Consider the following 230,686-nt stretch of genomic DNA (forward strand, 5'->3'; position numbering starts at 1 on the left):
TTGATAAGTTGTACTTCATTGTATCCTAAGTTTCTTCTACTTGTCTAATCATCCCTGCTCAAACTCCAAAAAAACTTACTTACAATAGAAAAACGCGCCTGGCAGTCTTTTTTAGCTATGTTAGCTGATCTAATTTATTTCACCTTTTTCTTTAACTTTTCTTCAATGCACAAAGAAAATCCCCGCCCCCTAACTTCCGGGCTGGGATTTTCCTATTACAATGGAAGGAAATTCTTGCGCTTTTTCAATCATAAAGGCTGCGTCAAATACTTCTGACAGATGTTTTACCGGTACTACAGTAATACCTTTTATGACTTTCAGCATTTCTTCATTATTCTCATATGGGATGAGGACTAATTCAGCACCAGCATCCCGTGCAGCTGTTACTTTGGCAAAAACGCCCCCGACAGGTTTAACAAACCCATGAATGCTAATTTCGCCAGTCATTGCAACTTTATGATTAACAGGACTTCCCTTAACAGCAGAGTATATACCTGTCGCAATAGCAACCCCTGCTGAGGGACCATCTACAGGAACACCTCCAGGAAAGTTAATATGTAGATGATAAGCCCCCACTGGTATCCCCATCGACTTTAATACGGTCATAACGTTTTCAACAGAAGATTTCGCAAGGCTCTTTCTTCGAATCGACTTTGACTGATTCCCGATGCTTTCTTCCTCAACAATACCTGTAATAGTAACAGAGCCTTCTTTTTCTAGTTTCCCTTTAACGGCTGTCACTTCAATTTCAAGTAAAGCTCCCATGTTTGGTCCATAAACTGCGAGCCCATTAACAACACCTGTTGCTGGGGAAAGAGGGATTTTTCTTTCTGGTCTCGGCGTAAGTCGACTGGCATGGATGACCCATTCCATATCTGCCGCAGTAATGCTTCCTCTATTTTCTGTAATCGCCAGTCCTGCCGCAATTTGCATTAAGTTAACCGCTTCACGACCATTTCTAGCATAGCGACTAACCCGCTCAATACCATCGTTATCGAGCGTAAGGTTTAATTTCTTCGCTGCTCTAGTCGCTATATGAGCGATTTCTTCCTGGCTCAGCTCACGGAAATAAACTTCCATACATCTAGAACGAATGGCCGGCGGAATATCTTCTGGAGTTCTCGTAGTCGCTCCAATCATTCTAAAATCTGCTGGTAATCCATTTTGGAAAATGTCGTGTATATGGTTAGGAATATTTGTATTTTCTTCATTATAATAAGCACTCTCAAGATACACTTTTCGATCCTCTAGAACTTTTAGCAGCTTGTTCATTTGAATGGGATGAAGCTCTCCAATTTCATCAATAAAGAGAATCCCTCCATGCGCATTCGTAACAGCTCCTTGCTTTGGCTGAGGAATGCCTGCCTGCCCCATAGCTCCCGCACCTTGATAAATAGGGTCGTGAACAGAACCAATTAAAGGATCAGCAATTCCTCTTTCATCAAAGCGGGCCGTAGTAGCATCTAGTTCTACAAAAACGGCTGAATTTTTGAAAGGCGTTCCACGGTTTCGCTTAGCTTCCTCTAGAACGAGGCGGGCGGCCGCTGTCTTGCCTACCCCAGGCGGTCCATATATAATCACGTGCTGCGGATTAGGTCCACAGATGGCGGCTCTTAACGTACGAATCCCTTCTTCTTGACCAACAATTTCAGAAAACCCAGTTGGCCGAATACGTTCTGATAGCGGTTCGCTTAGCGAAATACTTCTTAATCGACGTAAATGCTCCATTTCTTTTCGCGATTCTTTATCTATTGAAACTTTCTGGGTTCGCTGATTTCGAAGCAAATTCCAGAAATACAATCCGATCACTATTCCAAAAAATAATTGTATCGCAAGTGCTATCCCTGTCCAATTCATACTCCTACCTCCTGAAGATTGATCAATAGAACTAGTATCTCCTGAGGTTTCGTTCCATAAACCGGCAATCCACAAATTGGATAGGGCATCTCACAAAAAAGCCAATCACCCGCAGGCGATTGGCTTTGAAATTATGCACTTTCTTTAGGTGATTTCTTATCTTCGTCGATAACAGAACCATCTTCGAGAATCAATTTAGGCGTAGTCTTCTCACTTACTGTAGAAGCTGACAAAACGCACTTCTTAATCTCTTCACGAGCAGGAAGGTCATACATAACATCAAGCATAATTCCTTCAATAATCGATCGAAGTCCACGTGCACCAGTTTTTCTTTCAATTGCTTGTTTCGCAATTTCTACTAGTGCATCATCTTCAAACTCCAGTTCAACATCGTCAAGTTCAAGAAGTTTTTGATATTGCTTCACTAATGCATTTTTAGGTTTTGTAAGAATTTCTACTAGTGCTTCTTCGTCTAGAGGCTCAAGGCTTCCAATAACCGGAAGACGGCCAATAAATTCAGGAATCAGTCCAAAACGAAGGAGGTCTTCAGGAAGAACCTTACCTAGGTATTCACCTGGTTTAAGATCTTCTTGTTTTGCTTCGCCACTAAATCCAATAATTTTCTTACCAAGACGACGCTTGATAATTTGTTCAATTCCATCAAACGCTCCCCCGCAAATGAAGAGAATATTTGTTGTATCAATTTGAATAAATTCTTGATGAGGATGCTTACGTCCACCTTGCGGAGGCACACTAGCAGTTGTACCTTCAAGAATTTTGAGTAGCGCTTGCTGAACACCTTCACCAGAAACATCACGTGTAATAGAAGGATTCTCAGATTTACGAGCTACCTTATCAATTTCATCAATGTAGATGATCCCTTTTTCAGCTTTTTCTACATCGTAATCTGCAGCTTGAATGAGTTTAAGAAGAATATTCTCAACATCTTCCCCAACATACCCAGCTTCAGTTAATGAAGTAGCATCCGCAATAGCAAAAGGCACATTCAGAATTCTAGCTAGCGTTTGTGCGAGAAGCGTTTTACCGCTCCCTGTTGGTCCAATTAGTGCAATATTACTTTTCGCAAGCTCAACATCATCAGGTTTAGATGATGCATTAATACGCTTATAGTGATTATAAACGGCTACTGAAAGTGATTTTTTCGCCTTTTCCTGCCCAATGACATAGTCATCAAGAATTTGGCAAATTTCATGAGGTTTCGGTACTTCTTTGAAGTCCACCTCTTCTTCAGTTCCAAGTTCTTCTTCAACGATCTCAGTGCATAATTCAATACACTCATCACAGATATAAACACCTGGTCCTGCTACTAACTTACGGACTTGATCCTGCGTTTTACCACAGAAAGAACATTTAAGTTGTCCTTTTTCATCGTTAAATTTAAACATGAATTCACCCCTAACCTTTGATCTCGATGAAATCCGAGTAGGTCTATCTGCAAAGGAACTCCGTCAGTCCAATTGAACTTTAATTACTCATGAAGTAATCTTAACGGGCATCCACCACTGGTTTCTCATCCTATTTATGTAATGAAATTGTATCATATAACGCAAAAGGATACGAAATAAAACGACTCTTTAAAGCTTATTATGTATCAAGTTCTTTGTCTTACTACTATGTTTAGCAAATTTGTTACATTTCATTACTACTTCTTTTTGTAAAAACAAGGCGCGATTAAGCGCCTTGTTTTAAATAAGCCAATCTAATAGCTTGTATTAAGCTTTTTTACTGTTGTCTACAAGAACATCGATTGCTTTACGGATGCGTAGGTCACCTTTAAGTGCATCAGTGCCGCCCTGCATAGTAAGCATTGAACGAATTTGTTCTTCTTCCATGTTGTACATTGCAGCCATTTTAGAAAGTTCTTCATTCACTTCTTCTTCAGAAACTTCCACATTTTCAGCTTCAGCAATTGCTTCAAGAGTTAGGTTAGTACGCACGCGCTTTTCACCGTCTTCTTGCATTTGCTCACGAAGTGCTTTTTCATCCTGACCAGAGAACTGGTAGTACATTTCAAGGTTCATACCTTGTTGTTGAAGACGCTGTTCAAATTCTTGAAGCATGCGGTCAACTTCTGCATCTACCATAGCGGATGGAAGGTCAATCTCGCTGTTTTCAGTAGCTTTTTCAATCAACGTGTCTTTCTTTTGAACATCAGCATCTTCTGCTTTTTGTTTCTCAAGATTTTCTTTCGTTGTTTTCTTAAGCTCATCAAGTGATTCTACTTCTTCGTTTACATCTTTAGCGAACTCATCATCAAGCTCAGGAAGTTCTTTACGCTTAATGTCGTGAATTTTAACTTTGAATGTCGCTTCTTGACCAGCAAGATTCTCAGCATGATACTCTTCAGGGAAAGTAACTGTTACTTCCTTCTCAGCACCAGCTTTCTCACCAATTAGTTGCTCTTCAAAGCCAGGAATGAAAGTGTTTGAACCAATTTCTAATGAATAGTTGTCGCCTTGTCCACCTTCAAATGGTTCTTCACCAAGGAAACCTTCGAAGTCGATTACTGCTGTATCGCCTTCTTGAAGTTCTCCATCTTCAACAACAACAAGCTCAGCTTGCTTTTCTTGAAGTGACTTAAGCTCTGCTTCCACTTCTTCATCTGTAACGCTTGTCTCTTGTTCTTCAACTTCAAGACCTTTGTATTCGCCAAGTTTTACTTCAGGCTTAACAGTTACTGTTGCTTTGAAGATCAAGTTTTGACCTTTTTCCATTTGCTCCACGTCTACTTCCGGACGATCAACTGGCTCGATACCAGATTCATCGATAGCTTCTGAATAAGCTTTAGGAAGAATAATATCAAGAGCATCTTGATAAAGAGATTCTACACCAAAACGCTTTTCGAAAAGAGAGCGTGGCATTTTACCTTTACGGAATCCAGGTACATTAACCTGTTTCACGACTTTTTTGAACGCTTCGTCCAGCGCACTATTAACCTCAGTAGCGTCTACTTCTACTGTAAGAACGCCCTGATTACCTTCAAGCTTTTCCCAATTTGCAGTCATTTACACATTACCTCCAACAATAAATATATTTCCACTAATCGAGCGTTTAAAAAAGATGACGCCTTTTGGAGTATAAAAGCGTCTGCTGTCTTTTAAACGGTCTCTTTTACTAGTAAATATGGGTTTGCAACCATTTTATTATAACATAGAACAGTTACTTTTCAACACATACGGTATGATTGTAAACCGCGTAACCATAGTACAGCTTACCTATGTTCCCGAATGATCGCAAGGCAAAACATTCTATTTCCATGTATTTCTACTCAAACGGGCGATAAAATGGCTGATTTTCAATGTTCATGATCCGATTTGCAGCCACCTCAAATTCTGAAGACTTAACTTCATAATAATCGCTAAGCTCCTCATTTAACAAGTCTTCACCATTCATTTCAGAAGCCACTTTATGAACAGCTGCCGCCCAAACAGCACTGTTCGATGGTTCGGCTTCAAATGGCGAAATGGCGAACAAATAATGCCACCAAATTTGCATACACATCTCAAAAAGAGCTGGGTTTTTCTGTTCCACCACATGAGAAAGTTTCGATTTAACGCTTAAAGAAAAGTCCTGCAGAAAAATATCCTTCAATTCGGAAGGATTTACAGTAATCTCTCTTCCAAACTTATGTACGATAACTTCTTGATTCAACTCTTTTTCTCTTAAAACCTGTAACACCAGGCTTTTAAGGAGGGGATCCTTATCTGTTGCATTTAAATATGTAAGATAAACTGGAATAGACTTTTTCTCATTAACAGCGCTCAGTTTCTGTATAGCCAACCACTGTTTTTCCGTCTTATTGCTTTCTAAATAAGCAATTAGCTTGTCTGCATCTTCCTCTTGGACAGTTTCAAACTCATCGTCAGAATCGATATCATAACTCGTCATTTGCCTGCTGAAATGCAATAGCTGATAGAGCGATTCCGCTATATTTGACGGAAGTTGATTTTCTTGCAATACCGCTTCGATCATCGTAACTACATTCTGATACTTTCCAAGCTGAACTAAAATTGATATGTATACTTGAAAAATGTCGTAATAGTCCCCGATACCCTGCTGCATCATTGTTTCACAGCGTTCAGATGCTTCTTTTAAATCGCCCATTTCAACCAGGCTTAGGACCATTCCAAAATTCCCTTGAGGATGATCTGGTTCGATTTCAAGTAGCTGACTAAAATGTTTATGTGCCTCTTTAATTTCTTTAGCTTTAAGTGCTGCCATTCCTTTTTCGACAAGCTTGCCTGCCACGTTTGGAAAATAAACTATTTTCCTCTCATGCTTTTCTTTATCCATGACGTAATCGCTCCACTCTCTTATATTCTCTATTAAAAGAGTTTACAGCAGGAAAGGCGCAGCTACGATTAGGTATCAGTTTATCAGTATCCACCTGTAAACTCAAGTTGAAGCACGTTACAGGTTCTATTCCCGCTTGTTTATTGTTTAACACGCTCTATTAGTAAAGCGCTACGATAAGTGATTGTTCCCCTGAAAGCAAGTCACAGTACAGCACCGTTTCTGAACGTACTCATTAATGTGTAAGCTATGTTAGGTTATATTGATGAAATGTCGTTTTGGGCTCATTCAAGTGAAACCTTATTTTCACATCGTGAAAATAAGCCAAAAATCAACAACGTTCATTCACACAGCTCAAAGTATAAAAAAAAAAGCCATCTTATCACAATGATAAATGCCTTTACGTTATAGATATGGTGTCCCAGGAGAGATTCGAACTCCCGACCCACAGCTTAGAAGGCTGTTGCTCTATCCTACTGAGCTACTGGGACATTGTTTAGTTTGTAGCGACATTTATTAATATAACGAATATCAAAAATAATGTCAATAGAAAAACTAGAAAAACACAGCCTTCGCTGTGTTTTTTCTTAAGTGAGAGAAAATATTTTTGAAAGATCTTCTACTATTTCCCCAGTTTCATCACGATACGTCACGCTAACATCATTTTCAGACCATTCTACAATCGCATAAGTTTGAATCGGCGGTTTTCTCGGAAGTTTGACACTACCAGGATTAAGAAACAGTGTTCCTTCCTCATATACAGATAGGACCTCATGAGAATGACCAAAACAAACAAGATCCGCTTGTACTTCTTCAGCTTTATACTGCAATTTCATTAACGTCATTTTCACATTATATAAATGTCCATGGGTCGTAAAAACAGTTTTGTCCCCTACTTTATCGACCGATTCATCTGGATAACGATGGTCGTAATCACAGTTTCCACTCACTCTCACCTGAAAAGGTAGCATTTCAGATGCATCATAATCAAATTCTGAATCTCCACAGTGGATCATACATTCGACTTCATTTTGATGTCTCTCTACAAGATTCTGCAATTCTTCCTTAGAACTATGATTATCACTTACAACTAGAACTTTCATCTCACGTCACCTCTTCAATTTAGAGTCGAGTCATGAATGCTATTAATGTTAACTCAGGCAAAGAAGCCGTATATTCAACGAGTTCAAATCATTAGTTATCCATATGTTTTAAAATAAATCCTTAAATCCCTTTTCTAAACGATCAAGAGCTTGTCCTCTATGTGAGATAGCATTTTTTTCTTCAGGAGAAAGTTCAGCCATCGTTTTACCGTATGAAGGCAGGTAGAAAATCGGATCATATCCGAACCCGTAGTTTCCAGAACGTTCAAAAGCAATTGTCCCATTGCATGAACCCGAAAAAACTTCCGTGTTTTGACCAGGGATGGCGACCGCTAGAATACATTGAAAAGAAGCTCCACGATCTTCTTCAGGTACATTCTTCATTTCTTCGAGAACTTTGTCCATGTTTGCTTCATCATTTTTATCGAGTCCTGCATATCTAGCCGAATAAACCCCGGGATCACCATCAAGTGCATCTATGACAAGCCCAGAATCATCCGCAATAACCGGTTGGTTTGTTAATTTCATAATGGCTTCGGCTTTTAGTACGGCATTCTCCGCAAAAGTATGACCAGTTTCTGCCACGTCAGGCGCGTCTTCGAGATCCAATAAAGAAACTACAGTAAGCTCTTCTGACTCGAACCTTCTCTTAAATTCCCTTACTTTACCTTCATTCTTTGATGCAATAAGAAGTTTACGCATCGTCCGTAGATTCCTCCTTTATTTTTGAAGCAAACTCACCGATCACTTCTGTTTGCTTCTGAATCAATTTCTCAACACCATCTTTACCTAGCGCAAGCATTTCATTTAATTGATTCATATTAAACGTTGCTTCTTCACCTGTTCCCTGTAGTTCCACGAATTCCCCACTACCAGTCATAACAATATTCATATCCACATGAGCTGAGGAATCTTCCTTATAGCAAAGGTCCAATAAAGCCGTTCCACCTTGATCAATTCCTACCGAAGTGGCTGCAAGAAAATCAGTTAATGGCATTTTCTTAATTTGCTTTCGATTCATACCTTTTTCTACAGCCAGTGCAAGTGCTACAAATGCGCCAGTAATAGAAGCAGTTCGAGTGCCGCCATCTGCCTGAATCACATCACAATCAATCCAAATCGTGCGTTCTCCAAGCGCTTCAAGGTCAACTACCGTACGAAGTGCTCTTCCAATTAGACGCTGAATCTCCATTGTGCGACCAGCAACTTTTCCTTTACTTGATTCACGAATGTTTCTTTGTTCAGTAGCTCTTGGCAACATAGCATACTCGGCTGCAATCCACCCTTTCCCCTGTCCTCGCATAAAAGGTGGTACGCGATCCTCTATTGATGCAGAGCAAATCACTTTTGTATCTCCTACAGTAATTAATACAGAACCTTCCGGATGCTTTATATAATCTCTTTCAATATGTATCGCTCTAAGCTCATCTTCCTTACGTCCATCAATTCTCATACTCTTCCTCCTGTTCCCCATCTCTTTCATTACTAAATCATAACCATTTAATGAAACTACCTTTTATCTTTTCTAGACTATGTTAATAAACGTTACTGAATTTTAGATGACCCATGAATTTAAACGTAATAAGCCTAACTAACCTTCATTTAAATAGAAAAAGAGGCAGTACACCTGCCTCTTAATCGTATCATATTCTATTTTAAAAACCCACTTTGTTAACGTCTACTGGCCTTGAAACTGGTTCTGACAAAGCATTACCAGCTTCATCAATGACTTCTGGGTGACCATCAACAGTAATAGCTACTTCACTAATGCTTTCCTTCTCGGTTAACGAAAGAACCAGACTATTTATAATATCTTTCTGAATAACCATCTCTTCTGATCCAGTTAAGATCGCTTCATTAAAATCTAGCGTTAATAAACCATCTTCCTCTTTAGCCTTCAATAATTTTACGTCTTTAGATAGTTGACTAAATAAGCCGGAATGAACTGCCGGTCCTTCCATTAGTCCTTTCAATACGCCTCGCACATCATCCGAGACGCCTTCCATCCGTTTTGTAACTGGGACGTAGTATGCATAGTCTTCACTTTGAGCCATGAAATAGACGGTTACATCTTCGCTATTGGAAACATCAACCACATTACCCATCTCATGGTTAATCCCATTTGCCCTGCTAACACTCTCACCGATTGGCGTCCCATTCACAGGCATTTCCTGTTGATCATAGCCATTGATTTGAATTTTCACCTTCTCAATTCCGTCAAATTGAGTTAATGTCCAAGTGACAGCCTCAAGAATTTGTTTCTCATTTTCTGCAGCATAATCTTTAAACTCATTTGAGAAATCCACAACCACCGTTTCATCAACTTGATCAACGCCCTGGATAACAGTTCCAGCAGGCAACACAGCTTTAAAACCGTTAGGAAGCATTTCTGTCACTGGACCATCAACAACAAGGTATTCTAACGCTTGCTTTGCAGCACCTTCTACGGCAGGAAGTTGAACGCTCTGTGGCACAACCATTCCATTGGCATCAAGTAAATAGAGTTGACGAGTCGTCATTCCATTGGCTTCATCAGCCGCCTCTTCACCCGTCGCTTCTTCTACTTCACCTTCTTTTGTAGCACCTGTCTCATTATCCTCCATCTGTTCTCCATCTTTTACATAATCGACTTTAGGAGGATCGATTTCCTTTAATGATTTTTCAAAACCGAAACCGCAACCAGATATTGTTAATATACATGAAAGCAACAATAGCGCGAACCCAATTCCGCGTAAACGCATAGCTATCCCTCCCCGGATGGTTTGTACTACCATTTATACGAGTTATATTTCAATTTATACCTGAGTAATTTGAATAACTTGTTTTATCATTTATTAGGAGAGATACGAGCTTCAAAAATTGGCTACGATATTGAACCTTGGTGATTTCTAGAAATTTTTTGAGAAAGATTAATTTTTTGATAACTAAAAAAACTCTAATCTTTGATAGATTAGAGTTCGATACGTTCAACATTAGCTACAGGATAATCGAGCCAATGGCTCGCAATCCTAGCGAAGTTGTCAATTGATCCAGTTGTAAGAAATGTATGCGATGGACGTTCATCACCTGTATATAAAAGTGAACTGTACTCTAGAATACCACTCACTTCATATGCTGTTTCATCGCCTGAACAAATAATGGCTGTATCGTCTCCCATGACTGATTGAATCACTGATTCTAATAATGGATAATGTGTACATCCTAATATCAGGGTATCGATTCCTTTATTCATCAATGGGGCAAGCGTGCTTCTGACAGTCTGATACGTTTCTTCACTGTTCAGATTTCCGGTTTCGACCAGCGGCACAAAGGGAGGGCACGCAAGACTTTCCACTTTAATATCATTATCAATAGCTTTAAGGGAGTACTCGTAAGCTCGACTTTTTACAGTACCAGTCGTTCCAATTACTCCAATATACTTATTTGTCGTTTCTTTCAAAGCACTTCTTGCTCCAGGGTGAATAACACCTCTTACGGGGATAGATAGTTCATCTTGAATCTCTTTAAGAACGACAGCGGTCGCAGTATTACAAGCAATAATGAGCATTTTAATATGGTATTGCTCTAATAGGTAATTCGTCATTTCCCAGGTGAACTGCCTCACCTCAGAAACCGTTCTTGGCCCATAAGGACATCTTGCTGTATCACCTAAATAAACAATTTCTTCTTTTGGTAGCTGTCGCATAATCTCTCTTGCTACCGTTAGTCCGCCAACACCTGAATCAATAACCCCGATTGGTTTCTTCAAAATATTTCGCCTCTCTACTTACCGGTCCAGTTAGTTCTTTTTCATTTCGTCATAAAGTAAATGCAAACTTTCTTCAAGTGCTTTTACTTGATCCCCCGAGAATTTCTGGGTAATGTTTTCCAAATAGACCTGTCTTTTATGAATCACTTTTTTAATTATTTCATTTCCCTTATCTAATATATGAATTCGTACGACTCGTCGATCGTGTGGGTCTTTCACTCGTTTTACTAGCTCCGTTTTTTCCATACGATCCACGAGATCCGTCGTCGTACTACAGGCAAGATACATTTTATTAGACAGTTCTCCAATAGTTAAATCACCGTATTCAGAAAGCCATTGGAGCGCAAGAAATTGAGGAGGTGTAATGGAAAATTCACTCAAAAGTTCCCGTCCATGTTGTTTAATAATACCAGCAACCATACGAAGTGATTTCTCTATATCAACAATTGACGCTGGTTCTCTTGTTAATTCTTCAGACATCTAGTCTCCCCCTTATAATATCTTACATTCTATTTTGATTGTAACCGATATGAATTGCAAGAGATGACTCCTTCTAACTTCTTATTCATATGCCCATGTATAAGAAGTAGCGTAAAAAACTTACCGAATTCATCATTGCCCAAAAACGAATCATGAACATATGTAAATAAAAAAAGAAGAGCTATAGTTTCCTATAGCTCTTCCGTTGCGAAATGTTCTTGTACATAGGCAACCACTTCTTCATTTGTTGCAAGTGAAAGAATGTGATCGATATGAGAAGAAATCTCTTCTTTAGATAGCTTCGTCATTTGACTTCTAGCAGGCAAAATCGAAGTAGCACTCATGCTGAATTCATCGAGTCCAAGACCAAGAAGGATTGGGATCGCAATCTGATCTCCCGCCATTTCACCACACATACCAGCCCACTTGCCTTCTTTATGAGCTGCATCAATGACCATTTTAACAAGTCTAAGAATTGCAGGATTATATGGTTGGTAAAGGTAAGATACCTTTTGATTCATACGATCAGCAGCCATCGTATATTGAATAAGATCGTTAGTTCCAACACTAAAGAAATCAACTTCTTTAGCAAAAACGTCAGCCATTGCCGCCGTTGCTGGAATTTCAACCATCATACCAATTTCAATATCTTCTGATACCTGAATACCTTCCCCGATTAGCTCCTCTTTAACAGAAAGAAGCATCTCTTTAGCCTGACGGAATTCACCGACAGTTGCAATCATAGGAAACATTACTTTTAAGTTACCGAATACGCTAGCGCGAAGAAGTGCACGCAGTTGAGTACGGAAAATTTCCGTCTCTTCAAGGCAAAGGCGAATCGCACGGAACCCAAGGAACGGATTCATTTCTTTCGGAAGATTTAAGTAAGGTAGCTCTTTATCTCCACCGATATCAAGTGTACGGATTACGACAGGCTTACCATCAATTTTTTCAAGAACTTCTTTGTAAGCCTTGAACTGCTCTTCTTCTGAAGGCAATTCGTTACGGCCCATATATAGAAATTCAGTACGGTATAGGCCGACGCCTTCTCCACCGTTTTCAAGGACACCTTTTACGTCTTCAGGAGTACCGATGTTTGCTGCAAGCTCAACATGTTTCTCATCTTTCGTTGTTGTTGGCTCATTTACAAGCTTCGCCCACTCTTGTTTTTTAGCTTCAAAGTGTTCCTTTTTCTTTGTATATTCCGCAATTTCTTCTTCAGAAGGATCAACAATCACATTACCATCGATACCATCAATGATAACTAATTTACCTTCCACATCTTCAGAAGTAATAGTTTTCGTTCCAACGACAGCTGGAATTTCCATTGAACGAGCCATGATAGCAGAGTGAGATGTTCTACCACCAATATCCGTCGCAAACCCTTTAACAAACTGCTTATTTAATTGAGCAGTGTCAGAAGGAGTGAGATCTTCAGCTAGAACAATAACTTCATCGGTGATTGCACCTGGAGATGTAAACGTAACGCCAAGTAAATGAGCCAGTACACGTTTAGATACGTCTCGAATATCAGCAGCACGTTCTTTCATGTACTCATTATCCATGTTCTCAAACATGCTAATAAACATATTCGAAACTTCACTCATTGCACTTTCAGCATTTACTTTTTCATTATTAACTTTATCTTTCACTGCATTCAACAACTCTGGATCAGATAAAACGAGAAGATGAGCAGCAAAAATCGCTGCTTTATCTTCTCCGAGCTGTTCATTGGCGTGATTCTTAATGACTTCTAGTTCTTCTTTAGCACGATGAACGGCCGCTTCAAAACGTTCAATTTCAGCACCAGCATCAGTAATTGATTTTTGTTCAATTTCAAGTGCCGGATTTTCAAGTACGAACGCTTTAGCAATAGCAATTCCCGCAGAAGCGCCAATTCCAGTCAGTTGGTTAGACATTACTTGCCTAGACCTTCATTTTCCATAACTTCAGTTAGTCCTGCAATCGCATCGTCAGCATCTGATCCTTCTGCTTTGATAGTGATTTCAGAATTTTGTTGGATACCAAGGCTCATAACACCCATGATGGATTTCAAGTTTACAGACTTCCCGTTGTAATCAAGCGTTACGTCAGAGCTGTATTGACCTGCTTTGTTTACTAGTGCTGTCGCTGGGCGTGCGTGGATTCCTGATTCGCTTGTTACTGTGAAATTTTTCTCTGCCATTTTCAATTCCCTCTTTCAAATGTTATATTTTTTATTTTGATATTGTAATAATATCTTTGTCTTCCCGAGAAACAGTTCCTTCTTTCGAAAGATCAATTGTTTCTCCCTCTTCAAGGTTAGTAAATACAATAGGTGTAATAGTTGATGTTGCATTCTCTTTAATAAATGAGAGATCAACCTTCATAAGCTTCTGTCCTTGCTTAATCTCATCGCCTTCGCTAATGAATACTTCAAAACCTTCACCTTTGAGGTTAACCGTATCAATTCCAACGTGAATTAGAATCTCACGTCCATTAACAGACTCAATACCAATTGCATGCTTCGTTGGGAACACATTCATTATTTTGCCATCAACCGGTGCGACAATCAAGCCATCAGTTGGTTCAATCGCAAAACCGTCTCCCATCATCTTACCAGAAAAGACCTGATCAGGCACTTCCGTGATTGGCATAATCTTACCCTCTAGAGGAGAAATAAGATGATCAGAACCCTTCACTCCAGAAGCTTGCTCACTCTTTTCTTCTTTTTTCTCATCTTGAAGTGGCTTTGGTGTCTTTCCACTCATGATATCTCTGATCTGTCCTTTCAAACCATCGGACTGAGTTCCAAAAATAGCCTGAATGTTATTTCCTACTTCCATAACACCTGATGCACCAAGACGTTTCAAACGCTTCTTATCCACTTCGCCTTTATCTGAAACAGAAACACGAAGTCGTGTAATACAAGCATCAAGACTTGTAATATTGCTTTCACCGCCAAGAGCTTGAAGCACATTGTAAGCAAGCGCTGTATTGTCTTGACCATCGTCAGCAATTTCATCCTCTTCATCTTCTTCTCGTCCAGGAGTCATTAAGTTAAACTTACGAATCGCAAAACGGAAGCCGAAGTAATAGATTAATGCGAATACTAACCCTACTGGAATAACAAGCCACCAGGCAGTTCTACCTTGAAGTACTCCGAATAGAAGGAAATCAATGACACCACCAGAGAAAGTCATACCAATTTTAACATCAAGTAAAGCCATTGTCATAAAAGAAAGACCTGCAAAAATCGCATGAATTCCAAAAAGGACTGGAGCTACGAATAAGAAAGAAAATTCAAGCGGCTCAGTTATCCCTGTTAAGAAAGAAGTAAGTGCAGCAGAGCCCATGATTCCTGCTACAACCGCTTTCTTTTCTGGTCTAGCTTCATGATACATAGCAAGCGCTGCTGCAGGAAGACCAAACATCATAAACGGGAATTTACCAGTCATGAATGTACCAGCAGTTAACTCAGCACCATCTTTCAACTGTTCGAAGAAAATCTTTTGATCTCCTCGAATGATTTCACCTGCAGCATTTGTATATTGTCCAAACTCAAACCAGAATGGTGAGTAGAAAATATGGTGCAGTCCGAATGGAATTAACGAACGTTCAATAACACCGAATACAAATGCAGCAAGTGCTGGATTAGCATCAAGCATGTTGTGTGAAAAAGCATTTAGGCCAGATTGTACAGGTGGCCAAACGAAAATCATAATTACACCAAGAATCAAAGCTGAAACCGCCGTAGCGATTGGAACAAATCGTTTCCCAGCAAAGAAACCAAGATATTGAGGAAGTTGAATATTATAATACCGTTTATACATATAGGAGGCAAGAATACCGACTATAATTCCTCCGAAAACCCCTGTTTGTAATGTAGGTATACCCAGCACATTAGCATATGATGCGCTTTCAGCAACTTGATCAGCTGATACGCCTTCAAGTACACCCATTGTAATATTCATAACAAGGAAACCTACAATTGCAGCAATACCCGCAACGCCGTCTCCATCAGATAAACCAATTGCTACCCCAACCGCAAATAGTAGTGCAAGGTTAGCAAATACTATCCCACCAGACTCCTCCATGACAGTAGCAAGAAGCTGGAACCATTCAGCTGACAAGAACGGTAGTTTTTCAAGTAAAGTTGGATTTTGAAATGCATTACCAAAACCTAGCAATAGTCCAGCAGCAGGTAAAATTGCAACTGGAAGCATTAGCGCTTTACCAACGCGCTGTAAAACCCCGAAAGCCTGTTTAAACATGTGTTTTCCTCCTTTTATTTTTCCCCCCAAAAATTTGAATATAAAAAAGGCATGAGTGGACGGTATGACAACTCAATCAGGATATACTATACCCCAATCAGTTTTTGTCATTCCGGCTTCACTCATGCCTGATCGTATCAGTAACACGTTACCGTTAAGTATGAAATTATTTAGGAGAAAGCCTTTGCAAGTGCATCGTTAAGTAGACCGCTTCTGCATCAGGAAAATTCGTACGAAGTTCCTTCTGCATAATTTTAATCAACTTCCATGACAGATTATAGCACACTGGATATTCTTCTTTCAACACTTTTTCTAATCGTTCATGCGCTTCCACGGGTTGATTTAACTCACTACGTTCAATCGCATGTCTCAGATGACGTACAAGACGCAAATAATCAATTCCTGTCCGACTAATTTCAATTCGAAGAGATTCTTCAATGACTTTAACGAGTTGACTAATTAAAGCCGAATATTTGTTAAGCTTACCTACGCTTCTATTTGTAATAGCACTGTGAATGTGTAACGCAACAAACCCAATCTCTCCATCAGGAAGAGCCACATCAAGCTTATGATTAATTAACTGTATCACTTCTTCAGCAATTGTATACTCTTTTGGATACATTGTTTGCGTTTCGACTAGAAAAGGATTCTTTACATCCAATCCTTGACGAAGGCGTTTAATCGCAAAGGAAAGGTGATCCGTTAAGGAAACGTGGATATGCTCGTCTAACTCCGCATCCAGCTTATCTCCGATCAGCGAAATCGTATCATTCATCATGCCGATAAAAGATTCTGGTACATGTGGAACTAATAACTTATATTGTTCCTGCTCATGCTTATCTATAAGAACAAAATACTTGTCTACTTTGGATTCATCGAGTCTTTCGCCTTGTTTCTGATTGAAGCCAATCCCTTTTCCAGTTAAAACGACTTCATTATTATTCTCCGAAACGGCAATTACGACATTATTATTTAGAATTTTCTTTATTTCAAATTCACCATTCATGTTCAATTTCCCCTCATTAAACCGGTTTCATTTGTGATTATGAACGTACTAATGATAGTAAATAACAGATCGAACGTCAATGAGAAAACGTTCCATTAGGTTGCCCCTTACTCATGTAATATAGTTGATATCATAATCTATTGCTTCATTTATAACAACCCGAAGATATTTTTCTATCTTCCATTCATTTCATATGCCGCTATTTTATTATGTTATTATCAAACAAAAAGAAAATCTACTAAAAAGCTACGCTTGTTTGTATAAGAGTCTCTTCTTCGCTTGAAACCATCTCGGTACATACCTTTTTGTTATTTTAACATACTATTCATTCTTTTTTATTTTATCCTACTCACTTCATTGACCGATCTCTAGGATTTTCTTTTCCTTACTCTTTATCATGAAGTTAAAGTTCCTATCTATCTCATTCTTTCTTTTTCACAGAGTGACATTTAACTCGAATTAAGAAATAATCTAGAATTAACAGTATTAGCTAACTTGACGTTTCACATAAGAAAAAACCGGCTTTTTGAGCCGGCACAGTTATATTTCTAATTCTCCCAGTCGAAGCAATTCAACAACAGCCTGAGAACGCCCCTTTACCCCCAGCTTTTGCATCGTGTTCGAAATATGGTTCCGAACTGTTTTTTCGCTAATAAACAATTCTTCTGCTATTTCTCTTGTCGTTTTGTCTTGAACAAGCAATTCGAAAACTTCTCTTTCTCTTTTGGTTAATAGTGGCTTTGGTCGGTAGTGGTTCCCTTTCAACATTCCACCCTCCTCGATAGGGCAACAAAGCAACTTCGATTGAAATTATATAGTCCTTACAATATATGAATTTCTATCTTACGTGTTACATTAATTCACACATTGCATAAAAACAGTTTAGAGAATTTATTATGACAACCTTCGTTCTTCTTCATCATTTCCTGAGAAATATCGTAATAAGATTTTATTCTTTTCTTAAGACTTGGCTCTTTTAAAGAAGCTGTAGATCTTAGAATCAATTAAGTTCTGTCATGATCAATCGCTTCGCAGAAAAAATCGAGAACCCACGGTATAAGCTAACATAGCTTAAGAATTATCTGAAACTAAAAAAAGACCCCCTTGTAGGGGATCTTTTCCTAGTGATCACTTCCAAAAAAGTTTTTGAACGTTTGAAGTGACGTTGCTCTATTCATTGCAGCAATAGAAGTTGTTAGTGGAATTCCTTTCGGACAAGATTGCACACAGTTCTGTGAGTTACCACAGTTCCCAAGTCCACCCTCTCCCATTAAGCCTTCCAGACGCTCCTCTTTGTTCATCTCACCTGTTGGATGTGAGTTGAATAATCGAACCTGTGAAATAGCAGCTGGTCCAATAAACTCCGAGCGACTATTTACATTCGGACACGCTTCAAGACAAACACCACATGTCATACATTTTGATAGTTCATATGCCCACTGTCGCTTATTCTCAGGCATTCTCGGACCAGGTCCAAGATCATAGGTACCATCGATCGGAATCCATGCTTTCACTTTCTTAAGTGCATCAAACATTCTGCTTCGATCTACAGCAAGATCTCGCACAACCGGGAATGTGGTCATTGGCTCTAAGCGAATTGGTTGCTCAAGTTGATCTAGTAAAGCAGTACAAGATTGACGTGGTTTTCCATTAATGACCATCGAACAAGCTCCGCATACTTCTTCTAGACAACCCATTTCCCAAATAACAGGTGTAGTTTTCTCACCGTTTGCATTAACTGGATTACGACGAATTTCCATTAAAGCAGAAATAACGTTCATATTTTGACGATATGGAATCGTAAACGTTTCTTCATATGAATTAGATTCAGGTCCATCCTGCCTTTTTATCTTAAGTGTGACAGTTTTATTCTCACTCATCATTTATCCCCCGCTTTCTTCTTAGAATAATCGCGTTTACGAGGTGGAATTAATGATGTATCTACTTCTTCATAGTAGAATTCTGGTTTGTTGTTGACTGCATCGTATTTAGCCATTGTTGTTTTAAGAAATTCTTCATCATTACGCTCAGGGAATTCAGGCTTGTAGTGAGCACCGCGACTTTCGTTACGGTTTAAGGCCCCGATTGTAATTACCCGTGCCAACTGAAGCATGTTAGATAATTGTCGAGTAAATGAAGCCCCCTGATTACTCCACTTGGATGTATCATTAATATTGATGTTCTCGTAACGCTCCATCAACTCTTGAATTTTCTCATCTGTTTCCTTTAACTTGTCGTTGTTTCTTACAACCGTTACGTTAGCTGTCATCCATTCGCCAAGCTCTTTATGAATTTGATAAGCATTCTCTGTTCCATTCATCTTCATGATTTCGTCCTGCTTTGCCTGCTCTTCTTGTTGATGCTTTTCAAATAATGAAGAAGAGAGATCCTCAACCGTTGCTTCTAATCCATTAATATAGTCAACCGCATTTGGACCAGCAACCATGCCACCATAAATAGAAGATAATAGCGAGTTTGCTCCAAGACGATTGCCACCGTGTTGAGAATAATCACATTCACCAGCAGCAAATAGCCCAGGAATATTAGTCTGCTGGTTAAAATCAACCCATAAACCACCCATTGAATAGTGTACAGCAGGGAAAATTTTCATAGGGACTTTACGAGGATCGTCACCCATGAATTTCTCATAAATTTCAATAATACCGCCAAGCTTAACATCAAGCTCTTTTGAATCTTTATGTGAGAGGTCAAGGTAAACCATGTTCTCTCCATTAATACCAAGCTTTTGACTAACACACACATCAAAAATTTCTCTCGTAGCAATATCACGCGGTACAAGGTTTCCATATGCTGGGTATTTTTCCTCAAGGAAATACCATGGTTTACCGTCTTTATACGTCCAAACGCGGCCACCTTCGCCACGTGCAGATTCACTCATAAGACGAAGCTTGTCATCACCAGGGATTGCTGTTGGATGAATTTGAATAAATTCCCCATTAGAATAAATAGCCCCTTGCTGATAAAGCGCACCAGCAGCAGAACCTGTATTAATAACAGAGTTTGTACTCTTACCGAAGATAATACCAGGTCCACCAGTCGCCATAATAACCGCATCTGCTTCAAAACTTCTTATTTCAGAAGTTGTTAAGTTTTCACCAACAACTCCTCGGCATACACCTTCATCATCTAAAATAGCGGAGAGAAATTCCCATCCTTCATATTTTGTAACGAGGCCTGCTACTTCATGGCGACGAACTTGCTCATCAAGCGCATATAGAAGCTGTTGCCCGGTTGTTGCACCGGCAAAAGCAGTGCGATGATGTTGTGTTCCACCAAAGCGTCTAAAATCTAGTAGACCTTCTGGTGTTCTGTTAAACATTACGCCCATACGATCCATTAAGTGAATGATACCAGGCGCTGCATCACACATTGCTTTTACTGGAGGTTGATTTGCAAGGAAATCTCCTCCATAAACTGTATCATCAAAGTGCTCCCAAGGAGAATCTCCTTCTCCTTTTGTATTAACAGCCCCGTTAATTCCCCCCTGCGCACATACAGAGTGAGAACGTTTTACCGGAACGATGGAAAGAAGATCTACTTGCATTCCAGCTTCCGCAGCTTTGATGGTAGCCATCAAACCTGCAAGGCCGCCTCCAACTATCACTAATTTACCTTTACTCATAAGAACAGTTCCCCCTTAAATGCTGGCTCTGTCTGAAAGTTATGTATCAGACGTGGTGAAGACAGTTCACTTTCTTAAACGAATGCAAATAATGCGCGCATGCCAATAACTGAAAGTGCAACGAAAATGACCATTGTTACGTATGTCATCGTACGCTGTGATTTTGGTGTTACTGTGAAGCCCCAGCTTACAAAGAAAGACCATAAGCCATTTGCGAAGTGGAAGACAGTACCAAGTACACCAACGATGTAAAAGATCATCATTCCTGGATTAGACAAGATATCAGCCATCATTTGGAAGTTTACTTCTGCTCCCATCGCAGCTTGTATTCTCGTTTGCCAGACGTGCCAAGTTACAAATATTAATACGATAACGCCAGAAATCCGCTGCAAATAAAACATCCAGTTACGTAAATAGCCATATCGACTTACGTTGTTTTTGGATTGAAATGCGATATAAACACCGTAAATCGCATGGAATAAGAGCGGTAAGAAAATGACGAAAATTTCAAGCAAATACCTGTAAGGAAGGCTCTCCATAAAATGAGCTGCGTCATTAAACGCCTCGGGCCCTCTTGTTGCAAAATAGTTAACAGTGAGATGCTGAGTAACATAAAGTCCGAGCGGAATTACTCCTAGAAGCGAATGCAATTTTCGGCTTACAAAGTCTCGACTTGCGGCCATGTTTTGTGTGTCCCCCTTTTAAGTTGTTAAGCTACCATCTGCCAGTGCATTTTTTTCTAATAAAGAAGTCTTTGCATGCACAGAAATCATCGCTTTCTGTCGATTATATTGTGACATACCCATTGTACTCCCATCATTTAGGACCGTCAAGAAAACGTGTACATTTAGATTTTTCAAAATTCCCTTGCAACACCTGCGTATATCTCAATTGAATACGCTTTCTATATATATAAATTCTATCTATGGTGCTATGGAGGATTTGTCGATAAAACGTTATAATTATTTTGTAGAAAAGCTGGGAGGAATTTATGTTTAAGAAGCGCACAAACTCGATTGATTATAGTCATGAAATAGAAACAACTGCTTTTGGATATGAATTTTATAGAGAAGTTCTTATTCCTGAACTTCTTGGTAGTGAACAGCCGGCTGTTTTATATTGGACTGGAAAAGAAATGGCTAGGCAATTCCCGCTCTCCACTCGAGAAGAGATCGAGGATTTTTTTCAGCGTGCTGGATGGGGTAAATTATCAATTGCACAAGAAAAAAAGAATGAAGTAACGTTTGATCTTCAGTCAGCTCTTATCACTGAGCGAAGAAATACTAGTCGAAATGCTTGTTATCAACTAGAAGCAGGTTTTCTTGCTGAACAATATCAAAATATGCTTCGTTGCATCGCTGAAGCCTATGAAACTGATAAAAAGAATGAAATTCAATTCACAGTAAAATGGGACCCAAAAGATCAGATTGAATAGAAAGGAGACCACATGTGGTCTCCTTTTTGATTACATTTGTTTAACAGGGGTTCTTTCATCTAGTTGAAATTTATCGTGTAGCGACTCAATAGCATAAATCATTTTATCTTCTGGAACGATCGTTGACACTTTGATTTCTGATGTACTCACCATCTTCATTTCTACCCCGTGTTCAGCAAGTACTTCAAACATTTGTGCCGCAACACCAGGGTTAGAAATCATACCTGATCCTACTATGGATACCTTAGCAAGTTCTGATTCGTGATAAATATGTTCGTAGGGAAGTTTCACTTTAATGCGACGGAGCACATCAAGAGTTAATTCAAGAGAGGCTGTTTCAATTGAGAATGAGATACTCGTTGTATTTTTCTCTCCTGTACTTTGAATGATCACATCTACATTAATACCATTTGCCGCAAGAGATGAGAACAAGGAAGGAAGTGTTGTAATCTCATTCGGCAAACCTGAAATTGTTATTTTTGTTACATTACTTTCAAAAGCCAGACCTCTAACCACCAAATTTTGTTCCATTGATACGACCTCCTCAATTAGCGTTCCAGGTTCATTCGTAAAGCTCGAGCGGACCTCAAGCAAGATGTTATAGTTTTTTGCAAACTCAACCGCTCTAGGATGTAAGACACCAGCCCCAAGGTTAGCAAGTTCAAGCATTTCATCATAAGAAATCGTAGAAAGCTTTCTTGCACCTTTCACATATCGAGGATCTGTCGTATACACGCCATCCACATCTGTATATATCTCACAACGATCCGCTTTAAGAGCTGCTGCAATCGCCACAGCTGTTGTATCGGAACCACCACGCCCTAGCGTCGCGATGTCAGACGTATCAGTTAGCCCCTGGAATCCTGCTACTATCACAATTTTCCCTTCAGCAAGGTGTTGATTCATACGTGATGCATCAATATCGAGGATTCTGGCATTGCCGTGAAGCGACTCTGTTTTAATTCCTGCTTGCCAGCCAGTTAATGAAATAGCATCGTACCCTTCTTCATTTAATGCCATCGAAAGAAGCGCTGTTGTTACTTGTTCTCCAGTCGTTAGAAGCATATCAAGCTCTCTTGCAGACGGTGTAGCTGTTATCCCTTTTGATAATCCTAAAAGCTCATCCGTTGTTTTGCCCATCGCTGAAACAACCGCAACAACCTCATCTCCATTATTTACAGCTTCCATAAGCCTTTTGGAAACATTTTTGATTTTCTCTACATCTCCAACAGACGTACCTCCGAATTTCAATACGCGTAGTCCCACTCTCTCCATCCTTTCTTTCATGCAGCTCGTTATCCCTCATAGTGCGTAATCATCGCACGTTACAAACACTCACTAACTAAGAGTCGAAATGGATATTAAAAAACTCGGCCACTCACCAGATTGAAATAGCGATAGCCTTCATTTTTTATACTTTAAACTTGTAAAGCGTTTATTAAAGTATAAAAAAACAACAATGAGAAAAACCTCACTGTTGTTTTCATAACAAATCCAAGAAAACGTCCCTTTGTGAGATAGTTCTCCATCCAATTCCCGGGTAGGTATTGGATGACAGCTCTGCACTTATTCAATACAGATCCAGCTTCAGACGGATAAGCGTCTTTCCACTTCGGCAAATCCCCCTTTCAGCTCCTATCACTGAGTCTTAACACTCTTCAGTAAGCTTACTATTGGTTTTTGCGCCTCTACCATCACTTCAACTTTCGAAGTGTGGAACTATTAAATTTCACTCATTATAACGAACTTACGTGAATGCCGCAACATGTTCTTACAAATTAATTTGATTGACTTTCAAATCGAGCGACTACTTCCTCTGCAACATTCATTGGTAGTCCTGCGTTGTGTAAGTCTTCAACGCTTGCTTCTTTCATCTTTTTGATCGATCCAAAATGATTTAGCAGCTTCTTTTTTCTCTTCTCTCCGATACCGGGAATATCATCAAGACTTGACTTAAGCATCGATTTTCCTCGAAGCTGTCGATGAAACGTAATCGCAAATCGGTGTACTTCATCTTGAATCCTTTGCAACAGGTAGAATTCCTGACTATTTCTTGGTAGATAAACAGCTTCAGGAGGATCACCAATAAGAAGATGAGAGGTTTTATGTTTCTCATCTTTCGTCAGCGAGCAAACCGGTATGTCCAGACCAAGCTCATTCTCGAGCACATCCTGTGACGCCTGTATTTGAGCTATTCCGCCGTCAATAATAATTAAGTCAGGAAGCGGACCATTTTCCTTAAGCATTCTTGAATATCTTCTTCTCACAACCTCTTTCATAGAACCTACATCGTTTGGTCCTTCCACTGTTTTGATTTTGTACTTGCGATACTCATTTTTCTTTGGCTTTCCATCAAGAAAAACAACCATAGCGGATACAGGGTTCGTGCCCTGAATGTTCGAGTTATCAAAAGCTTCAATTCTGAGCGGAGCTTCTATATTAAGCTTTTCTCCCAAGTTTTCAACAGCATCAATCGTTCTTTTCTCGTCGCGTTCAATTAATGAAAATTTCTCATTAATGGCAATGGTCGCATTTTTCATTGTAAGCTCGACAAGCTCTTTTTTCTTGCCTCTTTTTGGCTGGTGAACTGGAATTTGTAGAAGTTCTTCTACCATTTGAGCATTAACCTGCTGAGGAAGCAATACTTCTTTTGGCTTAGGATGATTTTGTTGAAGATAGAACTGACCGATATAAGTTAAGAAATCTTCTTCAGCATCATTATAGAAAGGGAAAAGTGAAACATCTCTCTCAATTAACTTCCCTTGTCGTACAAAGAAAACTTGAACACACATCCATCCTTTGTCGAAACTATATCCAAAAATATCCCGATCAATACCATCGTTAGATTGGATCTTTTGCACTTCCATAACTTTATCAATATGAAACATTAAATCACGAAACTCTTTTGCTCGCTCGAAATCCATATTCTCAGATGCTGTGGTCATCTTTCTTTCTATGTCTTCTTTAACTTCCTGGTGACCTCCGTTTAGAAAACGCGTAATCCCGTCAATCATCTCTTTATTTTGCTCTTTAGAGACGTCGTTGACACATGGAGCCAAACACTGGCCTATATGATAATAAAGACAGACGCGATCAGGCATTTTACGACATTTACGTAAAGGATATAGTCGGTCCAAAAGCTTCTTTGTTGCACTAGCTGCATAAGCATTCGGATATGGACCAAAATACTTACCTTTATCTTTTTTTATTTTACGTGTCGTAATTAAGCGGGGCTGTTCTTCTGCCGTTATTTTTATATAAGGATAGCTTTTATCATCTTTAAGCATCACATTATATTTCGGATCATGTTTTTTGATTAAATTAAGTTCAAGAATAAGAGCTTCAAGATTTGTGGAGGTTACGATATACTCAAAATCACGTATTTCACTTACAAGCCGCTGCGTTTTTCCATCGTGTGATCCACTAAAATAAGATCTGACTCTATTTTTTAGCACCTTTGCCTTCCCAACATAAATAATCGTTCCCTGGCGATCTTTCATTAAATAACACCCGGGCTGGTCAGGAAGGATTGCTAGCTTATTTTTAAGATGTTGTTCCATGCTGCCTCACCTCACTACTCCTTTTCAAGGCGTATCTATATTCCCCTCTCATTGTAACACATTACCTCAATTTTCTATTATCTTAAGAACTCATATAAAACAATGTCATGATAGACAGGATCATACAATGTGGAGGATTGGAATTCTTTGACCTTTTTGATCTGACCATCCATCGATATATTCTGTTTCTTAAATCCATCGAGAACCTGTCCTGTTAAAAATACGCGATGCTCATCATAATATTGAAGATCAGATAGAAAGGTTGAATACGTATAAATTTGTTCGTGTTCAAATGACACCTTGTTATAGGACATTACCCTAGTTTCTTCCCAAGTATACACAATGACCGGCTCGTTAATTTGCTCTACATAATCCATCAATTGATAAACAGCTGCTGGATCGTTTGCTTCTTTCATTGTTGAATAGGAAACAAGTGATTGTATGCTAATCATTACGGCTAAACCAAGCATTATTTTCGTTGAGTTATTACCCTGTCTTCCTAACCCTATCCAGAGAAATCCTAACATTATTATCCCAGGTAGAGGCAGGATATGTCTTGGCTTATCAATGTTTTGTGCCAAAAGGGCCCATAGAAAATAGCTAAATGCCATAGCGACAAATGCCCATCCAAACCATGAAATTTCTCGCAATGTTCTCCCACTATTTTTCACCCCTTGGAAGATCATGAACGTAAAAAAGGTTAGATATAGTAGTAAAATCATTAGCGATTGACCGCTAAGACCTGTCCAAACTATATTATTCAATATCAGATGTGATATTCGTTCCAAAAGTGGGGCTGAGGCTGAAACCGCAGTTCCACCCCACTCTTCAAAGTGACCTTCAGAGAACCCAAAGGCTAGCTGTAAAAATGCAGCTACGCCACCTTCAGAAGCAGCAAGACCCCCTACCCAAATTAATTGAAAGATGACGGCTATACCGACCTGGGTGAGTAAAAATAAACTGTAGGATTTAATGGACTTATGCTGCTTTTTTCTCTGTATTAATAGTAGTAGAAGGCCGACACCAAAAGGTAAATAAGATAAACGAACTCCTAAAAGTAAACTAAACAACAAAGAAGCGACAACGATGCTCGTGAATGAATGTTCGCGATGAAATGCTTTTTGCAAACTCCATAAGTACCACCATAGAATAGCCACCGCTGCCGCCTCGCTCATCGGTTGAATGGTTAACACGTTGACAAATACCATTGATTGAATAAGAGCTACTGATGCCATACTAAGTGTTTTTGAAAGAAAAGAGCGACTAACTGCATATGCTGGATACATAGAAAGCGACATTAATAGTCCATTCCATAACGTTAAAGCCTCAACGGGATTTCCTATCCATTTATTTAACAACATCCCACCTAGAATAAAATAGGGATATCCGGGAAAGTGAGGTTGCATGGCAAATAAATCAAATCGATTTAAAGCTAGTGAGAAATCGACTTGATCCCAAGAACGTGGTAACTCAGTTGCATAGGCGGTTCTCCACCAAATAATCAACAAGATACTGCTCATTGAAATCAGCCAGATGAGTATTTTAATGTTTCTAGCTCGTATAAGGTATCTACCTGATCGATCCAATCCTAATCATCCTTTATAATTCTTGGTATGGGTCATACGTTAATCTATCCTTTTTAAATACCTCCGATGAAAAAAAGTACAAGACGAAGAATTTCGCCTTGCACTTTGGAAATTTATTTAACTGTCGATTGCTTCATTTCGTTTGTCGCTTTAAAAATCGCTTTACTCGGTTCTTTCACTTCTGATTTTACAGGTTCATTCTTTGAGTTCACAAGAAGATAAATCACTGCAAAATAACCAACGTACGCGATGATTTCTTCAATGGAAGGCATTGAAGAGTAACCGAACAACGCTTTAAAGAAAATTCCAATGTCTCCTGAGAGAAGAGGTGCCACACCATGATCACGAACATAATGCGCGTAGTCAATCGGATGTTCTGGCAAGAACCATGTAAGATCGTATACATGAGGCATTACGCTACCAATTAGTTTAATATCCTGCATCATCGAAATTCCCTGTACAAATAAGCCACCGGCAATAAGTACAATAAAGATTCCAGTAATCTTAAAGAACGATTTAAGCGGAATGCGCATCGTGCCCTTAAAGAAAAAGTACGATACAGCGGAAGCAATCAAGATTCCAGTAATCGCTCCCCATCCTTCAAATCCTTTACCAATATCGCCACCAGTAATTGCAGCAAAGAAAAATACGGTTTCTACACCTTCACGAAGGACAACGAGAAAAGAATGAATGACCATGCCTACCACGTTACCCGTTGTAATGTATTCCGTCATTTTCCCTTCTGTCTTTCCTTTAAGATTGCGACTATGTGAAGCCATCCAAAATACCATTTGAGTTAATAATACGGCGGAGATTAGCATAATGGAAATTTTCAGGTAAATCTCGCTTCCCATCGCTGCGAACCCGGTGAAAACAACCTGGAACAACATGGCTACGCCTACACTTGCAACTACAGCAAGCCCAGCACCTAACCAGACATATTTATTATACTGGCATTGTCCCATTCGTTTCATATAGGTAGTTATGATTCCAATTATGAGAAGCGCTTCAAGTACTTCTCTGAACATGATCAGTAATGCCTGAATTTCCATTAAACTTTCCCCTTTCCGTAAACAAAGATTTTAGGAGCGTCGCCGTTTTCTTGTTGTGTAAATTACTACTCCTGCAATCACAACGATGAGAATAATGATTGGCACCCAATTCGATAGCTGACCGAGATCAGTCCAATCCGTTTTTTCACTACCAGCGCTTTCATCCTCTGTTGCACTTTCTCCAAAGTGACCAATTTCAACTGATTTCATATCAAAATGATTTTTTAGTCCATCAAGTATAACTTTCTTACTTTCAGCGTATTCCTCTTCATCTGAATCTTTCTCCCCCACTCCAAAAAGGCCAGGGTTACCAAGCGAATCAAGCAATACCTCAAATTCATTCTTTATCTTTTCATCAAGTTCGGGATTCGTTTGTTTTACCACGGGAGAGAGCGTTTTATATGTGGCATCTGCTTTGCCAACTAGCTTTCTTGTTGTATCATATTCTTCAAAATCTGTTTCAGCGTTTTCAAGTCGACGTGAAATATTTAAGACCAGGACTTGCTGCATATTCGTTATAACAGCTTCCTTGTCTTCGTTGTCTAGCTCCTTTTGAACAGCTTGAACCGCATCTTCACCCATATGTAATTGAATTTCGTCTTTAACGGAAGCAAAAATTTTATTCGCTTCTGCAAAATTCGGAGGAGATTCATTAAGTTTTGCAGACATCTCACTGTATGCTTCAGCTACTTTCTCTTCGGTTGGGTCACCATAAGAGTATGCACTGGCAAGATCAGGAACTGCTAGTATACAAATTAGTGTCATTATTAATGCTGATGACAGAATACGTTTTATCATTTGAAATATCCTCCTCATTGATAATGATAATGATTATCATCATTGAAGTCAATAACAGATCTGCAATTAGTGTGACTTTTCTGCCACCATACTTGTCATGTGTCCAGGCAAGATTTTATGCGCACTATAGTCAATCGATACCTTTTGAACTGGTCGCATCATTTCTTTCAAAATAGCCGGTAAAACAGATGTTAAATACGCTTTAAACTTAATATATGATTCACCAGTAGATCGAACCTGGTACGTAATTGGAACTTCTTTAACTCTAAATCCTTTTCGAACAAGGTTCAATGTAATGACTTGTGCATAGTTGTAGTCATGAATGATTTCTCCATGCTCCATAGCTTGTCTAGAGAAAACTCTCATCCCAGACTGACCATCATAAATCCACCTTTGTAAAAGAAGGGACTGAATAAATGTAAAACAATAATTGCCTAAACGACGATGAAGTCGCATCCCATCAATCGTACCTTTAAAACGAGAACCCATCACATAGTCTGCCTCCCCTTTGAATAGAGGTTCGAGAAGGTCAGCTAATTGCCAGGCAGGGTATTCATTATCCGCGTCAAGCATCACACCTATGTCAGCACCTAATTCTACTGAATAGGAAAGCCCCTTTCGAACTGCGGCACCAAGACCCTGATTGTTATCAAAAGAATAAATATAGTTAGCTCCAGCCTTTTTAGCTACTTCTACTGTCCGATCTGTTGAGCCATCATCGATCACGAGAACGCTCACCTGAACAGAAGGATGAATACTTCTGGGAATTTGCTTAATCACTTCTCCAATGGCATGCTCTTCATTATGCGCGGGTAAAAAAACAATCACATGCTGTTTCATTTGATAATGTCTTCCTTCCTATCCTGAAGCGCTTCTTCTAATATCGCTCCTCTACTATGTGAAGGGATAGGGGCACCTAATAAATGAGCAACGGTTGGCGCTACTGAAGTAAGACTATGCCTTTCTTCTACAATTTTCCCCTTTTCGATAAATGGCCCATTCATAAAGAATGGAACAAATCGTTCTCCTTCATCTAGATGACCATGTCCCCCAATGCCATCTGCTTGTCCATGATCGGCACAAACAATGAGTGTTGTATTTTCCATAAACCCATTCACTTCAAGAAAACCAACGTAATCTTCCACTAATTTATCAGCTTCTTCAATTTTTTGAATGTAATCATCATACAAGACTCCTCTCGCATGACCAGTTTGGTCGGTCCCAATAAGCTGTACAGTGAAAAAGTCAGGGTTTTTATCTAACATAATCTGACGAGCGCCCTCCATAATTTTCGTATCAGCCACATCGTTATTCATAACTGCCGTTACAGTATCTACGTCATCTCCCATAGCGTCAACAAGGTGGGCAATACCGAGTAACCTTCCTGTTTTCCCAACTTTTCTTAACGAATCAAAGATCGTCTCTACTTTCACGCCAAGATTCCAAACCATATTGGACTTAATACCATGCTCAAGAGGATATGTACCTGTCATCATCGAGGAGAAGCAAACAACTGTACGCGCAGGGTATACCGTCTCCATTTGACTGTATTCTGTCCCATTTTTCTTTAATGAATCAAGAAAAGGCGTATTGGCTTCCTGGAATCGTTCTTTTCGCATTCCATCGATTACAATCATAATGACACGCTCATTAGTCGACGTAGGTGGCACAGCTTTCGTATAATCTGATTTAATTGCGGGCTTCCAGTCAAATAAGTAATGGTGAAGAATAAAACTAAATAACCAAATTCCTGCATAAAAGAAAACAAGAGTCGTCCATTCAAAAGTCATTTCATTCTTTACTGAAGAGTCAATAACCATCACCCATAATGGTAGAATTAATAAAAACTTCGGAAGTTGTTCTTGCGCGTTACCACTAGTAGAATCACTATTCTTAAGCACTAACTTCCAAAAACGAGTGAAGTTAAGCCAGCTCGTTCCAATTCGAAGATGGTAATAGAATGTTCCCCAGAAAAAGACAGTAAAGAAAAAATAGAGACCTATACCTAGCATGGCTACTTGAAGTGAAAATGAATCAAAAATCAGCAGGTACCCAATTAGAGGCATCCATAAATAATTTCGTAAAAATAATGGGTAATCATAAACGTAGTAGAGTACTAAAAGAGGCAATACGACGCCTAGTCCAACAAAGAAAGCCCCCCAGAACTCTATAGAAGTCCATTGTGAAATGTAAAATAACAAAATTGTCCCTGTAACAAAGATTGGTGTAAATGGCTTACCTTCATTTAACAGATTCCAGCATCTTGCTGCTATCTTTTCAAAGCCTGACGCTTGTTTCATGATGTTTCTCCTTTCTTATTCATAAACGACTTCAACTCCTGTAATCGAAGAGGATAAAGATAAAACGCCACTAATCCAGCGCCAAAAGAATAAATATACTTAAATGCATGCGTGACAATCGCAATTGAAAGGGCTTCTTCCCATCCGAAACCTACCCGATTAAGTGAAAAGCTCATCACACTTTCGTAAGTCGCAAAGCCACCTGGAGCTAATTGAAAGACACCAGATCCGACTGATAATGATGTAACCCACATGGCATCTGAATATGTAAACAGATGTCCAATAAGACTCGCTACGCTAAATACGACGATTCCTTCAGCTACCCAGCTTATACAAGATAGCGTTAGAACAAGCACCATATGTGGTGAACTTACAAGAGTCTGCATGGTAGTTATCTGCTTATTAAAAAAAGAAGCAGCGTGATGTTTTTTCAGATAGATAATCAACCCACTCACGGTAACACCAAAAATAACAAGCGCTGTTATGAAAAAAGTCAGGTTGATATCAATCCCAATAAGGTCCGCCCCAATAACTGAAAAAACCCCCAACCAGAAGAGATCAATTAACCTGAGAACGAGCACGGATTGAATAGCCATTCCCCATCGCCCTTTTTGTTTCTGCGCAAGCACTCCCATACGCACAGCCTCTCCGCCCTTGAAAGGAAGTAGATGGTTAAAAAAGAGACTATAAAAAACCCCTGCTAAATAAACCCTAATTGATATATTCTTATCAACAAGTAATCGCCAGCACCAACTACGCAGTAAAAAAGAACATGTGTATCCAGTTATCATAGCGATTAACCACCATGGTTCACTTAGCAATTCAGAGGTAAGAGCTAAAAGACTCGACAGATTAAACTCTTGAAAAAGAAGAAATCCAAATGAAATGAATAGGCCAATTCCAAATGACCACTTTAATAAGCGTGATATTTTTTTGCCCATTCGATTGTCCTTCTTAATCCTTCCTCAAACTTCACCTTCGGAGTATATCCCAATTCTTCCCTAGCCTTACTAATACCGCTCCAAGTATGCCTTACATCCCCTGGACGAAATGTTCCATCAAGTATTTTCGCATCAGGAAAATAGACACCAAGCGAAGTAATAAGTTCATTAAGCTGAATCGGCGTACCCGAACCGAGATTATAAATCTCTGATATTCCTTTTTGTTCGAATGCTAATGTTATACCTGTAACAATGTCATCAATATACGTAAAGTCCCTAGACTGGTCACGATCATAAACAATGATTTCCTCCCCCTTTATTAACTTATTAATAAATAGAGGAATCGCCATATCGGGACGGCCCCATGGCCCATACACTGTAAAAAATCGTAAAACCGTTAACTTAAAGCCGTAAAGCGATTGATACGCATGGCAAAAAGATTCTGCTCCAGCTTTAGCAGCTGCATACGGAGACTTCACTTTGCCATTTGCCTCATCTTCTAACACCGGGCCATTCTCACGATTACCGTATACTGATGAAGAAGAACCAAATAAAACATGGGGGACTCCCGCATCACCCGCAGCTTTTAATACATTTACCACTACTTTGATATCTTGATCAATATAGTCATGTGGATGTGTTAATGAATATTGAACTCCTGGAAGTGCAGCAAGATGAACCACCTTATCGTAAGAATGCTCTTTGAAGTGAGCATCCGTTTTTTCATGATCTAATAAATCAAAAACGTGAACTTTAATTGAACCAGCTTTTTTCACTTCTTCTAGATGTTCTTCTTTTCGATTAATATCATAATAGGAAGAGAAATGGTCAATGATTGAGACATCGTGACCAGCTGTTAAAAGCGACTTTGCAAGGCTACTTCCTATAAAACCTGCCCCGCCAGTAATGAGTATTTTCATCTCAGGCACTCCTATATTTTTCAGTGTTTCAAATTAATCCGTCCTACAAGAGAAATGGCCGCATTTAGCGGCCATTTCAATCTAAAGCTATTCTACTACACTTTCTAGTTCGGTCAAAATGCGATCACTTAGCTTTTGCACTTCATCTGCATTCTCACTAGCAACTGCATCAAACCAGTTTTGTGCGTCTTCATAGACTGCATCCGTTTCCTCTTCACCGATTGCCTCCATTAATGGCATTTCAATCGCTTTTAAGAATACATTGGCTTCCATTGCAGCTTCTTTACCTTCAGAAAGCTTGTCTTCTTTAGCTAGCTCAGCTACTTTCTCGTGATATCCTTTGATTTTTCCTGTAAACGCTTTTGCGAACAAATCGTTTACTTCATCAGCTTTGATTGCCTCTGGATCGTTACTTATATCGAATAATTCACTTAACTTCTCAGCCGCTTCTTCATCGCCGCCTGAGAGTGATCCTTTTATTGCTTGATAAAAACCGAGAGCTTCTGTTTGCATCACTTGTAACTCATCTGTTTCACCAGTCTTTACCGCTTCTTCAATCTTTTCTGCATAGGAATTAGAAGCTAAGTAGTAGCTCTTATAAATGGACTTATCCGTTACTTGCTTCGTCACAGCAAAATCTTCCATATTCCCTTCAGAAAGCGCCTGTTCCTGCGCTGATAGGCCATTGTTAATATTCTCAACAATACTTGAATCTCCATCAAGTTCATAGTAGGAGTCGCGTTTTTCGGCTGTAGGAACAAATACTTTTTCTGCTAGTAACTGTATTTCTTCAAAATGAAGCATAGCCTCATCTTCTTTGTTAGCATCCTTCGCATCAATCACTGCCTGTTGAAGGGATTTTTGCTTTTGATAAAAGTATGACTGTGTCCCTTTATCAATGATCTGACGAGCTACATTCTTATCAAGCTCTCCAGATTTTCCAGCTTGAATTCCAGTAGAGATAAATGTATCAAACTCATTATCAATTTCATTCACAGCGCTCTTTAAGTCACTAGTGTAGGTAGTTTCAACTAACTCCCAATCTACTTCTTGATCTTCCTTCATTTTGTTTAGTTCATTAGTAATCGTCTGATAAGCTTCTACTTGTTTCGTAGTAGCAGCGCTTTCAATTGACATCTCACTAGACTTATCATCAGAATTCGTTTGTTCTTGCTTAGAACTGTTATTTTCTGTGTTTGTAGCATTTTCAGAATCATTACCACAAGCAGCAAGAACCGTAGCTGCAAGCGTAATAGAAGTGAATAGCATAGCCGATTTCTTCATTATGTAAAACTCCTTTTCGTCAGGTCTTATATCCATGATGATTATATCGAGAACGATTATCAGTGTCAATACCGTTTCATTTGAAGATAACAAAAAAAACACCCTGATCCTAAAACAGATCAGGGTGTTTGAAACTTAACTAATTATTGATGCTTAGAAAGCGTCTGTGCAAGTGCTTCTTTTGGTTGGAAGCCGACAACCTGGTCAACTACCTCACCATTTTTGAATACAAGTAGTGTTGGGATACTCATTACCCCAAATTTACTTGCTGTTTCCTGATTTTCGTCAACGTCAAGCTTTACAACTTTTACGTCGCTCATCTCAGAGTCAAGCTCTTCTAGTACTGGAGCAATCATTTTACAAGGACCACACCATGGTGCCCAGAAGTCTGCAAGAACGAGACCTTCACTTGTTTCTTGTGCGAAACTTTGATCTGTTGCGTGTACGATAGCCATACTGTATCTTCCTCCTTAAACATTATCACTTGAGTTTACCAGGTTAAGGCCGGTTGCCTCAGTGTGCTCTGCCAATTTGATTTCATATCAATAGGCACAAAATGAGTATATCATTAATACTCTTTCTGATTCCATTCTTTTGACTTAATTTCATTGTTCCCTATCTCTTCATTAATAAAACGAGCCTGAAATAATGAAATAAGATCGTAATGATCTCTATACAAAAAGCGAGCTAGATAAGCTCGCTTTTTTTCTTAGCTTGTTTGCAATACTTTCTTAAACTCCTGTGTAAGTAATGGTACAACCTCAAAGAGATCACCAACAATACCATAATCTGCAACATTAAAAATGCTTGCTTCAGGGTCTTTATTAATTGCTACTATCACTTTCGAGTTAGACATTCCTGCTAAGTGTTGAATAGCACCAGAAATACCGCAAGCAATATAGAGGTCAGGTGTAACTACTTTCCCTGTTTGCCCAATCTGAAGGGAGTAATCACAATAGTCAGCGTCACAAGCACCGCGGGACGCGCCTACAGCAGCACCGAGAAGATCCGCAAGTTCTTGAAGTGGTTCAAATCCTTCTTCACTTTTAACGCCTCGGCCGCCGGCTACAATCACTTTTGCTTCTGAAAGGTCAACACCTGATGTAGATTTACGGACCACTTCTTTCACGATCGTACGAAGGTCCTTTATTTCTACGGTTTCTTCAAAGACTTCACCAGAGCGTGATTCATCGATTTCAAGAGCAGAAATATTATTTGGACGAATCGTTGCAAGAACAACGCCTTCTTTTACTTTTTTCTTCTCAAAAGCTTTACCAGAGTAAATTGGACGTGTAAATACGACATCTTCACCATCAAGTTCAATACCCGTAGCATCGGAGACAAGTCCAGCGTCAAGCTTACTTGCAAGACGTGGTGCTAAATCTTTGCCCATTGACGTATGGGGCATTAAAATAGCATCCGGATCGACGCTCTGAACGATTTGCAAAAATGCCTGACCATATCCATCACTTGTATAGTTTTTAAGCTTTTCATCTTCTACTTTAATCACACGGTCTGCTCCGTAGTGAAATAGTTGGTCTGTTAAAGAACTAATACTTTCACCAGCAATTGCTGCAATCACTTCACCACCGGCTGCGATTTCTTTCCCAGCACCAATTGCTTCAAATGATACATTTCGTAATTCATTGTCACGAGCTTCTGCGAATACAAGTACTTTTTTGGCCATGTTGATTCCCTCCTATATAACTTTCGCTTCCTGGCGAAGTAATTTCACTAATTCTTCCACTTGATCTCCAATTTCACCTTCAAGTACTTTGCCAGCTTCTTTCTTTGGTGGCAAATAAACTTCAATTGTTTCCGTTTTAGCTTCGATCTCGTCTTCATCTATATCAAGATCGTCGTAGTCTATTTCTTCAAGTGGCTTTTTCTTAGCCTTCATAATCCCTGGAAGTGATGGATAACGAGGTTCGTTAAGTCCCTGCTGTGCTGTTACAAGTAACGGAAGCTGTGCTTCAACAACTTCCATATCACCTTCAACATCACGTTCCATTGTCGCTGTTGTTCCATCAATATCAAGCTTCGTAATCGTTGTTACGTAAGCGATTCCAAGTTTTTCAGCAAGACGCGGTCCAATCTGACCAGTGCTGTTATCATTAGAAACATTCCCGCCAAGGATAATGTCATATTCCTTATCTTCAAAATAAGCAGCAAGAAGGGCAGTCGTCGTATACTGATCACTCTCATCAATGTCTTCATTGTTAATGAGAACTGCCTTGTCTGCGCCCATCGCTAGAGCTGTTCTTAACTCTTTTTCAACTTCTTCGTCACCAATGCTTACAACCGTTACTTCTCCGCCATGATCGTCGCGAAGTTGGATCGCTTCTTCAATGGCATACTCATCGTATGGATTAATAATAAATTCAACGCCTTCTTCACTAATTCTCCCATTTTCAATTACGATTTTTTCTTCAGTATCAAACGTTCTTTTCATAATGACATAAATGTTCATATCTTTATCCCTCCCTGAAATAGTTCACCTTATTTATCTTGAAAGTTTGGCTGACGCTTCTCGATGAAGGCTCGAATGCCTTCTTGACCATCTTCTGAAGCAAATGCCTTTCCAAAATACTCTTTTTCTTTTTGAACGCCTTCATCAAACTTTTCTGATTTAGAATAAGTAAGAAGTTTAAGTGCATAACCAACTGCCACAGAGCTCTTCATAGCAATCTTCTCAGCAAGCTCTTTCGCTTTCGGAAGAAGCTCTTCTTCGCTATACATCTGATTCGCTAAACCAGTTGCAACAGCTTCACGTCCTGAGATTGGCTCGCTCGTTAGCAGCATCTCTGTTGCTTTTGCTTTTCCCACTAATGCTGGCAACCTTTGAGTACCTGCAAATCCCGGTACTAAACCCAGCTGTAGTTCGGGAAGACCTAGCTTTGCATCTTCAGTTACAAGACGAATATGACATGCCATTGCAAGTTCTAGTCCACCACCAAGCGCAGCACCATGAATAGCAGCGATGATCGGTTTTGGGAACGCTTCCATTTTGTCGAATAATTGTTGACCGAAGCTCCCCAAATCAGCAAATCCCTCTTCAGTGCTAACCGTTGTAAACTCTTTAATATCAGCTCCTGCTGAGAAAAACCTTCCTTCTCCAGAGAGCAATATAACCTTTGTTGCTGGATCGTTTTCAATTTGAGTGAATGCTTCTGACAATTCTCGCAATACGTCCGATGCCACTGCATTAGCTGGTGGACGGTTCAGCGTAATTTGTGCCACTTTGTTTTCAGTTGAAATGTTAATGAATTCCACTTCTCCACTCCTCTCAAAACTTTGTGACCCCAGTCAAAGCCGGGGTCTCTATTTATTTGCTTAAGCCATTGATCAAAAGATTATGAAGTGGCTTAGCAAGTGGTTCTAATTCAAATTTGTGGTCTTTCATAACCCAATTCGTTACGGTTTCATCGAGTGTCCCAAAGATCATTTGTCTTGCGAGACGAATATCTAGTTCCTCAATAAACAATCCTGATTTAATTCCCTCATGCAATATGTGATCAACGAGCGTAAGGTATTTCTTAAGTACTTCGCCAATTTGTGCTCGAAGGGCTTTATTTGTTTGTCTTAGTTCCAATTGCGTGACGATAGCAAGCTCATGATCAGAACCTAGATGTTTAAAGTGCATATCAATAAGCGTGAACAATTTATCCATTGCATTATCTTTCTTTACAATTTGTTCCTCTGTCTTATCGATAAAACTTCCCATTTTTTTCTGAAACAACGAAATTAACAAATCCTCTTTATTCTTAAAATAAAGGTAGATCGTACCGTCTGCCACGCCTGCTTCACGCGCAATCTTGGATACTTGCGCTTGATGATAACCATTTTGAGCAATGACAACAACAGCCGCATCAATGATTTTATCGTATTTCGGACCCCTTTTTTTCCCCTTTTCAACCATATGAAGCTCTCCCTTATTCTTTATCCGGCACTCATTCAAAATGAATGAGCATTCATTCATAATCTTATTGTAGCGATACGACCATGCTATTGTCAATATAAGATTTCTGAACGAGCGCTCGGTTGGAATCGAGAGTTATTTTGCAAATTCATCATATCATAATAAGCAGAAATGTGCGAATCTTTCCGGAATTTTTTATTTAATACATATTGATTTAACTGAAATTAAAAAAGCAAAACCAATCGCTACAGCGATTGGTTTTGTTTAACTTTCTCTTCGTCGACTAGAACACGACGTAGAATTTTTCCAACGGTTGTTTTAGGAAGCTCCTCCCGAAATTCATATAATCGAGGTACCTTATAAGCAGCAAGGTAACGTCGACAATGTTGATTTAAATCATCTTCTGTTATTTCAACGTTACTTTTTAGCACTACGAATGCTTTCACTGTTTCTCCTCTATAAGCATCAGGTACACCAATAATAACGGCTTCTTGAACTGCTGGGTGTTCATATAAAACTTCTTCAACTTCGCGTGGATAAATGTTATATCCGCCTGCAATAATCATATCCTTTTTCCGATCAACGACATAAAAGTAGCCCTTCTCATCTCGATAAGCCATGTCACCAGTATAAAGCCAGTCATCCTTCAATACGGCAGCGGTTTCATCTGGTAAATTCCAATACCCCTTCATCACCTGTGGACCTTTCACAATTAATTCGCCGATTTCCTTCACTTCAGCTTCTTCATTTGCAGCATTCACAATTTTTGCATCTGTGTCTGGCCAAGGTAAACCGATACTACCAACAACAGTACCATCTGATAAAGGATTGGAATGGGTTACAGGAGATGACTCTGTTAAACCATAACCTTCCACTAAACGACCGCTAATTTTCTCTTGAAATTTTTGTTGGATTTCAACTGGAAGTGGAGCTGAACCGCTAATACAAGCTTTAATAGACGAGAGATCATAGCGATCGATATTCGGATCATTCAATAAAGAGATATAAATAGTTGGTGCACCTGGAAATAAGGTTGGCTTTTGTTTTTGAATCGTTTTCAATGTATCTTTAGGTTCAAACTTTGGAAGTATGATCATTTTGGCAGCATACATAATCGATAAGTTCATCACACAAGTCATTCCGTAAACGTGGAAAAAAGGGAGAATTCCCATCACACTCTCTTCGCCATATTTAGCATCACGAATCCAGTTCTTACATTGCATCGTATTAACAACGAGGTTATAGTGTGTCAGCATAACTCCTTTTGCGAGACCTGTAGTTCCCCCAGTGTATTGAAGAAGAGCCAAATCTTCTTTGGAATCCACATTAACATGTATATCATCGTTACTACCGTTTGCCACCCATTGCAAAAAGCTATGAATTTGGTCTGTTGAAGGCATTTCAACAAGTAATCCCTGCTTCTTTTGCTTTTGCACGAGTGGATACAAAACATTTTTAGGAAAAGGTAAATACTCCTGAATCTTCGTTACAACAATGTGCTTTAGTACTGTTTTATCTTTTACTTTTAATACTTTCGGTAAAACAAGATCAAGACAGATCATCATATCCGCCTTAGAATCTCTTAATTGATGTTCTAGTTCCCTCTCCATGTATAGTGGATTCGTCTGAACGACCACTCCCCCAGCCATCAATACAGCGTAATAACTAATCACAGCTTGAGGGCAATTAGGAAGCATGATTGATACTCTTCCGCCCTTGCTCAGACCGTGATCCCGCAATGAATTCGCAAGTCGTCTTGAGCGATGAAATAATTCCTGAAATGTAAGTTCTTTTCCCAGAAAGTGAACTGCCTTTTTGTTAGGATGTTTTGTAGCTGCATCAACAAGATACGCATGAAGGGGCTTTTCCTCATACTCTATTGAAGTCGGTACTCCTTCTTGATAATAATCAAACCATTCTTTTGCGCCATTGTTTGTCAATTTTCATCAACCTCCCTTTCACGACTCCTTCCAAACCAAAACTCTCTCTATATGATAATTATAATGAAAACGCTTCAAATATCCTATCTTTTTTTTAATTTTTTGAATACTTTGGCATTTTAGGTCGTAAAAAACAGACGAGCATACGACATTATTCTATCCATATTTAGGTTAAGTTGTGATAAGAGCGCACAGAATTTTGAAGAAAAAAAAGAACAGGTAAAGTACCTGCTCTTCTTGAACCATCATACAAAATAAAATAAATAAACAATGCCCGCAATAAAGAATATCCCTGATACAACCATAAGAACTTTCCATAAAGTCTCCATATGTGCTCCCCTTACGAAATTCCTGCCCCTATAACAAAGGACAAACCAATCGAAATAACCATAGAAATGAATCCTACCGCTCGATTGTCTGCTGTAATTTCTTTATCAATCCTAAATTTAGGTGTTAAAAACTCAAAGGTGAAGTAACCAATTAATAGAAGGACAAATCCAAAGACTCCCCACCCCATCATGGTCACTAGTGAATCATTATGCTCAATTGAAAAACGAAAGATATTCGCAATACCAAATATTTTACCTCCAGTAGCCATCGCTACTGCAAGATTACCTTTTTGGATTTCTTCCCAGTTACGATAGGACGTTACAAATTCAAATGCTGAAAGAAACACAATCATACAAACAATCACTACGCTATAATTCGCTGCAGTTTGAAATGCGATACTCTCCCATAATTGATCCATTGTGTAAATTCCTTTCTCTACTTCAATTCAACGACAGTTACACCACCGCCGCCTTCATTCATTCCACCCATGCGAAGATTTTTCACTCGGGAATGACGTTTCAACCATTCATGGACACCTTTTCTAAGTGCACCCGTTCCTTTACCATGAATGATTGAGACCTGGTTATACCCTGCAAGTAAGGCATCGTCGATATAGCGTTCAACTTCCATTTGAGCATCTTCATACCTCTTACCTCGTAAATCAAGTTCAGTTTTCACTCGACTATCACTTCCACGAACTGTCACAAACGGCTTTCGCTCAACGACCGGTTTTGATTTAATCGCTTCAAGATCGTTTGCCTTCACATTCATTTTCATTATCCCAAGTTGAACCTGGTATTCGTTCTTCCCGACTTGCTCAACAATGTGCCCCTTTTGGTTAAAGCTAATCACTTTCACTTCATCACCTGGTTGATATGATTTAGTTTGGGCTTTTTTAGGTTTTGGTTTTGAAGATTTTAATTCGGGTTTGGCATCTTCAAGCTGCTTTTGAGCATCAATCAATTGGTGTTCTTTAACAGATCCGTTTTGGAATGTACGCAGTTCCTGAATGATTTTTCTGGCTTGTTCTTGTGCTTTTTCTACTTCTTCAGCAGCTTTCTGTTCCGCTTCCTCAAAAAGTCGCTCTCGCTGTTTTTCAAATTTCTCAAGTTGCTTTTCCAGGTCATTCTTAAGTGACTCTGCTTCTTTTCTAAGTTCAGAAGCTCCTTCTCGATCTAATTCGGCTTGCTTCTGGCTATCTTCAAGCGATGAAATCATCCGATCAACTTTGTTACTTTCGCTTGATATTTGAGATCGTGCATCCTCAATAATATCATCCATCAGCCCGAGGCGTCTTGAAATCTCAAATGCATTACTGCGGCCTGGCACTCCAATTAATAGGCGATACGTTGGGCGTAGTGTCTCAACATCAAATTCTACACTAGCATTCATCACGCCTTCTCGATTATACGCATAGGCTTTTAATTCACTGTAATGTGTCGTCGCAATAACTCTTGATCCACGTTTATATACATAATCAAGTATGGATATGGCAAGTGCAGCACCTTCCTGAGGGTCGGTCCCAGCGCCAAGCTCATCAAAAAGCACAAGACTATTGTGGTCAATGTTCTTGAGAATATGAACGATATTCGTCATATGCGATGAAAAAGTACTTAAGCTTTGCTCGATAGACTGCTCGTCCCCGATGTCTGCAAAGATATTTTGAAAGACCGCCATAGTAGATCCTTCATCAGCTGGTATATGAAGTCCAGATTGAGCCATTAGAGTAAGAAGTCCTGCCGTTTTTAATGTAACTGTTTTCCCGCCTGTGTTTGGTCCAGTAATAACAAGTGACGAATAGTCTTTCCCGAGAAATAGGGAAGAAGGGACGACCTCATCTTGAGGTAGAAGGGGATGTCTCCCCTGTCTTATTTCTAATTCCCCCTCATCATTCATGGAAGGATTCGTTGCTTTTAATTCGTTAGCATATAGGGCACGAGCAAAAATAAAATCAATATCCGCAAGTACATCAACATTATGTCTAAGCGTTTCAGAAGCTTCCGCAACATGTCCAGTCAATTCTGTTAGGATCCGCTCAATCTCAAGTTTTTCCTTAACTTTTACTTCTTTTAGCTGGTTGTTAATTGATACGACCGATTGTGGTTCAATAAACAACGTCGCACCAGAAGAGGATTGGTCGTGGACCATTCCACCAAATGAACCTCTATATTCCTGCTTAACGGGGATAACGTACCGTTCATTCCGAATGGTAATGAGCGCATCTGAAAGCATTTTCCTTGTGCTTGAAGATCGAATGAGACTTTCTAATTTCTCACGAACGCGAGATTCAAAGCTACGAAGCTGGGTTCTAAGTCGACGAAGTGCATCACTTGCAGAATCAAGCAAATCCCCGTCCTCATCTATGCAGGCGTTAATCTCATTCTCCAGCTCATTTTCAGGCATAATTTGACTAACTAAATCTCCGAGAAGAGGAAGCTCTACACCATCTTCAATCATATTATCAAGAAATGTTTTAAATCGACGACCGCCATAAATTGTACTCGAGATGTCGAGTAATTCAGATGGGTTTAGCATCCCTCCAATCTCTGCTCGCTTCACGCTTTGTCTAATATCTCGAATGCCACCAAGCGGAGCTTGACCACGAAGACGGATCACTTTTCTTCCTTCTTCTGTTCCTGCTAACTGTTGGTTAACATCTACTAAAGAATACAAAGGGGTTAACTGTTCTACTTTTTGTTTTCCTAATGAGGATGAAACGTGTTTTCCTAATCGTTCTTTCACTTTATTATATTCGAGTAGCCGTAACACTCTTTTTTGCAATGGTCGTTCCTCCTAATAAAACGGGATTTGTTTATGAGTGACGGTTAAAGAATGCTTCAAGATCTTTAGCCGTAAATGTGTTTAAGACAGTCTCTTTTCGCAGCCAGCCTCTTCTCCCAGCTGCTACGCCGATTTCCATATGCTCAAGCATGTCCATATGGTGAGCATCTGTATTAATCATTATTTTAACATGATTTTCTTGTGCTTTTTGAAGCCATTCCGCTGCAAGATCTAATCGGTTTGGATTTGCATTTAATTCAAGAGCCGTATCCGTTTCTTTCGCAAGCTTTATTAACTTATCATGGCTTAAAGCATACCCTTTCCTTTTTCCAAGTAACCTTCCTGATGGATGAGCAATGAGGTCAACATGGTGACTCCGAAGTGCTGTTTCAAGACGTGCCATTATCGTATCCTCATCTTGGGAAAAGGATGAATGAATTGAAGCAATAACAAAATCCATTTCCGACAGCATCTTATCGTCATAATCAAGTGTTCCATCAGGTAAAATATCCATTTCTACCCCTGCAAATATTCTAAAATCATTCCATTTTTGATTGAGACGATCAATCTCTTCTCTTTGATCTCGTAGCCTTTCTGGTGTCAAGCCATTCGCTACTTTAAGGTACTGAGAGTGATCTGTTATCGCGATATACGAATATCCTTTTGCTCTTGCTCGTTCGGCCATTTCTTCAATCGTATAAGCACCATCACTCCAGGTGGAGTGCATATGTAGATCTCCTTTTATATCGTTCAACTGGACTAATTCAATCTCATCTTTCTCAGCTTCTTCAATTTCACCTTTATCTTCGCGAATTTCAGGCGGAATATAGGCTAAACCAAAATGCTGGTAGAAATCCTTTTCATCTTCAAATGTAAGAACTTCCCCCGTTTCTAAAGACTCTACACCGTACTCACTAATTTTTTCGCCTTTCTTTTTTGCGATTTGCCTCATTTTCACATTATGAGCCTGTGAACCAGTAAAATGATGGAGTGTAGAAGCAAATTCTTCAGGCATTACAATTCTAAAATCTACTGAAACGCCATATTCATCGTCAAGTTCAAGTGTAATCTTCGTCTCTCCCTTTACGACTACTTTAGAAACACCTTCTAATTCAAGTAAGCTCGCTGACACATCAGCAGCAGAAGTTGTCGCTATAATAAAGTCAAGGTCTTTAATCGTTTCCCTTACCCTTCGCAAGCTCCCCGCTCTTGCAAATTTGTCAATGCTCTGGATTTCTTTTAATTGGCTTTCAATGTTTTCAGCAAGTGGTAGCATGTAGGCAATGGATAAGCGTTCAGGTCTTTTACCTGCTTCCTCAATCGCTTCAAGAATTTTATCCTCACTCTTCTTCCCAAAACCAGGGAGTTCTTGAATCTGATGATCTTCACAAGCTGTTTGTAATGTCGCCATATCAATAACATCAAGTTCCTTGTATAGCTTAGCAAGCTTTTTACCACCAAGTCCCGGTAATTTAAGTAACGGCACAAGCCCAGATGGGACTTCCTTCTTTAAATATTCAAGCGTTTCTGATTCTCCTTTTTCGAGGATTTCATTTATTACCGCTGCCGTCCCTTTTCCGATGCCATTTAGCTCAGCAGGATCTTCAATTTGCTCCATACTCCGATCATCTGTTTCGAGTGCTCGGGCAGCTTTACGAAAAGCGGATATTTTAAAAGGGCTTTCCCCTTTCAACTCCATATAAACTGCTATCTCTTCAAGGAAATGAATAACCTGTTTTTTATTCATCTTTTTCTCACCCTTCTTCATAAGATCATTACTACTATCCTATCCATATTCAAACCCAAATCCAATTAATTTATCTTAAAAAAAGCGGGAGCGCTCGATTAGGTCCGACAAGCGCTACCAATTTAACCAATCGTACTTATGCTAATACAAATAAATAACCCTTCTAATTGAAGGGTTATGCTACGTGTGTACTCCAGAGGTCTTTAATTTGTTCTGTCAACACAGGGGTATGCTTGACGATGCTTTCCGCAAGAAACGAATTTGATATGGCTGTTTGAACGGTTTCATTTGGAAGAAGCGCTGCAATAAATAGAAATAAAAACACGATAATGTATACTTCTACAAATCCAAGCACTCCGCCAAGCCATCCATTTACAGTTCTCAATATAGGTAAATCTGCAAGAAAGTCGAGCATAGAACCAACTATTTGCATGATAATTTTGGTACCAAAGAACAATAGCGCAAACGCAATTCCACTATAGTATGTGGCCTCTAAGTTTATAGCGTCAAACACCATTGCCGTTGAAGATGCCTCGTTGCCGAAGGACGGGTATGGAATCCATAGCTTCAAATGTGGAGCGAGATCCTTAAAATACATGTACGCAACAACAAATGAAATGATAAATCCTGCTAAATGAACAACTTGAAGGATCAAGCCTCTTCGAAGTCCAATTAGGAACCCTCCAACTAATATAATAAAAAGAATTAGATCAACCATCTTACGTTATTCCTCTTCTCTCAGTTTTTTCTTTAACTCTTCAAGTTCTTTTTTAATCATCACATAATCATTTACAATATTAACTGCTGTTAGAACAGCAAGTCGCTTCGTATCTAAATAGGTATTCATTCCTTTAATCTCATTCATCTTCTCGTCCACTAAAGTTGAGACTTCACGAATATGTTGATGACTTTTATCACCGATTATTGTATATTGTTCACCATAGATTTCCACGGTTGTACGTATTTTTCCATGACTGTCTGTCACCCCATAAGCCTCCTATCAAGAGAGAGAATCCTATTTTACATCATAGCATGAAAATTGGTATTTTTGAAACACAGCACTCCTGAACCATTCTTGTTCATCTTCAGATTCTGCTATAATAGGATGCAAGCCTAGTTCACAAAAGGAGTTTTGTTATGTCACAGGTTGTTTTAACTGTATCACCTTCCATTATGAATGAAATTAAAAAGAAATACAACAGCCACTTAAGCGATAAACAGCCACCGGGGAGCGTTTTTGTAGCGAAAACTTCTACCTGTACTATTACAGGCTATAAATCTGGAAAAATAATGTTCCAGGGCCCAGGGGCAGAAGGAGAAGCAAGACCATGGCAATCTAGCGGAACAGCGAGTTCTAAAAAGGCAACGAAATCTAAAAAGAAAACAGTGGGCGATCATCAATACTCTCCACCTGGTAATATCTCAACTCTTTCCGCCATCGGAAGTGATGAAGTTGGGACAGGAGATTTCTTTGGTCCAATGACAGTTGTTGCTGCATATGTCGACCAGAAGCAAATTCCACTCTTAAAGGAACTCGGTGTAAGAGATTCTAAAGGAATGAAGGATCCAGAAATTATTGAAATAGCTAGAAATTTGATTAAAACCATTCCTTATAGCCTGCTTATCCTACCAAATGAAAAATACAATACTATGCAGAAAAAGGGAACGAATCAGGGGAAAATGAAGGCTCTACTACATAATCAGGCCATCCAGAATGTGATGCGCAAAGTCCAGGGATATGATGCCATACTCATTGATCAATTCGCTAAACCTGAAGTTTATTTCAACTACCTAAAAGGTCAATCAACAATCGTAAAAGAAAATGTATATTTCGCAACTAAAGCCGAAGAAATTCACCTTGCTGTAGCAGCAGCATCCATTATTGCGAGGTACTCTTTTGTAATGGAAATGGATCGACTTGGAAAAGAATATAATGTAAAGCTTCCAAAAGGGGCTGGACCAGCTGTAGATATAGCAGCTGCAAAGCTTATTCAAAAACATGGAGATCAGATTCTTGGGAATTTAGCTAAGCTACATTTTGCTAATAGCTTAAAAGCTCAAAAAATAGCTGATCAATCACGTCGTTAAAGAAACTCTACGAAAAAAGCTGACTCGAGTGAGTCAGCTTTTTTAATGTTCATTTTATTAATAAAGGTGAGAAGCTTCTAATTGATCTTCTGCTTTCAGCATGACGGAAGTGAAATAGTTAAAGAACATGTCACGATCCACGTCATCTACTACAATCACTTCACGACCTGTTTCATCAAGAACGGTTCTCCCTTGACTTACTCCATCTACTTCAACACGACATTTTACTTTTCTTGAATGGATAAAGGATTTTGGTGTCACAGAAACTGTAGTCAGAACATCCCATAAATAGTAAGTCGAATTGGTCTCAACGTGTACAAGTGGAGGACACATGGCGTAGCATTGTCCAATAAAGTCTACACCAATTTCCTTTCGTTTAGCTGCCCACATGTTTCTTACATCATTGGTTAACGGGACTTGATTCGTGCTTTCAAGTGCGACCATTTCGATCTTAATAGAAGTTTTGAAAACAGTAGATACTGCTTCGGGGTCCCAAAAAGCATTCCATTCTGCTGTACCATCATGTTCTGGTTCTTCCACATTTCCTACTTCTAGGAAAGTGCCACCCATCCATACTAATTTTTCAATACTCTGTTCAATATGTGGAGCTGTTTCTAACGCTCTAGCAAGATCTGTTAATGGTCCAGTAAAAAGAAGAGTTAGCGGTTCAGAGCTTCGTTCAAGAGTATCAATCAGATGCAAATGAGCAGGTAGTTCTGACATAGGTGTATTCACTTTATTTGATTCATTTAGAATAGGTAAAGCATCGACATAAAAAGCATGCATGCGCCAGTCTTTAGGGAATGGATTAATCCCTCTTGAATTAGAAGCTGCAACATTTAATCCAGTGGCTTTTCCAAATCGATCTATTATTTTTCTGCTTGCAGAAACAGCTGGTTCTAGATAACAATCTGCCGGAATAACCGATACGCCAGCAAGCTCGGTCTCTTCCATGTTTAATAATAGAAACAGTGATGCTAAATCATCAACGCCACCATCATGATTGAAATATACCTTCTTTTTTTCCATCCTATATCCCCCTGGTGGATAACTCGCATGTCGCTAACCATCGTTTCCTGAAAGTGAACCTTTTCTATTTATAGCGTTGAGGTACGTTTAAGGTCTTCTCAACTTTTTATTCACTCATAGTCCTGTCATTTCAGGTAACAGGGTAGAAACGTTCAGGCCAATTCCCGACATATATGAGCTTCCATTATTCTAATCACTTTGTACTCTATCAGAGCGTGAATAAGGAAGCAATAAGCAAAAAAATGTCGTACGTTTACATTTTTCATTCGAATATTCCAAACATTCCTACTTTCTTAATAGGTCTTGCTACCTATTCTATCTTCTGCTAGATTGATGAATACAACTTCACATTTATCTCTATATAATTTTGGAAATAGGGTCCAAAGAGTTTCTACCCGGCAACCGAGAATTGCTGGACTATAGGGAAGGCATGGCATCGTCACTTAGACAGGCATATTCTGTTTATTTGTGTGCCACTTTTCTTCCTGTAAACTCGGACTTTTTTCTACAAAGTACGGGTTTTTTTGTATTCATCCGATTTAGATTTGTGAAGAAACAACTAGTTTTCAGGGGGAATTGACATCATGAATATTTTCACAGGACTACTCTCGATTATTGGCGTACTTGCTATCGCCTGGTTAATGAGCAACAAGAAAAAATCAGTCAAATGGAGAACGATCGGGGTTGGCGTTTTAATTGAAGGGCTATTTGTTTTATTTGTTCTAAAAGTAAATGCAGGAAAGGTTATGCTCGAAAAAGCTTCTGCAGCTGTACAAAACGTTATTAACTATAGTAACGAAGGCATTCAATTCGTATTTGGCGGCCTCTATGAAGAAACAGGCTTAACATTTGTATTTGCTATAAATGTTTTAGCTGTCATCATCTTCATTTCTGCTCTTGTCTCAGCACTTTATTACATGCGCATTATCCCACTTATCGTTCAAGTGATTGGCATTACGATTGGTAAGCTAATGGGAACGACGAAAGTTGAAACATTTAACGCTGTCGGAAACTCCTTTTTAGGTCTAGCCGAAGCGCCTTTACTCGTAAAACCATATTTGAAATTGCTCACCAGATCTGAGATATTTGCCATCATGGTAGGAGGTACTGCTTCTGCTAGTGGAGCCATCCTCGTCGGTTATTCACTTATGGGTATTGAACTTAAATATTTATTGATATCTGTCTTTAGCGTTCCTTTCGTTTCACTTGTTATTGCAAAAGTGATGGAACCAGAAACTGAAGTTTCACAAACTAATGATAAAGTAAAAATGAAAAAAACGGATCATGCCAATATTTTTGAGGCAATCGCCGACGGAACAGTCAGCGGTGTGATGCTTGCGTTAAATATTGGAGGTCTTTTGATAGCATTCATCAGTATTCTAGCAGTTGTAAACGGCATGTTAGGTTTCGTCGGAACTGACCTGAGCTCAATTCTAGGATATATCTTCTATCCATTTGCCCTATTAGTAGGTATTCCAACGGATGAAGCATTTCGAGCAGCATCCATCATTGGTACGAAAATGTCAATTAATGAATTTGTGGCTTTCCAAAACTTAACCGCCATTCAAGCACAGCTTTCTGACAAAACCGTTGCCATTCTTTCTGTCGCACTATGTAACTTTGCTAACTTCTCATCCATCGGGCAGCTTATTATTGGACTAGGGTCACTCGAGCCCACTAAACGTTCTCAAGTTTCTAAATTAGGATTAAAGGCCATTATCGGTGGTACACTAGCCTCCTTTATTACGGCTATATTTGTAGGAATGTTTATGTAAAAAATAGTATAAATAAAAATCCTCCCTATACACGTAGGGAGGATTTTCTGTAGTTATCGACGAAGGGCAGCTCCAAATTGTTCTTCTACTGCTGTAAGAACACGGTCATGTGCCTTCTTCACTTCTTCTTCTGTTAAAGTTTGTTCTGGATTGTAATATCTAAGAGAAAAGGCTAGTGATTTTTGACCTTCATCAAGATGTTCACCCTGGTAAACATCAAATAGTTGAATGTCCACAAGCTTAGATCCACCAGCTTCTTTAATGACTTTCTTCACTTCTCCAGCTTCAAGCGACTCACTGACAACAAGAGCCACATCTCTAGTAACAGACGGGAATCGTGGAAGCTTTTTGTATTGAAGGTGAGCAACATCTGCATTCAGTAACTTCTCTAGATTGATTTCAAAAACGTATGTTTCACTCAAATCAAGATCTTTCTCAACTTCTGGATGAAGTTGACCGATATATCCGATGAGCTCATCATCGAGATAAACCGATGCTGTACGACCTGGGTGAAGCTTTGGCTCTTCTGCACGAGCGAACGAAAGACGATCCTCTAAACCAAATTCAACCGCTATTTCTTCGAGGATTCCTTTTACAACAAAGAAATCAGCGACTTTCTTTTCTTTTTGCCATAGGTGCTCTTGCCATAATCCTGACACTACGCCAGCAAGGTGTTCCTGTTCTACCGGAAGCTCATCACCTGGTAAGAACACAGAAGCCGTTTCATAGAAAGCAACATTATCTAGCTGACGGTTGCGGTTATACTGCGCTACCTCTAGAAGATGCGGAATCAGGCTCGTTCTAAGTTCACTTCTTTCTTCACTCATTGGCATCGCAAGACGAACAGCTTCGGCTGATTCATCAGAGAAGAAAAGACGTTTAGAAGGCGACGTAAGAGAATACGTTACTGTTTGGAAAAGACCTGCGCCTTCAAGCGTACGGCGAACATGGCGACGCTTCACTTGATATTCTGACAGCTGTCCTGGTGTACTTTCTGTAAGAGGTAGCGTTGCAGGAACATTATCATATCCGTAGAGGCGTCCTACTTCTTCAATTAAATCTTCAGAAATCGTTATATCCGGGCGGCGAGGCGGTACCTGAACGGTAAATGTGCCACCAAAGTTCTGATAAGAGAATTGCAGACGCTCAAAAATAGCAGCAACTTCTGTTTCAGAAATTTCTGTTCCAAGAACTTGATTAATTCGATTCACTTCAATACTAACGTCAAGAGCTTCGATGGTTCGAGCTCCCTGTTCAGCAATACCTTTTAACACTGTTCCACCGGCAATTTCTTGAATGAGCTGAGCAGCGCGTTCGCTTGCACCAACAACGCGGTTTCGATCAATTCCTTTTTCAAAACGCGCACTTGAGTCACTACGTAACCCTAGATCTTTCGATGCTTTCCGAACAAGCTTGCTGTTAAAGTAAGCTGCTTCAAGCAAAATCGTTGTTGTGTCTTCTTGTACTTCAGAATCAGCACCACCCATAACACCAGCCACGGCAACGGGTTTTGAACCATTCGTGATGACAAGATGCTCATTCGAAAGCGTGCGTTCAGCATCATCGAGAGTGACAATTTTTTCTCCTTCAGTTGCGCGACGTATCACGACTTCCTTCGATCCAAATCGATTATAATCAAAAGCATGAAGCGGCTGTCCGTATTCCAAAAGAACATAGTTCGTAATATCGACTACGTTGTTAATTGGACGAATACCAGCAGAAACGAGGCGATTTACAAGCCACTGCGGTGATGATTTGATCGTTACGTCTTTAATAATGGAAGCTCCATAATAAGGATTATCTTCTTCATTCTCTACACGAACTGACACATACTCTTCAACGTCTTCATCCGAGCGAACAAGCTCTGGAGACGGAAGCTCAATTGAGCGATTCAATACTGCCCCAACTTCATAAGCGACGCCGATCATGTTCATCGCATCAGCTCTGTTTGGAGTAAGACCTAGCTCAAGAACTTCATCATTTAGATTCAAGTATTCAAGCGCATCTTCACCAGGTGTCACGTCTTCACTAAATACAAAGATTCCGTCTGCATACTCTTTCGATACAAGTTTACTTTCAATTCCAAGCTCCTGAAGTGAGCAGATCATACCATGAGAAGCTTCACCGCGAAGTTTTGCTTTCTTAATCTTAAAATTGCCTGGAAGTACAGCCCCAACTTTTGCTACAGCTACGTACTGTCCTTGAGCAATATTTGGTGCTCCACAAATAATTTGGACCGGCTCTTCTTCACCAACATTCACCTGACAAATATTCAACTTATCAGCATCAGGGTGTTGCTGACATTCAAGAACGTGACCAATAACCACGCCGGTAATTCCTTTATTAAGCTTTTCGACTGTTTCAACCTCAATACCACCCTTAGTAATCAGGTCTGCTAGTTCATCAGCTGAGTAACTATCTAAATCTACATACTGCTGTAGCCAATTCATTGATACGAGCATGTTTTCTCCTCCTAACTTCCAATCATATTATAGTGAATTAAATTGTTTAATAAATCTGCTGTCATTCGTGTAGAAATGACGTATGTCATCAATACCATATTTCAGCATAGCGATCCGTTCTGGTCCCATACCAAATGCAAACCCAGTGACTTTCTCAGGATCGAAGCCGGACATGCGAAGTACATTCGGATGTACCATACCGCCTCCAAGAATTTCTATCCATCCGGTTCCTTTACATACAGAGCAGCCATTCCCGCCACAATTAAAGCAAGAAATATCCATCTCCACAGAAGGCTCAGTAAATGGGAAGAAGCTTGGGCGAAGACGGATTTCACGTTCTTCTCCAAACATTTTCTTCGCAAATGATTGGAGCACACCTTTTAGATCACTCATGCGAACATTCTCACCAACCATTAGTCCTTCAATTTGCATAAACTGATGGGAGTGTGTTGCATCATCTGTATCACGGCGATAAACTTTACCGGGCACGATGATTTTAACAGGACCTTCTCCATTTAACTTCTCCATCGTTCTAGCTTGCATTGGAGAGGTATGCGTTCTTAATAGCGTTTCTTCAGTTATATAGAATGAATCCTGCATATCTCGAGCCGGATGATCCTTAGGAAGATTTAACGCTTCGAAATTATAATAATCGGTTTCAACTTCTGGTCCTTCCGCAATCGAGAATCCCATACCAAGAAATAGGTCTTCAATTTCTTCGATTACCCTCGTTAGTGGGTGATGATTTCCTCTCTTAATTGGCCGACCCGGCAGAGAAATATCGATCGTTTCTTTCTTTAATCGTTCTTCTACGGCTGCTTTTTCTAAGCGAGTCACTTTCTCCTCTAATTGATCCGAAATCGCTGAGCGAATTTCATTAACGAGCTGCCCCATTTTCGGACGTTCTTCTTTAGACAATTTCCCCATACCTTTAGAAATTTCTGTAATTGGACCTTTTTTTCCAAGGTATTTCACTTTGATATCCTGCACTTCTTTCATTGAAGAAGCTTGCTGAATTTCTGATAGTGCTTCTTCTTTCAACGTTTGTAAACGCTCTTGCATCTTTTCAACCTCCACTTCATTTTCGTGTTTGCTTCTTTTTGCAATAAAAAAATCCTCGCTCCCCAGAAAGGGGCGAAGATTTGATTTCGCGGTACCACCCTAATTCACCGATAGAGTACACCTATCAGCCTTAAGCAAAGAATAACGGCTTGTAAACCGATCCGCTTTCGAACGAACAAAGCGGCAACTCCAGAGCGAATTCGGCAGCGTCCCAATAGAAATGCTTTCAGTCTCGGCATTTCCTCCCTGCAAAGGCAGCGGCAGCTTACTACTCTCCATCATTGTTTTTAACATATATAAGTTGCTTTTAATTATAGAAAAAAATCGCTATATCCGCAAGCCTTATTATGAAGGTAACAATCCATACATCAGAATTCCTGCTGCAACGGCGACATTTAACGACTCTGCTTTACCATATATCGGAATATACACGTTCTCGTCTGCTAAACGTTGAAGCTCGTCTGATACACCGTTTGCTTCGTTTCCAAGAATGACAGCAAACTGAGAAGATGAATCAAGCTCTTGATATGGCGTTCCTCCACTCACTTCTGTTGCGTATATAAGCATGCCAGCTTCTTTTAATTTCTGAACTTCTGTCACCAAGTCCCCTTTTATTACAGGAAGATGAAAAATAGATCCCTGGGTGGATCGAAGCACCTTACTGTTATAAGCATCAACGGTTCCATGTCCAAGTAGAAGGCCGTCGTATCCAGCACTATCTGCAGTTCGAATAATCGTTCCCAAATTACCGGGATCCTGAATAGCGTCCAGTAATAATAGTTTGCCATGACGAGGTAGTTCAGGCTCAACCATTTTACAAACGGCCATAATCCCCTGTGGTGTTTCTGTATCCGTTAGTTCTTGCATCACTTTCTCCGTAACAGTATAGACAACAGGAAGCTCTTTAAACGGATAAGCAGATAAGTCAGTGCCTTCTGTCACAATCAATTCTGTGATTGAAGCTTCAGCCTTTGCAGCTTCTTCTACAATATGTGGACCTTCAATGATATAAGAGAAAGCTTTCTCTCTACCCTTTCGCGTCTGAAGTTTTTTCCAATCTTTCACTTTTTGATTTTTAGCGGATTCGATAATCATTATGCTCTCCTTCAGTTTTCAATGTTTCCATTATAAAGGGTTGAAAGGGAAGATTCCAATAAAACTCATGAAATTTCTTCAATTCGCTCATACTAATGAGGCTTGAACCAACAAGCGAATGAGAAAGGTGAGGTGGAAAGTATGGACCTTAACTTACGCAAAGCGATTCTCGCTAATATTAATGGCAACAACGAGGAGCAACTCGAAGCGACAATCCTCGACGCCATGCAAAGCGGAGAAGAGAAAATGCTCCCTGGGCTTGGTGTTCTTTTCGAAATTCTTTGGAAAGAAGCACCAGAAAATGAGCGAGAGCAAATGCTCTCTTATATGGCACAGGGTGTAAATTAACAAGCAAAATCCGGTGGCAAGAGCCACCGGATTTTGTGTTCTAGTTAAAGATAATTTCTTTCACAGTATCAGCATCAAGCTTTTTAATCACTTCAACAATCAAATTAACTGCATTCTCAAAATCGTCACGATGAAGAATCGCTGCGTGAGTATGAATATAGCGTGTGGCAATTGTGATGGAAAGTGCAGGTACTCCATTTGCTGTTAAATGAATTTTACCTGAATCTGTCCCACCGCCTGCAATAGAGTCAAACTGATAAGGAATATTGTTCTCATCAGCTGTATCTGTTACAAAGTCACGAAGACCTTTGTGACCGACCATTGAAGCATCATACATAATAATTTGAGGACCTTTCCCCATTTTGGATTGAGCGTCCTTATCACTTACTCCAGGAGTATCACCAGCGATACCAACGTCAACCGCAAAGCCGATATCAGGCTTAATCATGTTTGTAGCCGTAGTCGCTCCGCGAAGACCTACTTCCTCTTGTACCGTACCAACGCCGTAGACAGTATTAGGATGCTCTTCTCCTTTTAGCTTACGAAGTACTTCGATCGCAATAGCACAGCCAATACGGTTATCCCATGCTTTCGCCATAAGCATTTTTTCGTTATTCATAACAGTAAATTCACAAACTGGAACAACAGAATCTCCCGGCTTAACGCCCCATTCCATAGCCTCTTCTCGGCTTGAAGCACCAATATCAATGAACATATCCTTCTTGTCGACCGATTTCTTACGCTGTTCAGGAGGAAGAATATGTGGTGGTTTAGAACCGATGACGCCCATAATGTTACCATTACGAGTCATGACGTTAACACGCTGTGCAAGCATAACCTGCTCCCACCAGCCGCCAACTGTTTGGAAATAAAGAAAGCCTTTATCATCAATACGCGTTACCATAAAGCCAATCTCATCGAGGTGACCTGCAACCATAATTTTTGGGCCTTCTGCTTTACCTTTTTTAACCGCAATTAAGCTGCCTAGATTATCATACATGATTTCATCTGAAAGAGATTCAATGTGCTTCTTCATCACTTCACGAGGTTCACGTTCGTTACCTGGTACGCCATTCGCATCAGTGAGTTCTTTCAGCATCTGCAACGTTTCGTCTAGCTTAGCCATATGTATTGCCTCCTTGATATGTATTCTCTGTTCATTATAACGGTTTCCGAAATATTTCACAATTCAGAGGACTCTTGAATCTAATATCCCTGATCCTGTCGAGTATGATTCACTTTATTTTTTTTCAAATACGCTTCATTCATTTCTTCAAACCGTAGCCCGATAAGTTGTCCAAGTAAAAGATAACTTTCCATTAAATCGTTAAATGCTTCCTCATTTTTTTCACTTGCCACTTGATCAATCGCTTTGTAGACACGATGGAAAGCATGTACTTCAGAGCCAGCGGGGTCGCCTTTTGACACTGCTTCATACGTTGTAATGCCCAATTCAATCCCTAATGAGAGAATAAAATGAATACCATCCACATACTCCTCTAGAATCGTTTCTTTAGGGGAAGGAGCTTTTTTACTCCAATATTTAAAACAACGTGTTTCATTCGCTAGTTCTCCAATCTCGACTTTAAGAGCAAGTAGTTTATTCTCGAATAAATCTTCATGCTCCAGATTGTGTTCCTTTACAATCCGAGTATCAAGTTGTCTTTGTAATGTAAATAATTGTTCGAATTTCAATGAACTCTTCCCTTCTTAAATCTTTTCTTTTTATGAAACCTTTCTTTATCATATACGTATAGAGAATAGAAGCATAGTGAAAATGAGGTGCTGACTAATGATTATTATTCTTTTTCGTCTTGTCATTCTCGTAGCCATGGTATTGATCGCTTATTCTGTCATCCGCTTTTTTATGGATCCAAAACGAAAGCTGGAAAAAGCTCACGATCATAAAGAATACTATTTTTTCGATGACTCGTCCAATGTAAGAAAGAATTTTCTCGTCACCTACAAAGGTGCCTTATTCGAAGGTGAAAAGTACCTTGGCACTACTGAAAATTCGTTCGATATTATTACCCTTTCAGTAGGGGTGAAAAATGCATCAGAACTATATTTACTTGAGAAAGAAGATTTCTATTTTCTTGAAAAGGAAATGGACATCCGCTATCCTAGTGCAAAAATTGAATGGAAGAGCCCAGTCAAAGAATTTTTACGCCATCGCGAAAATACTTAACAAACAAAACCCCTCCGATCTGGAGGGGTTTTGTTTGTTTACGATCAAATTAAAAAGCTTTTTTATCTCACAGGCTGAAAGAAATCCTCCCACTTCATAATCCACTCTCTTCTTCTTAGTAAATAGAAAAGGATGACAAGTCCACACAACATGAGTACGATGACGACCGGATCGAACCTACTAATTGCCGTTCCAAAGAAAGAATACAACAAAGCGAGAGGTACATTTGAAATGAGGGATGACCGCAAATAATCTCTAAAGTCTTTAGACACCTCAATTAAACAAAGGGAAATGAAATGAAAATGAACGAAAGGTACTAATCGAAGGATGGCAATTTGCCCAACTGACATTGGCATATGTTTACGTGTCCATCGTTCTTTCATTCGAATAATCTTCTTAAACAAACCCGGCGTCCGCTTAACAACTAAATAAAAAACCGTACTTACAACAGTAATCCCAATCAATGAGTAAATCGTGCCATATATTGCGCCAAACATCACTCCACCAGCAACACAAACAACACTAACTGGAACAAATACAAACTGACGAATAAAATGAAAAATAATGAAATAGAACGGGGCGTAAATTCCGCTATTAGATACAACCTCCACAAGCGGTAGGACGAGCTCATTCATGATGTTCCCCCCTTCCTTTAACCTTTATGACAAGAGACGAGCTGTTATGTCAAAAAGCGAAGGATCTCGATTAGAATATTATTTGGAAATACGTGGACAATAAGGGGAGATTTAATCAGTTCGGTAATTGGAGGGGATAAATTATGGATGAACTCGTTATTGCTCGTTCATTATTTGGAATGACAATGGGCGTACATATTATTTATGCAACACTCGGTGTAGGCTTACCTTTAATGGTTCTTGTAGCTGAGCTCATGTATCAAAAAACAAAAGATAGAGATTATGCGATAATGGCCAATCGATGGACGAAAGGGTTTGCTGTTTTACTAGGGGTGGCGATTCCTACCGGAACCATTGCAGGTGTACAGCTTTCTCTCTTATGGCCAGGATTTATGGAAGTCGTTGGACGAGTGATTGCATTGCCCTTTCAAATTGAAATATATGCTTTCTTCCTAGAAGCTCTCTTTATGTCAATCTATGTTTATGCTGCAGATCGCCTTTCTCCAATCATGCGAATTGTGAGCGTAACGCTTGTTGCATTCGGTGCGAGCGCATCAGCTATCTTAATTACAAATGTCCACGCTTTTGAAGGTACACCAGCTGGATTTGAGATAGTAGACGGAAAGTTCGTTAACGTTGATCCATGGGAGGCATTCTTCAATCCTTCCTTCCTAGTTACAGCTGGACACGTAACTGTTTCTGCTTTAATGACAGGGGCATTTGTTATCGCATCGATTGCGGCATATAAAATGATTCGTCAACGAGGTAATACGAGAGAATATAAATTTCATCATAAAGCATTAATGATGGGGCTCGTTATCGGAGGGGTTTTTTCAATCTTGACCGCCTTAAATGGACATGAATCTGCTCAACAACTGTATCAATATCAACCTGAGAAACTCGCGGCGGCGGAAGGTTTGTTTGAAACACAAACTTATGCACCACTTGCTATTGGCGGCTACACCGATAAAGAAGAACGTGAGGTAAAGTGGGCAATTGAAGTTCCGTGGGCACTTAGTTTTCTATCCGACGACGCATTTGATACGGAAGTACTCGGTCTTGAAGAATGGCCTGAAGAAGAGTGGCCACCACTATTTGTCCATACCTTGTTCAATTCAATGGTCGGGATTGGTTCCCTACTCATGCTATTGTCTATTGTTGGGTTTACTTGGTACAAAATCCTTAAACGAAAAGAATTTCCACGCTGGCTTATGTGGGCATTTATTGCTGCAGGTCCGCTCGCCATTACAGCAATTGAATTCGGATGGATATTCGCCTGTACCGGCAGACAGCCCTGGATTATCTATCACGTTATGAAAACAGAAGAAGCAGTCACAACTTCAGGAAATATCGGCCTGCTCTTTGTTCTCTTTCTCATTGTGTATATCATTTTAATGATCTCAACAGTCCTCGTCCTTCGCTACTATTTCAATCGTAACCCGATTAGCGAGGAACTCGATCAGTAGGCACCTGCCTATACCGTTAAAAAAGAATAAGAGGTGAACCACATGTCAGAAGCATTTTACGCTATCACATTAATATGGGGTCTTGTTTTTATTTATGCGGTTATGGCCACAATCGATTTCGGTGCTGGGTTTTGGTCCATGATCTATTTAAATAAAAACAACACGAAAGCGACAAATATTGCGAATCGCTATTTATCTCCATCTTGGGAAGTAACAAATGTATTTATCGTTGCCATTGTCGTAGCTCTTTTCAGCTTTTTCCCTGGAGCAACGTTTACCCTTGGTACTGTCCTTCTCATTCCAGGGAGTTTGATTATACTATTACTTGCCCTTAGGAGTGCGTTTCTTGTATTTTCTCATTCCGCTTCTTCAAATTACAAACGCCTCTTAACCTTGATATCAGGAATAACTGGTTTTCTTATTCCAGCTCTCTTGATTTGCGTGTTGCCTATTACGCATGGCGGATTTATACAAACATCAAACGGGATAGAACGTCTTTTATTGGGTGAATTATTTACAAGTCCAAGTGTTTATGCTTTCATGGCCTTCGCCATCTCAAGCACGCTCTTTCTATCATCTCTGCTGCTTTCTGATTACTCTAACGTATCAGGAGATGAAGATGCTTATCAAACTTATAGAAGGGATGCTATTCTTGTCGGTCCAATCTCACTAGCGATGGCGGGTTTACTCGTTCTCACTATTCGAACGGAAGCTCCATGGCTTTATGACAATTTAATGGACTATGTACCGTGGTTAATTGGTTCTATCACAACCTTTGCAATCGGATATCTCGCTCTCTTTATTCCTAGAAAAACAGGTGTCGGTATTCCGAGGCTTGCTATGGTTAGTATCGTTACACAATATTTACTTGCTAGTTATGCTTATGGTTCAGCTCATTTACCTTATATCGTATATCCAAATGTAACGATTGAAACTGGATTCACAGACCCCGCTACATTTAGAGCATTAATCGTCACCTACATTGTAGCCTTCTTTATTTTAACCCCAGGATTCATCTACTTCTGGCGCCTTTTTCTGAAAGACAAAAGGTACCTTAAGCAAAATGAATCCTAATTGAAAACAAGTTCGTCTTATGAAAAAAAAAAGAACAATACACTAAATAAAAAAAACGCCCATTCGGCGTTTTTTCTACATATAGATGTATGCATAGATAACAAAGAGCACGAGATGAAGAGCTAATAGAGCGGGGATGCCATACACAAATTGCTTGTGTTTTGTTTTATGCCTAAAATTCTTCATTCCAGTTAAACCACCGAAGCTTCCTCCAAAGATAAATAAAAACCATAGCGTCTTTTCGGGAATTCTTCGCTTTCCATTTTGCGCTCTACGCTTATCGATCCCCATAGCTATGAAACTCCAACTATTGATGATCGCCAAATATATTCCTAATACAATTAAACCATCCAACACTTACTCTCTCCTCTATTATAACTTTTTTCAAAAAGGCTATGTTAATGAACGCTGTTGATTTTGACTCATTTACGCTCTGTGAGACAAAATTGAGAATCAACGATATAAGTAACATAGCTTACAAAAAAACCACCCTCAACATGTGAGGATGGTTTTAAAGAACTTATTTCAAGTTTTCTTTTGCTTTTGAAGCTAGTTCAGCAAATGCTTTTTCGTCATTTACTGCTAGTTCTGCAAGCATTTTACGGTTGATGTCGATACCAGCTGTTTTAAGACCAAACATCAAACGGCTGTAAGAAAGTCCGTTCAAACGAGCTGCCGCGTTGATACGAGTGATCCAAAGCTTACGGAAGTCGCGTTTTTTCTGACGACGGTCACGGTAAGCGTACATGTTTGATTTCATAACTTGCTGATTAGCAACTTTGAAAAGCAAAGACTTAGATCCGTAATATCCTTTTGCGAGTTTTAACGTTCTTTTACGTCTACGACGTGTTACGTAGCCACCTTTTACTCTTGGCATACTAAACCCCTCCTAATTTCTGTGTCTCAATAATATAATAACCGATTACTTCTTGTTGTAGATTAAAGTCTTAATGCGCTTGAAGTCACCTGCGGAAACAAGAGAAGCTTTACGAAGCTTACGCTTCTGCTTTTGAGACTTGTTACCGAACATATGGCTAGTGTAAGCACGGCTGCGCTTAAGTTTACCTGATCCAGTTTTCTTAAACCGTTTTGAAGCTCCACGGTGAGATTTCATTTTTGGCATGAGTGAGTTCCTCCTTCAAGAATTACTTTTCTGCGATAGGTGCCAAGATTAGGAACATGCTGCGTCCTTCCATTTTTGGTTTGGACTCAACAGTTGCAATATCTTTGCAATCTTCTGCTAGGTGCTCAAGCACCTTTTTACCGATATCAGAGTGTGTAATCATACGTCCGCGGAAACGGATCGATGCTTTCACTTTGTCGCCTTTTTCAAGAAACTTACGTGCATTACGAAGCTTCGTATTGAAGTCGTGTTCTTCAATGTTCGGGCTCAAGCGAACTTCTTTAACGGTAATGATCTTTTGTTTCTTACGCGCTTCTTTCTCTTTCTTCTGCTGCTCATAGCGGAACTTTCCGTAGTCCATAATGCGACAAACAGGAGGTTTCGCGTTTGGAGCAACCATTACAAGATCAAGATTTGCATTACGAGCCATATCTAATGCCTCAGTTTTGGATTTCACACCAATTTGGTTTCCGTCTGCACCAACTAGACGTACTTCCCGAGCACGAATGCCCTCATTGACGTTCATATCTCTACTAATAATCAGCCACCTCCATGGTTATTGTTCGATGATGATCATCTAACATGATGTCATTAAATGGTTTATATCCGGTTCAAAGCATAAAAAAAGCGTCGGCGCATACGGCACCCACACATTACACAATTATAAGAACAGTGTACCTGCAAACTACCAGTTACGGCGTCAATCAGGTGAGAAGCGGGCGCTTCTGCTTGCTTTGTTTCCGATATTTAATTACCTAAGACAGTATACCATGCTGACCAAATGTATGTCAAGGTGATAAGATTCGTTCGAAGTGCACTTGATTATCATAACGAATCTTTCCCTTTGTGACAAGTGTTTTTTGTAAATTTCTTTTCTATATTAATAAAAGACCGGCAATTATGCCGGTCTTACATTACTTCTTCTGTTTAATTTCTTCTTCAATTCTAGCTGTGAAATCATTCAATGAAACAGTCTCAGAATCCTGCTGGCTATAGCGGCGTACGTTAACCGCTTCACCTTCAACCTCTTTATCACCTACTACGAGCATGTAAGGAATTTTCTGCATTTGAGCTTCACGAATTTTGTAACCAATCTTTTCATTGCGTTCGTCAACCTCGACACGAATTCCTGCACGCTGAAGTTTTTTCTGAACGTTCTTCGCATATTCTAAGTGAACTTCTGATACCGGAATAATCTCCGCCTGGATAGGTGAAAGCCAAGTTGGAAATGCTCCTTTGTATTCTTCAATTAAGAATGCTACGAAGCGTTCCATTGTAGAAACAACGCCGCGATGAATAACAACTGGACGATGGTGGTTGCCATCTTCACCAATATAAGATAGATCAAATCGCTCTGGAAGTAGGAAGTCAAGTTGAACAGTCGAAAGAGTTTCCTCTTTACCTAGAGCTGTTTTCACCTGAACATCCAATTTCGGACCATAAAACGCCGCTTCGCCTTCAGCTTCCACATATTCGACGTTTAGGTCATCCATTGCTTCTTTAAGCATTCTTTGTGCTTTTTCCCACATTTCATCATTGTCGATATATTTTTTCTTATCTGCTGGATCGCGATAAGAAAGACGGAATGAGTAGTCACTGATGTTAAAGTCTTTATAAACTTCCTGGATAAGCTCGACAACTTCAATAAATTCTTGCTTGATTTGATCAGGACGACAGAAGATGTGAGCGTCATTTAGCGTCATCGAACGTACGCGCTGAAGACCTGCTAGCGCTCCAGACATTTCATATCGATGCATTGTTCCAAGCTCCGCAACGCGGTATGGAAGACTACGATAGCTTTTCAGATCGTTTTTATAAATCATCATATGATGCGGGCAATTCATTGGACGAAGAACAAGTTCTTCTGTTTCATCCATTTTCATCGGAGGGTACATATCATCCTGATAGTGATCCCAGTGACCACTTGTTTTATATAGATCAACATTTGCAAGGTGAGGTGTATATACATGGTTATACCCAAGACGTTCCTCAAGATCTACAATATATCGTTCAATCGTCCGACGAATAGTCGCCCCTCTTGGCAACCAAATCGGAAGTCCCTGTCCTACCTCTTGGGAAATAGTAAATAGCTTAAGTTCTTTACCGAGTTTGCGGTGATCACGTTCTTTAGCTTCTTCTAAAAGATGAAGGTATTCTTCAACTTGAGATTGCTTTGGAAAAGCTGTTCCATAAATGCGTTGAAGCATCTGGTTTTCGCTATCTCCACGCCAATAAGCGCCTGCAATCGAAAGTAATTTAAAGGCTTTAATCTTACTAGTAGATGGAACGTGTGGTCCACGACAAAGGTCAAAGAATTCACCCTGTTCATAAATTGTCACTTGTTCGTCAGCAGGAATAGCTTCTAATAGCTCTAATTTGAGCTCATCGCCAATCTCTTTAAACATTTTCTCTGCTTCACTGCGACTTACAACGATACGCTTCACTTCAAGATTTTCATTAATGATTTTCTTCATTTCTTTCTCAATCTTAGGCAGGTCCTCAGGCGTAATAGATACAGGGCAGTCAATATCATAGTAGAAACCACTATCAATAACCGGCCCTACTCCTAGTTTTACATCACTGTAGAGGCGTTTAATTGCCTGTGCCATAAGGTGCGCTGTACTATGACGAAGCACTTCAAGACCGTCTTCACTTTCAGGTGTTACAATTTCAATAGAAGCATCTTCTTCAATTTCGCGTCTCAAATCAAAAAGAACACCATTCACTTTTCCTGCAAGAGCCTTTTTCTTTAGGCCCGGGCTGATTGAGCTTGCAATCTCTTCCGTTGTTGTCCCTTTATTAAATTCCTTTACAGAACCGTCAGGAAACGTTATTTTTACCATTTCAGCCATGCTTCTTCACTCCTTTTTTTGCATATAAAAAACACCCATCCCAAAAGGGACGAGTGTTGATCTCGTGGTTCCACCCTGCTTCCCGCATAAGATAATAACCTATACGGCTCAGACTGCTGTAACGTAGCAGAAACGCCACCCCATTTCCAGGGCAGAGTTCAAAGGTGGTAAGTATGCTCGTCTCGCTAGGAAGTTCGCACCAATCCTTCCCTCTCTGAAAGCTAACAACACATCCCATGTCCTTATCGTAACAATTACGTATATGCGTGTATGTAGGTATTATAAGTAGTGTACATATGAAAATCAAGCTTATTTTAAGGATTGCCTGAAAAAAATAGTTTAGACATACGATACGGAAAAAAACTTAACCTTTCTTCAAACACATTTCGGATTGTTTGAACGAGCCCCTCATCGGAATCATCCGTGTAAATACAAACTTCTTCTGGAGCAAGCAGCAGAAGGGGAAATAGAATTTCAGAATCTATCTCATCTATGGTTAGCCCAACAGGAAGATCTTCCAACTTCCCTTCTATACCAGTTAATAGTGACCCATTCATATCAAATAATTGATATGTTTTATCATAAACAAGAACTACTTTTTTCTGAAGAGATTGCCTGGATCGCAATAGAATTCTTAAACCTTCAACGAAGTTTTGATATTCTTGTTCAAGTTTATATTCGTCAATCGCTTCTCCAATCAATTCATTTAGCAAAGCACGATAAGGACCCGTTCGAAATCTTAAAAAAGAATCAAACAAAATGGTTCCACCCTGTTCAATACACGATAATGTTGACTGAAGCAGTACGTCCCTTCGATTAGCATAGCGATGAGCACCTGGATAGTCTTCTTTATCCCCATCTCCAATACTTCGAGCAATGGATGTAATTTCACCAATTTCATCTTTATCTTGATAATAATACGTTGAAGTTAATAGCTGTTCCATCCAACGCTTCTCATAGAAGGTACTCACACAGTTAGCAATGCATTGAGAAATCTGATAACACAGTTTTGTATCATATGGGCCTATCGCAACAGAAAGACTTAACTCTTCTTCATTTACAATGACTGAGTCACCGATTTTAATGAACTTGTTCAATTGATCGAATACAAATTGGAAGTCATCTATATCAGTAAATGTTATCGAAACCAACGCATTCCCTCCTGTCCACTACCTTCTCATTAGAATCTATATGGCAGAATATGCGAAATGATGTATAGAACCAAAAAAAAAGCCTTCCGTAATGGAAGACTTTAAACTCGTCTATTTTTACCCTCTAAAAATACAGGCGTGGTAAAGTGCTTAATTCGCTCCATAATCCGCTTAGCTTTCGTTTCTTCAATTCCACTTTTATGGGAATAAGCTAAATGATCTTCAAGCAAAGCATAGTCCAGGTTAGATGAATACAGAGTTGGTAACCCCTCAGTCATACGATATTGTAATAAAGTTCCAAGAATATCATCTCGTACCCAACTTGAGATATTTTCCGCTCCAATATCATCAAGTATCAAGAGCGGTGTTTCTTTTAAATAATCAAGCTTTTCATCAATAGATTGATCTTGAATGGCGCTTTTCATTTGACGGAAGAAATCCGGAGTATAAATAAACTGAGAACGAACCCCTTTTTCTTTCGCCAGCTGGTTTGCAATAGCCCCGAGAATAAACGTTTTCCCTACCCCAAAACCTCCATGAATATAAAGCCCTTTAGTGGTTTCACCAGGAACGAAATCTTCTACATATTGAATCGCCGTCCCAATCGCTTCAATTCTAACAGGATCTTCATCATCCAAATCCGCGAAGGTAGCCTGAAGAATTTCTTTCGGAATATAGTAGCTTTGAATCATCTGATTACGCTTTTTGTTCTTATCATCTTCAATTCTTGTTGGACAACGGTTGTAGCGAATATCAATCACCGAACGATTAATAAATAGCTCAGGCTCGTACCCCTCCATCATATTAATGCAGTTCGAGAGACCAGGGCATCCTTCACATCGCTTTGCTTGTGTTGTATATTCATATAGTCTTGCAAGACTTCTATCAATTATTTTGTCATCGACCTCGTCATGCTCTTCAATAAATGCACGAATATCTTCATCGGCCATAATAGCCTTCTTCATCTCTTGGTACTGTTCCTGGAATTTCTTATTGCCTGGCATCTTGTTAAATGATTCCTGGATTGATTCCATTCTTGTTCACCCCGCTTATTTCTTATATTTACTTAGCATCTTTTTAAGCTGATCCTGTTTCTCAGATCGCTCCTCATGAGACATATCCGGTTCTTTTTGATCTGAAATCCATTCAGGCACTTTGTCTTTTCTAGCGGCAGGTTTCCCACGATTGGAAGAGCCTGTTTTTTTCTTGGCCGGTTGCTGAAGCTCTTTAATGGCAAGGTTCATTGCTTCTCTTACTGTCTTTACCCTTGCCCTTGCCCAGTGACTCGCAAACTTTTCTACATAATTCTTCGATAACTTCTTATCCTGCGTTTCTAGAATGAAATCAAGTAAGACATTCATAACACCAGGAGTCAGCTTTTGTTCATCCATTATTCGCTCCACAAGCTTCATATCTGCTTCAGAAGGTTTTCCCCCTTCAGCTGCCCGCTGAAGAATATCATATGGCGTCATCTGTTCATATCTCTGCGCCGCTTTCTCTTCTTCTGTCTCAGGTTCTTTCTTATGAAACTCTTGTAAAGAAACAGGTTGACTTCTATATTGGAGAGCAGGCACTTTGCCACGATTTTCAAGCGCGAACCAACTGCTTACTTCCTTTCGCAATAGATCATCAGAAAGTTCGTCATGGTGAATTGCAGCTTGTTCCACAATCCGGCCCATTTCATATGGTTCAATTTTATACACAAAAGCAAGTCGCTCAATCGTTTTCTTAACAGACTCTGTAAACATTTTCTCAGTGACAATCATATCAGAAATGTGCTGCTTCATCATATCGAAGTCGAATTGCGAAGAAGTAAAAACAAGGCCTTTATTTTCATCACGTTTCTCTATCGTTACTTCCTCTTCTACTTCGCTCATACCAGTCATTTCAGACGGGTGAAGAGAATCGTATACTTCATTAAATGATGCAGTCACGTCACTATACTCAGCTAGATCTGCCTTTTCCACTGTGAAGTGCTTTTTTAGATCATTGTATCGATTACGTCCTAATCGATTGAATAAATAAATATTCAGTACGCCATCATTGAAGAAGCGTTCCGGTGTGAGAGGAGCTTGCAATTCATAAGTAAAATGTCTAGGATCTCCACTGTCTTTTACATATGTTTTCAACAGGCCAATTCCTTCTAATTTACGTCTCTCTTCAAGTACTCTCTTCAAATCCCATCTCATCATAAGTAGCAAATTATGATGAGTCATTGTTGTAACAAAATGATTCTGCTGCTCATGAGCACTCCAGAGAGTCATATAAAGACTGTAGGCCGGAGCCCCGATTAAAGGTTGATATAACAATGTTAGTACTCTTCGATCATACTCGTGCAAAAGTCCGGATGCTTCAATCTGAAGCGTATCAACAGGAAGAAGTTCTTTCCAATGCATATGCTTCACCTTTGTATTCCTCATAATTTTTGAAACCGTACAAAAAAAGAGCTTACGCGAAGCTCCCCCTTTGTTATTCTGCTCTGTTAATTAATTCTTTTAATTCGCGGATAAAGACATTAATATCTTTAAATTGACGATAGACAGAAGCAAATCGAACATAAGCAACTTCATCAACCTTTGCCAGCTGATCCATAACAAGCTCTCCCACAACATCACTACTGATCTCGGAAGCTCCCTGATTACGAAGATCACGTTCGATTTCATTAACAATTGTTTCTAGAGTTTCAAGTGGAACAGGCCTTTTTTCACAGGCTTTAATTAAACCTCTAAGAATTTTATCCCTGCTAAACTCTTCTCTAGTTCCTTCTTTTTTCACTACTATAAGCGGTATTTCTTCAACTGTTTCAAATGTCGTAAATCGATACGTACACGATTCACACTCACGGCGCCTACGAATCGAACGGCCCTCGTGAACCGGCCGAGAATCAAGCACCCTTGTACCATTGTGATTGCAGTTGGGACAACGCATAAGATCATCTCCACTAAACGAACAAGATTTCTACTACTATTTTAGCATAAAATGTGTCAAGACACACCTACCCTTAAAACTGCTCAGAAATCCCTGTTCCGATTAACGTAAGTTTCTTTTTTAAATCATTATAAATGGTTGCAATGACTTTCTTACTGTATCCGAAATCAACTGGAAGTGGCGTCTCTGTTGAAACAGAGAAATCAACGGCAGTTCTATAAGCACGAACCGTGACAACTGTTACAACAATAAGGGCCTTTTTAGGACCTTTCACTTGAAAAACAAATTCTCCACGCTCCGGAGAATTCGTAACGATTTCACCTTTATAGTGTTGTTGAAGGACGGCTTTCGCTTCTGTAAAAGCCTGTTCCTTTGTCGCTTTAAAATAATGGGTTTTAAGAGCATCATTCGGATGTCTTTCCCCAGTTTCAGAACGGTTGCTAAAAAATTCTTTTATTCCCACCCCAGGTCCTCCTCTATTTTTTTTAAGAATAGCAATAAATGACTGATAAATCAATCACATTGAAAGGAATAGGACCGATAGGAAAAGCGAGATGTCTTCTTAGTGAATATAAAAAAAGAGTGCACTGAGCACCCTTTTCAATCATTGTATTATTATGAAGTAAACGCTGACTGTTCTTCTCTAACTTTAGGTTTGACCGGACCCATGCCTCGAGGAAGTTCAATGTTTTCTCGTGAATCTGCACCGAGAGCATCAGCAATATAGTTAGCCGCAACGTTCGGATCAAGATCTCCACAAGTATATACATCAATACTTGCATAACCATGTTCAGGAAAACTGTGAATCGTTAAGTGTGATTCAGAAATAATAACAACACCACTAACGCCTTGTGGAGCGAATTTATGAAATGCAACTTCACGAACCTCAGCACCGGACTTAAGAGCAGCTTCAACAAACGTTTCTTCAATAAATTTCATGTTGTTTAATTTTTCAATGTCACAGCCCCATAGTTCAGCAATGACGTGACGACCCATTGTATCCATAGCAAAATTCCCCCTTTAAATTTACTCATGCATTGATTAGCATGCGGTATCGAAAATCCACCACGGGGGAAAGTTAGTCCGATGAGGTCCTAACCCTTTAAGTAGTTTTCAATGCCAAATTGCTATAAAAGAAGTTCACGAAAAATAGTATAAGGCTTTTAAAATAGATTTGCAAGAATAAATTAAAGAACCTTTTTGTTAGTTCGTCGTTATTGAGCATTAAAGCTCATTATATTCTTATATGACTAATTTTATCCTATTAACTGTAGTATGATTCAATCATTCAAATATATTTGGTTTATCGTTAACTGCTCCTTTAACTAAGATGTGAATTTCGCGAGTACTATCATTACGTTATTTTACATACCGACTATATTAACGAGCCTTGTTGATTTTTGTAGTATTTACGCGCTGTGTCAACCCATTGATTCGAACAAAAATCGAGCTATCAATAACACAAGCTTATAAAAAAAGAAGCGGTGATATACCGCCTCTTCTCCCACTTTCTATACGATTGCTTTCAATCTCTCGGGTATTCTTTCTCCCACATACTTCGCCATATCAACAACTCGGCATGAGTAACCCCACTCATTATCGTACCAGGCAAGGACCTTTACTTTCTTATTCTCAACGACCATTGTAGAAAGTCCATCGACAATCGATGAATGATCATTTCCGTTGTAATCAATGGAAACGAGAGGTTCATCAGAGTAGCCAAGAATTCCTCGAAGCGGTCCCTCGGAAGCAGCCTTTAAAGCATCATTAACCTGATCAATTGTCACATCCTTCTCAAGATCTACTACAAGATCTACAAGTGAGACATTTGGTGTAGGTACACGAAGTGACATGCCGTTAAGTTTCCCCTCAAGGTGTGGTAAAACTTTAGAAATTGCTTTTGCCGCTCCTGTCGAAGTCGGTATGATTGACTGACCACAAGCGCGAGCTCTTCTCAAATCTTTATGGGGGTTGTCGATATTTTTTTGGTCATTCGTATACGCATGCACAGTTGTCATCATTCCCGAGACAACACCAAAGGATTTATCAAGCACCTGTACTACAGGAGCAAGACAGTTGGTTGTACAAGAAGCGTTTGAAAGAACGTGATGTTTTTCATTTTTGTATTCGCTTTCATTTATGCCCATCACAATTGTAAGATCTTCATTTTTACCAGGAGCTGTTATGATTACCTTGGTAGCACCCGCATCAATATGATAGGCTGCTTCTTCTCTTGTACGGAATTTACCAGTGGCTTCAATCACAATATCGATCCCCATATCCTTCCAAGGAAGACTTTTCGGATCACGGTTGTTTAAAACAACAACTTTTTTACCATTAATTTTTATCCCGTTTTCAACAGGGACTACTTCTCCATCAAATGTACCGTGAATGCTATCATATTTAATTAAATGGCTGAGCGTTTCCGGCGGATAGCTAGCGTTAATTGCCACAACTTCTAAACTATCTTCCATAATTGCCTTTCTAAATACCATACGCCCAATTCTTCCAAAGCCATTAATCGCTACTCTTGATTTCATCCAGCGTTCCTCCCGCCATATATGTGTTATACTTATTTCCCCTATCACAAAATTAGTATAACATATAATATGCAATTGAAAAGATTAATTTACACTATTTTTGTAAATCGTCATATATCTGAGCAATCGTCTAAATAAATACAAAAAAACACGCCAGAAAGGCGTATTTTTTTAAATGATTTTCCATTTAGTTAGAATGTTCCTAAGCTGCTTATCTGTTTCTTCACGTGTTCCCATATTATCAATCACTTCATCAGCAAGCTTTTTCTTCTGTTCGATAGGCAATTGAGAATGTATGCGATCAGTTGCCTCTTCTTCTGTACTACCGTCTCGCTCCACTAATCGTTTCAACTGGACGTCAGCATTAACATAGACAAGAAGTGTTTGATCTACCATATGAGTCAGTTTACTTTCAAATAACAGCGGAATATCGAATACCACGTGAGCGTTTCCTTGTTCTTTATAAGCTGCAGCTTCGTCAAGCATTCCTTTTCGAATAGCGGGATGAAGAACACGATTTAATTGCTTACGCTTGTCATCGTCCTTAAAGATAACAGAGCCAAGCTTCTTCCGATCAAGCCCACCATTATCATCCTTCATTTCCTCTCCAAACAAACGAAAAATCTCTTCTAGAGCTGGCTCACCAGGTTCAACCACTTTTCTTGCCATCACATCTGCATCAATTATTGGTATGTTATATCGGCGAATCATTTCTGCCACAGTACTTTTTCCACTAGCAATTCCACCGGTAAGTCCTATATCCATCGTATCTTCTCCTTTCCTACATTCTCATAAAGCCCAGAATGATGAGTAAACACCCTGGTAAAAAAGAAAGTTTATCCATCCATTTAATATTTGAAGTGAAGTTACCAAACTTAAGACCTAAAAGCAGGAATAACGAACTCATACATGCGATTAAAAGAGAAGTTTCAATTGGTGGAAACCCAACCATTGACGCACCAATCCCTGCTCCAAAGGCATCTAGCGACAATGCTGCACCGAGCATGATAGCTTCAATACCTGTAATCGTACCGGAGTCATCAAAATCGGCTGTTGTCGGCTTTCTTAATATACTGATGACCACTCCAAGCGAGCGAATTTCATAATGAAGAAGGATTCGCTCTGAAACAGTTTTTTCTGCTTCTTTATTGTTACGAAACATTTGATACAGCACCCAGCCACCAAGCGCAATAAGGATGCCGCCTCCAATACGCTGGGCTAATATATCTGATATCCATAATTGTAAAAGGGACCCAAACCCCATAGCGACCAACATGGAGACCGCCGAAAAGATTGAAATAATGAGAATTGACTTAAAAGGAATCCTCATTCTTCGCAAGCCATAAGTTAAGCCGACCCCAAATCCATCTACACTTACTGCAAGTGCTAAGAAACAAAGAGAAACCCAGTACATAGGCGAGCTCCTTCCATACTAAAATCTTAAATAGTATATGAAAGCAGCCCATCCAACGCTACGAATCACTCATTTATCTGACAGTCAGGACAAAATGTCGTACCGCGCCCACCGACTACGATTTTGGAAAGTTCTCCATTGCACCTCTTACACTCTTGACCTGCTCTACCATAGACAAATAAACTGTCCTGATAAGTTCCAACTTTTCCCTGACTATTTACATAGGAACGTATTGTACTTCCACCTTTGTTTACAGCATCTTTTAACGTATTCACAATCTCAGCATGAAGCTCTTCAATTTCGTTTTCTTTTAACGTTGAAGCCACTCGCTCAGGATGAATACCAGCTTTAAACAATGCCTCATCCACATAAATATTTCCTAATCCCACAACGATTGTTTGATCTAATAATACCGTTTTTACTTTCCTAGAAGTCTTTTTAAACCCCTGTTGTAAAACTTCTGGGGTAAACTGATCAGAAAATGGTTCATAACCTAGCTGAGCAAGCGGCAACTCATTTTCTTCTACTCCAATCGGAAACAAGTGCATCGTGCCAAATTTACGTACATCATGGTATCGAAGTTCTGTCCCATCATCAAAAGTGAAGAATACGTGAGTATGATGATCAAACTCTTCTTCTATAGATGTTAACTTATATTTCCCTTCCATTCGAAGATGCGAAACGATCACATCATCCTCGAGTATAAGCTTTAGAAACTTCCCTCTTCTTCTTACACCCTTAAATGTCTGTCCAATCACCTTCATTTTAAATGCTTCGACATCATCAGGTTTCTTGATGATTTTTGGCCATTTTACTAATACATTTGTAATTCGTTTCCCTACGATTAATTCTTCGAGCGTGCGTTTAACTGTTTCTACTTCTGGTAATTCAGGCATTATTCCCTCTCCTTTGATGCCTACTTCGCATCATACCAGGTGGAGCCATATTCATAATCAACTTTCAGCGGTACATCCAGTTTGATTGCAGATTCCATCACTTCAGGTACGATCCGTTTTAACGTTTCAATTTCTTCTTCTGGTGCCTCAAAAATTAATTCATCGTGTACTTGAAGTAGCATACGCGTTTTTAGATTTTCTTCTTTTAATCGCGTATCCATTTGAACCATCGCAAGCTTAATAATATCAGCAGCCGTTCCTTGAATCGGTGTGTTCATTGCCGTTCTTTCAGCAAACCCTCTTTGATTAAAGTTCCTTGAGTTAATTTCGGGCAGATATCTTCTTCGCTGGAGCATTGTTGATACATACCCCTCTTCTTTCGCCTTAACAACTACATCTTCCATGTAATTTTTCACCCCTGGGAAACTCTCTAAGTACCGATCGATGAATTCGCCAGCTTCCTTTCTCGAAACGTCAATACTTTGAGAAAGACCATAATCACTAATACCATAAACAATTCCGAAATTAACAGCTTTCGCGTGTCTTCTCATATTCGACGTAACGTCATCCTTGTTAACGTTGAACACATTCATCGCTGTTTTCGTATGAATATCCTCATCCTGTTGGAAAGCTTCGATTAAATTTTGATCCTGAGCGATGTGTGCAAGGACTCTTAGTTCAATTTGCGAATAGTCTGCCGCAAACATAACCCAGTTTTCATTAGATGGAATGAAAGCTTTTCTAATCTTACGGCCTTCTTCTAAACGAATCGGAATGTTCTGTAAGTTAGGGTCTGTAGAGCTAAGTCGACCTGTTTGCGTGAGAGCCTGGTTAAACCTTGTATGAATTTTCCCAGTATCAGAATAGATCACTTTTAGTAAACCTTCTACATATGTTGAATTCAACTTCCCTAATTGACGGTAAAGAAGAATTTCTGGAATAACATAGTGTTTACTTTCAAGCTTTTCGAGTACATCAGCTGAAGTTGAATATCCAGTTTTTGTTTTCTTAATCACCGGAAGCTCTAGCTTATCAAATAGAACCTCACCGAGTTGCTTAGGCGAATTGATGTTAAACTCTGTACCTGCAAGTTCAAAAATCCTTGCTTCGATTTTGCTTAATTTCTCATTTAACTCTGCACCCATTTTCTCAAGGAATTTCGTATCAACGGATACACCTTTTGTTTCCATTTCACCAAGAACAAGGGTTAACGGCATTTCAAGATCGTGAAATAGCTCATATTGTTCATTCTTTTTTAACTGTTCTTCAAGTGTCTCTTTTAATTGGAAAACAGCGAAAGCTTTTCGAACAAGGTGGTCTGCAAGCTCGTCTTGTTCTGGAAGTTTGCGTTTTGCCCCTTTACCATAAACCGATTCATCAGAGGAAACGATTGAAAAGCCTTCTCGACGAGAAATAGCAGATATATCATGCGTTGACTCAGAGGGATTCAGTAAATAAGAAGCAATTACTAAATCAAACGTAATGCCTTCTAGCGCAATCCCTTTCCACCCTAGAGCAACAACTGCTCGCTTCGCATCAAACACCCACTTCTTCTGAGATCGATCTTCAAGGAAGTTTTTTAATAGCTTAGAAGACATTGCGACTTCGGTTGGTATGAAATAATTCCCATTTTCATTCACAATAGAAATACCTTGTATTTCCGCATTATGATAATTTTCTTCCATTACCTCAACGATCATGGCAGAAGGACTGATTAAATGATGCTCTTCAATTTCTTTAACCAAATCAAAAGACAATTCCTCTATTGCTTGTTCCTCATTTTGCTCTCCACCAATTCGATTAAGAAGGTTTTTAAAGCCGAGCTCATTAAATAATGAAACTACAGCATCATGTTCATATCCTCTATATGACAGATCATTTATTCCAAGCTCAAGAGGCGTCTCCTTAAATATTGTTACGAGTTCCTTACTCATCATGGCATGATCACGGTTCTCTTCAAGTTTTTCCTTAAGCTTTTTGCCCGACACTTTATCAAGCGACTCATAAACCGCATCAACTGTGCCAAACTGCTTCAATAATTTAAGAGCCGTTTTTTCTCCAACCCCTGGTACCCCAGGGATATTATCCGAGTTATCACCCATTAGCGCCTTCATATCGATAATTTGATCTGGAGAAAGTCCATATTTTTCATTAAGAAATGCAGGGTCATATGTATCAATATCTGTAATCCCTTTACGAGTTAAAGCAACATGAACGTTATCTGAAACTAGCTGAAGAAGATCCTTATCACCGGAGTATATTTTAACTTCCCAATCTTCCTTACTCGCAATGGTTGATACCGTTCCAATAATGTCATCTGCTTCATAGTTCTTAATTTCATATCTCTTAATATTAAAGGCATCTAGCACCTCACGAATGACAGGAAACTGTTCACTCAATTCAGAAGGAGTCTTTTGTCTACCACCTTTGTATTCTGTATATGTCTTATGACGGAACGTGGTTTTTCCTGCATCAAACGCTACGAGCATATGAGTTGGTGATTCATTTTCAATAATCTTCAGCAACATCGTTGTAAAACCTAACACCGCATTCGTATATACACCCTTATCATTGTTTAGCAATGGCAATGCGAAAAATGCACGATAAGCAATACTATTTCCATCAATTAATACTAATTTGTTTTTCAATCGAAATCCTCCCGTTTCATTCATATAGACGTTTTATTATCGCTAAAATTATAAAAAGCGACGCCTGCTCCTTTCATTTTACCACGATGGCAAAAAGAAAGAAAAACAAGCGCCAATAAACAAATAAAGCATAATAAAATCACAACTTAACATTTTCAATAAAGTTTTGATTTTGTATAGAAGGCATTCCATAATATGATCTAAAAAAAAAAGGAGACGAGTTATACTCGTCTCAAAAATATGCTCTCGTCATGATGAAGGGGTCAATTGTTACTTTACAGAAATAGTTTAAAGGACATATAAATAGAGTGTAAAGAAATCGTAAAGTTTAGAAATGTCTCTCTTTGTTAAGTGTAATCACGAATGTTGTCCCATCTCCAAGTTCGCTCTTCACATCAATACGACCATGATGTGCTTCAACAAGGTGTTTCACTATAGCAAGCCCAAGACCCGTTCCGCCTGAATTTCTACTTCTAGCCCGGTCCACTCGATAGAAACGTTCAAATATCCTAGGAAGTTCTTCTTTACGAATGCCAATTCCGTTATCCGAAATGATGAACTGAACAATGTCACTTGACTCTTGAACAGAAATCGTAACTTTGCCTTTTTCCGGTGTATACGTAATGCTATTGGCAATTAAATTCAGAAACACTTGTTTTAAACGATTTGTATCTCCTTTAATATGAAGATTCCCCTCATATTGGACATTCACTTCAATGCCCTTTTTTTCTGCTTTGCTTTGAGTCATTAACAAACAATCATCAATAACCTCTTTTAAGTCTACAACTTGCCAGTTTAATGAGAAATGCTTTTGTTCCATTTTAGATAAATCGAGAAGATCCTGAATTAAACTTTGAAGTCGATCACTCTCATTTAGAATAATTGTAAGAAAACGAGTTCTAAAAGCTTTATTTTCCATAGCGCCATCTAATAATGTTTCAGCAAACCCTTTGAGCGAAGTCACCGGCGTTTTCAATTCATGAGAAACGTTCGCTACGAAGTCTTTGCGCATTTGTTCGAGCTTCTTCAATTCTGTAATATCGTGAAAAACAAGGACAACACCTTTCAGCTTATTGTCCTGATCAAGAATTGGTGCACCAGACACATCAAAATGCCTTATTTCAATTCCCACTTCTAACTCAACCTGCTTACGCACTGTTTGTTCTACAAGAAGTGTCTCCTCAACAATACGAATAATATCTCGATAAGGAATAGCCTCATAATAAAGCAGGTCCATATAATCATTTACTTGGATTTGAAAAGTGTCTTTATAAAAGCGGTTTACTAAATTAATATGACCTTTTGAATCAATAAGAATTAAGCCGCTATCCATGTTTTCAATGAGTGTCATTAAGCGATTTTGCTGAATTTCATAAGATGTGGTCATGGTTTGCAAATTTCTAGCAAGTATATTTAAAGCATGACTAAGTTGTCCCGTCTCGTCTAGTTTATACTCATATGTTCTTGCCTTGAAATTTCCAGAAGCTAGTTCATTCGCAACCTTTAATGCTCCCTCCAAGGGCTTCGTTAACTGATTGGAGATACGAAGACTAATATATATAATGATAAAAAAAGCAGCTGCAAAAGAAAAAATCAATATCAGCCACATATTCGATAGAGCTTCCTGACTAGCACTCTCGAATAGAATTCCTTCAAATAAATTGCCAAGGAAAACGATCATCATAGAAAATACGATAAAGAGGATAACAAATTGAGCATTAAGAAAGCGTGAACGAAATCTTTTCATTAAATTGAGGGCTCCTCTAACTTATACCCAAGACCCCTGATTGTTTTAATGTATTCAGGTTTGCGCGTATTCTGTTCGATCTTTTCACGTAAGTGACTAACATGCACATCAACAATTCTCGTATCTCCTACAAAATCATAATTCCATACAGCGCTTAACAGCTGCTCTCTTGTAAGTACACGTCCTTTATGACGTAAAAGATAAACGAGTAACTCAAATTCTTTCGGGGTTACCTCCATAATTTCTTCTTGGAAGAATGCTTCATAATTATTAGGGTATACTTCCAATTCTCCAACTTGGATTTTTTCGGATTCTTCCATTTGGCTAGCAGCCTTTGATTCCTCAAGTTGTTTCACTCGTCTGAGAATAGCTTTGATTCTGGCCACTACTTCCCTTGGACTAAATGGCTTCGTCATATAATCATCAGCACCTAGTTCAAGACCAAGCACTTTATCAAATTCATCATCCTTTGCAGTTAACATCAGCACCGGTGTGTGAATATGACGTTGTCTCAATTCTTTACATACTTCTAATCCATCCATTTCAGGTAGCATGAGATCAAGGATAATGCAATTCGGCTTTTCCTCAATCACGACTTCTAAAGCTTCAGCACCGTTTTCAGCAGTGACGACTTCGTATCCTGCCTGTTCAAGATTAAATTGAAGCAATGTTAAAATTGATATTTCATCATCAACAACTAGTATTTTTTGAGCCATTGTCAAATCCCCCTAACGAATTTCCCCATTCATCAATACCGATTCTTATACCAGGCGGTTTTCTTTATTTTAGCCTGAATACTTTCATCATACTATTTTTTTCACAAAGGCAAAAGAAAAACTTAAGCTATCCACGATATTAACCGTTTTCCATACGTATGAAATTTCGTTACAAAAAAAGAGCCCAAAATGGGCTCTAAAAATTATCAAATGAAGTTGACTTTGTTAGTGGTTTAGCAGGATATGGAGGGCTGACAGTGAAAGTTCCGTCTAAAATGGAATCCTCCGATTCGTTTACACCCTTAACAGCTATGACGACTTCATGTGCTTCTTTAGACACGTTTATGACTTCAAACTTGAAGTGAAGCGTCTCATAATGATGAACCGGGTTTTCATATTTCACTTCATGTTTCTTAAGACTACTTCCGGGTCCTGGCAAATATTTAGAAATAGCACCTGTTACGATAGCAAGGAGCATAATTTGCGGAACAATCGGCTTTTTAAAAGGCGTCATAGAGGCATAATCATGCTGAATGAATAGGGGATTGTTATCGTTGGAAATTCCAAGGTAGAGAAGAAGATCTCGATCCTCTATTTTTTCTGATACTTCAAGCTTTTCACCAACAGAAATCTCTTCAATCATTCGTCCAATTTTTCGTTTTTTCCCTAAAAGCACAGCTACTCCCCCTTATATAAGAAAGCGCTTTCTTATAATGTTGTAAAAGAGATCCGGTTAACACCGGATCTACTTTAATGGCATTATTAACCTAATACCGTCATAACTTTGCGAACAGACTCGGCTGATTTATCCAGCTCTTTCTTTTCTTCGTCAGTTAAATCTAATTCGATGATGTCTTCAATCCCGTCGCCACCAAGTATTGTTGGCACACCAAGGTATAGACCATCATAGCCATATTCACCCTCAAGATAAGCAATTGTAGGAAGCACACGACGTTGATCTTTTAAAATGGCTTCAACCATCTCAACAAGAGATGCAGCAGGAGCATAATAAGCACTACCATTTCCAAGCAGACTTACAATTTCCCCGCCACCTTTACGTGTACGTTCTACAATTTCATTAAGCCGGTCTTCAGAAATAAGGCTTTGAAGAGGAATGCCTCCAGCAAATGAATAGCGAACAAGTGGTACCATATCATCACCATGACCACCAAGTACGAAACCGGTAATATCTTTCACAGAAAGATTTAATTCTTCAGCAATAAATGAACGGAATCGTGCAGAATCAAGAATGCCTGATTGCCCGATGACACGGTTTTTAGGGAGACCTGACTCCTTAAATACCGTATACGTCATGGCATCTACAGGATTTGTTAGAACAACTATTGTCGTTTCAGGAGAATATTTTACGATTTCTTGAGTAACGCTCTTCATGATTTTGGCATTAGTATTCACAAGATCATCGCGACTCATCCCTGGTTTCCTTGCAATTCCAGCAGTAATAACAACAATATCTGAATCAGCTGTATCTTCATAGCTTGAAGTCCCTGTGATTTTAGAGTCAAATCCTTGAACTGGGCTTGCTTCAAACATATCAAGAGCTTTTCCTTTTGTCGGACCTTCTTGATTTGGGATATCTACAAGTACTACATCAGCAAGTTCTTTTTGAGCTAGTAGAAAAGCCGTCGTTGCCCCTGTAAATCCTGCACCAATTACGGAAACTTTCTTACGTTTCATTGTCATTTAATAGCCACTCCTTTAATCCAGTTCAAAATTGGTGGTCTGTTGAATTAGTCCATATTGTTGATTAGTTCATCACCAAATTCAGATGTTTTCACTTCTGTTGCGCCGTCCATTAGTCGCGCAAAATCATATGTTACAACTTTATTCGCAATTGATTTTTCCATGGCATCAAGAACTAGCTTAGCTGCTTCATTCCATCCAATGTGCTCAAGCATAAGAACGCCTGACAAAATAACAGATGATGGATTTACTTTATCAAGACCAGCATATTTTGGAGCTGTACCATGCGTTGCTTCAAAAATAGCATGACCAGTTTCATAGTTGATATTTGCTCCTGGAGCAATACCAATTCCACCAACTTGCGCTGCAAGAGCATCCGATACATAATCACCATTAAGGTTCATTGTAGCGACAACGTCGAACTCAGCTGGACGAGTAAGAATTTGTTGCAAGAAAATGTCCGCAATCGCATCTTTCACGATGAGTTTGCCTTCACCTTCTGCTTTAGATTGAGCTTCGTTCGCAGCATCTTTACCTTTTTCTTCAACGATACGATCGTATTCAGCCCAAGTAAAGACTTTATCTCCAAATTCTTGTTCAGCCACTTCATAGCCCCAGTTTTTAAATGCGCCTTCTGTGAACTTCATGATGTTCCCTTTATGAACAAGGGTTACATTTCTACGACCTTCGTCAAGAGCGTATTGAATCGCTGCGCGAACAAGACGCTTCGTTCCTTCTTCAGAAACTGGCTTAATACCAATGCCTGAAGTTTCAGGGAAACGAATGTTTTTTGCACCCATTTCATCTTGAAGGAATGAAATCACTTTTTTCACTTCATCTGATCCTTTTTGGAACTCGATTCCAGCATAGATATCTTCTGTATTTTCTCGGAAAATAACCATATCTGTATCTTCAGGGCGTTTTACTGGAGAAGGAACTCCTTTAAAATAACGAACTGGACGAAGGCAAGTAAATAAATCAAGCTCTTGACGAAGTGCAACGTTAAGAGAACGAATGCCTCCTCCTACAGGTGTTGTAAGTGGCCCTTTAATTGCAATTATGTATTCACGAATTGCATCAAGAGTAGCTGCTGGTAGCCATTCACCTGTTTTATCGTAGGCTTTTTGACCTGCATATACTTCTTTCCATACAATTTTCTTCTTTCCTCCGTAAGCTTTGTCTACGGCACCTTCGATAACTTTAGAGGCAGCTGCCCAAATATCGGGACCAGTCCCATCTCCTTCAATATACGGAATAATTGCGTGATCTGGAACATTTAGTACACCATTATTTACGGTAATCTTCTCTCCATTTGCCATTCTGTATTCCTCCTATTGAAATAACTTTTATGTTAGCTAAACAGGGAAGAAATGATCCTCCCTGAGTTTTCTTCTATCTGTCTTCTACTTTTACATATGTCTGATTCGTTGAACCAATATATTCTGCACGTGGACGAATGAGGCGATTGTTACTATATTGCTCTAGAATATGAGCAATCCAACCAGAAACTCTACTCACTGCAAAAAGTGGCGTGAACAGGTCATGGTCAATGCCAAGACTATGGTAAACAGAAGCTGAATAGAAATCTACGTTAGGTGGAAGACCTTTCTCACTTGTAACGATTTCTTCCATCTTCGTTGACATCTCATACCATTTTGTTTCACCTGTAAGGTCAGTTAACTGACGTGACATCTCTCGTAAATGCTTCGCACGCGGGTCACCTGTCTTGTAAACGCGATGTCCAAAGCCCATGATCTTTTCTTTGTTATCAAATGCATTTTGCAAATAAGGTTCGACATTATCAACGCTGCCGATTTCACTTAACATAGCCATCACGCGTTCATTTGCCCCACCGTGAAGAGGTCCCTTAAGAGCACCAATCGCTGCTGTGACACCTGAATACATATCAGATAAAGTAGCTACACATACGCGAGCGGTAAAAGTGGAAGCGTTCAGTTCATGGTCTGCATGAAGGACTAGGGCTTTATTGATAGCTGTCACAGCCACATCTTCCGGAAGCTCACCAGTTAATGTGTATAAAAAGTTAGCTGCAAAGCTTAGATCTTTCTTAGGTTCTACTGGATCCTTTCCTTCACGAACCCGGGAAAAAGCGGTTACAACAGTAGGTATTTTAGCTTGAAGACGAATCGCCTTACGATAATTCGCTTCTTCACTCATATCATCTGCTTCTTCGTCATATAAAGCAAGTGTAGAAACAGCAGTACGAAGAGCTGCCATCGGATGTACTTTATCACTTGGATAAGACTTCATTTGAGCAACGATTTCTTCAGGAATAGCTGCATTTTTGGCAAAATCAGCTGTAAATTCCTCAAGTTCTGTCTTATTTGGAAGTTTATCATTCCATAAAAGATAAATTACTTCTTCAAAACTAGCATTCTCAGCGAGGTCATCGATGTTATATCCTCTGTATGTTAAGACATCATTAACGATAGAACTAATCGATGATGTTGTTGCAACTACGCCTTCTAATCCGCGTGTAGTCGTCATACGTCTCCCTCTCCTTTTCCATATTATTGGCTCTGATATTTTCTAAAAATTCTGCTTTGATAACGCTTTTAAAACGCTCCAAAAAAAATAAGAACCTATGTACAAGTTGGTGCGTCAGTTCTCATTATAAACAATTCTCTGATATTTGTGAATGAATATGCATAATTTCATCAATTCCTTTTTTTCTCACATGCCGAAAATCTGAATTGATAATCAAAGAAATACTGCACAACCGCCCCTTCCTGAACAGTCGTTCAGTTAAAAAGTTCGACAATCTTCATAGCCATGTAGGCAATTCCAGCTCCTATTAATGGACCTACAGCAATCCCTTGAAAAACAGCAACTGCAAGAATAGTACCAAATACAAGTGCTGTCGTAATATGCGGATCATTCTGAAGTAAGACGATGCCTTTTGAAGCTATGATGGCTACAAACACTCCTGCCCCCATCGCAATCCAGGCATAGGAAGATTTGACAGCTTCTCCAAGTTGCTTAAATCCTATTTCACCACTAGCAATTGGAACGAGTACGGCAATGGTTATAATCGTAACGCCCCATGAAATGCCTTTGGATTGGAATATCGGAAACACTTTATCACCTAATCCCACTGCTTTGATTAGTAACAAAACGACTACCGCAATGATCAGTGAGCTATTCTTCGCTACAAGTGCGATCCCAAGTAAGATTAGCAAAAAGATGGTAGGCTGTGAAATAATTGTCATATAACTCCCTCTTTCACACTAACAGAACTCTTATAGTATAACAAATTTTATGAATTTAAGCACGGATCACCTCAATCCCAATTGATTGTCACGAAGCAACCGGTGTAAAATATAGGAAAGACATAAGGGGGATTCAAATGAATTGGAAGTACATACATAGAATCTTACGCTTTCTACTTGTCATTCTTCTTATTATTGTTTCTCTGATCTCCTTTTATTATATCTGGCATCTTGCTTATCCATTTGTCATCGCTCTTTTGCTCGCTTTTCTAATTAACCCTCTCGTAGACTTATTAGAAAACCGAGCGAAAATACCGAGGCCGCTCGCTGTAGCCCTATCAATTCTATTCCTTATCGGAGTCCTTGCTGCCTTTATTGCTCTGCTAGTAAATGAAGTTGTACAAGGCGTTGTATACCTCGCAAATGTATTACCAGGAAATTTCCAAGAAATTGTCTTATTCATAGAAGATCTTTTCGTGTCTCACGTCATGCCACTTTATTATCAGCTTGAAGAATTATTTAAGGATTTGAACAAAGATCAACAAACCACAGTACTCGATAATATCCAGTCCATTGGAACAACCATTACAACTACCCTTACGAATATACTTCAATCTCTTGTTGAAGGAATCCGCTCGTTTATTGTCAGCTTACCTACGATCCTAACAGTTCTGATCTTTTCTATGCTTGCCACTTTTTTTATTAGTAAAGACTGGTATAAGTTCATAAATTGGATGAAACTAAAAGTAAAAACTGATATCCAAGAAAGTATTAGCACCGTTTATATTGACTTAAGACGCGCTCTTTTTGGTTTTTTGAAAGCACAGCTTACCCTTATTTCAATGACAGCAATTATCGTTTTAATTGGTCTTTTTATTTTACGAGTAGATTATGCGATTACCATAGCGATTATCATTGGGCTTGTCGATTTACTACCATACCTTGGTACAGGCGCAGTTTTCGTGCCATGGATGATTTATTCCTTTTTAATCGGAAACTACGGATTGACCATAGGACTTTCTATTCTTTATGGAATTGTCGTGATTCAGCGGCAAGTCATGGAGCCTAAAGTGCTATCATCGAATATTGGACTTGATCCTCTCGCAACATTGATTGCTCTCTTTGTAGGCTTCCAACTATTTGGATTCATTGGTCTAATCATCGGCCCAGTTCTTCTCGTGGTACTAAAAACTCTTTATCACGCAAATGTTTTTAAGGACATTTGGGTTTTTATCAAAGGAGTATAAGTTTAATTACACTGTTAACTTTAGTGGTTCTTACATCCTTTGCTCGCAACCAATTAGATGAATCTCTAATAGAAAAATCGGCCTGGGTGACTCTATCAAATCTCCTTTAATAATAAAAGCAAAAAAAGCATGGCAGCAACGTCTCATTTAGACGATACTGCCATGCTAGAGCCGAAAGGTTCTCGCTATCTACTAATTATTATTTTTGTATCTCAGTAGCGTCATAAACTTTAACATCTAAAGGTGCAACTAGATATTCTGGTGCTTTACCTACAAAAGCTTGAAAATGAGCACTTTGGTTATGCGCATCGACTGCAGCCATATCTTCATAAGCTTCAATCATTTTATAAGTGTTCTCTTTTTCAACTTCTTTTGAAAGTGTATAAGAAATGTTACCTTCTTCATTTCTAGCCGCTTCAATCAAAGTTGTCACTTCTTTAAGAAATTCTTCTTCTTTAGCCGGGTTAATTTGTAATCCTGCATGAATAATAATCATTGTTCATTTCCTCTTTTCAATTTTAAATTTTTTATTTCCACTCTGCAATCGATTCAATAGGTAAGCGTACAGATTTGTAGCCTTCATTTGCTGCTTTACCAATTGAAAGCAACATAACTGGGTAGTAACGCTCTTTATCCATACCGTAAGCTTCAGCGATTTGAGCTTTCTCATATCCTCCAATTGGATTGGTGTCATAACCGTGTGCACGTGCAGCAAGCATTAACTGCATGGATACCAAACCACCATCAATGATGTTCATTTCTCTAAACTGCTCTGTTGACATTCCTTCTAACAACCCTTTAATCGCTGGAAGCTGCTGATCTCTAACTTCTGCAGGCATATACCCTTTTTGTACAGCAGTGTCATAAATTTCATCAGCATAGTCCAGGCTGTTCATATCAACAAAAACGGCAATCATTGCTGAAGAAGTTTCAACTTGAGACTGGTTGAATTTAGCAAGTGGTGCTAATGTCGCCTTTCCTTCTTCGCTATCAATAACGACAAAACGCCATGGTTGAAGGTTCACTGAAGAGGGTGCGAGTGTTGCTTCAGTTAGTATTTCAGTCATCTCTTCTTTACTTATTTTCACGGATGGATCATAATGGCGGATTGAGCGGCGCCCTGTAATAATTTCGTTAAAGTCATTTATTTTCGTTGCATTCATCGTTAATTCTCCTTAGTACTTTTCTAGTTAGTATTGAATATCTTTAATGTTATTTTGAATACGGTTAAGCATATTCGATAATTCTGATTGTTCCTGCTCAGTAAAATCTTTTAGTACCTTTTGAATGAATTGCTCTTTCTCTTTCCGAAAAGATGCAATTCGATCTCTGCCTTCTTCTGTTAACCTCACGAAGGTAAACCGGTTATCATCTGGATTTTTACGACGAGCAACCATTTTTTTCACTTCCAACTGCTTTAAATGTCTCGTTACAGCAGCGCTATCAATATTCACTTCTTTCTGCAATGCTGTTTGGCTAATTTCATCAACCTCAAACAATTTATGCAGGAGCTCTAAGCGAGACTGACTGATGCCGGTGCATCGTTCGAATTTAGGGCTCATTTGCTTGTAAATATCATTTAACTGATATAAAATTTCGCCTTCATTTGAACAAGAATTCTTCAACGCATCCTCCTCCTTCAATCAGTTGATGGGTCAATCGTTGACTCATCAACTAATATACTAGATGAGTTCCTTGATGTCAACAATAAAACCTTAATTAATTGATAGGTCAACCATTGATCTATCAATTAATATAATTTACTTGTTTATACAATGTCAAATCACACTTTATTTCTTCCAATAGAAAAGGAGCTTGAATATGTATTCAAGCTCCTTAAGGACATTTCATTATACGTTTCTAAGGCAGAATTTTTACCTTCTAATAAACATAAACTGACCATTATTCATTCGACGTTCAAGGAATTTCTTAATCCATCTCTTAAAAGGTTTTCTCGTTGCCGGGATGAGAAGTAAAAATCCTGTTGCATCTGTGATGAAGCCTGGTGTGAGTAGAACGACACCACCTACGAGTATGCATAGACCATCTAGAATAGCATCTCCAGGCATCTGGCCTGATTGCATTTGTCTGTTAACCTTTTGGATCGTTTCTGCCCCTTCTTTACGCGCAAGCCACGCCCCTAGAATCCCTGTACCAATAATCAATAATACTGTCGGAATAAGTCCCAGTGTTCTTCCTGACAGAAGTAACAAAGCGATCTCTAGAGCTGGAACGATAATAATAAAAAGCAACAAAATACGAAACATGACATAGCTCCCTCAATCATAATCGGGAAATTGTCCCGTTAACACTATTATACGTGATTTAAAATAATTTTCGAACTCAATTGCACCATTAACCTAATCCCCAGTGAAGAATACCCAAAATAAGTTAAATAATAAAGGCTGTCGATTTTCTCGACAGCCTTTTAAAAGTTTCAATCTTGCTTATAGAATGCTTGCTTTCCCGTTGTAAATAATTCCAGTCGTTGCATCAAGTGTTACTTGTTGACCTTCTTCGAATAGTTGTGTCGCATTTTCAAGACCAACTACGACAGGTAGTCCAAGACTAAGACCTACAACTGCAGCATGGCAAGTAAGTCCGCCTTCTTCTGTAATAAGTCCTGCTGCCTTCTCTAGAGCAGGAACCATATCTTTATCAGAGCCAATCGTAACTAGAATTGTGTTTCCATCTGCTTTATCAATCGCCTCTTGAGCATTTTTTGCGATAGCGATTCTTCCTGAAATAGATGTTTTCCCAATTCCTTGAGCTTTTGCAAGAATATCACCGATAACGTGAACTTTCATCAAGTTCGTTGTACCAGATTCTCCAACTGGAACACCAGCAGTAATAACAACTGTATCTCCGTGATTTACAATTCCAGACTGGATTGAAGCGTCAACTGCAACTTCTAGCATTTCGTCTGTTGTTGATACTTTGTGTCCTTCTTGTGCATGAACGCCCCATACAAGAGCAAGCTTGCGGCATACGCTAGCCGTATTTGTTACAGCTACAATCGGTGCCTTCGGACGGTATTTAGCAATCATACGCGCTGTATGTCCGCTCTCAGTAGCTGTAATAATTGCTGGGACGTTTAAGTTATAAGCTGTGTGAGCTACTGATTCACTAATCGCATTTGTTGTATTTGTTTCTGTTTCTTTACTTCTTACAGAAAGAAGCTCACGGAAGTTTAATGATTTTTCAGTATAAGAAGCAATGTTATGCATAGTTTGAACAGCTTCTACCGGATAAGATCCTGCAGCTGTTTCACCTGAAAGCATGATTGCATCTGTGCCATCAAGAATAGCATTGGCAACGTCACTCGCTTCCGCACGAGTTGGACGAGGATTACGCTGCATAGAATCAAGCATTTGTGTTGCAGTAATAACAGGCTTTCCAAGTGCATTACACTTTTTAATAAGCTGCTTTTGTACAAGAGGTACTTCTTCAGCAGGAATTTCAACACCTAGGTCACCACGAGCAACCATTAAACCATCTGAAATCTCAAGGATGGAATCGATGTTATCAACACCTTCACGGTTTTCAATCTTAGGGATAATTTGAATGTCAGTTGCTTTATGCTTCTCAAGAAGTTTACGGATATCAAGAACATCGGATACTCGACGAACGAATGACGCAGCAATAAAGTCTACACCCTGTTCAATGCCGAATTCAATATCTGCAGCATCCTTATCTGTAATACCAGGAAGGTTAACGCTCACGTTTGGTACGTTAACACCCTTTTTGTTTTTCAATGTTCCATTATTTAGAACCTCAGTATAAAGTTCATTCTTCTCAATTTGCTTTACTTCAAGTTCAATCAATCCATCATCAAGTAAAATCTTAGATCCAACATGAACATCATTAACAAGGTCAGGATATGTGACAGAGATTTTCTCTGTTGTACCAAGTACTTCTTCCATAGAAACGATAAGCTGTTGACCAGCCTCAAGATCGATCCCACCGTTCTCCATATTGTTCGTGCGGATTTCCGGGCCTTTTGTATCTAAAAGGATCGCAACGTTTTTTCCGAGCTTTTCAGCAACTGCACGGATTGATTTAATACGATTACCGTGTTCTTCAAAATCACCATGTGAGAAATTCAAACGAGCAACGTTCATCCCTGCATTAATCAATTTTTCTAGAGTTTGTTCATTTTCACTTGCTGGTCCAATCGTACAGACAATCTTAGTTTTGCGCATGGGTCTGTCTCCTCCTAAAAAGCTATGCTTCAATTAGTTTTCTTCATAACAACTATGTTATGTAACATTTTCAGACATTACGATACACCCCTTATGTTTAAAGGGGTGAACCACTTAAGGTCTTTTTAAATAGATAATTCCTTTGCAAGCTGACACATTTTTTGATTGACTTCATGTGGTAGAGCGAGTGCTTCGTTAATATCCATATCAACAATTTGGTTGTTCTGAATACCAACTGTTCGCCCTTCTGCTCCTTCAAGTAGAAGTTCAACAGCACGTGCTCCAAGACGGCTTGCTAGAACTCGGTCCGAAGCAGTTGGTGAACCACCACGTTGAACGTGACCAAGAACGGTTACACGTGTTTCCATGTTCATCTCTTCTTGGATTTGTTTCCCAATTTCAACACCACTTCCAACACCTTCAGCAACAACAATAATACTGTGACGTTTTCCGCGATCATGGCCGCGCTTCAGACGACTCAAGATATCGGACAACTCGAACTTCTCCTCAGGAATGAGGATTGATTCAGCACCGTCAGCCAGACCTGACCAAAGAGCGATATCTCCTGCGTCACGTCCCATTACCTCGATCACATATGTACGCTCATGAGATGTCGCCGTGTCACGAATTTTATCAATAGCTTGAATAACTGTATTTAGTGCTGTATCAAAACCAATCGTAAAGTCTGTTCCAGGGATGTCATTATCAATCGTTCCTGGAATTCCAATCGTCGGGAAGCCATGACCAGTTAATTTCTGAGCTCCACGGTAGGATCCATCTCCTCCGATTACGACTAGACCCTCAATACCAAATTTCTTTAAGTTCTCTACACCCTTCAGTTGACCTTCAAGTGTCTTAAATTCAGGGCAGCGAGCAGAATATAACATTGTACCGCCACGATGGATAATATCAGCTACAGAACCGATTTCCATTTTCTCTATATTTCCATTAATCAACCCGGTATATCCGTGGTAGATCCCATAAACTTCAATATCATGGTAGATTGCTTTTCGAACGACAGCTCGAATAGCAGCGTTCATTCCTGGTGAGTCTCCTCCGCTGGTTAGTACACCAATACGTTTCATAACTGTTCACCTCATTAATTCTTTGTGTTATTAAAATATCAAATACGGTCGTTGAATACAATAGCTAAGCTACATCGCAAAAAAGTGCTTTCTCTATAACGAGAAAGCACTTTCCTTATTTTAAGCCAATGGTATCGGTTACAAACGTATATTGTCCAATATTTCTGTATTTTTCATAGCGTTGATTCACAAGCTCCTGTTTGGAAAGTTGTGTCAGTTCTTCAAGTGATTTGACAAGTGCCGATTGAATCGCCTTCGCCTGTTCTTCCGTATTCCGATGAGCCCCTCCCTTTACTTCAGGGATAATCTCATCAATGACATTTAGTTCTTTCAAATCTGGCGCCGTGATTTTCATAGTATCAGCTGCCTGCTGAGCTAAACCAGAATCCTTCCACAACAAAGCCGCAGCTCCTTCAGGAGAAATAACGGAATACCATGAATTTTCAAGCATGTGCACGTGATTACCTACGCCAATCGCTAACGCACCTCCACTCGCACCTTCTCCAATAACAATGCAAATGATTGGAACGGTTAGCCCCGCCATTTCAATCAAGTTACGTGCAATCGCTTCACTTTGCCCTCTTTCTTCCGCTGCCTTACCAGGAAACGCTCCTTTAGTATCTAGGAGAAAAATAACGGGACGTTGAAATTTTTCGGCTTGTTTCATGAGACGAAGCGCTTTACGATAGCCTTCAGGATGTGGCATTCCAAAATTTCGTCTAAGATTCTCTTTTGTATCTTTACCACGCTGATGGCCGATAACCGTAACAGGTTTTCCTTCAAAGGTTGCAATACCACCTACAATCGCTTCGTCATCACCAAACAGTCGATCACCATGCAATTCAAGAAAGTTCTCAAAAATACGATCGATATAATCAGAAGTTGTGGGACGTTCAGGATGTCTAGCCAATTGGACACGGTTCCACGCTGTTAAATTCTCGTAAATTTCTTCTTCCATTTTTGAAAGTCTTTTTTGAAGACGAGAAACCTCATCATTAAGATCCACATTCTTTTCTTCCATGAAAGAATGTAATTCAGTAATTTTATCTTCTAACTCTTGGAGAGGTCGTTCAAAATCAAGTCTCTGTGCCATTATTCTTCACCTCCATTTCCATGAATCATTAGTACCTGACCGAGTATCTTCTTCATATCAGCTCGATGAATCACGCGATCCAACTGACCATGATGAAGGAGAAATTCAGCTGTCTGAAAATCTTCTGGAAGATCTTCACGAATCGTTTGCTCAATAATTCGCCTACCAGCGAAGCCAATCAAAGCCTTAGGTTCAGCGAAATTAAAATCGCCTACAGAAGCAAAACTCGCTGATACACCACCAGTTGTAGGATGTGTCATTATAGAAATGAATAGTCCACCGTCATCACTAAATCTTTTAAGCGCTACGCTGGATTTCGCCATTTGCATCAAACTCAAAACACCCTCTTGCATTCGAGCACCGCCCGATGCAGTAAAGACAATAAACGGGATTTTTTCTTTATGCGCATGCTCAATCGCTCTTGTGATTTTTTCTCCTACCACTGAACCCATGCTTCCCATTCGAAAACGTGCATCCATTACTGCAATAGCTGTTCGGTAGCCATCTATTGTTCCTTCACCCGTTACAACCGCTTCATTCAATGAGGATTTCTTTTGATCCTTCTCCAAACGCTCAACATAATCCGGAAAAGAGAGCGGGTTTTCTGAAATCATATCTGCATCCAGTTCTGTAAAAGAACCTGTATCAAGCGTATCCTTTAATCTTTCAGGGGCTGACATTTGATGGTGATACCCACATTTCACACAAACCTTATGCGATTTTTCCAGCTCTTTCGTATAAATAATACTTTTACACCCTGGACACTTTGTCATAATGCCTTCAGGTACATCTTGTTTTATTTTATCTGAGGGAACCGTCGCATACTTCTTCTTCTTGTTGAATAGATCCTTTAACAAAGTTGACCATCCCTTTCACAATATCAAACATATTTGCTATTCTTCCGCTTTTTTTATTTCATACGTGTCAAATAAACAAATGGCACTTTCCTTATTCCTAGAAGTCAATGCATCAATCATGGATTCATAATACTCTTTAGGGCGGAAAGTTAACTGGTGCCAAATTGTCTGATGGTAATCCGCAAGCTCTCCCCATAACCTCATGAGTAGATGATTATGAGTTGATGAAACAATAACTCGGAAGAAAGCTGTATCAAATTCAGTCGAAAAAATATTTCGACCGGAAGAGTTGTCCTTATATTCCATCATAGTTCTTAATCGATCAAGATATTCATCTGAGATTCGATCACACGCCACCCTTAGAATATCTTTTTCAATTAACCTTCTAGTTTCTAACAGATCTTCTTTAGACTTAGTATCTTTTAGAATAAAGGAGGCAATGACTTCTACAAGTCGATGATCTCTAGCATTTGCAATAAATGTCCCTTCTCCTCGACGAGTTTCAATTAGACCAAGCATTTCCATTGATCTTAACGCTTCTCTTACGGAAGATCTTCCGGCATTTAAGCGCTCAGAAAGCTCCCTTTCCGAAGGGAGCTTATCACCGGTTTGTAAACCATCGTTATAAATAATCGCTTTTATTTTCTGAAGGATATTCTGATAAACTTTCCCCTGACTCATCATGGGAAATCAACACCCTTTCCTGACTGAAAACAAATAGGAAAAGTAGACATTTGCGGTTTGGAACCGTGAATGCCTCTTAACCAAAATGAATGTTTAGAAGATAAGCTGTTTTTCATGTTCTCCATAAATAAAATGCAAGAAAAAAGTGAGAAAGTCAAGCTCTTCCCCACTTACTCGTTATCTTCTTCAATAATAGCGAGAGAACGTGTCTTTTCTTTAACTGATTCAGGATCTACGTTTATACGAGCCACACCCGTCTCCATCGCAGCTTTCGCTACACTAGCAGCAACAGCAGGTGCTACTCGTGGATCAAACGGTGCGGGAATAACGTAGTCGGCGCTCAAATCTTCTTCAGCAACAAGTTCTGCAATAGCATGTACAGCAGCAACCTTCATATCTTCGTTAATATGAGTTGCTCTAACATCAAGTGCGCCTCGGAAAATTCCAGGGAACGCTAGAACATTATTTATTTGATTTGGGAAATCTGATCGCCCAGTACCAATAACCTTAGCTCCTGCTTCTCTTGCATCATTTGGCATGATTTCAGGATTAGGGTTAGCCATTGCAAAAATAGTTGGATCGTCGTTCATAGATTCGACCATTTCTCTCGTCAGTGCTCCCTCAACTGAAACCCCAATGAAAACATCTGTGCCTGAAATAACTTCTTTCAATGACCCTTCTGCTTTGTCACGATTTGTATACTTCGCAACTTCTGCCTTCACGTCGTTCATTCCATAAGAACGGCCTTCGTAAATAGCACCTTTCGAATCACACATAATGATATCCTTTACACCAAAACGATTCAAAAGCTTAATAATGGCGATGCCTGCAGCTCCAGCACCATTGATAACGACTTTAATTTCACTCATTTTCTTACCTGATAGTTTCAAAGCATTGACAAGCCCTGCTACCGTAACAATGGCAGTGCCGTGTTGATCATCATGGAAAATAGGGATATTTGTTTCTTTTTTTAATCTTTCTTCGATTACAAAACAATTAGGGGCAGCAATATCTTCAAGGTTAATACCACCAAAAGTAGGTTCCATTAACTTTACTGTCTGCACAATTTGATCTACATCAGTCGTATTTAAGCAAATAGGAAATGCATCAACACCAGCAAAACTTTTGAAAAGCACTGCTTTCCCTTCCATTACAGGAAGTGCTGCTTCCGGCCCAATATTTCCAAGTCCAAGAACGGCTGTGCCATCGGATACGACGGCAACCATGTTTCCTTTCATCGTATATTCATATACTTTATTCTTGTCATCATAAATTTCTTTACAAGGCTCTGCAACACCTGGTGAATAAGCTAGACTTAAATCCGTAGCGTTTCGAACCGGCACCTTCGATTTAGATTCTAGTTTTCCTTGTCTCACTCTGTGAATATGTAGAGCTTCTTCTCTCGTAATGGACAATAAACCCACTCTCCTTTTTTCAGAAGCATTAGATGATGTTAACAATTTCCCTAGTACAATTGGGCAGTGGTCAGACCACTCTATTTTCACCATTATAACAAATCACCATTAGCTGTAAAGATTTTCATCGAGGCTTTTTCACAACATTGTTTTCACCAAGTAATTTTTTCAAGGCGTGAAGACAGTCAGTATCAGGGTTTACAAGCCATTCTTTACCGAGCTTTACGGTTTTATCTGTTTCACTATAATAAACTACGACCTCTGCATCACCCTCATAGTTTCGAAGCACTCCCTTCACTTCACTTAGCATACTTTTATGGTGAGGCTCAACTTTCAGAAATAAGGTTTTCTTCTCTTTCTTTGGTTGAACATCACTTAGCTTCATCGCTCTAGAAATAATAATATTCGTTTGATCATTTCGTTTCTGCCCTACACCATCAACGTAAAGAAATTGCCCTCTCGATAAAAGACTCTCCAATTGCTCCCAAACATCAGGAAAGGCGACTCCTTCTATTTCTCCCGTTTCATCACCCAACGTTAGAAAAGCCATCATTTGTCCTTTCTTCGTGCGAATACTTCTGACCTTCAATACCTCTACAGCTAACCTTAATGGAGCTCGATCTGAAGCATTGATGGCGTCCCTCGTAACATCTCTTACGTATCCCTTCAAATTTTCTAAATAGGGATCAAGAGGATGGGCTGTTAAATAAAACCCAATTGCTTCTTTCTCGAATGCAAGCATTTCTTTTTCATCAAAAGGGGGAACGCTCTCGTAAGCTGGTTCAGCCTCACCATCTTCAAAAAAACCTTTTTGTCCATTTTGTTCAGAGCCATAGTTCATGGCCCCTTCGAGTGAAGCGAGCATCGAAGAACGACTTACCCCGAACTCATCCATCGTACCAGCAAATATCAACGATTCAAGTGCGCGCTTATTTACTATTCTTAGTGAAATTCTTGCACATAAATCAAAAAGGCTTTTATAAAAGTGATTCCTCTTATCTAAGATTTCTTCTATAGCATTTTTACCGACATTTTTTACTGGAAGCAAACCGAATCTCAAGGCCTCATTTTCAACAGTGAAGGTTTCTTTGCTTTTGTTGATTGACGGCGGATGAACCGTCATGCCTTTCTGTCTCGCTTCTGATAAATACATAGCAAGTCTATCTTGGTTTCCGATTGCAGATGTTAATAGACTCGAAAAGAAGTAACGTGAATAGTTAGCTTTTAAATAAGCTAGTTGATAAGCAATCACGCTATAAGCTACTGCATGACTCCGATTAAATCCGTAATCCGCAAATCGGACAATGTACTCATATACTTTAACAGCAGTTTCTCTAGGATATCCCTTTGCAAGACAACCACTAACGAAATGCTCTCTTTCAGATTCAAGAACTTCACGCTTCTTCTTAGATACGGCCCTTCTTAATAAATCCGCTTCTCCAAGAGAAAAACCTGCTAATTTTGATGCAATTTGCATGATTTGCTCTTGATACACGATAACTCCATAAGTTGATTTTAGAATTGGTTCAAGATCTGGATGGAGATAATCAATTGAACGTTCTTTATGTTTACCTGAAATGAAGAGCGGAATGTTTTCCATTGGACCCGGCCTATATAAAGCATTAACAGCAACAATATCTTCAAATTCAGTTGGCTTCAGCCTCCTCAGCACTTGACGCATGCCATCAGATTCAAGTTGAAAAACACCTGTTGTATCAGCTTTTTGCAGCAGTGAGAAGGTAGGTTGATCATCCATTGGAATTGTAGAAAGCGAAGGGCGCACGCCTGTTTCACTTTCGATATCATTTAATATCCCTTCAATTAAAGTTAAATTTCGAAGTCCAAGAAAGTCCATTTTCAAAAGACCTACTTCTTCTAAATCGTTCATGGGAAACTGCGTCAAACTAATATGATGACCACCAAGTAAAGGTACATGTTTCGTAAGCGGCTCAGCTGAAATAACAATTCCTGCGGCATGTGTTGATGTATGACGTGGTAGCCCTTCAATCGTACTTGCTATGTCAAAAACCTGTTTTCCTTCAGAGGTAGATGATATGAGATCCATGAGTGCTTTTGACTCTTCTTTTGCCTGTTTCAACGTCATTCCAGGTCTTGAAGGAACTGCTTTAGACATCGCATCCAGAAGCTTCGTATCTACTTCTAATACTTTTCCAACGTCACGAATTGCAGCTTTTGCAGCAAGCGTACCGAATGTTACGATTTGGGCTACTCGGTCATGTCCGTATTTCTCGTAAACGTATTCAATGACCTCATCTCTTCTTACATCAGGAAAGTCGATGTCAATATCTGGCATCGTAACTCGTTCTGGATTCAAGAAGCGCTCAAATAGAAGGTTGTGTTCGATAGGATCCACATCTGTTATATGCAATAAGTAAGCAACGAGAGAGCCAGCCGCCGATCCTCTCCCCGGACCTGTAATCATATGATGATCATGAGCATATTTCATGAAATCCCAAACAATTAGGAAATAATCATTAAATCCCATCTCATTGATAATTGAAAGTTCGTAATCTAATCGGTCCGTCACATGTATACCTGGATCGTGATATCGCTCAGCTAAATGGTTTATACATATCTCCTTCAAGAACTCAAAAGCCGATTTTCCGTCAGGAACTGGATAAACGGGTAAGTGCGTTTGTTCGAAATTCAGTTCGACAGAACATCTTGCGGCGATCTTAATTGTGTTTGCAAGAGCTTCCTCATAACCCTTAAACCGCTCTCTCATTTCTTCCTCAGAGGTTAAATAATATTCATGATTAGGTAAGGCCACCTTGTCTTTCTCTTCATAACGTTGCCCTGTATCAATACACCTTAAGCAATCATGTGCTTCCCCATCTTCTTGATTAATATAGTGAACCGCATTTGAAACGGTTAATGGAATGTTCGCTTTATTGGCAAGCTTGGAAATTAACAAGTTAAGGTGTCTTTCTTCTCTAAGAGAATGATCCTGCATTTCGAGATAGAATCCCTCTTTGAAAACACGTTGATACTCCATTGCCATTTGTAAGGCGACCGTATCTTCTTCATAAAGAAGGGCTTTTCCAATTTCACTATGAAGGGTCCCAGATAAGGCAATGAGACCATCTGATCTTTCAAATAAATTTGTTTTATCTATGTATGGTTGTGGCCCCCCTGTACTTTGCATTTGCGTACTGATATTCAATAAGTTCTCATAACCTTCCGTATTAACAGCAAGTAGAACAAGGTTATCCAAATGTTGGTCCCGCTGATGGAGAGAAGACTCATCCCCAACGCTTACCTCTAGTCCGATTATTGGCTTTATTCCCTTTGCTTGACATGCTTTATAGAATGGAATTGTCCCATACATTGTTCCTTTATCTGTCAGAGCCATAGACTGAAATCCTTTTTGTATTGCAGATTCAACAAGTGATTCAATTCGACTTGGGCTATCTAGCAGACTATATTCACTGTAAACACGAAGATGCACAAATTCCATATATAATCCCACTCTCAATTTGCTATTACTTTCTATTATAAATACTTCCACCTTCTCAAACAAACATTATCAAGCATATCCCTCTCTCCTAATTGCATAGGCTGTACTAAAAGCGAAAAATAGGCTGATTTATAATCACACACTTTTTCTTCAACTTTTTATGTGCTGTGAAGACAGAAAAAGTTACTTCATGAAATTTGATACGAAAGAAGGAATCAAAATGGAGAGAGTAACTCTCGTAACATTAATTATCGCGTTTTTCGTTGCATTTGGTGTGATTGTTGGAGGGTCAATTATCGGAGGAATCGGGGCATTCCTTTCTGGTGAGCCACCACTACACTGGATCTATATCGTTGCACAAAGATTAAAAATCTGGGCGATTGCCGCAGCAATTGGCGGAACATTTGATACGATAAATAACATGGAAAGAAGTTTTCTCAGTGGTTCTCCAGATGAAATCATGCGCCAATTTTTATGGATTTTCTGTGCGCTTGGTGGGGCGCAGGCAGGTATGGAGATCATTAACTGGCTTACTCAGGAACGCTCTTCCTTATGAGAGTTCCGCAAATTTATTCTAGAAAAGGGTGGCAACGATTTCTTGCAGGTCTTTCTGTAGGGGTCATCTTTGGGTGGTTATTCTTTCTGATGCTATTCGGCATTATGTACGAAAAGCAGATCACAACGATTAAAGAACAAAAAATTGAAATCTCGGACTTAAAAACCCAAAATCAAACATTGCTCGATGATCAAGTAAATTATAATAATAAAGAAATCGAAAAAACTCTTCTCGTCAAAAAAATCGAAGTCACTTTCGAGAAAGATAATGATCTACCATTAAACTCATTAACGCGCCACGAGTTAAAGAAAGAAATTCAAACCGAATTAAATGATCTTCTCAACAAGGATCTCGGAGCGATTTCTAGAACCAGAAGCTTTATCATTCAATCCCTCGAAAACAAAACGCTCATGATTGACAATATTAAATATGGTTTTAAAGTGAAGCAATTTATTCTTTGGACAACAGTCGAGGTGGTGCTTACAATTGAACTCGTTCAATAGCGAAAATAAAACTATTTTGTGACCTTTTGTCAGACAAGTCGCAATTTTCTTAGGTGTAGTATATGATAAGAGTATAGAAAATTGGGAGGTGGCGCGATGGTTATTGATCGCAAACAAATCGCGAGAGCGAAAATTGCTGATTTAATGAATGGGCGATCCGCTTACGCAGAGTCACACGAAATGACTGCTCTAATTAAAAAGGAATTGCAATCACTTAACATCGACGTGCACGAAGACGTGACAAGCTTTGGTTCGTGGTTTATACCTAAATCGCATGATCAAGTGTAAATGTGGTAACAACAAAGACCGGCGCTCTCTCAATAAAGGAGACCCCGGTCTTTTAACTTGTTATTATACTTCTTCGCACACTTTGTCTAGCTCCGCAAGAACGTCATCAGCCTCTGCCCACGAATAAACAGTTGCCCCCGCAGCCATTGGATGTCCGCCACCATTAAATTGAGCAGCAATTGTATTCACAACAGGCCCTTTTGAACGAAGACGAACACGAATTTGATCTGGTTCCTCAATGAAGAAAACCCACGCCTTCAAACCCGCTACATTAGAGAAAGTATTCACTAGCTGTGATGCCTCACTAGCCGTTACGCCATATGAAGCAACTGTTTCTTTTGTGATTTTCATCCATCCAGCACCAGTTTCTGATGTTTCAAAATGCTGTAAGACATATCCGTTTAAGCGAGCGATATGCTGTTCCGTTTTGTATAGTTCCTTATATAAAGAGCCTGTATCTACACCAAACTTCAAGAGCTCACCTGCATACATAAAGGTACGCTGAGTCGTATTAGAAAACATAAAACGTCCGGTATCACCTACTATACCTGCATAAAGAAGAAAAGCTCCTTTTTCAGAAAGCTTGTACCCTCGTTCCTTAGCAGTAAGGTACAAATCGACAATCATTTCACTAACAGAGCTTGAAGAAGTGTCCACCCAGAGAAGATCACCATAAGGGTCTTCATTTGGATGATGATCGATTTTAATTAAGAGCTTGCCATTACGGTATCGGTTATCACTAACCCTAGGCTGATTCGCCGTATCACAAACAATGACAAGTGCGTTATGATATGTTTCATCCTGAACCTCATCCATTCGGTTCAGGAATGTAAGTGATGGTTCTTCTTCACCAACCGTAAACACACGCTTCTTTGGAAAAGAAGTTTGTATAAGCTCGGCAAGTCCTCCCTGCGAGCCAAGTGCATCAGGATCTGGGCGCACATGACGATGAATTATAATGGTCTCATATTGTTCGATAGCATCTAATATTTGTTCCTTCATCAACTTTCTCCTTTCGACCGCTTCCCAATTGTTACGTATATGTCATAGATTTTCAGTACTAAATTCTATACAATAGAAAAGAACCTTGAATTATGGAGGAAAACAGTCATGCCTATCTTTGTCATATTAATTGTCTTTTCAATCGTTTTCTATTTGTTTTATCGAGTAAAAGCTGTTCGACATAACGGTGTCGCAACAACTCAATGGCTTAATTCAAAAGCAAGCATTGCACTCGGACTTTTCCTTGTCTTTTTTGCCATTAATACGCTTACCGTTTCTTTATCAACGGTCACTGTGATTGTTGCCGCTGTCTTTATTTTACTTGGTCTTGTAAACGTTACAGTCGGCTATAAAAAGTATCGACACTATCTTCCATTTGCAATCGAAGAAGCAAAGGATATGAAACTAAACTAACAGCGCTATGTTTACTTGTAAAACCGCCACGGATTTATTTCTGGCGGTTTTTTTATCGATCAATCAATTGCGCCATCATAAGAGCCTTTCCTACGACCGCACCTTCATGATAAATTTCAACATCTACTTTACCAAATTTCCTTGATACCTCGAGAACTTTAGGCACAATTTCAATTGTATGATCAATTTGAACCGGTTTGATGAAATAAAGTGTAATGTTTTCTACTACTAAATCACCCTTTTTGTATTTCTTCAAAACTCGACTCCCAGCTTCAGTGACTAGGGTTGTTACAACACCATAAGATAACGTTCCAAGTAGGCTCGTCATTTGAGGTGTTACCTCACAGCTATAGCGACTTTCCGATCCAGTGGAAATATCTTTGATTTGACTCGTAATAAGGTCGTCAAAGGTTTCCCCTATCTGTGGTTGCTGCTGAATCATTTGAAGAGCCTTAAGTACATCCTGTCTACTAATAATACCGATAAGTCGCTGATATTGATCGAGAACAGGAAGCATCTCTATCCCTTCCCAGATCATTGTATGAGCTGCAGAAGCGACGGACGTTTGCTCATTAACAGTGAGCGGGTGTTTTGTCATCACCTTAGCTATTGACGTTTCATGCTGTTCACCTAAAATATCTTTAGATGTCACAATGCCTTGAACCTTCATATTTGGATCCACAACCGGATAGCGACTATGCAATGTTGATTCATTTAGCTCATGCCAGCGACCTACACTTTCTGTTGTCACTAGAAAGCTCGTTTTCGTAAGCGGCGTTAATATGTCACTTACTAGAGCTATTTCTTTCTTAATTAATCGATCATATATCGCACGATTAATCATTGTTGCCACTGTAAAGGAGTCATAGGAGGTAGATATAATTGGCAAATCATATGCATCCGCCATTTTCTTCACATCATCCTGCGCATCAAAACCACCAGTAATAAGGACAGCCGCCCCGGCTTCTAGTGCAATTTTATGCACGTTGTCGCGATTACCGACTATGAGCAAACTACCAGGATCGACGTAACGCATCATAGCCTCTAGCTTCATCGCACCGATAACAAACTTATGAAGGGTTTTATGTAAACCATTTCTTCCTCCAAGCACCTGCCCATCGACGACGTTCACTACTTCAGCATACGTGAGTTTTTCGATATTTTCTTTCTCTTTTTTTGTGATTCGGATCGTCCCAACCCGTTCAATCGTGCTGACCGTCCCTTTGTTTTCAGCATCCTTAATCGCTCTGTATGCTGTACCCTCACTAACTTTTAATTCTCTAGCAATTTGACGCACGGATATTTTACTTCCTACTTCTAGCGTTTCAATGTAAGAGAGGATCTGTTCATGTTTCGTTGTCAATTTCTTTCACCATACTTTCTACATGCACATCTGTATCAGTAGCTAAACTACTTCTGTTATAGTGGTGTTTGAATTGACTTCATTATACATAACACAGACCTATAACTTCAACGACCGTATTGTTTTTTTCTTAATTCTTCTACTGAATCATTAACTGTCATAGGTTTTCTCTCTTGCTTTCCAAAAAATAATCCAGAAAGATTTCCACCAAGTGCCATAATGGCAAATAAAAGCCAGAGACTAAAAAAAGCACCTTCTAGCGTTAAATCAATTTGAAAGCGCGGCATAGCATCATACATCAAAAACAGAATGCACAAGACGGATAAAAACAATCGTTGTTTCACAATGATTCCCCCTCATAGTCTTTCTAAAAGGGTATGTTCAAGTCCGCGTATTTAATACGCTTATCAAACACAAAACCGATGCAGGGCATCGGTTTTGTGTTTGATTACAATTCGATTGTTTCTCCTGTTTGAAGAACCTTACCTTTTGTACCTTCAAGGCTTTCAGTAAACGCCTCGCCATTTTGTTCAATAAGCGGGAAAGTATTGTAGTGAATTGGTACGGTTATTTCAGCTCCTATCCATTTTGCAGCGATAGCTGCATCTTCAGGACCCATAGTAAAATTATCACCAATTGGTAGAAACGCAAGATCAATTTGCTTATTAGATAATAGCTTCATATCAGAATAAAGCCCAGTATCACCCGCGTGGTAGACCGTCTTACCTTCTGCGCTAAAGAGAATACCCGCTGGCATCCCTGTGTAAATGATTTGCTGGTTTTCTTCCTCAGTGTAGCTCGAACCATGGAATGCCTGAGTTAGCTTCACATTACCAAACTCAAACTCATGCGCCCCACCGATTGCCATAGGATGCGTGTTAACACCTTTAAAACCAAGATATGTAGCAAGTTCGAATGGAGCTACGACTAATGCATCGTTTCGCTTTGCAATTTCAACTGTGTCACCAACGTGATCATTGTGTCCATGTGTTAGCAATATCACATCGCAAGTAACTTGATCCGCATCTAAATCACATTGACCATTACCGGAAATAAAAGGATCAATTAAAATTTTTGCTTTGTTCGTAACAACTTCTACAACTGAATGACCATGAAATGTAACTTTCATTTGTTATCGCTCCTTTAACAATTGGGTTTCATTACCTTCCCTAAAACGCTAGGAAGTGGGTTCTCTACTTATTACGTTCCCTTTGATAAACGATCTAAACTAATAATACAACCAGGCATTCTCATATTTTTCAATTAAATGAGGGCGAATTAGAGTATTAGGTTCAAAGCTGATTTTATTGCCATCTTTCACCATGTGACTGTCCTCATCTTTACCAAATACAGTAAGAGATGGAATCATCTCGTCTGAAAGATAATCGGTTTGAACTGAAATATCCAATTTCTCTTGAGCTACAGGATTCCTTGTTGCCATAACAAAACCCCAGTTCCCGAAACTTGGAATATCAACGTGATAATTTGACGTTCGTAGTCCAGTTTCTGAAATCGTTCGATCAATCGTCCAATAAGCTTCCCTCGCAAATAAAGGACTAGTCGCCTGCACCATTAGCGCCCCATCTACATCTAAATGATTGCGCAATAAAGAGTAGAACTCCCACGTGTAAAGCTTATTCAAAGACTCATTATTTGGATCTGGGAGATCAGATATGATGACATCAAACATTTTTTTCTGTTTTTCAATGTATTGAAAGGCATCTTCATTATGAATATCGACACGTTTATCCTCAAGTGAATGCTCATTTAATTCCATTAATAAATGATGATTCTTCGCTAGTTTTACCATTTCCGGATCTAGATCCACTACCGTAATGGATTTCAGATCGTCATATTTAAGTAGCTCTCTAACCGCAAGTCCATCTCCACCTCCAAGTATAAGAACATCCTCCGCTTCTTTAACAGCAGCCATAGGAATATGGACAAGTGTTTCATGGTACCTATGTTCATCACTTGAGCTAAACTGAAGCTGTCCATCCAAATAAAGTCTTAGATCTCCCTGCTCCTTCGTTAAGGTTATTTTCTGATAGGATGTTTCCTCAGAGTAAATGATGGGGTCTTTGTATAGGCGCTGCTCAAATGAGAACGCCATCTCCTCTCCAAATAAAGTCCCACCAATCATTAGTACAAACAGAAGAAAGGCTACTCCAATATAGATTCCTTGATAGACGATCTCTTTTCTAAATGAATAAATCATCCAAAATGCAACGAGAATGTTTACAATAGCTACAAGGAAGGCTGATTTTACTAGACCGAATTCCGGACGAAGGTAAAAAGCAAATAACATTCCTCCTACAAGTCCCCCAGCATAGTCAGAGAAGAGCACCCTGGCCGTGCTTTTGTTCATTTCCACGCCAATCTCATTCGCTTTCCGAATAAGAATGGGTAATTCAAGACCAGTTAGTCCACCAACAATGAGAATAATGGAATAGAGTACAATGGCTGTTGCTTCTTCTCCCGCAAAAGCTGTAATTCCAAACACAGCAAAACTTGAAAATCCTCCAATTAAGCCAATAAGAAGCTCAATTGCAATGAATCTCGTAATCAGGTTTTTAACTACCTTTTCACTCAATGATGCGCCAATACCCATACCTGTTAGAAAGAGCGAAATAGTTAACGTGTATTGCTTAACCCCGTCTCCGAGTATGTAAGAACCCAGTGCGCCGAACAGCACTTCAAAAATAATACCGCAAATGGATACAATTCCTGAAGCCCAGTACAATTGACTGCTTTTACTTAACGTCTTGCTCATGACTTCCACCTTCAGCTGATCATTTCTTTTTACGTAATTGATGCTCCTACTACTAAGCCCAGGCCTATTGAAACACACATCGATAGAATGCCTATTGATACGACACCTTCACTAAGCTTCTGTTCAACCGAAAATCGTCTAGTAAGAAAATCAAAAATATAATAGGCAACTAATTGAAGCACTACACCATACGCTCCCCAAATAATTGTTTCGAGAACATCCGAACTATGGTATATAGAGAATGCTAGTATTAAACAAATCCCGATTATCTTACCACCTATTGAAAGTGCAACGGCCGTGTTCCCGTTCTCAATCTGTTCCCAGTCCTTATATTTCGTCGTGATCAATTCAAACACAATCAATCCAACTACAACAACGACAATCGCCGCTATAAAATAAAAAAATGTTAATAGAAATGGCCCCATGTCATGATCCTCCTTTGTTTATTTTCCTGTTCCAGGTCCGCCCCCACGATTAGATCCTCGGAATGATGGAATCGTGGACGGTCCTTTATATGAACCTCCAGTAGATCCATAACCGCCATAACAATTTCCGCTAGCGCTCTGACAGCGGTTCTTCTGCTTCTTGCCCCAGTCGTCTACATCAAGTATTTCATCAAGAATGTAGTAAGCTAGCAACCCATCAAAGAAATCCGGCTGGTAATTATCTCTCACAAAGCCAACTGTCGCAACTTCAACTAGTGTGTTTGATGGCTCATCACTTTCTTCTAATGTAACGATATAGTCATCATAAACAAGAATTTGCTTACCTTCTTTTAATTCACTGACTTCATTCGGCTTTATTTGTTCCTTAAGATAGGTGGCAACAGAAGGAATATCTTCCTCAGCAAGATAGACCTTTGAGGTATCGTTTGAATCCACGCTACTCGCTACAACATCTTCAAGCTGATAGCGGTCTTCAACAATTTCGAGAATATCCTTCGTAATCCCACATGCCGATAAGAGCAGAATGAATGCTGTCAGCAATCCTATTAGCCATTTCATTCTTCCACCCCATTTAAGGGGAAAGGTTATTCTTTCCCCATTTTTTTCTTTAGCTCAGCTAATTCATCATCGATTCCATTATTTTTATCGAGGGCCTCAAGCTCATCATCAAGCGAACGATTTTTGGAACGCATATCTTCACTTGTTTCAGCTTCTGCCTCATATTGAAGGACCTTTTCTTCCATACGCTCAAATCCTCGTTTAGAATCATCACCACCAATATCAGACATGGCGCGATTCATTTTTGTTTTTGTTTTAGCTGACTCAGCTCGAGCCTTCAAACTATCTTTCTTCAGTTGCATTTGACGATATTCTTCTTTCATTTCATCTAATTTTGAGCGAAGAGAGTCGGCGTCAGCTTTTGCTCTTTCGTACGATACCTTTAATGTTTCCGCTTTGGCTTCATGATCTTTCTTATCCTGAAGCGCTCTTCTTGCAAGATCATCGTTATCAGTTTGGAGAGCTTTCTCAGCTTGCCCCTGACGCTTAGTCACCATAGAATTAGCATCGTCCCATTTTTTCTTTAACATCTTTTCATTAGAGATTTGTTTTGCAACAGCGGTTTCTGCTTCTCTTATATCCGCTTCCATATCCCTCATAAATTGCTCTAGCATTTTTACGGGATCCTCCGCTTTATCAAGTGCAGCGTTTAATTCAGAAGACATAATCGTTTTTACTCTTTTAAACATTTTAAACATTCGCTTTCATCCTCTCATTTGCTTCCAGCAAGAATTTTGATTTCATAATCTTCAATCGCGTAACCTTTACTCACTTCTACTTCGGAACCCCAGACTTCAATGGATAGATAACTTGATTCATCTTCATTGGAAAAATCATAATACTCGACTTCCTGTCCATCTAGATTACTTCCTCGTCCATTGCCCGTCACCTTTGCGTAACCATGTTCCTCTTTATAATAAGTAACGGAATCAATGCTTATTTCTTCAGGAATTGGTTTCGAGATTTTTTCTTTTACATTTCGATAAATGCCTAGCTCTAGTTCATCATCCATTTCAACACTAAGCCAGATCGAAGATGATCCTGAGATTAACTGGTATGCTTGCCATTCGTAACCTTTATTATGATATGTTAGCGTCCCCACAACCTCATAATCCTCAAGATCATATGTGATGATATCTCCTACCTGAATCGTAAAAACCGTTCTTTCTTCTACCTTCTTCTCTTCTTTCTTTCCAAAAAACTTTGATAAAAAACTCATACCGCGACCTCCCATCCTCTCTTTCATACGAATGATCGAGAAAAATGTTCCCGTTATTTTTCCCGTTTTCTATGTGTAACCATACTTTCCTGTTCTGTAAAATAGAAATCCAGTGGCGGTCGTTCTGTTAAAAGAGCTTTTTTCTCTAGCTTAAAAAAACTAATTTTTTTATACGGGTCTCCTTCAATAATTGGAGGTGCTTTTTCAGAACGAATGTATGCATCTACCGCTCTTTGCACTGCATCAATCCAAAAAGGAATGTGACGGTTTTCCTCTTCAAAGAGTTCGAATGTCTCTTTTGACATATAAAATGATTTAGAAGGAATGCCTCCAAGATGGGGAGCGAGGAGAGAAGAATCAAGTTCATTATTTTCTTTTACCAATACTTTCAACGAGATCCCATCTCTTTTCTTTTCAGCAAATGCTCCGACAGCCTGTCGTATCTCATGAAGGCTTGCATCTATTATCCCGATTGAATGTTGCGGATTGTTTTTAATGCTTTTTTTACTCCAAAAAGCCATTTGATGATTCACCTCCCTCTCTTATGATTCGTATAACTATATAAAAACCCTTCAACGCTGATGAAAATTTCTAAGCTTTTTAATACGATAAAAAAATAAAGCAGCTAACGGTTAGCTGCTTTATTTCTACTTCTATTTTTCAAGGAGTGAGCGAGCATTTTTATATGTGAGCTGATGGGCTTCAGCTACTGCTTCGTACGTTACAAATCCGTCCATCGTATTAATTCCTTTTAGCAAAGGTTCATTTTCAAGACAGGCTTTTTTATAACCTTTATTCGCAAGCTGAGCGGCATAAGGTACAGTCACATTCGTTAAGGCAATGGTTGATGTACGCGGAACAGCTCCAGGCATATTCGCTACCGCATAATGAACAACATCATATTTTGTGTATGTCGGGTTGTCATGAGTTGTGATACGATCGGTTGTTTCGAAAATACCTCCCTGATCAATTGCTACATCAACAATAACAGAGCCCGCCTTCATTTCTTTGATCATCTCTTCTGTTACAAGCTTCGGTGCTTTTGCCCCTGGAATAAGCACTGCACCAATCACTAAATCTGATTCTTTCACGGCTTCTGTTATATTAAGTGGATTGGACATCATCGTATTAATCTCAGTACCAAAAATGTCATCAAGCTGACGCATTCGTTCTGGACTTAAATCCATAATTGTCACATCGGCACCAAGCCCCATCGCAATTTTCGCTGCGTTCGTTCCGACGACTCCTCCACCAATAACCGTTACTTTACCTCTTTTAACCCCAGGGACACCGCCCAGAAGAATACCGAGTCCTCCTTTAGGTTTCTCAAGAAATTGAGCCCCTATTTGAGCCGCCATCCGACCAGCAACTTCACTCATGGGTGTCAAAAGAGGTAGCGAGCCATTTGGTAACTGAACGGTTTCATAGGCAATTCCGATAACTTTTTTTTCTACAAGAGCCCTGGTTAATTCTGATTCTGCAGCAAGATGAAGATATGTAAATAAAATCAAACCCTCACGAAAGTAGACATACTCCTCTCGAAGTGGTTCCTTTACTTTCATGACCATTTCCTTCGACCACGCTTCAGCGGCCGTCTCTACTAGATGAGCTCCAGCTTCAAGGTACTGATCATCCCCAAAACCAGATCCAACGCCCGCTCCTTTTTCGATATAAACTTCATGACCTAATCGCGTTAAGGTCAATACGCCAGCAGGGGTCATTGCTACACGGTTCTCATTGTTTTTAACCTCAACAGGCACTCCAATATGCATTGATACTCCTCCTTTATCTCTAACGAGCCATATACTGTTACCTCTATTGTATAACATTTAATACCATTAAATGAGGGAATGACTTAAGGGGTGAATCTATTTCATCAATAGATCGTATTAGTTATCGGAATATTTTTACACCATTATCATATACCCCACTGCCACCATTAACAACCCGCCAATTAAGCTAATTGATATATATGTAACAGAAAGCCAAAGCTTTATTGAGCCTAGTTCAAAAGCCTCGTACATAAAGGTGGAAAAAGTCGTTAGTGCTCCGAGAAATCCAGTCGATATCCCAGTCCCCCAATCGCCTGCTCCGAAAGCCATCCCTAGTATGAAACTTCCTATGAGGTTAACAAGTAGAGTGGCTAGCGGGAATTGAGAAGTGTTCCATCGGTTAACTATTAATGCCGTTATATATCGAAGCCATGCCCCTATACCTCCACCGATCGCAATCATTAACCACTCCATTACGTCACCTTCCTCGTTCTTTTAGCTAGTAAGACTCCAAGGAAGACACTTAGAATTCCACTTACAATAGTGCCGCCCCCATAAAGGCCCATCTTAATAAACTGACCATCTTTTATGTAGACCAAAAGATCAAGGGAGTAGGTTGAAAAAGTCGTAAATGATCCTATCATGCCAGTTGCAATCATTTTTTTCGCTGGCTCTGAAAAGCGATTGTTTGAATGATTGTATTGATAGAAAAACCCAAGGATAATGGAACCTACTATATTTACTATAAAAGTCGATAAGGGACTGCCATTCAATATGGTTCCCACCACCGCTCGTAGTGTAGCACCAATTGCACCACCTAAAACGACTGCAAAACTATTCTTCACTTGAATGCGGCTCCTTTCACGTCTTTCCTCATCTTAACGAAACCGCTATTCAAAGTCTACCGATCGTTTTGGTTCCAGACCCAAGTATATAATCTTCCACTTGCATCCATCCATTTCAACTCAAATCGCTCTGCATTTTTATAACCAAAGGTGTCCATTTTCTTTACTAATTCCTCTACGCGCGCGATTTCAGTTACTTCCAAATGCTGAAATAACGCCTCTACTTCGTCTTTTGCACGATCACCTTTCTCAACGACCGTTCCATTCTCTACCTCAAATTCGTTCGGACTGGAAAATTCCCATTCATGTTCAACTCCATTTGTTACTACCATACATTTAAACGAGAAGCTGTTTTCTAATGTAGAAGCCTCTGCTCGAATTGTAAATAGACACAAGTAAATAGCAAAGGTTATGACAACAAACTTTTTCATTATTAATCACCTCACCCTTATGCTGAGTGTAAACAGCAAATATTATTCCTAACCGAGCAATCAGGATTGCTTCATTCTTTTTTGCGAACTAAAATAAAGATAAGTCCGTAACTTTAAAGGAGATAATATGAGCAGTCTAAGCAAAACCTCTTCTACTATTCAAATTGAGCGTTATGGGCTTGAATCAGTCCCAGAAAAATTACGCACAACAAGATGGTATGAGTATGCCATGATTCAAATGACCGTTTCTGTCAATGCCGGTAACTTTCTCGTCCCAGCTCTCGCCGTCCTCGAAGGCGGCCTTAGTTTTGTATGGGCAGTTCTCGCCACTGTATTTGGAGCAAGTCTTGCATTCCTTTTCGTGTCTTACCTTTCTTTTCCAGGGGCACGTCGAGGTATCCCTTCACAGTATGCAGTAAGAGCTTTTGTTGGTCTGAAAGGAGCTCAATACTTCGCCTCTCCCGTAAGAACCATCACGTCGCTCTATTGGTTTTCTGTACAAACCATTGGAGGTACTTATATGGTTGTAGAGCTGATGAAACGTGCTTTTTCAATCGACCTTCTTTTTCTACCAACATCTCTATTTCTCGCTTCAGTAATGGCTTTACTTGCATTAATAGGATTCAATGCCGTCAAAAAAGCCACAAGGTACTTTCTCCCTCTTCTATTTGCCGGAGGAGTTGCCATGTTGTTTGTGTATTCTCAGACTCCTATTAACGGGAAGAGTTACTCAACCGTTCTATCAGTTAAACACGGTCCTGAACTAGGCTCTTTCTTTTTCTTTGCCAGCCTCGCTTTTGTGCAGTATGTATCAGGTGTTAGTAGTTCTTCAGACATGGCAAGGTACGCAAAATCCACTCAGCATGCATTCTGGGGAATCTTCTCAGGAAATACGATTGGTTTCACATTAACAGCACTACTCGGAGCCTACACCGCTTCAGTAGCTAGTACGTGGAACCCATTTTTAATCACGAGTCAACAAACACAGTCACCACTCCTATTGATACTCATTTTTGCTTCAGCCCTTTGCTCGATGATTATGATTAACATTAGCAATGCTTATACAGGAGGATATAGTCTGCTTAATACATTCCCCTCTCTTGGTCGAGTAAAAAGTGCGGTATTACTAGGTTGTGCCGCTGTTATATTAAGTGGATTCCCTACTTTTGTTAACCAGGCCGAGTCATTTATTTCACTTCTTGGAGCCTTCGTTATCCCGTTATCAGCTGTAATCGTGACTGATTTTATTATTGTGAAAAAAGGAAGGTTTACTTCAGCGATGCTCCAGGAATTATCTGAGAAGGCCAAGCTCTTGAATCGACCAGGGTTTGTCGCGATTTTAATTGGTCTTATCTTTTACATTATTCTTCCTGCATCCTATTCACCAGGTTTTCTCTCATTTTTCCTAACTGGTGGATGTTATCTCGCTTTTCGTTACTTCCCAGTTCGTTAATCATGGTGAAGTTCCATTAGAAACAGCAATTCAAAACGATCATAAATAAAAAAGTTCATGCGCTCAGCATGAACTTTTTGCTTTTTAATAATAACTTTTCCTGTCAGCTTTCCGTGGTAATTCTTTTGTTTTTTTAGTTTCTTCTTGATCAATGACACCACTCTGGTATGATTCACTCAACTGCTGATGCACGGCCATTTCGCCATTCTCATCGTAAATCAGTTCCTTTTTCTTATCAGCCATAAGACATCCTCCTATCATTTCGGACTTGCGCTTATATTGTTTCCAAAGCAAGGATGAAAAATGCTTCTAAAAATAGGATGATTGAATCTGAAATCGGAATGGATGGTCACATAAATTTCGTTACAAGACATTCTTTATTTATGGAGCTCACGGACAATATGCGGCAACTCCGGTAGCAGTAATCGCGACATTGCTAATTTGACTGCTCCTGAAGACCCAGGCATAGCAAATATTGCCGTTTCACCTGTCACCCCACCAATGGCTCTACTAAGCATCGCTGGAGTACCAATATCATCTGTATAGCTAATCATGCGGAATAGTTCTCCAAATCCCGCAAGCTCCTTTTCGAGTATAGCTTCAACAACTTCATACGTAACATCTCTTTTGGATATTCCAGTTCCACCATTTAATAGCACAACATCAACGTCTTTATCATCTATACCTTTTTGAATCGCCTGGCGGATCTCTTCTTGTTCATCTATTACGATTTTCATTTGCCCAACCATATGATTGTTTTCTTCAAGTAAGGAATAAATAACATCTCCGCTTTTATCCGTTTCAACTGTCCTTGTATCGCTCACGGTTACAATGAGAGCTCGAATCAATGGTGCATCTTTTTTGTGATCTTCTGCACTCATCCTACGTCCCCCTTTTCAAGCTCATTCAAGAAACGTTTCTGATAAAATTTATGTGCGGTTTCACTTACCGTTCGCGCAAATCTATAGTTCACTCCCGCTCCCATGGCAATTCCAAGAAGCGGTATTCCTTGAATTACTTTTTTCCTTAACATCATAAGAACAGTTCCCTTTATAATTTGCTTCATTGGTCCTTGTAGCCAATTTCCGTCTGCAATTTCTTCAGGCCCTTCATAAAAATAAGGATGCGTTTGCTCATGCTTTATCTCTTCCTCTAACGTTTTCCAGGCTTGTTCTTGTAGCACTTTCGGTAATGTTGCCATGTGAAATACTTTAAGAGCGATCATCATTTCGGAAGGATAGTTTACTGGATAGCCATATGTCATCGCTATTAGCTGAACAGTACGCAAGTTAATAGCAAGTACAGCAGGTATATCAAGACCCAGCAGTAGAAAACTCCCCGTTCCAGCAAGTCCTCCTTGAGCAAATGATACCATTCGCTGACGGGCAATTTGTTGATCTGCTATGTAAACAAGGTGATCAATCGAGAGGTTTTTCATATCCTGAATTTGTTCAATTTTAGGATCAAATAACCTTGCATCCGTTAACAATCGATGACTGGCATCCACTTGCGATTGTGAGTTTTGTATAAGCGAATGCATATGAAAAAGAGCTGAATCAATTACAGCATACAAACGGTTTTTCGTTGGTGACTCTAGCTGATTAAGCTGATAGTCATACCATTTCTGGAAAGTGCGCTCTACGTCCGTTGCATGATGCGTAAAGTGCTCTTCCTCCCATTGAATTATGCCGTTCATTCTTTTTTGTTCTCTATCTGTCCACACCATTCAAATTCACTCCCTTACAACTCTTTCCTATATTGTAGCTTTTCCAATCAAAAACTTCCAACAAAGGTGGAATAAGGAGTAAAAAAAGAACAGCGCATCTGTTAAGATACGCTGTTTCTCTAAAGTCTATTTTGAAAGCCTAACTGTATCACGCGCAATGACGACTTCCTCATTAGTAGGAATAATCATTACTTTGACAGGTGAGTGAGGGTAGTTAATGAAAGCTTCTTTCCCCTTCACCTTATTTAGAGCTGGATCCCAATATACGCCCATAAATTCAAGGCCACGAAGTACACGTGCACGAACAGCATCACTATTTTCACCGATACCTGCTGTGAAAATAATAGCGTCTAGTCCTGACATGCGCGCTGCATAAGACCCAATGTATTTATGAATACGAGAAGTAAATACTTCTAGTGCTAATTCAGCACGTTCATTTCCAGCTTCTGCTTTACTAGTGATATCGCGAAGATCACTTGAGAAACCAGACACTCCAAGAAGACCACTTTTCTTATTCAATGTATTCATTACTTCTTCTGCTGTTTGACCAGTCTTATCCATAATAAATGGAATCAAAGCAGGGTCAATGTTACCTGAACGAGTTCCCATTGTTACACCAGCTAGTGGAGTGAAGCCCATTGATGTATCAATTGACTTTCCGCCTTGAATAGCTGCAATACTCGCACCGTTACCAAGGTGGCAAGAAAGGAGACGCAATTGATCAAGCGGGCGACCAAGCATCTCTGCCGCTCTCTCTGAAACATACTGGTGAGAAGTTCCGTGGAAGCCGTACTTACGAATACCATAATCTTTATAATAATCGTAAGGGAGACTATATAGGAACGACTGCTCAGGCATAGACTGATGGAAAGCTGTATCAAATACGGCTACAGATGGAACATCTGGTAGAATTTCACGGAATGCACGAATCCCAACAAGGTGAGCGGGGTTATGCAATGGCGCAAGCTCTGATACTTCTTCAATGCTAGCTAGTACATCATCCGTAATCAATGCAGAGTCATCAAATTTCTCACCGCCGTGAACCACACGGTGTCCAACACCTTCAATTTCATTATAGGAAGAGATAATGGAGAAGCTAATCAGCTTATCTAATAGCATTTTAACCGCAACTCCATGATCAGGAATATCAGTAATTTCTTCTTTCTTTTCACCGTTCACTTCTATTGTAAAAATGGCGTCATCAAGGCCGATTCTCTCCACGAGTCCTTTAGTGATAACAGTTTCTTCCGGCATATTTAATAGTTGAAACTTCAACGAAGAACTACCGGCGTTGATTGCGATTATTTTCGCCATATGTGACAGCTCCTTTAATTCAATAAAATTAGAATACGACACGAAAATAGAAGGGTAAGACCCTTCTATCTTTAGCACTCTTATTATTTAAACATCGTCCATTACTTTATTCAAGGTGAAAACCGCTTACATTCAAGTATTCCGCCAATTCAGATTTGTAAACGTTTCATAACCTTTAAGAAAGCTGTGAAAACCACCCGTTAATCTGCTGCATCATGTTCAACATCGCTTCACGATTGGAGAAGGATGGAAGCTTTGCCATCATAACTTGTTTAGGCTTTAACGTATGTTCTCCTTTTTTCTGAGTAACAAGAATACTTTTAGCTTGCGACTCATTCGCAAATAAACTTGTAGGCAATTGAATAATGCCGTGGATAACAGAGCGATCATTTAGCAAATTCCTCACTTGCTTGGCTCCATCATCTCCAAAGAGAAAGTTTGGAATCATAAAGAAGAGCATGCCAGACTCTTCTGTCATATTTAAGCTTTGTTCGATAAGAAGATGGTGAACGTAAGACATCCCTTCTTCTGCTTTTAATTCGTATTTTGCAGATGCTTCCTCATGGGGATAGTAACCAACAGGTAAATCAGTTACGATCGTATTAACCTGGGGAATATAAAGTGGCTTTACGCTATCCTGGTGAAGAAATTCTACCTGGTGTTTTTGCAAATTCGCATTAACAAAACCTAAATGTAATAAAAGATCATCTGGTTCCGCCCCGAATGCTTCAACTTTCTCACCTTCTAATTGGTTTAGAACAGAAGTGAGTAAATTTCCTGTTCCTACTGCAGGATCAAGAATTTTCATTTCCTCTATATTTAATACATCTTTATATTTTTTCACAAGATAACCGATTAAATGCGCAACACTATCTGGAGTCATGGCATGATGAGGCTGAATTCCTTTCTTCATCCCTTTCAGAAGTGCAAGCTGGATCCCTTTACGCACTGTTTCTTTCTTAGCATCCTCAAGATCACATGAATCATAAAGAGCTTTAAGACGGACAACGGTATCCGTATCTAGTTCCTCTTGTAATACTTTATTTTCAAATATGTTTAAACCTGTCTCAACGAGAGCTTCAAGATACGACATTTCCAATTTATTTTGAATAACTAGCGTCGATTCATCAAGCACGTTATATAAATTTTCTACAGTTAGTTCGGTCATTGATTGGCCTCCTATCAGTTCGCCGTCTCTATTGTAAACAGTCTTGAGTTCTTTCGCAACATCGGAAGATCATCTGTTACGAGAGAGACTTTTTATACTTTGCAAAAGTTTATGGCTAATCGAGAGTTTTCTACACTAACGTCTATGAATTATAGATCACAATACAATTCCGTTAAAAAAGGACTCCGATCACGTCATCGAAGTCCTTGCCATGTTTGTTTACATTATTCAGCTTGCTTAGCGGCGTTAAGTGCAGCGTCATAATCTGGGTGATTTGTTGCTTCACTAACATATTCTGTGTATACAACTTCGTCCTTACTGTTTACTACAAAAACAGCTCTTGCTAATAAACGAAGCTCTTCCATCGCTACGCCAAAAGCTTTACCAAATGAAAGATCGCGATGATCAGATAAAGTAATAGCATCTTCAATTCCAGCAGCACCGCACCAGCGCTTCTGTGCAAATGGGAGGTCAGCGCTAATTGTTAACACTTTCACGTTATCAAGCTTAGCAGCTTCTTCGTTAAATTTACGTGTTTGAGCATCACAAACGCCTGTATCTAGTGATGGTACGACACTAATGAGACGAATACCTGCATAATCATCAAGCGTTTTTTCAGATAGATCATTAGCAAGAACAGTAAAATCAGGCGCTTTGTCCCCCGCTTTTACTTCTTCCCCTAAAAGTGTCATCGGCGTTTCTTTAAATGTAATATTAGCCATGTTCATACCTCCTTCATAATTGGTCGTATGTACGACTGTTTTCATCATATATGCCATCGCTTCTGATTTCAAGAAATCAGCTAAGGCTTTCTAGCTCAGTTTTTATGAATCAGAGGTATTTATGTTCGATTAATGCAACTTAGTTTTCTAGAATAACCCACAATGGCAGAAGAATCGAATCTAAAGACCATATAAAAAAGCTACTTTAATTAAAAGTAGCTTAAAAATCCAAATCCTGCTTATCGTCATCCTGCTGTCTCTTATGACCACGGAAGAGGTGTTTTCCTTGGGATGTATGTCGCGAAGATTGTGAATCGCTTTGGTGATCGTTTCCTCTTCTTCCCTTAGTCTCATGATTCATATTCTGAAGAATGCTTTGTACTTTTTCAATTGCCTGTGGGGCAAGATCGAGCAATCTCTCATAAAGATGTGTGGTGTTATCAAGGTGTATCATCTTTATATCGCCAGCACTTACAATTAAAAACGCAATTGGCGTTATGGAAACACCACCACCACTACCTCCACCAAAAGGATCGCCTTTGCTTTGCCCTTGCTGATCACGCTGATTGGACTGTTGCTTTAGCATAAATTCACTACCACCAGCAGCAAATCCAAATCCAACCTTTGACACCGTTAGAATGACGCTTCCATCAGGGGTTTCGACAGGATCACCTATAATCGTGTTGACATCAATCATGTCTTTCAGATTTTCCATTGCAGTCTGCATAAGTCCTTCAATTGGATGTTCAGGCATTTTGTGTTTTCCTCCTTCACTTACTAAACCGCTAAGCCTCCTGCACATTCTTTTGAGACTTCATTAATTTAATTGCCGCGATCATAGCATGCCCCAGTTTAAATGTAATCATGCATCGTATATAAGTTTGAATCGTTTTCACTTCATAAATTGGTGTTACGATGAGTTGAGGGACTGAATGAAGATTAGAGTAATGTGATAAAAGTGTGAAGATAGCGACTTTTGTATTCATAATAAGTTCAGCTACTACTGCAGTACTTGCAGCGTTTCCCATTCCAAAATTTGTTTCCCATTGAATCGTTCGAAATCGTGTCTTCCTAAGAAAAAACAAAACAGATGTTTTAGCCCCAAGCGTTTTTTTCAGTAACTGGATGACCTCTTTGAGGTCACCTTTCAGCCCCTCTTCTTCTTTGCTTGCTTTGACAGCCTCTTCCCCACCTTCTAATAACGTTTCAAGTGGTATGGTTGTCTCATAAATAACTAATCCGAAGAGGGCTTTCACAGCTATTTGAATTTCTTCAACTGAAGAAGAGTGTTCTATTGTGAACGTTACTCTTACTGTCGAAAAAACAATAAGGGGTAAGGAGGCGATCACTAATAAGCCAAATATAGCAACAAGAATAATAATCAATGAATAGCCTCCTCCCATATACCTTTCTATTTTGAGACAGTATTCATGAAAATAGAGTATAAAATAAACCTGCCCAATATGGACAGGTTTATTCATTCAGTATGTTCTTATTCTTCGTGCACAACAATTGTATCAGCGAACAAATCATGGATTCCTTGTTTCTTTTTCGTAAAAGCAACGACAAGGAAACCAACAAATAAGATTGTTTTACTAATAAATCGTCCAATGCCTTCTCTAAAAATAACCGTTCCCCATGTTAAAGTCGTGCTTTTAACAGAGGCTACCCTTAAACCAAAAAGCATTTTCCCTAGCGTTTGAGATAAGAACTTAGTCATCAGTATAAAATAAGCGTAATACACGATACCTGTTAATATCGCCTGTAGCGGCAGATAGGCAGGTTCATTAGCAGGAAGATCAAACCCCTTGATCATAGGAGTAATCAGAATTCCATTCAAACTTGCTACAACAATAATATCAACTAAATATGCCCAAAAGCGCATCCAGAAGCCAGCAAAACGCTCGTGCTTCACTTCTTTCTCTAAAGATGCGGGAGAGGCAGTCGTACTCATTGTTTCATCCATTCTGCCTGCCTCCTTATTCAGAATATAAATACATTAACTCAGGGGATTGTGGAGTGGATAATAACTGCTGGATGCCTAAGAGATCTTTATCAGGCCCCATGAGCTTAGCGGCCGTCATTTCAAAGAGAGAGTTTAATCCTAAGTTTTGCTTATATTGCACCACTTGTAACTTACGATCTCCCACGTCTTCTTTCATACCGGCAATTGTATCTTCAAGATTTCCCAGGTCATCAACAAGGTTAACTTCCTTCGCTTGCCTGCCATCATAAATTCTTCCGTCAGCAAGCTCCCTTACTTTGCTTTCATCCATTCCTCTACCTTCACTAACTACCCGAACGAATTCATCATATGAATTATCAATCATTGATTGGAGAATGTCCCGTTCTTCATCAGTCATTTCACGACTAGGAGACATAATATCTTTATGTGGACCGCTCTTAATTGTCTCCCATTTCACTCCTACCTTCTCAGCTAGTTCTGCATAGTTCATCGACTGCATAATAACACCGATGGAACCTGTAATCGTGGAAGGACTCGCAACGATTTTATCAGCTGGAGCTGAAATATAATAACCCGCAGAAGCCGTCATGCTTCCCATTGAAACATAAATGGGTTTATCCGTTTTCTCTTTAATCTCTAAGAGCTTATCATGAATCTCTTCACTTTCTACTACCCCGCCGCCCGGCGTATTAAGTCTTAAAATGATGCCTTTAACACTGTTGTCTTCCCCAGCATGCTCCAAACGTTTCATAAACACAGCATGATTGTATCCAGACTGTGGAAGAAAACTAGTGTTTGTTCCAGTATCTTGAATAACTCCTTCCACATTCAAAACCGCAATCTTATTCGAACTACTACCTTCCTCAATAACCGTCTCTGCAAATTGGTCCGTTGTGTTCATTTCTTCCTGCCATCCTCCAAATGCCAGACTAGAAACAAAATTAAACACGATTGATACGATAATCAGAACAACGGTAATGCCGAGGGCGATCCATCGTTTTCCATTCATAGTAAGCCTCCTCTATATCCTGATGCTATCTTATGTACGATGAAGCCAACTTATTGGTTTCATATTTTTGAGAATACCATACAAAATAAGGAATCGCACTCCTTAGAAGCGTTTGAACAAATTTAATGTGTCGAGAGAGGGAACCATAGAAAGTACACTTTACTCTTCTTTCCGCACTCGTTCATAGCCTTGAATAAATGAGCGAAATCATAATTTTTTCTTTTTTCTAAAAAGCGATAATGATAAAGTAAAGAAGACAAACAGATAGACAGGGAGGAATCTACATGCCAAATCGGCGTAATTTGTTTTTTTTCTATAAGCAGTCAAAAGAAATTCAGGAGAAAGTAGAACCGTTAAAGGCACTAGCAGAAAAAAACGATTTTCATATCGTAGAAAACCCTGAAGAAGCTAGCATTATTGCAAGTATTGGAGGAGATGGTGCTTTCCTTCAAGCCGTAAGAAAAACAGGTTTCAGAGAAGATTGCCTTTATGTAGGAATTTCTACTGGTGAGCTCGGATTTTATTGTGATTTCCACATCGACAACATCCAAAATATGGTGGGAGACATTTTGTCAGAAGGCATTGAAGTTCGTCGTTACCCGACGATTGAAGTAAAAGTGAACAATGAATCATCCTTCTATTGCTTGAACGAGTGCACCATTCGTTCGTCAATTATTAAGACACTTGCCATGGAAGTTTATGTGGAAGATTTTCACTTTGAAACATTTCGTGGAGATGGTCTCATTGTTTCCACACCAACAGGAAGCACGGCGTATAATAAGTCCGTAAACGGTGCAGTGGTAGATCCTAAGCTTGCTTGTATGCAAGTAAGTGAACTCGCTTCACTAAACAATAATCATTACCGCACGCTCGGCTCTCCTTTTATATTAAGTGATGAGAGAACGCTTTCTCTTCAAGTTATTCAGGATGGTAATGATTATCCTGTTATTGGTATTGACAATGAAGCAATGAGCATTCAGCATGCTCAAGAAATTCAAATTCATATCCCAGAAAAACGCATTAAAACTGTTAAGCTTAAAAACAATTCTTTCTGGCATAAAGTTCAAAGAAGCTTCCTCTAAACGAAAGAAGCGCCACAAAAATGTGCGGCGCTTCTTTTTTTATTGACTATGTTAACGAACATCGTTGAACTTCGGCTCATTTACGATCTGTTATAACCAATCGTTTTGAGCTAAAAAAACGAGTTATCAACAATATAAATTCACATAGGTTTTTATTAGTAAAGAATTTTTTCTATGAGAGAGAACCACGCTCTTTTTGATAAACAATTGTTTCATCAATCACTGTCATAACAGCCTCTGTTTCAAGAATAAGGTCTGGATCACAATTAAAAATATCGCGATTTAATACAGTGAAATCCGCTTCAAAGTTCTCTTTAATCAAACCTCTTTCATGTTCTCTTCCAATTGCAAACGCACTTCCTTTAGTAAAAAGTGAGACGCTCTCAAACACAGATAATTTCTGTTCAGGATAATATCCACTATGTGTTTCCTCAGGACGCTTTCGCGTAACTGCTGCATGAATACCTAATAATGGATTCACAGGTTCAATCGGTGCATCTGATCCACCTGCAATTGGGACGCCGCTATCAAGCAGCGTTTTCCACGCAAATGACCATGTCATTCTTGCTTCGCCGAGACGCTCCATTACCCATGGAAAATCCGAAGCGACAAATCTTGGCTGAATATCAAGAATAACTGAAAGTTCTTTTAATCGTTTCAACAAATCATCACGCATGACCTGCGTATGGATAAGGCGATCTCTAAGCCCATATGGAGCAGGATACTGTTCAATCGCTTCAATTGCATACTCGAGTGCCAGATCACCAATCACATGAATAGCAACAGGCATACCATGAACCCTTGCTTTCTTCACAAGTTCGGCAAGTCCTTCAATGCTATGAATCGCAACTCCTGACGTATCAGGAGAATCATTGTATGGATCGCTCAATAAAGCAGTACGTCCACCAAGTGCGCCATCAGCAAAAATCTTCATCGCACCTAGCTCCACATAATTTGTTCCATCACCGAAACCTAATCCTTGCTTGCGCATCTGCTCGATTACTTCATGATGGACTAATAAATTAGCTCTAAATTTACGTTGTCCGTTGATAACATTTACAAAAGTCTCATAAGTACGTTTAAAACCACCATAGTAATTTAGATCTTCACTATGACCACCCGTAACGCCTTTCGCTACAAGGTCATCGACTGAGCAAGACAGAGCTTTTTCAAGGTATTCAGTACTTACTTCAGGCATAGCATCCTTTACTAGTTCCTGGGCACGATCCAATAAATAACCAGTTGCTCTGCCTTCATTATCCCTCATGATTACGCCACCTTCAGGATCTGGTGTATCATCCGTTATACCTGCAAGATCAAGGGCTATCGAATTCGCAAGTATGGCATGTCTACACACTCTTGTTAACATCATTGGATTATTTGGAGCAATATCATCTAATTCATCACGGTGGAAGATTTTGCGATCCTGAAAGTTGTTTTCATTCCAACCTTCCCCAATCACCCAGTCAAATGAGGCTGTATCATTCACTTTGTTAATCAGATGTCTTTTCATCTCTTCCGCTGACGTAGCCTCCGATAAATCGAGACGCAGAAGTTTTTCTCCATGTCCAATCATGTGGAGATGACTATCCACAAAACCAGGAATCATGACATTCCCTTTTAAATCATGTTTTTCTGTCATTTCTTTCTCGAACATAGAGGTTAGTTCTGATTTAGACCCGACCTTTTTGATACGGCCATTTTCTGTATAGACGGCTTCTACCGTTTCATTTTCATGTTCAAGCGTATAGATCTTACCACCAAACCAAAGCGTTCCCACTGATGTTCTCTCCTTTATGTAAATGTAAATTGTGAGCTAATTGTATCATTCCTCATATAAACTGTGAATCTTCTGGTTTTTCATCAAACTCTTGGTTGATTTTTCAATCATGATACAATAAGAATAACAAAGAGTATATGCAAGACAATTGTTGAAGGTGAGGAAATCTCGTTGAAAAAGAAAATCTTATTTACAGGTGGCGGCTCTGCCGGGCACGTTACAGTTAATTTAGCACTAATTCCTCGTTTTTTAAAAGACGACTGGGATATCCATTATATCGGTTCTGAGAACGGCATTGAACGTCAGTTAATTGAACCTGTCAAAGGGGTTACTTATCATCATGTTGCTACCGGAAAGCTAAGAAGATATTTTGACTGGAATAACTTCAAAGATCCTTTTAAAGTAATTAAAGGCGTAGGAGAGGCTTTTTCCATTATTAAACGTGAAAAGCCTTCTGTCATTTTCTCTAAAGGGGGATTTGTATCTGTACCTGTCGTAATCGCCGGAAAGATGAATGGAGTTCCTGTCATTATTCATGAATCTGATTTAACACCGGGACTCGCTAACAAAGTAGCCATCCCTTTCGCCTCAAAGGTATGTACAACTTTCCCTGAAACGGTAAACCATTTACCTGAAAGCAAAGCGGAATATATCGGCGCAGTTGTTCGTGATGAACTGAAAAGTGGCAAACGCTCCACTGGCCTTTCTTTTGCCGGATTCACTGGGACAAAGCCTGTTATGTTAATTATGGGCGGAAGTCTTGGTGCAAAACGAATCAATGAAGCTGTTCGCAATCAGTTAGATGAGCTTTTACAAACATATGATATTCTCCACCTTACCGGTAAAGGGCAAGTGGTTGAAAATTTGCAAATGCAGGGGTATAAGCAATTCGAGTATGTAACAGATGAACTTCCTCACTTATTAGCCATGGCTGATTTAATTGTCTCAAGAGCTGGTTCAAATTCTATTTTTGAGTTCCTTGCATTGAAAAAACCAATGTTACTCATCCCATTATCAAGAGCTGCAAGTAGAGGGGACCAAATTTTGAACGCCCAATCGTTCCAGAAATCAGGCTATGCGAATGTTCTATTGGAGGAAGATTTATCAGACGCTTCTTTCTTAAAATCCGTACGTGAAACATTTGAGAACCGCTCGACATATATAAAAGCAATGGAACAGGATAATGCAGGTGATCAGGCAAATAAGATTGAAGCTTTAATTAAAAATAAAGCAAAAAAATAAGAAGAAGACCTCAAAGGTCTTCTTCTTATTTTTTACTGTATCCTCTATTCTAAGACGCCCCAAGAGTTTCTTTTTGACGAAGCTCAATTCTTCTAATTTTACCTGAAGTTGTTTTCGGAAGTTCTTCAATAAATTCAACTTTTCTTGGATATTTATAAGGCGCAGTTAGCTCTTTTACATGATCTTGTAGTGTACGAACTAAAGCATCTCCCGCTTGATTGGGATCTTTCAGTACAATATACGCTTTTACTATATTACCGCGAACTTCATCAGGACTTGCAACGACCGCACACTCCTGTACAGCCGGGTGTTTCACAAGAGCATCCTCTACTTCAAATGGTCCAATTGTATATCCGGAGCTAATGATAATATCATCACCTCTACCTTCAAACCAAAAGTAACCATCCTCATCTTTGGAAGCTTTATCCCCCGTTAAGTAATAGTCACCTCTGTACGCCATTTGCGTACGTTCCTGATCCTTATAGTACCGTTTGAACAGAGCAGGTACATCCTTATGGACGGCAATGTCTCCCACTTCTCCAACCTGAACAGGTTGACCATCTTCATTAATAATATCCACTTGATTACCAGGTGTTGGTTTCCCCATTGAACCTGGCTTTACTTCCATGCCTTTTAGAATGCCAACAAGTAATGTATTCTCAGTTTGACCATAGCCGTCTCTAACATCAATCTGAAAATATTTTCTAAACGTATCAATTACTTCACGATTAAGCGGCTCACCAGCTGAAACGGCGCTTCTGAGAGCAGGCAATTTGTACCTAGTTAAATCATCTACCTTTGCCATTAAGCGATACTCTGTTGGTGTACAACATAAAACATTAATATCATATTCTGAAAGAAAACCAAGGTACGCTTCTGGATCAAATTTACCACTATAAACAAAACCAGTTGCGCCACTACATAATGTGGCAACAAAAGGGCTCCAAATCCATTTTTGCCACCCTGGTCCTGCAGTTGCCCAAACGTTATCTCCCTCATGAATATCGAGCCATGAGGCTGAAGAAGTTCTTAAATGAGCATATGCCCAACCATGACTATGAACAACGCCTTTAGGATTTCCCGTTGTTCCAGACGTATAGGAAAGGAATGCCATGTCTTCTCTTGATGTGGCCACGCCAGCGAAAGAAGCGCTTTCATTTTTAGCTTCATCCAGTAAAGATATCCATCCATTAGCACGATTGCCTACAATGAATCTATGTTCCAAAGAAGGCGCTTCGTCTTCTACACCTTCAAATGATTCAATAAGTTCTGCTTCACAGATAACCGCTTTTGCTTCGGCATGATTAATTCGATAGATCAAATCTTTTTTTCTCAACATTTCTGAAGAAGGAATAACGACTAGACCCGCTTTCAAACAGGCAATGTATACGGCATATGTATCAATTAACCTGGGCATCATGATCAAAACACGATCTTGACTTGTTAATCCCTGGGCAGTTAGCGCGCCAGCGATGCGATTCGCCTTTTCAAATAAATGTTTATATGTAATTTCTTGAACTTCGCCTTGATCACTTCGCCATTTTAAGGCCACTTTATCTTCTTTAGAAGTAAAGCGCTCCATCTCGCTTGTTAGATTGTAATGTTCAGGTGCAATTAAGTCCTGCATTCTTATCCCCCTTTATTCTGCAATAATTACATTATACATAAAAGTATGAAAGTTTTGAACATTATTGCCGATAAAAAAGGAGAAGGTGTCTAATTCACCTTCTCCAAGCCATTATATTAAATTATTTGGAGTATCCTCCGAATTGCTGTTCAGATTGTTGAACAAGACGCTTCGTGATCTCGCCGCCAACTGAACCGTTTGAACGTGAAGTTGAGTCTGGACCAAGATTCACACCAAATTCAGAAGCAATTTCGTATTTCATTTGATCTAAAGCTTGTTGTACACCTGGTACAACAAGGTTGTTTGAGCTGTTATTAGCCATGAGTTGTTCACCTCCTTGACACTATCATTTGATAGAGAAGGGAGGGTTATTCTCATTAACTATTGGTAGTATGGTTAAATGTTGGAAGATTAAAGTAAGTCATCAAATGAATCATCTTTTTCCTTAATAACAATCGTTTCAACACCACTTACAGCCTCTTCTACTAATTCATCAATTGGTAAGTATTGTTCAAATTTATTTGCATGTTCCCGTTTTGGTTTTGTCTTAGGTGCATCTGGCAAGAACACCGTGCAACAGTCCTCATATGGCCGAATCGAGATATCATACAGGTCAATAGCCCTTGAAATCCTCATAATCTCAATTTTGTCCATAGAAATAAGAGGCCTTAGAACAGGATAATTTGTCACTTCGTTAATTGTATTCATACTTTGAATCGTTTGACTTGCTACTTGTCCAAGACTTTCCCCTGTTGCAATGGCAAGTGCTCCACTTTTTTCTGCTAACTTTTCCGTGATTCGCATCATCATTCTTCTCATAATTGTCATGCTGTAATTATCAGGCATTTCTTTTTGAATTGATTTCTGTGTATTTGTAAACGGGACAATATGAAGGCGAATGTCTCCACCGTATCGAGAGAGAACTTTTACAAGATCCTCTACTTTCTGGCGTGAACGCTCACTTGTAAAAGGAGGGCTGTGAAAATGAACTGCTTCTACTTTTACTCCCCTTTTCATCGTTAAATAACCCGCGACTGGACTATCGATACCACCTGATAACATCAACATTACCTTATTATCTTGAGCAGTTGGAAGACCTCCAGCACCTTCTGAATTATCGCAACTAAGATAAGCACCATCTTGCTTCACTTCTACCTTCAATTCCATGTCAGGATTGTGGACATCCACCGTTAATTTTTCTGTATTAGTAAGAACATAACCGCCTATATCGCGATTCATATCTTGTGAGCGATGTGGAAATTGCTTGAAAGGTCTCCTAACTGTTACTTTGAAAGTCATACTTTCATTACCCATTTGATCCTTAACAAGCTGTAATGCCTTTTCTTTAATAAGATCGAGATCGTGTTCTGTCTTGATGGCGACACTAAGGGAGTGAATGCCAAAAATCGTTTTTAGTTTCATAATTATCGGATCTGGATCCTCTCCATTCAATTTCACAATCATTCGGTCAAAAGATTGATGAACCTCAATGGATGGATAGTCAGACAATACCTGCTTCACTCTTTTTTTCAAAGCAGTGATAAATCCTTTTCTGTTTTTACCTTTAAGTGAAATTTCCCCGTAGCGAAGAATGATATGATCATACATAGCTATTACCTCATTACATGTTTTAGTTTGGGTATTACTTTTTGAAGCTCTTCAAGAAAAAATTCTACTTCCTCTATCGTTGTATCAAAAGAAAGGCTTATTCTAATAGCCGACTTTGCCCCTTGATCTGATAAACCAACAGATGTTAATACGTGGCTTGCTGCTGCTGTTTTGGAAGAACACGCCGAACGAGTTGACACATAAATTTCTTTTTCCTCAAGCGTATGAATCAATACTTCCGGCTTAATACCAGGGACTGAGAAATTAACAATATGCGGAGAACCTAATCGAGTACTATTTAACTTCACGCCTTCAATATCGGAGAGTTCTTTTAGCAACAGCGTTTGTAATGTTTTTAACTTCTCCTTTTGAGCATCCGCTTTACCTAAAAATATTCGAAGAGCCTTTGCCATCGCGACGATTCCAGGACCATTTTCTGTACCTGAGCGAATGTCGCTTTCCTGCCCCCCTCCTGAAAGCAGTGGAAATAAAGACAGTTTATCTCGTTTTATTAATATCCCATTACCTTTTAGCCCATGAAATTTATGCGCCGAATAAGAGACTAAATCCGCTTGTACTTCATTAAAGTTGAGTGGCACCTTACCAATTCCCTGAACATCATCAATATGAAAGAAGGCACGTGATTTTTGTTTAATCAACTTTCCCGCTTCTTTTATTGGTTGAATGGCACCCATCTCATTATTCACGTGCATAATAGAAACAAGAATGGTTTCAGGAGTGAGCGCCTCTTCAAGATCATCTAGAGAGATTTCTCCTTCTCTGTTAACAGGTAAATACGTCACTTCAAATCCCATGGATTCAAGCTGCCGGAAGGACTCCAAAACGGAAGCATGTTCTATACTCGTAGTAATGAGGTGCTTACCTCGATTCATATATTGAAGTGCTGAACCTTTAATAGCCAAATTATTACTCTCAGTTCCACCAGAAGTAAAAATAATTTCATTCATTTTAACTTGTAACAAATCTGAAATACTCATTCTCGCTTGTCGAAACAATCGCTCTGCTTCTCCACCTTTTCGATGGAGAGAAGATGGATTAGCGAAAAAATTTTCAGCTGCTTTTCGATATGCATCAAGTACTTCTTTATAGGGCTGCGTTGTAGCACTATTATCCAAATAAATCATATTATGACACCTTCAGTCATCTTATATTTCCAACTAATAATCCTACCATAGGTCAAACAAATCACCAAATCAAATATTCTAGATAATGAGATAGATTCATCATTTTGTTCGTTACGCTAAGAATGGTTATGATTACCAAGGTCGAACGAACGCTGCTAGAATGGCAGATAAATTATTTGAATTATTAATCATTTTGGTTTTGTTATGATTTGTCGATCAATTGTGTTAATATAAAGTCCGAAAATTAGGACATGTTAAACAGTTTAATCAGGAGGCCCTTATGAAGTTGAAATTATCAAATAAAGACATTTTGACAATAGGATTAATGCTTTTTGCTCTTTTTCTTGGAGCAGGAAACATGATTTTCCCACCCGCGCTCGGTCATTCTGCTGGGAGTAATATTTGGGTAGCAACAGCTGGTTTTCTCATCACAGGGGTTGGACTTCCTCTTTTAGGCGTGACGGCGATTGGGTTAACGGGGGGAAACTTAAAAGATATTGCTTCTAAAGTTCACCCCACTTTCGGATTTGTATTCACTGCGATCCTCTATCTTGCGATTGGGCCATTCTTTGGAATCCCACGTACCGGGACGGTAGCATTTGAAATTGGTGTCGTGCCATTTTTGAATGAATCAACGAATGTTACCGGGATGCCATTATTTATCTATACCCTTATTTTCTTCGGTATTACGTTTTGGTTATCACTGAATCCTTCAAGATTAGTGGATCGAGTGGGAAAGATCTTGACACCTTTATTACTTCTAGTTCTTGGAAGTTTAATCGTAGGAGCTTTTATCCATCCACCAGGTCCACTTTCAGCCCCTTCAGCGAAGTATGAGGACGGCGTTTTCTTTAAAGGTTTCATTGAAGGTTATCTTACGATGGATGCAATTGCAGCTCTTGTATTTGGAATTGTGGTGATTCAAGCCGTCAAGGATAAAGGCATCACAGATCGAAAAACCATTTCCATCGCTGTATTGAAAGCTGGAATCCTAGCAGCAATAGGGTTAACGGGTATTTATTTATCACTTGCCTATATAGGAGCTACAAGTGTTAACCTTCTTGGTTCAGTCAATAACGGAGGAGAAATCCTCTCTAGTGTTGCGAGTTACCTGTTCGGCTCATTTGGCACATTTCTTCTTGGAGCCGCGATTACATTTGCTTGTTTAACAACATCTGTAGGACTAGTAACGGCATGTGGCGAGTATTTCTCAAAAACGTATCCAAAGCTTTCTTATAAGTTTGTTATTCTGATCATTACAATTTTCAGTGCTTTTGTGGCAAACCTTGGACTGACTCAATTGATTACATTTACATTACCTGTTTTAATTGCGATTTATCCTGTAGCAATTGTATTGATCTTCTTAACATTCATGAGCTACCTATTTTCTATCCATCACTACGTTTATAGGGGGGCTATCATTTTGACAATCCTTATAAGTGTTCCCAATGCCCTTGAGGGCGCCGGGATTATAATGCCTGGGATTACCATTCTACATAAGCTCCCACTCTATAGTGATGGCGTAGGATGGATTGTACCCGCTATCATAGGTGGAATAGTAGGATGGATAATATCTAAGAAAGATAGAAAATTATAATTTTTTCTAACGCAGACAAATTGTCTGCGTTTTTTTAAAAAGAAAAATACTGATTACAACAAAAAAACTCTCCTCAATGAGGAGAGTTATGATTTAACAGGTTCTCTTACATCATCTTTCAACGATTGAAGCACCTGTGGATCAACCTTTTCAATGGCAGCTTCAGCTGTTGATAATGCTTCATCGTACTCATATTGTCTGAAGTGATCTTCTGCTTTTTGAAGCAGTTCATCTACACTTCTGTGCTTCCCTCGATATCGATTCCCAAACTGAATCAAGCGTTCGGTCAGAATGGCGTCTTCGACAAGCTTTTTTGTTATTTCAGTACTATGTTCAACCGCACGTTCAGCATCAGAAAGCACTTCATTAATTTGATAAATATCAAGCGGTACGTCTGAAAGACGATCACTTAATTCTACAATGATATCCTCTGCCAGTTCATAACCATCTAAATATGATTCTGGAATGCCTGGTAGATTACTTAACTTCATCATTCTTCTTGATTCAATTAATCTTCTCTTCAAATCTTTAATCGTCTCAAGCGCTTTAAGCTCATCTTTTCTTAACATATGCAAATTCTCTTTTTGAATTTGCATTTCATGATCAATTGAAGCAAGATCTTCTTTTAAGGAAAGCACCGTTTCAGCAAGTGTGGTAAATGCCTGCTTATTGCCTTCAACTGCTTCAATAACAGCATTAAATCGAATATGCATATCAGAAATCTTTTTCTCAATTTCCTTAATCATTTTCAATTCCTGTTCCTCTAAACGGTAACTGAGCTGCACAACATTCGTTTCTTCTTGCAAGTCTTGAAAGTGATTATTAGTTTTAAGCAGCTCATGTTCAAGCTCCTCTACTTTCTCCGTAACAAGATGCCTTGCATCTACTTCAGATTCCAATTGATCATATAGTCCTTCAATATTTCTTCGCACTGTATCAATTTCTATCTTGATCTCTTCGACTTCCGTCTTCTCAATAGCCGAATCCCATCTGACTAAATCCGATTCGACGTGTTCAATATGATCTTGAATTTCCAAATGATCAAGTACATAGCCTTCAGACTCCATCACGGAAGTTCCATCTTCAAGTTCTTTTAGTTGAGAAGGTATCTGCGTATGCACAAGCGCTATTAATTCTGGTGTAACAGAAATTTTTTCTTGAACAGCTGTTAACCGCTCTTGGATTTCTTTCAACACACTTCTAGCTTCAAGATAGTTACCTTCTTCGGTTAGTTGTTCATAGCGCTTAAGATCTTGTTTAAGTTCTTCGAGTTCAGCTTCTAGGGTAGGATAAGCCTTACCAAGTGAACGATTTTGTGAAAGAAGTCGCTGTTTGGCTTCCCTGAACACCTCTTGAACGGAAACAATTTCTGTTCTATTCTGCTCTTCACTCGAAACGAGTTCATTAATATCTTCTAACATCAGTTCAATACGCTTTTCAATCTGTTCTAATCGTTCACGAGTTTCAACTAATGTTGCTTTCGCTTTACTAAAGCGATACCTCTCAGCAGCTTCCTCGGTATCCATAAGCTGCTCTTCCAAGTTGGGAAGCTTAACTGCTACGATCTCATCCCACTCTTCACGCCATTTTTCAAATTTTTCTTCCGTTTGACCTGACATTGTTAGACCTTTCACCTTCGAAATCTCATCTGTCACAGGTCTGTTTAATATATCAATCTTCCATTCTTCTAGACGATCGATTTCATTGTATATTTTTCTTCTAGCAAAAGTGCCGTATAAAATGACGGCAACAAGTAAAATAATCGCAATGACAATATACTCCAACGGAAGCACCCCTTCTTCCACATCATCAATTTATGTATACATGCTAAAACAGCAGTCTAAATCATCAGATATAGATCTTTTATAAACGAATATGTACGAATTTCATCAATGTTTTTATGATACCATGTAATTACCTCTTTGACTAAATAAATTCAATATTCGACAACTAAAATCCTTGATTTTATTATAAACTTTTTCATTTATTGAAAGAAGGTGCTTTTGGATGATTATTTCTTATGATGGACACATACACTCTCCATTTTGTCCACATGGATCAACAGATTTATTTGAGGATTACGTAGAAGCTGCTATTCAGTTCGGTTACAAAGGCATGACATTTACTGAACACGCTCCTCTCCCACAAAATTTCCATGACCCTGTTCCAAATCAAGATAGCGGAATGAAATGGGAAGTGCTAGAAAACTACTTTGAAAATATTCAGCAGCTAAAACATAAGTTTAAGGGAAAAATTGAAATTAACTGTGGACTAGAGGTTGATTTTATTGAAGGCTATGAAGAAGAGACAAGACAGTTTCTTAATACAGTAGGACCACAATTAGATGATGCGATTCTTTCTGTTCATTTTTTGAAAGAAGGAACTAACTATACTTGCCTTGACTATAGTCCAGAAGCTTTTGAACAACTAATTGCTTCATTGGGTTCCGTTGATATGGTTCACCAAAAGTATTACGAAACGCTATTGAAGTCAGTCCATGCTGACCTAGGAAAGTATAAGCCTACTCGAATTGGACATATAACTTTAGCAAATAAATTCCAGAAAAAACACCCGTCTAAAAGTTCCTTTTTCTCGGAAATCTCTACATTACTTGATGCGATTAAAGAAAGCGGCTTTTCATTAGATTATAATGGAGCCGGAACAGTGAAACCTTTATGTGGAGAGCCATATCCAACTGACTGGGTTATACGTGAAGCAATAAAACGAGAAATCCCTCTCGTCTATGGCTCAGATGCTCATAGCGCAAAAGGGATTGGTCAAGGAGCAGAACGACTTCTTACACACTCTCTACAATCACCAACCTTGCTTAGCCGTTCATAACGAACGGCCTTGCTTCCCAAATTCCAGTCTTACAAATATATCGTTCTATCCATTCATTTAATTGTTTCGTATATCGTTCAATAAAGTAATGTTCATTTGGCTGAATATGATGCACTTCTAGTATATATTGAGGTTGCAAAAATGGCATAGAAAGCATGCCTCTCATTTGCATGATGATATAATCAATGGATTGTGGACGAAATTCCTCCCTTGCAAACCCCACCTCAAATATTTTGCTAAAGTAGTACTTTTCTTTTGCTAGATAAGTGGTCATGATTTCCCGAACAAGCACTGAATCAAAAGTGATCTCCCGAAGTACAAACCTGGCGAGTTGCCTATTCTGATACTGATACTCCATAATCCTTTCAATAGCTTCAGCGAGACAGCTTCTGGCAGATCGCGCGTCAAGCTGCTGATATACTTTTTCGAGTTCCTTTACATACCCTTCTAGAAATGACGTCATTAGAAACTCAGCTAACCCCTTTTTGCCGTTAAAATAATACGAAATTAAGGCAACATTCACATCCGCTTTACCCGCTATATCTCGCACTGAAGTACCGTTAAAACCCTTTGTATTGAAAAGTTGAATGGCGGCCTGTATGACACTTCGCTTCGATGCTGTATCTCGCTCCTGTTTCACTAGGAACCACCTCCAAATAATACGATCTAAATTATTGATTCGGTAATAACATAGGCAATCCTTTATTAATCGTACGACAAAATATGTGTATTAATCTGCAAGATTTGATATGATGTTCATAATTTCGATGTAAGGAAGAGGTGTCTTGACATGTTTGAAGTCGAATCCTATTCAGGCAAAAGAGAAAAAGATTATCAAATGGTAATTAAACAACTAAGAGCACTGCTAGATGGTGAAACAAATCAGCTCGCTAATCTTGCAAATGCCTCTGCTTTATTAAATCAGTTTCTAACAGATGTCAATTGGGTTGGGTTCTATTTATACGAAAAAGAGACCGATCAACTTGTGCTCGGGCCTTTCCAGGGACTTCCAGCATGCGTTCGTATTCAGAACGGTAAAGGAGTCTGTGGCACAGCATCTAAAGAAGGCAAGACGATGCGAATTGACAATGTTCATGATTTCCCCGGACATATTGCATGTGACGCTGCTTCACAATCTGAAATTGTAGTGCCAATGTACACTTCAGATAAGCTCCTCGGAGTACTTGATATCGATAGCCCTAAAGTTGGCCGTTTCGATGAATTGGATCAGGAGTATTTAGAGAAATTTACTGAAGCATTGCAAGATTTTCTTTAGAGTTAAAGTAAAGTATTTTGTACCTATACTACTTAAAAAGCCATTAGAGAATTTCTCTAATGGCTTTTTTTAGTTCTCTAACGCTTGAAGAATATCTTCCCAAATATCCTCCCATGCTTCAAGACCAACAGAAAGGCGAATAAGAGTTTCACTAATCCCCATTCTTAATCTCTCATCTTCCGGGACAACGGCATGTGTCATTGTAGCGGGATGTTGAATCAGGGTTTCAGCATCCCCGAGACTAACAGCTATTTTAATCATATTAAGTCTATTCATGAAGGCTTGGGAGTCTTTCTTTTCCCCCGCAATTTCAAAACTAATTAAACCGCCTGGGCTCTTCATTTGTTTTTGAGCAATAGCATACGATGAAGATTCTTCCATACCTGGATACATCACGTTCGTTATGGCAGGATGCTCAGCTAATTTCTGCATAATTTGTCTAGCATTTGAAGAGTGACGATCCATTCGAATAGGGAGGGTCTTTAAGCCTCTTAACAATAGCCATGCATCGAATGGTGAAAGAATTCCACCTATATCCTTTTGCGTACTTTTAGCAATTGAAGAGATGGTCTCTTGGTCACCCACAACTAAACCAGCTACCACGTCTCCATGGCCACTGATATATTTCGTTGCACTATGCAAAACAATGTCACAGCCAAATTCTAGCGGGCGCTGTAAATAAGGAGTCGAAAATGTATTATCCACCACAACCTTAATTCCTTTTTCTTTTGCGACCGCAGAAACCATTTCAAGATCAATTAATTTCAATGTTGGATTAATCGGAGTTTCAATATAAATAACTGTAGTATTTGGACGAATTGCTTTTTGTAATTGCTCAACTGAGTCTAGCGGAAGCAAGTCATGTTCAATCGAAAATTTCTCTTCTAACATTTTAAGTAATCCGAAAGTACATCCGTAGACCCCTTCTGAACAAAGAATGTGGTCGCCTGTCTTCACTAGGTTCAAAAGAACAGCAGACACGGCGGCCATTCCCGAACCAAACGCTAAGCCTGCCTCAGCATTTTCAAGAGAGGCAATCCGCTCTTCCAACATTCGAACAGTAGGGTTTCCAAGTCTTGAATAAATATAGCCAGGCTCCTCACCTGCAAACCTTCGTTCACCAGCCTCAGCCGTTTCAAATGTAAAAGTTGATGTTTGATAAATAGGAGATGCCAGGCTGTTGTGATGCGATTTAGATTCATATCCATCATGAATTGTTTTTGTCTCAAAGCGATGCTTCCCTGTCAAAGTTATAACCCCCTGTTATAAAAATAGCTAGATACACTTCCATTGTAAGCGCTTTCTATTATAAGGTGAAGAGGTATTTATCTTTCTTATATCCTAAAAATGATGTCGACGTGCTATCTATCCATCTCATTTCTACTAAAGTTGACATCTAATACTGAAAGAGTTACAATAGCATTTGTGTAAAATAAGAATGGGCAGCAGCGTGACGGGCTGTGATTTCATTGTGTTCCTTTTAATAGGTACGCCGCGTAACCTCCGGCTGTCGAGGTGAAGGCGTGTGAAAACACAATGTGCACAAACCGGAATCACGACACTGTTTTTATTTTATACCAATAATAATGGTATAAAGGAGGAGCTAATTATGGCTCGTTATACAGGACCAAGTTGGAAAATTTCTCGTCGTCTTGGTATTTCTCTAAGTGGAACAGGTAAAGAATTGGAAAAGCGCCCTTACGCTCCAGGTCAACACGGACCTAACCAGCGTAGAAAGCTTTCTGAATATGGTCTTCAACTTCAAGAGAAGCAAAAGCTTCGTCACATGTACGGCATGACTGAGCGTCAATTCCGACGTCTTTTCGATGATGCTGGCAAAATGAAAGGTGTTCATGGTGAAAACTTCATGATTCTTCTTGAAGCTCGTCTTGATAACCTTGTTTATCGTCTAGGTCTAGCTCGCACTCGCCGTCAGGCTCGTCAGCTAGTTAACCACGGCCACATCACAGTTGATGGCAAACGCGTTGACATTCCTTCTTATCGTGTAGCGACTGGTCAAGTGATCAGCGTTCGTGAGAAGTCTAACAACCTTGACATCATCAAAGAAGCTATCGAAGTAAACAATTTCGTTCCAGAATACCTTACTTTCGATGCAGATAAGCTTGAAGGTACGTTCTCTCGTCTTCCTGAGCGTTCTGAACTTCCTGCTGAAATCACTGAAGCTCTTATCGTTGAGTACTACTCTCGTTAAGCTGTTTCAAAAACCCCGGAACTTATTCCGGGGTTTTTTATGTCCAAATTTACTTAGTACAAAAAATATAAAAAAAAGAGGAAGATCCTCCTCTTTTCAATGGGAGGGTCTTCCTCTTAATGATTGGCTGTTCATAACCGCTGGTGATTTTTTACTCATTTACTCTCTGTGATAACCAACCGTTATTGGGAATCACCAGTATTAGTTAAAATAGCTAAATGATTAATACGTAAGAAGGAAATATTTCTTCTTCCCTCTACGAATAATCACGTATTGATTTTCGATTTGGTCGCTTTCTGAAATAACTTTATCCATTTCCTGACACCGTTCACCGTTGATATACACCGCTCCATTTTTAACATCTTCTCTTGCCTGGCGCTTAGATGAAGAAATACCAGCTTCTACAAGAAGATCGATAAGTCCCTTTTCATTATCTTCTACATGGAAAGAAGGAACATCCTTAAATCCTAAACGGATTTCATCAGCTGTTAGCTGTTTAATGTCACCACTGAACAGCGCTTCCGAGATGTTGATTGCCTGCTGAAGCTTTTCTTCTCCGTGAACAAGCTTTGTCACTTCTTCAGCAAGAGTACGATGAGCTTCTCTCTTTTCCGGTGCTTCGATATGTTTTGATTCAATCTCTTTAATTTCTTCAATACTTAAAAATGTAAAGTAATGAAGAAATTTCACAACATCACGATCATCTGTGTTAATCCAGAACTGATAGAATTCGTAAGGAGAGGTTTTATCGGCATCAAGCCAAATCGCTCCACCTTCAGATTTACCGAACTTAGAACCATCACTCTTCGTAACAAGTGGGAATGTTGCTCCATAGGCTTTTGAAGACTCTTCGCTGCCTTCTTCTTTACGAATCAGTTCAAGACCTGCTGTAATGTTCCCCCATTGGTCACTTCCTCCAATTTGAAGACGACAGTTTTCTTTCCGGTAAAGCTGAAGAAAATCATATGATTGAAGAATCATATACGTAAATTCTGTAAAAGAAATTCCCGCTTCAAGACGTGAAGTAACAGAATCTTTCGCAAGCATATAGTTCAAACCAAAGTTCTTTCCAACATCACGCAGGAATGGAATAACATTTAGCTCCCCAATCCAGTCGTAGTTGTTTACAGCTTTTGCAGAGTTCGCATCTGTTCCAAAATCCAAAAAGCGAGCAAGCTGTCCCTGTAACTTATTCGTCCAATCTTTTACAATGTCTTCTGAATTCAACGTACGTTCATTTGAACGGCCACTAGGGTCACCAATCAGCCCAGTAGCTCCACCAACAAGCGCAATCGGCGTGTGGCCAGCTAACTGAAATCTACGTAGGGCTAGAATAGGCAAAAGATGCCCAATATGAAGGCTATCAGCTGTAGGATCAAAGCCAGAATAAAGAGCAATGCGGTTTTCTGAAAGTTCCTTTTCAAGGCCCTCTCTATCTGTAACTTGATTTAAAAGTCCTCTTGCTTCTAATTCTTCTAATATGTGCATGTAATCGACTTCCTTTCGTTAATAATATCTTTTGGCAAACCACTAAAATAATCCAAATGGGCAAAAAAACAAAAAAAACCCGCCCCAGAAAAGGGACGAGTTTCATCGCGGTACCACCCTTGTTGAAGAAAGTAACCTTTCTCCCACTCAGTCAGAATAACGGTCTGAACCGTCTAATGCTACACAGACACTGTCTTTCCCATTAGATGCTCATGGAGGTAATTCACATTTTCCTTTATGCTGATTCTCACCGCACATCAGCTCTCTGAAAAAGGGAGAAAAATGCTACTTCGTCCAATCAAGGCATGTCGTTCATTAAAAAACACTAATTAAATTAATATCACAAAGGTAAAATCATGTCAATTCTAAGCCTACAGAAATCCCTACCAGTTTATACAAATCTCGACGACATATGCTATAATAAACAGGATTAATTTGAGGGGGTATAGGAATGCGAGAGCTTTTTTCTTCTATCAGGCAGAAGTGGAACGCGTTCATTGATAGATTACAAGAATATAACATCTTAACCGGGTCCAGGATCGCCTACAAAGTGACTTGGAATTTATTTCTTATTTTTATCGTGCTAGGTCTAATGGGCACTATTTTCGCCGGTGGTGTTGGTGCAGGATATTTCGCATCACTTGTTAAAGATGAACCGATTCGCTCTTACGATGAGATGAAGAGAGACGTTTATAACTATGAAGAAACCAGTGAGGTATATTTTGCAGGTGATGTTCTTCTTGGTAACTTTCGTTCTGATATTGAGCGAAAAGAGGTTGAGTTAAAAAACGTTTCTCCTCTTCTACAAAAAGCAGTTATTTCCACAGAAGATGAATATTTCTTCGATCACGATGGTATTGTTCCAAAAGCAATTGGACGTGCCGTTCTTCAAGAAGTCACCAATTCAGATGATCGAAGCGGTGGTAGTACATTAACACAACAGTTAGTTAAGAACCAGATTCTAACAAGAGAAGTTTCTTTCGAACGAAAAGCAAAAGAAATGCTACTCGCTCTTCGACTCGAAAATTTCTTTAATAAAGAAGAAATTCTAGAAGCATACCTTAATATCGTTCCTTATGGACGAAATGCTTCCGGTAATAATATTGCGGGCGTACAAGCAGCCTCACAGGGCATATTTGGTGTAAATGCTAGTGATTTAAATTTGCCTCAAGCTGCATTCATTGCAGGTATTCCCAAAAACCCTTATACATACACCCCTTTTACAAATTCGGGTGAGGTAAAGAAGGATCTTTCAGCTGGAATCGATCGGATGGAATTTGTTCTATATCGTATGTATGAAGAAGAAACAATCACTGAAGAAGAGTATAACAAAGCGCTAGAATACGATATTGAAAAAAATCTAGCTGAGTCTTCGCCTTCGCCAGTAGAAAAATACCCTTACCTTACATTTGAGATTGAAGATCGTGCGAAGCGAGTTCTTGCCGAGCAGATCGCGAATGAAGAAGGATATGACGGGAAGGAACTTTCGAAGAGTGTAGACTATTACAATCAAATCACTTATGATGCTAACGTTACTGGTAGATCTGCAACGGAAATAGCCAAGAAAATGGATTTGAAATGGGAAGAAGTTCAAGAAAATTCAGATGTATTCCTTGAATTTATGAGTAATGCAGAGAAAGAGCTTCGCAAAAATGGATATAAAATTTATACTACAATTGACAAAGATATTTATGAATCTATGAATGCTGCAAGAGATAAAGTGCTAGAAAACGGAAGCTATTTCCAAAGTGCTAAAACCCTCTCCGTGCAAAATCCTGAAACTGGAGAGCTTGAAAATAAAGAATTTCCTATGCAAGTAGGTAGTATCCTCATCGAAAATGAATCTGGAAAAATTCTTTCATTTGTTGGTGGAAGGGATTTCGCGCAAGAAGAACTTAACCATGCTACAGACGCCTATCGATCAAACGGTTCTACAATGAAACCATTGCTTGACTATGCCCCGGCAATGGAAATGGGAAAAGTTCAGCCTGGCTATATTGTGCCAGACTTACCAATTCAAGATGGATATAATCCTGGTAACTATTCATCAAACTACCATGGTCTTGTAACTGCACGTAAAGCGTTGGAAAGGTCTTATAACGTTCCAGCTGTTCGAGTCTATAATAAAATGAACCCAGTGGACGCAACCGACTATTTGGTGAAGATGGGCTTTAGTACAATGACTCTTGATGATCGAACCAATCCTTCAATGGCAATTGGTGCGCTACAACGGGGAGTAAGTGTCGAAGAGAATACCAACGCATTTGGCACGTTTGCTAATGGAGGAAAGTTTGTTGATGCTTATTTAATTGATAAAATAGTTGACCGCGATGGAAACACCATTTTCGAACAAAAACCAGAACCAGTGGATGTTTTCAGTCCTCAAACTGCCTATCTATCAATCGATATGATGCGTGATGTAGTTAACCAGGGTACTGCCCAAGACATTCCAGGGAAATTAAAATTCGCTTCTGATTGGGCAGGAAAAACAGGAACTGGACAAAATTATTATGATTCATGGTTTGTAGCAGTCAATCCTAATGTTTCACTAGGTGTATGGACTGGATATGACAAACAAATTAGCATGGATAGTCAATATGCCAACAGAAACAAAAACTTATGGGCACTATTTGCTAATGCCGCTTATGATAAAAAACCAGAAATAATGGATCCAAAAGAATCATTCAAAATGCCAACGGGTATTGTGCGACGTTCGTTCTGTGGTATATCTGGAAAGCTCGCTTCTGATCTCTGTCAAAAAGCCGGACTTGTCAAAACTGATCTATTCAACGCAAAGTATGTACCAACTGAAGTGGATGACAGTCTCACTCAAGGACGTTATGTCATCATGAATGGTAAGACCTATCAAGCACTTAGTTCCACTCCAGAAGAGTTTGTATCCAGCGGAGTCATGATTAAAGAGGATTACTTCTCAGGAGTTGATATTTCACAGCTTCTCCCTTCTGGATTTAGTGATTTAAATATCGTTTCAGAAGGAAAAACTGCTTCAGAAAATGGGAAAAAACCAGGCGCAGTTGGTGGCGTTTCAATAAGTGGCTCTTCACTAAATTGGGGTGCTTCAGGTGAAAGTGATATTGTTGGTTATCGTATTTATCGCGCTTCGAACGGTAGTAGTTCATTTACGAAGCTTGGAAGCGTAAAAGCATCTGATGGTAGCTCATTCAACATCCCTTCTGGTGCATATGCCTATTACGTAACAGCAGTTGATGTAGCTGGGAATGAATCGGGACCATCGGCTAAAGTAACAAATGGAGATTGGTCTGATAAACCAGAGCCAAAACCTGAGAAAAAGCAAGAAGCAGAACCTTCAACAGATGAAGAAAATGATGAAGCTTCTGATAATGAAGAGAACGAAAATAATGCTCCCTCCGATAATGATAGTGATGAATCCAGCAACTCAGAAGATTCACCTTCAAATGAAGGGAATACCAACACCGGTGAAAATGCAAATGATAACAACTCCAACAACTCCGGTAATGGAAATAACAATGGAAACAGTAGTCCTACAAATGGTGCTGACAGCGGAAATAATTCAAATAGCACCGGCGGCAACACAAGCAATAACGACCAGTAAAAAAACAGCCTGCAGCATTATGCTGCAGGCTGTTTTCTATTACCTAATCTTCCATTGTAGACAAATCGCCAGTTGGTAAATCCAGCTCCCACGCCTTTAATACGCGACGCATGATCTTACCACTTCTCGTTTTCGGAAGCTTATCTCTAAATTCGATTTCTCGAGGTGCTGCATGAGCTGCAAGTCCTTTTTTAACGAAATTTCTTATCTCTTCCATCAACTCATCAGACGGTTCATGACCATCTCTAAGTGAAATAAAGGCTTTAATAATTTCACCTCGCACAGGATCCGGTTTCCCAATCACCCCAGCTTCAGCAACAGCACTATGTTCGACTAGTTTACTTTCAACTTCAAATGGACCAACTCTTTCACCCGAAGTCATAATAACATCATCGACTCGCCCCTGGAACCAGAAGTATCCGTCCTCATCTTTATAAGCTGAATCACCAGATACGTACCAGTCTCCTTTTAAGAAATAGCTTTCATATTTTTCAGGACGATTCCAAATCGCTCGCATCATTGATGGCCAGCCTTTTTTAATCGCAAGGTTCCCCATTCGATTAGCAGGAAGTTCATTTCCTTGATCATCTACGATTGCTGCGTGCACGCCTGGAATTGGTTTGCCCATTGATCCTGGCTTTATTTCCATTGATGGATAATTACTGATTAGCTGAGCTCCCGTTTCTGTCATCCACCAGTTATCATGAATTCTCCGTTCAAGAACTTTGTTACCCCATTTAATAACCTCAGGATTTAATGGCTCTCCTACGCTTAGTACATGACGTAAAGATGAAAGTTCGAATTTCTTAACGATCTCATCTCCCGCACCCATAAGCATACGAAATGCAGTAGGAGCACTATACCATACAGTTACTTCATATTTTTCGATCGTACCGTACCAATCTTCTGGACTAAAACGACCACCACGAATGACGTTCGACGTTCCAGCAAGCCATGGAGCAAATATGCCATATGACGTCCCCGTTACCCAACCTGGATCAGCTGTACACCAGTAGACATCATCTTCTTTTAAGTCAAGTACCCATTTCGCCGTTTGATAGTGTTGTATCATCGCATTATGAACATGAAGTACGCCTTTCGGCTTACCAGTTGAACCTGATGTGTAATGGAGAATCATACCATCTTCACGGTCAACCCATTCTATTTTAAGCTTCTTTTCTGCTGATTCAAAATGCTTATAAAAGTCTATATAAGGACCTTCTTCTTTAACGTTATTTCCTACTAGCACAACACTTTCGAGATTAGGAAGCTCATCAACCGGAACGCGCTCAAGTAGCTCAGGTGTTGTAACAAGTACCTTTGCTTCACTATCCTCAAGACGATCCCTTACTGCACCTTCCATAAAGGCTTCAAAAAGTGGGCCAGCAATCGCACCTAACTTAAGCGTTCCGAGTAGAATGAAGTATAGCTCAGGAGATCTTGGCATGAAAATAAAGACCCTATCTCCTTTTTCGACATTCACTTTTTTTAGAACGTTACCTGCTTTGTTACTCATTGATTTCATCTCACTGTACGTATACTTCTCATCTCGTGTTGGGTCAGAAAAATAAAGAGCTACTTTGTTTTTACGATCGGACTCAGCGTGCCTATCGATTGCTTCGTAGGCCATATTGACATTACCTGTCTCACTCCAGGTAAATGTTTTCTCCACGTCTTTCCAATCAAAATTCTCATATGTAGCTTCATAATCCTGTAAATTATGATTACCCAATGTAGCAGAAAGCGGTTTCAATTCCATAAGTAATCTCCTCCTTCTCCTTCATGTCTTTCACTGATAGTATAACATAAATTCCTAATTTTTTAACAAATGACAAAACTTCAAAAAATAACATTGAAACCCCTTACATTTATCGCGTTTCATGTATAATAAGAACTGAGACCATTATTAAAAGGTGGTGACTAGATGGAACATCGTAAAACGTATAATGCAATCGAGAAGAACACCCCGCATGGAAAACTTATTATTGAAGGACCAATTACTCCAGATCGCCTGGCATCCTATCATTTACATAAGGACCTTGTCGCATTTCGCCCACCGGAACAACAGCATAAAGCACTGGTTGAAATAGCTGGTCTGCCTGAAGGCCGTATCATTGTGGCTAGGGAAAGAGAAACCATTGTAGGCTATGTCACATTTCTATATCCAGACCCACTTGAGCGTTGGTCAGAAGGCAATATGGAAGATTTAATTGAATTAGGAGCGATTGAAGTTATTCCAAAGTACCGTAATGCTAAAGTCGGCAAAAGCCTTCTCAAAACGTCATTTATGGACGATGCAATGAATGATTACATCGTCATAACTACCGAGTATTATTGGCATTGGGACCTTAAAGGAACAGGTTTATCAGTTTGGGATTATCGTAAAGTGATGGAGAAAATGATGAATGCAGGAGGTCTTGAGTGGTATGCAACGGATGATCCTGAAATAAGCTCTCATCCTGCAAATTGCTTAATGGCTAGAATTGGGACAAGAATTAACCAGGACTCTGTTCAAGCGTTTGATCGCCTGCGATTCCATAATCGCTTCATGTATTAAGATTGCAAAGGAGTGAGCCAAGTTGGTCATTGAAGAAATTATGAATCAAAATGTATTTTCACTTGAAGAGAACCAAACCATTGCGGATGCCATTAAAATGATGAGAGAAAAAAACATTCGCCATCTCCCTATCGTAAATAGCGAAGGGGAGCTCACTGGCATTATATCAGATCGAGATATTAAAGATGCTAGTCCATCAATTCTTGACTCAAATCCAAACAAGGAAGTGTTACAGTCTCCTCTTTCCTCTATTATGAAGAAAGACGTCATTACAGCTCACCCATTGGATTTTGTAGAAGAAATTTCTACGATCTTTTATGAGCAGCGCATTAGTTCGATTCCGATTGTTGAAAACCGAAAAGTAATCGGAATGGTTACTGAAACGGATATGTTACATACGTTAATCCTTTTGACAGGGGCACACCAGCCGAGTTCACATATTGAAGTACAGGTGGAAAATGTGTCAGGACAATTGGCCGATATTACCCAAATCATTAAAAAGCGCAATGTTAACATTATTAGCGTTCTAGTCTACCCGTGTAGTCACAATGAAAAATTCAAAAATATCGTTTTTCGAATACAAACGATGAATCCCACTTCCGTTGTAAACGATATTAAAAATGAAGGTTATGAGGTTCTCTGGCCAAATATGCCGGGTGTTCAAAAATGAAGTGCGACTCCCTTTTTGTATATTCCTCAGACTATTTAAATTATAAATTCAGTGACGATCATCCTTTCAATCATATACGTGTTAAGCTCACACAGGACTTGCTTACCGAAATAAATGCTTTAAATGATCAAGAAGTGGTCCCTCCTCGGATTGCAACCGATAGTGAGATTGCTCTTATTCATGACCCAGCCTACATAGAAGCTGTAAAAAAAGCTAGTAAAGGAAACCTTGCATCCTCTGTTGCAGCTAACTACGGTCTTGGAACAGAAGATACTCCAATCTTTCCGAACATGCATGAAGCTAGTGCTCTTATTGTTGGGGGAACGCTGACTGCAGTTGATGCAGTTATGACAGGAAAGTCTGATCATGCCCTTAACATAGGCGGAGGACTCCATCACGGTTTCCGAGGTAAAGCATCAGGCTTTTGCATCTATAATGACAGTTCAATCGCCATTGAATACATGAAACAAAAATACGGTGCAAAGGTCCTTTATGTTGATACTGACGCCCATCACGGAGACGGTGTGCAGTGGGCTTTTTACGACGACCCTGATGTTTGCACACTATCTATCCATGAAACGGGACGCTATTTATTTCCTGGAACAGGAAATATTAATGAGAAAGGTCAAGGAAAAGGATATGGGTTTTCATTTAATATTCCGATTGACGCTTTTACAGAGGACGAGTCATTTCAGGAAGTGTACGAGGATTCGTTTCGAAAAGTAATCGATTTTTTCAAGCCGGATGTAATCCTAACTCAAAATGGTGCAGATGCTCATTATTATGATCCGTTAACACATCTCTCTGTTTCCATGAAAAGCTATGAGTTCATTCCAAAACTAGCACACCAATTAGCTCATGAGTATTGTGATGGAAAATGGATTGCCGTTGGCGGGGGTGGTTACGATATCTGGCGTGTTGTACCACGCGCTTGGTCAAGAATTTGGTTAGAAATGAAAGGGCTATCAGTAGACGGTGCCCTACCAAAACAATGGATTGAAAGGTGGGCCCCACTCTCACCACTTTCTCTTCCAGAGAATTGGCATGATAAAGCTGATTTGTATGAGCCCATTCCAAGGAAACAGGAAATCACAGAAAAAAACAAACTAACTTGCGAACGAGCGCTTTATCAAATAGTAAATTAATAAAAAAACGAGCCTAGGCTCGTTTTTTTAATCTTGATTATGAGTAGTTGAATTACGATGTTGCAAACGGTGTGGTAAAACAACCGTTTGTTCTTCTACTGTTTCTTTATTCATTAATTTTGTAAGAAGACGCATGGCAACAGCACCAATATCGTACATAGGTTGAACAACGGTTGAAAGCGTTGGTCGAACCATCGTTGCTAGTCTTGTGTTATCAAATCCAACGACCTCGAAATCTTCCGGAACGTTATAACCGTTGTCCTGTGCAGCGTGAATAACGCCTAGTGCCATTTCATCCGTACCTGCAAAGATAGCTGTTGGCTTCTCATCTAGTTCAAGAAACCCTTCCATTGCTTCAATACCTGAGTCATACGTATAGTCGCCAATTGCAACGCAATCTTCATCAACTTTCATACCTGCATCCTCTAAAGCTGTTCGGTAACCAAGAAACTTTTCTTCACCGTTAATTGGATCTTCTAATGGACCACTAACAAGTCCAATTTTTTTATGATCTTTTTCAATAAAGCTAGTCACAAGCTCATATGCAGCTTTTTGATAATCAATGTTAACTGACGGAATCTCCTGGCCCTTTTCTAGGGTTGCTGCTAGAACAATCGGAACAGGTGAGCGCTTAAATTCTTCAACATGTTCTTCTGTAATTTTACCGCCCATAAACACAATTCCATCTACCTGTTTTCCAAGCATCGTATTTAGAAGATGAATTTCTTTTTCTTTATTTTGATCTGAGTTACTCAAGATAATATTATATTTGTACATTGTAGCAATATCCTCAATACCGCGAGCAAGCTCAGCAAAGAAAATACTCGAAATATCAGGGATGATAACTCCGACAGTCGTCGTTTTTTTACTAGCAAGACCTCTTGCTACAGCATTGGGACGGTATCCAAGTCTTTCAATCGCCTCTAATACCTTTTTTCTTGTTGCAGGCTTAACATTAGGGTTGCCATTCACAACCCTTGATACAGTTGCCATTGATACTCCTGCTTCTTTCGCTACGTCATAAATCGTTGTATTCACGATGATCCTCCTTCATGCTCTTACGGACTTTAATTTATTTAATGATACGATACTATCCGTTTGACTGCAAACCAAAACCTATATCGACTCACACTAATAAACCACTATTAGCTGTGAAACACCTGCTATTATGATTATGTAGGTTATTTCACAATTAGATACTGTATTAAAGATAGCATATTTAGTCGCTTTTTGCTTTATATAAGCGTAAATTTTCAAAGACTAAATCATAAATCTGTCGTATTTGCTTCCATCTTTATATATGATAACACTCTTACGTTCTTTTATTCCAATAGAACCCAAGCCACTTAGGAACATCAGGTTGAGGATTCATACATCATACACAGAAAAAAACCTTCTACTTATAAAGTAGAAGGCGCAGCTTTCGCTGGATTGAATAAACCACTTGCTTTTAGATCTTTAACAAATTGTTCGTATTGTGGAATATCTAACTGCTGAGCCGCATCGGAAAGAGCTACAGCTGGGTCTGGATGAACTTCCACCATGATACCGTCTGCTCCAATAGCTAGACCTGCTTTTGCTGCAGGGAATAGAAGATCTTTGCGTCCAGTTGAATGCGTTACGTCAACTAGAACTGGCAAATGAGTTTCCTGTTTAAGAATTGGAACTGCTGTAATATCCAACGTGTTTCTCGTTGCTTTTTCGTAAGTTCTAATTCCTCGTTCACAAAGCATTACTTGTGTATTACCGTTCGATACGATGTATTCTGCCGCATTAATGAATTCTTGAATTGTCGCAGATAAACCTCTTTTTAGAAGAACCGGCTTATCAACGGATCCTGCCGCTTTAAGTAACTCAAAGTTCTGCATGTTACGTGCTCCGATTTGAATTACATCAACGTACTTAACTGCTGTTTCAATATCTGCAGGGTTTACAATTTCACTGACTACAGCTAGATCGTACTCATCAGCAACTTGTTTAAGAATCTTTAATCCTTCTTCTCCAAGACCCTGGAAGTCGTATGGCGATGTACGTGGTTTGAAAGCTCCACCACGAAGCATTTTAAATCCTTGCTTCTTAACAGCCCTCGCTACTTCAGCAACTTGCTCATAGCTTTCAACAGCACAAGGTCCTGAAATAAGAACTTGCCCGCCATCTCCAACTTTTTCGCCTTTAATATCAATAACCGTATTATCGGGTTGGCGTTTTCTTGAAACTAAAAGCGCCTTACGATGATCGTCTTCCTGTAACTCAAGGCTTGCCTTAAAAATTTCCTTGAATATATGTTGAAGAGTGGAATTATCAAAAGGCCCACCATTTTTCTCTGTAAGCAAATCAAGCATCTTACGTTCCCGAACAGGGTCAAAACGATTAATCCCCTGTGCTTTCTTTACTCTACCTATCTCTTTCGCCACTTCAGCACGCTCATTAATTAAATCAAGCAGCTGCAGGTTAATCTCGTCTAATTTCTCTCTCAACTCATCAATTTGGATATTAGCCATAATATCTCCACTCCTATCTGTTTAAGTGATTAGGGTTATTATATACGATGAAAAATAAAATGTCACTACTTTTCTTTTAATTCTTAAACGCTTTTAAGCATTAAACCATGTCAGTGAAAGAAAAACGGCTTTATAAAGCCGTTTACTTTAAATATTTTTTCGCAGCATCCGATAACGAGGTATTAGTGATTCTCCAATGTGAATCATTCCATACAACCTCATTTTCATTAAACACTAGCGCTTGTGGCGACTGATGCTTTACTCCATATGAGTCAGCAATTTCAGTTGATAAAGGACGTGATTCCTGCACGTTCAAATAATACACGTCTTCTGACACACCCTCGGAAAACTTCTGAAATTCTTCAAAAGCTTGAGCACTTATTGGGCAAGTTGTACTATTTTTAAATAATAGAAATTGATTATTAGCTTCCTTGATGCGTTTGAAATCTTCTGATGTAGTTATTTTTGTAATGGCCATAAGTTTATCCCCCTTCAAATTGCTATAAATTCATTATAAAGAAGTTTACAGGAAATGAAAAAGAAGAAGCATTATGCTTCTTCTTTTTCATTTCTATATAACAAATTAGGACTTAGTAGGATTCTCCATTGAAGCTGGTTCTTCTTCAGAGAAATGATCGCTAAGATCCTGTTGGAAGCTCTCAACGTCAGCATCTGCCTGAGTATGCAGATCACTATTTTCTTCTGTTTCAAGATTACGATCTTTAATCTTTGAAACAATGTTATTCGATTGATCCGATACTTGCTTGTAAATTGTTGAAGATTTTTCTTTAGCACGGTTAGCAAAATCTGTGCTACGTTCTACTGCAGAATCACGGAATTGAGAAGTCTTTTCCTTCACTGCTCCAGCTTGTTGATTTAGATCACTTCTAAGTTCTTTACCTGATTTAGGTGCTGAAAGTAGTGCAGCCGCTGCTCCAACGATACCACCAATAAGTGAACCAATGATAAAATCTTTTGTGTTAATGTTGTTATCCGACATATAAATACCTCCTATTATTTTGAATCAACGTACTGATCTGTGGCTTTCTTCTTAACTTGCCATTTTTGCCATATTTGCATGGCAGCATTTCCCCACTGAACGACTTTTGTAACTTGTTCAGATTGACGCTCTGCCTCATCTGTTACTTTTCCAGAAATATTTCTTAATGAATGATTCATCTTTCCAAGTGATGTTCCAACTTCTTTTACTTGTACAAAAACAGTATCCAGAGCTTCAGATTTCCCCTGAATGTCTTCTGCAAGCAAATTAGTCTTATGTAACAGTGCAGTAGTTTCAGTTGTTAAACCATTCATTTGTTTTTCAAGGCTATCAAGTGTTTTCGCCGTATTACTCAGCGTATCCTTCAAGGATTTGAGAGTTTGGGCTACGAAATAAACAAGAACTGCAAATGCAATCGCAATAATAGCTACACTTAAATACAAAATAATCTCCATGTGCTGGCACCTCCCTTTTCTGAATCTCTTCCCTTCATTCCTCTTTCGTAAACACAAGTTTGTCATTTCACATACGAACGAAAAATGAGTCTACTTTACTACCCTACACCATAATTAATTCGTTACAAGTTTCATTATTCCTTTTTTAATTTTTTTTATAACATATTCTCATTCTTCTCTATCAGGAGAATAGTAAAAAAAAGAAGGCTCAAGGAGCCTTCTCGCTTAAATAGACGCTTTTTCGGTCTCATATGCTTCTTGATATTTCTGAATATCACCGGCTCCCATGAAAAGAAGTACTCCTTTATCATGGTCATTAAGCTGCTGAATGGAATCTTCAGAGATCATGTGAGCATTAGGGATTTTTTCAATCAGTTGATCAATCGATAACTGACCTGCATCTTCCCGTGCCGAACCAAAGATGTCGCATAAGTAAACAACATCTGCTTCTTTTAACACATCTGCAAATTCATTTAGGAACGTCTTTGTTCTTGTAAATGTGTGAGGTTGGAAAATGGCCACAACTTCACGATTTGGATACTTCTGATGTGCTGATTCTATAGTTGCTTTAATTTCAGTTGGATGATGCGCATAATCGTCAATTAGTACCTGGTTATCAACGACTTTTTCTGTAAATCTTCGCTTAACTCCTTTGAAGTTTGCAAGTTGAGCAGCTACTGCATCTCCTGAAAGATTTTCATAGTGACAAAGAGCAACGACAGATAAAGCATTCAGCACATTGTGTTTCCCGTACATCGGAATCTGGAATGTACGATAGTAATCATCACGAACATGAACATCAAATGTTGTCCCATGTTCATCAATTTTAATATTGGTTGCCTGAAAATCGTTTTGATCATCAAAGCCGTAGAATACGACTGGTACTTTTGTTTGGATTTGCTGAAGGTAAGAATCATCACCATAAGCAATAATACCCTTCTTCACAAGCATTGCCATTTCCTGAAATGCCGAAAAGACATCATCAACATCTGAAAAATAATCTGGGTGATCAAAATCGATGTTTGTCATAATCGCATAATCAGGCTGGTAAGATAAAAAGTGACGACGGTATTCACATGCTTCAAACACAAAATACTGACTGTCCTTTACGCCTTTACCAGTACCATCTCCGATAAGATACGATGTCGGTTCTGCTGCCCCAACAACATGAGACAACAAACCAGTTGTTGATGTTTTACCATGAGAGCCTGTTACAGCAATACTAGTGAATTTTTGAATAAAATCTCCAAGGAATTTATGGTAGCGATAAACAGGAAGGTTCATTTCTCTTGCTCGCACTAACTCTTCATGCTGATCATCAAATGCATTGCCGGCGATAATAATCATATCTTCTTTAATATTTTCTTCTCCAAATGGAAGAATAGTAATACCTTTTTGTTCAAGAGCCTCCTGTGTAAAGAAACGTTTCTCTACGTCTGAACCCTGTACACTGTATCCTATATCGCTAAGGATTTGTGCTAGAGCGCTCATCCCGGATCCCTTAATGCCAACAAAGTGATATATAGTCATTTCAGAACCTCCACACTTTCATTTCTTCTCCGCGTAACCTTTTTTAGTATATGATGTCATTACAAGTATGCGCTGCTTTTCTTTTCAATACTACATTATAGCAGAAAAAGAGACAGGTCTCCAATATAATTCATCAAAGTAATTTGGCACTACGGGCGCAAAAAAGACAGGATTTTGTTCCTGTCTTTTTTGCTTATTCAACACGCTCTAAACGCGGGTTGTGTCGATATTTTCTGCCTGCTTTAGCTTCTGCTTTATCATCAAGAATGACATTATCTCCTGTAAATCCAATGTCTACTTTAAGCAAACTACTTCCAACACCATAAATATCAACAGGAACGTTTTGAGATTCAAACGTTCGAATTCTTTCTTCCGTAAAACCGCCGCTTACTACAATTTTCACATGCTCGAAGCCTTCTTTATCAAGGGCATCTCTAAGTGCAAAAATCAGTTCTGCATTAACCCCTCTTGGATCGAACGTCCCTAGAACATCAGGATTACGCCAAAAATACTGATCAACCATCGTACGAGAGGTATCAACTCGAACACCCTTCAACGTCTTGCCAAATTCCCTTGCTACACGTAATGAATCCGTAATAACATCATTATTGTAATCAACAAGAGAAATCAATTCATCTTCAGGGTATTTCGCATAATAAGCTTTTGATGCTTCAACAACATCACCTTTAAAAAGTTGAATTAAGGCATGAGGCATAGTTCCCATTCCTCTTTTTCCCCACCATTCATTCATCGCATGGGTTGCCTGTGCAGTAGACCCCCCAATATGAGAAGCATACCCGTCACCCGCTTGTTGAGTATAATGATCATCACGATCGCCCATGAAAATAACCGGTTTTTGGATACCTGATGATCGTGCTGCTTTCACTACATGATAAACATTCGTCGCGACGGATGTTCTTCTGCCCAGAATACCATCAATAATTCCTTCGAGAAAACCGAAGTTTTGATATGGCCCTTTAATTTTCAAAACCGTTTCAAATGGAGAGATTTTATCCCCATCCTTTAGCGACTCTATTTCAAGCGATTCAGGGTCCTTCGCAAAGGTTTTTATGAGTGCAATTGCTTCATCTGAACCACAAAGAACGGCATCATGTTTTTGAAAGAACTGCATTGTCACAATATTGTCCGGCTTGAACTCTTCCACAATTTCGCATGTCTTTAGGAAGTAAACAGCTGAAAACCAGCCTTCGCCTACACGCTCATCAAATTTAAAGGTTCGGTTCGTAAGCCTTTTTATTTTGCCTTGCATTTTAAGTTCAATTTCCTTCATAATGGGGCTCCTTCAAGTAGTTTCGTCATTCGAATGTGAGCTCTCTATGTTCAACCATTCACTTATCTGACTATAATTTAACATTAGCTTAACACTACTTATCATATAGAACCTGGCTCTATAAAACAAGTAGAAAAGATATGCACTATACGTGCATATCTTTTAGGAATGTTTCTTCAAAATCAGCTTTCGTCATTAAAATACTTCTAGGCTTGCTTCCCATAGCTTCAGATACTAATCCACGTTCTTCCATCATTTCAATTAGTCTTGCCGCTCGATTGAATCCTATTCGGAAACGACGTTGCAGTGCAGAAGAAGAAGCCTGACCTTGTTCAAGTGCCCACATGCACGCTTCCTCAAACAATTCATCTTCCTGATCATCGTACTGCTGCTTCTTCATTAAATCTTCTTTTTTGATCAAATAATTCGGCTTCCGCTGCTTACGTACGTAGGATGTCACTCGCTCAATTTCTTCGTCCGAAACAAAATTACCTTGCAATCGAACTGGTTTCGAGGATCCATTCTCCAAACAAAGCATATCGCCTTTTCCTAGAAGCTTCTCAGCGCCACTTGTATCAAGGATTGTTCTAGAATCAATTTGCGAAGATACAGAGAAAGCAATACGTGTAGGGATGTTCGCTTTAATAAGCCCTGTAATTACATCAACTGACGGTCTTTGCGTTGCCACTAGTAGATGAATCCCACAAGCTCTTGCTTTCTGTGCAATTCGACAAATCGCATCCTCAACGTCCTGTGGTGAAACCATCATTAGATCAGCGAGTTCATCAATCACAATGACAATGTATGGTAGTTTGTGCTGAGGTTCTCCGTGGTTTATCGCTCGCTCGTTATATCGCTTGATATCTCGAACACCAGCTGCCGCAAATTTCTCATAACGCTCTTCCATTTCATCCACTGCCCACTTTAAAGCAGTAGTAGCTTCTTTCACATCATTAATAACTGGTGTGACTAGATGTGGCAGGCCATTATATGGTGCAAGTTCTACCATTTTAGGATCAATTAACATCATCTTTACATCATTAGGATTTGCTTTAAGCAATAAGCTCACTAAGATCGAATTGATACATACACTCTTACCAGACCCTGTAGCACCCGCAATAAGACCATGAGGCATTTTTTGAATATCAGTTATTTTTGCTTCCCCAGCAATGTCAAAACCGAGCGCCGCATTTAATAGTGAACCTTCAGATTGGAATGCTCCACTTCGAACAATCTCCCGAATAAATACAGGCTTACTCGTAGGGTTTGGCACCTCAATTCCTATTGCATTCTTTCCAGGTATCGGTGCTTCCATTCTTATGTCTCTAGCTGCTAGACTTAATTTAATGTCATCACTTAAATTCGTAATCTTATTCACCTTAACTCCTGGACTTGGCTGCACTTCGAAACGGGTAACCGTCGGCCCCATTGTTGCCCCTACTACCTTAGCCTGTACATTAAAGTTTGAAAGGGTTAGCTCCAATAGTTCCCTTTGCTCTTCAAGCCACTGCTCGTCATTACCTTCATTGCGAGGAGGGATATCAAGAAGTGAAATAGGAGGAAGTTTATATTCTGCTCCACTGCCTGGTTTTTTTGTTAAATGACGTCGGTCATTCGCAAGCATCATTACATTGTAAGGAACCTGCGGCTTTGGTCGAGCGGAATCCCGTCCGGATTGTTCTTGAACATTTTTCTCCTTATGTTCAAGATGTTGAGACGACTCCTCAATTGATTCTTCTATTTGTTCTCGCTGAAACTGCTGTTCTACTTCGAGTTGATTAGATGGTTCTGGTTCTGGTTCTGGTTCTGGTTCTGGTTCTGGTTCTGGTTCTGGTTCTGGTTCTGGTTCTGGTTCTGGTTCTGGTTCTGGTTCTGGTTCTGGTGATTCTTCAATAGCTGTCTGTTCCTCATTTTGATTCTCAACAATAAAATCTTCATCCGAAATGATAAAGTCCTCTTCTATATCATCTGTCACTTCATAATCAGCAGTCCACTCTGATTTCTCTTCGTTTTCCTCTTCTAACATCTCGTTCTTTTGAAGGTCGTTTGTTTCTTCTAATGTTACATCTTCAGTGAGAGTTTCTATTTGCTCCCACTGTTTCTCAGGCTGACTGATGTCCAAATCGGCTTCACTAGATTGTTCACTCTCTTTTTCTGTCTCAAGAGGTAAGGAAGCATCGCTTTTAACTCCAAAGTTGTTCTTATCAGAAATGAAGACCTCTCTATTGTCTTCTCTTTCTTCTTCATTAACAATTGCCTTGCTTGTCGTTTCTTCTTTCACACTAACGGCTTCAGTCTCTTGCTGATCGACACCTTGAGTAACTTGATCTGAATCCGTCAGTATGCCGTTCCCTTCGCTTAGTGAATAAGGTTCAGGTTCCTGGATAAGTTTTTCAATTACGTCACTTTTATCGAGTGATGTATATCGATTGTTTGGATGCGATTTTTTTACTTCTTCTTCCATTTTTTCAGTAACAGGACGTTTGCTAAAACCATAAATAGGTGATGGGATTTGAGATGGTTTGAAATTCACACCTGAGAATTTTTTATTTGTTACTGAACCGTTGTTTTCTGAAAGCCCATCCCTCGTCGTTTTGCTGGAGGGGCCATCTTTCTTCGGAGAAGTGATGCTCTGATTACGATTCTCAGCCTTAGGTTTTTTCGTAGTAATCTGTTCACTTTGATGGCGTTGGACTTCTTTTCTCCCTTCTTTATTCTTTTGGTTATTTGAATGATCCGGAATAAGAGGGAATCGAAAGTTCCCTTCTCTTGGGTATTGGTGAACAATCCTTGCTTCATTCTTCCGATTCGCATTTTCCATCCGCCCAATGGAGTGTTTTCGATCAGGTCGGTCTTTTAACGATTTTGTTTCTTTAACATCTGTTTCCTTTCTTTGAGGTTCTTCTTCCTCATCAAGGTCAAATAATTTATTCCACGCTTTTTTTATCCAATTATTATCCAACTACTATCACCTTTTCTAATTAAGCCCTTTTAGGTCGATTTATTCTTCTATTTTATCGGAAACTCCCCTATCATTGTAAGGCTGTTTCTAAAATCTTTCGTAAAAAAAACAGGTTCTTCGTCTAAAACCGCAAAAATAGGTTCAATATTCCTTATTCCCAATTTTATAGAAAGAAAAAACCTACTAGAAAAATTTCTAGTAGGCCTTAAATTCCGTACCAATTTCATGATCCTCTGGAAGGACCAGAATCCCTTTCTCCTGAGGAGCATCTGGTAGTGCAAGTTCTTTTGCTGAGCAAATCATTCCAGTTGATTCAATTCCTCGCAAGCTCGCATCCTTTATGATCATACCAGAAGGCATGACGGCTCCAACCTTCGCAACGACCACCTTTTGCCCTTTGTCGACGTTTGGAGCACCACAAACGATTTGGAGCTTTTCTTGTCCTACGTTCACCTGACAAATATTTAATTTATCAGCATTCGGATGCTTTTCCATTTCCTCGACATAACCCACAACAAACTTAGGGGAAGCATCGTACACAAGCTCATCATCAAATCCGTTAGCTTGGATGGCCCGATTGACAGCATTAACAAGCTCTTCGCTTTCCTCAACGACACCTGAGCTTGTTAACTCCTGGATTTGTGAAAAATGAAATAGATTATAGCCAATAGTTTTATTCGTTTCTTTACTATAAATACGTGCAATATTCTCTTTGCGCTGAACTGCTTTATCTTCTCGTTCAGTACTTCCTAAAGTAACGATTAGAGTATCTCCAACGCCTTCTTTATTGTAAAACATGTTCATTGTCCATGTACTCCTTTTATCAAACAGTTATTTTTTCGGTTTGTTTTTCGCCATAATAAATACCGGCTCTAATTTTCCATCTTCATACATAAAGGGAAGTCCAGTTACTGGTACGAGTCCACTAGAAAAGAAATGCATGGTCAACTGTGCAAGTGCATCATAACCTTGCTCATTCTCAATATCAGCAAAAATCAGGACATCTTGATGAGGAACAGCTACCGCTAATTCACCCTTCGCACTCTTCGCCATGCGTTCCAATAATGAATCATTAAGAATTCTACTTGCGTCATATCCGTCGTTTGTATTCAAGAAATAAAATGTATTTCCTGCAACCGTATCTGCTTTCACTTCAGTAGATAACCCTCTTAAATTGAACAATGACACTTCATGCAAGGCTTCTTTCGTCCAATTTTCCTTCTTTAACCATTCCTCATCAATCAAGCGATAAGAATGACCAAGATCAAGTGCATAGTAGATTCTTGTCTCCGCCGTATGTTCTTCGAAAACAAATGGAACGCCAGCTTCCGTTTCTGAAGCAAACGACCCCGAGCGAATGACTGGAAAGATGCGGTTTTCTTTACCATTAAGTTCTTGCTTCTCTCTCATTACTTTTAACGTTTCTTCTACATGATGAACGACTTCATCTAGTATCTTTTCGCCTCGCTCTTCATACTTAGCAGACAATCCCTTTAATCCAAGACTAATTCCTTTACCTGTTGAACTATCCTCTACCCTAAGTTTTTCTTCCTTTTGATTGTATGTAAGCTCACGGTCTTCTTGTTGAAGACGTTTTTCGAGCAATTTCTTCAATTCTTTTGGTTCCATATTTTCACCACCTATAATTGAGATGTTCTTTTATCATACCATGAAATAAACCAATACAAAAACAAAGCTATGCCACGCATAGCTTTGTACGAAATTACTTAACTTCTGTAAGAAATTCCTCAATTTCTTCCTTGCTTTTTCTCATCTTACTTACAAATCTTCCTGTCTCTTCACCTTCATTAAAGGCTACAAAACTTGGGATGCCAAAAACATCCATTTCTTGGCAAAGTTCAATATGATCATCACGATCAACGTAATAGAAATCTAGCTCAGAGTACTTCTCTTCTAAATCTGGAAGAAACGGATCGATAACGCGACAATCAGGGCACCAATCTGCGGAAAATAACAAAACCGATTTCCCTTCTTTAATTGCTTGTAAATATTCTTCATGAGTGGCAAATTTCTTCATGATAAACCTCCTAGTACTAATCGGTATTAATTTTCATATCTCCTGGACGAATGAGTCCTTTTTTTCTCATTACCTCGGATATTAGCAGACTTATAATAGCTGGTCCAATAAAATGCAATAGAAGAATAGCTGTCCAAATATTTCCTCCGGCGCCCATAACGTTCAATGTCATGATTTGTCCAACAAAGCCGCTCGTCCCCATACCGGCACCTGATGGGTTGTTTAACATCGTCAGCCAACCGCTGCCAATCGGGGCAAGAATAGCGCCAGCTAGCGTAGGTGGAAGAAGAATCCATGGATTTCGAACAATATTCGCAACTTGTAACATAGAAGTACCAATTCCTTGAGCAATAACGCCTCCTACCCCATTCTCTCGGTAGCTACTTACAGCAAAACCAACCATTTGAGCTGCACAACCAACTGTAGCTGCTCCTGCAGCAATGCCTTCTAATCCTAGCATGATTGCAATGGCCGCACTAGAAATCGGAGCCGTAAGAGCTAGTCCCATAAGAACAGCTACTATGATTCCCATAATTATCGGGCGTTGCTCTGTCGCCCACATAATGAGTGAACCAAAATTAGTCAGTAATGTTTGAATGCCAGGTCCGATAAGAGCTGCCGTTCCATAACCTGCAAAAATAGTGATTAGTGGCGTCACGATAATATCTAACTTAGTTGACTTGGAAACAAGTTTGCCTGCTTCCGCCGCGATAATCGCTGCAGCGTAACTACCTGCTGGACCGCCAAGCTCAGCACCCGCTGCACCCGCTAGAAGCGATGCAAATAAGACAAGAGGAGGAGCTTGTAGACCATACGCTACGGCGACACCAATCGCTGGTCCCATTAAACTCATCGCAAGCTCACCAATAGGAACAAGAAATGATAACGATGAGATTTGCCCTCCAATCGTTTTCAGTATCAAGCCAATAATTAACGACGAAAATAGACCAAGAGCCATGTAGCTTAGAGCTGTAATAAAATAGACTCGTGGTGATAGAGTTACGCCTTTCCTTTGCAAAAATCCGTTCATTACTTTCTCCTTCCAGACCGATGATCCTTACTTAGTATACACAAATTTCTTATTTACCACGTTTGATTAAGGTTTCAGAACTAACGGGTATCTTCATTTTTCCTTATTCAAACAGAAATTGTAATTTAACCTTCTACTATCGAGAAAGGTTTTACTCGTTCACTTTACTGGGAATATATGAAAAAGCCATGCTACAATAATACCGGTATCAAATTAAAGGAGGACTACAAATGGACTTAACTGTTTATCTTGCTGGACAAATTCACGATAACTGGAGAAATGAATTAAAAGAAAAAGCAATCAAACTGGAATTACCTATTCACTTCGTAGGACCCATGGAAAATCATGAGCGTTCTGACGCCATTGGCGAAGAAATTAAAGGCAATCAGCCTAATGCTATTATGAAGGATGAAGCAGCTTCAGAGATCAATAACCTCAGAACTCAGGTTCTTCTTGAAAAATCAGATGTTGTCCTCGCACTATTTGGTGAAAGTTACAAACAATGGAACAGTGCAATGGATGCTGCTACAGCTATCACCCTTGGCAAACCACTTATTCTAGTTCGCCCTGAATCATTGCACCATCCTTTAAAGGAGCTATCGAACAAAGCTCAAGTTACAGTGGAAAATACTGATCAGGCACTAAAAGCCCTGTCCTATATTTTAGAAACAAATTAACGAATCATCAGCTGATATTGACCGACCAGTAAAGAAACTAGTTGTTCATACATGTCAGTTCTTGTAACGGCGCCATTGGTAAAAACACCAATGGCGCCTTCTTTTTTGCTAACATCGACTCGTCTCGCATAATCTGAAATGACAGGACCTAATTCCTCCCCTTGTTCTAACTTCTTCTTAATTTCTTCAGGAAGTGGTAATCTTGCACCACCGGCTACTACTTCATTCCCTATCTCATCTACAAGTGCTCCCCAATTACAAACGTATAAGTGCTCCCCTACCATCTGTACTCCACCTTCAAGACCTATACCAATTGTCGAATGCCCTTTTTCCATTGCAGCTATTGCTCTTTGTTTAGCACCAAGAAGTGTTTCTTCATCACCCCAAGGCTGCTCAGCGACACCTGACTCAACGCTCACCCCCAATACTTCACCTTTAAAGTGAGCTTTGACTGCATTAACTTTCACAGGATTTGTCGACCCGATTGCAACTTTATCCATACATCTTCCCTCCACCATTTTTTAAAAGATCTCATAAGAAAAGGAGCCGTTTTGGCCCCTTCTCACTTACACGTTGCTTTTAATGCTATCTACTGTAGTTTGATCTGTTGACTTCACTAATTTAATCAATAGTTCTTTTGCTGCTGCGTAATCATCTACGTGGATCATTGATGAAGACGTATGAATGTATCTTGAACAAATTCCTACTACTGCAGATGGCACTCCGTTATTAGATAAATGCACTCGTCCAGCATCAGTTCCACCTTGAGAGATGAAATACTGATAAGGAATTTCGTTGCTCTCCGCTGTATCAAGCACAAAATCCCTTAGCCCCTGATGAGTAACCATTGATCGATCATAAATACGCAGGAGAGCCCCTTTACCAAGCTGGCCAAATTCATTTTTATCTCCAGTCATATCGTTGGCAGGACTAGCATCAAGAGCATAGAAAAGATCAGGATTAATCATGTTTGCTGCTGTTTGTGCCCCACGTAAACCTACTTCCTCCTGAACTGTAGCACCAGAATAAAGCTCATTTGGAAGCTCTTCATTCTGAAGCTCCTTCAACAGCTCAATGGCAAGACCTACACCATAGCGGTTATCCCACGCTTTTGCCATGATTTTCTTTTCGTTTGCCATAGGCGTAAATGGACATACCGGTACGATCTGTTGTCCAGGCATGACACCAATTTTTTCTGCGTCTTCTTTGTTATCCGCACCAATATCAATGAGCATATTTTTAATAGCCATTGGCTTGTTTCGTGTAGCATCATCAAGCAAATGTGGAGGGATCGAACCAATAACTCCAGGAATAGGACCATTTTTGGTCATAACCTGAACACGCTGAGCAAGAAGCACCTGGCTCCACCATCCACCAAGTGTTTGAAAACGAAGCATCCCATTTTCAGTAATTGATGTAACCATAAACCCAACTTCATCCATGTGGCCAGCTACCATAATGCGTGGGCCATTGTTTCGTTTAACTCCAAAAACGCTTCCAAGATTATCTTGAATAATTTCATCCGTGTACTTGCCAATCTCACTTTTCACGAATTTTCTAACATCATGTTCAAAACCAGGAGCACCTTGTAATTCAGTTAATGTTTTAAATAACGAGAGAGTTTCTTTTTCCATATGTATCCCCTTCCATCGTTCCTCTATTCCTTTCCTATTGTATCGAATCTAGATAATTGTTGCTAGTGTCACGGATTTTCTATAGAAATATTTGGTCAGAGAGCTAACTTCAGATATACTGAAGATGGAAAATAAATCGTCCATTAAAGGAAGGGAGAATCATAGTAATGAGAACAAGAGATCTATTAATTGGAGCGCTTATTGGAGCTGGAGCAGCAGCTATTACTACTTCAACGATTGCTTCTAAAAAAACGTATATATCACCTGAAAAGGCACTAAAAGCTGTGAAGGGAGCTGTCAAATCCACTTATACTGTCAAAGGTTCATGGATTCACATGAAAACGGATTCAGTAGAAAAGTTCGACCTCCCCTTCACAGTCTATGCTGGTGGACTAACCTGTGAAAAAGAAGGCCAGCTTCAACAGCTTGAATTTATGGTTGATGCTGAAACAGGCACACTAGTAGAATTACAAGCTCAATAAGAGGACTAACTCTTTAGGCTTCTTGGGACTTCCTTTTGAAGTCTTGAATCATTAAAACCCCCTTGCGGAAGAATCGCAAGGGGGTTACATACATTAATTAATTAGAAAGTAGTATTCGTATCGTATACATTATTTTGTAATTTAAAACGAAGAGTTGAATACTTATTTTTTGACCATAGATAAGCAAGAAGTGCTGGACCAACAAGCATTATCGCACTTAGAATTAGAATAACACTCATATGAAGATGCTCACCCGTTACGTCTGCATGACTGTCTTTGTATTCTTTTGCTTTTTCAATGTCTAATACTTTTGAGTCTGGAATAATAGCATTAGCTTCAGTGTCATAGAAAAGGACCTGTGTATGATCTTCAAAGAAGATATTGTCACGAACTGTCGTGAATTCTACAAGCATCATAGAAACCTTACTAAAGTCCTTATCTGCCGAGCTATCAACTTCAATGTTTTCAGCATCTACAACTTTAAGAGAACCTTTATCATAGTCATAATGCTCTTCCCCAAGGTAACCCGCAACACCCTTCTTTACATCACCACTAACATCAGCTTCAGCTTGTGCTGCAGTATTCGCGAAAGGTAATGCGATCAAAAACGCAGCAATAAGTGCAAAAATCCCTTTTTTCATCATTTTTTCCTCCTCTATCAAACAAATTATCCAATTCTTATCATATCATATTCCATCTATTATTCTACTAACATTTTATAGAAAAAAACATCCAATACGAGGAAGGAGAGGATAGATTCTGGTTCTACCTTTATAGCCCCATACCCTTTTTCACGATTTCATAACGGCTATATAAGTTTCCTTTTATCTCATATGATTTAGTATAAAAATGGGATACTAACGAGCACAGCAAAAAAAAGAACCGGTATGCACCGATTCTTATTGAATAACAGGTTTTTTATTAAACTCGTTGCTAATTTCTTTTGAGCGTGTTGCAGCATTCTCAACAGCGGCTTCAAAAGCTTCTCCTCCACCATTTTCATACAATGCCTCAAGACCTGCTTGAGTTGTTCCATTTGGTGAAGTAACTTTCTTTCTAAGATCAGCTGGAGAGTCTTCTGATTGCTCTGCCATCATTCCAGCACCAAGTACAGTTTGAACAGCCATTTTCCTTGCTGTTTCCGTTTCAATACCGCCTTCAATTGCTGCTTTTTCTAAACTTTCAATAACATAATAAATGTAAGCCGGTCCGCTTCCAGCAACACCTGTAAATACGTCCATTTGTTTTTCTTCGATCACGACTGTTTCGCCAATAGAACGAATAAGTGCGCGGGCAATTGACACCTGCTCATCATTTACATGTTTTCCTGCTGCTAGGGCAGAAATGGATTTACCAATCATACTTGAAGTGTTCGGCATAACGCGGATCACTGGTTGCTCTCCATCGAGCTGATCCTCAATATAAGATGATGGTACGCCAGCAAGAACTGATAAGAGAAGTTGATCATCTGAAATGAAATCTTCAATTCCTTCAAGTGCACGTTCAACATCTTTTGGCTTCATTGCTAGGATAACAACATTAGCCTCACGAACTGCGAATTCTATACTTTGAGTCGCCAATACGCCGTGGTTCTCCATAAGTTCCTGACGACGTTGTTCATTACTTCTGTTTGTCATAATAATACGTTCAGGTTCAATAGTACCTGACTCAATCATTCCTGCAGCCATTGCTTCTGCCATTGAACCCGCTCCGATAAACGTTACGGTTTTATTTTCTAGCATGATTGCCTCCTTTGGATTTCCGAAAAATCATCTACGGTCATTTATACTAACACTGCATCCACCACGCTTCAACCTTTATGAAGCAAGAAATAAGCATACGTGCAAGATACATAGTGAAAACGCTATCATTCGAATCTCAACGTAAACTACGTGATTGAGATCGACTTATATCGCTTCTCACGCCATCTCACAAGCTCTCATCAAGACTGTGTCATTAACATATTGTGGTAAAAAAGGTTCGCTTCAGTTTTTTTAAACGATGGATTCTATTCATTACTTATATGAATTTCGATTTGCTTATCCATAAATATAGCAAAAAAGAGGTCCCCTTTTGGGACCTCTCATTATTATGCTTGTACTTGTGGTCTAGATTTCTTCAATATTCCTACCATCAATGCCGTAATAACTGTACCAATGACAATGGCAAGGATATAGAGAAGAATATGAGTTAATGAGATGTTGTTTACAGACCAGATCACAAACGCTCCGCCATGCGGTGCTGGTAAAGCTATATTAAACAACATTGTTAATGCACCTGCAACAGATGAACCAACAATAATGGAAGGAATCACTCGGCCTGGATCTGCTGCTGCAAATGGAATTGCGCCTTCTGTGATGAATGAAGCCCCCATTACATACGCTACTTTTCCTGCTTCACGCTCAGTTTTGTTAAATCGATTTTTAAATAGTGTTGTTGCAAGAGCGAGTCCAAGTGGTGGTGTCATACCGCCTGCCATAATCGCTGCATGATACGTCAGATTACCTGCATCAATCATCGCAATACCAAACGTAAAGGCCGCTTTATTAATTGGACCACCCATATCTACCGCCATCATTCCTCCTAGAATTAAGCCAAGAAGGAGTTTATTCGTAGTGCCCATACCACTCAACCAGTTCTCAAGCCCTGTATTCAGAGCCCCAACTGGCTCGATTACAACGTACATCATAATAATCCCTGTAATAAAAATACCAAACAGTGGATAAAGCAAGACTGGCTTTAACCCTTCTAGAGACTGTGGTAGTCCAGAGAAAAGCTTTTTCAAAAGAAGAACAGCGTAACCAGCAAGGAAACCAGCAATGAGTCCACCTAGGAACCCTGCACCGTTCGTAGAAGCCATCAAGCCACCAACAAGACCAGGAGCAAGACCAGGACGATCGGCAATACTCATTGCAATAAATCCTGCAAGAACTGGAATCATAAGGGCAAAGGCATTTCCACCACCAATTGTGCTAAGCGCTGCTGCAAATGCATTGTAACTTGGGTCATCTGGATCTGCAGCATTGATACCAAAGATAAATGAAAGGGCTATCAAAATACCGCCACCAACTACGAGCGGAAGCATATTCGAAACACCGTTCATTAAGTGCTTGTAGAAAGCTGATTGCTTTCCTTTTCTTTCGTTTTTCTTCTCACTGATTTGATCTTCGTATGATCCTGAAGATTTATAGACTGGCGCATCGCCATTTGCTGCCTGCTTCAACAAGTCAGCTGGCTTCCGGATTGCTTCTGCCACTGGAACTTCAATTACTTTTTTTCCTTTGAAACGTTCCATTTCTACCTTCGTATCAGCAGCAACAATAATACCAGGTGCCTTTTCAATTTCTTCATCAGTTAGACGATTTTTCACGCCTCCAGATCCATTTGTTTCAACTTTGACACTATAACCCATTTCAGATGCTTTCGCTTTCAGCGCATCCGCAGCCATATACGTGTGAGCAATTCCTGTAGGGCATGCTGTAACAGCTAATATTTTCCCAGTAACTTCAGTTGTTTCTTCTACTTCTTCTTCATCAGCATTTTCTTCTTCTTTCTGATCAAATGCTTGCAAAACTTCTTCTTCCGTTCTTGCTTCAAGAAGCCCTTTACGGAATTCGTTATCCATTAAGAATGAAGATAGTCTTGATAGCGCTTCTAGATGCGTTTGGTTTGCACCTTCAGTCGCAGCAATCATAAAGAACAGGTGCGCCGGCTGACCGTCAAGAGACTGATAATCGATACCCGCATTAGAACGTCCAAACACAATCGCTGGTGCCTTTACTGCTGCTGTTTTGGCATGAGGAATGGCTATACCTTCTCCAATACCAGTCGTACTCTCTTTCTCACGCGCATGTATCGCTTTTTTGAACGCGTTAAGGTCCTGTAATTTGCCTGCTCTCTCTAGTTTTTCAGATAGCTCATTAATAACACGATCTTTTGAATCCGCTTCAAGATTCAGAATCATTGTCTCTTTTGTTAATAATTCTGTAATTCTCATATACCTCGACCTCCCATTTCTTCATAAGTCTGAATCTTAATTTGCTTTCGTAATTCTTGTACTTCTTCTGCTGTACAAAAGCCTGTTGAAAATGCGCTTGCACTGCCTGCTGCAATTCCAGATTGGAATGCTTCCTTCAAATTCTCAGTTTCAATATATTTACTTAGAAAACCAGCTACGACTGAATCCCCTGCTCCAACTGAATTCTGTACTTTACCGACCGGGACATTTCCGAAAAGAATCTCATTAGATGTAATCAGCACAGCCCCATCACCGGCCATTGAGACAATCACGTTCATTGCTCCCATTTGTTGCACTTTCTTCCCGTATTCAACTGCATCTTCCACTGAAGTTATTTTAACTCCAAACAAATCGCCAAGTTCATGATGATTCGGCTTCACTAGGAATGGCTTTGCTTTCACGGTTTCTTCCAATGCTTTTCCCTTGGTGTCGACAATAGCCTGCACTCCGTCTGGTAAGGACTTCAAGATATTAGAGTAGATATTTTGATCAATACTAGTCGGCACGCTACCTGCCATTACGACGATATCACCCGCGACGGTTTGTGAAAGTTGTTGAAGTAATTTCTCAACATTTCCTTCAGAAATCATTGGGGATAGTCCATTAATTTCAGTTTCCTCACCATTTTTTAACTTAATGTTAATTCGCGTATCACCTTCAACATGGATGAAATGAGGATGTAGGCTTTCATCTTTTAGTGATTGTTCAATAAATTGACCTGTAAAACCGCCTACAAATCCTAACGCTGTAGAATCGTGTCCAAGTCGTTTTAATACTTTGGTAACATTAACGCCTTTACCACCGGCAATCTTTGTTTCTTCATCTACTGTATTAACAAGCCCCGTTTTAAGGTCATCAAGTCGAACAATATAGTCAACTGAAGGATTTAATGTAATTGTATAAATCATATTTTCACCACTTCTACTGTTGTTTGTTTACTAATATTATCTAAGAGCATTTCAGAATTTTCGTTCGTAATGATGGCACATGCTTCAAGATCAGCCACCTTACTGAATGCCGCTTCTCCGAATTTCGAGTAATCTGCAATAATGTATGGTTCGCGCGATAGTTTAATCGCTGCTCTTTTGATAATGGCTTCATCAGGGTCAGCTGTTGTATATCCTAACGTTTCATGAATACCGTTTATACCTATAAAACATTTATCAAACCGATATGTTTCAATACTTTCAAGCGCCTTTACTCCTGTCATAGCTCCTGTTCTTGATTTGAACTTCCCACCAATCACATAGGTGGTTATTCTATCTCCTTGAAGACTCTCAATGACAGGATATCCGTTAGTCACAACCATCACCTGTTTGTCAGATAAAAACTCAGCAATTTTCTGAGTCGTTGTCCCTGCATCAAGAAAAATACAGTCACCATCTTTAACTAATCCAGCGGCGTAAGAAGCGATTTTTTCCTTTTCGGTCAAATTCTGTGTTGATTTCTCACCAAGGGACGGTTCTGTCCACTTCGAGTGAAAAAGAGATGCTCCGCCATGTACTCGCTTTAGCTTATTCTCTTCTTCGAGTTGGACAAGGTCACGACGAATAGTTGAAACTGAAGCTCCAGTTGCATCGCTCAAATCATGCACCGTAACCGTTTCTTTTTCTTTAAGAACTTGTAAAATGATGAAATGACGTTCAGCATTTAACAATTCATCACCTACTTTCTAATCTCATTATAATGAAAGCACTTTCAATAGTCAATCATTTTCGTTCAAATTTATTCAAAAACAATCAAAAACAATCACAAATGATCATACGAGACTTTCTATCAACCACAATTGCTTATCATTACACTTTGAACAAAGCTTTATTTGAACAAAAAAAGAAGACTGCCATTTAGCAGTCCCCTTACTATCACACATTTCGTTTTACTTCATCCGTCACGTTGTACTCCTTATCCCACTTTAAAGCACGATAAATCGCATCATGGTAAAAAATAAACCACGAATTTTGATCAACAGCATCTTTTATCCATTTCTCTTTCTCATAAATCGATGTCATCGGATAATCATCGTATGCAAGAACCCATAAAGGATTGTGATGGGCATGAGTTGGCATAAGATCTGCCATATGAATCAGGCGCTCTTCGCCCTCATTCATAAAAATGATCGCATGTCCATCACTATGTCCTCCTGTATGGTACATATTCAAGCCTGGAATGACTTCATAAGATTCCTTAAATGTTTGAACTTGGTTTTGAATCGCTTCCCAGTTTTCTTTCCAATATGTATTTTTCGAACGAATATTTGGCTCCTTCATTTCGTTCCACTCTACCTCTGAAGCATAAATAACAGCATTCGGAAACGCTGGTTTATATCCATCTCCATCTGGCTCTGTTAATCCACTCGCGTGATCAAAATGAAGATGTGTCATTAAGACAATATCAATTTCCTCAGCAGATAGTCCAAGTTTTTCAAGGGATCCATGAATATCTGACTCTTCTTCAACTCCATAATTTCTTTTTTGTTTTTCACTTAATTTGTCTTTTCCAATCCCTGATTCAATTAAGATGTTCTTGCCCTGCCATTGTAAAAGGAGAGGATCTGTTCTAAGCTCAATTTGGTTTTTTTCATTTACTGGGTACCGCTTACTCCACAATGGTTTTGGTACAACTCCAAACATTGCGCCCCCATCCATATGAGTCACGCCACCTCTAAGCCATGTAATCGATAAACTCCCAACTTGTAACTGCTCCATCGAAATCCCACCTTTATAAGATTAGTTTCATTTTCTCACTAAAAGAAACCGCTTTCAATAATATTCAAAAAAAGAGCCGCATTTAAACGACTCAACTTCTAAACTGTGCTTCACATCGATAGATCCGACTACCTTTTGATGAGAACTTTTCTTCATATTCCGTCATCACGTTATCTTCCATATTACTCTGATGCAAGTTAAGGCTAACGTGATTAAGTATCATCCCATATAAGGAGAAGCTATGAAGGGAATATTCAAAAAGCCCTTGATTATCTGTCTTAAAATGAACTTCTCCATTTGGTTTCATAACATCCCGATAAAGATCAAGGAATGTCTTATTGGTAAGTCTTCTTTTCTCATGACGATTTTTTGGCCAAGGATCAGAGAAATTCAAATATACTCGACTGACTTCATTTTCTTCAAAAATGGTGCTTAAATCTTGTGCGTTCTCATTCAACAAACGAACATTTGGAACATCTTCTTCAATTAATTTCTCTAATGCTGACACCATTACGCTTGATGAAAGCTCTAAACCAACATAATTCACATCGGGATTCTGTTTGGCCATACCGATTATAAATTGACCTTTACCAGTTCCAACCTCTAAATGTATCGGATTACTATTATCGAAAACATCTTTCCAATTTCCTTTACGATCAGTAGGGTTCGTCGGAACGAATTGAGGATTCTTTGCAAACATATCTTCTGCCCATGGCTTATTGCGTTGACGCATACTTTCACTTCCTTATTATCTAATCACCGTTTTTACACAACCGACATTTTACCATGAATTCTTAAGAATAGAAAGGCGAGGAAAAGGGGATGTAAAAGTAACAAGATTGTTGAAAAGCAAACCAGAATCATTTAATAATATCGGTTATGCTAGAGACAGAGAGGAGGGTGAATAAATGGAGCACTTTCTCATGATGTGGGCACCCTGGATTGTCATCGTCGTTTCCGTGGTTGCACTTTTTGGCTGGGGAGCAAAAGGGGACACTAAATAACATATCCAAAAGCAGATAAAAGAAACTTTTCATTTCAGAACACGGAGTAATCCGTGTTTTTTCATTATTCAACCGGCATAATTCCTGCACACATGTACACGCTATCTAATAGTACAAATAAGGAGGAACAATTATGCCACTATCACATCGCGACCAGCTTTTTATACTCGCTGATATTCTCAAAAATCATCAAACCGATTGCTCTGGAACAACTTCAGAGTGTGAGCAAATTCAGCGCCTTGCCAATTCCCTGCAACAAAATAATGGCATTGCACCAGAAATCAAACAAATCCTCAATCAAATTGAGCAATATAGTGTAACAGGTGCGACAGAAACAAATTTATTAAATCACATAGAAACCCACCAGCCTCATATTAGCCAGTGGGTCGATACTATTGATCGGTATCAATAAGTCGATAATGATTCAAATTTTCTAAATCCCTTTTCCAGAATTCAACTTCCCCGTCTAAGCCTTTAAGATCATACCAGTAAATGGACAGTAAGGTCTGCGCTACCACATACCAATACATGCGGTGGCGAAGGCTTTCTGTATTCTCTAGCCCATAATGACCGAGCCATTCTCCCCATTCTTCTTTTGGAACATACCAGTATAGAAGCATCCCAATATCCAAAGCTGGATCTGCCACTACCGCTCCATCCCAATCGATCAAATAGAGATTCCCTTCTTCGCTAAACATCCAGTTGTTATGATTGACATCGCAATGACACACAACTTTTTCGACATGTTCAAGGTCATTCTTATTTGCAGCTAAATACGAAAGGGCTCTTATCACTTCCACGTCTCTCCGATGATGATTCTCAAACTTCTGCAATAGATCAAGATAAATCACATCAGGTGAGAGGGGCTTTTTCCCAAGCCGATTGAGCATCCTTCGAAGTTCTGAAGACCGATGTATTTTATAAAGCATTTGCGCCACTCGCGGCTGCTTCATTTCATAGGACTTCAGTTCTCTCCCCGGCAACCACTTTTGGGCTGTAATAACGTCTCCATTCTCAAGTCGCTTGGTCCAGAGAAGTTTCGGTACAATTCCTTCCGCCGACAAAACAGCCAGAAAAGGCGAGGAGTTCCGTTTTAGGAATAATTTCTCGTCTCCATATTGAGCTAAGTATGCTTCGCCTGTCGCTCCGCCAGCAGGGGTCACCTGCCAGCCTTCGCCTAAAATGTTATCCAACAAATTCACCTTCGATTTCCGTTAGTTTGTAGATTCTGGAAGTTTTGCGTTTTTAGCGAGATCTTCTCCGGACTTAGCTAAAAACCGTCTACGAATAAAAAATTATAACACACGTTGAAGAAATCTTCATGTGTTAATCACTCGTTATTAGAACAATTGTGCTAAACGGTGCAATAGATATGACTTTTTCAGATGTTTTTCTTAGCGGTTCAACACTTGCATGTTCACCTTCAACAAGGACCCATTTGTCTCCATCTCCAATATCGATCACATCAGGATGATATCCTCCGTTATGAATCACAATAATCGATTCGCTAGTATGGTGCTGGTTGATTCGATATGCGAGAATAGGCCCTGGAGAATCGATAAAGTTAATTCGATTCATGTCATGACCTTCAGTCATTTTAAATGCTTCAAAATGTTTTCTAATCGAGATTAGTCCTCTAATATACTTGACATTTTCTTGGACAGCTCTCATTCTCTGCCAATCAAATCGGTTAATTTTATCTGGAGATTTATAGCTATCTTCTACCCCATTCTTTGTTCGGAAAAATTCCTGACCTGCATGAATAAATGGAATTCCCTGACAAAGTATTGTAATGGCAGTAGCCAATCTATGCATGCCTTGTTTCACTTCTTCGCTCACACTAGGATGACTGCGATTTAAGCGGTCCCATAGCGTATGGTTATCGTGACACTCCACATAATTAATGGATTGAGATGCTGTAATAAATTTTTCTCCAACACTCCCCATTATACACTTCTTTACATCTTCTTTAACTGAAAAATTTCCATTAGCGAAGCCTGTAGAGCCTGTATCAAACAATTTCCCTTTAACTGAATCTCTAAAGTGATCATTGAAATAACCGATTCTAGGCGTTTCCCGCGCATTTGAGCTCATCGCTTTCCGATGATCCGGTAGGATGGTGTTCATATGCCACCCTTCACCAAAAATCAATATCGATGGATCAATGCAATCTAACGCATAACGTACATCATTCATCGTTTCCTTATCGTGGATACCCATCAAATCGAAGCGAAATCCATCAACACCATATTCTTTTGCCCAGTAAACGACGGAATCTACAATTAACTTTCTCATCATTCTTCTTTCTGACGCCGTATCATTCCCAACGCCAGTTCCATTTGAAGGTTTTCCACCATGATCAAACCGGAAGTAGTAACCTGGCACAATTTTTTCCAAAGGGGATGCATGAAGTTGATAGACATGATTATAAACAACGTCCATAATCACTCTCAATCCCTTCTCATGAAGCTTCCCAATCATTTCTTTTACTTCTCTAATTCGCGTATAAGGTTCATGAGAATTTAATGAATAGCTTCCTTCTGGCACAAAATAATGGATAGGGTCGTAGCCCCAATTATATCCCGGAGGAGCTTTCATTTCATCCACACTACCAAAATCCTGAATTGGAAGAAGTTCAACATGCGTAACACCGAGCCACTTTATATAATTAATCCCAGAAGGAAGACCATCTTTAGGCGGTGGCTCTTCTGTAAATGCCTTATATTTCCCTCTATTTTTAAGACCACTTTTTGCTTGTGAGCTAAAATCTCTGACGTGAAGTTCATAAATAACTGCATCAGAAGGTTTTGCAAAAGTAGGTTTTGCCATAGGATTCCAGCCATCGGGGTTCGTATTTGAAGCGTTCATTACCATCCCAAACTTGCAGTTAGACGTAGCGGCTTTCGCATAAGGATCGATTGTTTCTCGCATTTCTCCATTCACATATACTGTGTAAGTGTACAGCGTTCCTTCTCCATCTTCAGGAGCTATCCCCTCGAATACACCTTGTTCTTGTTTTAGCATCGGTAATTCTTTTACCTTTTGGAATTCCTCATTATAAATATTGACGATTACTTCTGTAGCAGTCGGTGCCCATACTCGAAATATGGTTCCATTCTCAGTTAGAATTGCCCCTAGTTCACCATCATAATAATAGCGTTCATCAAATAAATCAGTTCTGACAACTTTCCCAGTAAAAACAAGACTTGTTTCACCACTCGAATGAACTAGAAAATAATTGTTTCCTGGACTATATTCATGATCAACATGCAACGAAACTAGCCTCTTTTTTCCCATTTTAGAGGTTTCTTTTACTTCAATTGAAAGATCTATATGTCCATCAGTAAGGGTGTAGGCATCTTGAACATCTAACGAGACATCAGCCATTACCGTAATCGTCTGAAAGTCATCCCAATAGGCTGTAAAAGCCTGGCTCACTTTTTTATATGCGGAATAATCTCGTATCATATGAATCCCATCCTTTGCTGAGATGCTTACAACCGTTTGTCACTACCTATCTTATTTTGAAAATCTTTTTTTGACATTTGTTCGATTTAGATTTTCATGAAAACCAACTTAATAATATCGGCCCAAGTATAGAGACACTTAGGGCACATAAACTTAACCCAATAGAACTAATAGCTGCTTCTCTCTCTCCATATTCAAGGGCTTTTGAAGTGCCAATGGCGTGTGATGCCCCACCAAATGCCATTCCCACTCCAAGAAAATTGGATATACCAAGTAGCTGAAATAACCATGGCCCTGTGACAGCACCGCCAATCCCAGCGATCATGACGAAAATAACCGCAAAAGCTGGCTCTCCACTAGTCATACTGGCTACTTCCATCGCAACAGGGGTTGTCACGTTTTTGGAAATAATTGTGGAGACAATCATTTCATTATACCCACTTATGACCGCAAGCCAATATCCTGACAAAATGCCTACTATACTTGCTATTAGTACCGTTACAAGTATTTCTAATTTGTATTTACTTAATAATTCCCTTTGTTGATATAGCGGAAAGGCAAGTGCCACAATGGCAGGTCCTAATAAAGCATCAATCCATTTCCCCCCGCTGAAATACGTGTCATATGACACATCCAAGGACGTTAAGATGATAACGAGAATAACAGTGCACGTTAGCACTGGTATCATAAATGGATAAGGAAATATCTGATAAAGACGCCGGAAAACAACATATAACAATAAAGTAATCATAAACCATAGAATCATTTGCATGATCATCATTTTTCTCTACTCCTTTCGATTAGCAAGAAACTGGCCAAGCAATCCTGTCGTTCCCATTACAACCCATGTGCTTATCAGAACGATTGGAACTAACCAGAGACTTTTTCCACTAAAGAAGTCGAGATGTTGCACAATACCGACAGTAACCGGTATAAAAAGCAACGGTAAATGATTCAATAATGTAGCTGCTCCTTGAGAAATCCAACTGACGGGAAGCCACTTTAAATAAAGTCCCAACAAGAGAAGGAGCATTCCAACAACGCTTCCTGGAATTGGAAGTGATAAGACCTTTTGGAGATAACCTCCTACAATGTAAAACCCGAACAGAAGGCCAATCTGCAAGGTGATCATAAGGAACTTATTAATTAGTGAATTCATAAGAGGCCACACATTTGTATCTCGGTTTATCATTAGGTTCAACTCGATATAGATGAATGCTTGAGACGTCCTGACTTTCACATGATAGTGACGGCCAATCAGGATGTATTTCTTTACTAGAGTCGCGCCATTTTTTTGCAAGCGTAACGTGAGGAGAATATTCCCCTTCACTAACAGGAAAACCTGCCAATTCACTCACCCGGAGTATTTCTTGATGAATTATATCCAATGGTTCTGTTCGATGGACGGAAGCGTAAAGTACTCTTGGGCGTCTATCATGACCGAAATGATCTAACCCTTCAAGCATAACCTCAAAGGGTTTACTATTCCTAACCACCCTCTCCAACCCTTGATGAAGTACAGATAACTGTTCTTCTTCTGCTCCACCTAAAAAAGCTAGTGTAATATGAAAATCTTCAGGATACACCACATGTTTAAACAATTCTAAAGGAGAGCTTTCTTGAATTTCTTGAAGCGTTCTTCTAAGTTGTGGTTGGATGGGGAGTGCTATAAAATAATGTGTATTCAACTTACTCACTCTTTCTATCCTAATTCTATTCTACCAAAAAAACTGAATAATCTTTTATCTTTTTGCTTTTAAGCTAGTTCTTATTACTTAAGATTTATCTTTTGCTATAATGGGGAACAGTAATAGGAAACATTATCTGTTGGGCTCCACCGATATTATTACTCTCTATACTCTTACCTATTAAATAAGGTAAATAACCTTAACTTGTCTGAAAAGGATGTGCTTATATGATCTATGAAAATATGGCTGATCTTATTGGTGATACACCATTACTTAAATTAAACCGTGTTCCAAACCCAGACGGAGCAAAAATTTACGCCAAACTAGAGTATTTCAACCCCAGTCGAAGCGTAAAAGACCGCGCAGCGTTCAATATGATTGAAAAAGCTGAGCAAGATGGGTTACTCAAAGAAGGTTCAACAATCATCGAGCCTACTTCTGGAAATACAGGTATTGGTCTTGCCATGAATGCAGCGGCTAAAGGATATCCAGCTATTATTGTTATGCCCGATAATGCTACGCAAGAGCGAATCAAGCTTCTTAAAGCTTACGGATCAAAAGTCGTATTAACTCCATCTTCTGAGAAAATGCCTGGCGCAATTAAAAAGGCCAAAGAAATTGCCGAAACAATTAAAAATAGCTTTATCCCAATGCAATTCGAAAATGCAGCTAATCCGGATGCTCATAGGACATCAACGGCTCTTGAGATTATTGAAGGAATGAAGCAGATCGGCGTTACACCGGCAGCCTTTATCTCAACAGCTGGTACTGGCGGAACTGTAACAGGAACAGGAGAAGTACTGAAAGAACACTACCCTGACTTAACCGTTCATGTTGTGGAACCTGAAGGCTCACCAGTGTTGTCTGGTGGAAAGCCCGGAAAACACAAGCTTGTTGGAACAAGCCCAGGCTTTATTCCAGATATTCTTAATACGTCTGTCTATGATGAAGTTATTAAAATTTCAGATGAACAGGCATACGAAGTAACCAGGAAACTTGCTCGAGAAGAAGGGCTTCTTGTGGGACCCTCATCAGGTGCAGCCGTATATGCTGCTATGCAAGTTGCTGAACGTTTATCACCTGACCAAGTTGTTGTCACAATGACCTGCGATTCCGGTGAACGATACCTTTCAAGTGATTTATTCAGCTCTAAATAAAAGAAGTGATCTTTGATTTATCATTAATTAGTCAGCGCCATGCCAATGTTGGCATGGCGCTCATTCTATTATTTTGCAAGTTCATAAATAGCTTCAGCATAAATGGCTGTTGCTTTTAATAAATCTTCTATATCAACATACTCATCTTTTTGATGAGCGAGTTGTGGCTTCCCTTCAAATAAAGCACCGAACGCAACCCCCGCTTTTAGTGAACGAGCATAAGTCCCTCCACCAATCGATAAAAGTCTTGCTTGCTCACCAGTCTGCTTTTCATACACCTTTTGAAGCTTTTGAATCAATTCATGATCCTCAGGTACGTGATGGGGTGTCATATGATCAACTACATTCATTTGCACTTCCAGTGGTTCAGTTACTTTATTGAACGTTCTCTTAACATCATCGAACGAGCATGTAACAGGGTAGCGCAGATTAATGCCAATTCGCCCTTCATGATTAGCTTTATATGAAAATGTACCTGCGTTCATCGTTAGAGAACCTGTTACCTTATCTTCGTAAGCTACACCAAACCGCTCCCCATTAAAATCATTCAGGAGCCACTTAGTAATAAATCCAATATAGTTGGCGCCATTTTGATCGAGAGCTTGTTCATCTAGAAATTCAGCTAATTTGAAGGCTGCATTTAATCCTTCATGGGGAGCAGATCCGTGGACAGATACACCGTGCACTTCAAGTGATAGTTCCTGATCTAGTGTTACACGACCTTCTAAACCTTTCTTTTCTAAAAATAGCTCGAATGCTTTCTTTGCGTCAAGTAACTCAGCTTCATCCCCCTCACATTTAGCACTAGCAAAATCGGGAACCATGTTCAAACGCTGACCGGAAATAAATGATTGAAGAATCATTCCTTCTTTCTGAGTGTCATTAACAGGAAAAACCCATTCGAAATCAGCAATCCCCTTCTCCGCATGTATAATAGGGAAAACTGCATCAGGTGCAAAACCCATGTCTGGCATTTCTTCATATTTAAAATATGTGTCTACACAGCGCCATGAACTTTCTTCATCTGTCCCGATAATCATTCGCACTCGCTTTGAGACTGAAGGCAAAAGCTCTTTCACTATATTCATCGCCCAATAAGCAGCAATAGTTGGTCCTTTATCATCAATAGCTCCTCTAGCAAACAACTTTCCATCGCGTAGATCAGGATCAAATGCTGGAGTCGTCCAACCATTTCCCGCTGGAACAACGTCCACATGACACAGCACACCTACAATGTCTTCTCCTTCACCAAATTCTAAATGTCCTGCCACATGTTTAACATCCTTCGTTTGATAGCCATCTCGCTCACCTAAAGCAAGCATGTAATCAAGAGCTTCTTTTACGCCGGGACCAAACGGTGCTTCTTCATTTCCTAGCTCTTCTTCTAGCACACTTTCGATTTTCAAAAGTCCTTTTAAATCAGCTAACAAATCTTCTTTTCGATTGATCACTTCTTTTTTCCAATTTATACTCTCCATATTATTTACACCTGCCTACTTATTTTTTCATATACGCTTTTATCACAAATCACAAATAATTTTGCGTCACGTGAAATTGGTTCATCAAGACGGCGATTTATATCCATGCGGTTACCATCTGCAACCAATGTGGCACCCTGCTGTAATAAGTCCTGAAAGGCTTCCCTATATGTATTCCAATCTGGATGAACAGCTATTTCATATAAATTATCACCATGTCCTCGACTTAATAGCTGAGAATAGACGCCTGATATTCCTTTCGTAAATGCTGATCTAACCGCCATGCGAGATACAGCTTCATGCGAAAGTACAAATTCATCTACCTGGACATGAGTGAAATTCTTTATGTGCTCTTCTTTCATCACTTCAACCGTTGTGTGAATATCAGTTGACATGCGTTCGATCGAACTAGCAATAATCAACGATTTCCCATCAGCAAGAAGAGAATCGTGGATAGCATCATCCGAAAACACCAGAACCGCCTTCGCTTTCATTATATCCGCTTTTTTGAGAGTGGCTTCTTCAGCCGCATCCCCCTGTATATAATGAATGTTATCTTCTGTTAGCGGGGTTTTTGGTAGTTTATCAATGATGACAATCTCACATTTATCAGAATCCCTAATCTCTGATACGGCATATGCCGCCTTTTGTGACCACCCTATTATAACAATATGATTATCTCCCTGATACGGCATTTTCCCTTCCTCCTTTCGCTTTTTAATTTCTGCAAATCCGTCCACAAACTTACCGATAACCACACCAATTAATCCAATTCCTGCGATATAGAGAAACATTGCATAGATTCTTCCTCCAACTGTGACAGGGAAGTAGTCTCCATATCCTACTGTCGTAACGGTCGTCATAACCCACCAAAATGAATCAAAGAGTGAAGGAAATGTCTCAGGTTCGAGTAAACGCATAACAAAAGCACTTATGATCACTAATGCTATAGCGACAATGATCATAAACCGGTTGTTTAATTTAATCGCATTTTTAATAAATATTCGAAATAACACCAGCACACGCCTCCTCTCAATATTAGTCCTTTAAGAATAGCAAAGGTAAGTTCGATAAGGAAGTTTGACTCAAAAGAAATGAAATTTTTTGCCGAAATAACAGAATTATTGTAAAATAAACTTTAAAGAGGGGGTGTAAGTTCGCCCAAAAGAGGGAAATGGGAGTAGGAGTGGAATTAAATAATAATACCAATCAATCGCTTATCTTATGAAAGTGGTCATACCTATTCGTCAATACACCAAGTTGGGGAACCCAACACATCCAGAAATCACTTCCAGTCATAATCGGAGCACTCAACCAAACTTTCATGAAAAAATCGAAGGAACAATTAGAAAATTAAGTATATCTTTACGTTTCCTTCATATGGTTTTAATAGTCACTATTTATGCTAAGGATAAGGCATTGATTACATGTTAGGGAGTGGTTCTTTGAGTATTACTTCAACTGATCGTATGATGACCCGTATCAAGTCTATCTATTTATTTATTAGCAAGCATGGTACTGTCAGCACTAATGAGTTAGTTGAAGAGTTTGGGATTACCCAGCGCACTGTTCAAAGAGATTTAAACGTGCTGGCCTACAATGAACTAGTCAAAAGCCCAAACCGAGGATTCTGGACAACCACAAGCAAGAGAGTAAAAGTTGGATAACAAAATAAATTCACTCGTAAAACCTGGCTTTTCGTCAATGTCATTCTGACGAAGGCCTTTATTTTTGGTCTCTTTCACTTTTAATTTTGGATATGTTAGCTTCTATTGTTGATTTTCGATTTTTGAATCATTGAAGTGAGTATTCGCTTTAAATGCCTAAATGAGCTAAAATTCAACAACGCTTATTAACACAGCCCTCTAATTAAGGAGACCACGATAAAAGCCCTGCTACTAGAGCAGGGCTTTCATCATTTATTTTTTCAATAATGAGTGATGATAATTCGCTGGAACCATGATTTTATCATGACGATAACTTACAGATTGATCCGCACTTAGAAAAGGGTGATCACTTGAAAGAAAATCAGATAAGAAACCCTCTGAAAGATAAAATCCTTCAATCTGTCCATCCTTATGAATCACGATATCTTTCACCTTCCCTAACTCTTCACCATCCTCTGTTAGCACCTGACATTTATCCAACGATTTATATGAACATTGATCAATTAAAACGGAGGATTGCACTTCTTCTTGTTGATTATGAAGAAGGTAATCATCACCTTCCCAATTGATCTGATTATATGAAATAATCATCGTTTCATCGGCTTCCTTTTCTTTTCGGTCATCGTCTGTAACAGGATAGTTATCAGGAGTAAACTGCCCCCCAGAGGCTTGAATAGAATGAAGCATTTCATCTGAATGATGATCTGGTATTGCATTCTGCTTATTCGTTGCTTCTTTTTTCTGAACCTCAACAAACGTTGCTTTAGAAAGTGATCGATCGAAATAAACCTGCTTTACAACAAATTCAGCTGTTGAATCATTCTTAAGCTTTTGATTCAGCACTTCTTTTCCAACCTTAATCATGAACATCCTCTCCTTCGCGACTGACTAGTAAGGGTATTCCCCAGCTACACGAAAAGAAAACGGTAAAGTAAACCTTCCTTCATCAGAGGAGGACTTACTTATGCAGAATGTCTACTTCTTCAGCTGTTAATTCGCGGTACTCCCCCGGTTCTAAATCGCGATCAAGGTGAATATCCCCCATTTGAATCCGCTGCAAATAAACGACTTGCTTTCCGACTGCTTCAAACATCCGCTTTACTTGATGAAACTTCCCTTCATGTATCGTTAATTCAATCTCCGAGACCTCATCCGATGATAGAATGGTCAATTCACCTGGTTTTGTTTCGTAACCATCATCAAGAGTGACACCTTTTTCAAAAGCATGAACATCTTCTTCTGTAACAACACCATTAATATTAGCGAAGTATGTTTTAGGAACATGATGTTTTGGTGACGTTAAATGATGCGCGAGCTTTCCATCATTCGTAATGATAAGCAATCCTTCTGTATCTTTATCAAGACGACCGACAGGAAATGGTTCAAAAACTTGATCATCAGGAATGAGAATGTCAATGACGGTCTCATCGTCTTCATCTTCCGTTGCTGAAATCACACCTGCTGGCTTATTCATCATCAAATAAATAAATTCACGATATTCAACTATTTCTTCATGAACCGTTACTTGGTTCTGTTCAGTGTTAACGTGTTGCTTTGGATCTTTAATGATCTCTTCATCAACGCGGACAACGCCTGTCTTAAGAAGTTTTTTTACTTCCTTTCTAGTTCCATAGCCCATATTTGCCAATAGTTTATCTAAACGCATAAAATCAATCCTTTTCCATATTTTTTCCACGATTTATTTACTTTTTTAGCATACTTTCTAGTTCTGAAGGGTATGTAAACGTTAAATGCCAATATGCACGTTTGGAGTGAATCGAATGACTGTGAAAGTTGGACTTTTAGCAACGGCTCGTAAGAAAAGTAATAAATCAGCTCCTGTTACAGAATTTTACCAGAGTCCTTTATTTCAAAAAACGCTTGAGTATGCATCACACCACTATGATCGCATGTATTTTTATAATGCCAAAGACGGCCTCTTATTACCAGACGACATCATGGATCCATATGATGTATCCATCAAAACATTTACACATCATCAACGTGAGGAGTGGGCTCAAAAAGTAATTGAGCAATTCTCTCAGTATGAAACGTCTACAGATATTGTTGTGTGTTTGCACGGAGGATCTGTCTATCGCAAACACCTTGAACCGCAGCTAAATCATTTCAATTACAAATATGAGGTTCCTCTCAAAGGTCTTGGAATTGGAGAACAATTAAGCTGGTATCAGAAAAACTCAGTATAACACGGGACATATGCCCAGCAACACTGCCCAGCACTCACATACACTATCAGGTACCTATTTAAGGAGGGATCTTTATGTATGATCGTCAGCAAGGGCAAGGGTATCAAATGTATCCCGGATTCCCAGGATATCCTGGTCAGCCCGGTTACCCTGGCCAACCAGGATACCCAGGAAACATCGAGCAGCAATTAAGAGAAATTGAGCGTCAATTAAGACGACAGGATCGTCGAATTACAAGGATTGAAAGACAAATTGGAATAAGAGATGAGGACTACGGATATTAATATCATCTCTCAAAAAAATGAAGGCCATTTTGGCCTTCATTTTTTAACGTCTTTTTAAGAATGAGAATCGCTCTCCTAAAATTAAGCCTGCAAGGTTTGATCGGTAGGATAGCCATAGAAATACAATTCCTCCAACTGTTACTCCAATCAACAGGTTAATGATTGAATACAGCATGCTACCACCTTCACTTGTTGAAAGATACAAATCAGGTATGAGAAATTCCAATGGTAGTATCGAAAGTTTAGAAGCCACGGCCATCACGACAACAAAGATACCGATAAGCAGCAATCTCCTTGAAAGAAAACCAAATTCGTATTCAGTATATTTCTTAATAATAATGATCGTAATTAACACCGATGTAAACAATCCAAGATTTGTAGCTAGGATAGAACCTTTCCCTTCAAAAATTGTGACGAATGGGTAAGTTAAGCCTGCTTTAAGGGCTAATCCTGCAAGTAAGCTATAAACCGCAAATTTTTGTTTATTTATTCCCTGTAGGATAGCAGCCGTTACAGAGAAAAGAGCAAACAATATAGCAGTTGGCGCATACCACATTAACAACGAACTTCCGAGTTCCTGATTCACTGTAGGATATAGCACTCTAAATATCGGTTCAGATAGAACCGCTAGTCCAATTGCGGCTGGAGTAGTCAAAAACAATAAAATCTGGAAGGTTTGTGTTAACTGAGTTTGCAAAGCACCTTCACGATTTGCTGTAAATGATTTCGTAATGGCCGGTATAATCGTCATTGAAAGAGCTGTTGCAAGAGAAACTGGGATCATAATCAATTTATGAGCAAGGCCTGTAATAATCGCAAAAACTTCTTCATAAGCGGGTTTATCATAACCAATACTCTTTAGCGCCGGATTAATTAATAAAGTATCAATTTGCAAATACAATGGAATTGCTAGACCAACAACGACAAACGGAAGAGCGTACGTAATAATTTCTTTATACATATCCTTTAACGACACATTATGATCAACCGTACTTTCAGCCAAATGTTGATCTAAAGCAGGTTTACGTTTTCTGTAATACCAGAAGACGACCATCAGTCCACCTACTGCACCAACGAAAGCGCCAAACGTAGCGTACGTAGCAGCAGTTGCCTCATCTCCGTCCATAAATTTCATAATAATAACACTTGATACTAGAATAAAAACAATACGAAAGATTTGTTCAACGACTTGCGAAACGGCCGTTGGCCCCATTGATTGAAGCCCCTGGAAAAACCCTCGAGTTAAACTCATAATCGGTACGATCAATAACGCCATACTCACAACACGGATAACCAATGTTACATCAGCAATCGTGTTACCTTCATTACCTTCATCAATGACGATATGAGCAATTGGTTCTGCCAATAAAAAGAGAGCTAAAAACGCAACGAATCCAGTAAGAGACATTAAAAGAAGTCCTGATTTAAACAGCCTCCGACCAGTTCGATAATCCCCGAGAGTATGATATTTAGATACAAATTTAGAAACAGCCAATGGAATCCCAACCGTAGACAGGCTAAGCATAATGGTATAAGGAGTATAAGCATACGTATAAAGCGCTACCCCCTGTGTACCAACTAGTGCTGTAAAAGGAAACATATAAATCATACCAATAATCCTAGAAAAAAGGGTGGCTGCAGATAACAGCATCGTCCCTCTAATCACATTTGAATCAGACATTTCTCCATCTCCTACTTCTAACCATTCAACTATATCTATTCGTCATCTATCAACAATTTTCAACAGTTATGAAATACACTTCTCCATTTTAAGCTATTTACCTAGTAACAACAAATATAAATTTTTGTGAAACTTTTATAATCAGTACAAATTGTGGTATGTTTGTGTGTAGCAAAATGAGAGAGGTGTAAGTATGAACTATGATGTCATTGTGATTGGCGGTGGCCCGTCCGGACTCATGGCGTCTGTATCAGCGGCTGAACATGGAGCAAAAGTACTTCTCGTTGATAAAGGTAATAAGCTTGGGCGAAAACTAGCCATTTCTGGGGGAGGACGGTGTAATGTCACTAACCGCCTTCCACTAGATGAACTAATTAAATTCATTCCAGGTAATGGGAAGTTTTTATTCAGTGCATTTAACATATTTGATAATGAGGATATCATCACATTCTTTGAAGATCTAGGCATTAAATTAAAAGAAGAAGATCACGGTAGAATGTTTCCCGTAACTGATGATGCAAAATCTGTTGTAAATGCGCTCCTAAACAAAGTACGCCAGTTGAATGTGACTATCCAAGTAAACACCCCAGTTGAGAAAGTTCTATATAGGGATGGAGAAGTAGCTGGAGTGAAGCTACAAACAAAAGAAGAGATCCACTCTTCAAATGTAGTTATTGCAGTAGGAGGAAAATCTGTTCCACATACTGGTTCAACAGGTGATGGATATGCATGGGCAAAAGAAGGTGGTCATACCATCACAGATCTTTATCCTACTGAAGTGCCTCTTACATCTAGTGAACCTATTATCAAAAATAAAGAACTGCAGGGCTTATCGTTAAGAGATGTCGCCCTATCCGTTCTCAATCCAAAAGGAAAGATAATAAAGACACATCGATGGGATATGATCTTCACTCATATCGGACTATCTGGCCCCGCTGTTCTTCGCTGCAGTCAATATGTCGTTAAAGCAATGAAAAAATTTAATGCTCAGTATATTCCCTTACAAATTGATGCCGTACCAGATCAAAACGAAGAAGAATTATTTCGCGAGCATATGAAACTCGCAAAAGAAGAGCCAAAAAAAGCGATTAAGAACATTTGGAAAAGTAAAGTTCCAGAGCGATATATGCTCTTTCTACTTAACAAAGCAGAAATTTCTCCAGATACAACTTACGCTCACTTATCGAAAGAAAAAGTGCGCGAATACGTGCGGCTATTAAAGCAGTTCCAGGTGGCCATAGACGGTACGCTTCCAATCGATAAAGCATTCGTAACAGGTGGCGGAGTATCTCTAAAAGAAATTAACCCAAAAGAAATGGCGTCAAAATTCACAACTGGTCTTTACTTTTGTGGTGAAGTACTCGATATTCATGGGTATACCGGCGGATACAATATTACATCAGCCTTCGTCACAGGCTATACAGCAGGAAAAAGCGCAGCCGAAAGGAAAGCGGAATCCGCCGTTTAGTTCAACCACTAGATATTTTTAAGGTGAATACATGCAAAGAAAGAGGGACCAGTCCATAGACAGGTCCCTCTTTCTTTCGTTTAACTTATCGTTTGTTTCGATTTCTTCCGTTATTTCGATTGTTCGATGCCCCTGGCTTCCGTGAAGATCGATGATTTCTTCCTCTTTGATCATTCTCTCTACGATCGTTACGCTCTTCATGCGAAGGTAATGCACCCTCAACGCTCTTTCTGGCAAGTTTTTTACCGATTCCCTTTTCAATCATTTGAATAAAGGCCTGATCTTTTGCAGCAATAAACGTATACGAAGCTCCATCGCCACCAGCTCGTCCCGTTCGACCAATTCGGTGGATATAGCTCTCTGTATCTTGAGGAATATCATAATTAAAGACATGGGTAACACCTTCGATATCAAGACCACGCGCTGCCACATCTGTTGCTACTAGAAGCTGGATTTTAGCATCACGGAATCGCTTGATGACACCTTCTCGTTTCGACTGTGATAAATCACCATGAAGCTCGTCAGTTAAATAGCCTCTTGCTTTTAAATCTCCATTTAGTTTACTTACTCTACGCTTTGTACGGCAGAAAATAATCCCGAGGAACGGTCTGACCTCATCGATGGTTTCGGTAAGCGATGCGAACTTCCTCCGATCGGTCGTTTCAATTACAAACTGCTCGATTTCTTCGACAGTTTTCCCTTTTTCCTTCCCTCTAATTTTCTCAGGGGAACGCATAAATCTCTTTGCAAGCTGTTTAATATCACTTGATAACGTTGCAGAAAAAAGAGCTGTAAGACGACTTTCAGGCGTTTCACTAATAATATCTTCCACTTCTCTTAGGAAACCGATATGAAGCATTTGATCAGCTTCATCTAATACAAGATAAGAAGTATGGGATAAGTCAATGGTCTCTCTCCGAACGTGATCAAGCAGACGTCCAGGCGTTGCTACAACAATGTGTACTTGTTTATTAAGGCGCTTAATCTGTCTCTCTACATCCTGACCACCATAGACAGCTAGTACATTAATGTCATCGCGATGTTCTACTAACTTCATTAGTTCCGATGAGATTTGGATGGCTAGCTCTCGTGTCGGGGTTACAATAAGAGCCTGCACTTCAGGTGCTTCTGTATCCATTTTTTCAAGTATCGGTAGTAAAAACGCAAAAGTTTTACCCGTTCCTGTCTGGGCCTGAGCAATCACGTCTTTTCCTTGTAACATAACAGGGATTGTTTCTTTTTGAATATCGGTCGGGGTACTAATCCCCTGAACTTCTAGTTGTTTAACGAGACGTTCATCAAGTCCCATTTCTTTAAATTCGTTCAAATTATTCACCTCGTGTTTAGTATAACAATTATCTTTATTATCTTTAAGGCCATAAGAAACCATGACCCATCTTGGTCAAGATTGGAACGGTTCTAAGTCCCGTTCCATATAAAAAACTGCCTCCTTTACGACTGCTGAAGAGCGGTCGACGAGACAGCCTTTACTTATTATGTCTGGTAATGACCCATTACTTTTGAAACATAATTTTGCGTTTCTTCGAATGGAGGAATCCCACCGTAACGATCAACATTCCCAGGTCCAGCGTTATAAGCTGCTAATGCAAGCTTAATATTGCCATTATATTTATCCATCATTTGCTTAATGTATTTCACGCCACCTTCAATGTTTTGTCCAGGATCAAAAGGGTCCTTCACACCAAGTGAAGTGGCAGTTGCGGGCATTAATTGCATTAATCCCATAGCTCCTGCTCCGCTAACACTATCGGATTTATAGCTAGATTCCTGTTTAATAATCGAATGAACAAGTTTTGGATCAACACTATATTTAGCCGATAATTCTTCAATATATCCATCAATTTCAAGCGATGAAGATGTGTACGAAGAATTAGTCGACGGTACTATTTGGGAATTGTATGTGCCATAGGAATTCACCGAGGTTGAGTTTACAGGGACTTCTGCTTTCATTTGCTGTCCTGTACTTTGAGTTGAGAGAGCTTGCTCAAGCATGTCTGTAAAGGAAAAAGTAGACGGCTGTTGCTTGCCTAATGCGTTAGGCTGTAGCTGTCGCAAAGCCTGTAAATCCATCATTGCACGTATAAGATCTGCTTTCATTTCAACACCTCGGTGTAGTCTTTTCCATCATTATACCAGATCATGAGCAAGAACGATTGTTTTTCTCATATTTTGATCCACTTACGAACCGAGCGATATACCTAGGAATCAACAAAATGAATAGAGAGCTTTAAGGCAATTTACTTGGACAATGGAGAAAAAAGTGCTATGATTTATTAATCTTATCAACTTACTAGGATTAAAGATTCAGTAAAACGCCTTTTAGAGACCAGCTCCAAAAGACGTCGTACTTAAGAAACTGTCATGTAATAAATAGGTTGCTTGCGTTGTTTCATCAAAATTTTAACAGCAAGACGTGCTGCTTTTCGATCTTCCGCAAGAACAATAATCTCTTTATCACACACTTCGTTTTCTTTCGTTTGTCTGCCTAGATAAGAAAGCGGGATGTTCTTTGCTTTTTCATAAGGTGTCCGGTGTGAAAGAATGTAATCTCTCACATCGATTAGACAATATTTATCATCATCAAACCGCTCCATATTAATTGGCTTCATATAAGAATAAGGATAAATGACTCTCCATAATCCTAAAGTAAATGCAACAGCTGCTAAAGCCGTTCCCCATATCGCCATTCAATCTCTCTCCTTTTTAGCAGGGCTATTTCACTTTACCCTCCCATTTCATCATACCGCCAACCATGTTCTTCACTTCATAACCAGCTTCTTGCAAGTACTCACATGCGCGCTCACTACGACGTCCTGAACGGCAAATCATAATATGTTCTTCTTCTTTATTGATCTCATCAAGTCGTTCCGGAAGTGTGCCAAGACGAATATGCTTTGCTTCAGGGATCATGCCTTCTTCTACTTCTTCATCCTCACGAACATCGATTAATGAAACATTTTTGCCCTCATTAAGTAACTCTTGAACCTCTTGAGGTGTTACCGTCTTAATTTCGTTACTCATAAAAACATACCCCTCTCGTACAGTTTTAATATGGATTTTTCAGTTATAATCACTTCAACAAATTCAATCGTACATGATTTGCACCTTCAATACAAGAAATCTATCTTCCACTCATCTTAGTAGTATTCTCAGCTTTAGGAAAAGGTTATTCGAGTTGTTTAAAAATTTCCCATCCGTAGTTTACATTCAAAAACCCTCTCCTTAGTCGTTAGGAGAGGGTTCAACCTTAATTAGCTACAATATTAACTAGCTTTCCTGGTACTGCAATCACTTTTCGAAGTGTTTTGCCATCAAGTTGACCTTTAATCTTCTCATGCTCTAAAGCAATTTCTTGCATTTCATCACGAGATGCTTCAGTCGGAATAGAAATTTTGGCACGAAGTTTTCCATTGATTTGCACTACAATTTCTACTTCATCTACAGTAAGCTTGCTTTCGTCAAACATTGGCCAGTTTGCATATGCGAGTGTATCCTCATGTCCAAGCGCACTCCACAGCTCTTCAGCAAGGTGCGGTGCGATTGGAGATAGCAACTTCACAAAGCCCTCCATTAATGTAACGGAAACTGACTCTTGCTTATATGCTTCATTCACAAATACCATCATTTGTGAAATAGCTGTATTAAAGCGTAAGCCTTCCATGTCCTCAGTTACTTTTTTAACTGTTTCGTGGTAGACGCGCTCCATGTCTTCTCCTGAATTTTCTTCAGAAATAGAAGACTTCGTTAGATCCCCTTCACCAAATAAACGCCACACACGATCAAGGAAACGGCGCGCGCCATCTAAACCATTGTTAGACCATGCAATAGAACCCTCGAACGGACCCATAAACATTTCATATAGACGAAGCGTGTCAGCACCGTGGCTTTCGACAATTTCATCTGGGTTAACAACATTTCCTTTTGATTTACTCATTTTCTCGTTGTTCTCACCAAGGATCATCCCTTGATTTCGGAGACGTTGGAATGGTTCTTTTGTTGGCACAACACCGATATCATAAAGAACTTTATGCCAGAAACGAGCATATAACAAGTGAAGAACCGCATGTTCCGCACCGCCGATATACATATCAACAGGCAACCACTCATCGAGTTTTTTCGGGTCAGCTAGCATTTCATCGTTATCCGGATCAATGTAGCGAAGGTAATACCAACAGCTTCCAGCCCATTGCGGCATTGTGTTTGTTTCACGTCGGCCCTTCATGCCCGTTTTAGGATCAACTACGTTCAACCAATCCTCAATATTAGCTAAAGGAGATTCGCCAGTTCCTGACGGTTTAATTTCCGTTGTTTCAGGAAGAACGACAGGAAGCTCTTCTTTCGGGACAGCAGACATTGTGCCATCCTCCCAATGGATAATTGGAATTGGCTCGCCCCAATAACGCTGACGACTAAATAACCAGTCGCGAAGACGATACGTCGTTTTTTTCGTTCCCTTTCCTTTTTCCTCTAGCCATTCAATGCTTTTCGTAATTGCTTCTACTTTCTCAAGGTCGTTTAAGAAATCAGAGTTCACATGCTTTCCGTCTTCTGTATAAGCTTCCTTGGATACATCTCCTCCAGCAACGACTTCTTTAATAGGAAGATTAAATGTAGTAGCGAACTCATAATCGCGCTCATCGTGAGCTGGAACTGCCATAATAGCTCCTGTTCCATAGCTCATTAGAACGTAATCTGCTACCCAAATTGGAAGCTTCTCATTATTGATTGGATTAATGGCATACGCGCCAGTAAACTCGCCAGTCTTCTCTTTTGATAACTCTGTACGCTCAAGGTCACTCTTTGTTTGTACTTTTGATCGGTAGCTTTCAACTTTTGAGATTTGTTCACTAGTAGAAATTTTGTCAACGAAAGGATGCTCAGGTGCAAGGACCATATACGTAGCTCCAAAAAGTGTATCAGGACGCGTCGTAAACACATCGATCGATTCATCATGACCGTCAATCGTGAATGTTACTTCAGCACCCTCAGATTTCCCAATCCAGTTACGCTGCATTTCTTTAATGCTGTCAGACCAGTCAAGCTCTTCAAGGTCTTCAAGTAGACGATCGGCATACTCTGTAATTTTAAGAACCCATTGCTTCATTGGTTTACGAACTACCGGGTGGCCTCCACGTTCACTTTTACCGTCGATCACTTCTTCATTCGCAAGAACCGTTCCAAGTGCTGGACACCAGTTAACAGCCACTTCATCTACGTACGCAAGTCCTTTTTCGTAAAGCTTTGTGAAAATCCACTGTGTCCATTTATAGTATTGTGGATCTGTTGTATTAACTTCTCTATCCCAATCATAAGAAAAACCTAACTCTTTAATTTGACGACGGAATGTGTCAATGTTCTTTTGAGTAAAATCTCGTGGATTATTTCCTGTATCAAGAGCATATTGCTCTGCCGGAAGTCCAAATGCGTCCCATCCGATTGGGTGAAGAACATTATATCCCTGCATTCGCTTCATACGTGAAAGGATATCCGTAGCTGTATATCCTTCAGGGTGCCCAACATGTAGCCCAGCCCCTGAGGGGTATGGGAACATATCAAGAATATAAATTTTTTCACCATTAGCATCGTTTTCTGTCTTAAAAGTCTTGTTTGTTTCCCAGAAGTGTTGCCACTTCTTCTCAATTGTTTTGTGATCAAATGCCATTGTCACTCTCTCCTTCCAGTCCTTGCAAAAAAATAAAAAAACCTCCCGTCCCCGTTGTTCATCAACAGGGACGAGAGGTTGAGAATCTAATATTCACAATCACCCGCGGTACCACCCGGCTTAGTGCTAGAAACAGCACTCACTTAAGGCCTTTAACGCAGGCATACGGGCAACCTTACTCTATTCAGGCTTCCGATTCAAAGGTGAGTTCACAAATCTCCTATGTTAACTTCCACCAGCCGTTAACTCTCTAGTAATAGAATTTTTGTTACTATTCCTTATCATTATCTTTGGTTTCACTAGTTACGTATATAATTTGTATTGTATGAATACTTGTGAGAAATGTCAAGAACATTATCAGAATAGACGTTTTTTTCGTAATCTATACATCCGCTGTCCTTATATTCGATGAATTAGCATGTGTGCCAAAAGAACAATTCCAATTAATACAGTAAGCGGATATCTCAAAAAAAGAAACGCACCCTGATTGGGTACGTTATCCTTTACGATGCTTTTTTTGACTAGCCGAATCATCTTTGGAATGTGGCTTATCTTTTTCTTCTTTTTGTTCTTCTTTTAAATCTTCTAATGGAATCGCATCGACATTCATTTCTGAAGCATCCTCGTCGAGCTGATTTTTTCCTTATCTGGTAATTGCTCGGGATTATTAGTTTCGCCTTGTTTATGTGATTTTTCATGCTCTGCCATATGATCACCTCATTTTTTTGTATAGTACTCTGTACCACGAGCCAGATATTCCCAAACACATAAAGATGTTAGTTGGAGTAAAAGGTCGATCATGGTAAAGTCATACTTAGTTAGAAGCAAACAAGAAGCCACTCTAAACCTCGACGTCCTAATAAATTGATAGGATAAGTTTCAGAAGACTCATTTAAGAAAATTTTAATTGTTAGAAAGGATTACAGATCATGCAACGAATATTACCTTTTACAAGAACGCTACTGAATTCAGTATTAAAAGAAGGAGGCATTGCTATTGATGGCACTTGTGGAAACGGACATGACACTCTCTTCCTAGCTGAATCAGTTGGGAATTCAGGAAAAGTGTATGGCTTTGATATCCAACCTGAGGCGATTGAAGCTACAGAAAAAAGGCTGACAGAAGCTAAGCAATCTGCCCAGGTGGCATTATTCCACGAGAGTCACGCTTCAATCAATAGCAAAATTGAGACGAAAGATGTAGGAAACGTTTCTGCCGCAATCTTTAACCTTGGCTACCTCCCAGGTGGAGATAAAACTATTGTGACGAAACCTGAAGAAACGATCCAAGCAGTAACAGACATCCTACATTTGCTTCGTTCAGAAGGGCTCCTTATTCTAGTCGTCTACCCAGGACATCCAGAAGGTAAAATTGAAAGTGAAAAGGTGTCAGATTTCGCTTCAGATCTCGATCAGTCACAGTATCAAGTTCTAAAATACCAATTTATTAACCAAATCAATGAACCACCCTATATTCTTGCCATCAGCAAAAAATAAGAGGCTGTGCATCTGCACAGCCCCTATTCTCTATAGAATTCCCATCGTTTCGATATGTTCTCTTGTTTTCTTATTCCCTAATTTGTGTAAAAGACCATAGATCTCTTTCATATGATTATCATAATCATCATTGTTCTTATCTTCATGATAACTCATAGCTGGAACATGTGAACGATATAACGATAGGCGACTATCCTTATCTGTCAGATCAAATAGCTCACTGAGCTTGAAGATATCTTCCTCATCCGCATCGATTTCAAAATTATAGCTCGATGCCCCTTGATCTTCGAGTATCTCGCCCGAACTTACAGCCACATAGTAACGCTTTTTCATTTTAAGAGCCCCTTTCAAAATCCTATAGGCTTCTTTTCTCACGAAAGAGCGTTTTTTATACGCTTTTACTGAGACGCTTTGTGAAGTCTTCTATAAACCCAACCATTAAAGTAGAAGAAAAGGCTCGATCTTCCTCCAATTCGAATAATTTTACGAGCAAGAGAGCGCACGTCTTTCTGTTCCATTACTTTACGATCCGCAAGGTAAATACCAAGTAAACCGCGATTAATTAATCGATGAAAGGAAGAATGTGGAAGACTTTCAACGCTTTTATCCGCTTCTTTAATGAAGTGAGCAACACGCTGAGCGAGCTCATCATTGTCTTTATAATAAAAACAAAAATTCAAATCGCCACCTGCTCGATCTTCTTCCTGATCTATAAAGTAATCCAGCATTATGTGAAGACCCTGAACCCAGGGGAAATAACCTTCCTTAATCATAGCTGTACCGCCCTTAGGGATCATGTCTCCTAATGAGTAAGATACAAGACAGAAAATCCCTAAGGTTGATCCAGCACACGCTGAGAATTCATTCCATGTCATTTCTGGAAGCTGTTGCTTATGCTGGTCAAACCAGCTTTTCAACCTTGGAACACGGTCTTCCTCTGTAACATGCTTATGTACCTGGAGATCACAATAGTAATGGCAGAGTTCAAGTAAGGCAGGCTGCACTTCCCTTTGATTCGGCAATTCACGAATGACTTTTTGACACGTTTGAACCAGTTCTAATAGATAGCCTCCATCATCTTTTTCTTCACGATACCGATAATAGTTATTTGAAGCTTCAACTTCAGGGGAAAGAGCCTCCGCCATTGCCTCATGTAATGCACTAAAGTCTTCTGGATCAAGCGAAGTACTTCGATCACACAAGTTATCCAGATAGTCACTTATCGTCTGGTAAGCTGCGATAAATGAAATAGAACGATCAATTTCTTTCCCGGCAAGCAATCCATAAATCCCTCCACCTTCACAGTGAAACGTTTTTGAATCAATGCTATCTAACGCCTGCTTTCTCAATTCAGGATTAGGGATTTCTTCAGCCCGCTTCCTCCAATATTCTAATTCATGATGAACCCTCGGTAAGACGCGTCTATAAATACTATACATTAGCGTCCACGGTTGACTTGGTACTTTCAAGTGATCCCACTCCTGTATTAATTATTTATCTTATTTTCCTTACGCTCTAATAATTCAAGTTTTAACTCAACAAATGATTTTGCCGTTTGAAATACATCTTCACGATCTGGTTCATTAAACACCTCATGATAAAATCCATCCCACTCTTTAAATGCTTTCTCTGTTAATGGAATGCGATTGAACCACGAAATAACAGCATGCTTATCTACAATTCGATCGTCGCCACCCTGTAATACAAGCAATGGTAAATTATGAAATGATCTCGCTCCTTCATTGGCTATTTTCATCGCTTTTAGAAGTTCACGGTACCATCTAACAGATACTTTTTGAACCATTAATGGATCTTCTTGATCTCGTTTGTGGAACTCTGGATTCCTTGTCCCAATGTTCGGTTCTAGCTTTGAATTTAACCTTAGAGAAGGGACAATTGGATTTAGTACTTTTGAGAGCAAGTCTACACCTTTGTTAGGGGGATTAACTAGTCCAATACACGGAGAAGATAAAATGACTCCAGTTAGAGAAGGACGTTTTTCCATAATCGTACGGATGGATGCAAGTCCTCCCATACTATGCCCAAGTAAGAACACAGGTAGCTTATACTCATGAGCTCTCTTGATCCACTTATCAATCGTTTCAATATATTGGTTAAATGAATCAATATGGCCCCGTCTTCTAGTACTTTCACCTTGTCCAGGTAAATCGCCAAGCACTACATGATAGCCTGCTTCAATCCACTTAGAAACGAGCCAATCATACCTTCGATGATGTTCGTTTGCTCCATGAACTAACACAATAACCGCTTTTGGATATTCAGTTTCTTTTATACGCATGGACATTAGCCCCCTTATGTAGGTTCCTTCTTTTTGATACACTACTTTTGGAAAGGATTTCATCTATAATAAATGAAAGTTGGGATTGGAATGCTTTATGCTTATCATGACAAAAAACCAGTGATTCATGAAACGGTCTATATTGCGGATTATACTACCATTACAGGTGATGTGACAATCGGGGAACATAGCAGCGTCTGGTTTAACACGACCATACGTGGAGATGTGGCCCCAACTGAAATTGGAAATAAGGTCAATATTCAAGACAATTGTGTACTTCATCAGAGTCCAAATAAAAAACTCATTCTGGAAGATGGTGTGACGATCGGCCACCAGGTAATCCTTCATAGTAGTATTATTCGCAAAGAGGCACTTATTGGAATGGGTTCCATTATTCTTGATGGAGCTGAGATCGGGGAAGGTTCCTTTATTGGCGCAGGAAGCCTTGTTCCACCAGGTAAGAAAATCCCCCCTCATTCCCTTGCTTTCGGGAGACCTGCAAAGGTTGTTAGAACATTAACAGAGGATGATCGAAAGGATATGAACCGCATTCGAAGAGAATATGTTGAAAAAGCTGCCTATTACAAAGAGCAAAAGCCGCTCTAGAAAGCACGCATATTTATCGCTAGTTTGAGGAAGGTTACCAATACAATCCTAATGGATCGAGGTGGCCTCCGTGTACAAAATGACCATGGTCTTGATCGTGCTCGTCGTCATCACCTTGCTTATAGGGGCATATATGACGTACAGACTCGGACAAAATCAAAAAGGCGAATATGATAATCAAGGGAACGCCAGGGTGAAATCTTCTTTCTTTAGCAATCCGATTTTTCTTGTTTATATCGTCGCAACAGCACTTGCAATCGGTTATGTTATTTACTTCACATTAATTTGAAGAAAAAGATCAGGATGGTATTCCTGGTCTTTTTTCATGGTATTTTGTGTGGTTTTTGAAAACGTTTGGAGCGTTAGAGTGTGGACGATCTTATGTATTTTCTTGAAAGCCATCTATATATTCCAGATCCTGGGTCGCTTCACCTTTCAATTCAAACAAAAGGGGCTTGTTCTAGTTCAAGAGCTCCAATATCTCCGTTTCTAAACGCTCGTCTCCGCTTTTCTTGGCTAGCTGCGACTCGCAGAAACTGCGATATTTCACTCTTTCACCAGAACACAAAGGACGTGTTCTAGTTCAAGAGCTCCAATATCTCCGTTTCTAAACGCTCGTCTCCGCTTTTCATTATACTCTTAACAATTCTTTAAGATTTCTTTAATAGTAGCATTAAATTTCTCGTATAGGATAGAAGTAACACATAGGATGAAGGGGGATTCTTTTTGAGTAAAGTGGTTGGGTGGCTTTATGAGCGTGAGTGTACGATGTTTCGGTTTGTGAATTTAACGTGTCATTCAAGGTATCTTACTTCTATTTTTGGATTTGTTACGCATGCGGGTGGTGCTCGGGCAACGATTTTAAGTACACTTTTGTTGATGTTCCTGTTACCTGCTCCTTTAAAGATATGGGCGTTCCAAGCTGCGCTTGCCCTTGCTGTTAGTCATATACCTGTTCAATTTATAAAAAAGCATTATCCAAGACACAGGCCATATCTCGCTCTACCTGAAACAAAGATACTCGTATACCCTTTAAAAGATCATTCTTTTCCATCAGGACATACAACGGCTATTTTTTCTGTGCTTACACCATTTATCTTTCATATTCCTTCACTAGCTATTCCCTTAATGGCTCTTGGGAGTCTAGTTGCCATATCGCGGATTTACTTAGGTCATCATTATCCTTCTGACGTTCTTGTTGGTTTTATACTTGGTGGCGGATCCGGTATTCTTTCAACTTTCATCCTATGCTGAAAAAGGGAGGGCTATTCATGAAACTTGCACTTTTTACTGACACTTACTATCCACAGGTTAACGGAGTATCTCGCACTCTGGGTAAACTAACCAGGTATATGGACCGTCAGCAGGTTAATTATATGCTTTTTGCTCCTAACTGTCAGAAAGATGATGACCTTTTCTCAAGTAATATTCACCGCTTTACCAGTATGAAGTTTTTCCTTTATCCCGAATGTCGCATTGCCCTTCCTAACGTAAGTCTTATCCGCAACCAACTTAAAGATTTTCAACCAGACCTTCTTCATGTCGCGACACCTTTTAATATCGGCATGTGCGGACTACATTACGGAAAGAAAAATAACATACCTATGGTTGCTTCATACCACACTAATTTTGATGACTATTTAAAGCATTACCACCTTGAATGGTTCTCTCCTTTTATGTGGAAATACTTAACCTGGTTTCATCAACCATTTTCCACTACCTTTATTCCTTCCAATGAAACGCGCTATCGATTAAAAGGAAGAGGTTTTAAGAACCTCAAGCTTTGGAGAAGAGGCGTCGATTGCGAACACTATTCTCCGATTAGAAAAAATCACTCGCTACGTGAACGATATAATATTCAGGAGAAGTATATTCTTTTATTTGTTAGTCGACTCGCTCCAGAAAAAAATCTTGAAACATTACAAAAAATCATGTGGAAGTTACCAGATCAGCTGAAACAACAAACAAGGTGGCTGATTGTTGGTGATGGACCAGCTCTCCCTCATATTCAAGAAAACGTCCCTAACAACGTCACTTTCACCGGTTATAGAGAAGGGAAAGAATTAGCAGAGCTATACGCTACTTCAGATCTTTTCATCTTTCCATCAGCTACTGAAACATTTGGAAATGTCGCATTGGAGTCACTTGCCTCCGGGACCCCTGTTATCGCTGCAAATGCTGGAGGGTTATCCGACGTTGTCACTGGAGAAAGAAACGGTCTTTTCTGCTCTCCGTATAAAGAAGACGAATATATCTACGCTATCAATCGTCTCTTATCAGATGATACCGAACGGAGAATGATGGGTTATGAAGGACGTCGTTATGCACTTACTCAATCATGGGATGCGATCTTCGGACGATTAGTAGAGGATTATGAGAAAACAATTGGAATTAAAAGATTAGCTCGATATGCTTAGAAAGGAGAAAAAAATGATTCTTACTGTATTTGGGATTAACGAAATCGGCTTAACTGCACCTTCTATCTTCGCAACACATGGTCACAACTTGTACGCGCTAGATGAAATGCGAAAAATAGCAAATACGTATGATCTCATTTACTGCTCCATTGTTCAACCAAACATACACAAAGGTTTGGGCTCGATTTCTGTTCAATAAAGACGTTTAGTGTAACTTTCTTTCAACGATTCAATCACTTTTTCTTCGCCTATTTTTGCATGATCAGATAGCATTCTGGCAGCTGGGGCGAGCCCCTCAGTACTCGGCCATCGTTCAGGTTCAAAAAGATATGATCGTTTAAAGGCTTTGGCACAATGAATGTAGCATTCCTTTACTTCTACTCCAATACTTAACAAAGGCGTTTTCCCCTTATATTCACACTGCTCTAGCAGCGTTTTATCTTTTACAATCAAGGCCTTCCCATTAATACGCAACGCTTCTTCTCGGCCGGGAATCATCAGCAGCAAACCGATATTTGGGTTTTCTAATAAATTGATCAATGAGTCCATTCGTTTATTTCCCGGTCTTTCCGGTATCAATAAATGATGATCATCTAGAACCTGAATAAACCCCGGTGCATCGCCTCTTGGCGAAACATCACCACCCGTACTTGATTGGGTGGCAATCGTAATAAATGGTGTACGGCATATGAACTCTTTACAGTGTTTATCAAGAAAAGATATGACTTTGTTTGCAGCCAATTTACTCGGTATTCCTGCCATGTCTTTTAGTTCATTCACATCGGTCACGGTTTCTCCGAATATACTAGTATTCACACATTACACTCCTCCATTTTTTCTTCCATTTTATCACAACACCCATCTATTTTATGATAATTCAATACAATATAACGGATGTCAAAAAGGATGATAGAGCAAAAAAAAGAAGCCAAAATATTTTTGGCTTCTTAGAAATTAATTAAATTCCGGCACCCTGTTTAAGGGATTCTGCACGATCTGTTTGTTCCCATGGAAGGTCAATATCAGTACGTCCAAAATGTCCATACGCAGCTGTTTGCTTATAAATGGGACGTCTAAGATCAAGCATCTTTATAATGCCTGCTGGACGAAGATCGAAGTTCTCTCTTACTAGCTCTACAAGACTTTCCTCAGACACTTTTCCTGTGCCAAATGTATCAATAGCAATTGATACTGGCTGAGCAACCCCAATAGCGTAAGCAAGTTGAACTTCACAACGATCTGTTAGACCCGCTGCCACAAGGTTCTTAGCAACATAACGAGCAGCATATGCCGCAGAACGGTCTACTTTCGTAGCATCCTTACCTGAGAAAGCACCGCCACCGTGACGCGCATAACCGCCGTAAGTATCAACAATGATTTTTCTTCCTGTTAAACCTGCGTCACCCTGCGGTCCACCGATAACAAAGCGTCCTGTTGGGTTGATGAAGTATTTTGTTTCTTCATCAATTAATTCAGCAGGAACAACCGGCTTCACAACGTGTTCTTTGATGTTACGTTGAATTTGTTCAAGTGAAATTTCAGGATGATGCTGTGTAGAAACAACAATGGTATCAACGCGAACCGGCTTACCAGCTTCATCGTATTCCACTGTTACTTGTGTTTTACCATCAGGACGAAGATAAGGAAGAATTTCTTCTTTTCTTACTTCACTCAAACGACGCGCTAGTTTATGCGCAAGAGAAATCGGAAGCGGCATTAATTCCGCTGTTTCATTACAAGCGTAACCAAACATAAGCCCCTGGTCACCTGCACCAATTGCATCGATTTCATCATCTGACATCGTACCTTCACGTGCTTCAAGAGCAACGTTTACACCTGCAGCGATGTCTGCAGACTGTTCATCAATAGATGAAAGAACAGCACATGTTTCAGCATCAAATCCGTATTTCGCACGTGTATAGCCGATCGTTTGAATCGTCTCACGAACCACTTTCGGAATATCAACATAGTGTGATGTTGTAATTTCACCGGAAACTAGAACAAGACCAGTTGTTACTGTAGTTTCACAGGCAACGCGCGCATTTGGATCATGCGCAAGAATATCATCCAGAATGGCATCGGAAATCTGATCTGAAATTTTATCAGGATGCCCCTCTGTTACTGACTCAGAAGTAAACAAACGACGATTACTCACTCAAGTACCTCCTTAAGGATTGGATCCTATCTAATTATGTTGTAATGGATACGGTACTCATTTCCCTATTACCCTGTGCCGAAACGAGAGAACGAATTCAATTTCTTATCGTCTTACCTTTTTTTATAGCGTCATCAATCTCAACGACATTAAAAAAGCCCTTCCCTACAATCAGAGGGAAAAGGAGCTGATATCTCATGCCTTTCGCCTCTTATCTTCCAAGACTATCGTCTTGCAGGTTAGCACCTTAATCCTGTTGTATAGGAGTTGGTTGCTGAGCTTCATCGGGCCTGTCCCTCCGCCTGCTCGGGATAAGAGTATCCATTCTCGACATATAATAACGCACATGAAAGGATGTGTCAATGAAGAAAAGCGGAAGCGCCCGTTTAGCTTCGACAAGCGCTGGAGCCCTCCGAAAAGAACACGGGCTTTGTGTTCGAATTCAAGGGCGAAGCGACCGAACCACTACCCTAATCCTTTAGCCATAAAATAATCACTTCCTATATAATGGCGACAGGATTTCAACCTAAAGAAATAGTCATTCACCCATTTTTCACTTTTTATGCAAAAAATACATAGATTAGTATAGAATAATTGAATGAATGTGTTATACTATTTTTGAGTTAAACAAGTCAATCAACGAAATCTTTAAAAAAGGATGGGTTTAACGTATGAAAACAGCTTCCTTCTCCTCACCGTTATTGGATGCGATATTAAATAAGAATAATCCACATGTGAATTTATCAGTGTCTGAACTGGTTGAACATTCACTATTTAAAAACGAAGGGCAACTATCAGCTACAGGAGCTCTTCGCGTAGAAACCGGAAAATATACAGGACGTTCTCCTGGGGACAAGTTCATTGTAAAGGAAGATTCCGTAAAGAACAAAGTGAACTGGGAAACAAACCAACCTATTTCCGAAAAAAGTTTTGAAAACCTTTACACAAAGGTGTTGAACTATCTCGGTGAGAAAAAGGGACTTTATGTGTTTAAAGGATTTGCTGGTGCTGACCAGTCATCAAGACTACCCATTCAGGTTATTAATGAATATGCCTGGCATAACCTTTTCGCCCACCAGCTGTTCATCCGTCCGAATGAATCAGAGTTAAAAGAACATGACGCTGAATTCACTGTCATTTCTGCACCTGGTTTTCAAGCTGATCCAGAAGTGGATGGCACAAATTCAGAAACATTTATTATTATCTCCTTTGAGAAACGAACCGTCTTAATTGGTGGAACAGAATATGCTGGAGAAATTAAAAAGTCTATTTTCACCGTTATGAACTACTTATTACCAGAGCGAAATATTCTTTCAATGCACTGCTCTGCTAACGTAGGTAAAGAGGGGGATGTTGCTCTATTTTTCGGTTTATCTGGAACTGGAAAGACAACGCTCTCAGCAGATGCTCATCGATCTCTTATCGGTGATGATGAACACGGATGGTCTATGAATGGTGTCTTTAATATTGAAGGTGGATGCTACGCTAAGTGCATCAACTTATCAAAAGAAAAAGAACCTGAAATCTGGGATGCAATTCGCTTTGGAACGGTTCTTGAGAACGTTATGATGGATAACGGCTCGCGTGAACCTGACTACGATAACACTAGTCTAACTGAAAATACTCGCGCTGCCTATCCGATTGACGCCATACCTAATATTGCAATTCCTAGCGTTGCCGGACATCCCAACACGATTATTTTCTTAACGGCAGATGCATTTGGCGTCCTTCCTCCAATTAGCAAACTGACCAAGGAACAAGCCATGTTTCATTTCCTATCAGGTTACACGAGCAAGTTAGCCGGAACAGAAAGAGGCGTCACTTCACCAGAAGCCACTTTCTCTACATGCTTTGGTGCACCGTTCTTGCCATTACCTGCCCATCGCTATGCAGAAATGCTCGGCGAGAAAATTATGGAGCATGATGTTCAAGTCTTCCTCGTAAATACCGGATGGTCTGGGGGCGGTTATGGTGTCGGAGAGCGCATGAAGCTTTCATATACTAGAGCGATGATCCAGGCGGCTTTAAATGGAGAACTTGATCGTATCGAAACAGTAACAGACCCTATTTTCGGATTGCATATTCCTTCTCATTGTCCAGGTGTTCCAGCAGAAGTATTGCAGCCAAAACAAACATGGGAAGATCAAGAGAAATATGATGAGAAAGCAAAAGATCTCGCTACTAAGTTTGTGAAGAACTTCGACAAATTCTCAAATGTAGCTGACGAAATCAAACAAGCAGGCCCAAATGTTTAGTCTCATTGAAAAAAGCACCTTAACGGGTGCTTTTTTTATTTGAAGACTCATTCACCTTCACTTCGCGCATCCTCCTCTTTCTATCTACCTCCATTAATTTACCTATTCAAAACACCAATTGTTTTAAAATACATAGGCTATAGTATCTAAAACATGAGCCTACCTCATGTGACAAATGTGGAGGATAGATAATGAAAAGAAGCTGGTTTATAACGTTTTGTATATACACAAGTGTATTTCTTCTTATTCTTTCGGCGTGTGGTACAAATAGTGGAAACGATCAGGTAAGAGTAGCTGAGGTTACACGCTCGATTTTCTATGCACCACAATACGTGGCACTCTCAGAGGGTATTTTTGAGAAGCATGGCATTGATGTCGAATTAACGACTACTTGGGGCGGAGATAAAACAATGACCACTCTACTATCTAACGGAGCTGATGTCGCCCTTGTAGGATCAGAGACGTCCATTTATGTCTATGCACAAGGCACTGATGACCCTGTCATAAACTTTGCTCAACTTACACAAACAGACGGTACGTTCCTTGTATCAAGAGAAAAAGTCGATCATTTTGAATGGGAAGATTTGAAGGGAAGTACATTCCTTGGCCAACGTAAAGGTGGTATGCCACAAATGGCTGGTGAATACGTGCTGAAACAGAAAGGAATTGATCCACAAAACGATTTGGACCTTATTCAAAATATTGATTTCGCAAACATTTCAAGCGCATTCGCTTCTGGAACTGGCGATTACGTTCAGTTATTCGAGCCAACAGCAAGTGTCTTTGAAGAACAAGGGGTTGGACACATTGTAGCTTCATTTGGAAAAGAATCAGGGAAAATTCCATATACAGGATTTATGGCAAAAGAAAGTTATTTGAGTAAAAATGCTGATGTAGCAGAGCGTTTTACAAAAGCACTTTATGAGGCTCAACTGTGGGTAGATACTCATTCTTCTGCAGAAATTGCAAAGTCAATTGAACCCTTCTTTCAGGATACCGATCTTGAACTCATTACAACTGTAGTAGATCGTTACAAAAGCCAGCATTCATTCGCTACAAACCCATCACTGGATCAAGAAGAATGGGATAACTTACAAAATATTATGGATGAAGCAGGAGAACTCCCAAAACGCGTTGATCATAGCAAATTAGTAGATAATAGCTATGCCGAAAAAGCGCAAAAATAGGAGGGAAAATAATGTCTTTCCTTCAACTCAACGCTATTTCACATGTGTATTTAACGAAAAACGCTGCCAAAGAAGCGATTTCCAACCTCTCTTTCGCTATTGAAGAAGGAGAATTCGTTTCCCTCCTTGGGCCTAGTGGATGCGGGAAATCTACTCTGTTGTCGATCATTTCAGGATTAGTAAAACCTACTGAAGGGAGCGTTTCTCTACAAAATAAAATTATAAAATCTCCCGGCGAACGAATGGGCTATATGCTTCAACAGGATTACTTGTTTCCTTGGAAAACAATTGAAGAAAATTGTTTTATAGGATTAAAGCTTCTAAACAAGTTGACAGCGGATAAAAAAGAACAAACATTGGAATTATTGGATAGCATGGGGTTAAGCGATGTCCGCTCGGCCTATCCTGATCAGCTTTCAGGTGGAATGCGTCAACGCGTAGCTCTCGTTCGCACACTTGCAACAGATCCTGATCTACTGTTATTAGATGAGCCTTTCTCTGCACTTGATTATCAAACAAAATTAAAACTCGAAGACCTCGTGTTTAAAACATTAAAGAAGCATCGAAAAACCGCCTTGCTGGTGACTCATGATATTGGAGAAGCGATTGCGATGTCAGACCGCATCATCCTCTTATCGCCTCGTCCCGGGAAAATCGCGAGAACTTTTCAAGTCCCAGCTTCCCTTAAAGAATTACTTCCTTTTGAAGCTAGGAATGATTCTGCTTTCCCTGAGAATTTCCAGCTGATATGGAAGGAGCTTGATTCTCTTGAACCATCTCCAACTTAAACAAAAGCATCAACATTATCTAAGAGAATTGAAAAGGGAAAGAAATGAAATATTGGGTTTTCAAGTGTGTATTCTCTTTGCATTTCTTACTTTATGGGAAATAGCAGGAAGGTTCACATGGATCGATCCATTATTATTTAGCTACCCCTCTAAAATTGCTTCTCTCTTTATAACTAAAGTAACAGATGGGTCATTACTGTTACACACTGGTGTAACGTTGCTTGAAACAATTGCAGGATTTCTTCTTGGAACAGTACTTGGGACCGTGTTCGCGGCAATTCTATGGTGGTCACGCAAGGCTTCTAGAATCTCAGATCCGTATCTTGTTGTATTGAATTCCATGCCTAAAGTAGCTCTTGGCCCGATCATCATAGTTGCGCTTGGTCCAGGTTATATCTCCATTATTACGATGGGTGCTTCTATTTCCGTTATTATTACTACTCTTGTGATCTACCACGCATTTCATACTGTTGAACCAAACTTCATCAAAGTTATTCGCTCATTTGGTGGTAATAAGCGCCAGATCTTCTTTGAAGTAATCCTGCCATCTTCCTTTCCAGCGATTATCTCTACCTTGAAAGTAAATGTGGGTTTATCGTGGGTCGGCGTTATTGTTGGGGAATTTCTCGTTTCAAAGCAAGGTCTTGGTTATATGATTATTTATGGCTTCCAAGTATTTAATTTCACATTGGTTTTACTGAGCTTATTTATGATTGCGATTCTCTCATCAATCATGTATTTAGGAGTCGAATGGTTAGAACCGAAATTAATTAAACACTAGCTCCTCATAAGAGGGGCTTATTTTGTTGTGATTGGGCAAACTAGTTAGCCACCACTCACAAATATGATGGGTTCCTACACGTCTTACCACTTGCAAAATGATTGCTATAGACCCAACCAAATACCATCTGCTAGCATATAGAAGAACATATTCTTATATAAGACAGGTGAAAACAATGAGCGCACTAAGAGGTGTATGGCTTAGCATAACAGCTTACTTACTACTTTCAATGATCAAATTAGCCGCAGGGTATCTCTTTGGTTCAGAAGCCCTCTTAGCAGACGGATGGAATAACGCATCAGATATCGTGGCATCCATTGCTGTTTTAATTGGCATGAAAATCTCTCTTAAGCCACCAGACTTGAACCATCCATATGGCCATTCTCGAGCAGAAACCGTTTCTTCTCTATTCGCCTCATTTGTTATGTTTGCGATTGGAATACAAGTCCTCTTCCATACAGCTACTGTCTTACTCAGTGGTAAAGTCTCCTCTCCTCCACTTAGCTCTGCCTGGGTTGCCTTTTTTGGAATGATCGTTATGGGAGGCGTTTATCTTTTTAACTACCGCCTCGCTAAAAAAACGAATAGCCTCGGACTAATGGCTGCAGCTAAAGACAATTTATCAGATGCTCTCGTTAGTCTAGGTGCTTTTATTGGAATTATTGGTGCTCACTTTAACATGCATTGGCTAGATCCTCTTACAGGCTTTATTGTAGGTCTTATCATATGCAAAACGGCTTATGATATCTTTAAAGATTCATCACTCATGTTAACGGATGGATTTGATAAAGAGAAATTGAATGATATAGAGGCGACGATCCAAAACATTGAAGGGGTAGAAACATTAGTGGATATTAAAGCACGGATGGCCGGAAATGATATTATTGTCGATGCCGTTGTAGAGGTAGCACCTCATTTAAATATTAAAGAAGGGCATACGATTACGGACAAAATAGAAGCCCAGTTAGAGAAGGATCATGACGTTCGAAATGCCACCATTCATGTTGAACCTGGCAGGGAAATTACTGAAAGAGGCTCTGCCAATGAATAGTGCATTCTCCATCTGTTATTTGTTTGAAGAAAGTGACTTATTGGATTTTGTATAATTACGAGCAAAAAAGTCCAGTACAATGAACTGGACTTTTTTCTCATTACAAATAATTAAGATGTTTTAGACTATAAGTAAGTACTTGATCCTTCATCATAAAGCTATAACGCTCATTTAAGTGAATATCTTTCGGAAGTGTTGTTAGCTTCACCGGTCCCTTTGTTTCCATATAATCTTCTTTGTCTACGAGACGATCAATATCAGCATAATAGACATTCTTAATAATTGTCCCGCCTTTTCCTTCAACACGATACTGACCTACATATTGAAGATGCTTAACAACTCCACCTGTTTCTTCATATACCTCACGCACCGCGGCTTCTTCGGCATTCTCTCCTACTTCCACTTTCCCACCTGGAAATTCAATGCCTCTTCGAGAGTGCTCGGTTAACAGCCACTGTTTTTCGAGGCGACAAATAACCCAAACATGTTTTGGTGCGGGAGAGTAAGGATGATCCTCGAAAGAAAATGTTACCTGATTATGATAGTAATCTGTAAACATAAATTCGCTCATTTGATAACCTCGTCCTTTAGTTTCTTACTTTATTGTAAAAGAGTAGCCTGTGCTTGTCCAATCTACCTGTACAAAAAATAAAACGCACGGACCAAAAGTTCCGTGCGTTTGAATTATTTAATCTCAAAATCATTAATGATCCAATGGTTGTTTTCATAAAGAAAATGGATGTTTATTGTGTAAGAGCCATAAAGGTCAGACTCATTCGATTGTGTCAGTTCATATTCATATTCATTAAGTTTCTCCAGTTCATATGACTCATCAGTATTCACCCACGGGAATAGCTCTGTTGGTACTAAGTAAAGATCACCTTCACGCTCTGCAAAATAAACATCCGCAATTTCAGAAGCGAGTTCTTTTGAGGTTATCTTTTGTAAGTCCTGCTCAACCTCTGCTATTGTTTGAAACTGTTTAACTTTACCCTCTTCATCTGTATCCTGAATAATATGATTGATAAGTTCGTTAGATAAATTCTCAACTTCTGGTTTTTCAACTGAATCCGTCTTTGCTTCTGCTTTATTCTCAAGAGTAGAAACCACGATTTCTGAATGATCAGCAGCAACTTTTGATAATTCTCCGCCACAACCCGAAGTGAAAGTTAGTGCACCTACAAACATTAATAAACCTATGTATTTTTTCATGTCACTCATCCTTTAAGTATAGTAGAATTTCTTTATATTGATTTCATACCTCATCCTATTAGGTGTCAAACAAACTAGAGATATATTAAGTCTTTTTTACCATAGCAATGAAAGGATTTTTGCTATTTTCTTTCGGATACACTACTTATACGAAAAGACATAGCAGAATGTTTCGATTTTTCTTAATTTATTTCGGGAGAGGGGTGATTTATTGGGAGAATTATGGAAGATTCGATTTAATAATTATCTGCGGCATCGACTTAAGTATTTGTCTTACATCATGCAAGGCGGATTTTTGATCGCTTTATTGCTAAGCGGAGCAATAGGAATTGTTTATTATCAACGTTTAATCGATGTTATACCTGAGCCATTTCCACTCCTATTTGCGATCGCCCTCATCATGAGCGTAGTACTAAGTATTCTTGAAGGAAAGTTCTTTCTCTTTCAAGCGGATCGCGTCTTTTTAATCGCATGTGAAGATCGTATGAGGCAATACATTAAATATACTTTCTTCTATTCTTTGATTCGTTCACTGCCGATAATTTTAATCGTTAGTTTAGTAAGTGCTCCTGCCCTCATTCATTTAGAAATTCCTTTGGAATTACTAACATGGATTTATGTCATGATACTCTTGCTCTTTATATTGTCTTTTTTTACGATCATACGATCTTACTTCACGAAGAAAAAATGGCTGCGTCTTTACCTTTTCATTAGCAATTTCACTATTCTTTCCTTCACCATGAAAGGATATGTTTTTATTGGTGCCTTATTCCTTATGTTTCCCATTACATACCTTTACTTACTATTTCGTCAAAACTCGATGCTTCAGTGGGAAAGATTGATTGAACTTGAATCATCACAAACTGCTCGGTTTGAGCAATTCGCAAACCAATTCGTCGATGTGCCTTCTTTACAGAATAAAGTGAAGGCAAGAAAGTATTTGAACTGGATTATTCAATTGATACCAGTGTCTAACGCACAGACCTTTCTATTGATTAGGATTTTCTTTCGTAAAGGAAACTACACATGGGTGTATATCAGATTAATTGGACTCGGAGCATTGATTCTCTATTATCTAAGAGGAGAGTACACATCGTACATAATGGTCCCAATCCTTTTATGGGTCACTCAAAACCAGCTTTTAGCAATCAAAAAAGAACAAATGAGAGACTCGTTTCTTGTTATTCTCCGTAACGATTATCCACTGAGAAACATGATTTTATCGTTATTAGTTATACAATCCATTTTATTTAGTATTGTTCAGCTTCCTTCTTTACAGCATAGTTTTTGTGTTTTAATAGAAGGACTTTTGATTTCATTTTTTTTTAGAACATAAAAAACAGAGAAATACATAAAGAAAAGCCGGCTAATATTAGCCGGCTTCTCTTTATGATTTAGCAACAATAAGGATTGTAGTTTGCTCCGCCTACATAACCTGGTCCAGGACCACAACCGCCGCCCATTGCGCCAGCTCCAACAATAATTAGTAAAATAAACAGAACAACAATTAACGCAAAACCTTTACCATATCCTCCGCTCATCTTTATCCCCCTCGTTAAAATTCATTCACTACACTATTACTTTATGTAGTTGATTCCATTTAGGAAGGGCATGAGCGGAGTTCATGGAGAAAAACTAGTTGTTCATCCTCAATTTCTTGTATTGTGGTTTAGAGCTGATAATACGCCCATTTGATCAATTTGTTGCTTTGTATGAGGTGTGCCTAGTCGATGGATCATCTTATATAATTCATAAATTGCTTCATCCGTCCAATCTCGATGACGGTCTACTTCACTTTCATCATAATGATTCAGTGAAAAGAAATCATTTTGTTGCACATATTTCTGAGAGCGCAACTTCTCAATTACACGTTCCATTTCCATTTTCTCTTCTTGACTTGCTCTAATTTCAAAGGCATTCATTTGAGTGCCAACATTTGTCTCATGAAGCTCACCTTTAGGTGTTACAAAATACGTCTCACGTACCATTGCTTCTCACCTCCATGAAAATTTAAACAGGACTTTCTTCTAAATGACGATACCCTTTGTATTCATGTTGAGCAGCATCAATGGTTTTCTCAACAGTATCAAGCCTAGAGCGAAATGATCCAACGTCACGTCCCTGTTTCTTTGCTTCTTCAACTCGCGCATCATAGTTGGTTGCTTCGGTCGCTTCTGACTCCACATGAAATTGTTTTTTATCATGATCCACTACAACTTGAATAAATTTTTCCATTGATTTTTCCTCCTCTTTATCCTATCCTGCTTGTCACTTTACCCTTTTCGGATAAATATTAATCTTTTCCTTAAAAACGAAAACACCTAAATTTATGTTAAAATGAAGGGATGAATCCATAAGAATAGTTCAGGTGATGATCATGAATTTTACTACAACACCGCATCAAGCAGTGACTGAATTGGACCTATCTGCTCCTTTAACACCCCACTCGTCTCTCAGACCATTGGAAGATAAAGCAGAGCAGGCTTTTTTTCATGCTTTAGAGGAAAAAGGTATACGTCTGAATGAACCTCAAACAAAAGCAGTAAAGCATACTGAAGGCCCTCTTTTGACAATTGCCGGAGCCGGAAGTGGAAAAACATCTGTTTTAACAGCACGAACAGCTTTTCTAATGACAGTAAAGGAAAAAGATCCTTCTAGTATTCTACTCATTACTTTCACTCGAAAGGCATCTGAAGAAATGCGACAGCGTATCAGTCACTTACCAGGTGTCTCTTCTCAAGACTCCGGAAGATTAACAGCAGGAACATTTCATTCTATCTTCTTGAAATTATTAAGGAGTCTCGGTTATAACCAAAAAATATTGAATAGTGATCGTCACAAACAAATTATAATGAAGAATATTCTAAAAAAAATGAAGAGTCCTGAAGCATCTTTACCAGAGATTATGCTTTCATCAATATCTGCCTGCAAAGTTAAAATGATGGAGCCTGCAGATATCCCTGACAGTAAAGAAACAGAAGAATTAAAGAAAGCCTACTCTGAATATGAAGAGTGGAAAACGGCTAATGGCTATATTGACTTTGATGACATTCTTGTCTATATGTATCGAGAATTCAATCAAAATCTCGCTCTACTTCAAAAAATGCAAAATCGATTTCAATATATTTTAGTAGATGAATTCCAGGATACGAATCCAATTCAATATGAATTAATTAAACAAATTGCAGCTCCTCAAAACAACTTATTTGTAGTGGGTGACGATGATCAAGTTATCTATTCTTTTAATGGTGCAAATAGCTCAATTATTTTAGAGTTCGATCGTGCTTATCCCGAGGCATCCGTCGTAACGCTGGATACAAACTATAGATCAGCTCCACCCATTGTTGGACTCGGAAACCATGTAATTAAGCACAATACGTATCGAAGAACGAAAACGATGAACGCTACAGACAAAGACGGAAAGCAACCATACTATCTTCGCCCTGCTACAACAGAAGACGAAGCAGGTTATGTCCTCCGTCATATTCGAGAAAAGAAGCGAGAGTGGAAAGACATTGCCATTCTTACAAGAACTTATACGAATGCTAGAGCCATTTTCGAGCAGTTGATTGAACAGGACATCCCTTTCAACGCACAGGGAATGAAACAGGTCTTTTACGAGCAATCAATTATTAAAGGAATGATGGAGCACCTTCGCCTCGCATACGAGCACCAAAATCTTGATGCGACAGCCGCCATACTCCCATCCCTTTTTATTAATCAAGAATCAGGTATGCGCCACATTGAGATGGAAAATTTTGTTGATCCAGTTGAATTTCCTTTGTTACATTTAAAATCATGGAAAACACTACGTGATTTTCAAAAAAAATCGATAGATCGACGTGTCCGCCTTGTTCAAGAAGCTAAACGTCATCGACCCCAGAAAGCCATTCAATTGTTACGAGATGACTATATGAAACATCTGGACAGCGCAAATGACGAAGCATTAACTGTGCATAAGACTACTCTTAAAGAAATGATGGACGAGCTTGAGTTCTCGAGCTCACGATTTGAAACCATCCCAGAGTTCCTTGCCTACGTCGATCGAATCATACAACGATTCAATGAGCATAAACAAAAAGCTAGCGCCTCTAACGCGCTTTCACTACTATCCATTCACCAGGCTAAAGGGCTTGAATTCCCTGTGGTTTACGTCATTGGTGCTTCAGAAACGATTCTACCGCACGTTTCTGCGCTCAATACGATGAAAGACAAAGAAGCCTCTCATAAGCAGCTCTATATGAAAAATCCGACTGCTGACCTTGAGGAAGAACGTCGCCTTTGTTACGTTGCCATTACACGTGCAAAGGAAGAGCTCTATATTTGCTCCCCTGAGAAACACCTTGGTAAACAAACACCCGTCTCTCGTTTCTTAACGGATGCCTTCAAGAAGAAAATTCAACAAGAAGGTAAAACGGTGAAAGCATGGGTTTGCAGTAGTGAATTTTGCAAAGGATGGATGAAAATAGAGGATAAGAAACAACCTGATCAAAAGCAATGCCCCTTATGTGATAAGCCAATGATCATTTCGCAAAAGCCTGTTCAAAAAGACTGAACTATGTCACTGTGTTAAGCTTTGTTGCGCTTTGATTACAAATTATTTAAGAGAAGTTTAACTTCAATAATTCGCTCTCCAAACGTGCTATAGTAGAAAAAAACGCGCAACAGGAGGGCTCCGATGAGCAGCATTCGTTACGAAACCATCTTTCAGAAGCAGCTTGGAAACGGTACGATTATCGGTATTATGGATTACCTTGAAGGCAAGCTGATCAGACTGAACTTAAATGATGAGGAGCCGGACTTACTTAACCCGGAGCTAAAAGAATTTTTCCAGCAAGAGCGGATGAAGGTACATCCTAAACAATAGTTACCCACTCAGAAACAAATGTTTAAATAAACGAAGAAGCCTCCAAATAAAGGAAGGCTTCTTTTTATTTTTCAAGCATAAAAACCCAGATAACTGGAACGCTATTCATAAATCGCTTTGTAACTTGAAGTATTTTCTTCTGAAAGTAGTCATTTATAACTATTTATTTCAAAAAAAGGTTTGATATAAAAAATGAATAGGGTATATCAATAGTAGCAAAGGACATTGCTATATTAGAGGAGGAAGTCATTATGTTAAAACAAGTTCTCGTTATTATCGGTATTGTTGTTGTAGTAGCATTTGTTGTCAGCGCATTATTCTAGAAGGCAGCAAAAATATAGTTATATATGAACTAAATTGACTTTATCAAGGAGGAATAGCAATGGTACGTACAATCCTTATGATCATTGGCGCGGTTGCTGTGATTGCAGCTATCATTTCATTTATTTAATATTGTAAAATTGAGCAATTGAAATTTATTAATTCATCATAAATAAAACAGTCGAGCCATTACGGTTCGACTGTTTTTTATCGTCTATTAATCATTCTTCTTCATGTTTTTTTTGGCTTCATCAACTTTGGACTTTGGAATGTATATAAAGATTGCCTTTTTGTTATTATTCATACAAATCTCCTTCAGAGTTGATTTATTGTTACCCTCATTCATTCTACTCGATAAAGGCACGTATAAGCAATCATCACTTACAAAACATTTGAAAACAATGCCTTAGTACTAAATTTTCTGTGAATAAAAAATTGATTAGGAGTATTTGCATTCAAACTGTCAAGAAATCGATAAAACTTCAACTTCTATTGTAGGACTAGTATTGATATACTATTTGTAAACTGCCTGTAACTGTTTATGTGAAGCAGATCACATCAGCTAATGATGAAGGAGTGAAATACATTGTTGAAACAACCATTGAAACTATTCCGAGGCGTCGGCTACGCAGAAGGAATATCATTTTTATTATTATTAGGAATCGCGATGCCCCTTAAATATATGATGGATATCCCTATGGCCGTAACGATTGTTGGAGCGTTACATGGCGGACTGTTTGTTCTCTATCTTGCCGTAATTCTATATGTCACAATCGTTAAGCGCTGGTCTTTTATTAAAGCGGCGCTCGCAGTTGTCTCCTCCGTTATCCCATTCGGACCGTTTATATTCGATGCGCGAATCGCAAAAAATTCTGAAGTATAAAGACAAGGCAGGACCTTTAGAAGGTTCTGCCTTTTGTTATCTTTTCCCTAGCTATGTTAATAAACTTCTTTAGAAACCGTCACTCTCTCAAGTTCTTTCCAGTTTATTTCGTATCCGATCCCATTCTCTTTAGAAACAGTAATCAAACCGTTCTCCACTTCCACTTCAGGTTCAATAATATCTTTTTCCCAGTACCGTGCTGATGCAGAGACATCTCCTGGTATTGTGAAATTAGCCAAACTAGAAAGCGCGATATTATGCGCCCTTCCTATTCCGGACTCTAACATGCCACCACACCAAACAGGTATCCCCCTTTCACTACATAAATCATGGATCCTCTTACTAACGGATAACCCTCCAACACGTCCGGGTTTAATATTAATAATCTTACAGCTATTTAAATCGAGTGCTCGACGGGCATCATCATAAGAATGTATACTTTCATCCAAACAGACCGGTGTTTCAATCTCTTTTTGTAAAATCGCATGATCTACGATATCGTCAGCTGCTAGAGGTTGTTCAATCATCAGCAAATGAAATGGATCAAGTGCTTTTAAACGATCGATGTCTTGCAGAGAATAAGCTGAGTTCGCATCTGCCATTAACGATAAGTTTGGATAAGAATGACGTATTGCTTCTAGAATCGAAATATCCTGCGAAGGTTTGATCTTCACTTTAATTCGTTCATATCCCTCATCAACTCTTCTATGGATTTCTTCTAGCATAACTGAAGGATCCGAAGCGCCTACGGCAACTCCTGCCTTAATCTTCTGTGAAGAACCACCTAATGCTCTTGAGAGGCTAATTCCTTCTCTTTTAGCATATAAGTCCCAGATCGCACCCTCAATCGCAGATTTAGCCATTGGATTTCTTCGAATGCCCGCTAGTATTCCTTCCACATCGGACGGATGAGCAATCAGTTGGTTTTTGAGTTTAGGAATGATGAAGTCTCTTAGCATATGCCAGGAAGTTTGAAGCGTCTCTTCTGTATACCAGGGCGACGTAAAGGCAACTCCTTCTCCAAAACCTACTTCCCCTTCAGAATCTCTTACTTCGACGATAATTAAATCTCGAGCAGTGACTGTTTCCAAACTGTTACTAAAAGGGGATTTTAGGTTCATTCGAATATGACGTAGAGTAACACTCTCTAGTTGCATCATTTCGTATCACTCATATCTACTAATAAATTTCGCTGTAGCTTATTTGCCCCATTCCTAGGAAGGCTATCCACATAAGTAATCGTTCTAGGTAGCTTGTAACGCGCAAGACGTTCTGAAAGATAATCGAGCAGCTGCTGTTCCGTCAAAGAGCGATTCTTACTAACAACAAATGCTGCAGGTACTTCTCCCCATTGCTCATCTTTAACCCCAGTTACTCCTGCATCCTCCACATCTACATGCTCAAGGATCGCCGCTTCAATTTCTGCGGGATACACATTTTCACCACCAGATATAATAAGGTCTTTCCTTCGATCCAATACAAAGAGAAAGCCATCTTCATCCAGATAACCAATATCGCCTGTATGAAGCCACCCGTCTTCAAATGCAGCTCTTGTTGCATCATCCCTTCGCCAATACCCCTTTGTAATCGTAGGTCCTTTCACGAGAATCTCTCCATGCTCTAAAGCAGAAAGGGATTTATGATCAAGACTAATCATAATCTCTGATGGGAAAAGCGCCTTTCCAGCTGACCCCTGTTTATCTAGCATATATTCAGGTGAAAGCGTCACAATTTGAGAGGCAGTTTCCGTCATACCAAATGTCTGGAAGACAGGAATATGCTTCTCCTCGCAAGTAGAAAGAAGCGGGTATGGAGCTGGACCACCTCCAAGAAGCATGCAGCGAAATGTTTCGGGGTAATGATCGGTTCCAAGGTCATCGAGCATTTTTTTCAGCATAGCGCTTACTACCGATACAATTGTAATCCGTTCTTTTTGAATCGATTGATTAACGACACGCGGTTCAAACCGTTGTTGAATAACCATTGTGATTCCGTAAATAACACTTCGCAATAGAATAGAAAGTCCACTCATATGGAACATTGGAACCGCACACAGCCAGCGATCATTCATATCTAAACCAAGATTAAGACTGGAACCGATCGCACTCCACCAATGGTTACCATATGAAAGCATAACACCCTTAGGTTTTCCAGTTGTGCCAGAAGTGTACATAATCGTATGAAGCTGATGTAACTCAATAGTTGTTTGTAACTCTTCTAACTGATAAGCACCTGGGTGAACATCTTCCCAGATGATTATATTTACCGGACTTTGTATTGCATCACTAGCTTTCTTCTCAAGTGAATTGTCAGTGATCACATAGGAAATCTCAGCATCGTTCATTTGGAAAGATAGCTCTGGTCCTGTTAATCGATGATTCAATGGAACAATGACAGCCCCAATGTACATCAGAGTATGTAAACAAACGGCAGCGTCTAATCCATTCTCCATATAAAAACCAACATGCTTTCCTTTTTCGATCCCTTTTGCTTTTAGAGCATTTGCCATCTTAACTGCCTTTTCTTGTAACTGTTTATAAGTTAACTGTTTGCCATTATCGATAAGCGCCACTCGCTCAGGCGTCATAGAAGCACGTTTATGTAGCCAATTTGGCATCGTATCCATCTTTAACATCCTTTCTTTCATTACCATAGACTATTTGAAAAAAACAGCTTGATGGGAATCCATCAAGCTGTTTCAAGCAATCGATTTAAGGAAAACGTGGGAACTGTTTAAAGTCCGGTTTGCGTTTTTCTTTAAATGAATCGCGTCCTTCTTTTGCTTCGTCAGTTGTGTAATAAAGAAGCGTTGCGTCTCCACCCATTTGCTGTAGTCCTGCAAGACCGTCTGTATCGGCGTTAAGAGAAGCTTTAAGGAAGCGTAGGGCTGTTGGTGACTTATCAAGCATTTCCTGTGCCCACTGTACTGTTTCAGCTTCAAGCTGATCAAGTGGAACAACCGTATTAACAAGTCCCATATCAAGTGCTTCTTGTGCATTGTATTGACGACATAGGTACCAGATTTCACGAGCTTTCTTATGACCTACGATACGAGCAAGGTATCCTGCACCGTATCCAGCATCAAAGCTACCAACTTTAGGGCCAGTCTGACCAAAAATAGCATTATCTGCAGCAATTGTCAGGTCACATACCACGTGAAGGACGTGTCCTCCTCCAATCGCATAACCTGATACCATTGCAACAACCGGCTTAGGGATAACACGAATGAGGCGTTGAAGATCCAAGACATTTAGACGAGGAATCTCATCATCACCTACATAACCACCATGACCACGAACACTTTGGTCACCGCCAGAACAGAAAGCTTTGTCTCCAGCTCCTGCTAGAACAATAACACCAATATCTGAATTGTCTCTCGCAAATGAAAAAGCGGTAATTAATTCGTTAACCGTTCTTGGCGTAAATGCATTGCGCACCTCTGGACGGTTGATTGTAATCTTAGCAATACCATCATACGTTTCGTAAAGAATATCTTCAAATTCTCGTTCAGTCTTCCATTGAATCATTTAGAAATTCTCCTTCCTTATGTAACAAAATTTACAGATTAGAATCTGCATGCTTTTTTAGAAAAGCTACTACCATTTTATCAAAGATTTCAGGTTCTTCTACATGAATTGTATGCCCTGCGCCAATAATTTGCACAAAATCAGCCTGAGGAATCTTTTTTTTCATCTGTTTCCCAATTGAAATGAACTTCTGATCGTACTCCCCAACTATTAGAAGGACTGGAAAGGTTATCTTCTCTAACACACTCCAATAGGAAGCCTGTGCCCCCGTTCCCATTCCAATTAGACTATTTGCTAGTCCTATTTCAGTATTGCTCAAACGCTGCTTTCTTATTTCACTTTGAATACTTGGTGAAAGTTTCTTCTGCGAAGAAAATAACGGAAGAGATTCCCAGAAGGTTACGAAATCTTCAATACCTTCCTTCTGAATTCGCCTGGCAAGTGCATGGTCTTTCTGCACTCGTTCTCTTCTTTGATCTTCCGTAGAAAGCCCAGGTGAACTGCTTTCCAGAATAAGCGTTTTAATGAGCGGAGGGTACTGGACAGCAAATGACAAAGCAAAACGTCCACCCATGGAATAGCCAAGCAAATGGAGTTGATCGATCCCAAGTGAATTTAATAGTTGTTTCAAGTAACTCCCCATAGATTCCATAGTATATTGAGAAACATCATTCGGTTTCGCACTTTCGCCGTGACCGATAAGATCGATTGCAATCACTTTATATAGCCTGGACCATCTTTTCATAAAAGAAGACCAGTTCTCACTCGATCCTGTGAATCCATGCAATAATAGAAGAGGTTCTCCTTCTCCTGCGATTTCGACATGAAAAGGTTGTCCACCAACGGTATAAATCATGATTTAAAACTCTCCTGCAGGACTATTGCTGTTTCCTTCGAAACCTTCGCGAACATCTCTCGATGAAGCCTAAGATTGGCATCACGATCAGTTGGAACTTCAATTATGCTTAGCCCATGGTGATTCTGACTTTTCTCATACGCATAACTAAACTCTTCCCAATTCCATACGCGTTCAAAACTTGCCTCATATAATGCGGCAGCATGTTCATAATTTAGTCCATGTGGTGTGCCAAAGAGTTTCTCAAAGTGCTTCTCCTGCTTGCGCTGAGGTAGAAATGAGAAAATCCCTCCGCCATCATTGTTAACCACAATAACCGTCATATTGATCTCATATAGCTTAGCTAGAAGCAGACCATTCATATCATGGTAGAAAGAAAGGTCACCAATCACCAGCACGCTAGAAGAATAGGCTGTACTTGCTCCAAGAGCTGTTGAAATAATACCGTCAATACCATTCGCTCCTCGATTCCCCATTACAGTAGGTCGAGAATTCTCTGGCAAGAAAAAGTTCTCCATATCGCGAATAGGCATGCTATTCCCTACAAACAGGAGATCATTCGCACTCATCAGTTTCCCTAATTCTCTAAACACATGGCCCTCAAATAGCTCGTCAGTTCCTAAATCTTCATGAAGTAAGGTGAGAGTCGTTTGGTTAATGGCCTTCCATTTGTGTAACCACCGCTTCTCAGTAGAGTTGTTGCTTTGCACAGCAGGAAGAAGACTGTTTACAAACGATACAGAGGAAACTGTAAGCATGTCAGAACTATAAAGAGTAGGGTCTCTCCATCCTCTCTCATCCACAACTATATGAATAGGGCTTGCTACACTCTTCATAAAGAGCATATAAGCTTTTGAAACTGGCATCGCCCCAAACCTAATCACTACTTCAGGGTATAGCTCTGAATCCACCTCGCCCCTAAGAAAGGCGTCATACCCTTCTACAAGATTAGGAGAATCAATATGCCGACATTTTGAAAGTGGATCTGCTAAAACCGGATAACCTAATTCCTCAGCAAGAGCAAATAGCGGTTCAGCTAATTCGTCGTTATCCTGAGGTCCGACCACAATAATACCTTTCTTGCCAGCTAATTTGTTTGCATAATCTGTGACTGCATCTTCGTTTAAAACACGTATGTGATCTGCCGCATTTACCCACGGCTCATAATTCTCCCTACCATCTGAAAAAAGACCTGAATAGGATAGATCTGGTATCAAGGGATCTCTAAATGGGAAATTAAGATGCACAGGTCCAGCAGGGAGACCGGAAGAAACGGCTGTCGCTCTAGAAGCCGCAGTTCTGATATACCGATTTAAATCTGAAGAGGAAGAAGGCATCGCCATTTCCATAAACCACTTCACATAGTCCCCATATAGCTTGATTTGATCAATCGCCTGTGGAGCTCCATTATCACGAAGCTCATGCGGGCGATCGCCAGTCAAAACAATCAACGGTATATTGGATTGTGCAGCCTCAATAACAGCAGGATAGTAATTAGCGCCAGCCGTACCTGAAGAACATAGAAGTGCGACAGGTTCCTTATGCGATTTGGCCATGCCAAGCGCAAAAAAACCAGCAGATCGCTCATCGATGTGCACCCAGACGTTTAGTAACGGGTGTTCAGCCATGACCATTGCGAGCGGGGTAGAACGCGATCCTGGACTAATAACAGCATGTTTAACACCTGAACGTACAAGCTCATCAACAAATGACCCTACGTAACTTGCTAGTATTTCCTGGTCAGTCATATTTCTTACCTCCAAGAGCTGTTAGCATTGGTTTAAACTTCATTTTGGTTTCTTCATATTCACTATCAGGGTCAGAATCTCCAACTATACCGCACCCAGCGTATAGCGTTGCTTCTTCTCCTTTAAGTAAACCAGAGCGTATAGCTACAGCAAATTCTCCATTTCCCTGATAATCAACCCAACCAACAGGTCCTGCATACCAACCTCGATCAAGCTTCTCTATTCGCTTAATTTCATTTACGGCTTCCTTTTGAGGATAACCGCCAAGCGCAGGGGTAGGATGAAGCCGTTCAACCATACGAAAAAGGCTTGTCTCTCTACCAGCCCTTGCTACAACAGGAGTAAATAAATGTTGAATATGAGGCGTTTTAAGAATTTCCGGCCTTGACGGTACCTGAACAAATTCACACTCCTCTTCCATAGCTGATCGAATCATTTGAACGACAAGATCATGCTCAATTCGATTCTTTTGATCATGAAGAAGTGCTTGTCCAAGTTCATCATCCATTTCCTTCGATTCACCTCGTTGAATAGAGCCCGCAAGACAAGTCGAATACACTTGTTGTCCATCTCTTTTGACTAACCGTTCAGGTGAAGCTCCAAGAAAGCATTTGTCTCCATATTCAAACGCGAAAACATAGCTATCACTTTGTTGTTTTTTTAAATTTGTCAGTGTTTGGGTTGATGAAAAGTTTTGAGTCGACTGGAGCTTAATTTCTCTCGCTAAAACGACTTTATCAAGATGGCCATTTCTAATATTAGCAGCAGCACTTCTGACCGTTTCTTTCCATTCCTGAGGTCGTATTTCTTCTATTGAAATAGCATCGACATCTGCATAGGCATGAGACGTAAGCTTCTCAAAAAGACGATCATGCTTATCTAAAAGCGCTTCAGATATAACTTCCACATTATCTCCTGCGCTAACAATTGCGTTGAGTGTGAGCCAAGCATGGTTTCCAGCTGAAGTCAACATTAATTCTGGAAGAACCATCCCGCCTTTAGGAAAGGAATCCCATTCACCGCTATCTGGGGCAGTTGGATCGAATGAAAACCCACCTAACAGAACCGGTCCAACACCTGGCCTTGAAGGAGCCCCCTCTATGATCGCTTGTTCTAAAAAAGTTTGCCAATCACTTTCAATTGAACGAAAACGATCGATTTGAGCCTCAAATTGCTTCACACAACCCTGGCCCACTATTGTCGTGTCATTCTCAGGGTCCGACCAGAATGTTCGATCATTCTCGTTAGTAAACGAACCTGCAGCATAAAAGGAGAGGGGATCGACAGCAGCTACTGATAGCACCTGACTAACAAGCACGGACGTTCCCCGCTTTTCTGCCTTACTTACACCTTGATGAAGCAGGCTAAATAATTCTTGATGTTGTGTTGTAGACACCGTCTTCTCCCCCCAACTTTCTGTCCATGCAAAAGCAGACCGAGTTAGCCTCGGCCACAGTTAATTAAAGGATACACCTGTCTGGCTAAGACTGTCAACGAAGCTGTTTAACCGTATGAATGGTTCTTATGTATAGATTCCCCATCTCATAGAAAAAAACCATTTTAATGTTCCGCAAGTGCCCTTAGCAAAAAAAATAGTGAGCATACACTGATAAAAGTAGACGCTGCTTTGCAGTCGTTTATAAACTAATGCATAAGGGAGGGTCTATATTGTCCAGACACTATTACCATGGGGTTTGTCGTCAACACATAGGACAATGTGTTGAAATCAAGTGTCATGACGGTCAATTGCATAGAGGTCACGTTGAAGAAGTTGATAATGAATTTGTTTATATCCGCCCTTTAAATCGCAATTGTGACGGACCACAACATCCCGAAGGACCAGGCATGTTTTTCTTCGGAGCACTTGCAGGAGGTTTTCTTGGCGGTCTTTTAGGAGTAGGACTAGGAAGTATTGCGTTCTTCAGACCATACCCATATCCTTACCCATATTATTAATCATTCAAAAACGATCCTTCGAACGAAGGATCGTTTTTGAATGGAAGAATAACTACTTTTACCCACCTCAAACTTAGAATAACCTTCATTTCTCTTTCGTTTGAAGGGAAATTCGCTACTTTCCTCTATTGACAGAGACTTCTTGATATTGACAAAAGGATTGACACCCCTTATCCATTTTTTTAAACTATAATGGTCACAAGGGGAATTTATAAGAAGTTTATTACTAAAGGGAGAGACACAATTATATGGAAGAGCGTATGAATAACAGCAACGATAAGCTGAACAAAGTCACGCCTTCAAAACCAACATGGCAGGTATGGTGGCGTTTACTCAGGCCGCATACATTAACTGCTTCCTTCGTCCCGGTTTTTCTGGGCACAATGCTTGCCCTTCAAAGTCATACATTACATTTTGGATTGTTTATGGCGATGATGATCGCATCTATTCTTATTCAATCTGCAACAAACATGTTTAATGAATACTATGATTTCAAAAGGGGTCTCGATCACGCTGGGAGTGTAGGAATTGGGGGCGCTATCGTACGAGATGGTGTTAGTGCAAGAACAGTATTAAACCTTGCTTTTATTTTCTTCGGCATTGCGATTCTTTTAGGTGTTTATATCTGTGTCCTTACAACATGGTGGATTGCGGTTATTGGAACAATCTGCATGGCAGCAGGGTACTTTTACACTGGCGGTCCGTATCCAATCGCCTACACACCATTTGGTGAAATTGCTGCTGGTGTATTTATGGGACTAATACTTGTATTACTTTCTTTCTTTATTCAAACAGGTGTGATTACGTTTGAAAGCATTCTCGTTTCGATTCCTATATCCATTCTAGTTGGCGGTATCCTCATGGCGAATAATATTCGTGACTTAGAAGGCGACAAGGAAAAAGGACGTAAAACACTTGCGATTCTTCTCGGACATGATAAGGCTGTAACATTTTTAGAAGGTATGTTTATCGTATCCTACCTCTGGGTGGTTGGACTTATTATTACAATTGATTCATCTTTATGGCTTTTGTTGATAATATTAAGCATCCCTAAAGCATTTAAAGCCATCCGCTTATTTGAAGGAAAAACAAAAGCAGCTCACATGATGCCTGCTATGCAAGCAACTGCTCAAATGCATACACAATTCGGACTGTTAATGGCCATTGGTTTATTATTAGCCTATTTCATTTAACACGATGAGAAAGTCAGAGATCCATTTGGTCTCTGACTTTTTTATATTTATGAACCACTCCCTCACCTTTGCATAAATTCGTGAAAATAATCCTCTATTCTCTGAATGAAAGTAAAAAGGAGTTTATTTAGAAATGCTACAGCCTATCGATCGCTAACTTTTCTCTTTTTCTCACGTTAGCCTCGTGTATACTGTAAATAAGTACATAAAAATGGGGGTAATACGATGGAATTTGCAAATACAATGTTAGAGGCACTCGGCATTAAAGCCATTACATTAACACCTGAAAAAGTTGTTCTAGAAATGCCAGTTGGACCAAGCACTCATCAACCACTTGGCTTTCTTCACGGTGGCGCATCAGTAGCCCTAGCAGAATCAGCAGCCAGCATAGGCGGCACACTTAATCTAGATTCAGAAAACGAAGCAACTTTTGGGATGGAGATCAACGCTAATCACCTCCGAAGCAAAAAAGACGGCGTCGTCCGAGCCATCGCCGAACCAATCCACATCGGCAAAAGAACAATGGTGTGGGAAATCAACATCGTAGACGAACAAGAAGAACTAATCTGCATATCCCGCTGCACCCTAGCCGTTAAAAGGTATTAAGAAAAGCGAAGACGAGCGTTTAGAAACGGAGATATTGGAACGCTTGAACTAGAACACTCAAAGAAAAGCCCGTCATTAATGACGGGCTTTCTGTTCTATTTTTCTTTCACCAATTTCTCTATAATCTTCATGATAGGTGTCTGATATTGCATAATGACATTCATCGCAAACCAATCTTCGTCGTTCCCACGGGAAGAGCAATTCTTTCTCACAGTAAATACATCCGTGATTCAATTGGATCACCCCCCTTTTAGATTATGCCTAATATGGGCGTCTAAGACCTAAGTGGAACGGAAAGGAGAGTAACAAATGATACGAATAAGACTGCCTTTTCTTTTTATCATCGTATTTTTATCTGCATGCGCTACACTCACATCTGATACAGAAATAAAAGAAAACACAATTCCGGCAACAGTGGATCGAGTTGTTGATGGCGATACATTGAAAGTAACTCTTGAAGATCGAGAAGAAACAATTAGACTCCTTCTCGTTGACACTCCGGAAACAAAGCATCCGAGTAAACCTGTACAACCCTATGGACCTGAAGCCTCCCAGTTTGCTAAGAATCAACTAGAAGGAAAAGAAATTGGTGTCGAGATAGATGTTTCAGAACGCGACAAATACGGTCGACTGCTTGCTTACGTATGGATTGGCGATCAGATGTTTAATGAGATGCTCCTTGAAGAAGGACTAGCAAGAGTTGCTTATATTTATCAGCCAAACGTAAAGTACGTTGATACATTCCAAGAAATTCAGCGTAAGGCTCAAGAAGAAGGCAAAGGCATTTGGAGTATTGAAGATTACGTTCGCGAAGAAGGATTTAACGAATCCTTTGAAGCATCTGACTCCACATCTACTGACAAGGGATCTCAACAAGGTTGTGACATTAAAGGGAACATTAATTCTAAAGGAGATAAAATTTACCACGTTCCTGAAGGATCATATTACGAGATTACGAAAGCAGAAGAAATGTTTTGTAACACAGATGAAGCCGAACAAGCTGGATTCCGCCCCTCTCAACGATAGATGCAACTACTTATTACTCTCTTCAGACTGAAAGACGAGTGAGATAAAGAGTTCACTAAAATAAGCCAAAGATCGAGAATCAACAGTATACCTAACATATCTAATAGAAAAAGAATGGGGTTTGCACCCTCCAACATCAAAGCCGTAGCTTAAGCTACGGCTTTGATTCATTTCATCTACTGATATCTACTAAACAGCCTGCTCAACCTTTTTCCCTTGTTGAAGCTGATACATTTGGAAGTACCTTCCCTTTTGCTTCATCAATTGATCATGATCGCCTCGTTCAACGATTTCACCTTGGTGAAGAACAAGGATTTGGTCAGCCTCTCGAATTGTTGAGAGTCTGTGAGCAATGATAAATGTGGTACGACCCTTTTTTAAAATATCCAGCGCATTTTGAATAATCATTTCTGTTTCGGTATCAACATTCGAAGTCGCCTCATCAAGAATTAAGACAGCAGGGTCAAACGCTAGTGCCCTTGCAAAAGAGATCAGCTGTCTTTGCCCCGAAGAAAGCGTGCTTCCTTTTTCGATCACTGCCTCATCATACCCGTTAGGAAGAGATCGAAGCAGCTGCTCTGCTCCCACATCTTTTAAAGCCTTTTCAACTTTTTCTCTTGAGATCGAGGAATCATTAAGACTTACATTCGAAGCAATCGTTCCAGTGAACAAGAATGGATCCTGGAGCACGATCGCCATATGCTGTCTTAACTGCTGTTTTGGAATATCTTGAATATTTTGACCGTCGATAGAGATCGTTCCTTTTTGGTTATCGTAAAATCGGAATAATAAATTCATAATTGAACTTTTCCCTGAACCAGTATGCCCCACTAGGGCAACCGTCTGACCTTTTTTCGCTTCAAATGATAGTTCCTTTAACACATATTCTTCTGCTTTGTATGCAAACGAAACATGATCGAAAGTGACATTCCCATCATAACGAGGAAATTCACCATCTGATACATCTTCCCCCTTTTCATCAAGAAGCTCAAAAACTCTGTCCGCCGCTACTAAAGCCTGTTCTAAATTAGCTAGCTGGTTCACCATATTTGTAACGGGTTGAAATAAGCGATTCAAATAATCCACAAAAGCATAAAGAACACCGAGACTCACAATAGACCCAGCCGTTAATGAAGCTCCCCCAAAGTACCAAATCAATACTACAAATGAAATATTCCGTAGAATGTTCACAAGGTTATGTGACATTAAGGAATTCAAATTCAATAGCTTATTTTGATAAGTAAAATGGCTGTCATTCAGCTCTTCAAATTCCGCTTCAGTCTTCTCTTGACGTTTGAAAGCTCTTATTATCGACATGCCCTGAATGGATTCATTGATCATTCCGTTAATATCACTAATCCTTGTTCGAATGACCTTATTGAATTTCGACGCATATTTACGATAAACGAAGATCCAAATCAGAAGGAGTGGCACAATCGTTAATGTAATCAACGCAAGCTTTACATCAAGCAAGAATAAGGCAATAAATATCCCTGTCATATAAAAGATGCTTGTGAAGAACGTTGCGAGCACCGTCACATAAAGCTCTCTTATTGCCTCCGTATCATTCGTAATTCTTGCCACAACTTTACCGGCTGGTAAATTATCAAAATAGTTGATATGCAAACGCTGAATCTGGGAGTAAACATCCGTTCTCATTTTTTGAATAATACGGTTAGCAGAGGTTTGCAATAGAAGTCCCTGCCCATATTCAAAAAAGGATGCGAACAATAGAAGCCCAAAGTAGAGCGCTATTAACCAGACCATCGGTTCTATTTGCGGTTGATAAAAGGCAAGCAGTTCTTCATTGCTTATTTCTTTAGCTTGATAGGATTGTTGTTCCCCCTCCTTTTGAATCGTGATAAGGTTGTCGTCAACCGACCGTTCTCCATCGTATGCGATCGCTTCATCAACGAAATAGTAGTCGCGACCTACCTGAAGAATCCTTACTTCCTCTCCTTTAAATTCATCGCTCCCAAAATGATCACTTCGTTTATACCAGTCCCCATCATATTTAACAGCTTCTTCTCCCTGATCTGTTTCATACCAGGGATACTCAATCCCCATAATATGGACATCAATCATACGTTTCGCAATGAAAGGCCCAGAGAGCTCTGCTGTAACAGCTACCATTAATAAGAGTAAAGCAATAAGAATATTTTTCTTAAAACCCAGTGCATACTTAACTAATCGCTTTCCTACCTGTCGATTCATTTACAGCACCTCCTTCAATGAATCCTCAAGCTGCTGTCTGTCAAATTGGTCACGATACCATCCCTTTTTAGAAAGAAGCTCTTTATGAGTTCCTTCCTCAATCACCTTGCCCTCATCAAGAACGATAATCCAATCAGCATGCTGAACACCCGACAAACGATGCGTGGCTATAAACGTCGTTTTCCCAGAACGTTCATTGCGAATATTGGATATAATTTGTGCTTCAGTTTTTCCATCAACGGCAGACATTGCATCGTCTAAAATTAATATTTCAGGATTAATCATTAGAGCTCGCGCAATGGATACCCTTTGTTTCTGTCCACCTGATAAAGCGACGCCTTTTTCTCCAACAAGCGTCTCAAGCCCTTCAGGGAGCACATGTATATCTTTTTTAAAGTCGGATAGCCGCAGCACTCGATCAATGTCTTGATCTGTTCCATTATTTTTACCAAACAGAAGATTTTCTCTCACCGACCTTGAGAAAAGCATCTGATCCTGAGGAACATAACCAATCCAGTTTTGCAGAGTTTCGAGAGAAATTTCTTCGATCGGCACATCAGAAATTTTGATTTTCCCTTTACCGACTGGATATTCTCTTAAAAGTTGCTTCAGTAATGTCGTTTTCCCACTACCTGTTCTCCCTACAACGCCTAATGTTTGGCCTTTCTTCAGAGTAAATGAAACATTTTGTAAATTCGTAACAGATGAAGAGGGATACGTAAAAGTAACATCTTCAAAAACGATCGTACCTGGTGTATCCAGATATTGAGGAGAATGGTGTTCTTTCACATCCTCTTCATGAGACAGCGTCTCTAAGACACGGTTCAACGATGCATTTCCTCGCTGCATGACGTTGATCAACTCTCCAACCGCAATCATCGGCCATATGAGCATCCCCAGGTACACATTGAATGACACCAGTTCTCCGAGTGTTAGGACTTTATGAAAAACGAGATACGCTCCATACCCTAACCCAATTAAATAACTAATCCCGACAAGAACTTTAATAGTTGGCTCAAATAAAACATCTACTTTTGCTACTTCAATATTTTTCTTATATACATCTTCCGTTAAGTTCTGAAACTTCTGCTGATCTGCCCTTTCTTGTACATAAGCACGCGTTACTCGAACTCCTGCAATCGATTCTAGTACTTGATCATTCATATCTCCGAACGAATCTTGGGCAGCTGTAAAGCGCTTATGAATGATTTTTCCGTAACGATTCATGGCAAGAGCCATAAGGGGTAGAGGAAGAATAGCCGCAAGCGTTAATTTCCAGCTAATAAGAACGCCCATTGTAATCAAAATAAGAAACATAAAGATCGTTGAATCTACTAATGTTAAAATACCAAATCCTGCGGTAAGGGAGACAGCTTTTAGATCATTTGTGGCCCTTGCCATCAGGTCTCCAGTTCGGTTTTTCTCATAAAAGGATGGCGTCATTTTAAGGAGGTGCTTCATCAATTTAGATCGGAGCGCCCTCTCAACTAGAAAGGCACCACCAAATAATTGGTACATCCAAATATATGTGACGATATAGACGACGAGCAATAACCCTCCATAAAAAAATAAATAATTTTGTAAGCTTTCCCAGGTTAAGCTTCCTACGTTTATTTCATCAATGGCCATTCCGATTAATTTTGGTGGAATGACCTCGAGAATACCCCCAAAAATCAATAAAGCAATAGCAATGCTATACCGTTTCCAATGCTGTTTAAAAAACCAGCTCAATTTCCGTAAAATAGAGAACAACTTAATCCCTCCTAACTTTTTCCTACAGTTATGCTTTCTGATTGACTATTTCACCATCCTCCTTACATGGATCACTTCATTTCCCCACTGTCACTTTTCTCAGAAACCAAAAAAGACATAACCGCATGCGGTTATGTCTAATGACTTCTTAAGACATAGAAAAGGGCACACGTCTATGACGCGCGCCGATTCCTTTACTGTGACAAAGGGGTTACATCCCTGGCAAAGTGCGTCTATGAGTACATGAAGTTAGTTGTTGGATATCTTTCAAAATATGTCTCATCACACACACTCTCCTTTACCGTTATTTTTCACTCTGTCATCTTAGCACTATTGTCACAATTTTGTCAATATTATTATTTAAGTTAGTGGATTCACACTTTCTTCGCCTGTTAAATCCGCTATCATTTCCACGAGCAAATCAATTTCTTCCTGCATATCTTTTAAACTTACTGTTTCTACCGGTGCATGCATATAGCGAAGCGGAAGGGACACAAGTGATACAGGAACACCGTATCCTGTTAAACGAAGCTTATCTGCATCCGTCCCTGTCATTCTTGGTGTTAACTCATACTGAAGTTTCAAATCAAGCTTTTTAGCAGCCTTTTCAAGGAGCTGATTGATTTTTATATTGATTGGAGCGCCTTTCGCAAGAACAGGTCCACCTCCAAGATCAACCTCTGTGTGCTTTCTTGCATCAATTCCAGGATAGTCTGAAGAAAATGTAACATCACAAGCAATGGCCATTGTTGGTTGGATTCCTGCACCAGCGAAATAAGCACCACCCATGTTTGTTTCTTCATTCACTGTACTAACAGCATAAACACCTACTTTAGGGTTACGCTTGGCTACTTCACGAAGAACTTCTGCTACGATAAATGAACCAGTCCGGTTGTCTAATCCTCTTCCACTAATTCGGTCATTTAAGAGGTGCTCAACTTCTCGTTTATAGACTGCGAGGTCCCCAATTTGGACGTACTTCTCGATTTCTTCTTTTGTAGCTGCACCACAGTCAATATAGAGGTCTTCGAAATGAAACTCTTTCGCCCCTCCGTGATGTTCTGCATTGACACCAAATACACCTGTTAACTTTCCATGTGTGCCTAGAATTGTTACTTTCATGCCAATAGCAGGCTTATGACTAATTCCACCTAATTTCTCTACGCGAATAAATCCATTTTGATCAATTTGCTTCACCATAAATCCAATTTCGTCACAGTGTCCTGCAAGAAGCACTTTAAATTCTGCTTCTGGATTAAGAATTCCGATCGCATTACCTGCGTTATCCGTTTTAATGTCATCTGCAAACTCTCTTACATAGTCCATCCATTTATGCTGGATTTCCATTTCAGCTCCTGATGGAGAAGCGGTTGATAACAATTCTAATAAAAAATCACGGTTCATACGATGCACCTCCGAATAGTTTATAAGTTCCTTTTTCATTGTATCTTACAGCAAGACTTCATTCTAGTTTTGTGCAATGGCGAGCTTGTACACAAAAACACCCCGCACATTAGCGGGGGTGCTTCATTATTTCGACTCTTTTAATAATATTTCTTCCACTTCTGTTTTCGTTGGAAGAGCGGTCATTGCACCCTTCGTTGCAGCTGCTAAAGCACCAGACACGCTAGCAAATTGCGTCATACGTTCAAGCTCTTCACGCGATAGATCACTAAGAGAGCCTTCATATTCATTGAAGCCGTGTAAAATGCCAGAAACAAATGCATCTCCTGCGCCTGTTGTATCAACGGCTTTAACTTTCATAGCAGGTACTCTAAGTGAGTAGTCTGGTGTGAAAACGAGACTACCTTCACCACCCATAGTAATAAAGATCACTGGAATACGATAATGAGCGAGCTTCTTAATTCCATCTTCGATCGCTTCTTCACCTGTAATGAATGTGAGCTCTTCTTCAGAAAGTTTTAGTATATCTGCCTCTGATAACATTGAAACAATCGTTTCTTTAGCTCTTTCTTCACTTTCCCATAGGCCTAGTCGTAAGTTCGGATCATAAGAAATGATTAATCCATTTTCTTTTGCTTTTTCAACCGCTACCTTAGTTGCACTTCTAGAAGGTTCACTAATCATTGAAATTGATCCAAAATGAAGGATACGGTGACGCTCGAATAAATCGTCACTTATTTCTTCTGCATGCAAAAAGCGATCGGCACTTGGGTTTATGTAAAAGTCAAAACTACGCTCTCCGTTTTCTGCATTTGTAACAAAGACAACTCCGGTTCGGGCTGACTCAGTTAGGATCATCGTTGATACATCAACACCATAATTTTTTAGCGTTTCTTGGAGAAATCGTCCGAGGACATCATCCCCAACTTTCCCTAGAAACGTGGAGTTAACACCGAGACGTGCAAGTCCAACGGATACGTTTGCAGGAGCACCACCAGGACTTTTTTGATACGTGAGATTGTCCTTGTCCAGAGGAATAAAGTCAATTAATGCTTCACCAAGACTAATAACACCTTTACTCATATCTACTTCCCCCTAAGTTAATCGAGAATAGAGCAGTGCTCAGAATGATTCGAGTACTGCTTTTCGTAATCATATCACGACACGGTAGATCACTAAAGAAAAAACCTTGTTATCCCATGATCCTTTTTATCATTTTTAGCCCGTTTTTAGCAGAGGGATAACGAAATGCAAAATCGAATTTCGTTGTTTGTTTCACAATGCTTTTCTGATGAGAGAATGCTTCAAAGCTCGCTTGACCATGATAGCTTCCAGTACCGCTTGAACCAACACCACCAAATGGTAGATAAGGTGAGACGATATGCATTAACGTGTCGTTCATACATCCGCCTCCAAAAGAAATAGAAGAAGTGATCAAATCTTGCATTTTTTCAGATTCTGAGAAAAAATAAAGAGCAAGTGGCTTTGGGCGTCTGCGTACATCATCAATCACAGTATGAATATCTGTGAATTCAAGAACAGGAAGGATCGGACCAAAGATTTCTTCTTGCATGACAGGATCTTCCCAAGACACATTATCCATAATTGTTGGGGCAATGACACGTTCCTTTTCTTTATGTTGCCCACCTATTAATACGTCACCATCATTTAGGAATTCTTTTAATCTTTGGAAATGACGATCACTTACGATGTGACCGTATTTCTGATCAGACAATGGATCTTCTCCGTAGAATTCAACCAGGACTTGAGCCATTTGTTCTAACAATGCTTTCTTTACATCACGATGAACGTATAAATAGTCTGGAGCGATACACGTTTGTCCAGCATTTGTGAATTTACCCCACATGATTCGTTTAGCAGCTAAGTTTAAATTAGCATCTTTATTTACTATGGCCGGACTCTTTCCGCCAAGTTCAAGCGTTACCGGTATAAGTTGTTTAGCCGCAGCTTCCATCACAATTTTTCCGACAGGAACACTTCCTGTGAAGAAAATATGATCAAACGATTGCTTTAATAACTCCGTACTCGTATCTACGCCACCTTCAACGACAGCAATATACTTTCGCGGAAAGACTTCTCGAATCATTTTGGCAATCACAGCAGACACTGCGGGTGTTAGTTCCGATGGCTTTAAAACGGCACAGTTCCCCGCTGCAATGGCACCAACAAGAGGGGCAATCTGCAGCTGGAATGGATAATTCCAAGGAGCAATAATTAATGTAACGCCATATGGCTCTCGATGAACATAACTTTTAGAACCAAGATGAGTGACAGGCGACTTCGCTCTCTCAGGGCTCATCCACTCCTTTAAATGCTTTAGCGTAAACTTTATTTCTTCAAGCAGAAAACCAATTTCAGTTGTATAAGCTTCCCACTCTGATTTATGAAGATCTTCCTTAAGGGCTTTTAATACTTCAGGTTCATATTCTTTAATGACTTTTCTTAATGTCTCTAGCTTTTGTTTTCTGAAAGCATACGATTTCGTTTCTCCATTATAATAATACTCTCTTTGTGTTCTTACTATTTCTTCTATCACTTCCATCGTATCATCTCCTCAGGCAAGTCTCTTTATTGTTCTTAAGTTTAAACTTTTGAACATAAGGTGTCAAATCAAGACACTCCTAATGTTTAAATATCTCATTCATAGGGGAGAAAACTGTATAAAACGATTTACTAAAATCAAAACTATAGGATGCAACCAATAAGGAGGCTATTACCATCGAAACATTAGGTCACCATATTATCGCTGAAATGTGGAACTGTAACAAAGAGAAATTAAACGATTTAGTCTATATAGAAGAAACCTTTGCTAGTGCAGCACTTGAAGCTGGAGCCGAAATTAGAGACGTAGTCTTCCACCCGTTCGAGCCCCAGGGAATTAGTGGCGCCGTTATTATTGCTGAATCCCACCTTACCATTCATAGTTTCCCTGAACACGGATATGCTTCAGTAGATGTCTATACTTGCGGGGACAAAATTGACCCTTCAGACGCAACCAATGCTATTGCAAGAGCACTTGAAGCGAAGAAGATACACACAGTAAAAATTCCTCGTGGAACTGGAGAAATCACTGTGAATGAAGTTGAAAAAAGCGGCGTCGAAGCAAAGTAGAACGATCAAGAGCGGATGCATATCGTGCATCCGCTCTTTCTTTCACTCCTGATTCAACAATTGTCTGTAATGGGCAAGGGCAAGGAGCGGCCAGATCATTTTATAACTGTGATAGTGAACGTAAAAGCCACCTGGTAATCCTGCTCCTGTTGGATAAGTGAGTTCTTTATTTTCAAAAGCGCCTTTCGTAAGATACTCTACTCCTTTATGAAGTGCATCACATTTAT

223 protein-coding genes, 1 tRNA gene, 1 pseudogene, 4 riboswitches and 5 other annotated features (1 of these 234 running past the window's edge) are annotated in these 230,686 nt (G+C 39.5%); of the genes and pseudogenes, 52 read left to right on the forward strand and 173 right to left on the reverse strand.

Features of this window, described 5'->3' with window-relative positions; all coding sequences use genetic code 11:
* Positions 1-189: 189 nt before the first annotated feature.
* From lonB to AC0VYJ_RS15595, 19 genes are all read right to left on the reverse strand, one after another.
* Positions 190-1,857 carry an ATP-dependent protease LonB gene (gene lonB / locus AC0VYJ_RS15505; RefSeq protein WP_475365565.1) on the reverse strand — a complete coding sequence of 556 codons (1,668 nt, stop codon included), beginning with the start codon at positions 1,855-1,857 and terminating at the stop codon, positions 190-192.
* Between the two features lie 131 nt (positions 1,858-1,988).
* Complete coding sequence (gene clpX / locus AC0VYJ_RS15510) at positions 1,989-3,263, reverse strand: ATP-dependent protease ATP-binding subunit ClpX (protein WP_194219374.1); 1,275 nt, start codon at positions 3,261-3,263, stop codon at positions 1,989-1,991.
* A 327-nt stretch (positions 3,264-3,590) separates the two neighbouring features.
* Positions 3,591-4,883, reverse strand: a complete 1,293-nt coding sequence (gene tig / locus AC0VYJ_RS15515; RefSeq protein ID WP_194219373.1) for a trigger factor — start codon at positions 4,881-4,883, stop codon at positions 3,591-3,593.
* Between the two features lie 259 nt (positions 4,884-5,142).
* Positions 5,143-6,171, reverse strand: a complete 1,029-nt coding sequence (locus tag AC0VYJ_RS15520) for a tetratricopeptide repeat protein (RefSeq protein WP_475365566.1) — start codon at positions 6,169-6,171, stop codon at positions 5,143-5,145.
* A 414-nt stretch (positions 6,172-6,585) separates the two neighbouring features.
* Positions 6,586-6,662, reverse strand: a tRNA-Arg gene (locus AC0VYJ_RS15525).
* A 96-nt stretch (positions 6,663-6,758) separates the two neighbouring features.
* Positions 6,759-7,274 carry a metallophosphoesterase gene (locus tag AC0VYJ_RS15530; RefSeq protein ID WP_475365567.1) on the reverse strand — a complete coding sequence of 172 codons (516 nt, stop codon included), beginning with the start codon at positions 7,272-7,274 and terminating at the stop codon, positions 6,759-6,761.
* Positions 7,275-7,382: 108 nt separating this feature from the next.
* Positions 7,383-7,976 (reverse strand): XTP/dITP diphosphatase, encoded by a 594-nt coding sequence (locus AC0VYJ_RS15535; protein ID WP_475365568.1) that lies wholly within the window; start codon positions 7,974-7,976, stop codon positions 7,383-7,385.
* Positions 7,969-8,727, reverse strand: a complete 759-nt coding sequence (gene rph / locus AC0VYJ_RS15540) for a ribonuclease PH (RefSeq protein ID WP_194219369.1) — start codon at positions 8,725-8,727, stop codon at positions 7,969-7,971. Before rph ends, AC0VYJ_RS15535 begins: the two co-directional genes overlap by 8 nt.
* Positions 8,728-8,929: 202 nt before the next feature.
* A complete protein-coding gene (locus AC0VYJ_RS15545; RefSeq protein WP_475365569.1) occupies positions 8,930-10,015 on the reverse strand; it encodes a GerMN domain-containing protein in 1,086 nt (361 codons plus the stop codon).
* Positions 10,016-10,224: 209 nt separating this feature from the next.
* Positions 10,225-11,022: a glutamate racemase gene (gene racE, locus AC0VYJ_RS15550; protein WP_303532037.1), complete on the reverse strand. Its 798-nt coding sequence runs from the start codon at positions 11,020-11,022 to the stop codon at positions 10,225-10,227.
* 30 nt (positions 11,023-11,052) lie between these two features.
* Positions 11,053-11,502, reverse strand: coding sequence for a MarR family winged helix-turn-helix transcriptional regulator (locus tag AC0VYJ_RS15555; RefSeq protein ID WP_194219366.1), 450 nt, complete (start codon positions 11,500-11,502; stop codon positions 11,053-11,055).
* A 191-nt stretch (positions 11,503-11,693) separates the two neighbouring features.
* Complete coding sequence (gene ptsP / locus AC0VYJ_RS15560) at positions 11,694-13,421, reverse strand: phosphoenolpyruvate--protein phosphotransferase (RefSeq protein WP_475365570.1); 1,728 nt, start codon at positions 13,419-13,421, stop codon at positions 11,694-11,696.
* Positions 13,421-13,687, reverse strand: a complete 267-nt coding sequence (locus AC0VYJ_RS15565; RefSeq protein ID WP_136947743.1) for a phosphocarrier protein HPr — start codon at positions 13,685-13,687, stop codon at positions 13,421-13,423. The genes ptsP and AC0VYJ_RS15565 overlap by 1 nt, the downstream gene beginning before the upstream one ends.
* Positions 13,688-13,718: 31 nt before the next feature.
* The gene (gene ptsG / locus AC0VYJ_RS15570; protein WP_475365571.1) at positions 13,719-15,755 is read right to left on the reverse strand and encodes a glucose-specific PTS transporter subunit IIBC; all 2,037 of its coding nucleotides are present in this window, start codon (positions 15,753-15,755) and stop codon (positions 13,719-13,721) included.
* Positions 15,756-15,921: 166 nt separating this feature from the next.
* Complete coding sequence (glcT, locus tag AC0VYJ_RS15575) at positions 15,922-16,761, reverse strand: glucose PTS transporter transcription antiterminator GlcT (protein WP_194219363.1); 840 nt, start codon at positions 16,759-16,761, stop codon at positions 15,922-15,924.
* Positions 16,762-17,301: 540 nt separating this feature from the next.
* On the reverse strand, positions 17,302-17,529 hold the full coding sequence (locus AC0VYJ_RS15580; RefSeq protein WP_369810531.1) for a helix-turn-helix domain-containing protein: 228 nt from the start codon (positions 17,527-17,529) through the stop codon (positions 17,302-17,304).
* 353 nt (positions 17,530-17,882) lie between these two features.
* Positions 17,883-18,641 carry a succinate dehydrogenase iron-sulfur subunit gene (gene sdhB, locus AC0VYJ_RS15585; RefSeq protein ID WP_194219362.1) on the reverse strand — a complete coding sequence of 253 codons (759 nt, stop codon included), beginning with the start codon at positions 18,639-18,641 and terminating at the stop codon, positions 17,883-17,885.
* Positions 18,641-20,404 carry a succinate dehydrogenase flavoprotein subunit gene (gene sdhA, locus AC0VYJ_RS15590; protein ID WP_475365572.1) on the reverse strand — a complete coding sequence of 588 codons (1,764 nt, stop codon included), beginning with the start codon at positions 20,402-20,404 and terminating at the stop codon, positions 18,641-18,643. The genes sdhB and sdhA overlap by 1 nt, the downstream gene beginning before the upstream one ends.
* A 74-nt stretch (positions 20,405-20,478) precedes the next feature.
* On the reverse strand, positions 20,479-21,087 hold the full coding sequence (locus AC0VYJ_RS15595; protein ID WP_475365573.1) for a succinate dehydrogenase cytochrome b558 subunit: 609 nt from the start codon (positions 21,085-21,087) through the stop codon (positions 20,479-20,481).
* 308 nt (positions 21,088-21,395) lie between these two features.
* Here AC0VYJ_RS15595 and AC0VYJ_RS15600 point away from each other — a divergent pair, with 308 nt between their 5' ends.
* Positions 21,396-21,839: a YslB family protein gene (locus AC0VYJ_RS15600; RefSeq protein ID WP_475365574.1), complete on the forward strand. Its 444-nt coding sequence runs from the start codon at positions 21,396-21,398 to the stop codon at positions 21,837-21,839.
* 30 nt (positions 21,840-21,869) lie between these two features.
* Here AC0VYJ_RS15600 and AC0VYJ_RS15605 read toward each other — a convergent pair whose 3' ends face one another.
* The 21 genes from AC0VYJ_RS15605 to zapA all read right to left on the reverse strand — a co-directional run bounded on the left by AC0VYJ_RS15605 (position 21,870) and on the right by zapA (position 45,982).
* On the reverse strand, positions 21,870-23,105 hold the full coding sequence (locus tag AC0VYJ_RS15605; RefSeq protein WP_194219358.1) for an aspartate kinase: 1,236 nt from the start codon (positions 23,103-23,105) through the stop codon (positions 21,870-21,872).
* A gap of 244 nt (positions 23,106-23,349) precedes the next feature.
* A riboswitch (Lysine riboswitch) is annotated at positions 23,350-23,538 on the reverse strand.
* Positions 23,539-23,617: 79 nt separating this feature from the next.
* Positions 23,618-25,399 (reverse strand): excinuclease ABC subunit UvrC, encoded by a 1,782-nt coding sequence (gene uvrC, locus AC0VYJ_RS15610; protein ID WP_475365575.1) that lies wholly within the window; start codon positions 25,397-25,399, stop codon positions 23,618-23,620.
* A gap of 77 nt (positions 25,400-25,476) precedes the next feature.
* Entirely contained in the window at positions 25,477-26,985 is a 1,509-nt protein-coding gene (locus AC0VYJ_RS15615; protein ID WP_475365576.1) for a hypothetical protein, read from the reverse strand.
* A gap of 113 nt (positions 26,986-27,098) precedes the next feature.
* Complete coding sequence (locus AC0VYJ_RS15620) at positions 27,099-28,037, reverse strand: FTR1 family iron permease (protein ID WP_404681417.1); 939 nt, start codon at positions 28,035-28,037, stop codon at positions 27,099-27,101.
* Positions 28,038-28,067: 30 nt separating this feature from the next.
* Positions 28,068-28,835: a hypothetical protein gene (locus AC0VYJ_RS15625; RefSeq protein ID WP_475365577.1), complete on the reverse strand. Its 768-nt coding sequence runs from the start codon at positions 28,833-28,835 to the stop codon at positions 28,068-28,070.
* Between the two features lie 66 nt (positions 28,836-28,901).
* On the reverse strand, positions 28,902-29,675 hold the full coding sequence (locus tag AC0VYJ_RS15630) for a glycosyltransferase family 2 protein (protein WP_430243959.1): 774 nt from the start codon (positions 29,673-29,675) through the stop codon (positions 28,902-28,904).
* The gene (locus AC0VYJ_RS15635; protein ID WP_430243957.1) at positions 29,672-31,135 is read right to left on the reverse strand and encodes an alkaline phosphatase family protein; all 1,464 of its coding nucleotides are present in this window, start codon (positions 31,133-31,135) and stop codon (positions 29,672-29,674) included. Before AC0VYJ_RS15635 ends, AC0VYJ_RS15630 begins: the two co-directional genes overlap by 4 nt.
* The gene (locus AC0VYJ_RS15640; RefSeq protein WP_475365578.1) at positions 31,132-32,076 is read right to left on the reverse strand and encodes a lysylphosphatidylglycerol synthase transmembrane domain-containing protein; all 945 of its coding nucleotides are present in this window, start codon (positions 32,074-32,076) and stop codon (positions 31,132-31,134) included. The genes AC0VYJ_RS15635 and AC0VYJ_RS15640 overlap by 4 nt, the downstream gene beginning before the upstream one ends.
* Positions 32,049-32,996 (reverse strand): NAD-dependent epimerase/dehydratase family protein, encoded by a 948-nt coding sequence (locus AC0VYJ_RS15645; RefSeq protein WP_475365579.1) that lies wholly within the window; start codon positions 32,994-32,996, stop codon positions 32,049-32,051. Before AC0VYJ_RS15645 ends, AC0VYJ_RS15640 begins: the two co-directional genes overlap by 28 nt.
* A gap of 87 nt (positions 32,997-33,083) precedes the next feature.
* On the reverse strand, positions 33,084-34,280 hold the full coding sequence (locus AC0VYJ_RS15650) for a hypothetical protein (protein WP_475365580.1): 1,197 nt from the start codon (positions 34,278-34,280) through the stop codon (positions 33,084-33,086).
* A gap of 143 nt (positions 34,281-34,423) precedes the next feature.
* Positions 34,424-34,735 (reverse strand): thioredoxin, encoded by a 312-nt coding sequence (gene trxA / locus AC0VYJ_RS15655; RefSeq protein ID WP_194219347.1) that lies wholly within the window; start codon positions 34,733-34,735, stop codon positions 34,424-34,426.
* Between the two features lie 254 nt (positions 34,736-34,989).
* The gene (locus tag AC0VYJ_RS15660; protein ID WP_194219346.1) at positions 34,990-35,967 is read right to left on the reverse strand and encodes an electron transfer flavoprotein subunit alpha/FixB family protein; all 978 of its coding nucleotides are present in this window, start codon (positions 35,965-35,967) and stop codon (positions 34,990-34,992) included.
* Between the two features lie 12 nt (positions 35,968-35,979).
* Complete coding sequence (locus AC0VYJ_RS15665) at positions 35,980-36,750, reverse strand: electron transfer flavoprotein subunit beta/FixA family protein (RefSeq protein WP_194219345.1); 771 nt, start codon at positions 36,748-36,750, stop codon at positions 35,980-35,982.
* A 29-nt stretch (positions 36,751-36,779) separates the two neighbouring features.
* Entirely contained in the window at positions 36,780-37,553 is a 774-nt protein-coding gene (locus AC0VYJ_RS15670; RefSeq protein ID WP_430243948.1) for an enoyl-CoA hydratase, read from the reverse strand.
* Positions 37,554-37,605: 52 nt separating this feature from the next.
* Positions 37,606-38,199, reverse strand: coding sequence for a TetR/AcrR family transcriptional regulator (locus AC0VYJ_RS15675; protein ID WP_430243946.1), 594 nt, complete (start codon positions 38,197-38,199; stop codon positions 37,606-37,608).
* Between the two features lie 245 nt (positions 38,200-38,444).
* Positions 38,445-40,139 carry an AMP-binding protein gene (locus AC0VYJ_RS15680; RefSeq protein WP_475365581.1) on the reverse strand — a complete coding sequence of 565 codons (1,695 nt, stop codon included), beginning with the start codon at positions 40,137-40,139 and terminating at the stop codon, positions 38,445-38,447.
* 340 nt (positions 40,140-40,479) lie between these two features.
* The gene (locus AC0VYJ_RS15685) at positions 40,480-40,887 is read right to left on the reverse strand and encodes a DUF350 domain-containing protein (RefSeq protein ID WP_430243942.1); all 408 of its coding nucleotides are present in this window, start codon (positions 40,885-40,887) and stop codon (positions 40,480-40,482) included.
* Between the two features lie 17 nt (positions 40,888-40,904).
* Positions 40,905-43,250, reverse strand: coding sequence for an endonuclease MutS2 (locus tag AC0VYJ_RS15690; protein WP_475365582.1), 2,346 nt, complete (start codon positions 43,248-43,250; stop codon positions 40,905-40,907).
* Positions 43,251-43,281: 31 nt separating this feature from the next.
* Positions 43,282-44,997 (reverse strand): DNA polymerase/3'-5' exonuclease PolX, encoded by a 1,716-nt coding sequence (gene polX / locus AC0VYJ_RS15695; RefSeq protein WP_475365583.1) that lies wholly within the window; start codon positions 44,995-44,997, stop codon positions 43,282-43,284.
* A 175-nt stretch (positions 44,998-45,172) separates the two neighbouring features.
* On the reverse strand, positions 45,173-45,715 hold the full coding sequence (locus tag AC0VYJ_RS15700) for a CvpA family protein (protein ID WP_475365584.1): 543 nt from the start codon (positions 45,713-45,715) through the stop codon (positions 45,173-45,175).
* Positions 45,716-45,721: 6 nt separating this feature from the next.
* Complete coding sequence (zapA, locus tag AC0VYJ_RS15705) at positions 45,722-45,982, reverse strand: cell division protein ZapA (protein ID WP_194219337.1); 261 nt, start codon at positions 45,980-45,982, stop codon at positions 45,722-45,724.
* A gap of 152 nt (positions 45,983-46,134) precedes the next feature.
* Here zapA and rnhC point away from each other — a divergent pair, with 152 nt between their 5' ends.
* On the forward strand, positions 46,135-47,085 hold the full coding sequence (rnhC, locus tag AC0VYJ_RS15710; protein WP_475365585.1) for a ribonuclease HIII: 951 nt from the start codon (positions 46,135-46,137) through the stop codon (positions 47,083-47,085).
* Positions 47,086-47,142: 57 nt separating this feature from the next.
* On the opposite strand, the gene AC0VYJ_RS15715 is transcribed toward rnhC, so the two are convergent.
* A complete protein-coding gene (locus tag AC0VYJ_RS15715) occupies positions 47,143-48,114 on the reverse strand; it encodes a nucleoside hydrolase (protein WP_475365586.1) in 972 nt (323 codons plus the stop codon).
* 97 nt (positions 48,115-48,211) lie between these two features.
* A riboswitch (purine riboswitch) is annotated at positions 48,212-48,311 on the reverse strand.
* Positions 48,312-48,451: 140 nt separating this feature from the next.
* Positions 48,452-48,554: riboswitch (purine riboswitch) on the forward strand.
* 144 nt (positions 48,555-48,698) lie between these two features.
* Here AC0VYJ_RS15715 and AC0VYJ_RS15720 point away from each other — a divergent pair.
* Positions 48,699-49,889 carry a NupC/NupG family nucleoside CNT transporter gene (locus AC0VYJ_RS15720; RefSeq protein ID WP_194219334.1) on the forward strand — a complete coding sequence of 397 codons (1,191 nt, stop codon included), beginning with the start codon at positions 48,699-48,701 and terminating at the stop codon, positions 49,887-49,889.
* A gap of 53 nt (positions 49,890-49,942) precedes the next feature.
* Here AC0VYJ_RS15720 and pheT read toward each other — a convergent pair whose 3' ends face one another.
* From pheT to AC0VYJ_RS15735, 3 genes are all read right to left on the reverse strand, one after another.
* Complete coding sequence (gene pheT, locus AC0VYJ_RS15725; RefSeq protein WP_475365587.1) at positions 49,943-52,351, reverse strand: phenylalanine--tRNA ligase subunit beta; 2,409 nt, start codon at positions 52,349-52,351, stop codon at positions 49,943-49,945.
* A 27-nt stretch (positions 52,352-52,378) separates the two neighbouring features.
* Positions 52,379-53,413: a phenylalanine--tRNA ligase subunit alpha gene (gene pheS / locus AC0VYJ_RS15730; RefSeq protein ID WP_194219332.1), complete on the reverse strand. Its 1,035-nt coding sequence runs from the start codon at positions 53,411-53,413 to the stop codon at positions 52,379-52,381.
* Between the two features lie 65 nt (positions 53,414-53,478).
* Positions 53,479-53,704: a binding site (T-box leader), on the reverse strand.
* Positions 53,705-53,758: 54 nt separating this feature from the next.
* Positions 53,759-54,511 (reverse strand): TrmH family RNA methyltransferase, encoded by a 753-nt coding sequence (locus AC0VYJ_RS15735; RefSeq protein WP_475367501.1) that lies wholly within the window; start codon positions 54,509-54,511, stop codon positions 53,759-53,761.
* Between the two features lie 138 nt (positions 54,512-54,649).
* On the opposite strand from AC0VYJ_RS15735, the gene sspI reads away from it, so the two are divergent.
* Positions 54,650-54,856, forward strand: a complete 207-nt coding sequence (sspI, locus tag AC0VYJ_RS15740; RefSeq protein ID WP_194219331.1) for a small acid-soluble spore protein SspI — start codon at positions 54,650-54,652, stop codon at positions 54,854-54,856.
* Between the two features lie 40 nt (positions 54,857-54,896).
* Here sspI and AC0VYJ_RS15745 read toward each other — a convergent pair whose 3' ends face one another.
* Positions 54,897-55,982: a M42 family metallopeptidase gene (locus AC0VYJ_RS15745; protein ID WP_283153904.1), complete on the reverse strand. Its 1,086-nt coding sequence runs from the start codon at positions 55,980-55,982 to the stop codon at positions 54,897-54,899.
* 80 nt (positions 55,983-56,062) lie between these two features.
* Entirely contained in the window at positions 56,063-56,551 is a 489-nt protein-coding gene (locus AC0VYJ_RS15750; RefSeq protein WP_475365588.1) for a dUTP diphosphatase, read from the reverse strand.
* Between the two features lie 97 nt (positions 56,552-56,648).
* Here AC0VYJ_RS15750 and AC0VYJ_RS15755 point away from each other — a divergent pair, with 97 nt between their 5' ends.
* The gene (locus AC0VYJ_RS15755) at positions 56,649-57,044 is read left to right on the forward strand and encodes a sigma-w pathway protein ysdB (RefSeq protein ID WP_430243921.1); all 396 of its coding nucleotides are present in this window, start codon (positions 56,649-56,651) and stop codon (positions 57,042-57,044) included.
* A gap of 62 nt (positions 57,045-57,106) precedes the next feature.
* On the opposite strand, the gene AC0VYJ_RS15760 is transcribed toward AC0VYJ_RS15755, so the two are convergent.
* Positions 57,107-57,679, reverse strand: a complete 573-nt coding sequence (locus AC0VYJ_RS15760) for a TVP38/TMEM64 family protein (RefSeq protein WP_194219327.1) — start codon at positions 57,677-57,679, stop codon at positions 57,107-57,109.
* 143 nt (positions 57,680-57,822) lie between these two features.
* On the opposite strand from AC0VYJ_RS15760, the gene AC0VYJ_RS15765 reads away from it, so the two are divergent.
* Both AC0VYJ_RS15765 and AC0VYJ_RS15770 read left to right on the forward strand, forming a co-directional pair.
* Positions 57,823-59,145, forward strand: coding sequence for a cytochrome ubiquinol oxidase subunit I (locus AC0VYJ_RS15765; RefSeq protein WP_475365589.1), 1,323 nt, complete (start codon positions 57,823-57,825; stop codon positions 59,143-59,145).
* A gap of 33 nt (positions 59,146-59,178) precedes the next feature.
* The gene (locus AC0VYJ_RS15770; protein ID WP_475365590.1) at positions 59,179-60,219 is read left to right on the forward strand and encodes a cytochrome d ubiquinol oxidase subunit II; all 1,041 of its coding nucleotides are present in this window, start codon (positions 59,179-59,181) and stop codon (positions 60,217-60,219) included.
* Between the two features lie 75 nt (positions 60,220-60,294).
* Here the strand turns inward: AC0VYJ_RS15770 and AC0VYJ_RS15775 are convergent, their stop codons facing one another.
* The 23 genes from AC0VYJ_RS15775 to AC0VYJ_RS15885 form a co-directional block, all read right to left on the reverse strand.
* Positions 60,295-60,576 (reverse strand): DUF1294 domain-containing protein, encoded by a 282-nt coding sequence (locus AC0VYJ_RS15775; RefSeq protein ID WP_475365591.1) that lies wholly within the window; start codon positions 60,574-60,576, stop codon positions 60,295-60,297.
* A gap of 163 nt (positions 60,577-60,739) precedes the next feature.
* Positions 60,740-61,096: a 50S ribosomal protein L20 gene (gene rplT, locus AC0VYJ_RS15780; RefSeq protein WP_098444486.1), complete on the reverse strand. Its 357-nt coding sequence runs from the start codon at positions 61,094-61,096 to the stop codon at positions 60,740-60,742.
* A gap of 45 nt (positions 61,097-61,141) precedes the next feature.
* Positions 61,142-61,342, reverse strand: a complete 201-nt coding sequence (rpmI, locus tag AC0VYJ_RS15785; RefSeq protein ID WP_048312400.1) for a 50S ribosomal protein L35 — start codon at positions 61,340-61,342, stop codon at positions 61,142-61,144.
* A gap of 22 nt (positions 61,343-61,364) precedes the next feature.
* Positions 61,365-61,868 carry a translation initiation factor IF-3 gene (gene infC / locus AC0VYJ_RS15790; RefSeq protein ID WP_194219324.1) on the reverse strand — a complete coding sequence of 168 codons (504 nt, stop codon included), beginning with the start codon at positions 61,866-61,868 and terminating at the stop codon, positions 61,365-61,367.
* Between the two features lie 89 nt (positions 61,869-61,957).
* Positions 61,958-62,079 (reverse strand) — a sequence feature (ribosomal protein L20 leader region).
* A 177-nt stretch (positions 62,080-62,256) separates the two neighbouring features.
* A complete protein-coding gene (gene thrS, locus AC0VYJ_RS15795; protein WP_194219323.1) occupies positions 62,257-64,194 on the reverse strand; it encodes a threonine--tRNA ligase in 1,938 nt (645 codons plus the stop codon).
* A 42-nt stretch (positions 64,195-64,236) separates the two neighbouring features.
* Positions 64,237-64,452, reverse strand: a binding site (T-box leader).
* A gap of 56 nt (positions 64,453-64,508) precedes the next feature.
* Positions 64,509-65,345: a putative sporulation protein YtxC gene (locus AC0VYJ_RS15800; protein ID WP_475365592.1), complete on the reverse strand. Its 837-nt coding sequence runs from the start codon at positions 65,343-65,345 to the stop codon at positions 64,509-64,511.
* Positions 65,346-65,446: 101 nt separating this feature from the next.
* Positions 65,447-66,379 carry a primosomal protein DnaI gene (dnaI, locus tag AC0VYJ_RS15805; RefSeq protein WP_475365593.1) on the reverse strand — a complete coding sequence of 311 codons (933 nt, stop codon included), beginning with the start codon at positions 66,377-66,379 and terminating at the stop codon, positions 65,447-65,449.
* Between the two features lie 15 nt (positions 66,380-66,394).
* On the reverse strand, positions 66,395-67,741 hold the full coding sequence (locus tag AC0VYJ_RS15810) for a replication initiation and membrane attachment family protein (RefSeq protein ID WP_283154270.1): 1,347 nt from the start codon (positions 67,739-67,741) through the stop codon (positions 66,395-66,397).
* Positions 67,742-67,814: 73 nt separating this feature from the next.
* Entirely contained in the window at positions 67,815-68,273 is a 459-nt protein-coding gene (gene nrdR / locus AC0VYJ_RS15815; RefSeq protein WP_404681390.1) for a transcriptional regulator NrdR, read from the reverse strand.
* A gap of 73 nt (positions 68,274-68,346) precedes the next feature.
* Positions 68,347-68,736 carry a cytosolic protein gene (locus tag AC0VYJ_RS15820; protein WP_475365594.1) on the reverse strand — a complete coding sequence of 130 codons (390 nt, stop codon included), beginning with the start codon at positions 68,734-68,736 and terminating at the stop codon, positions 68,347-68,349.
* 152 nt (positions 68,737-68,888) lie between these two features.
* Entirely contained in the window at positions 68,889-69,278 is a 390-nt protein-coding gene (gene speD / locus AC0VYJ_RS15825; protein WP_194219317.1) for an adenosylmethionine decarboxylase, read from the reverse strand.
* A gap of 506 nt (positions 69,279-69,784) precedes the next feature.
* The gene (locus AC0VYJ_RS15830; RefSeq protein ID WP_475365595.1) at positions 69,785-70,813 is read right to left on the reverse strand and encodes a glyceraldehyde-3-phosphate dehydrogenase; all 1,029 of its coding nucleotides are present in this window, start codon (positions 70,811-70,813) and stop codon (positions 69,785-69,787) included.
* Positions 70,814-70,984: 171 nt separating this feature from the next.
* On the reverse strand, positions 70,985-71,578 hold the full coding sequence (coaE, locus tag AC0VYJ_RS15835) for a dephospho-CoA kinase (RefSeq protein WP_194219315.1): 594 nt from the start codon (positions 71,576-71,578) through the stop codon (positions 70,985-70,987).
* Positions 71,579-71,594: 16 nt separating this feature from the next.
* Complete coding sequence (gene ytaF, locus AC0VYJ_RS15840; RefSeq protein ID WP_194219314.1) at positions 71,595-72,227, reverse strand: sporulation membrane protein YtaF; 633 nt, start codon at positions 72,225-72,227, stop codon at positions 71,595-71,597.
* Between the two features lie 65 nt (positions 72,228-72,292).
* The gene (gene mutM, locus AC0VYJ_RS15845; protein ID WP_475365596.1) at positions 72,293-73,123 is read right to left on the reverse strand and encodes a DNA-formamidopyrimidine glycosylase; all 831 of its coding nucleotides are present in this window, start codon (positions 73,121-73,123) and stop codon (positions 72,293-72,295) included.
* 20 nt (positions 73,124-73,143) lie between these two features.
* Positions 73,144-75,771 carry a DNA polymerase I gene (gene polA / locus AC0VYJ_RS15850; protein WP_475365597.1) on the reverse strand — a complete coding sequence of 876 codons (2,628 nt, stop codon included), beginning with the start codon at positions 75,769-75,771 and terminating at the stop codon, positions 73,144-73,146.
* Between the two features lie 328 nt (positions 75,772-76,099).
* The gene (gene pnpS, locus AC0VYJ_RS15855) at positions 76,100-77,518 is read right to left on the reverse strand and encodes a two-component system histidine kinase PnpS (RefSeq protein WP_475365598.1); all 1,419 of its coding nucleotides are present in this window, start codon (positions 77,516-77,518) and stop codon (positions 76,100-76,102) included.
* Positions 77,518-78,234, reverse strand: a complete 717-nt coding sequence (locus tag AC0VYJ_RS15860; RefSeq protein ID WP_283153890.1) for a response regulator transcription factor — start codon at positions 78,232-78,234, stop codon at positions 77,518-77,520. Before AC0VYJ_RS15860 ends, pnpS begins: the two co-directional genes overlap by 1 nt.
* 196 nt (positions 78,235-78,430) lie before the next feature.
* Positions 78,431-78,910, reverse strand: coding sequence for a MaoC family dehydratase (locus AC0VYJ_RS15865; RefSeq protein WP_430241399.1), 480 nt, complete (start codon positions 78,908-78,910; stop codon positions 78,431-78,433).
* Positions 78,911-78,996: 86 nt separating this feature from the next.
* A complete protein-coding gene (gene mdh, locus AC0VYJ_RS15870) occupies positions 78,997-79,935 on the reverse strand; it encodes a malate dehydrogenase (RefSeq protein WP_475365599.1) in 939 nt (312 codons plus the stop codon).
* 47 nt (positions 79,936-79,982) lie between these two features.
* Complete coding sequence (gene icd, locus AC0VYJ_RS15875; protein ID WP_430241403.1) at positions 79,983-81,254, reverse strand: NADP-dependent isocitrate dehydrogenase; 1,272 nt, start codon at positions 81,252-81,254, stop codon at positions 79,983-79,985.
* Between the two features lie 73 nt (positions 81,255-81,327).
* Positions 81,328-82,443 (reverse strand): citrate synthase, encoded by a 1,116-nt coding sequence (citZ, locus tag AC0VYJ_RS15880; RefSeq protein WP_194219306.1) that lies wholly within the window; start codon positions 82,441-82,443, stop codon positions 81,328-81,330.
* A gap of 254 nt (positions 82,444-82,697) precedes the next feature.
* The gene (locus AC0VYJ_RS15885) at positions 82,698-83,165 is read right to left on the reverse strand and encodes a DUF441 domain-containing protein (RefSeq protein ID WP_306558417.1); all 468 of its coding nucleotides are present in this window, start codon (positions 83,163-83,165) and stop codon (positions 82,698-82,700) included.
* Positions 83,166-83,302: 137 nt separating this feature from the next.
* On the opposite strand from AC0VYJ_RS15885, the gene ytvI reads away from it, so the two are divergent.
* The gene (gene ytvI / locus AC0VYJ_RS15890) at positions 83,303-84,412 is read left to right on the forward strand and encodes a sporulation integral membrane protein YtvI (RefSeq protein WP_475365600.1); all 1,110 of its coding nucleotides are present in this window, start codon (positions 83,303-83,305) and stop codon (positions 84,410-84,412) included.
* Positions 84,413-84,611: 199 nt separating this feature from the next.
* On the opposite strand, the gene AC0VYJ_RS15895 is transcribed toward ytvI, so the two are convergent.
* The 11 genes from AC0VYJ_RS15895 to AC0VYJ_RS15945 form a co-directional block, all read right to left on the reverse strand.
* The gene (locus AC0VYJ_RS15895) at positions 84,612-84,908 is read right to left on the reverse strand and encodes a putative quinol monooxygenase (protein WP_430241409.1); all 297 of its coding nucleotides are present in this window, start codon (positions 84,906-84,908) and stop codon (positions 84,612-84,614) included.
* 31 nt (positions 84,909-84,939) lie between these two features.
* Positions 84,940-85,575 carry a nitroreductase family protein gene (locus AC0VYJ_RS15900; RefSeq protein ID WP_430241411.1) on the reverse strand — a complete coding sequence of 212 codons (636 nt, stop codon included), beginning with the start codon at positions 85,573-85,575 and terminating at the stop codon, positions 84,940-84,942.
* A gap of 27 nt (positions 85,576-85,602) precedes the next feature.
* The gene (locus AC0VYJ_RS15905; protein ID WP_430241413.1) at positions 85,603-86,037 is read right to left on the reverse strand and encodes a MarR family winged helix-turn-helix transcriptional regulator; all 435 of its coding nucleotides are present in this window, start codon (positions 86,035-86,037) and stop codon (positions 85,603-85,605) included.
* A 249-nt stretch (positions 86,038-86,286) separates the two neighbouring features.
* Entirely contained in the window at positions 86,287-86,679 is a 393-nt protein-coding gene (locus tag AC0VYJ_RS15910; protein WP_194219301.1) for an FxsA family protein, read from the reverse strand.
* A gap of 180 nt (positions 86,680-86,859) precedes the next feature.
* Positions 86,860-88,614 (reverse strand): pyruvate kinase, encoded by a 1,755-nt coding sequence (gene pyk / locus AC0VYJ_RS15915; protein WP_430241414.1) that lies wholly within the window; start codon positions 88,612-88,614, stop codon positions 86,860-86,862.
* A gap of 125 nt (positions 88,615-88,739) precedes the next feature.
* Entirely contained in the window at positions 88,740-89,699 is a 960-nt protein-coding gene (pfkA, locus tag AC0VYJ_RS15920) for a 6-phosphofructokinase (protein ID WP_226614638.1), read from the reverse strand.
* 115 nt (positions 89,700-89,814) lie between these two features.
* Entirely contained in the window at positions 89,815-90,792 is a 978-nt protein-coding gene (gene accA, locus AC0VYJ_RS15925) for an acetyl-CoA carboxylase carboxyl transferase subunit alpha (RefSeq protein ID WP_475365601.1), read from the reverse strand.
* Positions 90,792-91,649 carry an acetyl-CoA carboxylase, carboxyltransferase subunit beta gene (gene accD / locus AC0VYJ_RS15930; protein ID WP_430241416.1) on the reverse strand — a complete coding sequence of 286 codons (858 nt, stop codon included), beginning with the start codon at positions 91,647-91,649 and terminating at the stop codon, positions 90,792-90,794. The genes accA and accD overlap by 1 nt, the downstream gene beginning before the upstream one ends.
* A 36-nt stretch (positions 91,650-91,685) precedes the next feature.
* Entirely contained in the window at positions 91,686-92,330 is a 645-nt protein-coding gene (locus tag AC0VYJ_RS15935) for a FadR/GntR family transcriptional regulator (RefSeq protein WP_475365602.1), read from the reverse strand.
* 173 nt (positions 92,331-92,503) lie between these two features.
* On the reverse strand, positions 92,504-93,742 hold the full coding sequence (gene ystJ / locus AC0VYJ_RS15940) for an NADP-dependent malic enzyme (protein ID WP_475367502.1): 1,239 nt from the start codon (positions 93,740-93,742) through the stop codon (positions 92,504-92,506).
* Between the two features lie 130 nt (positions 93,743-93,872).
* On the reverse strand, positions 93,873-97,226 hold the full coding sequence (locus AC0VYJ_RS15945; protein WP_475365603.1) for a DNA polymerase III subunit alpha: 3,354 nt from the start codon (positions 97,224-97,226) through the stop codon (positions 93,873-93,875).
* Positions 97,227-97,446: 220 nt separating this feature from the next.
* On the opposite strand from AC0VYJ_RS15945, the gene AC0VYJ_RS15950 reads away from it, so the two are divergent.
* From AC0VYJ_RS15950 to AC0VYJ_RS15960, 3 genes are all read left to right on the forward strand, one after another.
* Complete coding sequence (locus AC0VYJ_RS15950) at positions 97,447-97,782, forward strand: YtrH family sporulation protein (protein WP_194219635.1); 336 nt, start codon at positions 97,447-97,449, stop codon at positions 97,780-97,782.
* Entirely contained in the window at positions 97,779-98,285 is a 507-nt protein-coding gene (ytrI, locus tag AC0VYJ_RS15955) for a sporulation membrane protein YtrI (RefSeq protein ID WP_194219293.1), read from the forward strand. Before AC0VYJ_RS15950 ends, ytrI begins: the two co-directional genes overlap by 4 nt.
* A gap of 96 nt (positions 98,286-98,381) precedes the next feature.
* Complete coding sequence (locus AC0VYJ_RS15960; RefSeq protein WP_098444518.1) at positions 98,382-98,573, forward strand: YtzJ family protein; 192 nt, start codon at positions 98,382-98,384, stop codon at positions 98,571-98,573.
* Between the two features lie 63 nt (positions 98,574-98,636).
* On the opposite strand, the gene AC0VYJ_RS15965 is transcribed toward AC0VYJ_RS15960, so the two are convergent.
* On the reverse strand, positions 98,637-99,575 hold the full coding sequence (locus AC0VYJ_RS15965) for a DHH family phosphoesterase (protein ID WP_226614647.1): 939 nt from the start codon (positions 99,573-99,575) through the stop codon (positions 98,637-98,639).
* A 108-nt stretch (positions 99,576-99,683) separates the two neighbouring features.
* On the opposite strand from AC0VYJ_RS15965, the gene AC0VYJ_RS15970 reads away from it, so the two are divergent.
* Positions 99,684-99,989 carry a YtpI family protein gene (locus AC0VYJ_RS15970; protein ID WP_430241427.1) on the forward strand — a complete coding sequence of 102 codons (306 nt, stop codon included), beginning with the start codon at positions 99,684-99,686 and terminating at the stop codon, positions 99,987-99,989.
* A 52-nt stretch (positions 99,990-100,041) separates the two neighbouring features.
* Here AC0VYJ_RS15970 and AC0VYJ_RS15975 read toward each other — a convergent pair whose 3' ends face one another.
* From AC0VYJ_RS15975 to AC0VYJ_RS16035, 13 genes are all read right to left on the reverse strand, one after another.
* Complete coding sequence (locus AC0VYJ_RS15975) at positions 100,042-101,352, reverse strand: DRTGG domain-containing protein (RefSeq protein ID WP_194219290.1); 1,311 nt, start codon at positions 101,350-101,352, stop codon at positions 100,042-100,044.
* Between the two features lie 107 nt (positions 101,353-101,459).
* The gene (locus AC0VYJ_RS15980) at positions 101,460-101,696 is read right to left on the reverse strand and encodes a hypothetical protein (RefSeq protein WP_194219289.1); all 237 of its coding nucleotides are present in this window, start codon (positions 101,694-101,696) and stop codon (positions 101,460-101,462) included.
* A 104-nt stretch (positions 101,697-101,800) separates the two neighbouring features.
* Positions 101,801-102,481 (reverse strand): metal-dependent hydrolase, encoded by a 681-nt coding sequence (locus AC0VYJ_RS15985; RefSeq protein WP_194219288.1) that lies wholly within the window; start codon positions 102,479-102,481, stop codon positions 101,801-101,803.
* A 99-nt stretch (positions 102,482-102,580) separates the two neighbouring features.
* Positions 102,581-104,125 (reverse strand): polyamine aminopropyltransferase, encoded by a 1,545-nt coding sequence (locus tag AC0VYJ_RS15990; protein ID WP_475365604.1) that lies wholly within the window; start codon positions 104,123-104,125, stop codon positions 102,581-102,583.
* 29 nt (positions 104,126-104,154) lie between these two features.
* Positions 104,155-104,550 (reverse strand): DUF350 domain-containing protein, encoded by a 396-nt coding sequence (locus tag AC0VYJ_RS15995; RefSeq protein WP_430241431.1) that lies wholly within the window; start codon positions 104,548-104,550, stop codon positions 104,155-104,157.
* A gap of 18 nt (positions 104,551-104,568) precedes the next feature.
* Positions 104,569-105,129, reverse strand: a complete 561-nt coding sequence (locus tag AC0VYJ_RS16000; RefSeq protein WP_475365605.1) for a DUF4247 domain-containing protein — start codon at positions 105,127-105,129, stop codon at positions 104,569-104,571.
* A 26-nt stretch (positions 105,130-105,155) separates the two neighbouring features.
* Positions 105,156-105,827 (reverse strand): PspA/IM30 family protein, encoded by a 672-nt coding sequence (locus AC0VYJ_RS16005; RefSeq protein WP_430241435.1) that lies wholly within the window; start codon positions 105,825-105,827, stop codon positions 105,156-105,158.
* Between the two features lie 14 nt (positions 105,828-105,841).
* The gene (locus tag AC0VYJ_RS16010; RefSeq protein ID WP_475365606.1) at positions 105,842-106,348 is read right to left on the reverse strand and encodes a DUF4178 domain-containing protein; all 507 of its coding nucleotides are present in this window, start codon (positions 106,346-106,348) and stop codon (positions 105,842-105,844) included.
* Between the two features lie 53 nt (positions 106,349-106,401).
* The gene (locus AC0VYJ_RS16015) at positions 106,402-106,869 is read right to left on the reverse strand and encodes a DUF3939 domain-containing protein (protein ID WP_475365607.1); all 468 of its coding nucleotides are present in this window, start codon (positions 106,867-106,869) and stop codon (positions 106,402-106,404) included.
* A 132-nt stretch (positions 106,870-107,001) separates the two neighbouring features.
* Positions 107,002-108,120 carry an alanine dehydrogenase gene (gene ald / locus AC0VYJ_RS16020; protein ID WP_475365608.1) on the reverse strand — a complete coding sequence of 373 codons (1,119 nt, stop codon included), beginning with the start codon at positions 108,118-108,120 and terminating at the stop codon, positions 107,002-107,004.
* A 135-nt stretch (positions 108,121-108,255) separates the two neighbouring features.
* Positions 108,256-108,594, reverse strand: coding sequence for a fluoride efflux transporter FluC (locus AC0VYJ_RS16025; protein WP_475365609.1), 339 nt, complete (start codon positions 108,592-108,594; stop codon positions 108,256-108,258).
* The gene (locus AC0VYJ_RS16030; protein WP_475365610.1) at positions 108,594-108,965 is read right to left on the reverse strand and encodes a fluoride efflux transporter FluC; all 372 of its coding nucleotides are present in this window, start codon (positions 108,963-108,965) and stop codon (positions 108,594-108,596) included. Before AC0VYJ_RS16030 ends, AC0VYJ_RS16025 begins: the two co-directional genes overlap by 1 nt.
* 56 nt (positions 108,966-109,021) lie before the next feature.
* Positions 109,022-109,396, reverse strand: a complete 375-nt coding sequence (locus tag AC0VYJ_RS16035; RefSeq protein ID WP_194219278.1) for a hypothetical protein — start codon at positions 109,394-109,396, stop codon at positions 109,022-109,024.
* Positions 109,397-109,523: 127 nt separating this feature from the next.
* Between AC0VYJ_RS16035 and AC0VYJ_RS16040 the strand changes: the two genes are divergently transcribed.
* Positions 109,524-110,849 (forward strand): purine-cytosine permease family protein, encoded by a 1,326-nt coding sequence (locus AC0VYJ_RS16040; RefSeq protein ID WP_475365611.1) that lies wholly within the window; start codon positions 109,524-109,526, stop codon positions 110,847-110,849.
* A gap of 84 nt (positions 110,850-110,933) precedes the next feature.
* On the opposite strand, the gene AC0VYJ_RS16045 is transcribed toward AC0VYJ_RS16040, so the two are convergent.
* From AC0VYJ_RS16045 to sppA, 10 genes are all read right to left on the reverse strand, one after another.
* The gene (locus tag AC0VYJ_RS16045; RefSeq protein ID WP_226614667.1) at positions 110,934-111,092 is read right to left on the reverse strand and encodes a hypothetical protein; all 159 of its coding nucleotides are present in this window, start codon (positions 111,090-111,092) and stop codon (positions 110,934-110,936) included.
* Positions 111,093-111,226: 134 nt separating this feature from the next.
* Positions 111,227-111,730, reverse strand: coding sequence for a MogA/MoaB family molybdenum cofactor biosynthesis protein (locus AC0VYJ_RS16050; RefSeq protein ID WP_475365612.1), 504 nt, complete (start codon positions 111,728-111,730; stop codon positions 111,227-111,229).
* A complete protein-coding gene (locus AC0VYJ_RS16055) occupies positions 111,727-112,575 on the reverse strand; it encodes an EcsC family protein (RefSeq protein ID WP_430241447.1) in 849 nt (282 codons plus the stop codon). The genes AC0VYJ_RS16050 and AC0VYJ_RS16055 overlap by 4 nt, the downstream gene beginning before the upstream one ends.
* Before the next feature lie 126 nt (positions 112,576-112,701).
* Positions 112,702-113,889 (reverse strand): acetate kinase, encoded by a 1,188-nt coding sequence (locus AC0VYJ_RS16060; protein WP_475365613.1) that lies wholly within the window; start codon positions 113,887-113,889, stop codon positions 112,702-112,704.
* A gap of 175 nt (positions 113,890-114,064) precedes the next feature.
* Positions 114,065-115,057 carry a class I SAM-dependent methyltransferase gene (locus AC0VYJ_RS16065; protein WP_430241452.1) on the reverse strand — a complete coding sequence of 331 codons (993 nt, stop codon included), beginning with the start codon at positions 115,055-115,057 and terminating at the stop codon, positions 114,065-114,067.
* A gap of 224 nt (positions 115,058-115,281) precedes the next feature.
* A complete protein-coding gene (tpx, locus tag AC0VYJ_RS16070) occupies positions 115,282-115,779 on the reverse strand; it encodes a thiol peroxidase (protein ID WP_194219271.1) in 498 nt (165 codons plus the stop codon).
* Positions 115,780-115,999: 220 nt separating this feature from the next.
* The gene (ytfJ, locus tag AC0VYJ_RS16075; RefSeq protein ID WP_194219270.1) at positions 116,000-116,533 is read right to left on the reverse strand and encodes a GerW family sporulation protein; all 534 of its coding nucleotides are present in this window, start codon (positions 116,531-116,533) and stop codon (positions 116,000-116,002) included.
* Between the two features lie 31 nt (positions 116,534-116,564).
* Entirely contained in the window at positions 116,565-117,164 is a 600-nt protein-coding gene (locus AC0VYJ_RS16080) for a DUF2953 domain-containing protein (RefSeq protein ID WP_430241455.1), read from the reverse strand.
* 107 nt (positions 117,165-117,271) lie between these two features.
* Positions 117,272-117,745 carry an RDD family protein gene (locus AC0VYJ_RS16085; protein WP_430241457.1) on the reverse strand — a complete coding sequence of 158 codons (474 nt, stop codon included), beginning with the start codon at positions 117,743-117,745 and terminating at the stop codon, positions 117,272-117,274.
* A gap of 13 nt (positions 117,746-117,758) precedes the next feature.
* On the reverse strand, positions 117,759-118,754 hold the full coding sequence (gene sppA / locus AC0VYJ_RS16090; protein WP_475365614.1) for a signal peptide peptidase SppA: 996 nt from the start codon (positions 118,752-118,754) through the stop codon (positions 117,759-117,761).
* 284 nt (positions 118,755-119,038) lie between these two features.
* On the opposite strand from sppA, the gene AC0VYJ_RS16095 reads away from it, so the two are divergent.
* Positions 119,039-119,836 carry an NAD kinase gene (locus AC0VYJ_RS16095; RefSeq protein WP_475365615.1) on the forward strand — a complete coding sequence of 266 codons (798 nt, stop codon included), beginning with the start codon at positions 119,039-119,041 and terminating at the stop codon, positions 119,834-119,836.
* 172 nt (positions 119,837-120,008) lie between these two features.
* Here the strand turns inward: AC0VYJ_RS16095 and AC0VYJ_RS16100 are convergent, their stop codons facing one another.
* The gene (locus tag AC0VYJ_RS16100; RefSeq protein ID WP_475365616.1) at positions 120,009-121,616 is read right to left on the reverse strand and encodes an amidohydrolase; all 1,608 of its coding nucleotides are present in this window, start codon (positions 121,614-121,616) and stop codon (positions 120,009-120,011) included.
* A gap of 171 nt (positions 121,617-121,787) precedes the next feature.
* On the opposite strand from AC0VYJ_RS16100, the gene AC0VYJ_RS16105 reads away from it, so the two are divergent.
* Entirely contained in the window at positions 121,788-122,858 is a 1,071-nt protein-coding gene (locus AC0VYJ_RS16105) for an undecaprenyldiphospho-muramoylpentapeptide beta-N-acetylglucosaminyltransferase (RefSeq protein WP_430241464.1), read from the forward strand.
* 49 nt (positions 122,859-122,907) lie between these two features.
* On the opposite strand, the gene mbcS is transcribed toward AC0VYJ_RS16105, so the two are convergent.
* The 4 genes from mbcS to AC0VYJ_RS16125 all read right to left on the reverse strand — a co-directional run bounded on the left by mbcS (position 122,908) and on the right by AC0VYJ_RS16125 (position 127,238).
* Positions 122,908-124,491 carry an acyl-CoA synthetase MbcS gene (mbcS, locus tag AC0VYJ_RS16110; RefSeq protein WP_475367503.1) on the reverse strand — a complete coding sequence of 528 codons (1,584 nt, stop codon included), beginning with the start codon at positions 124,489-124,491 and terminating at the stop codon, positions 122,908-122,910.
* A 115-nt stretch (positions 124,492-124,606) separates the two neighbouring features.
* Positions 124,607-124,807: an alpha/beta-type small acid-soluble spore protein gene (locus AC0VYJ_RS16115; protein ID WP_098444548.1), complete on the reverse strand. Its 201-nt coding sequence runs from the start codon at positions 124,805-124,807 to the stop codon at positions 124,607-124,609.
* A gap of 89 nt (positions 124,808-124,896) precedes the next feature.
* Positions 124,897-126,099: a tRNA uracil 4-sulfurtransferase ThiI gene (thiI, locus tag AC0VYJ_RS16120; protein ID WP_276511810.1), complete on the reverse strand. Its 1,203-nt coding sequence runs from the start codon at positions 126,097-126,099 to the stop codon at positions 124,897-124,899.
* On the reverse strand, positions 126,099-127,238 hold the full coding sequence (locus AC0VYJ_RS16125) for a cysteine desulfurase family protein (protein ID WP_430241467.1): 1,140 nt from the start codon (positions 127,236-127,238) through the stop codon (positions 126,099-126,101). Before AC0VYJ_RS16125 ends, thiI begins: the two co-directional genes overlap by 1 nt.
* A gap of 280 nt (positions 127,239-127,518) precedes the next feature.
* Between AC0VYJ_RS16125 and brnQ the strand changes: the two genes are divergently transcribed.
* Positions 127,519-128,835: a branched-chain amino acid transport system II carrier protein gene (gene brnQ, locus AC0VYJ_RS16130; RefSeq protein ID WP_475365617.1), complete on the forward strand. Its 1,317-nt coding sequence runs from the start codon at positions 127,519-127,521 to the stop codon at positions 128,833-128,835.
* An 86-nt stretch (positions 128,836-128,921) separates the two neighbouring features.
* Here brnQ and ezrA read toward each other — a convergent pair whose 3' ends face one another.
* The gene (gene ezrA / locus AC0VYJ_RS16135; protein WP_430241473.1) at positions 128,922-130,619 is read right to left on the reverse strand and encodes a septation ring formation regulator EzrA; all 1,698 of its coding nucleotides are present in this window, start codon (positions 130,617-130,619) and stop codon (positions 128,922-128,924) included.
* Between the two features lie 223 nt (positions 130,620-130,842).
* On the opposite strand from ezrA, the gene hisJ reads away from it, so the two are divergent.
* The gene (hisJ, locus tag AC0VYJ_RS16140; protein WP_475365618.1) at positions 130,843-131,676 is read left to right on the forward strand and encodes a histidinol-phosphatase HisJ; all 834 of its coding nucleotides are present in this window, start codon (positions 130,843-130,845) and stop codon (positions 131,674-131,676) included.
* Here hisJ and refZ read toward each other — a convergent pair.
* Positions 131,663-132,316 (reverse strand): forespore capture DNA-binding protein RefZ, encoded by a 654-nt coding sequence (refZ, locus tag AC0VYJ_RS16145; RefSeq protein ID WP_475365619.1) that lies wholly within the window; start codon positions 132,314-132,316, stop codon positions 131,663-131,665. The two genes, hisJ and refZ, sit on opposite strands and share 14 nt — an antisense overlap.
* A gap of 150 nt (positions 132,317-132,466) precedes the next feature.
* On the opposite strand from refZ, the gene AC0VYJ_RS16150 reads away from it, so the two are divergent.
* A complete protein-coding gene (locus AC0VYJ_RS16150; protein WP_430241478.1) occupies positions 132,467-132,952 on the forward strand; it encodes a GAF domain-containing protein in 486 nt (161 codons plus the stop codon).
* A gap of 69 nt (positions 132,953-133,021) precedes the next feature.
* Here the strand turns inward: AC0VYJ_RS16150 and megL are convergent, their stop codons facing one another.
* A complete protein-coding gene (gene megL, locus AC0VYJ_RS16155; protein WP_475365620.1) occupies positions 133,022-134,200 on the reverse strand; it encodes a methionine gamma-lyase in 1,179 nt (392 codons plus the stop codon).
* Between the two features lie 361 nt (positions 134,201-134,561).
* Between megL and rpsD the strand changes: the two genes are divergently transcribed.
* Positions 134,562-135,164, forward strand: a complete 603-nt coding sequence (gene rpsD, locus AC0VYJ_RS16160) for a 30S ribosomal protein S4 (protein ID WP_136948553.1) — start codon at positions 134,562-134,564, stop codon at positions 135,162-135,164.
* Between the two features lie 222 nt (positions 135,165-135,386).
* Here rpsD and tyrS read toward each other — a convergent pair whose 3' ends face one another.
* Positions 135,387-136,652 (reverse strand): tyrosine--tRNA ligase, encoded by a 1,266-nt coding sequence (gene tyrS / locus AC0VYJ_RS16165; protein WP_475365621.1) that lies wholly within the window; start codon positions 136,650-136,652, stop codon positions 135,387-135,389.
* An 88-nt stretch (positions 136,653-136,740) separates the two neighbouring features.
* Positions 136,741-136,963: a binding site (T-box leader), on the reverse strand.
* A 140-nt stretch (positions 136,964-137,103) separates the two neighbouring features.
* Here tyrS and AC0VYJ_RS16170 point away from each other — a divergent pair.
* Complete coding sequence (locus tag AC0VYJ_RS16170) at positions 137,104-140,247, forward strand: transglycosylase domain-containing protein (protein ID WP_475365622.1); 3,144 nt, start codon at positions 137,104-137,106, stop codon at positions 140,245-140,247.
* A 43-nt stretch (positions 140,248-140,290) separates the two neighbouring features.
* On the opposite strand, the gene acsA is transcribed toward AC0VYJ_RS16170, so the two are convergent.
* On the reverse strand, positions 140,291-142,006 hold the full coding sequence (acsA, locus tag AC0VYJ_RS16175) for an acetate--CoA ligase (RefSeq protein ID WP_430245888.1): 1,716 nt from the start codon (positions 142,004-142,006) through the stop codon (positions 140,291-140,293).
* Between the two features lie 165 nt (positions 142,007-142,171).
* On the opposite strand from acsA, the gene AC0VYJ_RS16180 reads away from it, so the two are divergent.
* Genes AC0VYJ_RS16180 through AC0VYJ_RS16190 form a run of 3 tightly spaced genes read left to right on the forward strand, consistent with a single transcriptional unit; the run spans position 142,172 to position 144,619 of the window.
* Entirely contained in the window at positions 142,172-142,804 is a 633-nt protein-coding gene (locus AC0VYJ_RS16180) for a GNAT family N-acetyltransferase (protein WP_194219253.1), read from the forward strand.
* Between the two features lie 22 nt (positions 142,805-142,826).
* Positions 142,827-143,474 (forward strand): acetoin utilization AcuB family protein, encoded by a 648-nt coding sequence (locus tag AC0VYJ_RS16185; RefSeq protein ID WP_430245890.1) that lies wholly within the window; start codon positions 142,827-142,829, stop codon positions 143,472-143,474.
* A complete protein-coding gene (locus tag AC0VYJ_RS16190) occupies positions 143,471-144,619 on the forward strand; it encodes an acetoin utilization protein AcuC (RefSeq protein ID WP_475365623.1) in 1,149 nt (382 codons plus the stop codon). The genes AC0VYJ_RS16185 and AC0VYJ_RS16190 overlap by 4 nt, the downstream gene beginning before the upstream one ends.
* 27 nt (positions 144,620-144,646) lie before the next feature.
* On the opposite strand, the gene ccpA is transcribed toward AC0VYJ_RS16190, so the two are convergent.
* The 12 genes from ccpA to AC0VYJ_RS16250 form a co-directional block, all read right to left on the reverse strand.
* Entirely contained in the window at positions 144,647-145,657 is a 1,011-nt protein-coding gene (gene ccpA, locus AC0VYJ_RS16195) for a catabolite control protein A (protein WP_226614743.1), read from the reverse strand.
* A 362-nt stretch (positions 145,658-146,019) separates the two neighbouring features.
* Positions 146,020-147,120, reverse strand: a complete 1,101-nt coding sequence (locus AC0VYJ_RS16200; protein ID WP_283153869.1) for a bifunctional 3-deoxy-7-phosphoheptulonate synthase/chorismate mutase — start codon at positions 147,118-147,120, stop codon at positions 146,020-146,022.
* A 142-nt stretch (positions 147,121-147,262) separates the two neighbouring features.
* Complete coding sequence (gene ytxJ / locus AC0VYJ_RS16205; protein ID WP_194219248.1) at positions 147,263-147,598, reverse strand: bacillithiol system redox-active protein YtxJ; 336 nt, start codon at positions 147,596-147,598, stop codon at positions 147,263-147,265.
* Between the two features lie 105 nt (positions 147,599-147,703).
* The gene (locus AC0VYJ_RS16210) at positions 147,704-148,120 is read right to left on the reverse strand and encodes a YtxH domain-containing protein (protein WP_194219247.1); all 417 of its coding nucleotides are present in this window, start codon (positions 148,118-148,120) and stop codon (positions 147,704-147,706) included.
* 14 nt (positions 148,121-148,134) lie between these two features.
* Positions 148,135-148,575 (reverse strand): DUF948 domain-containing protein, encoded by a 441-nt coding sequence (locus AC0VYJ_RS16215; RefSeq protein ID WP_194219246.1) that lies wholly within the window; start codon positions 148,573-148,575, stop codon positions 148,135-148,137.
* Between the two features lie 225 nt (positions 148,576-148,800).
* Positions 148,801-150,105: a UDP-N-acetylmuramate--L-alanine ligase gene (murC, locus tag AC0VYJ_RS16220; protein WP_194219245.1), complete on the reverse strand. Its 1,305-nt coding sequence runs from the start codon at positions 150,103-150,105 to the stop codon at positions 148,801-148,803.
* 193 nt (positions 150,106-150,298) lie between these two features.
* The gene (locus AC0VYJ_RS16225) at positions 150,299-151,396 is read right to left on the reverse strand and encodes a nicotinate phosphoribosyltransferase (RefSeq protein ID WP_430245897.1); all 1,098 of its coding nucleotides are present in this window, start codon (positions 151,394-151,396) and stop codon (positions 150,299-150,301) included.
* 145 nt (positions 151,397-151,541) lie between these two features.
* Positions 151,542-154,358 carry a DNA translocase FtsK gene (locus tag AC0VYJ_RS16230; RefSeq protein WP_475365624.1) on the reverse strand — a complete coding sequence of 939 codons (2,817 nt, stop codon included), beginning with the start codon at positions 154,356-154,358 and terminating at the stop codon, positions 151,542-151,544.
* Positions 154,359-154,553: 195 nt separating this feature from the next.
* Complete coding sequence (gene ytpR / locus AC0VYJ_RS16235) at positions 154,554-155,162, reverse strand: YtpR family tRNA-binding protein (protein ID WP_194219243.1); 609 nt, start codon at positions 155,160-155,162, stop codon at positions 154,554-154,556.
* A gap of 27 nt (positions 155,163-155,189) precedes the next feature.
* Complete coding sequence (locus tag AC0VYJ_RS16240) at positions 155,190-155,987, reverse strand: DUF1444 domain-containing protein (RefSeq protein WP_430245901.1); 798 nt, start codon at positions 155,985-155,987, stop codon at positions 155,190-155,192.
* 94 nt (positions 155,988-156,081) lie between these two features.
* Positions 156,082-156,396: a thioredoxin family protein gene (locus AC0VYJ_RS16245; protein WP_194219241.1), complete on the reverse strand. Its 315-nt coding sequence runs from the start codon at positions 156,394-156,396 to the stop codon at positions 156,082-156,084.
* A gap of 16 nt (positions 156,397-156,412) precedes the next feature.
* Entirely contained in the window at positions 156,413-157,426 is a 1,014-nt protein-coding gene (locus AC0VYJ_RS16250; protein ID WP_430245903.1) for a PTS sugar transporter subunit IIC, read from the reverse strand.
* 230 nt (positions 157,427-157,656) lie between these two features.
* Here AC0VYJ_RS16250 and AC0VYJ_RS16255 point away from each other — a divergent pair, with 230 nt between their 5' ends.
* Entirely contained in the window at positions 157,657-158,103 is a 447-nt protein-coding gene (locus AC0VYJ_RS16255) for a YtoQ family protein (protein WP_194219239.1), read from the forward strand.
* Here AC0VYJ_RS16255 and AC0VYJ_RS16260 read toward each other — a convergent pair.
* Both AC0VYJ_RS16260 and AC0VYJ_RS16265 read right to left on the reverse strand, forming a co-directional pair.
* Positions 158,100-158,603 (reverse strand): DUF84 family protein, encoded by a 504-nt coding sequence (locus AC0VYJ_RS16260; RefSeq protein WP_475365625.1) that lies wholly within the window; start codon positions 158,601-158,603, stop codon positions 158,100-158,102. The two genes, AC0VYJ_RS16255 and AC0VYJ_RS16260, sit on opposite strands and share 4 nt — an antisense overlap.
* A 66-nt stretch (positions 158,604-158,669) precedes the next feature.
* Complete coding sequence (locus tag AC0VYJ_RS16265) at positions 158,670-159,737, reverse strand: M42 family metallopeptidase (RefSeq protein ID WP_283153860.1); 1,068 nt, start codon at positions 159,735-159,737, stop codon at positions 158,670-158,672.
* A 167-nt stretch (positions 159,738-159,904) separates the two neighbouring features.
* Here AC0VYJ_RS16265 and AC0VYJ_RS16270 point away from each other — a divergent pair, with 167 nt between their 5' ends.
* Positions 159,905-160,219: a hypothetical protein gene (locus AC0VYJ_RS16270; RefSeq protein WP_475365626.1), complete on the forward strand. Its 315-nt coding sequence runs from the start codon at positions 159,905-159,907 to the stop codon at positions 160,217-160,219.
* Positions 160,220-160,320: 101 nt separating this feature from the next.
* Here the strand turns inward: AC0VYJ_RS16270 and AC0VYJ_RS16275 are convergent, their stop codons facing one another.
* The 7 genes from AC0VYJ_RS16275 to trmB form a co-directional block, all read right to left on the reverse strand.
* Positions 160,321-160,860: a hypothetical protein gene (locus AC0VYJ_RS16275; RefSeq protein WP_194219235.1), complete on the reverse strand. Its 540-nt coding sequence runs from the start codon at positions 160,858-160,860 to the stop codon at positions 160,321-160,323.
* A 258-nt stretch (positions 160,861-161,118) separates the two neighbouring features.
* Complete coding sequence (gene proC, locus AC0VYJ_RS16280) at positions 161,119-161,961, reverse strand: pyrroline-5-carboxylate reductase (protein WP_194219234.1); 843 nt, start codon at positions 161,959-161,961, stop codon at positions 161,119-161,121.
* Between the two features lie 347 nt (positions 161,962-162,308).
* Entirely contained in the window at positions 162,309-164,216 is a 1,908-nt protein-coding gene (locus tag AC0VYJ_RS16285; protein WP_194219233.1) for a PTS fructose transporter subunit IIABC, read from the reverse strand.
* The gene (gene pfkB, locus AC0VYJ_RS16290; RefSeq protein WP_475365627.1) at positions 164,213-165,145 is read right to left on the reverse strand and encodes a 1-phosphofructokinase; all 933 of its coding nucleotides are present in this window, start codon (positions 165,143-165,145) and stop codon (positions 164,213-164,215) included. The genes AC0VYJ_RS16285 and pfkB overlap by 4 nt, the downstream gene beginning before the upstream one ends.
* Positions 165,142-165,894, reverse strand: a complete 753-nt coding sequence (locus tag AC0VYJ_RS16295) for a DeoR/GlpR family DNA-binding transcription regulator (protein ID WP_194219231.1) — start codon at positions 165,892-165,894, stop codon at positions 165,142-165,144. Before AC0VYJ_RS16295 ends, pfkB begins: the two co-directional genes overlap by 4 nt.
* Positions 165,895-166,099: 205 nt before the next feature.
* Positions 166,100-166,942, reverse strand: a complete 843-nt coding sequence (locus tag AC0VYJ_RS16300) for a YtnP family quorum-quenching lactonase (protein WP_475365628.1) — start codon at positions 166,940-166,942, stop codon at positions 166,100-166,102.
* A gap of 91 nt (positions 166,943-167,033) precedes the next feature.
* Positions 167,034-167,675 carry a tRNA (guanosine(46)-N7)-methyltransferase TrmB gene (gene trmB, locus AC0VYJ_RS16305; protein WP_475365629.1) on the reverse strand — a complete coding sequence of 214 codons (642 nt, stop codon included), beginning with the start codon at positions 167,673-167,675 and terminating at the stop codon, positions 167,034-167,036.
* 175 nt (positions 167,676-167,850) lie between these two features.
* Here trmB and cydS point away from each other — a divergent pair, with 175 nt between their 5' ends.
* Complete coding sequence (gene cydS / locus AC0VYJ_RS16310; protein ID WP_371018339.1) at positions 167,851-167,946, forward strand: cytochrome bd oxidase small subunit CydS family protein; 96 nt, start codon at positions 167,851-167,853, stop codon at positions 167,944-167,946.
* Between the two features lie 133 nt (positions 167,947-168,079).
* Complete coding sequence (locus AC0VYJ_RS16315; protein WP_226614789.1) at positions 168,080-168,358, forward strand: YtzH-like family protein; 279 nt, start codon at positions 168,080-168,082, stop codon at positions 168,356-168,358.
* On the opposite strand, the gene AC0VYJ_RS16320 is transcribed toward AC0VYJ_RS16315, so the two are convergent.
* The 5 genes from AC0VYJ_RS16320 to thpR all read right to left on the reverse strand — a co-directional run bounded on the left by AC0VYJ_RS16320 (position 168,339) and on the right by thpR (position 173,111).
* Positions 168,339-169,148, reverse strand: a complete 810-nt coding sequence (locus AC0VYJ_RS16320; RefSeq protein WP_194219227.1) for a phosphotransferase family protein — start codon at positions 169,146-169,148, stop codon at positions 168,339-168,341. The two genes, AC0VYJ_RS16315 and AC0VYJ_RS16320, sit on opposite strands and share 20 nt — an antisense overlap.
* Before the next feature lie 124 nt (positions 169,149-169,272).
* On the reverse strand, positions 169,273-171,414 hold the full coding sequence (pulA, locus tag AC0VYJ_RS16325; protein WP_475365630.1) for a type I pullulanase: 2,142 nt from the start codon (positions 171,412-171,414) through the stop codon (positions 169,273-169,275).
* 94 nt (positions 171,415-171,508) lie between these two features.
* On the reverse strand, positions 171,509-172,195 hold the full coding sequence (locus AC0VYJ_RS16330; RefSeq protein ID WP_475365631.1) for an LrgB family protein: 687 nt from the start codon (positions 172,193-172,195) through the stop codon (positions 171,509-171,511).
* A 6-nt stretch (positions 172,196-172,201) separates the two neighbouring features.
* Entirely contained in the window at positions 172,202-172,573 is a 372-nt protein-coding gene (locus AC0VYJ_RS16335) for a CidA/LrgA family protein (protein WP_475365632.1), read from the reverse strand.
* Positions 172,557-173,111 (reverse strand): RNA 2',3'-cyclic phosphodiesterase, encoded by a 555-nt coding sequence (thpR, locus tag AC0VYJ_RS16340; RefSeq protein ID WP_475365633.1) that lies wholly within the window; start codon positions 173,109-173,111, stop codon positions 172,557-172,559. Before thpR ends, AC0VYJ_RS16335 begins: the two co-directional genes overlap by 17 nt.
* 218 nt (positions 173,112-173,329) lie before the next feature.
* Here thpR and cysK point away from each other — a divergent pair, with 218 nt between their 5' ends.
* The gene (gene cysK / locus AC0VYJ_RS16345) at positions 173,330-174,259 is read left to right on the forward strand and encodes a cysteine synthase A (protein WP_475365634.1); all 930 of its coding nucleotides are present in this window, start codon (positions 173,330-173,332) and stop codon (positions 174,257-174,259) included.
* Positions 174,260-174,327: 68 nt separating this feature from the next.
* On the opposite strand, the gene pepV is transcribed toward cysK, so the two are convergent.
* Together pepV and AC0VYJ_RS16355 are read right to left on the reverse strand one after the other, a co-directional pair.
* Entirely contained in the window at positions 174,328-175,737 is a 1,410-nt protein-coding gene (gene pepV, locus AC0VYJ_RS16350; protein ID WP_475365635.1) for a dipeptidase PepV, read from the reverse strand.
* A gap of 5 nt (positions 175,738-175,742) precedes the next feature.
* Positions 175,743-176,753 (reverse strand): potassium channel family protein, encoded by a 1,011-nt coding sequence (locus tag AC0VYJ_RS16355; RefSeq protein WP_475365636.1) that lies wholly within the window; start codon positions 176,751-176,753, stop codon positions 175,743-175,745.
* 411 nt (positions 176,754-177,164) lie between these two features.
* Here AC0VYJ_RS16355 and AC0VYJ_RS16360 point away from each other — a divergent pair, with 411 nt between their 5' ends.
* Positions 177,165-177,404, forward strand: a complete 240-nt coding sequence (locus AC0VYJ_RS16360) for a DeoR family transcriptional regulator (RefSeq protein ID WP_159783850.1) — start codon at positions 177,165-177,167, stop codon at positions 177,402-177,404.
* Positions 177,405-177,656: 252 nt separating this feature from the next.
* Here AC0VYJ_RS16360 and AC0VYJ_RS16365 read toward each other — a convergent pair whose 3' ends face one another.
* Together AC0VYJ_RS16365 and AC0VYJ_RS16370 are read right to left on the reverse strand one after the other, a co-directional pair.
* Positions 177,657-178,268: a PRC-barrel domain-containing protein gene (locus AC0VYJ_RS16365; RefSeq protein WP_283153849.1), complete on the reverse strand. Its 612-nt coding sequence runs from the start codon at positions 178,266-178,268 to the stop codon at positions 177,657-177,659.
* A 94-nt stretch (positions 178,269-178,362) separates the two neighbouring features.
* A complete protein-coding gene (locus AC0VYJ_RS16370; RefSeq protein WP_475365637.1) occupies positions 178,363-179,070 on the reverse strand; it encodes a pseudouridine synthase in 708 nt (235 codons plus the stop codon).
* 115 nt (positions 179,071-179,185) lie between these two features.
* Here AC0VYJ_RS16370 and AC0VYJ_RS16375 point away from each other — a divergent pair, with 115 nt between their 5' ends.
* Together AC0VYJ_RS16375 and AC0VYJ_RS16380 are read left to right on the forward strand one after the other, a co-directional pair.
* Complete coding sequence (locus AC0VYJ_RS16375; RefSeq protein WP_194219218.1) at positions 179,186-179,611, forward strand: DUF6884 domain-containing protein; 426 nt, start codon at positions 179,186-179,188, stop codon at positions 179,609-179,611.
* 74 nt (positions 179,612-179,685) lie between these two features.
* Complete coding sequence (locus AC0VYJ_RS16380) at positions 179,686-179,895, forward strand: hypothetical protein (RefSeq protein WP_194219217.1); 210 nt, start codon at positions 179,686-179,688, stop codon at positions 179,893-179,895.
* A 43-nt stretch (positions 179,896-179,938) separates the two neighbouring features.
* Here AC0VYJ_RS16380 and AC0VYJ_RS16385 read toward each other — a convergent pair whose 3' ends face one another.
* Entirely contained in the window at positions 179,939-181,576 is a 1,638-nt protein-coding gene (locus tag AC0VYJ_RS16385; protein ID WP_475365638.1) for a putative polysaccharide biosynthesis protein, read from the reverse strand.
* A gap of 193 nt (positions 181,577-181,769) precedes the next feature.
* Here AC0VYJ_RS16385 and AC0VYJ_RS16390 point away from each other — a divergent pair, with 193 nt between their 5' ends.
* A complete protein-coding gene (locus AC0VYJ_RS16390) occupies positions 181,770-183,044 on the forward strand; it encodes a BaiN/RdsA family NAD(P)/FAD-dependent oxidoreductase (RefSeq protein WP_475365639.1) in 1,275 nt (424 codons plus the stop codon).
* An 85-nt stretch (positions 183,045-183,129) separates the two neighbouring features.
* On the opposite strand, the gene AC0VYJ_RS16395 is transcribed toward AC0VYJ_RS16390, so the two are convergent.
* The 5 genes from AC0VYJ_RS16395 to leuS all read right to left on the reverse strand — a co-directional run bounded on the left by AC0VYJ_RS16395 (position 183,130) and on the right by leuS (position 188,727).
* The gene (locus AC0VYJ_RS16395) at positions 183,130-184,380 is read right to left on the reverse strand and encodes a DEAD/DEAH box helicase (RefSeq protein WP_475367504.1); all 1,251 of its coding nucleotides are present in this window, start codon (positions 184,378-184,380) and stop codon (positions 183,130-183,132) included.
* 158 nt (positions 184,381-184,538) lie between these two features.
* Positions 184,539-185,162 carry a lytic transglycosylase domain-containing protein gene (locus AC0VYJ_RS16400; RefSeq protein ID WP_430245953.1) on the reverse strand — a complete coding sequence of 208 codons (624 nt, stop codon included), beginning with the start codon at positions 185,160-185,162 and terminating at the stop codon, positions 184,539-184,541.
* A 251-nt stretch (positions 185,163-185,413) separates the two neighbouring features.
* Complete coding sequence (locus AC0VYJ_RS16405; protein ID WP_194219213.1) at positions 185,414-185,752, reverse strand: rhodanese-like domain-containing protein; 339 nt, start codon at positions 185,750-185,752, stop codon at positions 185,414-185,416.
* 25 nt (positions 185,753-185,777) lie between these two features.
* Positions 185,778-186,086, reverse strand: coding sequence for a rhodanese-like domain-containing protein (locus AC0VYJ_RS16410; protein ID WP_430245955.1), 309 nt, complete (start codon positions 186,084-186,086; stop codon positions 185,778-185,780).
* Between the two features lie 226 nt (positions 186,087-186,312).
* Complete coding sequence (leuS, locus tag AC0VYJ_RS16415; RefSeq protein ID WP_430245957.1) at positions 186,313-188,727, reverse strand: leucine--tRNA ligase; 2,415 nt, start codon at positions 188,725-188,727, stop codon at positions 186,313-186,315.
* A gap of 63 nt (positions 188,728-188,790) precedes the next feature.
* Positions 188,791-189,021 (reverse strand) — a binding site (T-box leader).
* Positions 189,022-189,656: 635 nt separating this feature from the next.
* Between leuS and mnmM the strand changes: the two genes are divergently transcribed.
* Positions 189,657-190,223 carry a tRNA 5-(aminomethyl)-2-thiouridylate-methyltransferase MnmM gene (gene mnmM, locus AC0VYJ_RS16420; protein ID WP_475365640.1) on the forward strand — a complete coding sequence of 189 codons (567 nt, stop codon included), beginning with the start codon at positions 189,657-189,659 and terminating at the stop codon, positions 190,221-190,223.
* A gap of 30 nt (positions 190,224-190,253) precedes the next feature.
* Here the strand turns inward: mnmM and AC0VYJ_RS16425 are convergent, their stop codons facing one another.
* The 3 genes from AC0VYJ_RS16425 to AC0VYJ_RS16435 form a co-directional block, all read right to left on the reverse strand.
* A complete protein-coding gene (locus AC0VYJ_RS16425; protein WP_226614834.1) occupies positions 190,254-190,556 on the reverse strand; it encodes a hydrolase in 303 nt (100 codons plus the stop codon).
* A gap of 65 nt (positions 190,557-190,621) precedes the next feature.
* Entirely contained in the window at positions 190,622-191,692 is a 1,071-nt protein-coding gene (locus AC0VYJ_RS16430; RefSeq protein ID WP_430245965.1) for a tetraprenyl-beta-curcumene synthase family protein, read from the reverse strand.
* Positions 191,693-191,709: 17 nt separating this feature from the next.
* On the reverse strand, positions 191,710-192,522 hold the full coding sequence (locus tag AC0VYJ_RS16435; RefSeq protein ID WP_194219207.1) for an alpha/beta hydrolase: 813 nt from the start codon (positions 192,520-192,522) through the stop codon (positions 191,710-191,712).
* 90 nt (positions 192,523-192,612) lie between these two features.
* Here AC0VYJ_RS16435 and AC0VYJ_RS16440 point away from each other — a divergent pair, with 90 nt between their 5' ends.
* The 5 genes from AC0VYJ_RS16440 to AC0VYJ_RS16460 all read left to right on the forward strand — a co-directional run bounded on the left by AC0VYJ_RS16440 (position 192,613) and on the right by AC0VYJ_RS16460 (position 195,744).
* Positions 192,613-193,128 (forward strand): gamma carbonic anhydrase, encoded by a 516-nt coding sequence (locus AC0VYJ_RS16440; RefSeq protein WP_430246000.1) that lies wholly within the window; start codon positions 192,613-192,615, stop codon positions 193,126-193,128.
* 70 nt (positions 193,129-193,198) lie between these two features.
* On the forward strand, positions 193,199-193,417 hold the full coding sequence (locus tag AC0VYJ_RS16445) for a hypothetical protein (protein WP_206759433.1): 219 nt from the start codon (positions 193,199-193,201) through the stop codon (positions 193,415-193,417).
* 479 nt (positions 193,418-193,896) lie between these two features.
* A complete protein-coding gene (locus tag AC0VYJ_RS16450; RefSeq protein ID WP_475367505.1) occupies positions 193,897-194,382 on the forward strand; it encodes a phosphatase PAP2 family protein in 486 nt (161 codons plus the stop codon).
* Positions 194,383-194,399: 17 nt separating this feature from the next.
* On the forward strand, positions 194,400-195,545 hold the full coding sequence (locus tag AC0VYJ_RS16455) for a glycosyltransferase family 4 protein (protein WP_475365641.1): 1,146 nt from the start codon (positions 194,400-194,402) through the stop codon (positions 195,543-195,545).
* A 13-nt stretch (positions 195,546-195,558) separates the two neighbouring features.
* Positions 195,559-195,744, forward strand: a complete 186-nt coding sequence (locus tag AC0VYJ_RS16460) for a hypothetical protein (RefSeq protein ID WP_430245970.1) — start codon at positions 195,559-195,561, stop codon at positions 195,742-195,744.
* Here the strand turns inward: AC0VYJ_RS16460 and AC0VYJ_RS16465 are convergent.
* Both AC0VYJ_RS16465 and metK read right to left on the reverse strand, forming a co-directional pair.
* Positions 195,738-196,361, reverse strand: coding sequence for an MSMEG_1061 family FMN-dependent PPOX-type flavoprotein (locus AC0VYJ_RS16465; RefSeq protein ID WP_475365642.1), 624 nt, complete (start codon positions 196,359-196,361; stop codon positions 195,738-195,740). The two genes, AC0VYJ_RS16460 and AC0VYJ_RS16465, sit on opposite strands and share 7 nt — an antisense overlap.
* Before the next feature lie 142 nt (positions 196,362-196,503).
* Positions 196,504-197,700: a methionine adenosyltransferase gene (gene metK / locus AC0VYJ_RS16470; protein ID WP_194219203.1), complete on the reverse strand. Its 1,197-nt coding sequence runs from the start codon at positions 197,698-197,700 to the stop codon at positions 196,504-196,506.
* Between the two features lie 208 nt (positions 197,701-197,908).
* A riboswitch (SAM riboswitch) is annotated at positions 197,909-198,018 on the reverse strand.
* Between the two features lie 353 nt (positions 198,019-198,371).
* On the opposite strand from metK, the gene pckA reads away from it, so the two are divergent.
* From pckA to AC0VYJ_RS16495, 5 genes are all read left to right on the forward strand, one after another.
* A complete protein-coding gene (gene pckA, locus AC0VYJ_RS16475; RefSeq protein ID WP_194219202.1) occupies positions 198,372-199,955 on the forward strand; it encodes a phosphoenolpyruvate carboxykinase (ATP) in 1,584 nt (527 codons plus the stop codon).
* 191 nt (positions 199,956-200,146) lie between these two features.
* A complete protein-coding gene (locus tag AC0VYJ_RS16480; RefSeq protein ID WP_475365643.1) occupies positions 200,147-201,142 on the forward strand; it encodes an ABC transporter substrate-binding protein in 996 nt (331 codons plus the stop codon).
* Between the two features lie 11 nt (positions 201,143-201,153).
* Positions 201,154-201,930 (forward strand): ABC transporter ATP-binding protein, encoded by a 777-nt coding sequence (locus AC0VYJ_RS16485; protein ID WP_475365644.1) that lies wholly within the window; start codon positions 201,154-201,156, stop codon positions 201,928-201,930.
* On the forward strand, positions 201,911-202,711 hold the full coding sequence (locus tag AC0VYJ_RS16490) for an ABC transporter permease (protein ID WP_475365645.1): 801 nt from the start codon (positions 201,911-201,913) through the stop codon (positions 202,709-202,711). The genes AC0VYJ_RS16485 and AC0VYJ_RS16490 overlap by 20 nt, the downstream gene beginning before the upstream one ends.
* Positions 202,712-202,886: 175 nt before the next feature.
* On the forward strand, positions 202,887-203,762 hold the full coding sequence (locus AC0VYJ_RS16495) for a cation diffusion facilitator family transporter (RefSeq protein ID WP_475365646.1): 876 nt from the start codon (positions 202,887-202,889) through the stop codon (positions 203,760-203,762).
* 100 nt (positions 203,763-203,862) lie between these two features.
* On the opposite strand, the gene ytkD is transcribed toward AC0VYJ_RS16495, so the two are convergent.
* Together ytkD and AC0VYJ_RS16505 are read right to left on the reverse strand one after the other, a co-directional pair.
* Entirely contained in the window at positions 203,863-204,333 is a 471-nt protein-coding gene (gene ytkD / locus AC0VYJ_RS16500; RefSeq protein WP_430245984.1) for an RNA deprotection pyrophosphohydrolase, read from the reverse strand.
* Positions 204,334-204,446: 113 nt separating this feature from the next.
* Complete coding sequence (locus tag AC0VYJ_RS16505) at positions 204,447-204,974, reverse strand: hypothetical protein (protein ID WP_475365647.1); 528 nt, start codon at positions 204,972-204,974, stop codon at positions 204,447-204,449.
* A 211-nt stretch (positions 204,975-205,185) separates the two neighbouring features.
* Here AC0VYJ_RS16505 and AC0VYJ_RS16510 point away from each other — a divergent pair, with 211 nt between their 5' ends.
* Positions 205,186-206,310: an ABC transporter permease gene (locus AC0VYJ_RS16510; RefSeq protein WP_475365648.1), complete on the forward strand. Its 1,125-nt coding sequence runs from the start codon at positions 205,186-205,188 to the stop codon at positions 206,308-206,310.
* Between the two features lie 133 nt (positions 206,311-206,443).
* Here AC0VYJ_RS16510 and AC0VYJ_RS16515 read toward each other — a convergent pair.
* From AC0VYJ_RS16515 to AC0VYJ_RS16525, 3 genes and pseudogenes are all read right to left on the reverse strand, one after another.
* A pseudogene (locus AC0VYJ_RS16515) lies at positions 206,444-206,515 on the reverse strand (YjcZ family sporulation protein); the annotation flags it as partial.
* Between the two features lie 108 nt (positions 206,516-206,623).
* A complete protein-coding gene (locus AC0VYJ_RS16520; protein WP_194219193.1) occupies positions 206,624-206,962 on the reverse strand; it encodes a hypothetical protein in 339 nt (112 codons plus the stop codon).
* Between the two features lie 22 nt (positions 206,963-206,984).
* On the reverse strand, positions 206,985-207,209 hold the full coding sequence (locus AC0VYJ_RS16525; protein ID WP_430245990.1) for a hypothetical protein: 225 nt from the start codon (positions 207,207-207,209) through the stop codon (positions 206,985-206,987).
* A gap of 142 nt (positions 207,210-207,351) precedes the next feature.
* On the opposite strand from AC0VYJ_RS16525, the gene AC0VYJ_RS16530 reads away from it, so the two are divergent.
* The 3 genes from AC0VYJ_RS16530 (at position 207,352) to AC0VYJ_RS16540 (ending at position 211,045) form a co-directional block, all read left to right on the forward strand.
* Entirely contained in the window at positions 207,352-209,529 is a 2,178-nt protein-coding gene (locus AC0VYJ_RS16530) for a UvrD-helicase domain-containing protein (protein WP_475365649.1), read from the forward strand.
* 123 nt (positions 209,530-209,652) lie between these two features.
* Positions 209,653-209,841: a hypothetical protein gene (locus tag AC0VYJ_RS16535; protein ID WP_194219190.1), complete on the forward strand. Its 189-nt coding sequence runs from the start codon at positions 209,653-209,655 to the stop codon at positions 209,839-209,841.
* 907 nt (positions 209,842-210,748) lie between these two features.
* Positions 210,749-211,045 (forward strand): DUF3817 domain-containing protein, encoded by a 297-nt coding sequence (locus AC0VYJ_RS16540; RefSeq protein ID WP_430245994.1) that lies wholly within the window; start codon positions 210,749-210,751, stop codon positions 211,043-211,045.
* A gap of 56 nt (positions 211,046-211,101) precedes the next feature.
* Here the strand turns inward: AC0VYJ_RS16540 and menC are convergent, their stop codons facing one another.
* The 6 genes from menC to AC0VYJ_RS16570 all read right to left on the reverse strand — a co-directional run bounded on the left by menC (position 211,102) and on the right by AC0VYJ_RS16570 (position 218,572).
* Complete coding sequence (gene menC / locus AC0VYJ_RS16545; RefSeq protein WP_475367506.1) at positions 211,102-212,202, reverse strand: o-succinylbenzoate synthase; 1,101 nt, start codon at positions 212,200-212,202, stop codon at positions 211,102-211,104.
* Positions 212,202-213,671, reverse strand: coding sequence for an o-succinylbenzoate--CoA ligase (locus AC0VYJ_RS16550; RefSeq protein WP_475365650.1), 1,470 nt, complete (start codon positions 213,669-213,671; stop codon positions 212,202-212,204). Before AC0VYJ_RS16550 ends, menC begins: the two co-directional genes overlap by 1 nt.
* 85 nt (positions 213,672-213,756) lie before the next feature.
* Positions 213,757-214,572, reverse strand: a complete 816-nt coding sequence (gene menB, locus AC0VYJ_RS16555; RefSeq protein ID WP_194219187.1) for a 1,4-dihydroxy-2-naphthoyl-CoA synthase — start codon at positions 214,570-214,572, stop codon at positions 213,757-213,759.
* A 31-nt stretch (positions 214,573-214,603) separates the two neighbouring features.
* Entirely contained in the window at positions 214,604-215,428 is an 825-nt protein-coding gene (gene menH, locus AC0VYJ_RS16560; RefSeq protein WP_475365651.1) for a 2-succinyl-6-hydroxy-2,4-cyclohexadiene-1-carboxylate synthase, read from the reverse strand.
* Positions 215,425-217,176, reverse strand: a complete 1,752-nt coding sequence (gene menD / locus AC0VYJ_RS16565) for a 2-succinyl-5-enolpyruvyl-6-hydroxy-3-cyclohexene-1-carboxylic-acid synthase (protein WP_475365652.1) — start codon at positions 217,174-217,176, stop codon at positions 215,425-215,427. Before menD ends, menH begins: the two co-directional genes overlap by 4 nt.
* Positions 217,169-218,572 (reverse strand): isochorismate synthase, encoded by a 1,404-nt coding sequence (locus AC0VYJ_RS16570; protein ID WP_475365653.1) that lies wholly within the window; start codon positions 218,570-218,572, stop codon positions 217,169-217,171. The genes menD and AC0VYJ_RS16570 overlap by 8 nt, the downstream gene beginning before the upstream one ends.
* Before the next feature lie 272 nt (positions 218,573-218,844).
* Between AC0VYJ_RS16570 and AC0VYJ_RS16575 the strand changes: the two genes are divergently transcribed.
* From AC0VYJ_RS16575 to AC0VYJ_RS16590, 4 genes are all read left to right on the forward strand, one after another.
* Entirely contained in the window at positions 218,845-219,132 is a 288-nt protein-coding gene (locus AC0VYJ_RS16575; protein ID WP_194219658.1) for a hypothetical protein, read from the forward strand.
* 260 nt (positions 219,133-219,392) lie between these two features.
* Positions 219,393-220,325 carry a 1,4-dihydroxy-2-naphthoate polyprenyltransferase gene (locus AC0VYJ_RS16580; RefSeq protein ID WP_430241904.1) on the forward strand — a complete coding sequence of 311 codons (933 nt, stop codon included), beginning with the start codon at positions 219,393-219,395 and terminating at the stop codon, positions 220,323-220,325.
* A 225-nt stretch (positions 220,326-220,550) separates the two neighbouring features.
* Positions 220,551-220,931, forward strand: a complete 381-nt coding sequence (locus AC0VYJ_RS16585; RefSeq protein WP_226614868.1) for a hotdog fold thioesterase — start codon at positions 220,551-220,553, stop codon at positions 220,929-220,931.
* A 309-nt stretch (positions 220,932-221,240) separates the two neighbouring features.
* Positions 221,241-221,957 carry a thermonuclease family protein gene (locus tag AC0VYJ_RS16590; RefSeq protein ID WP_430241890.1) on the forward strand — a complete coding sequence of 239 codons (717 nt, stop codon included), beginning with the start codon at positions 221,241-221,243 and terminating at the stop codon, positions 221,955-221,957.
* 189 nt (positions 221,958-222,146) lie between these two features.
* Here AC0VYJ_RS16590 and AC0VYJ_RS16595 read toward each other — a convergent pair whose 3' ends face one another.
* The 5 genes from AC0VYJ_RS16595 to AC0VYJ_RS16615 form a co-directional block, all read right to left on the reverse strand.
* On the reverse strand, positions 222,147-224,171 hold the full coding sequence (locus tag AC0VYJ_RS16595; RefSeq protein WP_475365654.1) for an ABC transporter ATP-binding protein: 2,025 nt from the start codon (positions 224,169-224,171) through the stop codon (positions 222,147-222,149).
* The gene (locus tag AC0VYJ_RS16600) at positions 224,172-225,923 is read right to left on the reverse strand and encodes an ABC transporter ATP-binding protein (RefSeq protein ID WP_475365655.1); all 1,752 of its coding nucleotides are present in this window, start codon (positions 225,921-225,923) and stop codon (positions 224,172-224,174) included.
* A gap of 360 nt (positions 225,924-226,283) precedes the next feature.
* A complete protein-coding gene (locus tag AC0VYJ_RS16605) occupies positions 226,284-227,336 on the reverse strand; it encodes a M20/M25/M40 family metallo-hydrolase (RefSeq protein WP_475367507.1) in 1,053 nt (350 codons plus the stop codon).
* Between the two features lie 117 nt (positions 227,337-227,453).
* A complete protein-coding gene (locus AC0VYJ_RS16610; RefSeq protein ID WP_430241883.1) occupies positions 227,454-228,410 on the reverse strand; it encodes an aminoimidazole riboside kinase in 957 nt (318 codons plus the stop codon).
* Positions 228,411-228,519: 109 nt separating this feature from the next.
* A complete protein-coding gene (locus tag AC0VYJ_RS16615) occupies positions 228,520-229,890 on the reverse strand; it encodes an aldehyde dehydrogenase (protein WP_430241882.1) in 1,371 nt (456 codons plus the stop codon).
* A gap of 176 nt (positions 229,891-230,066) precedes the next feature.
* On the opposite strand from AC0VYJ_RS16615, the gene speD (AC0VYJ_RS16620) reads away from it, so the two are divergent.
* Positions 230,067-230,459 carry an adenosylmethionine decarboxylase gene (gene speD, locus AC0VYJ_RS16620; RefSeq protein ID WP_194219625.1) on the forward strand — a complete coding sequence of 131 codons (393 nt, stop codon included), beginning with the start codon at positions 230,067-230,069 and terminating at the stop codon, positions 230,457-230,459.
* Positions 230,460-230,501: 42 nt separating this feature from the next.
* Here the strand turns inward: speD (AC0VYJ_RS16620) and AC0VYJ_RS16625 are convergent, their stop codons facing one another.
* Positions 230,502-230,686 carry the 3' portion of a terpene cyclase/mutase family protein gene (locus AC0VYJ_RS16625; protein ID WP_475365656.1) on the reverse strand. The gene runs 1,633 nt beyond the window's last position, so 185 of the gene's 1,818 nt are visible here — the last part of the coding sequence; its start codon lies off the right edge, out of view; its stop codon occupies positions 230,502-230,504.

The organism is Anaerobacillus sp. 63XJN7_5_ISO-PGPR-S23-430 (assembly GCF_056173695.1).

Excerpts from the sequence above, each read along its gene's own strand:
- uvrC (WP_475365575.1), bottom strand. The coding sequence starts at position 25,399 with ATGGAACAACATCTTAAAAATAAGCTAGCAATCCTTCCTGACCAGCCC.
- thrS (WP_194219323.1), bottom strand. The coding sequence starts at position 64,194 with ATGGCTGAAATGGTAAAAATAACGTTTCCTGACGGTTCTGTAAAGGAA.
- AC0VYJ_RS16525 (WP_430245990.1), bottom strand. The coding sequence starts at position 207,209 with ATGGAAAAATTTATTCAAGTTGTAGTGGATCATGATAAAAAACAATTT.
- AC0VYJ_RS16150 (WP_430241478.1), top strand. The coding sequence starts at position 132,467 with ATGTTTGAAGTCGAATCCTATTCAGGCAAAAGAGAAAAAGATTATCAA.
- AC0VYJ_RS16315 (WP_226614789.1), top strand. The coding sequence starts at position 168,080 with ATGCCACTATCACATCGCGACCAGCTTTTTATACTCGCTGATATTCTC.
- glcT (WP_194219363.1), bottom strand. The coding sequence starts at position 16,761 with ATGAATGGTGAATTTGAAATAAAGAAAATTCTAAATAATAATGTCGTA.
- AC0VYJ_RS16215 (WP_194219246.1), bottom strand. The coding sequence starts at position 148,575 with ATGGAGATTATTTTGTATTTAAGTGTAGCTATTATTGCGATTGCATTT.
- mutM (WP_475365596.1), bottom strand. The coding sequence starts at position 73,123 with ATGCCTGAATTACCAGAAGTAGAAACAGTTAAACGCACGCTCGAAGAA.
- AC0VYJ_RS16040 (WP_475365611.1), top strand. The coding sequence starts at position 109,524 with ATGAGCAGTCTAAGCAAAACCTCTTCTACTATTCAAATTGAGCGTTAT.
- AC0VYJ_RS16370 (WP_475365637.1), bottom strand. The coding sequence starts at position 179,070 with ATGCGTTTAGATAAACTATTGGCAAATATGGGCTATGGAACTAGAAAG.
- AC0VYJ_RS15830 (WP_475365595.1), bottom strand. The coding sequence starts at position 70,813 with ATGAAATCAAGAGTAGCGATTAATGGCTTTGGAAGAATTGGGCGTATG.
- pfkB (WP_475365627.1), bottom strand. The coding sequence starts at position 165,145 with ATGATTTATACAATTACATTAAATCCTTCAGTTGACTATATTGTTCGA.
- icd (WP_430241403.1), bottom strand. The coding sequence starts at position 81,254 with ATGGCAAATGGAGAGAAGATTACCGTAAATAATGGTGTACTAAATGTT.
- AC0VYJ_RS16435 (WP_194219207.1), bottom strand. The coding sequence starts at position 192,522 with ATGCGTATAAAAGAAACTGAATATCCAAAAGCGGTTATTGTGTTAGTT.
- AC0VYJ_RS15700 (WP_475365584.1), bottom strand. The coding sequence starts at position 45,715 with ATGGTTGATCTAATTCTTTTTATTATATTAGTTGGAGGGTTCCTAATT.
- AC0VYJ_RS16530 (WP_475365649.1), top strand. The coding sequence starts at position 207,352 with ATGAATTTTACTACAACACCGCATCAAGCAGTGACTGAATTGGACCTA.
- speD (WP_194219317.1), bottom strand. The coding sequence starts at position 69,278 with ATGGATACAATGGGTCGTCACGTCATTGCTGAACTATGGGGCTGTGAC.
- rplT (WP_098444486.1), bottom strand. The coding sequence starts at position 61,096 with ATGCCAAGAGTAAAAGGTGGCTACGTAACACGTCGTAGACGTAAAAGA.
- coaE (WP_194219315.1), bottom strand. The coding sequence starts at position 71,578 with ATGGATATAGGACTTACCGGTGGAATTGCTAGTGGAAAAAGTACTGTG.
- AC0VYJ_RS15600 (WP_475365574.1), top strand. The coding sequence starts at position 21,396 with ATGTTTAAGAAGCGCACAAACTCGATTGATTATAGTCATGAAATAGAA.
- AC0VYJ_RS15885 (WP_306558417.1), bottom strand. The coding sequence starts at position 83,165 with ATGACAATTATTTCACAGCCTACCATCTTTTTGCTAATCTTACTTGGG.
- dnaI (WP_475365593.1), bottom strand. The coding sequence starts at position 66,379 with ATGGAATCAATCCAGGAATCATTTAACAAGATGCCAGGCAATAAGAAA.
- AC0VYJ_RS16225 (WP_430245897.1), bottom strand. The coding sequence starts at position 151,396 with ATGAAGGAAATTGAACTTAAAATGCAAGGCAAAATAAAAAGGCTTACG.
- AC0VYJ_RS16400 (WP_430245953.1), bottom strand. The coding sequence starts at position 185,162 with ATGAAAGCAGATCTTATACGTGCAATGATGGATTTACAGGCTTTGCGA.
- AC0VYJ_RS15555 (WP_194219366.1), bottom strand. The coding sequence starts at position 11,502 with ATGTCTGAAGAATTAACAAGAGAACCAGCGTCAATTGTTGATATAGAG.
- menD (WP_475365652.1), bottom strand. The coding sequence starts at position 217,176 with ATGACTGACCAGGAAATACTAGCAAGTTACGTAGGGTCATTTGTTGAT.
- ytpR (WP_194219243.1), bottom strand. The coding sequence starts at position 155,162 with ATGAACATGTTTTACAATAAAGAAGGCGTTGGAGATACTCTAATCGTT.
- AC0VYJ_RS16480 (WP_475365643.1), top strand. The coding sequence starts at position 200,147 with ATGAAAAGAAGCTGGTTTATAACGTTTTGTATATACACAAGTGTATTT.
- ptsP (WP_475365570.1), bottom strand. The coding sequence starts at position 13,421 with ATGTCTAACCAACTGACTGGAATTGGCGCTTCTGCGGGAATTGCTATT.
- AC0VYJ_RS16245 (WP_194219241.1), bottom strand. The coding sequence starts at position 156,396 with ATGAAGAAATTTGCCACTCATGAAGAATATTTACAAGCAATTAAAGAA.
- AC0VYJ_RS16450 (WP_475367505.1), top strand. The coding sequence starts at position 193,897 with ATGTTTCGGTTTGTGAATTTAACGTGTCATTCAAGGTATCTTACTTCT.
- AC0VYJ_RS16095 (WP_475365615.1), top strand. The coding sequence starts at position 119,039 with ATGCCAAATCGGCGTAATTTGTTTTTTTTCTATAAGCAGTCAAAAGAA.
- AC0VYJ_RS15715 (WP_475365586.1), bottom strand. The coding sequence starts at position 48,114 with ATGGAAAAAAAGAAGGTATATTTCAATCATGATGGTGGCGTTGATGAT.
- AC0VYJ_RS15760 (WP_194219327.1), bottom strand. The coding sequence starts at position 57,679 with ATGAATGAGCTCGTCCTACCGCTTGTGGAGGTTGTATCTAATAGCGGA.
- ptsG (WP_475365571.1), bottom strand. The coding sequence starts at position 15,755 with ATGTTTAAACAGGCTTTCGGGGTTTTACAGCGCGTTGGTAAAGCGCTA.
- AC0VYJ_RS15685 (WP_430243942.1), bottom strand. The coding sequence starts at position 40,887 with ATGGATCAATTATGGGAGAGTATCGCATTTCAAACTGCAGCGAATTAT.
- AC0VYJ_RS16170 (WP_475365622.1), top strand. The coding sequence starts at position 137,104 with ATGCGAGAGCTTTTTTCTTCTATCAGGCAGAAGTGGAACGCGTTCATT.
- AC0VYJ_RS16085 (WP_430241457.1), bottom strand. The coding sequence starts at position 117,745 with ATGGATGAAACAATGAGTACGACTGCCTCTCCCGCATCTTTAGAGAAA.
- AC0VYJ_RS16115 (WP_098444548.1), bottom strand. The coding sequence starts at position 124,807 with ATGGCTAATAACAGCTCAAACAACCTTGTTGTACCAGGTGTACAACAA.
- AC0VYJ_RS16035 (WP_194219278.1), bottom strand. The coding sequence starts at position 109,396 with ATGAAAAAGTTTGTTGTCATAACCTTTGCTATTTACTTGTGTCTATTT.
- AC0VYJ_RS16610 (WP_430241883.1), bottom strand. The coding sequence starts at position 228,410 with ATGAGTAAAGGTGTTATTAGTCTTGGTGAAGCATTAATTGACTTTATT.
- sspI (WP_194219331.1), top strand. The coding sequence starts at position 54,650 with ATGGACCTTAACTTACGCAAAGCGATTCTCGCTAATATTAATGGCAAC.
- AC0VYJ_RS15950 (WP_194219635.1), top strand. The coding sequence starts at position 97,447 with ATGGAGAGAGTAACTCTCGTAACATTAATTATCGCGTTTTTCGTTGCA.
- AC0VYJ_RS15535 (WP_475365568.1), bottom strand. The coding sequence starts at position 7,976 with ATGCGTAAACTTCTTATTGCATCAAAGAATGAAGGTAAAGTAAGGGAA.
- cysK (WP_475365634.1), top strand. The coding sequence starts at position 173,330 with ATGATCTATGAAAATATGGCTGATCTTATTGGTGATACACCATTACTT.
- sppA (WP_475365614.1), bottom strand. The coding sequence starts at position 118,754 with ATGAATGGAAAACGATGGATCGCCCTCGGCATTACCGTTGTTCTGATT.
- rph (WP_194219369.1), bottom strand. The coding sequence starts at position 8,727 with ATGAGAATTGATGGACGTAAGGAAGATGAGCTTAGAGCGATACATATT.
- AC0VYJ_RS15900 (WP_430241411.1), bottom strand. The coding sequence starts at position 85,575 with ATGAATGCAACGAAAATAAATGACTTTAACGAAATTATTACAGGGCGC.
- AC0VYJ_RS16550 (WP_475365650.1), bottom strand. The coding sequence starts at position 213,671 with ATGGATACGATGCCAAATTGGCTACATAAACGTGCTTCTATGACGCCT.
- AC0VYJ_RS15650 (WP_475365580.1), bottom strand. The coding sequence starts at position 34,280 with ATGAAGAAATCGGCTATGCTATTCACTTCTATTACGCTTGCAGCTACG.
- AC0VYJ_RS16015 (WP_475365607.1), bottom strand. The coding sequence starts at position 106,869 with ATGGCTTTTTGGAGTAAAAAAAGCATTAAAAACAATCCGCAACATTCA.
- acsA (WP_430245888.1), bottom strand. The coding sequence starts at position 142,006 with ATGGAATTGAAACCGCTTTCTGCTACATTGGGTAATCATAATTTACAG.
- AC0VYJ_RS15675 (WP_430243946.1), bottom strand. The coding sequence starts at position 38,199 with ATGGTTGAAAAGGGGAAAAAAAGGGGTCCGAAATACGATAAAATCATT.
- rnhC (WP_475365585.1), top strand. The coding sequence starts at position 46,135 with ATGTCACAGGTTGTTTTAACTGTATCACCTTCCATTATGAATGAAATT.
- accA (WP_475365601.1), bottom strand. The coding sequence starts at position 90,792 with ATGGCACAGAGACTTGATTTTGAACGACCTCTCCAAGAGTTAGAAGAT.
- AC0VYJ_RS16240 (WP_430245901.1), bottom strand. The coding sequence starts at position 155,987 with ATGGAACCAAAAGAATTGAAGAAATTGCTCGAAAAACGTCTTCAACAA.
- ytxJ (WP_194219248.1), bottom strand. The coding sequence starts at position 147,598 with ATGGCCATTACAAAAATAACTACATCAGAAGATTTCAAACGCATCAAG.
- rpsD (WP_136948553.1), top strand. The coding sequence starts at position 134,562 with ATGGCTCGTTATACAGGACCAAGTTGGAAAATTTCTCGTCGTCTTGGT.
- rpmI (WP_048312400.1), bottom strand. The coding sequence starts at position 61,342 with ATGCCAAAAATGAAATCTCACCGTGGAGCTTCAAAACGGTTTAAGAAA.
- AC0VYJ_RS16300 (WP_475365628.1), bottom strand. The coding sequence starts at position 166,942 with ATGGAGCAGTTACAAGTTGGGAGTTTATCGATTACATGGCTTAGAGGT.
- AC0VYJ_RS16335 (WP_475365632.1), bottom strand. The coding sequence starts at position 172,573 with ATGAATTCACTAATTAATAAGTTCCTTATGATCACCTTGCAGATTGGC.
- AC0VYJ_RS15995 (WP_430241431.1), bottom strand. The coding sequence starts at position 104,550 with ATGGGGCCATTTCTATTAACATTTTTTTATTTTATAGCGGCGATTGTC.
- AC0VYJ_RS16275 (WP_194219235.1), bottom strand. The coding sequence starts at position 160,860 with ATGAAAAAAGGGATTTTTGCACTTATTGCTGCGTTTTTGATCGCATTA.
- AC0VYJ_RS16210 (WP_194219247.1), bottom strand. The coding sequence starts at position 148,120 with ATGTCGGATAACAACATTAACACAAAAGATTTTATCATTGGTTCACTT.
- AC0VYJ_RS16190 (WP_475365623.1), top strand. The coding sequence starts at position 143,471 with ATGAAGTGCGACTCCCTTTTTGTATATTCCTCAGACTATTTAAATTAT.
- AC0VYJ_RS16200 (WP_283153869.1), bottom strand. The coding sequence starts at position 147,120 with ATGGCTAATATCCAAATTGATGAGTTGAGAGAGAAATTAGACGAGATT.
- AC0VYJ_RS16505 (WP_475365647.1), bottom strand. The coding sequence starts at position 204,974 with ATGAAAAAATACATAGGTTTATTAATGTTTGTAGGTGCACTAACTTTC.
- pyk (WP_430241414.1), bottom strand. The coding sequence starts at position 88,614 with ATGCGCAAAACTAAGATTGTCTGTACGATTGGACCAGCAAGTGAAAAT.
- AC0VYJ_RS16265 (WP_283153860.1), bottom strand. The coding sequence starts at position 159,737 with ATGGAAAAAGAAACTCTCTCGTTATTTAAAACATTAACTGAATTACAA.
- AC0VYJ_RS15545 (WP_475365569.1), bottom strand. The coding sequence starts at position 10,015 with ATGCGTTTACGCGGAATTGGGTTCGCGCTATTGTTGCTTTCATGTATA.
- AC0VYJ_RS16065 (WP_430241452.1), bottom strand. The coding sequence starts at position 115,057 with ATGACCGAACTAACTGTAGAAAATTTATATAACGTGCTTGATGAATCG.
- pheT (WP_475365587.1), bottom strand. The coding sequence starts at position 52,351 with ATGCTCGTATCAATGAATTGGCTACAGCAGTATGTAGATTTAGATAGT.
- AC0VYJ_RS15635 (WP_430243957.1), bottom strand. The coding sequence starts at position 31,135 with ATGAAACAAGCGTCAGGCTTTGAAAAGATAGCAGCAAGATGCTGGAAT.
- clpX (WP_194219374.1), bottom strand. The coding sequence starts at position 3,263 with ATGTTTAAATTTAACGATGAAAAAGGACAACTTAAATGTTCTTTCTGT.
- AC0VYJ_RS15990 (WP_475365604.1), bottom strand. The coding sequence starts at position 104,125 with ATGAGCAAGACGTTAAGTAAAAGCAGTCAATTGTACTGGGCTTCAGGA.
- AC0VYJ_RS16055 (WP_430241447.1), bottom strand. The coding sequence starts at position 112,575 with ATGGTGTGGACAGATAGAGAACAAAAAAGAATGAACGGCATAATTCAA.
- polX (WP_475365583.1), bottom strand. The coding sequence starts at position 44,997 with ATGAATAAAAAACAGGTTATTCATTTCCTTGAAGAGATAGCAGTTTAT.
- AC0VYJ_RS16260 (WP_475365625.1), bottom strand. The coding sequence starts at position 158,603 with ATGGATAAAGTTGCAATCGGGTCGACAAATCCTGTGAAAGTTAATGCA.
- menH (WP_475365651.1), bottom strand. The coding sequence starts at position 215,428 with ATGATTTATACCGTTGGTGGACAACCTTTTCATGTCGAAATCGCAGGA.
- AC0VYJ_RS16375 (WP_194219218.1), top strand. The coding sequence starts at position 179,186 with ATGACTGTGAAAGTTGGACTTTTAGCAACGGCTCGTAAGAAAAGTAAT.
- AC0VYJ_RS16615 (WP_430241882.1), bottom strand. The coding sequence starts at position 229,890 with ATGGAAGTGATAGAAGAAATAGTAAGAACACAAAGAGAGTATTATTAT.
- sdhB (WP_194219362.1), bottom strand. The coding sequence starts at position 18,641 with ATGAGTGAGAATAAAACTGTCACACTTAAGATAAAAAGGCAGGATGGA.
- AC0VYJ_RS16535 (WP_194219190.1), top strand. The coding sequence starts at position 209,653 with ATGAGCAGCATTCGTTACGAAACCATCTTTCAGAAGCAGCTTGGAAAC.
- AC0VYJ_RS15765 (WP_475365589.1), top strand. The coding sequence starts at position 57,823 with ATGGATGAACTCGTTATTGCTCGTTCATTATTTGGAATGACAATGGGC.
- AC0VYJ_RS15625 (WP_475365577.1), bottom strand. The coding sequence starts at position 28,835 with ATGATAAAACGTATTCTGTCATCAGCATTAATAATGACACTAATTTGT.
- AC0VYJ_RS15720 (WP_194219334.1), top strand. The coding sequence starts at position 48,699 with ATGAATATTTTCACAGGACTACTCTCGATTATTGGCGTACTTGCTATC.
- trxA (WP_194219347.1), bottom strand. The coding sequence starts at position 34,735 with ATGGCTATCGTACACGCAACAGATCAAAGTTTCGCACAAGAAACAAGT.
- trmB (WP_475365629.1), bottom strand. The coding sequence starts at position 167,675 with ATGCGTCAACGCAATAAGCCATGGGCAGAAGATATGTTTGCAAAGAAT.
- tyrS (WP_475365621.1), bottom strand. The coding sequence starts at position 136,652 with ATGCACATATTAGAAGAATTAGAAGCAAGAGGACTTTTAAATCAAGTT.
- ytkD (WP_430245984.1), bottom strand. The coding sequence starts at position 204,333 with ATGAGCGAATTTATGTTTACAGATTACTATCATAATCAGGTAACATTT.
- AC0VYJ_RS15945 (WP_475365603.1), bottom strand. The coding sequence starts at position 97,226 with ATGGAATTTGTGCATCTTCGTGTTTACAGTGAATATAGTCTGCTAGAT.
- AC0VYJ_RS16045 (WP_226614667.1), bottom strand. The coding sequence starts at position 111,092 with ATGGCTGATAAGAAAAAGGAACTGATTTACGATGAGAATGGCGAAATG.
- AC0VYJ_RS15640 (WP_475365578.1), bottom strand. The coding sequence starts at position 32,076 with ATGGGCAAAAAAATATCACGCTTATTAAAGTGGTCATTTGGAATTGGC.
- AC0VYJ_RS16010 (WP_475365606.1), bottom strand. The coding sequence starts at position 106,348 with ATGAGTTTTTTATCAAAGTTTTTTGGAAAGAAAGAAGAGAAGAAGGTA.
- AC0VYJ_RS16390 (WP_475365639.1), top strand. The coding sequence starts at position 181,770 with ATGAACTATGATGTCATTGTGATTGGCGGTGGCCCGTCCGGACTCATG.
- AC0VYJ_RS15810 (WP_283154270.1), bottom strand. The coding sequence starts at position 67,741 with ATGCATTGGAAAGAACTTCTTCCTGTTGATACGCTTCAGATTGAAGCA.
- AC0VYJ_RS15910 (WP_194219301.1), bottom strand. The coding sequence starts at position 86,679 with ATGTTTCGTATTTTGTTGCTTTTTATTATTATCGTTCCAGCTCTAGAG.
- AC0VYJ_RS16125 (WP_430241467.1), bottom strand. The coding sequence starts at position 127,238 with ATGATTTATTTGGATAATAGTGCTACAACGCAGCCCTATAAAGAAGTA.
- AC0VYJ_RS15755 (WP_430243921.1), top strand. The coding sequence starts at position 56,649 with ATGATTATTATTCTTTTTCGTCTTGTCATTCTCGTAGCCATGGTATTG.
- hisJ (WP_475365618.1), top strand. The coding sequence starts at position 130,843 with ATGATTATTTCTTATGATGGACACATACACTCTCCATTTTGTCCACAT.
- pepV (WP_475365635.1), bottom strand. The coding sequence starts at position 175,737 with ATGGAGAGTATAAATTGGAAAAAAGAAGTGATCAATCGAAAAGAAGAT.
- leuS (WP_430245957.1), bottom strand. The coding sequence starts at position 188,727 with ATGGCATTTGATCACAAAACAATTGAGAAGAAGTGGCAACACTTCTGG.
- AC0VYJ_RS15965 (WP_226614647.1), bottom strand. The coding sequence starts at position 99,575 with ATGAAGGAACAAATATTAGATGCTATCGAACAATATGAGACCATTATA.
- mdh (WP_475365599.1), bottom strand. The coding sequence starts at position 79,935 with ATGACAATGAAACGTAAGAAAGTTTCCGTAATTGGTGCAGGATTTACA.
- murC (WP_194219245.1), bottom strand. The coding sequence starts at position 150,105 with ATGACTATATATCACTTTGTTGGCATTAAGGGATCCGGGATGAGCGCT.
- AC0VYJ_RS15660 (WP_194219346.1), bottom strand. The coding sequence starts at position 35,967 with ATGGCCAAAAAAGTACTTGTATTCGCAGAAGCTCGTGACAATGAATTA.
- AC0VYJ_RS16455 (WP_475365641.1), top strand. The coding sequence starts at position 194,400 with ATGAAACTTGCACTTTTTACTGACACTTACTATCCACAGGTTAACGGA.
- AC0VYJ_RS16255 (WP_194219239.1), top strand. The coding sequence starts at position 157,657 with ATGGACTTAACTGTTTATCTTGCTGGACAAATTCACGATAACTGGAGA.
- ald (WP_475365608.1), bottom strand. The coding sequence starts at position 108,120 with ATGCATATTGGAGTGCCTGTTGAGGTTAAAAACAATGAGAACCGTGTA.
- AC0VYJ_RS15580 (WP_369810531.1), bottom strand. The coding sequence starts at position 17,529 with ATGTTGAAAGGGAACCACTACCGACCAAAGCCACTATTAACCAAAAGA.
- AC0VYJ_RS15620 (WP_404681417.1), bottom strand. The coding sequence starts at position 28,037 with ATGGAAATTCAGGCATTACTGATCATGTTCAGAGAAGTACTTGAAGCG.
- AC0VYJ_RS15895 (WP_430241409.1), bottom strand. The coding sequence starts at position 84,908 with ATGATTATTATTCATGCAGGATTACAAATTAACCCGGCTAAAGAAGAA.
- AC0VYJ_RS15645 (WP_475365579.1), bottom strand. The coding sequence starts at position 32,996 with ATGAAAATACTCATTACTGGCGGGGCAGGTTTTATAGGAAGTAGCCTT.
- AC0VYJ_RS15520 (WP_475365566.1), bottom strand. The coding sequence starts at position 6,171 with ATGGATAAAGAAAAGCATGAGAGGAAAATAGTTTATTTTCCAAACGTG.
- pfkA (WP_226614638.1), bottom strand. The coding sequence starts at position 89,699 with ATGAAACGTATTGGTGTACTAACCAGCGGAGGAGACTCACCAGGAATG.
- AC0VYJ_RS16180 (WP_194219253.1), top strand. The coding sequence starts at position 142,172 with ATGGAACATCGTAAAACGTATAATGCAATCGAGAAGAACACCCCGCAT.
- infC (WP_194219324.1), bottom strand. The coding sequence starts at position 61,868 with ATGAACGTCAATGAGGGCATTCGTGCTCGGGAAGTACGTCTAGTTGGT.
- AC0VYJ_RS16025 (WP_475365609.1), bottom strand. The coding sequence starts at position 108,594 with ATGGAGTGGTTAATGATTGCGATCGGTGGAGGTATAGGGGCATGGCTT.
- AC0VYJ_RS15970 (WP_430241427.1), top strand. The coding sequence starts at position 99,684 with ATGCCTATCTTTGTCATATTAATTGTCTTTTCAATCGTTTTCTATTTG.
- lonB (WP_475365565.1), bottom strand. The coding sequence starts at position 1,857 with ATGAATTGGACAGGGATAGCACTTGCGATACAATTATTTTTTGGAATA.
- AC0VYJ_RS16385 (WP_475365638.1), bottom strand. The coding sequence starts at position 181,576 with ATGTCTGATTCAAATGTGATTAGAGGGACGATGCTGTTATCTGCAGCC.
- AC0VYJ_RS15530 (WP_475365567.1), bottom strand. The coding sequence starts at position 7,274 with ATGAAAGTTCTAGTTGTAAGTGATAATCATAGTTCTAAGGAAGAATTG.
- AC0VYJ_RS16425 (WP_226614834.1), bottom strand. The coding sequence starts at position 190,556 with ATGAAAAAGCGTTACTATGTGGCTGTAAGTTCGGGCGAGATACTCGAA.
- AC0VYJ_RS16520 (WP_194219193.1), bottom strand. The coding sequence starts at position 206,962 with ATGGTACGTGAGACGTATTTTGTAACACCTAAAGGTGAGCTTCATGAG.
- AC0VYJ_RS15745 (WP_283153904.1), bottom strand. The coding sequence starts at position 55,982 with ATGGCTAAGCTAGACGAAACGTTGCAGATGCTGAAAGAACTCACTGAT.
- AC0VYJ_RS15630 (WP_430243959.1), bottom strand. The coding sequence starts at position 29,675 with ATGAAACAGCATGTGATTGTTTTTTTACCCGCGCATAATGAAGAGCAT.
- AC0VYJ_RS16270 (WP_475365626.1), top strand. The coding sequence starts at position 159,905 with ATGAGAACAAGAGATCTATTAATTGGAGCGCTTATTGGAGCTGGAGCA.
- pulA (WP_475365630.1), bottom strand. The coding sequence starts at position 171,414 with ATGATACGAGATTATTCCGCATATAAAAAAGTGAGCCAGGCTTTTACA.
- AC0VYJ_RS16250 (WP_430245903.1), bottom strand. The coding sequence starts at position 157,426 with ATGAACGGATTTTTGCAAAGGAAAGGCGTAACTCTATCACCACGAGTC.
- AC0VYJ_RS16365 (WP_283153849.1), bottom strand. The coding sequence starts at position 178,268 with ATGATTAAGGTTGGAAAAGAAGTGCTGAATCAAAAGCTTAAGAATGAT.
- AC0VYJ_RS15565 (WP_136947743.1), bottom strand. The coding sequence starts at position 13,687 with ATGGCAGAGAAAAATTTCACAGTAACAAGCGAATCAGGAATCCACGCA.
- AC0VYJ_RS16000 (WP_475365605.1), bottom strand. The coding sequence starts at position 105,129 with ATGAAATGGCTAATAGGATTGCTGACAGCATTCATTCTGCTCTTATCG.
- proC (WP_194219234.1), bottom strand. The coding sequence starts at position 161,961 with ATGCTAGAAAATAAAACCGTAACGTTTATCGGAGCGGGTTCAATGGCA.
- AC0VYJ_RS16380 (WP_194219217.1), top strand. The coding sequence starts at position 179,686 with ATGTATGATCGTCAGCAAGGGCAAGGGTATCAAATGTATCCCGGATTC.
- AC0VYJ_RS15960 (WP_098444518.1), top strand. The coding sequence starts at position 98,382 with ATGGTTATTGATCGCAAACAAATCGCGAGAGCGAAAATTGCTGATTTA.
- AC0VYJ_RS15935 (WP_475365602.1), bottom strand. The coding sequence starts at position 92,330 with ATGAGTCAGGGGAAAGTTTATCAGAATATCCTTCAGAAAATAAAAGCG.
- tig (WP_194219373.1), bottom strand. The coding sequence starts at position 4,883 with ATGACTGCAAATTGGGAAAAGCTTGAAGGTAATCAGGGCGTTCTTACA.
- AC0VYJ_RS16590 (WP_430241890.1), top strand. The coding sequence starts at position 221,241 with ATGATACGAATAAGACTGCCTTTTCTTTTTATCATCGTATTTTTATCT.
- AC0VYJ_RS16440 (WP_430246000.1), top strand. The coding sequence starts at position 192,613 with ATGCTTTATGCTTATCATGACAAAAAACCAGTGATTCATGAAACGGTC.
- AC0VYJ_RS16005 (WP_430241435.1), bottom strand. The coding sequence starts at position 105,827 with ATGTTTAAAATGTTTAAAAGAGTAAAAACGATTATGTCTTCTGAATTA.
- AC0VYJ_RS16330 (WP_475365631.1), bottom strand. The coding sequence starts at position 172,195 with ATGATGATCATGCAAATGATTCTATGGTTTATGATTACTTTATTGTTA.
- sdhA (WP_475365572.1), bottom strand. The coding sequence starts at position 20,404 with ATGAGTAAAGGTAAATTAGTGATAGTTGGAGGCGGCCTTGCAGGTTTG.
- ytrI (WP_194219293.1), top strand. The coding sequence starts at position 97,779 with ATGAGAGTTCCGCAAATTTATTCTAGAAAAGGGTGGCAACGATTTCTT.
- AC0VYJ_RS16585 (WP_226614868.1), top strand. The coding sequence starts at position 220,551 with ATGGAATTTGCAAATACAATGTTAGAGGCACTCGGCATTAAAGCCATT.
- pheS (WP_194219332.1), bottom strand. The coding sequence starts at position 53,413 with ATGCAAGAGCGTTTACAAACGTTGAAAGAAGAAGCACTATCAGAAATT.
- pckA (WP_194219202.1), top strand. The coding sequence starts at position 198,372 with ATGAAAACAGCTTCCTTCTCCTCACCGTTATTGGATGCGATATTAAAT.
- AC0VYJ_RS15985 (WP_194219288.1), bottom strand. The coding sequence starts at position 102,481 with ATGAAAGTTACATTTCATGGTCATTCAGTTGTAGAAGTTGTTACGAAC.
- AC0VYJ_RS16410 (WP_430245955.1), bottom strand. The coding sequence starts at position 186,086 with ATGAGTAACGAAATTAAGACGGTAACACCTCAAGAGGTTCAAGAGTTA.
- AC0VYJ_RS15860 (WP_283153890.1), bottom strand. The coding sequence starts at position 78,234 with ATGGCTCAAAAAATACTAGTTGTTGATGATGAAATATCAATTTTAACA.
- ytaF (WP_194219314.1), bottom strand. The coding sequence starts at position 72,227 with ATGTACTGGGTTTCTCTTTGTTTCTTAGCACTTGCAGTAAGTGTAGAT.
- ytfJ (WP_194219270.1), bottom strand. The coding sequence starts at position 116,533 with ATGCCTGAACATCCAATTGAAGGACTTATGCAGACTGCAATGGAAAAT.
- AC0VYJ_RS16485 (WP_475365644.1), top strand. The coding sequence starts at position 201,154 with ATGTCTTTCCTTCAACTCAACGCTATTTCACATGTGTATTTAACGAAA.
- brnQ (WP_475365617.1), top strand. The coding sequence starts at position 127,519 with ATGAAGTTGAAATTATCAAATAAAGACATTTTGACAATAGGATTAATG.
- ytvI (WP_475365600.1), top strand. The coding sequence starts at position 83,303 with ATGAATTGGAAGTACATACATAGAATCTTACGCTTTCTACTTGTCATT.
- menC (WP_475367506.1), bottom strand. The coding sequence starts at position 212,202 with ATGCAACTAGAGAGTGTTACTCTACGTCATATTCGAATGAACCTAAAA.
- tpx (WP_194219271.1), bottom strand. The coding sequence starts at position 115,779 with ATGGCTAATATTACATTTAAAGAAACGCCGATGACACTTTTAGGGGAA.
- AC0VYJ_RS16360 (WP_159783850.1), top strand. The coding sequence starts at position 177,165 with ATGTTAGGGAGTGGTTCTTTGAGTATTACTTCAACTGATCGTATGATG.
- AC0VYJ_RS16580 (WP_430241904.1), top strand. The coding sequence starts at position 219,393 with ATGAATAACAGCAACGATAAGCTGAACAAAGTCACGCCTTCAAAACCA.
- AC0VYJ_RS16050 (WP_475365612.1), bottom strand. The coding sequence starts at position 111,730 with ATGAGTGCAGAAGATCACAAAAAAGATGCACCATTGATTCGAGCTCTC.
- AC0VYJ_RS15665 (WP_194219345.1), bottom strand. The coding sequence starts at position 36,750 with ATGAACATTTATGTCATTATGAAAAGAACGTTTGATACTGAAGAAAAA.
- AC0VYJ_RS16405 (WP_194219213.1), bottom strand. The coding sequence starts at position 185,752 with ATGGCGATATGGGGAACGGCTTTAGCAGCTGTTGCATTTACTTTAGGA.
- citZ (WP_194219306.1), bottom strand. The coding sequence starts at position 82,443 with ATGACGACTACACGCGGATTAGAAGGCGTAGTTGCAACAACATCATCG.
- menB (WP_194219187.1), bottom strand. The coding sequence starts at position 214,572 with ATGATTCAATGGAAGACTGAACGAGAATTTGAAGATATTCTTTACGAA.
- AC0VYJ_RS15595 (WP_475365573.1), bottom strand. The coding sequence starts at position 21,087 with ATGGCCGCAAGTCGAGACTTTGTAAGCCGAAAATTGCATTCGCTTCTA.
- AC0VYJ_RS16285 (WP_194219233.1), bottom strand. The coding sequence starts at position 164,216 with ATGAGAATTACAGAATTATTAACAAAAGAGACAATGATTCTGAATCTT.
- cydS (WP_371018339.1), top strand. The coding sequence starts at position 167,851 with ATGGAGCACTTTCTCATGATGTGGGCACCCTGGATTGTCATCGTCGTT.
- nrdR (WP_404681390.1), bottom strand. The coding sequence starts at position 68,273 with ATGCGTTGTCCCAACTGCAATCACAATGGTACAAGGGTGCTTGATTCT.
- AC0VYJ_RS16495 (WP_475365646.1), top strand. The coding sequence starts at position 202,887 with ATGAGCGCACTAAGAGGTGTATGGCTTAGCATAACAGCTTACTTACTA.
- mnmM (WP_475365640.1), top strand. The coding sequence starts at position 189,657 with ATGCAACGAATATTACCTTTTACAAGAACGCTACTGAATTCAGTATTA.
- AC0VYJ_RS16460 (WP_430245970.1), top strand. The coding sequence starts at position 195,559 with ATGATTCTTACTGTATTTGGGATTAACGAAATCGGCTTAACTGCACCT.
- AC0VYJ_RS16595 (WP_475365654.1), bottom strand. The coding sequence starts at position 224,171 with ATGAATCGACAGGTAGGAAAGCGATTAGTTAAGTATGCACTGGGTTTT.
- AC0VYJ_RS16060 (WP_475365613.1), bottom strand. The coding sequence starts at position 113,889 with ATGGCGAAAATAATCGCAATCAACGCCGGTAGTTCTTCGTTGAAGTTT.
- pnpS (WP_475365598.1), bottom strand. The coding sequence starts at position 77,518 with ATGAAAAGATTTCGTTCACGCTTTCTTAATGCTCAATTTGTTATCCTC.